This is a genomic window from Pollutimonas rozaliensis (genome assembly GCF_048751585.1).
In the GTDB taxonomy this organism is placed as follows: Bacteria; Pseudomonadota; Gammaproteobacteria; order Burkholderiales; family Burkholderiaceae_B.
Genome location: NZ_JAZHOB010000009.1, coordinates 57,672 through 286,741 on the forward strand (window position 1 = coordinate 57,672; position 229,070 = coordinate 286,741).

Consider the following 229,070-nt stretch of genomic DNA (forward strand, 5'->3'; position numbering starts at 1 on the left):
TCGCCAATCTCTTGGGCAATCGATTGCCCAGCCGCGAGCATCCATCGCAACGCCTGCGTTTCTTCGGCTCCGCACCCCGCTTCGATACCCCCCACAAGCTGACCTTGTCCGCCGCTAGCGCAATAGGGGCCTACGCCATCGCCGTCGAGCACTGGTGGCATATGGCCGTCGGCCAGCATCAAATGGTCGGCATCGATTGGATGCAGGCGGCAAGCTCTTTGAATCCAGGGCACTTTCAAAAGCAAAGCGGCTACTCGTTGCCGGCCCTATCCTTGCTGACGGAACTGAAGGCCGATTTCTATAGAACCCGGGATGAGCGCTGGTTCTTTCCCATCGGCTCATACCCCCACCTTCGCGACGGCGTCCTGGATCTGTTGCAGTGCGCGAACAGCGCCGACGCATTGAGTGCGGCAATACGGCAATGGGATGCCGCGGATCTGGAACAGGCTTTCGCCCAACACAAGCTTCCGGGCATTTACGCTCGCAGCACCGACGAATGGCTGGCGCATCCTCAAGGCGCACTGCTGGCGGGAAAACCCGTCATAGAGATCCAGAAGATAGGCGACAGCCAGGCCGAGCCGGCCATATGCCGCGATCGCCCGCTGGACCGCATCCGCGTGCTGGATTTGGGCCACGTCATTGCGGGGCCTGTCGTCGCGCGATCGCTGGCGGAGCACGGAGCCGAAGTCTTGCGGATCAGCCCGCCGATGAACCAGGACCCCTTCCGCCAGACCGTGGACACCAACATCGGCAAACGGTCGGCATTCCTGGATTTCGATGCGCCGAAAGATAGGCTTAAAGCGCGAGAGCTGATCAACGGCGCCGATGTCCTAGTGCAATCATGGCGTCCAGGCAGCCTGAACAAGCGCGGACTGGGCGCAGAGGACGCCGCCGCTATTCGTCCAGGACTGATCTATGTCACGGTCACCGCATTTGGAGATGAAGGCCCCTGGGGCTCGTATGGCGGCTTTGAGCAACTGGGCCAGATAGTCAGCGGCATTGCCGTCCGGGAAGGCGGCTCGGGCCGCCCACGGGTCGTCCCCACTTACCTGCTGAACGACTACTTGACGGGATACCTGGGCGCCGCCGGCGTCATGATGGCGCTGATGCGCCGCGCCCAAGAGGGCGGCAGCTATCACGTGAAGGTGTCCTTGGCCAAAACATCGATGTGGGTGCAAGACCTGGGGATAGAAAATGGTTTCGACCCGGGCCAGCCCCGTCGCCATTTTGCCGAGACGCTGAATCCCGTGCTGGAAACCCGCCCATCGGCCTATGGCCTGTTGGAGCAGCTACCGCCGGTGGCGCAGTTCTCGCGCACCGGCCCGTACTGGGCTTTGCCGCCGGCGCCCAATGGCGCACACCCGCCGGCTTGGGAAAGACGATGATTCAACCTGGCACAACCACCAACATCAACTAGACAATAAAGGAGACGGACGGCGTGCAGGGCCATGGCCGGCAAGATGCCTGTCACCACTGGATGCGTCCACAAAACACTATCATGCACAAGAAAATCGCTCTCGCAGCCGCTATCACCGCCCTTGCCTTTGGCAGCGCCGCGTCCCAGGCTGCCAGCTACCCCGACAAAGCCATTACGCTTATCATCGGCTTCGCGCCGGGCGGCCCCACGGATGCCATAGGCCGAGTGCTGTTCAAGAAGGTGTCCGAGGAACTGAATGTCCCCGTCGTGATAGAAAATCGCCCCGGCGCCGGCGGCAACATCGGCGCGCAAGATCTTCTGCGCGCCAAGCCGGACGGCTATACGCTGATGTATGGCACCTCATCCATCACGACGGCGCCGGCATTGTTCGGCCGCGACGACCTGAACCCCAAAACAGCCTTTGTCGCCGCGGGCTGCTCGGTTGCCGTACCCCTCATCCTGCTCACATCCGAAAAGACCATGAAGATCAGCGACGCCGCCGCCTTCTACAAGGCGGTACAAGACCACCCGGAAAAGTATTTCATGGGTTCCTCGGGCAACGGCTCGATCGATCATCTGGTTGCCATGGACATCGCCGGCAAACTCGATCTGAAATTTCAGCACGTGCCCTACAAGGGCAATGGCCCCGCGTTGACCGATCTGGCGGCGGGCAACACCAACTTCATGTACTCGGGCTCGTTCAACAGCGCCATGCCATTCATCCAGGGCGGGCAGGTCAAGCCGTTGGCTGTTACGTCGGGCAAGCGTTCGGCAATACTGCCCAACGTGCCCACGCTAAGCGAAAGCGTTCCCGGCCTGAAAGGCTTCGACGGCGGAACCTGGCAAGTACTGCTGGCCCCCAAGGGCACCGCCCCCGAAAAACTGGAAAAACTGAATCAGGCCTTGCAAGCGGCCATGAAAGATCCTGAGGTGCTGAAAAGCCTGCGTTTCCAAGGCGCCGAGGTCATGGACAAGAATCCCCGGCAATGCCAGGAATTCATCGACAGCGAGTATGACCGCTGGTCAGCCACCATCAAGCGCCTGGGCCTGAAGACGGGCTGACCACCTTCCGCCGTCTCAACGCACCAGGCAAGGCCTCTTGGCGTCAAACGCCCAGCCCGGCACCAGGTATTGCATGGCCATGGCGTCGTCGCGGGCGCCCAGGCCGTGTTTCAGGTACAACTGGTGGGCCTTTTCGACCTCGGCCATGTCCAGCTCTATGCCCAGGCCGGGCTTCTTCGGCACCTGCACATAGCCGTCGACGATTTCCAGTGGCTCCTTGGTCAAGCGCTGACCGTCCTGCCAGATCCAGTGCGTGTCGATGGCGGTGACGCGCCCCGGCGCGGCGGCGCCGACGTGGGTGAACATGGCCAGCGAAACGTCGAAGTGATTGTTGGAGTGCGAACCCCAGGTCAGGCCGAAGGCCTGGCAGGTTTGCGCCACCCTGACCGAACCCGACATGGTCCAGAAATGCGGGTCGGCCAGCGGGATGTCCACCGACTGCAAGGACAGCGCATGAGACATTTCGCGCCAATCGGTGGCCACCATATTGGTAGCGGTGGGCAAGCCGGTGGCGCGGCGGAATTCGGCCATGACCTCGCGGCCGGAGAACACGCCTTCCGCGCCGCAGGGGTCTTCGGCATATGCCATTACGCCGTGCAGGTCGCGGGTCAGCCGCACCGCATCTTTCAGCAGCCAGCCGCCATTCGGGTCCAGCGTGCAGCGGGCCTGCGGGAAGCGTTCGTGCAGCGCCCGTATGGCTTCGATTTCTTCTTCGCCGCGCAGCACGCCGCCTTTCAGCTTGAAGTCCTGGAAGCCGTAGCGCGCTTGCGCCGCTTCGGCCAGGCGCACCACGGCCTCCGGCGTCAGCGCCTCTTCGTGGCGCAGGCGGGTCCAGTCGTCGGCGGCGTCCGGTTCGCTGCGGTAAGGCAGATCGGTCTTGCGCCGGTCACCCACATAGAACAGGTAGCCCAGCATCTGCACGGCTTCGCGCTGCTGGCCCTCGCCCAGCAAGGCGGCCACGGGCACGCCCAGATACTGGCCCAGCAAGTCCAGCAAGGCCGACTCAACGGCCGCGACGGCGTGTATGGCCACGCGCAGGTCGAAGGTCTGCTTGCCGCGTCCGCCGCTGTCGCGATCGGCAAAGCGCTCGCGCATGGCGGTCAACACGGCGTTGTAGGCGCCTATGGGCTTGCCCACGGCCAGCTCGGCGGCGTCCTCGAGTGTCTTGCGGATTTTTTCTCCGCCGGGGACTTCGCCGATGCCGGTATGCCCGCTACTGTCCGTGATCAGGACCAGATTGCGTGTGAAGAAAGGCGCATGCGCGCCGCTGAGGTTGAGCAGCATGCTGTCATGCCCGGCTACGGGTATGACGCGCAATGCGGTGACGACGGGTGTGGAAGCTGACATGATGATTTACCGGCTGCGAATGGGTGATTATTGGGGGCCCAGCTTGTCGATCAGGGCTTTCAGCTCTTCCAGCTCGGCGGGCTTCAGGTCGGTCAGCGGCGGGCGTACGGGCCCTGCCGAATGCCCCACCAATGCAGCGCCAGCCTTGACGATGCTGACGGCGTAGCCCTGCGAGCGATTGCGCAACTGGAGATAGGGCATGAAGAACTCGCGCAGCAAGCGATGCTGGGTGGCCATGTCGTCATTCGCCACCGCATGGTAGAACTGCATGGCGGTCTTGGGTATGAAGTTGAAAACGGCGGAAGAATACACCGGGGTGCCCAGCGCCTTGTAGGCGGCGGCATACACCTCGGCCGTGGGCAGCCCGCCCAGATAGGAGAAGCGGTCGCCCATCCTGAGGTGGATGGAGGACATCAGCTCGATGTTGCCAATGCCGTCCTTGAAGCCGATAAGGTTGGGGCAGCGGTCGGCCAGGATGGCCAGCGAGTCGGGCGTCAGCTTGCAGACGTTGCGATTGTAGACAATGACGCCGAACTTCACGCTTTTGCAAACGGCTTCCACGTGTGCGATCAAGCCTTCTTGGCTGGCTTCGGTCAGGTAGTGCGGCAGCAGCAAAATGCCGTGGGCGCCCTGCCGCTCGGCTTCCTGGGCGCACTGGATGGCGAAGCGCGTGGGGCCGCCGGCGCCCGCAATGATGGGCACCTTGCCCTTGCAGGTTTGCACGGCCGTCTTGATGATGGCTGCGTATTCGTCGCCTGCCAGCGAAAAGAACTCCCCCGTGCCGCCTGCCGCAAACAGCGCGCTTGCGCCGTGCGGGGCCAGCCATTCAAGGCGTGCCGCATAGCCCTTGGCGTTGAATTCCCCCTGCGCGTCGAAGTCGGTCAAGGGAAACGAGAGCAAGCCATGCGACATGATGGCTTTGAGTTCCTGGGGGTTCATTGAAATCCTTTGCGATTAGATGGGTGCGAGAGCCGACATAGATGCCGATAGCAGCGATTTGGTACCGCTACCATAACGGAATAGTCAAATGGTAGCGGTACCAAATCCAGCCGTCAATGAAAAATTACCAGGGTTTCCACTAATCTGTGGTTTCTCGTTCAACGATGGAGAACCCCACGTCGACGACATGCTGCGCGACAGGACGGCCATCGGCCCGGTCGATCAGGCAGCGGGCGGCCAGCTTACCGATATTGGCGCCGTTGATCTGCACGGTGCTCAGCGCCGGGACCATATCGGCCACGAAGGGCACATCACCGAAGCCCATGATGGCGATCTGGTCGGGTATGGGAATATTGCGCGCCCGCGCCTCGGTCATCACACCCAGGGCCAGCAGGTCGGAGCTGCAAAAAATCGCATCCACGTCGGGTGTGGCGGCCAGCAGCTTGCCCAGCGCCTCGCGCCCGCTTTTGATGGAGCGCGAAGTGCCCACATTGACGATGGAGACATCGGGCAAGCCGTTCTGGCCGGCCACCTCGGCAAAGGCCCGGGACCGCCTGTTGGCACGCTCGTCGTTGGCCTGCACGATGCCCAGGCGACGCCGGCCTTTGTCGATGAAAAAATGAGCGACCTCATGGCCGATTTCAAGGTGCGAGAAGCCGACCAGCATATCGACGGGTGTGGGGGTCAGGTCCCAGGTTTCCACCACGGGGATGCCCGAGGCCAGCAAGCGTGTGCGGCCCTTGCCCTGCTGCAATATGCCCGTCAGGAAAATGCCGTCGGGCCGTCGGCCGATAATGGCTTCCAGCAGAAGTTCTTCGCGGTGAGGCGAGTAGCTGGACTGCCCCAGCATCAATTGATAGCCCGCGTCGAACAAGGTGCCGTTCAGGGCTTCGATGGTTTCCATGAATACGGACATGACGGTACTGGGCACCACGGCCGCAATCAGGCGGCTGCGCGCCGAGGCCAGGCCGCCGGCCATTCTGTTGGGCACATAGCCGGTGCGCTGGACGGCATCCAGCACCTTCTGGCGTGTTTCCGCCGCGACCTGGTCGGGCGTGTTCAGCACGCGGGACGCGGTGATGGGCGACACGCCGGCCAAACGCGCCACATCCCTCAGGGTGATGGCTCCGCTGCTGCGCCGGGATCGCTTCGTAATGTCTTTTTCGCTCATGTGGTGTTCAAGATGGCGTCGGTAATAAAGGCATGCCTATCGAAAAGCCGCCGGGGTCGCCGGGCGGGCATGCGTCTTGGGGCTCTATCGCACCTTGGCCTTTGGTTCAAGAAGCGAGTATACGTGTCGCCGCCGCCGACGCCAAAGCGCCGTCGCGGCCCGGCCTGAAAAATGAATCGCGCATGCCCGGACAGGCGCATGCGCGATCAGATCAGAGTTCCGGGCCACAAGTGCCGCCCCGGACGGGTTCCGCGTGCTTTAGTTGGCGTTGATCTTGCGGGCCTCGATCAGATCTTTCCAGCGCTTGAACTCGGCAGCCTGGAAGCGGGTGAATTCTTCCGGCGTGTTGCCCACGATCTCGAAACCCAGTTCCAGCAGCTTGGGCTTGACGGCGGGGTCGTTCAGGCCTTTGACCATGGCATCATACAGCTTGGCCTTGACGTCGGCCGGCAGGCCGCGCGGCGCGGCCACCGCCTGCCAGGAATAGACGTTGGCGTCCTTGATGCCGGACTCGGTCAAGGTGGGCACCTCGGGCAGCAAGGGCGAGCGTTTGGCGCTGGTAATGGCCAGTGCCTTCAGCTTGCCGGAGCGGATCTGCGGAATCGCCGTGTTGATGTTCATGAACGATGCATCGACCTGGGAACCCAGCAGCGCCGCCAGAACGGGGCCGCCGCCCTTGTAGGGAACGTGGACGCCCGTGGTGTTGGTCTGGCGCCAGAAGAGTTCGGCGGTCAGGTGATCGCTGCTGCCGCTGCCCGACGATGCGAAGGTCATGGTGCCGGGATTGGCTTTTTCAAACGCGATCACGTCGGCAATGGATTTGTGCTTGGACGTTTCCGGCACCACCAACACGTTGGGCGCCTGCACGGCCACCGTCAGGTAGTCGAAGTCTTTCAGCGCGTCGTAGGGAACCTTGCTGTACAGGTGCGGCGCGATCACGTAAGGGCCCAGCGAAGACACCAGCAAAGTGTAGCCATCGGGCTTGGAGCGAGCGACGTGAGCCGCTCCGATCGTGCCCGTTGCGCCGGCCTTGTTGTCGACCACGAAGGTCTGTCCCAGTTGGGCTTCCAACTGGGACGCCAGCAAGCGGCCGATCAAGTCGGTGGAGCCGCCCGGCGGGAAGGGAACCACCACCGTTACGGTTTTCTCGGGCCAGGCCGCCTGGGCCGATGTCATGACTAGCGTGGCAGCTAGCGCGAAGAGTATTTTTTTCATGTTGCCTCCGGGCAGATTTTAAAAAATGGTGAAACCGGTTTGGGCCGCGCGGCGGAGCAAGCCCCTATGGTATCGCTACCATTCGACGACAATGGTAGCGATACCAATTGTCACCGTCAATCGTTTTTATTTAGGTGTTTCCACTAGGCCAAGCATTTTTTTGCCGGTAAAACCACATTTGGAAAATGGCTATTGAACCGTTGCTACGCTAGCCTTTCGCACTGGAAAGTCTCGTACTGAAAAACCCTGTGCCTGCATCAAAATCGAATATCTATTGGATTTTTTCCCCGCTTGAGGCTTACAATGGTACCGCTACCAATTTACCGCTAGACGAACCAGGAGATCAGGATGTCCGCTGCTCATCCAGAACCACTGACCATCATGATGCACAGCCGCGACAATGTCGCCATCGTGGCCAATGACGGCGGGCTGCCCGCCGGCACCATATTGCCATCGGGCCTGGTCCTGCGCAACGGTGTTCCGCAAGGCCACAAGGTGGCCCTGGCCGATATCCCGGCCGGCGGCGAAGTCTTGCGCTACGGCATCCCCATCGGCTATGCCATCGAGCCCATCCTGGCGGGCAGTTGGATCAACGAGCGCTTGCTGAAAATGCCCGAAGCCCGCGAGCTAGACGGCCTGCCCATCGCCACGGTCAAGCACCCCGCTCCGGAAGCGCTGGCCGGCTACACCTTCGAGGGCTACCGGAACCGGGACGGATCCGTGGGCACACGCAACATACTGGCCATTACGCAAACCGTGCAGTGCGTTGCCGGTGTCACCGCCTTTGCCGTGCAGCGCATCAAAGCGGAACTGCTGCCACGCTATCCCAATGTGGACGACGTCGTGGCGCTGGAGCACAGCTACGGCTGCGGTGTGGCCATCGATGCGCCCGACGCCGTCGTGCCCATTCGGACCTTGCGCAACATCAGCCTGAACCCCAACTTCGGCGGGGAAGTCATGGTGGTGAGCCTGGGCTGCGAAAAGCTGCAGCCCGAGCGTCTGCTGCCCCCCGGCGTCGTGCCGCGCATCGAAGCCAACGCCGTTTCCAGGCAGAAGGACGAGGCGGACACGCTGGACGTGGTGTGCCTGCAAAACGAGGACCACGTGGGCTTCATGTCCATGGTCGAATCCATCATGCGCCAGGCCGAGGGCCACCTTCGGCGCCTGAACGTCCGCCAGCGGGAAACCGTACCCGCCAGCGAGCTGGTGGTGGGCGTGCAGTGCGGCGGCAGCGACGCGTTCTCGGGCGTCACGGCCAACCCCGCCGTCGGTTTCTGTACCGACCTGCTGGTTCGCGCGGGCGCCAGCGTGGTGTTTTCCGAGACCACCGAAGTACGCGACGGAATCGCCCAGTTGACCGCCCGGGCGACCTCGCCGGAAGTGGCCGAAGCCATGATCCGCGAGATGTCCTGGTACGACGCTTATCTGAAGCGCGGCAGCGTGAACCGCAGCGCCAACACCACGCCCGGCAATAAGAAGGGCGGGCTGTCCAACATCGTCGAGAAAGCCATGGGGTCCATCGTCAAATCAGGATCGGCGCCGATCTCCGGCGTGCTCGCCCCCGGCGAAAAGCTGCAAGCCAAGGGCCTGACCTTTGCCGCCACCCCGGCAAGCGACTTCATTTGCGGCACGCTGCAGCTTGCCGCTGGCATGAATCTTCATGTGTTCACCACGGGCCGGGGAACGCCGTACGGCCTGGCGGAGTGCCCTGTCATCAAGGTGGCGACGCGCAGCGACCTGGCTCGCCGCTGGCACGACCTGATGGACGTCAACGCCGGCCGGATCGCGGATGGCTCGGCCAGCATAGAGGACGTGGGCTGGGAACTGTTCCACTTGATGCTGGACGTGGCCAGCGGCCGCAAGAAGACCTGGGCCGAACACTGGAAGCTGGCGAACGCGCTGGTGCTGTTCAACCCGGCGCCGGTGACCTGAACCGCCTGAACCAAGCGCCGCGACGTCAGGCCGGCGCGCTGGCGCCGTCTCGCGCCCGGGCCGCCAGCCAGCGCGCCGCGCCCTGCCCCGCCGCCATGCCGCTGGCGAAACAGGCGGTCAGCAGATAGCCGCCGGTGGGCGCTTCCCAATCCAGCATCTCGCCGGCGCAGAACACGCCCGGCACGGCCCGCAGCATGGAGTCGGCGGTCAGCTCGTCGAAACGCACACCGCCCGCCGTGCTGATGGCCTCGTCCAGGGGCCGCATGCCGGTCAAGCGCAAGGGCAGGCGCTTGATGGCCGCCGCCAAGGCTTCGGGCCGGTCAAATATGTCTTTGGGCAGGCATGCGCGCAACAAACCCGCCTTGGCCCCGCGCAAGCCCAGCCGCCCTGCCAAATGGCTGGACCAGGATCGTGATCCGCGCGGCCGTCCGACTTCATCCCTCACCCTGTCCGGGCTGTGGCCGGGCAGCAGATCGATGTGCAGCACGGCGCTACCCTGGGCCAGCAAGGCCTCGCGCAGCGCTGCGGACCAGGCGTAGATCAGGCCGCCTTCGATGCCGTCCGCCGTTACCATGCATTCGCCCGCCTTCATGGCCAGGCCCGGCGGCGCCGCGGCAATGGACTTGAGCGGCTGGCCGGCAAAGCGCTCGGAGAAATGCGGGTCCCAATCGGCCAGAAAGCCGCCATTGGCCGGCCGGAAGGGAGCCACCGCGATGCCCCGCTCTTCGAATATTCCCCGCCAGGCGCCATCCGAACCCAGGCGCGCCCAACTGGCCCCGCCCAGCGCCAGCACCACCGCATCCGCGCGGCGCTTGAGTTCGCCTTCGGGCGTTTCAAAACGACATGATCCATCTTCGGCCCAGCCCCGCCACACATGGCGCGCATGCAGCGCCACGCCATCGGCCCTCAGCCTTTGCAGCCATTTGCGCAACAAGGGCGCCGCTTTCATTTCCGCCGGAAAGACGCGGCCCGACGAGCCAATAAAGGTTTCCACGCCCAGTTCCAGCGCCCACGCACGCAAGCCCTGCGCATCCAGCAGATCCAGCCAGGACGCGACCTGCCCGGCTCGGTCGCCGAAGCGGGAGCGGAACATAGCGGCAGGCTCGCTATGGGTCAGGTTCAGGCCGCCGCGCCCGGCCAGCAGGAATTTGCGACCGACGGAAGGCATGGCATCGTAGACGTCGACGCGCAGGCCGGCACGCGCCAGGGTTTCGGCCGCCATCAAACCCGCGGGGCCAGCGCCGATAACGGCTACGGAAGGAAAAGACATGGGGATCAAAGAAAGGCCAAGCGCGGGGCTACCCGGAAAATCGTACGGTAGCACAAAGCGCCAGGGCCGCGGACAGGATGTCTTCTTGTAAACGAACAGCCGACCGGCTACCATTTGCCCAAAATTCGGTTGCCCGCAAGGCTGCCGCCACATACACAAAGGAGGTAGCCATGGCTACGATAGATCGCCGTAATTTTCTTAAATTGGCAGCAGCCTCGGGGCTGGTGAACGTGCCCGGCGCATTCGCTCCGGCTTTTGCGGCCGATCCATACGCGCTGGCCAAGCAGCAGGGCAAGGCCGTGTTCTACGCCAACATCACCGCCGTTTCCCCCATCATGAAGGCCTTCGAGCAGGAAACCGGCGTCAAGGGCGAGTACACCCGCACCTCGAGTTCGAAATTCCTGCCCACCATCCTTACCGAGTTCAATGCCGGCAAGCTGCTGGCCGACGTCGTCCAGGCGCCGCTGCCCATGCTGGAAATCCTGAAGGAAAAAGGCGTGCTGGCCCCCTACCGCTCGCCCTCGACGGCGGGCTACCCCGAATGGGCCACCAAGGACGAGCACATCACGATGTTCGGCATCGAATATGTCTCTTACCTGTACAACACCGACCACGTGAAGCCGGCTGACGCGCCGCAGCGTTACGAAGACCTGGCCGACCCCAAATGGAAGAACAAGATCGTGATGGCCGATCCGGCCACGCACGCCTCGACCATTGCCTGGTTGCTGGGCTTGAAAGAGCAGGTGTTCAAGTCCGAAGACGAGTGGATGAAGTTCCTGAAGGCCCTGGCGGCCAACCGGCCCATGTTCGTGGCCTCGTTCGGTCCCACGCCAGCCCCCATCGAAAGCGGCGAGAAGCTGATCGGCATCTCCATGCCCAAATACGTCGTGACCAAGGCGCCCGCGCCGCTGGCCTGGGCGCCGCAATCGGGCCAGCCTTTGCTCGGCACGGCGCGCGCCATCGCCATCACCTCCAAGGCCCCGCACCCCGATGCGGCCCGCGCCTTCATCGACTACTGGCTGTCCAGGCAAGCCATGGGCCTGCTGGCCAAGGACGTGGGCGAGTACGTGCTGGCCAAGGACGTGTTCCCGCCAGTTCCTGGCATAGACAAAGCCAAGGTCCTGCCCGTGCGCGACCTGGATGACGCTGAGTTGCAAAAGTGGGGTCGCGAGTTCGGCAAGATTTTCGCCGCCAAGTAAATCATGGAAATACGCATACAAGGGCTCACCAAGCATTACGTCTCCGAGGGAAAAACGGTCAAGGCGCTGGACAACGTCGACTTGACCATACCCGCCAACACCATTTTCACACTGCTCGGGCCCAGCGGCTGTGGCAAGACCACGCTGCTGCGCTGCATCGTGGGGCTGGAAACCCCCGACGACGGTGAAATATCCATAGGCGGCGAAATCGTCTGGTCCAAAGCCCGCGGCATCGCCGTTCCCACCGAGAAGCGCGGCTTGGGCATGGTGTTCCAGACCTACGCCATCTGGCCCCACATGAGCGTCTTCGACAATGTGGCCTACCCCTTGCAGATACGCGGCGAAAGTAAGGACGAGATCAAGCGCAAGGTGGCTCAAACCCTGCGTTTCGTCCAGCTGGAAGGCGTCGAGAACCGGTCCGCCACCAAGCTGTCCGGCGGCCAGCAGCAGCGGGTGGCGCTGGCCAGGGCCCTGGTCGCCGAGCCCAAGGTCATCCTGTTCGACGAACCCCTTAGCAACCTGGACGCCAAGCTGCGCGAGGAAACACGCAAGGAACTGCGCAGCTTCATGGGCTCGCTGGGCATCACGGCGGTCTACGTCACCCACGACAGGGTGGAAGCCCTGGCCCTTTCTGACTCCATCGCGGTGATGCAGGCCGGGCACATCGTGGAGATCGGCTCACCCCAGAAAATATATTTCGACGCCGACCACCGTTATGTGGCCGATTTCATCGGGCGCGCCAACCTGATCGCGGCCCGCGTGGTCGGCCAGGACGGCGACCTGACCCTGGTTGAATCCGGCCTGGGTCCCATTGCCAGCCAGCACCGCAGCCTGCCCACGGGCAGCGAAGTCACCTTGTGCATACGGCCTGAATTCATACGCATCGACGGCAGCAGCCAGGCCGGCGCCGGCCGCAACGCGATCAGCGGCACAATAGAATCGCTGGAATTCATCGGCGAAGTCTACGAAGCCCAGATACGCGTGGGCAATGAACGCCTGCTGGCAAGAATCGACCCCGACATCCCCGTCAAGGAAGGCGACACCGTCAGCGTCAACCTGAATCCCGCACACTGCCTGCTCGTCTCGGCCTGACCGGAAACATGAATCAATCACGCCCCAAACTAACCTGGTCGCTGATCGTCATCGTTGGATTCCTGACGCTTTGCCCCGTGCTGATGCTGCTGCTGGGCAGCTTCTCGCAAGGGCTGACGGCTTTCGGATCGTTCACGCTCAGCAAGTACGTCGCCGCCTACACCGACCCCTTCCTGCTTGAAGTCTCGGTCAACACGCTTATCTTCGTGGTCGGCTCATCCTTGTTCTCAACCGGGCTGGCGCTGGTGCTGGCCTACTTGAACACGCGCACCGACATCCCCTGCAAGTCGGCGTTCACCGTGCTGTCCATCGTCCCGATGATGATCCCGCACTTGCTGTTCGCGGTCAGTTGGGCGCTATTGCTGAACCCATCCAACGGCCTGCTCAATACCCTGCTGGTGAACACCTTCGGGCTGGACGAGGCGCCCTTCAACATCTATTCGCTGTGGGGCATGGTGCTGGTCGAGGGCCTGCTGAACATGCCCATCGCCTACCTGATCATCGCCCCGGCCATGGCGTCCTTCGACGTCGCCCTGGAAGAGTCGTCGCGGGTATTCGGGGCGGGTACCTGGCGCACCCTGGTCCGGGTCACCCTGCCGGTCCTGCGCCCCGCCATCCTGGCCGCCTTCATCCTGGCCGTGGTGCGCAGCCTGGCTTCCTACGCCGTTCCCCGGGTGCTGGGCATGCCGGGCCAGGTCGACGTATTGGCCACCTATCTGTACCAGATGGTGGCCACCGGGTTTACGCCGGACTACGGCAAGGCCGCCGCGCTGGGCATGAGCATACTCAGCGCCTCCATCGGGCTGATCGTGCTTTACCGGGCGCTGACCGCCGACAGCGGCAAGTACGTGACCGTGTCCGGACGCGGCTACCGCCCCACCGTCATCGAACTGAAGCGCGCCAGGACCCCGCTGTTCATCGGCATAGGCGCCCTTTCCTTCCTGATGGTCATACTGCCCGTGGCGGTGCTGCTGTATACCTCGCTGGTGCCCTATTCCATGGTGCCCAGCGCCCGCGCCTTCTCGCTGATGAGCCTCAAGCACTGGATCGAGGTCATCGAAGACCCGCTGTCGCAACTGGCCCTGAAGAACAGCGTATTCCTGGCGGTGGTCGGCGCCAGCCTGGGCGTCCTGCTGTCGGCCTTCGTCGCCTACGTCATCGTCAAGCTGCGGACGCGCGCGGCCGGCCTGCTGGAGTCGCTGAGCTTCCTGTCGTTTTCATTCCCGGGCATCGTCATCGGCATAGGCTTCATGTGGTTCTTCGTGCAGACGCCCTTGTATGCCACGCTGACCGCCTTGCTGCTGGCCTACATCGCCGCCTACCTGCCCTACGGGATACGGCCGCTGGCCAGCGCTTTCGTGCAGGTGCATGCCCACCTGGAAGAATCGTCGCTGGTTTGCGGGGCCTCCAACCTGACCACCATGCGCCGCATCATCGTGCCGCTGCTCATCCCCGGCGTGGTATCGGCCTGGATACTGATGGCGACGATGTTCGTGCGCGAACTGACCGTTTCCGTGGTGCTGTCGCGGCCCGGCAGCGAAGTGCTGGCGGTGCAGATACTAAGCTTCGCCGACGACGGGCTATGGGGCAAGCTGTCCGCCCTGGGCATCATCATGATCGTCATTTCCACAGGGCTGGTGCTGCTGGCCATGCTGGCGGGACGCAAGTTCAAGAGCATGCAAGGCGGCAACTAAAAGCAAAAAGCGCGCGGGGCAGGCATTGCCCCGCGCGCTTTTTCGATAAACGGCGAACCGCTTATTCGTTGACGGTGATGCCTTCCGCCTTGATGACGTCGCCCCACTTGCGGGTGTCCTCATCGATCAGTTTCTCAAACTCTTGCGGCGACGTGGGCGTGGCTTCCAGCCCGCTGGTCTGCACGTATTTCTGCACGGCGTCGCTGGCCAGGGCTGTCCGCAAGGCCTTGTTCAACTTGTCGATGGTCTCCGCTGGCGTCTTCTTGGGCGCGAACATGCCATACCAGTTATTGGCGTACACATTCTTGATGCCCAGCTCGTCGAAGGTGGGAACGTTCGGCAGCACGGCGGAGCGCTTGGCCGCGGCGATGGCGATAGGACGAACGCGATTGTCCTTGATGAAAGCCATCAGGCCAGAAATATCGCCGAAGAAGCCGCCCACCTGGCCGCCGACCGTATCCTTGATGGCGGGCGCCGCGCCCTTGTAGGGCACATGCAGGATATCCACCTTGGTGGCGATCTTAAGCAGCGAAATCGCCATATGTGGCATGCTGCCTATGCCCGAGGAAGACAGGGTCACGCTGCCCGGTTTGCTCTTGGCGGCGTCCAGGAACTCGCTTAGGGACTTGATGCTGCCCGAGCCGGGCACCACCAGGACTTCAGGCGTGGAAACCAGCATGGTCACCGGCTGCAGCTCTTTCTTGGGGTTGTAGACCAGCTTGGGATACAGGGGTGGGTTGATGGCGATGGCGCCCGCGGAGCTCAGGAACAAGGTGTGGCCGTCGGGCGTGGCGCGGCCGACATAGCTGGCCGCGATGGCGCCGTTACCGCCCGGCTTGTTCTCGACCACCACAGTGGACTGCAGCGTTTTTTCGAGTTCGGCCGCAACCACGCGGGCCAGCGTGTCGGCGGGCCCGCCCGCCGGGAAAGCCACCACCACCGTCGTGGGCGTGCTGGCCGAAGCCGCCGTGCCGGCCATACCCAGCACCAGCGCCAGGGCGCAGCGCTTGAACACGGTATTGTTGACTATGAACATAGATTATCTCCTTGATATCTCAGCTTCCCGCAATGCCTTGCGTGTTGACGTACAACGAATAAATTGACGTGCACGACGCCATGAACAAACGATTCCGGTGCTTGCCACCGAAACACAGATTCGCGCAGCGTTCGGGCAGCGCGATTTTTCCCAGCAATTCTCCTTCGGAAGAAAAGACGCGCACGCCGTCCAGCTCGGCCGTGCCCATGCCCCACCCGCACCACAGGTTTCCATGGATGTCCACGCGGAAACCGTCAGGCGTGCCCTCGCCGGCATCGAACAGCACGCGCTGTCCACTCAGGGATTTCCCGTCGGGCGACACATCGAAGGCCAGGATGTTGCGCGGCCTGGCCCGCGACTCCACCACGTACAAAATGCTTTCGTCGGGCGAGAATGCCAAACCGTTGGGGCCGTTGACAGCGTCCGCCACGACAGTGAGTTCACCGCTGTCGGGGTCCAGCCGATAGACGTAAGCGGGCAGTTCCTGCTCTGCCTTTTCACCCTGGTAATAGCCCACGATGCCGAACGGCGGGTCGGTGAACCAGATGGATCCGTCCGACTTGACGACCACGTCGTTGGGCGAATTCAGGCGCTTGCCCTGATACCGGTCGGCCAGCACGGTCACGGTGCCGTCGTGCTCGGTGCGCGTCAGGCGGCGCCCCAGGTGCTCGCAAGTAATCAAACGCCCCTGCCGGTCGCGGGTATTGCCGTTGGCATTGTTCGATGGCCCCCGATACACCTGGGTCTGGCCGGTGATTTCATCCCAGCGCAGCATGCGGTCGCTGGGCACGTCGCTGAACAACAGATAGCGTCCGTCGCCGAACCACACCGGGCCTTCGGCCCAGCGCGCGCCCGTGCTCAGTTTTTCAATGACGGCCAGCGGCAGGACCAGTTCGTGAAAGCGGGGGTCCAGCGCGATGATGCCGGGGTCCGGATAACGGGAAGAAAGATTAGCCGCAGCGTACACTCATGCCTCCGTCGACCACGATTTCGGTGCCGGTAATGAAGCGCGCTTCATCCGATGCCAGGAACAGCGCCGCATTGGCGGTGTCGATGCCGTCGCCCATGAAGGGCAAGGGAATGCGCGCCTGCCGCTGCGCCAGCAATTTCTGCACGTCGCCGCCCGCGCGCTGCCCGGCCAGCCGGGTCTCGACCATGGGGGTGTGCATCTGACCCGGGATGACGGTATTGCAGCGTATATTCTTGGGCGCGTATTCCACTGCCACCACGCGCGAGAACTGGATGACGCCGGCCTTGGAGCTGGCGTAGCCCACCTGCGCCGCTCCCGTCCAGCGTATGCCCGAGGTCGAGGACACATTGACGATAGCGCCTGTGCCCTGGCTTTCCATGACGGGCAGCACATGCTTGCAGCCCAGGAATACGCTTTTAAGATTGAAATCCAATTGCTGATCCCAGACCGTTTCGTCCAGATCGACGGGCCCACCGCGTCTTGATCCGCCCACGTTATTGACCAGGATATCGACCCGGCCATGGGCCTGGACGCAAGCTTGCACCATCTCGCGCACCGAGTCGCTGGAAGTCACGTCGGCCTGCCAGGTGTCGATGTGGCCGCCTGCCTCGCGTACCTTGCTGACGGTTTCCACCAAGGCCTCGGCCTTCAGGTCCACCGCAAAAACCTTTGCCCCTTCTTGCGCAAAGCGAAAGGCGATGGCCCGGCCATTGCCCCAGCCCGGGCCCACGCTGCCCGCGCCGGTAACGATGGCAACCTTGCCTTCTAAACGTCCAGCCATATCATGCTCCTGTCAGATCAGTTTTGATTATTGAGTTGCCGAGCTTCACCCTCGGGTGGTTGTATGTCGAACACGTTCAGTGTCATGGAGATCAGGGTGTAGTAGCCCGCCAAGCCCACCAGGTCGACCACCCCGTCCTGGCCCAGCGTATCCAGCGCACGCTGATACAGGGCATCAGGCACCTGGCGCGTCTCGACCAAGGCATGCACGAATTCGTAAACCACGTCTTCGTCCTGGCGATCCAGCACCGGCCTGTCCCCGCGGCGTATGCTTTCGGCCGCTTCGGGCGACAAGCCCGCCTTGAGCGCAATGGGGTGATGAGCCCACCATTCGAACTCCGATCCCCATAGTGCCGCCAGGGTCAGGATGGCAAGCTCGGACAGCCGCGGCTCCAGGCTGGAGTCGTAGCGGCAATACTGGCCCAGCGCCTGCGCATGCTCGGCCAGGCCAGGGCGATGCAGCCAGACGGCCAGCGGCCCGCGTACGCGCCCGCGCGGACCCGCCATGATGGCGTCGTAGACCCGGCGCTGGTGCTCGGACATATGTGCCGGATCGGGCGGCAATAATTTAGGCATATCAGTCTCCCTGTGGCGGCACGCGCTTGAACATGCTGCGTTTCGTATTCATGAAATTGGGCCGTACGCGCGAGCTCCATTCCGTCGCGCGCACCGCCAGCCAAGGCCCGGACCCGAAGGTCTCAAGGGCTTCCAGGTCGTAGGCGGCGTAGTACTTGGGCTCGGCTGGCTGCGCCAGATAGCGGCGCGCCCGCACGGTGCCGGGCACGGCGGCCAGGCCGGGCAGATGCTCGGTGGAATACCAATCGTTGAAATCCTGCTCGGCCTGGGGCTGGACGTCGGTTTCGACGATGTAGTGCCAGGGCGCGGGCCGGCCGGCCGCCTGGCCGGGCACGTCTTGGGTACAGCGCAATTCGATGACCTGCGCGGCGGGAGCTTGCACCGGCAAGCCCGCTCGCAGCGCCTGCCGGATGGCGTCTGCCGCCGTTACAGCCAGGGCTTCCGGAACGCTCAGATAGGCATAGGTCTCGGTACCCTGGACGGCATGGAAGACCTCCATGTCAAGCCCGTCCACGCCCAGGGCCGCCGGGCCGAGCAGGCTGCGCAGCTGTTCGTGGCGATAGGCCAGGCCGGCCAATTTCAATAAAAAAATGCTCATATTCCAACACCGTTCCGTGCTTGCATGCTTAGGCTTCGTCGAACCGATAAAGGGTTTGCGGATTCGACACCAATATTCTTTCCTGCTCCGCGCGCTGCGGGCATAGCTGGGTGAAGATATCCACCAGTTCGCCATCGTTCGGCATATCGCCGCGTACATTGGGATGCGGCCAATCGCTGCCCCACAGAAGCCTGTCGGCCATGGACTCCACCAGGGCTTGCACAAAGGGCCGGCCATCGTCGTAGGGTCGTCGGCCCGATGAGGATATGCGGTCTATGCCCGAGATCTTTACCCAGGCCTGGCGGTGATCGCGCAATGCGAGCAGCTCGCGAAAGAGCGCGCCGTCCACCCCGTCGACGGCGGCGACCCGGCCCATGTGGTCCAGCACGAAGGGGATGTCCAGTTGCTTCAAGAGGGGCAGCAGCGAGGGCAAGGATTGCCGGTCGCTGTGTATGCAAAGGTGCCAGCCGAAGGGAGCGATCAAGCGGGCCATTTCCCGCACTTCGCTCCAGGCCACGTTTTTCAAATGCGCCACGAAATTGAAGCGCACGCCGCGTACGCCGGCCGCATCCAGGCGCTTTACCTCGGCCGCCGTCGCCGTGGACGGCAGCAGCGCCACGGCGCGATACTGCCCGTGCCCCTTGGCCAAGGCATCCAGCACGGCCGACATGTCGTAGCCATGACAGCCTGGCTGCACGATCACGCCGCGCGAGATGCCCAACTTGCGATGCAAAGCGCGCAAGGCCTCGAAGGGGGCGTCGGGCGGCGTATAGGTTCGATCCGGCGCGTACGGGAACACCGCCGCGGGCCCGAAGATATGGGTATGCGCATCGCAGGCCAGGGCGGGCGGACGCTGCGCCGGTGCGGCAACCTGGTCCAGCGGCAAAGGCGGCAGGCAATCCGCCGATACGGTAGTTTCTTGTTTCATGGGTGCATCATGCCCCGCCGCCGCCCCGGGCACAATATCGCGAACCTGACTTCAGATATAGAAAAATCCTATATCATGACGGTATGAACCTCAAACAGATCCACTATTTCATCGTCGTATGCGAACAGCGCAGCTTTTCGCGGGCGGTGGATATTCTGGATGTGGCCCAGCCCTCCATCAGCCGCCAGGTCCAATTACTGGAATCCGAACTGCAACAGCATCTGTTGCGGCGCACCGGCCGAGGTGTGGAGCCGACTGAGGCCGGCTTGCGCTTCCTGAGCCACGCCAAATCCATCCACGCACTGGCCATCCATGCCAAGCAGGATCTGCTGGCCTTCCGCTCGTCCATGCAGGGCAAGGTCAGGCTGGGCATGCCGCCGCGCATCGCACGGCGCCTGACGCCGCACATCGTGCAGCAATTCCGCCTGATGTTTCCGGACTCCTCCATCACCATCGCGGAAGGCCTGAGCACGGAAATGCGCGAATGGCTGATCAAGGACAGGGTGGACCTGGCCCTGCTGTACGAGCCGCCGCCATCGGTACTGATGGTTTGCGAAACCATTTACCGCGAGGAACTGGTGCTGGCCTACCCCCGCGGGCTGCGGCCCGTGCCGCCTCGCAAGGTGAAGGTGGCCAACCTGGCCCGCTATCCGCTGGTCCTGCCCAGTGCGCCCAACACCATACGCGCCCTGGTGGACGACACCTGCCGCGACCTGAATGTGGAGTTGAGCGTGGTGGCCGAAGTGGACGTGGTGCACTCCATACTGGAAACGACCGCGCGCGGAAATATGTTTACCGTGATCCCGCGCTCGGCCATCACCGACCACGCGGGGCACGACGAGTTGAGCTATTCGCAGATCGTCGAGCCGACGATACGGAACAACCTGGCCCTGGCGCTGCCGACGGACGGCTCAAGCTCGAAGCTGGCCATCGCCACCGCCGACATCATACGCGGCCTGAACATTGCCGAGCATATGCACTGATCGCCGGTTCAATGCGCGAAATACAACTCGTGCAGGCGCTCCATATCGACATCGGCGGCACGCTCCGATAGCGCGACCTTGCCGCCTTGCAGCAGGTACACATGGTCGGCCACGCCGACCGCCCTGTGTGTGCTTTGCTCCACCAGGATGATGGTCCTCCCCTCTTCCTTCAGCCTGGCCAGAGTCTGGAACAATTCATTCACGATGACGGGAGCCAGGCCCAGGGACGGTTCGTCGATGATCAGCACGCGCGGATCGGCCATCAGCCCCCGGCCCATGGCCAGCATCTGCGCTTCGCCGCCGGACAGTGTGCCGGCGAGCTGGTTGCGCCGTTCGCGCAAGCGCGGGAACATTTCGTAAGCCTTCTCGCACTGGCGGCGCGAGCCGGCGCGGTGCCTTTTGGTGAAGGCGCCGAGCATCAGGTTTTCTTCTATGGTCATGTCCTTGAAGATCATCCGGCCTTCGGGAATCATGACCATGCCCAGGTCGGGCATCTTCCAGGTGGGCGTGCCGGCCAGCGCCTTGCCATCCAGGCGCACCGAGCCTTGAGCCAAGGGCACCAGCCCCATGATGGCGCGCAGCAAGGTGGTCTTGCCGGCGCCGTTGGGGCCGATGATGGTGGTCAGTTCGCTGGGGCGTATGGACACCGAGACGTCCCAAAGAATATTGATCGAACCATATCCGGCGCGTATGCCTTCGACTTCTATCATGCCTGGCCTCCGGTATAGCTGCGCACGACCTCGGGATCGCTGAACACCTCGTCGGGCGTGCCCAGCGCGATCAGGCGACCGAAATCCAGGGCCGCGACCCGGTCGCATAGCTGGCTGATGGTCTCGATGTCGTGCTCGATGATCAGTATGCCCACGTCGAATTCCTTATGCAGCTCTCGCAGCATATTCATGAAGCGCCGCTTGCCGCTGGTTTCCAGCCCCGCCAGCACTTCGTCCAGCAACAACAGCTTGGGATCGGTGCACAAGGCCTTGGCGATTTCCAGCGCCTTCAGTTCGGTCAAAGCCAGCTCGGTGGCGGCATTGCGGTCGGCTCGGCCGCCCAGCTTAGTGAAATCCAACACCTGCTCGATGCGCGCGTCGTCGACGCGGCCTGTTGCAAAGCGTTGGGCCACGATCAGGTTCTCGCGCACGGTCAGTTCGTGCAAGGGCTGCGGTATCTGGAAAGTGCGGCCTATGCCCATGCGTGCCCGCCGGTGCAGGGGCATGGAAGCCAGGTCGACCGTATCGAAAGCAATACGGCCGGCCGATGGCCGCACCAGGCCGGACACCGCGTTGAACAGGGTGGTCTTGCCGGCGCCGTTGGGCCCCACTAGGCCAAGGACCTCGTCGCGCCCGGCCGACAGCGTCACGGCATCCACCGCCGTCAGGCCGCCGAAACGCACCGTCAGAGCATCAAGCTGCAGCATGCTTTCTCCTGGCTGGCTTGCGCAGCAGGGGGAGCAAACCGCGCGGACTGAAGATGATCATGGCCACCAGCAGGCCCCCCAGTATCAACTGATGCCCGGACGGAATCAGGCTTTTGAACACCAATTGATCGACCAGGTAGACGGTCAGCGCCCCGGCCACAGGCCCCCACAGCGTGCGGTAGCCGCCGAAGATGGCCGCGATGATGGGCAGGGTGATCCAGACGCCGTTGAAGGCATAATCCGGTTCGAGGAAACTGATGTAATGAACGTTGAACGCGCCGACCACTCCGGTCATGAAGGCCGAAACGAAAAGCATCAGGGCCTTGAGCAGGATGCTGTTCACGCCGATGACGCGGGTGGCGTCCTCGCTGTCGTGCATGGCGCGCAGCGCCAGGCCGTAATGGCTGGAACGTATGGTGCGATAGCACAGCACGAATATCACCAGAATCGAAAGAATGATCAGGTAACTGCCCACCTTGCCCGCCAGGTCAAGGCCGAAGATATCGGGAAAGCGGGGGATGCTGGACAAGCCGCCCGAACCGCCGGTGACCGACGACCATTCCGTTGCGACGATCTTGAAGATGTGGGCATAGGCCAATATGGCCAGCGCAAAGTACGGCCCGCGCAGGCGCAATACCGGCAGCATGACCACCGACACCACCACCGCCCCCAGGCCGCCCAGCACCAGGCCGGCCATGACGGGCACGCCCGCCTCCATGGTAAGAATGGCCGACACATAGGCGCCGACGCCGAAAAAGGCCGAATGGCCAAAGCTGACCATGCCGCCCAGATTGCCCAGCAATGCCCAGGCCAGCGCAACTCCCCCAATGACCAGTGCGGCGATGATCAGGCTCATGACATAGTTGTTGCCGCCCAGCAGCAGCGGCACGCCGATGTAAGCCAGCAGAGCCGCCGCCAGCGCCAGTTTGCCTGTTTTCATCCCCGCCTCCCCGCCGCGCCGAACAAGCCGTTGGGCAGCACGAACAACACCAATAGAAACAACAGCATGCCGACCAATTCCTGCAGGGCGGAGCTGGCCAGGGTAATGGTCAGCGCTTCCGTGATTCCCAGCAGCAAGGCGCCCACCAGCACGCCCGGAATCGAACCGATGCCGGCAAGCACCGTAATGATGAAAGCCTTGATGGTCAGCACATGGCCCAGCGAGGGTTGGATCACGCCATAGCTGAATATGGCCACGCCCGCGAACGATGCCAGGATTCCGGCGATCAAAAAGGACACCAGCTCGGTGCGGCGTGGGTTGATGCCCATGAGCCGCGCCGCATCGCGATTGCCGGCCACCGCGCGCACCGCCCTGCCGTACCAGCTGCGCGACAGCCACCACCACAGCACGCCCATGAGCAGCACGCTGACCAGGAAGAACACCGGTTCGCTGCGCATGCTGTACAAGGGTCCCACCACGACGGCCTCTTGCAGCCAGGCCGACGAGGTGGACTTGATGTCGGCCGACCAGATCAGCAAGATGGCATTGGTCAGGATGACCCCTATGCCGTAGGTCAGGATCAGCGAATTGAGCTCCCGGTCGGTCTTGATGAGATCGACCAGGTAATACATGATCAGCGCGGACAGGCAGACGATGACCAGGGCGACCGGGATGGCGAAGACCGGATTCAAGCCCAGCGACGACTCGACGCTGTACGCGATATAGGCCGCCAGCAGCACCAGTTCGCCGTGCGCCAGGTTGATGACCTTCATCGTGCCGAACACCAGCGCCAGGCCCAGCGCGATCAGGGCGTAGGATCCGCCCTGAAGCACGCCGGAGTACAGCGCCTGAAGGATAAGTTCCGTCATGGATGCATGCCGTGTCTTTACCAGGGAACGCCCGGATACTGCATGGGCGCCGTCGCGGCATCTGCCGGCCAGACGATCTCGATCTTGTCACCCTGGTGCTGGCCCATGTGATGGACGAAATTAAGATTGTCACCCTTGGTGAACTGCACCCGGCCTATCAGCGTGTTGCGGTCGGTCCTGGCCATTTCCTCTGCAATGCCGCCGTTCTTGATGGTGCCCTTGTCCGCCGCCCGCGCAATCGCCTCGAACAGCAGCATGGACTGCACGTAGCCGAACTGGCCCAGGTAGTCGGGGTCTTTCTTGTACAGCTTTTTGTAGGCATCGTAGAAGGCCTTGCCCTCTTCCGTCTTGAACTGGGTCGGATAGGGCAGCAAGGCCGTGCCGTACACCTTGGGCATCAGGTCGGGGAAGTCGCTGGCCATCTTGGGCGTGGCCAGCGACCACACGCCTATCATCGCCTTGACGTCGGGCTTCAACACTTTGGCCGCGCGCAGGATGCCGACGTAGTCGTTCTCGTAGCCGACCATGAGTATGACTTCGGACTTGTCGCGCAGGCGCACCTTGTTGACGATGGGCTTGAAGTCGGAAATGCCTGGATCGAAGGGGTGCATGCCAACCTTGAAGCCTTTGGCGGCCAGGTCCTTTTGCACGTCCTCGGCCAGGTGCGCGGTGGCTTCCTTGGTGGAATAGATGACCGAGGCCGACTTGACCTTCATGTCGTCCAGCACGCCCACCATGGCCTTCTGGTAGCCGGCGGTGTTGTTGATGCGGAAGAAGGTCTTGTAGCCGCGCTGGACCAGCCCGTTGTCCACGCCGCCGGAGGTAATGTAGGTAAGCCCCAGCTTGTTGGCCGCATCGGAGGCCGGGCCGATGTTGTTCGAGCCGTAGCCGCCGGTAAAGGCCACCACGCCTTGTGAGGCCAGCTTCTCGACGGCGGCGATGGCCTTGGCCGGCGACGATTCATCGTCTTGCGTCAACACCTTGATGGTGTGCTTGCCATTGGTCTTGTTGAATACCTCGACCGCCACGGCGATGCCTTCGTGCATGCCGGTACCCACGCGGGCCAGCGCCCCGGTCAAGGGCTCCTGCTCGCCCACCATGAATTCCTCGGCCAAGGCGTTGGTGCCGCTCAGGGACATCGCCAGAACGGCCAGTCCTATGCTTGTGTATCGCTTTTTCATTGTCTCTATCCTCCTGGGATTATCTGGACTCCGGATGGAGTTCTTCTTTGCGCAACTGTTGCGCCAGCTCTTTGAGCCGGCCCTTCAAAATCTTGCCGGTGGCCGCGGCAGGCATGGCATCCATGACGACGATGCGGGCCGGCCTTTTATAGGGCGACAGGCGCGTCTCCAGCCAGGCATGCAAGGCCTTCAGATCGACCGGACCCGACGCCGGGTCCAGTTCCACGAAGGCCACGACCTCTTCATTGCCGTCCTCGGCCTGGCGGCCCACCACGGCGGACTGGATCACCGCCGGATGCGCGTTCAGCGCCGCCTCGACCTCGACGGGATACACATTGAATCCGGAACGGATGATCAATTCCTTCGTGCGGCCGACAAGAAACAGCGCGCCTTCGCTATCCTGGCGAACGATGTCGCCCGTGTTCAGCCAGCCGTCCTTGTCCAGGACCTGTGCCGTCAGGTCGGGATCGCGGTAATAGCCTTTCATGACATTGGGGCCGCGCACCCATAGTTCTCCGGCTTCGCCTTCTGGTATATCGGCGCCCGCCGCATCCACGATGCGGATATCGACGCCCGGAATTGCCGAACCCACCGATGTATCGCGGCGCGGCGCTTCGATGCGCGTCTGGCTGATGGTGGGCGAGCTCTCGGTCATGCCATAGCCATTGTGCAGAGGGCGCCCGAACAGGCGCTCGACCTGATCCTTCAGCGTCTGGTCCAGCGGCGATCCCCCCGCATAAATGAACCGCAGGCGGCTGTCGGCCGGGTTCCACGCGCCGAAGTTGTAATCCAGCAAGCGCGCATACATGGCGGGCACGCCCTGCACAATGGTCAAGCCCTCGTTGCGCAATGCATCGATCAATGCCCCCGGCGTATAGCGCGCAGCCAGGTACAGCGACGCCCCCGCATACAAGGTGCCCAGCGCCACCGACGCCAGGCCGAACACATGCGTGATGGGCAGCACGCCGTAGGCGCGGTCCGATGGCAGCAGGCCCCGCACCCGGCTGGACGTCGCCGCAATGAAAAGCAGGTTGCGATGCGTAAGCATGACTCCCTTGGGCTGGCCGGTGGTTCCCGTCGTGTAGATCAAAGCCGCCACCTGGTCCTTGCCATCGGCCTGGACAGGTTCGGGTATGCAGGTTTCGTCCAGCTTGCCCAGAGCGATATCGCCCACGCCCGGCAAACGGATGAGGGCGGCGCCGTGGCGGGACGCATGGGCCTGCGCCTCGGGCGAGACACCCACGGTATAGACCACGCGGCGCGGCCGGCTGTGTTCGCGTATGGCGTCCACTTCGCAATCGGACAGGCGCGCATTGACATTGACCGCCCACGCATCGATGCGCGCGGCGGCAAAGATCAACACGACCTGGGCGATGCAGTTTTCAGCCAGTATCATCAGCCTGTCGCCAGGCCGCAGTCCGCTCTCGCGCAACTGCGCAGCGGCATGATCCACCGCGTCCGCCAGTTGCCGATAAGTGAAACGCACGGTTCCTTCGGCCAAGGCCACGCGCTCTGGCGCAAGCGTCGCCCACCGCAGCGGAATATCGCTCAGGCGCTGCGGCAGGCTGGACAGCAAGGCCTCGGTTTGCGCGGACATCAGTTCCTGGCCTCCCGGATCATGTTGCGGGCGATCACCAGTTGCTGAATCTGCGTCGTTCCCTCGTAGATGCGGAACAGGCGCACATCGCGGTAAAAACGTTCGATGGAATAATCGGCCACATAGCCGGCCCCGCCATGGATCTGCACGGCCCGATCAGCCACCCGGCCGCACATCTCCGAGGCGAACAATTTGCAGCAGGATGCCTCCGTCGAAACATCGTCGCCCGCGTCGCGGCGCCGCGCCGCGTCCAGCACCATGCAGCGCGCGGCATAGATTTCGGCGCGGCTGTCGGCCAGCATGGCCTGTATCAGCTGGAACTCCGCGATCGGCTGGCCGAATTGCCGGCGCTCCATCGCATAGCGCAGGGCATCGTCCAGCATGCGCCCGGCCACCCCGACGCAGACCGCCGCAATATGCAGGCGGCCCTTGTCCAGGACCTTCATGGCCGTCTTGAACCCGACCCCCTCTTTTCCGCCTATCAGGTTGTCGGCGGACACGCGGCAATCCTGGAACACCACGTCGCAGGTATGTGCGCCGCGCTGCCCCATTTTCTTGTCCACCTTGCCCAGGGACAAGCCGGGCGCGCCCTTTTCGACGATGAATGCCGAAATGGCATTGCCGCCCTTTCCGCTGGGGTCCGTGCGTGCCATGACGGTAAAGATGTCGGCTTGCGGCGCATTGGTGATGAAGCGCTTGGTACCGTTCAACACATAGTGGTCGCCGTCGCGCACCGCCGTCGTGCGTAGCGAGGCCGCGTCCGATCCGGATTCCGGCTCGGTCAGGGCGAACGAACCGATGATCTCGCCCGAGGCCAGGCGCGGAAGGTACTTCCGCTTCTGCGCCTCGGTGCCGTCGATGACGATGCCTTGCGAACCGATGCCGTTGTTCGTCCCGATCAGGGAGCGGAAGGCCGGCGAAGTGCGCGCGATCTCGAAGGCGAAGCGCACTTCTTCTTCCATGGTCAGCGCCAGGCCGCCGTATTGCTCCGGGATGCACAGGCCGAACAAACCCAGCTCACGCATCTGCTGGACAACGCGCTCGGGCACCCGGTCGGTTTCGGCCAGCTCGTCCTCCAGCGGAATCAACTGTTCGCGCACAAAGCGCGACACGCTGTCCAGCAGCAGGCCCAGTGTTTCCTCGTCTCTGATCATTCTTTTCCCTTGTAGCCCGGCCTATGAGCGGCCCATTTGTTTTTCAACGTCCCGGACCAGCGCAACCAGGCGCGGCCCCAGGTCGGTTTCCAGCTTGTCGTGCGGCAAGAGATAAGCCGGGCCGCCGCAATTGAATGCCATCTGCTTTTCGCCGCGCACGCCGATAAGAGGCACGCCCACGGCACGGATTTCCGGCTGCCATTCGCCCAAGGCAATGCAGAACCCCAGGGTCTCGTAGTCGCGGAACGCTTTTTCCAGATCCTTCTTGATGCGCGGCCAGTTTTCCTTGTCCGCCTTCCGTATTTCGTCCAGCACTCCATCACGCTCGCCGTCCGGCATGCCGCAGATCAGCGCCTTGCCCATCGAGGTTGTGGCGATGGGAATACGCGAACCGACATCCAGCCGCAGAGTCACCCTTGCGCTGCTGCGGCAGGTCTCCACATAAATCATGCCCAGGCGGTCGCGTACGCCTATGGCGACCGACACTCGGGAATATTCGGCCAGCTCCTGCATCGCGTGGCGCGCCAGATTGCGCACATCAAGATTGGCCAGCATGGAGTAGCCCAGGCCCAGCACGCCGGAGGCGAGCATGTACTTGCCCATGGCCTCGGAATAATCCAGATAGCCCAGCTTTTTCAGGGTATGGGTCAGCCGCGACACCGTCGGCTTGGGAAAACCGGTGTCGCGCGCCAGATCGGCATTGGTCAGATACGCCTTGCCCGGCTGGAAGCAGCGCAGAATCTCCAGCCCGCGCGCAAGCGCGTTGACGAATTGGCGGTCTGTGTTCTCGCCCCCGTCGGTCATGCGTAGCTCATGACTCATCTCCATGTCCTCCCGCCCGCCGGCCGACCTGTCTGAAAGCAGGATTCAAGGCCGGTATGGCTGCGTCATTCTGTCACGGAGAAAATCAACGGGTCAAATTTTTCGAAACAACCGTTCGCTGTGCGAAACAGCAATTAGTATCGGTAGTGGCGCTGACCTTGTCCACGGTAAGATCCAGATTGGCCAAGCGGTACCGTCCGGGACAGTCGCGTAAGGCTTCCCGTCGTCCAGCCAGTGCTCGATCTCTTCATGGAATACCGGCGGCAAACCGGTCAGGAAAATGACCAGCAGGAAAACCATGCAGACCAAGTTGGACCACTTGTGTATCCAGTCCCAGGTGTGAGCTTGGCGGCCGAAGTCACGCTCCACAAGGCGTGCAAATAAGCTTGTAAGAATCCGCTTACCGGTTTCCGGTAAAGCCCAGATGATGGCTAAGCCGGGCAGCATGCTCAATAAGCGCGTGACCCAAAATCTTTTCTTGAGCAGGATCGAAACGATTCCGCGGAATGGTCAGGCAAATCGAGCCCACGACACGCCCGTTGGCTCCAAAGAAAGGAGCCCCCAGGCCCACGGAGCCAGCCACACGCTGTCCTGGCGTGAAGGCGTACCCACGCTCCCGAGTGGCGGCCAAATCCGCATACGTCCTTTCATCAATGGGCTCACCGCTGACTTGCGAAGGGCCGGAAGCCGACAGGATTTCATCGATTTCGGCTTGAGGCAGAAAGGCCAGGATACTTCGGGCGGACGCACCCCATGCCAGAGGCAAAGGGGTGTTTTCCTGGATGTCGTAACGCAGCAATTGCGTACCGTGTATTGCCTTGGCGATCGTGTAGCGCTTCTGCTGCTCAAGGTAGAGGCAGAGCATGCTGCTTTCGTTGAACCGCTGCGCCAACGACTGAAGTATGGGCTCGGCCACATCGGCAATGCTGGACGTCTGGAGTACCAGCGATGAAATCCTGACGAACTCCGCTGCGCAATAGTAGGTTTTGCTTGCCGGGTTTCGTCCAACGAGGCCTTCTTTAGTCAGCAGAGCAAGCAGGCGATGTATCGTAGAGGGCGCTAGGCCCATCTTTTCCGATAAAACGGATAGCGTCAGATCGTTGTTGCTTTCCGCCAATAAGCGCAGCAGCGCAATGACCCGCGCCACAGTGCCTAAAGATTCACCCGCCTTGCTCATGCTTCCCGCCCTCCAGTTTGGGCAAAATGATATCACTTACCAGAAGTGAATTTCATTATCTGGAATGGCGCCCAATCAAATCATTGAGGGACGGGATCCCGCCATTGCACTGCCTTGCAGGCAAGCAGTTGTGCGACATGGGTGTTGTCCAGGCCGAGCCAGGAGTCCAGTATGGCTCGGGCGTCGGCGCCCAGCTCGGGAGGGTAGCGCCCGGCCTCTTCTTCCACCCCGACGAATTTGATCGGATTTCCCACCACATCGATGGACGTGCCATCATCCTTGACCAGCTCCATGACCATGCCGCGCCCGCTTTCCCGGGCATCGGATAAGGCCTCGGGCACCGTCTTGATCAGAGCGACCGGCACGCCAGCGACCGCTAGCGGCTCGATCCAATCGGCTGCGGGCCGGGCCCGGAATGCGTTTTCAAGCAGAACCCACAGAGCTTCGCGGTTTATCAGCCTTTTGTCGCCGCTGGCGAAACGCGGGTCGGACGGCAATTCGCTCAACTCGAGCACATCGCACAGGCTGCGCCACATTCTTTCGGTATTGGCGGTGATAACCAGTTCGCGCCCATCGCCACCGACGAAGGAACGGTAGGTTGGAATAGAGTCGTGCCGCGCTGCCTGGCGCTGCGGCGTGACGCCGGCCACCAACGCATAAGTGCTTTGATAGGACAGCATCGCCAATTGGCAATCCAGCATCGCCACATCGATATGGCGGCCTTCACCGCCACGCTCACGATCGGCCAAAGCCGCATTGACGGCTATGGCGGCGTACATGCCCGCCACCATGTCTCCGGCGGGGATGCCAAGGCGGACGGCGGGGCGTCCCGGCTCCCCCGTCAAGCTCATTACGCCGGACAATGCCTGAACAATCATGTCGTACGCCGGGCGGTCCCGGAAGGGGCCATCCTGGCCGAATCCGCTGATGGAAGCCCAGATAAGGCGGGGCAGTTCCTTGCGGATTGATTCAATATCCAGCCCTATCCGGCCAGCCACGCCGGGTCGAAAGTTCTCGACCACAACATCGGATTCCGCAATCAGCTTCCGCACCAGCGCCAAGCCTTCCGGCACCTTCATGTTGACGGCTATGCTTTTTTTGTCTCGATTTATACCCAGGAAGTAGGCGCTGTCCCGGCCTACGAAATGAGGAGGAATATGGCGGCTGGAGTCTCCTTCCGGCGCCTCCAGCTTGACGACCTCCGCGCCAAGATCAGCCAGTATCTGGGTGCAGAACGGTCCGGACAAAAAAGTGGTCAAATCCAACACCCTATAGCCTGCCAAGGGCTTGCTGCCTGTAACGGTCATGTCGATGAATCCCTTACGCTGCTTCGTACAAATGAACGGTGCAAGCCCCATGATCGAGTCCGGCAATACCCCCGCCAGTGACGTGGCTGAGGCCGCGCCGCGCCCCTTCGACTTGCCGCGCTCCCGCCTGCCCGGTCAATTGCCAGTACATCTCGACGGCCTGTGCCACACCGCTGGCGCCGACCGGATGCCCCTTGGATAAAAGCCCGCCGCTGGGATTCACAACTACATCGCCTCCATACGTCGTCTTACCCGCACGCAGATAGTCGGCCGACTCGCCCGCGGGACACAAGCCCAAGGCCTCGTAGTACACCAATTCGGCTATAGAGAACGCATCATGCAATTCGACCACATCAAGATCCTTGGGGCCGAAGCCCGCTGCCTCATAGGCATCGGATGCCGAGTCGGAACTGATTTCGGGATCCAGCATATTGCGGAAACCCGCCGTGACCTGTCCCGAATGCAGCACGGATGCCGCTATGCGCACGGCCGGACCTGCCATTTTTCGCCGCGCCTTCTCGGAAACCAGCACCACGCAAGCGGCGCCATCGCCCGTCGGGCAACACTGGAGCAGCGTGAGCGGATCGCAGATGGCGCGCGACTGCAGGACTTGCTCTATGGTGACTTCGCTTCGGAATTGCGCATACGGGTTGCGCGCGCCATGATGACGGGCCTTGACGCTTACGCGGGCCAGATCATCCACCGTCGCATCCCGCTCGTGCAGATAACGGCGGGCGCGCATGGCGTATACCGCCGGCATGACTATGCCCTGCCGCACCTCCGGGTCTTCAACCACCAAGGGCAAGGTACCGCCCCCAAACTGCGTGAGCTTGTCCACCCCGATGACCAGTACGATATCGTGCCTGCCGGCCAGAATATCCTTCCAGGCCATATGCAGCGCCGTCGCGCCCCCCGAGCATGCGTTGTCCACATTGGTGACGGGAATGGAACCTATCCCAAGCTCCTTGACAATACGCTGTCCGGTCAACATGCCGCCAAAAGCGTGTCCGCACACCACGGCATCGATGGCTTTGGAATCGATCCCTGCGGAAGACAGCGCATTCAGCACCGCCGGAACAGCCAAACCGGAGTAGCTGGAGTCGCGGTGTTTTCCCATGGGTATCATTGCGGCGCCCATAATATATGCTTGACTCATTGTTGCTCTCCGGATCCAGGTTTCTTAGCGACAGGAACGACATACCAGGTGTCCCCTTCGGCTCTTAGCTGCACTGCTTGGTCGCAAGCGGCCAAGACATTGGCGTCCGCTTCCCGCACATGAGCCAAGACCCGGATTCCGTTGGGAAAGTCCACATATCCCAGCATGTAAGGCACTTCACGGGACGACGAAACATGTACGGTGGTATATGAATAGAGGACGCCATCTGGCCCAAACAGGAACGGCGCCATATCGCGCGCACCGGTCTTCAGGCAAACTTGCCTTTCGGGGAATGCCATGCTTCCCGACGAAGTGCTTCGGCTGCCGCGTAAATAGACAACACCATCCTGCAACACAAAGGAAGGCCCATCACTGTTCTTCAGGTCCTCGATCGGAAGCGCATCGCCGGCAAAGCCCGCTCCCGATGTCACCAAGGCAATATCTGCCACGTTCATAGTTGATACTCCACTTGTTCAATCGATGTATGGTTCGATAATCAGGGCCCGACCCGCGCCAATGCGCCGCCGTCCACTGGCAGATTTACTCCGGTGATGAATGCCGACAGGTCGGATGCCAGGAATAATGCTGCGTTCGCCACATCCCACGACGTCCCCATGCGGCCGCGTAGCGGCACTTGCGCATTGCGCTGGGCAACGATCTGGTCCCGCGGCCGCCCCGTCAGCGCGACCCGCGTTTCTATGGCCATTGGCGTATCGATCAAGCCTGGCAGTATCGCGTTGGCCCGGATTCCCCGTGCCGCGTATTCCACGGCGATATGCTGCGTCAGGCCCAGGACGCCCATTTTGGTGGCCTTATAGGCCACATTTGGATATATGGCCGAGACGGCTGACGAAGCCACATTGATGATCGACCCGGATTCCTGTTCGCGCATGACCGCAAGCACATGCTTGCAGGTCATGGCCATGCCGCGCAGGTTGACCGCGTACAGCCGGTCGAATGCCTCTTCGCTTATCTGCTCAATGGGCGCATCGCCTCCCGCACCGGCAATGCCGACATTGTTATGAAGAATGTCGATGCGTCCATATGCCTTGCGCGCGGTTTCGACCATTTCGACCAATGTCTGCTCGCTGGCAACGTCGGCGGCACACGGAATGGCCGCTCCGCCCTCGGCTTCGATCATGCGGACTGTTTCCAGGGCCGATTCCCGGTCCCGGTCCACCACCACCACTTTCGCTCCCTCACGCGCAAAGACGATTGCGGTGGCGCGGCCATTGCCCACCGTGGCTCCCGGAGCCTGCCCCGCACCCACCACAATGGCAACCTTGTCCTGCAAAACCTTGTGCATCGTTATTACCCTGCCCATTCAAAAATAGCCTATGCCGGGAGGGCGCGGCCCTGCGGCCGTGCCCTTGGCCGATCAACTTGGTTCAATGCCCGCGTCCTGGATAATCTTCGTCCAGCGGATCTTGTCATCGCCCACTTTCTTGGCAAAAGCTTCGCCCCCCGTGGTATCCGCTTGCGCGCCCATGGACTTGTATGCCTGGCGGACCTCTTCGCTATTGACTGTGTTTACCAAGGCTTTATAGAGGGTCTGCTCCACTTCCTTGGGCAAACCCGCGGGTGTGGCTATCCCGTACCAGATGGACATGTCGAAAGGTATGCCCACTTCCGCCAGGCTGGGCAGGTCCGGATAGGACGGGTCTCTTTCTTTCGTCGTCACCGCAATACCACGCACCTTATCGGCCCTGATCTGTGCCGACGCCGAGCCCGAGGTATCAATAGCGAACTGGACATTTCCCGCCATGAGATCGACCATCATCGGACCCGTGCCTTTGTAGGGTATGTGCAGGGCTTCCGCATTTGCGGCGGATAGAAAGGACTGGGTGGCCAGATGCAATGCCGCTCCCACGCCTGATGAACCATAGTTCAGCTTGCCTGGATTGGCCTTCAGGTAGGCCAGAAATTCCTTGACGTCCTTTACCGGCAAGTCTTTGTTGATGAGCAGGACACAAGGCACCTGCGCCAGCATCGAGACATGATCGAAATCGCGCTGGAAATCGTAGGGCAAGCCTTTGTACAGGGCGTCCGCGGAAGTGAGCGTTACGTTGGTCAACAGCAGGGTGTAGCCATCGGCTTTCGCCTTGGCAACCGTTGCCGCTCCTATCGTCCCCCCCGCCCCGCCACGGTTCTCGACCACGACAGATTGATTCAGTTCTTTTGCAAGCGACTTGGCGATCACGCGCGCCAGCATGTCGGTGGAACCGCCCGCTGCAAACGGCGCGACCAAGGTTACAGCCTTGCTGGGATAGGTATCGGCTGCGGCCTGGCCAAGCGGAAACAAGGAAAACGCCAAGGCCATGGCAGCGGCGGCCAACCTATATCGGGATATGGAGGCCGGAATAAGGCCCGTGCCCGCACAATAAGGCGGTTGCTTCTTAAATACCGTGTTCATAATGCTCCTCGTTTTTTTGGTTGATTCATTAGGGATATCGCGCACAAACTGCGGGCTGTGATATTATTTTTTCCATTAAATGGAATTAACTTCCATCTAACGTAATTTTAAGAGGGCTTACCCAACTGAGTAATACGGGATAACCCTTGGTATCATGGTATTTATTTCCCGAATCCAAGCTTGCCTGTAAAACACATGAAGCCGGCTTGTCGCCAGTCCAATAACCCAGGAGCGGAAAATGAAAGCAGCTTGTTACGATGAACGTGGAAATGCGCAAGATGTCCTGATAGTGCGGGACATGCCCAAGCCCGTTCCCGGCGATGGCGAGGTGCTGGTGCGCCTGCACGCGACCGGAGTCAACCCTTCCGACACCAAAGCCAGAGCGGGAAAGCGGTCGCGGAACGCTGCGTTCAAGACGGTCATTCCGCATCAGGATGGAGCGGGCATCATCGAGGCGGTCGGCAAAGCGGTAGACCCCGGACGGGTTGGAGAGCGCGTATGGCTGTACGAAGCCCAGCTTGGACGCCCTTTCGGCTGCGCGGCGCAATATACGTCGGTCCCGTCCGCGAACGCAGTGCCTCTTCCCGACACCACAAGTTATGAGGAAGGAGCATGCCTGGGCGTTCCAGCGATCACGGCGCACTATTGCGTAAGCGCCGACGGACCGGTACGCGGCAAGGTCATTCTTGTAACCGGCGGCGCGGGCGCGGTGGGTTTCTACGCCATTCAGTTCGCCAAGCTCGAAGGGGCCAAGGTGATAAGCACGGTACGAACCCAGGAACAAGCCCGTATCGCCGAAATGGCGGGGGCGGATCTGATTGTTTTTCGTGAGACCGACGATATCTGCTCTCGCATCGCGGAATTCACGGGCGAGCAAGACGGACGAGGCGTAGACCGCATCATCGAAGTCGCGCTTGGAGCAAACCTGGCGACAAGCGCAAGGGTGCTCAAGCGCAATGGTGTCATCGCCGCATACGCCTCTGATCGGGATCCGGCACCGGCGCTACCCTTCCATGAGCTGCTCGCCCTGAACGCCACCATACGTTGCGTACTGGTCTATTCGACGACGCAGCAGGACCATGCAAAGGCTGTCGACGCCATTACACGCGCATTAAAAGAACACAAGCTCAAGCACAATATCGGCCGGCGGTTTACCCTGGACCAGATTATCGACGCGCATCTGGCCGTGGAAGCGGGAACAGCGGGAGGGAAAGCCATCATCACTATTGAATGATGACGGCTTCTTGCCGAATCATTTTGCCGTTTTGACGCTATCCAACTTCTGCTTCAGGGCATCCAGCGGCAAGGCGCCGTTCACCCTGCTGCCGTCGGCGAAGATAATGGCAGGCGTGCCCTGCACCATCAGCTTTCTGCCCAGCGCCAGCACGGTCTTGACCGGAGTCTCGCAGTTGGCCTCGGCCGGCACCTTGCCGTCCAGCATCCAATTGCGCCAGGCGGCCGCCTGGTCCTTGGCGCACCAGATGTTGCGGGCCTTCACCGTGGAATCCGGCGACAGGATGGGGAACAGGAAGGTATATACAGTGATGTTGTCGACATCCTTCAGCGTCTGGTGCAAGCGCTTGCAGTATCCGCAGTTGGGATCTTCGAACACGGCGATCTGCCGCGATCCGTCGCCCTTGACCTGTTTGACGGCCAGTTCCAGCGGCAAGGACGAGAACGACACCTTGGACAGTTCCTCCAGGCGTTCGGCGGTAAGGTCGGTGCGCGACTTGGCGTCGATCAGGGAGCCCTGCATCAGGTAATCGACATTGGCGTCCGTATACAGCAAATCCATGCCGACCTGCACCTCGTACAGCCCGGGGAAGCGCGTGTGCTTGACCGCCACGATATCGATTCCCGGAAAGCGCTCTTCGAACGATTTGCGCACCGCTTCGGGCGTGGCAAGGTCTTTCGTGGATATCACCCGCGCCGGCGCCGCGCCTTCGTTGCCTTCGGTGGACAGCACATTGGCGGGGGCGGCCCGCTCGTTGCCTTGCGTGGACAGGACACGGGACTGAGCCATTGCCGGACTACCCATCAAGGACAAACAGGTTGTGGCGGCAATGGCCAACAAGCCCATGGAACGCAAATACATAAAAACTCCCGATTGATTCTTCAATAACTCTTAAAGCATGCCGCGCGCAAGCGACGGACTCAAATCCAGCCAAACTACCTGCCAGCCGCGCCGATCAGCAACTGCTTGATGAAGGGCAGGCGGTCGGTACAACTCATGCCGAAATTACGGGCCCATGCCACCGGAGCCCCCTGGGCGGAAAAAAGACGATGCAGGCCATCCGTCGCCGCACTCATGGCCAGTACGGCCTCGGCGCGCGCGCGCCGATAGCGATGCAATACACGCATATCGCCAGGGGCGCGGTAGTCTTCCCTGGCGGCCAGTATACGCAACAGGTCCTCGACATCGGCCAAGCCCAGGTTCAGACCCTGCCCGGCCAAGGGATGCACCCTGTGCGCGGCGTCGCCGACCAGCGCGACGCCGGGCGCCACCATGCCGCTTTTTTCCAGATAAAGCGGGAAGCCGAACAGCGGACTGCGCACGGTCAAACGGCCCAGCCGCCCGCCGCTGGCCATGGACAGCCTGGATTCGAGCCTGGCATTGCGGTCGGCTTCGGGCAGCGCCATGAGTTCTTTGGCCAGGGTCTCTGGCATGGACCACACCATGGAAACCTGATGCCCATCAGAGGTTGCGGGCAGAGGCAGCAAGGCCAGGATACTGTCGCCGGTGAACCATTGCAGGGCCGCATTCTGATGCGGCAATTCGGCATTCAGGTGAACCACCAGGCCCATGTCGCCATAAGCACGAGCAGTTTGACTGATGCCCGCCGCCTCGCGCACCGGAGAGCGCGCGCCATCGGCCCCCACCAGCAAGCCGGGCTGGAGTTTGCGGCCGCTGTCGGTCAGCACTACTCCCGAATCCAGCCGCTGGAATTTCTCGGCATGCCAGGCAACGCCGAATACCTGCACCGCCTGCTGCAGCACACGCTCCATCTCGCTGGACTCGACGATCCAGGCCAAGGCGTCCTGCGCCGTCTGCCAGGCATTCAAGTGCAATACGCCGCTGCCGTCGCCATAGACCTCCATGGCCTCCACTGCCGTGATCCGGCCCGGATCCATCATGCCCCACACGCCCAGTCCGGACAGGAAAGCCTGGCTGGATGCCGATATGGCATACACCCGCGGGCAGTAAAGATCGGATGCCTGAGCCTGGGCCGCCGTGCGCGGGCCCAACAGGGTCACATCGATGCCTGCCTTGGCCAAACCCAGCGCGGCGGAAAGCCCGGCAATGCCGGTGCCGCATACCAGAACGGATTCCTTGTTCATCGCGCCGAGGGAGCCCCCGCCTGTTTAGGCCATAGCAGCCACGTTTCGCCCTGCTGTTTCATGCGGCCCGCCATGGCGCCGGCCTCGTCGCCGAAACCCCAATAAAAATCGGTGCGTCCCGCGCCTTTGATGGCCGCGCCGGTATCTTGGGCAAACACCAGCCGCCGCAAGGGCTGGCTGGACGCCGGATACGTCGTGGACAGGAACACGGGGCTGCCCAGCGGCACAAAGGTGGTGTCGACCGCAACCGAGCGCTGGCCAATCAGCGGGATGCCATAGGCGCCTTTCGGACCCAGCTCGGGATCGACCACCGCCTCTTCGTTAAAAAACACCATGGCGGGATTGGCGTTAAGCATTTCCTGGACGCGCGAAGGGTTGTTCCGGGCCCAGGCCTTGATGTTTTGCATGGACGCCTTGGCCAGGGGCAGTTCGCCTTTCTTGGCCAGCCATTGGCCTATGGACACATAAGGCCTTCCATTATGGTCGGCGTAGGCCAGACGGACCACGGAGCCGTCTGGAAGCTGCGCCCGTCCCGAGCCCTGTATCTGCAGGAAGAAGGCCTCGACCGGGTCACTGGCCCAGACGATGGCGGGCGGCTGCCGCGATTCGGATGCGGCGATTTCGGCACGGGTATCATAGGGCACCACCCGTTTCCCCACCAGTTTGCCGCGCACCCGTTTGCCGGCCAGTTCGGGGTAGACCGTGCCCAGGTCGATGGTAAGCAAGTCGGTGGGCGCCGCATACAAGGGCCACTGGTATTCCCCTTCGCGTGTGCGCGAGGCATGCACAAGGGGTTCGTAGTAGCCGGTAACCGTGCTGCGGGCCGTCTTGCCGGACGCATCCAGCAATTGCCAGGGCTGTAAATGAGCTTGCAGAAACTGCCGCAAGGCGGGAACGCCGGGATTGCCGGCGGCAAGCCCCGATTGAACCGCCGCCGCGCAAACAGGCTGCCAGGCGCGCGGCGTGGCGCGCGCCTGCATGGCCAGCGAGCCTGAGACCGGCCGCATCAGGCCCTTGCAGTTATTGACGAAGGCTTTCCAGACATGCGCCAGGTCGTCGTCCTCCCACCCCGGCAAGGATGCCCAGGACACCTGCCGGAATTTTCCCGCCAGCGCCCGGGCGGGAGTGTCCCGCATGGACCCCAGCGCCGGCACGCGCAACGGCTGCTCGGCAATATTGACGGTCTGTCCCGATGGAGCTTCAGCACCCGTACCGGGAGCAGGGGTCAAGGGGACGGTGCTGCATGCTGCCAGCAAGGCCAGCAGGCATGAAGAAAGCAGGATTCGTTTCATAAAGTTGGGTAGCGTGGGTTCAATGCAAGGTACGAGGCATGGCCAGAACGAACTCCTGGATGGGAACCTCGAAGGGAACGCCGTTTTCGCCGACGCAATGGTACGCGCCGCGCATGGTGCCCACCGGCGTGGGCAAAGGACAGCCGCTGGTGTATTCGAACGACTCACCCGGCCCCAGCAAAGGCTGCTGCCCCACCACCCCCAAACCACGAACTTCCTGTGTATGCTGCTTGCCATCGGTAATGATCCAATGGCGGCTGATCACTTGAGCGGCGTGCTGGCCATTATTGGTAATGCGCACGGTATAGGCAAACACGAACTGCTGTTCGTTGGGCTCGGATTGTTCCGGCAGGTATTGGGGCGTGACGGTCACCGCGATGTCATAGGGTTTCATGTCCAGTTCCAAATTAAATGATTCCGCTGTATTTAAAAGGAAAGTCAGCACTTACCTGCAATAATGACATATTCGCAGCTTTGGTTCTTGCCCACTTTGCACCTTGAAACTCACGACCATGACAACTACCCAGCCCACCCGTATCGCCCCCAGCCTGCTGGCCGCTGACTTTGCCCGTTTGGGAGAAGAAGTAAAAAACGTTGTCGCCGCCGGCGCCGACTGGATTCATTTCGATGTCATGGACAACCATTACGTGCCCAACCTGACCATCGGGCCCATGGTGTGCGAAGCCCTGCGGCCGCATACCGATGCTCCGATAGATGTACATCTTATGGTCGAGCCGGTCGACGCCATTATCCCGCAATTCGCCCAGGCAGGTGCCAATATTATTACTTTTCACCCGGAAGCCTCGCGCCACGTGGACCGCAGCCTTTCCCTGATCAAGGAGCATGGCTGCCGGGCGGGGCTGGTCTTCAACCCGGCCACCTCACTGGACTGGATGGACTACGTCATGGACAAGCTGGATGTCGTCCTGCTCATGTCCGTCAATCCCGGCTTCGGCGGCCAGCGCTTCATTCCCGGCACGCTGGCCAAGCTGACCCAGGCGCGGCGCAAGATCGATGCATGGATGAACGCCGGTGGCCAGCCCATTGCGCTGGAAGTCGATGGCGGGGTGAAGGTCGACAATATCGCGGCCATACGCGCGGCCGGCGCCGACACCTTCGTTGCCGGCTCGGCCATATTCAGCCAGCCCGACTACAAAACCGTCATCGACGCATTGCGCGGCGAAATCCTCAAGGGCGAATCGCTGTCGGCCTGATCCACCCCAGCGCTGCCCTTTCCATAGGCAATCTGGGCATCAAGCCGCCCTCAGGGACGGACGTGGCCGTCAATTCAAGCGGAGTCATCGTTGGGCGCGGCTTGTGCAACGATGTCGTAGGCGGCCCGCAGCAGTGAGCGCTGCTCGACGAACAAGGAATTGCCGGATATCTTCTTGGCTTCCGACTTGGCCTGGGCGGCGAACTCGGCGATCTGATAGCTGGAATAAGGCAAGGCCGTATCCACCTGCACCACACCCATCGAAAAACTGACCAGCGGGTGGAAAACCTCGGCGCCCTGCCGATTCTCCGTCACGTATCCGCCGGCAGCCAGATGCTCGGACTTGTACAAATGAGAGGTCGCGGAAGCGAATTGATCCAGCAGCTTTCCGCAGCGTTCGCGCCAATCCGTGCTTTTGAACACCACGATGAAATCGTCGCCGCCGATATGGCCTACAAAATCCAGAGCCGGATCGGCATGCTCGCGCAACAGCTTGGCGGTGATCTGTATGACCTCGTCGCCCTTACGGTAGCTGTATAAATCATTGAAGGGCTTGAAATGATCCAGATCGCCGTAACAGACGGCAAAGGGCTCTTCATTGAGCAGCAGGGTTTCGATATGCTCGTTGATGGGCACATTGCCGGGCAATTGCGTCAGCGGATTGGCGTAGCGCGCCGCATGGATCTGCATCTGGGTAATCTCGCGTATCAGATCGAAACCCGTACCCACCCCGATAAACTGGCCGCCCTCGGTAATGATGAAACCATCCGATAGATGATGCGGATCGGCTTCGGTGATCAGGTTGCCCAGGTCCTGCAAGCTGGTCTTGTGATCGACGATAAGCGGCGCATTCTCGATGAATTGGGCGCAGGGCTTGGTTCCGTACAATTCGCGGTGATAAGGCCGAGCCAACCGGTCGAGCATGCGCAGGCGCTGTATAAGGCCTATGGGGACGCCATCGCGCAGCACCGCGAGCACATTCAGATCGGCCTGCTTCTGGAAAATATCGTAGACATCGTTGGTGGCGGTGGAATCCGCGACCGCGGGCACAGCCCGCAAGATCTTGCGAACGGTTGCCACGCTTCTATAGGCTTCATTCATGGGGGGTCGCTTGGGATGGGCGCCCTTGCCGAACAGCCGCAGTGTTTCGGGCGGCAGCACCGAAACCGGAGGCATGGCCGGCCTGGCAAGCAGGTAGCCCTGGCCGTATTGGATGCCCAGGCTGCGTACCGCATGCAGCTCCGCTTCGGTTTCGATGCCTTCGGCAATGACGCTGGACTTCGATTGCTGGGCAATCTCGGAAATGGATCGCACAAATTGGCGCTTGACCGCGTCCTTGTCGATGCCCTGCACAAAATACTTGTCTATCTTGACGTATTCAGGTCGCAGCTCCGACCATAGGCGCAGGCTGGAAAACCCCTCGCCCAGATCATCGATGGCAATCTGCAGGCCAAAGCCCCGATAGTCCGATGCGGCTTCCCTGAGCCGGGGATAATTGGATGTGGAATCGGACTCGGTCAGCTCGATCACGATGTTTTCAGGAGCTATTCCGGCCAAGGCCGGCGTGAGCAACGACGCGCCCGACTCGATCGCCGGCATCAGCAGGACGTCGGGGCTCATGTTCAGAAAAAGCTTGCCGGACAAGCCCATCTGGACAAATTTTTCGATATGGACCTTCCGGCACAAACGCTCGAGCTCCACCGTTTCGCCGCACAGGCGCGCCACGTTGAACAAGGTGGTGGGCACATGCAAGGGGGAATCGGACGGGCCGCGTATCAGGCCCTCGTACCCCAGAATTTCCCCGGATTGCAAGTCGACGATAGGCTGATACAAGGGTGTCAAAGCCACCTCTTGCAAAACCTTGCGAAAGCTCGCCAGCATTTTCATATTCTCGCCATGCGTCGACCTATTGCCCCTGCCGTGCACTCCACTGCGCCTCGATACCGCGTCCATTTGCGTCGAATCAACCCATATAAAAACTCCGACACCACAACAATACGAGCCGGCCGGGGCAATCTAGCATCCGCATATTACAGGCAAGTGTCGGCGATCCGCCACCGCCCGCCCTGCATGAAGCCCATGGCCGCAGTCAGCCATCTACAATGTGGCAAGCACCTTCTTTCAGGAATCCACATGCCTTTTTCCGCCGTTCTGCTGGACCTCGATGGCACTTTGCTCGATACCGTTCCCGATCTGTCCAATGCCGCCAACGCCATGCGGCTGGAACTGGGCTTGCCGGCCCTCGCGCAAGAAACAATTGCCACCTATGTGGGCAAAGGCACCGAAAACCTGGTCATGCGTGCGCTGTCCAACAACGACACGGGCCGGCAGCCCTCTGAAGAAGAGCTTCGGCAGGGCCTGAAGATTTTCGAGCGCCACTACCATAGCCACAACGGCCTGAAATCAACCCTGTATCCGGGCACCCTCGAAGGACTACAGGCCTTCAGCCGCGCGGGCATGAAAATGGCCATCGTCACCAACAAGCCCACCGAGTTCACCCTCCCGCTGATTGCCCGTTTCGGCATAGACCGCTATATCGACCATGTGGTGTGCGGCGATACCTGCGAACGAAAAAAGCCCCATCCCATGCCGCTGCTGCATGCCTGCGACCTGCTGGATGTCCGCCCGCAAGACGCCTTGGCCATCGGAGATTCCGTCAACGATGCGCTGGCCGCGCGGGCCGCGCAAATACCGGTGCTGGCCGTACCCTACGGCTATAACGAAGGAATGGACGTGCGAAGTCTTGAAGTCGATGATATAGTTACGTCCATAGCCGACGCAGCCGAATGGGCCGCCCGGAACTGAAACGAATAAGAATCTCCATGACCGCTGCCCTTTATTACCACACCACGCCCCGCGCCTACTGGCGCTGGTGGCGTTTGTGTTCTGGGTAGCGGTAATCCACTCCCGGCGCCAAAGACCTTGTCTTTCCGTGCCGTCAGCATTACCAGAAAAGCGCAACCCGGAACCACAAAATGGCCGGGTTTTTTTGATTCTGTCCCGGCCTGTATGCAAACATCACACAGAGACCACTATGACAGAGATCGAATTCAACGCCCTGGCGGCCCAAGGCTACAACCGCATTCCCCTGATTGCGGAAACCTATGCCGACCTGGACACGCCCCTGGCCATTTACCTGAAGCTGGCGCATAGCGGTCCCGAAGGGGGGCGTAACAGCTGCCTGCTGGAATCGGTGGTGGGCGGAGAGCGCTTCGGGCGGTATTCCTTCATTGGCCTGCCTGCCAAGACCGTCATCCGTTCCAGCGGCGCCACGACCGAGGTACTGCACCAGGGCAAAGTGGTTGAGCGCCACGAAGGCGACCCCTTGAGCTTCATCGAGGCTTATCAACAGCGCTTCAAAGTAGCCATACGCCCCGGCATGCCACGCTTTGCGGGCGGCCTGGCCGGCTACTTCGGCTACGATACCGTGCGCCATATCGAACCCCGCCTCGGTCCGGCCGTAAAGCCCTTCCCGGCCGGCCAAGACGGCGGCACGCCCGACATCATGCTTTTACAGGTCGATGAGCTGGTCATCGTGGACAACCTGGCGGGACGCACCTACCTGGTCGTCTATGCCGACCCGAACCAGGCTGAAGCATTTGCACTGGCCCGGCGCAAACTGAAGGAACTGCGCGAAAAGCTGCGCACGCCCGTGGTCATTCCGTACGCCTACGCCAGCATGCAAACGGAAAGCAGGCGCGATTTCGACAAAAAGGACTATATCGACGCGGTCCTGAAAGCCAAGGAATACATTGCCGCGGGCGACCTGATGCAAGTGCAGATAGGGCAGGTCATTGCCAAGCCTTTCCGCGACTCGCCGCTGTCGCTGTATCGTTCCCTGCGCTCGCTGAACCCCTCCCCCTACATGTACTACTGGAATTTCGACAACTTCCAGGTCGTGGGCTCTTCGCCGGAAATACTGGTCCGCCAGGAGATCGCCAGCGAAGCCGATCGCCACAAGACCCTGGTGACGATACGGCCGCTGGCCGGCACCCGCAAACGCGGCGCCACTCCGGAAGAAGACGCCCGCCTGGCCGACGAGCTGATCGCCGATCCCAAGGAGCGCGCCGAACACGTCATGCTTATCGACCTGGCCCGCAACGACGTGGGCCGCGTTGCCAAGACCGGTTCGGTAAAAGTAACCGACACCATGACCATAGAGCGCTATTCACATGTCATGCACCTGGTCTCCAATGTGACCGGCGAACTGCACGAGAACATGAGCAATATGGATGTGCTGCGCGCCGCCTTCCCGGCAGGCACACTGACCGGCGCCCCCAAAGTGCGCGCAATGGAAATCATCGACGAGCTCGAACCCGTGCGCCGCGGCATCTACGGCGGCGCCGCCGGCTACCTTAGCTATGGCGGCGAAATGGACGTGGCCATTGCCATACGCACCGGCATCGTCAAAGACGGCATGCTGTATGTCCAGGCGGCCGCCGGCATCGTGGCCGACTCCGATCCCGAAAAGGAATGGCAGGAAACCGAAGCCAAGGCGCGCGCCGTGCTGCGCGCCGCCGAGCAGGTGCAGTACGGCCTGGACGAACCCATTTAACGCCCAAAGCATCGAACCCCTAGGAGAAGCACATGTTATTGATGCTTGATAATTACGATTCGTTTACCTATAACCTGGTCCAGTATTTCGGCGAGCTGGGTGAAGACGTTCGCGTGCTGCGCAACGACCAGACCACCGTAGCCGACATCGCGGCCATGAAGCCCGACCGCATTTGCGTATCGCCAGGCCCCTGCTCACCGGCCGAAGCCGGCATATCCATCGAGCTGATCCAGCACTTTGCGGGCAAACTGCCCATACTGGGCGTATGCCTTGGGCACCAGGCCATAGGCGCCGCCTTCGGCGGCGACATCGTGCGGGCTCGGCAGATCATGCACGGCAAGGTATCGGCTATTACCCACACGGGCACCGATGTGTTCAAGGGACTGCCTTCACCGTACGCAGTGACGCGCTACCATTCCCTGGCCATCAAGCGCGACACCCTGCCCGACTGCCTGGACATCACCGCCCAGACCGATGACGGGGAAATCATGGGTGTGCGCCATAAGTCCCTGCCTTTGTATGGCGTACAGTTTCATCCCGAGTCCGTACTCAGCGAACATGGCCACGCCTTGTTGAAGAACTTTCTGGAACTCTGACGGCTTCATGCCTTTAATGGAATAAAAACATGACGATCACACCTAACGAAGCGCTGTCGCGCTGCATTGAACACCGCGAGATATTCCACGACGAAATGCTGCACCTGATGCGCATGCTGATGCGCGGCGAAATGACGCCCCAGATAGCCAGCGCGCTGCTCATGGGCCTGCGGGTCAAGAAGGAAACCGTGGGCGAAATCACCGCCGCGGCCCAGGTGATGCGCGAATTCGCCCTGCCGGTAAAGACATCCAACCCCCAAGAGCTTCTGGACATGTGCGGCACCGGCGGCGATGGTTCGAACACCTTCAATATTTCCACCGCGTCCATGTTCGTTGCCGCCTCGCAAGGCGTGAAGATCGCCAAGCATGGCGGTCGCAGCGCATCGTCGTCATCGGGCAGCGCCGACGTGCTGGAAGCGCTGGGCGCCAATATCGCGCTCAGTCCCGATCAGGTGTCCGAAAGCATAGAACGCACGGGTATAGGTTTCATGTTTGCCCCCGCCCACCATGGCGCCATGAAGAATGTTGCGGCGGTGCGCAAGGAATTGGGTGTGCGCACCCTATTCAATATACTGGGCCCCCTGACCAACCCCGCCAACGCCGCCAATCAACTGATGGGGGTGTTTCATGCCGACCTGGTGGGCATTCAGGTGCGTGTCCTGCAGTTGCTGGGCTCCAACCACGTGCTTATCGTTCACGGCAAGGACGGCATGGATGAGGCCTCGCTGGGCGCCGCCACCCTGGTCGGAGAACTGAAGGACGGCAAGATCCGCGAGTACGAAATCCATCCCGAAGACTATGGCATGACCATGGTTTCGAATCGCTCCATCAAGGTCGGCAACCGCGACGAATCGGCTCAAATGGTTCTTAGCGCGCTCGATAACGCCAGCGGACCCGCTCGTGATATCGTAGGACTTAACGCCGGCTTGGCCATCTACGCGGGCAACAAAGCCGACTCCATCGAAGAAGGCCTGAAAATGGCTTTCGATGCGCTGGCCAGCGGTGCCGCCCGGGCCAAACTGGATGAATTCTGCACCTATACACGGACGCTGAAAGCATGAACGATATTCTTGCCAAAATCCTTGAAACAAAAAAGGCGGAAGTCGCCACGGCCCGGCAAATGCGCAGCGAATCGGACATGCTGCGCGAAGCCAAGAGCCGCAAGGACCTGCGCGGCTTCGCCCGCGCCCTGGAAGAAAAGATCGCCCAGGGGAAACCTGCCGTCATTGCCGAAATCAAGAAGGCCTCGCCTTCGAAGGGCGTGATCCGCGAGAACTTCAATCCCGTCGAAATCGCCTCCTCGTATGCGGCCCACGGCGCCGCCTGCCTGTCCGTGCTGACCGATGTGAAGTTCTTCCAGGGTTCTTACGACTATCTGCGCCAGGCCCGGGCGGCATGCAGCCTTCCCGTGCTGCGCAAAGATTTCATGATCGACCCCTATCAGATCGTTCACGCCCGGGCGCTGGGCGCCGACTGCATCCTGTTGATCGTTGCCGCCCTGTCGCCGCAGCAACTACGCGAATTCGAAGGCATCGCCACGGAACTGGGCATGGATGTCCTGGTCGAAGTCCACGATCGGGCCGAGCTGGACATAGCCCTTGAACTGAATACACCGCTGATCGGCATCAACAACCGCAATCTGCGCAGTTTTGAAACCTCGCTGCAGACCACGCTGGACCTGCTGCCCGCCATTCCCGAAGGCAAGCGCGTCGTCACCGAAAGCGGCATCCTCACGCCGCAGGACGTCAAGCAAATGCGCGATCACCAGGTCCAGGCCTTCCTGGTGGGCGAAGCGTTCATGCGCGCGCCCGAACCGGGCGCCGCGCTGCACGACCTGTTCTTCAACGCCTGACGTCCCGACACAGGCCGCGCATGGACACCCTGTTTTCGGTAGCCGAATCAGACCCGGCCTTTGCCGGCGAAAAAGCCGAGGCCGCCGAAGCCCGCCTGCGCACCGCCTTGCTCAAGGCGCAGTATGCCCGCCTGTCGCAGGCGCGGCGGTCTTTGCTGATCGTTATCGCCGGCATCGACGGCGTGGGCAAAGGCGCCTCGATCAGCCTGCTGAACGAATGGATGGATGCGCGCCATATCCGCACCCTGGCCTTCGGCGAACCCACGCGGCAAGAGCAATCCCATCCTTTTCTATGGCGCTACTGGCGCAATCTGCCGGCCAAAGGCAACACCGGCATCGTGTTCGGTTCCTGGTATGGACCCCTGCTGGCCGAGGCGGCCCGGAAAAATCCCGATCAGGAGAAAATCCAATCGCTGGCGCACGCAACGCGCGAGTTCGAAAGCACGCTGGCCAGCAACGGCGTACAGATAGTCAAGCTGTGGTATCACCTGTCGCAGCAGGCGCAAAAGAAGCGAACCGCCGAGCTGCTGTCGGATCCCGACACGGCATGGCAGGTGCGGCCCGAAGACATCAAGGCCGGAAAGAAGTTCGAGCGCCTGCGCAACGCCGCTGCGCTGGCGATATCGCTGACTCACGGCGAACATGCTCCTTGGCGGGTAATACCCGCCGCCGATCCGGACATGCGCGCCATCAGCACCGGGCAGGCCGTCTTGGCCGCCTTGCGGGAAACAAACCGGCTTCCTTCAGTTCCCATCCTGGACACCAGCCTGATTGCCGCCACCCCCCGCCCCCCCTCGCTGCAAACACTGGACTACACGGCAAAGCTGACGGATGACGAATACGACGAACAACTGGCCCATTGGCAAAGCCGCCTGGCCCGTCTGACACAGCACGGCAAATTGCAGGACACGCCCGTGGTGCTCGTGTTCGAAGGCCAGGACGCGGCCGGCAAGGGCGGGACCATACGCCGCATTACCCATGCCCTGGATGCCCGCCAGTTCCGCGCCATTCCGATTTCCGCCCCGACCGACGAAGAACTGGCGCACCCCTATTTGTGGCGATTCTGGCGCGACCTGCCCCCGCATGGAAACATCGCCATTTTCGATAGATCCTGGTATGGCCGCGTGCTGGTCGAACGCGTGGAAAAATATGCAAGCGCCGCTCAATGGCAGCCCGCCTATCAAGAAATCAATCAGTTCGAATCGCAATTGCAGGACAGCGGTGCGCTGGTCCTGAAGTTCTGGCTGGCGATCACCAAAGACGAGCAATTGAAGCGTTTCCACGAACGCGAGGAATCGCCGTTCAAGTCGTTCAAGATCACGCCGGAAGATTGGCGCAACCGCAAGAAGTGGGATGCCTACGTCCAGGCAGCCAACGACATGTTCGAACAAACCAGCACCCGCGATTGCCCATGGCACCTGGTGTCGGCCAACGACAAGCGCCACGCGCGCATCGCGGTACTTGAACGCATAGTCAATACACTGGAAAAGGCCTCGAAGGGGAAGAAAAAACCATGATGAACGCCGGCGACTGTCCTTTATGCCTGAGCACGGGCGGCGACGAAATCTGGAGCAACGCGCTTGTTCGCGTCGTCGCGGTCGATGACCCCTTGCATCCCGGCTATACACGGGTAATCTGGCAAGAGCACATCGCCGAAATGACCCAGTTGCCGGCTCCCGCCCGGCAAACGCTCATGGAAGCGGTCTGGCGGGTCGAACAGGCGCAGCGCGATGTCCTGCAGCCGGACAAGATCAATCTGGCCCAATTCGGCAATATGGTGCCGCATCTTCACTGGCATGTCATTCCGCGCTGGGCGGGCGACAGCCACTTCCCAGAAGCCGTCTGGGCGCCGGCGCCCAGACGTTCCCCCGAGCAGCTTGCCGCCTGGCAGAACCGCAGTGCCCTTGTCCAGGCCCGCCTGCCCCAGTACCATGGCGCGCTCCGAAAGGCTTTTGCCCACTTCGTTGCATATTAGCAACCTAGGGCTTACCCTAGATCGTTAATCCGTATATAATTCTGGCACTGCATTTTCCAAGCGTCGACATTTTCATACAGCACAAGCTGTCGCATAGCAGTTGACTGAGCTTTCAGCACCCATGTCGAACGCCATCGCTCCCTGACCCCCGAGCCTTTCGCCGCGTCTTTCAAGACAAACGCTGCACTTTAGGTTGATTCGGTCGGCACGATGCTCCAATCAACCAGCGCAACGGGCTAACTTCCCCTGCCTAGCGCTATGTGTATGCCGTTTCTTCGGCAAAGGATACTCATGTCTTTCGATACTTTAGGTCTCGCGCCTACCCTGTTGTCCGCCGTTCTGAAAGCGGGCTTCACCGAGCCCACTTCCGTCCAGGCCGCAGCCATTCCCAAAGCTTTGGCAGGCCACGACCTGATGGTCTCGTCGCAGACGGGCAGCGGCAAGACCGCCGCCTTCATGCTTCCCGCCCTGAACCGCATCTCGAACATGCCGCCCAACAAAGGCAGCGGCGTGCAAGTGCTGGTCCTGACCCCCACACGTGAGCTGGCCATGCAAGTGGCCGATGCCACCAAGCAATACGGCGCGCATATCAAAGACCTGCGCATCGCCGTGGTTGTCGGCGGCATGCCCTACGGCGCCCAACTGAAGGCGCTTTCGCGCCGTGTCGACGTGCTGGTCGCCACACCCGGCCGCCTGATCGATCACCTGCAAGCCAAGCGCGTCAATCTTTCCACCGTCCACACCCTGGTGCTGGACGAAGCCGACCGCATGCTGGACATGGGCTTCATCGAAGACATCGAAACCATCGTGGGCAGCACCCCGAACGACCGCCAGACCCTGCTGTTCTCGGCAACCCTGGACGGCACGATCGCCCGCCTGGCCGCCAAGATGATGCGCGACCCGCAAAAAATCGAGATCTCCGGCCAGAAGGAAAAGCACAGCAATATTACGCAAAGCCTGCTGTACGCCGACGACAACGGCCACAAGATGCGCTTGCTGGACCACCTGTTGCGCGACGCCAATATGGACCAGGCCATTGTCTTTACATCCACCAAGCGCGGCGCCGACGATCTGGCCGACCGCCTGGCCGACCAGGGCTTTGCCGCCGCCGCCCTGCATGGCGACATGAATCAGCGTCAGCGCACCCGCACTCTGGGCATGCTGCAAAAAGGCCAATTGCGCATTCTGGTCGCCACCGACGTCGCCGCGCGCGGCATCGACGTGCAGGGCATCAGCCATGCCGTCAACTACGACTTGCCCATGCAAGCCGAAGACTACGTGCACCGCATTGGCCGTACCGGCCGTGCCGGCCGCAGCGGCCTGGCCTTTACCTTGGCCGTCCACTCCGAGCGCCATAAAGTGCGCCGCATCGAACATTTCATCGGCCAGCCCATCCCGGCTGAAGTCATTGAAGGCCTGGAGCCCAAGAAAACGGTGCGCCCCACCTACACCGATCGCAAGCCCGGCGGCAAGAGCTTTGCCTCTCGCGGCGGTTTCGGCGGCGGCAAACCCGGCTACGGCCGCAAGCCCGGTGCTGATCGCGCTTATGGCGACAAGCCGGCCTATGAAGGCAAACCGCGCTTCGGCGACAAACCCGCCTACGAAGGCAAGCCACGCTTCGGCGACAAGCCGGCGTACGAAGGCCGTCCCGCACGCAGCGGCGACCGTCCCGCCTACGAAGGCCGTCCTTCCTATGACCGCGGCAACGACAGCCGCAAGAGCTTTGGCGGCGAAGAACGCAGCGGCGGCTACAAAGGCCGCAGCGAGAAGCCCGCTTTCGGAGACCGTCCCGCACGCAGCGAACGTCCGGCATTCGGCGATCGCGCCGCCGCTGACCGCCCTGCCTTCAGCGACCGTCCGGCTCGCAGCGCCCGTCCCGAGTTTTCGCACAAGGGTACCGGCAAGCCCGCCGCACGTCCCACGGCTCGCCCCGGTTTTGCCGGCAAGCCTACCTCGACGCGTGGCAAAAGCGCGGCTCGGCGCGGCGATTTCGCCGGCTAAGCAGCCAGCAGCGCCGGCCTAGGCCGGCACGGCAACAAACAAGCCCCGCGCATTATGGCGGGGCTTGTTTGTTCCTGGGGGTGTTGCCGCGACTAATCGACGATGAACAGCTTGGCTCCGTGCACGGTGCTGGAGCGATGAGCCTCTGCGCCGTCCGCCACCTGATAGCTCATTCCCGGAGTCAGCACGAACGTTCGGCCGTCGGCCAGCTCGGTGTGCAACTGGCCTTCAAGGCAAAGCAATATGTGGCCTTTGGAGCACCAGTGGTCGGCAAGATAGCCGGTCGAATACTCCACCATCCGTACCCGGACTTCACCGAACATGCGTGTCTGCCAGTAGGCGGTGCCTGTGTCGCCCTTGTGTTCGGTTTTTTCCACTGTCGACCAGTCAGTGGTTCCAAACGGGATGTGCTGTAGTTGCATTCGAGGTATCGACTCCGGGTGATTTGCCGAAAGGTGAGTGCCGCATAAGCGGTTATTCTAGCTTGAGGCCGATGCGGGCCGTCATGCCGCCCCCCTATTCCGGCCTCGCTACAATAGCGAAATGAAACAACTCGTCCGTAAGCCCCTCCTGCTGGCTTTCCTGTTGTCCATACCCTTATGGATCGTCTTCGACAACTACCTGGTTGCCGGCATGGCGGCATTGCTGGCGGCTTTCCTGGCCGCCATGTGCCACGCGCTATATGCCTTGGGCAAAAAGAAACGCCAATGAATACTGCTTCCATCGTGCCAGCCGGACTGCCCGCGCTGGACGCTGCTTCCGAACAGCACCGGCTGGCGGTAGAAAAACATCTGATCCAGCGGATTCTTGCCACGGACTCCGGCTTTCTGCCGTTCGAGCAATGGATGGATCTGGCGCTCTATGCGCCGGGGCTTGGCTACTATGCGGCCGGCAGCGTCAAATTCGGGGGAGATCTGCCCATCGGCGACTTCGCCACCGCGCCCGAGCTTACGCCTCTGTTCGGCCACGTCCTGGCCAATCAAGCCGCGCAAGTGCTGCAAGCTTGCGGCTCGGCTACCCTGCTGGAGTTCGGGGCCGGTTCGGGCGCCTTGGCCGCAACCATCATCCCCGCCTTGCGGCGGCTGGGGATAGAACCTGAGTACCAGATACTGGAAGTATCCGCCGACCTGCGGGCGCGCCAGCAGGCAAGGCTGGCGCCCCTGAATGCCAAAGTGAAATGGCTATCGGCCCTGCCGGAAACGTTTTCGGGTTGCGTGCTGGCCAACGAAGTGCTGGACGCCATGCCCGTCACGCTTTTTCGCTGGGATGAGAACGGCACACTGATGGAGATCGGCGTAAGCCTGGCCGGCGCGGATACGGCGCGGGACAAGGCCACGGCTGATGCGCAGGAAAGCGCAGCGGCCGCCGCGGCACCCTTCAAATGGGTGGAAAGGCCAGCCCCTTCGGCATTGCGGCAAGCCATGACTCAGCGCATGCCGCCCTTGCCCGGCTACCAATCCGAAATCAACTTGCGGGCCGAAGCCTGGGTCGCCCAGATGGGCCTGTGGTTGCGGCGCGGCGCCGCTTTGCTGATCGACTACGGTTTCCCACAGCGCGAGTACTACCATCCGCAGCGCAAAGAGGGCACGCTCATGTGCCACTTCCGCCATCATGCGCACAGTCAGCCCCTGATTTATGCGGGACTGCAGGACATCACCGCGCACGTCGACTTCACCGCCATGGCGGACGCCGCGTTGGAAGGCGGCCTGGACGTGCTGGGCTACACCTCGCAGGCACGCTTCCTGATGAATGCCGGACTGGGAGAAGCTCTGGCCGCGTCAGGCGGCATGGCGCAGCAAACCGACGCCGACGATGCCAAGGCAACGGCATCCCGCGTAAGCAACATGTCAGCCGCCCAGAAGCTGATATCGGAAGCGGAAATGGGCGAACTATTCAAAGTGCTGGCTATCGGACGCGGGCTGGACCAGGCTTTGATCGGGTTCATGCGCGGCGACCGCCGCGACCGCTTATAGCCTGTGGCGCGCCAGGAAAGGTTCAGGGGGCATCCCGCAGGGCGGCCAGGCGAGCCTCATGCACAGCCTGCTTGATGCGCGCCGGCTGGCCCTGCAGCGTCCTGGCTATGGCCCCCGCATCGACGGCGCGGACGGCGGCCATGCGTGCGCGCCAGGCCTGCTGATCCACCTTGGCCGCACAAGACGCGGCCGCAAGCAGAGCAAGGAAGCGATCGGGTTTGCGCAAGGCATCGCAGCGCTCCATAAGTTCCAGCCATCGGGCCTGCCGGTTTGCCTCCTTGCCCTCATGTTCGACGGTGGCCAGCACGACCGGCAGCAGCCTGGCATAGTCCTGGCATTCGCTGGGCGCACGCACCTGTCGGCCTATGCTTGCGGGATCGTCGGACAGCCGGCATGCCAGCGCAAAGCGCGCGGCCAAGTCCAGGCCCTTGTCAGCCGCGCAGGCCAATTCGGCGCTCGTCTTCTTGTCTTCGAACAACAGGCCCCGCAAAACGCGGGATAAGGCGCCCGCCGACTCAAGCACCTGGAACAGGCGTCCGGGATGATCGCTCATCAGCCCCTTGGCGACCTCGCGCCACACGCGTTCGGGCACCAGCGCATCCACTTCGCCATCGTCCACCAGCCTGCGAGCCAGCGCCAGGGTTTCCGGCGCAATGGAAAAATCATGGAAGCGGGCGGCAAACCGCGCCAGCCTGAGCAGGCGCACGGGGTCTTCGGCAAAGGCCTGTCCCACATGGCGCAGAACCTTGCGCCGGATATCCGACTGCCCATCCAGGGGATCGACCAGCCTGCCATCCGGCGCCTGGGCAATGGCGTTGATGGTCAGGTCGCGGCGCTGCAAATCGTCTTCCAGCTTGACGTCGGTGCCGGTATAGAAGGTGAAGCCCTTGTAGCCCTTGCCCGATTTTCGCTCGGTGCGGGCCAGCGCGTACTCTTCTTTGCTGCGCGGATGCAGAAAAACGGGAAAGTCGCCGCCCACCGGAAGGAATCCGCGCTTGGCCATCTCGTCGGGCGTGGCGCCCACCACCACCCAATCCCGATCGCCCGCGGGCAGATTCAGCAGGGCATCACGCACGGCTCCGCCAACGATATACACGTCCAGCCCGGCTGTGGCCGGATCCTGGACGGAGGCCTTGCCCGGCGCCGTCAAGGCAGATCGACCTTTTTATTGGCCGCGGGCGATATGGTCCCCAGGCGCTGCTTGAGCGACTGCGGCTTGCCCGAGAACATCATGGCGTAATACGTTGCATTGGACATGACGTTCTTGACGTACAAACGGGTCTCCGTGAACGGTATGGTCTCCGCGAAAATGGCGCCTTCCACCGGCCCGGCCAGCTTGGAACGCCATTGCACCGGCCGCCGCGGGCCCGCGTTGTAGCCGGCCGTGGCCAGCACTTGCGATCCGTTCAGATCGTTCAGCACCATGCTAAGGTAGTTCGTACCCAGCACCGTATTGGTATCGAAATCGTTGACCGACGATGGCGTGAAGTCTTTCATGCCTATCTTGCGGGCGACCCAGCGCGCTGTGGCCGGCATCAATTGCATCAGGCCCGACGCCCCCACCCGCGAACGCGCATCGGTAATGAAGCGCGACTCTTGGCGGATCAGCCCATAGACCCAGGCAGGGTCCAGGTTGATCAGGCGCGCCTTCTCTGTCACCCGCCCTTCGAACGGCGCGATGAAGCGCTGCGAAAAATCGACTTCCTTCTGGGTCTGCAAGGATGTGTTCACAACCCGATCGTAGATATGCTCTTGCCGGGCAAGCTCGGCCGCCGCCAGCAACTGGCGGTCGGTCATGCCCCGAAGGGCGTAGTTCCATTCCGGCACGGCCTCGGGGCGCCAGCCCAGATCGAATAAGGCAATGGCGCGTTGCAAGCCCGGATTCTGGCGGGCCAGCAGCAACTCGCCCGTCGTGACCGCTGCGGGCGCCTGCGGTATCGAAGGCGTCTGGCCCAGCTCTTCGCTGGCCAGTTGTCCGTAGAAATTAAGCTCGCCGGCAATCGACTGGAAATACTTCGTGGCGGCTTCCTGGTTGCCTTGCGCGCGCAGCGCCCGCCCGTACCAATACATCCAGACCGGTTCGGCCGCCTGCTGCGCCGACATGCGCCGTATCGACTTGGCCACCCATTCCCAATCGATGCGCGCTTGGCGCAACTCGGAGCGCACCTGCCAGGCGTGGTTGTAATCGGTCAAGCGGGCATTGCCCGAACGGCGGTACCAGTCGACGGCATTCAGTTCCACATTCAGGGCGGCCACCAATCCGAACTGGCTCCAGACCCATTGCAGATTGGACTTGGGCAGCGCCTTGGACCACTCACGCTCGACATAGGCGGCGTTCTGCTCGCGATCGGAGCCGTAGGCCAGGCGCGACAAGGCGATGGTGACCAGCTCGGTATCGTTGCGGGATTTGGGCGGCTTGCGGCCAGCCAGCCACTTCTTGGGATTCTTCATGAGAGCCGCGTACTGCACCATCTCGGCGGCATCGAACATAATGGCCGCCAGCCGCTGCGCATTGCCGGTCTTGCTGGTTTCAAGCGTTGCCCGCAACAAGGGCTCAAGCTCTTTCCAGCCGACGATCTTGCTGTTTTCGAATTCGTCCAGCATGGTCCAGCAGGCCCGATTGGGCTGGAAGGCATCCATAGCCTGAGCGGCCTTGATACGCTGGCCGGTCATATGTTGCGCCAGCAGCAGCGAACACGTTTCCTGTGCGTTGCTGTTGACCACCGGCCCCAGGCGGGCCGCCAGCGCATAATTGCCGGCGCGCGTCGCCGCCACCAGCCAGTCGCCCTTCAGCCGATCGGCCAGATAGCCGTTGGGGTGCGCCTGCATGAACTGCTGCATTTCCTGGTCCGGCACAGGCTGTGTGCTGTCGTGCAGCTTCTGGCGCAGCAGCCAATACTCGGCGTAAGTGCCGAGCACCGGATCGGACTTGGCAATAGGCACCAGTGTTTCAAGCACGGCCCACTGTTTTTTCTGCATCGCCTCACGCGCCCGGACAACCGCCTGGCGGGACTGCGGCGGCGTCACCAGCGTGATGGTGTCCGGCTGCGCCGCAGGCGCGGGCACGGCCCCCGGCAATGCAGCCACTTGTATTGCGCCCGCCGCATCCATCGGCGCTAAAGACTGACGCAGATCGGCGCCGACCTGCGCGGGTGCGCCGGCATTTGCCGAATCGGCCGGCCGCTCCGCCCCCGCGCACCCCACCAATCCCACCGTAAGCGCAAGCCAAAGACTGACGCGCGAGCGGCGCGAGAGCAGCATGCCGGACATGTTCCGGGTTTTCTGATACCGTTGTCTATTGGTTAACATCGTGATTTGATTCCACTTGACATCGCCCCATGAATAACAACACAGAGAATAACGCAGTCCCGCTAAGGACACGATTAAAACAGTTGCGCGCCGCACAGAATCCGGTCGATCGCAACCGCGGAGCGTTGCTGATCAGGGGCCGCTTGTTTACCTGGCTGGCCACTGCGCGCACCCGGCTGCGCGATGCCGGCAGACCGGCTCCGCAAAATATTGCCGCTTTCTGGTCCACTGGCGATGAGCCCCAATTGCAGCCATTGCTGCAGCAATGGGTCGAAGAAGAAGGATACCGCGTATCCCTGCCCGTCGTCACCGCTGACAACGCTCCGTTGCATTTCAAACTATGGACGCCCGGCGCGCCCATGCAGGAAGGCGCCTACGGCATACAAGAACCCGTGGGCGAGCCCGCCCCGCTACCCGACCTGATCCTGGTCCCCACCCTGGGCTACACCCGCCAGGGCGATCGCATCGGCTACGGAAAAGGCTATTACGACCGCACCCTGGCCGCCATGAAAGCGCAAGGCCATGCCTTCACCAGCATAGGCATCGCCTGGGCCACCGGCGACCTGTCTAACGAAGCCCACACACCCGCCCCACACGACGTCCGCCTGGACTCCATCCTGACCGACAAAGGCTGGGCCGTTCCCGCCCCTGTATTGGGCTGAGCCGGTTCCAAGAAACTGGCCAATCCCACGAAAACAAAACCAAGCCAGAAAAAGCGACCCATCATCAGCCCCTTACGGAGCGAGCGTCCGGGTGGGGCGGGGCGCCGGCGGTAGGCGGGCGCCGCGTGCTGACGAAGGGAAGGCGGGGGATGTCGGCGGACGCTGTCTGACCGGAGCGAAGCGCAGGGAGTTCGTCCGCCGCCCGCCTGTACGAGGCAGGCGCGGAAACAAGCACGCCGTGCCGGCGCCCCGCCCCACCCGGACGCCCGCGTTCAAAAGCGCGAGAGGTTGCCGCGATCAGACACCCACGCTTCAAAGCCGCGGCGATTATCACCTTGAACAGGCATCAGAGACGAGCAGCATCAACTTACCCCAAGCGCAACTGCTTCCAGATCCCCATCGTCACTTCCGCATTATTCAGCGTATAAAAATGCAGCCCGGGCGCTCCGCTGTCCAATAGATCCTGCGACAGCCTGGAAATCACATCCATCCCGAACGCCTTGATGGACGCCTTGTCGTCACCGAAATCCGTCAGCCGCAAACGCATCCATCGCGGAATCTCCGCCCCGCACATATTCGAAAAGCGGGCCAGTTGCGAATAATTGGTGATCGGCATGATGCCCGGAACGATGGGAAGGTCCACGCCCCTGGCGCGCACCCGCTCCACAAAATCATGGTACGCGTCCGCATTGAAAAAATACTGCGTGATCGCGCTATCCGCGCCCGCCTTCACCTTCTCGATGAAATGGTCCAGATCCGCCGCCGCGCTGGAGGCCTGCGGATGCACCTCCGGGTAGGCCGCGACTTCGATGTGGAACCAATCGCCGCTGTGCCGACGGATGAACTCCACCAACTGGCTGGCATAGTGCAGCTCGCCCGCATCGCCGCCCATGCCCGACGGCAAATCGCCGCGCAACGCCACAATACGCTTGATACCCAGCTGGCGATAGGAATCCAGAATATCGGCCAGCACGGCGCGCGTCGCGCCTATGCACGACAGATGCGGCGCCGCATCGCAGCCCAGGTTCTGCATCAGGCGGACCGTATCGGCCGTACCCGACCGCGTTGAACCGCCCGCACCGAAGGTAACGCTTACATACGCCGGATGCAAAGCCAGCAACTGCTTGGCCGAGCGCACCAGCTTTTCCTGCGCCGCGATATCGCGCGGCGGGAAAAACTCCAAACTTATAGCCTGCTTACTACTCATGAAGCCAACAACCTGGATAAAAGACCCGACACGATGCTGTAGATGAAAGCCCCCAGCAGAGCCCACCAGAAGCCATTGACCTGGAAGCCCTTCAACACCGAGCCGGCGAACCAGAAGACCAGCGCGTTAAGCACCAGCAGGAACAAGCCCAGCGTCACGATGGTAATGGGCAAAGTCAGCAAAATAAGAACCGGCTTGACCAGCGTATTCAGCAACCCCAGCACCAATGCGGCGATCAGGGCCGAGCCAAAAGAGGCGACCGTGATGCCCGGCAGTATGTATGCCACGATCAGCAATGCAACGGCGTTCAGTATCCAGACAAGAATGATTTCCATGACCAGCACTCCTTCGATAAGTCCTGCTTGAATCGCCGGGGCGGCGCCCCGGCGGCGTACTTGCCTACCGCAAATCCTGCTTAGTAGCGATAGTGATCAGGCTTGTAGGGCCCGGCCACCGGCACGTTGATGTAGTCCGCCTGATCCTTGCGCAGCTCGGTCAACTGCACGCCCAGCTTCTTCAGGTGCAGGCGCGCCACTTTTTCATCCAGATGCTTGGGCAGCACATAGACCCGACCTGTATCGTAGGCTTGGCCGCGTGTGAACAGTTCGATTTGCGCGATCGTCTGGTTGGTGAATGACGCCGACATCACGAACGAAGGATGGCCCGTTGCGCAGCCCAGATTCACCAGACGTCCCTTGGCCAGCAGAATGATGCGCTTGCCGTCGGGGAAAATGATGTGATCGACCTGAGGCTTGACCTCTTCCCACTCCAGGCTCTCGACGGAGGCGACGTCGATCTCGTTGTCGAAGTGCCCGATGTTGCAGACAATGGCCTGGTCCTTCATGCGGTCCATGTGCTCGCGCGTGATCACATGGTAGTTGCCGGTGGCGGTCACGAAAATATCGGCCTTGTCGGCGGCTTCGTCCAGCGTAACGACCTTATAGCCTTCCATCGACGCTTGCAGTGCGCAAATGGGGTCGACTTCGGTCACCCATACCTGGGCGCGCAGGGCGGCCAGCGCCTGCGCGCAGCCCTTGCCCACATCGCCGAAGCCGCATACCACGGCGATCTTGCCGGCCACCATGACATCGGTGGCGCGCTTGATGCCGTCAACCAGGGACTCGCGGCAACCGTACAGGTTATCGAACTTGGATTTGGTGACTGAATCGTTGACGTTGATGGCCGGGAAGGCCAGCTCGCCCTTCTTGGCCATTTGATACAGGCGATGCACGCCCGTGGTGGTTTCTTCCGTTACGCCCTTGACCTGCGCCAGGCGCGTCGAATACCACTTGGGATCGCGCGCCAACTGGGCCTTGATCGAGGCGAACAACACGCGCTCTTCCTCGCTGCCGGGCTTGTCGAGCACGGAAATATCGGCTTCGGCCTTGGTGCCCAGATGCAGCAGGGTGGTGGCGTCGCCCCCATCGTCCAGGATCATGTTGGCGTGCTGGCCATTGGGCCATTCAAAGATCTGGTGGGTGTAGTTCCAGTAGTCTTCCAGCGTTTCGCCCTTCACGGCAAAAACGGCGGTGCCGCTGGCGGCAATGGCCGCGGCGGCGTGATCCTGGGTAGAGAAAATATTGCACGAGGCCCAGCGCACTTCGGCGCCCAGAGCCTTCAGTGTCTCGATAAGCACCGCGGTCTGGATCGTCATGTGCAGGCTGCCTGCGATGCGCGCGCCCTTCAAGGGCTGCGCGGCGGCATATTCTTCACGCGTGGCCATCAGGCCGGGCATTTCAGTTTCGGCAATCGCGATCTCGCGGCGGCCCCAGCCCGCCAGGGCGATATCGGCAATTTTGTAATCGGAGAATGTGGCTTCGGCGACGGTATTCATGGTGTAGGCATCCAATTGGCCTGTACCAGCCGAAGCGCGGAGCTTTCAACAAAACATCGCAAGTCGCGACATGTGCTCATCTTCGCCTGTACAGGAAACGATGAGCGCCGTTGAAACAAAGAGGATCCTGAGCCTAGCGGTGTGAACAACACCGTTGCAGCGCCCCTCAGGAAGGCTTGATTGTAGCGTAATTAGCCGGGTCCTTGCCAGGAAATCAGCCTTTCCGGCGCGGATACCCCTGCGCCTTGATGCGCTGCCAAATCCGCAGTTTTTCGTCATCGTCCAGGAACACCCAATTGGCCACTTCCATGGCCGTCCGTCCGCAACCCCGGCAGATCTCGTCGTACAGGGTCGAGCAGACGGCAACGCAGGGGGAGTCGCTGGGATTCAGGCTGTGCGCCGAATCGCGCCGAGCCTGGACGGCCTCCATGCCTGCTTCGGACTTCGGCCAAGCGGCCGGATCAGAGGGCGAATCAATATCGGACATGGAAGCTCCTTGAAAAGCGCCGGGGCCCGAAGGCCCCGGTGAACCACACTGCGCCTAGGCGGCCTTCTTGAGGATTTGCACCTTATCGGTGGCCTCCCAGCTGAATTCGGGCTCGGTGCGCCCGAAGTGGCCGTATGCGGCGGTCTTGCTGTAGATGGGCCGCAGCAGGTCGAGCATATTGATGATACCCTTGGGGCGGAGATCGAAATGCTCGCGCACCAGACGGGCAATCTGCTCGTCGGGGATGACTCCCGTGCCTTCCGTGTAAACCGTGATGTTGATGGGCTCGGCCACGCCGATGGCGTAGCTGACCTGCACCTGGCACTGGCGGGCCAGGCCGGCGGCCACGACATTCTTGGCCACGTAGCGCGCGGCATAGGCGGCCGAACGATCGACCTTGGAGGGATCCTTGCCGGAAAACGCGCCGCCGCCGTGCGGGCATGCGCCGCCGTAGGTGTCCACAATGATCTTGCGGCCGGTAAGACCGCAGTCGCCCTGTGGGCCGCCGATGACGAACACACCCGTGGGGTTGATCATGAACTTGGTTTTGGGCGTAAGCAGGCCATCGGGAAAGCTGGGCTTGATGATGTGTTCGATGACGGCCTCGTGGATATCGCTTTGCGAAATCTCGGGTGCGTGCTGGGTGGACAGCACCACGGTGTCGACCTCGGCCGGCTTGCCGTCGATATAGCGGAAGGTGACTTGGGACTTGGCGTCGGGACGCAGCCAGGGCAGACGGCCGTCCTTGCGCAATTCGCTTTGGCGCTGCACCAGACGGTGCGCGTACCAGATGGGAGCTGGCATCAGGTCAGGGGTTTCGTCGCAGGCATAGCCGAACATCAGGCCTTGGTCGCCCGCGCCCTGGTTCAGGACTTCTTCGCTGCTGCGATCCACGCCCTGGGCGATGTCGGGCGATTGCTTGTCGTAGGCCACCAGCACCGCGCAGCCCTTGTAGTCGATCCCGTAGTCGGTATTGTCGTAGCCGATGCGCTTGATGGTGTCGCGCGCAACCTGGATGTAATCCACATTGGCCGTCGTGGTGATCTCGCCTGCCAGCACGACCAGCCCTGTATTGCACAGGGTTTCGGCCGCTACCCGGGCGTTGGGATCCTGCGTGAGGATGGCGTCGAGGATGGAGTCAGAGATCTGGTCGGCGACTTTGTCGGGGTGACCTTCGGAGACGGATTCGGAAGTGAAAAGAAAGTCGTTATTTGCCACAGCGATACGTCCTATATAACGCCGGTTGCCCGGCATGGAGGTTGAACGGTATGCGTTGCACCTCGGACGTCTGCATAGCAGTGGTAATCAGGGCGCGACGCTTTAGCGGATTATTTGCGGGCCGTTGTTGAAGACGGCCCGACATCGCCCCGCAAGTTGTCGGTTAACTCAGCGATGAACCCCATTTTAAGCGAAAATACGCCAGCGCATCATTTTTCACATATCGCACAAGGGTTATTGTTGCACTCATGCTCCTGGTCTTATTCCGCCTTATCGCACGCTTGCCGCTACCGCTGCTTCACGGCCTGGGCCGCGCGGCGGGGCGCCTGGTGTACGCCTGGCCGGGCAGGTACCGCAGGCGCCTCAAGGCCAACGCCGCCCAAGCGGGCTATGCCGACCCGGCTTTCGCGCGGCGATCGGCGGCCGAAACGGGCGCAATGATCATGGAAACGCCCAAGGTCTGGCTGCGCAACCAGGAATGCCTGCGCATGACCCACAGCGACGACGATGCCGTCGTCCACCAGGCTCTGGCCGAAGGCCGGGGCATCCTGTACCTGACACCGCATCTGGGCTGCTTCGAGATCACGGCGCGCTATCTGATCCAGCACGGCCCCATCACCGTCATGTACCGCCCGCCGCGCCAGGCCTTTCTGGAACCCGTCATGGAGCAGGCGCGCAACACCTCGGGCCTGAAAGCCGTGCCGGCCGCCATGCAGGGCGTGCGCGAATTCGTCCGCGCCTTGAAGCGCGGCGAAGCCGTGGGCATGCTGCCCGACCAGGTGCCCGGCAGCGGCGACGGGGTCTGGGCGCCGTTTTTCGGCAAACAGGCCTATACCATGACGCTGGCCGGCAAACTGGCCCTGCAAACCGGCGTTGCCGTCATCCTTACGGCCGGCGAACGCCTGCCCAAGGGCCAAGGCTGGCGCATCCACTACCAGCGGCTGGCCGAGCCGCTGGCCACAGACCCGCAAGCCCTTGCCGCATCCATCAACAGCGCCATGGAAACGCTGATCCGCCGTTTTCCCCAGCAGTATCTATGGAGCTACAACCGCTACAAAATCCCCCCGGACGCGCCGCCGCGTCCGGAGGACGCATTGCAATGACGTTCAACAAACTTCCCCTGCTTCGTTCCGTCTTCGCTTATTTCGGCCGCAGTTCCACGTCGACCCGCCGGCGCTGGGGGCGCGTGCTGGGCTGGCTGGCTCCCCGCCTGATGCGATCCAGGGCGCATATCGTGCGCACCAATCTGGCCCTGTGCTTTCCCGAGCGATCCAAACAAGAGCGGGAAGCGTGGCTGCACAGGCATTTCCATCTGCTGGCGCAATCGGTGGTGGACCGCGGGCTGTGCTGGTTCGGGCCGGCGCCCGCCATACTCGAAGCCACGCCCATAACAGGGCTGGAGCACCTGGACGGCCTGCTCAAGGAAAAACGCAAGATCATCCTGCTGGCGCCGCACTTCATCGGGCTGGATGCCGCCGCCACGCGCCTGACGCTGTTCCTGAAAGAATCGGCCACGATGTACACCCGCCAGAGCGACCCGGACGTGGATACCCTGGTGCGCGAAGGCCGGGGCAGGTTCAACACCGTGCATCTGGTCAGCCGCCATGACGGCGTGCGGGGACTGATACGCCACTTGCGCAATGGCATACCGGTGTATTACCTGCCGGATATGGATTTTGGGCCGGCCGGCGCCGCCTTCCTGCCCTTTTTCAATGTGCCGGCGGCCACGCTGCTGACCACGGCCCAGATAGCCAAGACCTGGAATGCCGCGGTAGTGCCCATCATCAGCCGGCTCGACGCCGGGACAGGCCAATACCGTGTGGACGTCCTGCCGCCGTTGGACGATTTTCCCGGAACCCAAACGGCGGAAGAAGCCACGGGCCGCCTGAACCAGTTGTTAGAGAGCTGGGTCAGAACGGACCCGCCGCAATATTACTGGGTGCACCGGCGATTCAAGACCCGGCCGGAAGGCCAGGCCCGTTTCTACTGATCCATTGCGGACAAACCACCGGTAATCCGGGATAATCATCATCATGATCTGGAACTTCGTAAAAATGCACGGTGCAGGCAACGATTTCGTTGTCCTGGACGGCGTGCGGCAATCGATAGACATGACGCCCGAAAGGGCGCGGGCTCTTGCGGACCGCCATTTCGGCGTGGGCGCCGACCAACTCCTGCTGGTCGAAAACCCGGCCCATCCCGAAGCCGACTTCCGCTATCGCATCTTCAACGCCGACGGCAGCGAAGTCGAGCATTGCGGCAACGGCGCGCGCTGCTTCGTGCGTTTCGTCCACGAACAGGGCCTGTCGGGACGCAACCCCCTGCGCGCGGAGATCAGCACCGGCCTGATCACCCTGGACAACTCCGACGCGGACGGCGTTTCAGCCGAAATGGGCCAGACCCGCTTCGAGCCCGCCGCGCTTGCTTTCGATACCCGGGGCCTGCAATCGGCGCCCTGCGGCGACGATACCTTGTGGACTCTGCCGCTGCCGGGGCATGACGATGCCGTGCTGTCGCTGGTGGCCATTTCCAACCCTCATGCGGTCCAGGTCGTCGCCGACGTTGACACGGCGCCTGTGGGGACTACCGGGCCGCTTATCGAGTCGCATCCGCGTTTCGCGCAACGCGTCAATGCGGGATTCATGCAAGTGCTGGACCGCCACGCCATCAAGCTGCGTGTCTACGAGCGCGGAGCCGGCGAGACCCTGGCATGCGGGACCGGTGCCTGCGCGGCCGTGGTCGCCGGCATACGGCGCGGCCTGCTGGACAGCCCGGTGCAAGTCCATACTCGCGGCGGGCGGCTGACTGTCGCCTGGGAAGACGGCAGCCTGCGCATGAGCGGTCCCGCCACCACCGTGTTTTCCGGCCAGATCGATATCGATGCTTTGACCCAACAATTCACCAACAAGGACGCCCCGACGCCATGACCGAAGATAGCCTTTCCGCCGACGACGTTGCGCGCTTCCTGCAAACCAACCCGGCTTTCTTCCAGGAGCATGCCGAACTGTTTGCCAATCTGCGCGTCCCGCACCCCAACGAGACGCGCGCCATATCCCTGGGCGAACGGCAGATCATGACCTTGCGCGCCCGCGCCAAAGACCTGGAATGGCAGCTATCGGGCCTGGTCCACAACGCCAGCGGCAACGAAAGAATCAGCAAGACGCTGAACGACTGGTGCTGCCGCATGCTAGCCGAGGACGACGCCCGCCAGATTCCCGCCCATATCGTGCGCAGCCTGGGCGACCTGTTCGACCTGCCCACCATCGCCTTGCGCGTCTGGGACCTTCCCAAGCTTGCCGACAGCGAATTCAACGAAGACGTCACCGAGTCGATCAGGGCGTATGCGCGCGAACTGGTCAAGCCGTATTGCGGTCCGCTGCGGGACCAGGAAGCGGCGGGTTGGCTGGGCACCGCGCCCGCCTCGCTGGCCATTATCGGCTTGCGGCCTTCAGGCAGCAGCGAGCCCATAGGCCTGCTGGTCCTGGGGTCCGACGAAGCCGAGCGCTTCACTCCGGACATGGGCACGGCCTTCCTGGACACCATCAATCAACTGGCCAGCGCCAGCCTGTCGCGCCTGCGCGGATCGCCCGACCAGGACGACTACGCTTAAGGCCGGTCAACGCTAAAAGGGAAGCCGCATGCATGCCCTGCCCGCGCCCATGGAGCAATGGCTTGCCCACCTGCGGGGCAATCGGCGCTATTCAGAGCACACTCTGGCGGGCTACCGCCAGGATCTTCGCCACCTGATTCAATGCCACGCCAACACCGCGCTCGAGCAGTACACCGAGAGCCACATCCGCCAGGCCATTGCGCGCCTGCACGGGCAGGGACTCAAGCCGCGCAGCCTGGCCCGGGCGCTTGCCGCCTGGCGCGGCTTCTACCAATGGTGGGCGCCCGCCGCCGGCATGGACTCCAACCCCGCGGCGGGCGTGCGCGCGCCCAAGGCGCCCCGCGGCCTGCCCAAGGCCTTGTCGGTGGAACAGACTCAGGTCCTGCTGGACCGGCCCGGCCTGCCGGCGCCCAAAACCCCTATTGAATGCCGCGACCAGGCCATGTTCGAAGTCCTGTATTCCAGCGGCCTGCGTCTGGCCGAATTGGTCAGCCTCGATTGGCGCTATACCCGCCAGGAGTCGTACGAGTCGCAAAGCTGGGTGCAATTGCAGGAACACGAAGCCATCGTCAAGGGCAAGGGCGGCAAGACCCGCAACGTGCCGCTGGGCACAAAAGCCATTGCCGCCGTCAATCATTGGCTGGACGTGCGCGCCGGCCTGCTCGGTCCCGGCGCGGGCATCGACGCCTGTTCCGCCCTGTTTCTGGGTGCCCGGGGCAATCGGATCTCACCCAGGGTGGTCCAGCTGCAACTGAACAAGCTGGCTACGCTGGCCGGCCTGCCTGTGCATGTGCACCCGCACAGCCTGCGCCACAGCTTTGCCAGCCACATGCTGCAGTCGGCCCAGGACTTGCGCGCGGTGCAGGAATTGCTGGGACACGCCAATATTTCCACCACGCAGATTTATACGCGGCTGGACTTCCAGCACTTGGCACAGGCCTATGACAAGGCGCATCCGCGCGCCGGCAGAAAACGCTGAAGCCCCCCGGCCGCGATCCCGCTCAGCGCGTCAGCACATAGATCAACCGGCCCGCGTTCCAGCTGAACATGCCCAGATAGCTTGCGGCCGGCGCATCGGCCGACGCCAGGGCGTCGGAATACAGCGTGCCGCCCATCCTGATCCCCGTTTCGCGCGCCAGCTGCTTGACCAGCCTGGAGCTTGTGCCGCTTTCGATGAAGACGCCCGCCACATGCTCCTTCTTGGCCCGATCCACGATGGCGGCCAAATCCTTGGCCGAGGGCTCAGCCTCGCTGGACAGGCCGGCAACCGAAATAAAACGTATCCCATAGGCTTGTGCAAAATAGCCGAATGCATCATGCGAGGTAATCACTATGCGCCGGTTCGCTGGAATATCCGCCAGCGCAACCCTGATTTCGGCGTCGAGCTTGGTCATTTTCTCGATATAAAGCTTCGCCCGCATCTTGTAATAGCTGGCCCGCGGGGGATCGGCCCGTGCCAGGCCATCGGCAATATTCTGGGCATAGATCATGCCGTTGCGCAGATCCTGCCACGCATGCGGGTCGATGTCGCCGACGGAATGATCGCCGTGAGCGTGCGCATCGCCGTGCCCATGTTGTTTCTTGCCATGCCCTTCCGGCTCATCGCCATGATCGTCGCCGTGATCGCCGCCCCCCAGCTCGTCGGCGCTCAGGCGACGCACCGCGACGCCTTTGGATGCCAGGATCTGGCGACCCTTGAAGCCCGATGACTGCACCAGGCGTGGAAGCCAGGTCTCGAAATCCAGTCCATTCAATACCAGGACCGCGGCTTCGGACAGCGCCTTCGTGTCCCGTGGCGACGGTTCGAACGAGTGCACATCGCCGTTGGCCCCCACCAGGGTGGTCAATGCAACACGCTCCCCGCCGATCTCCCGGACCATGTCGCCCAGAATGGAAAAACTGGCAACGACGTTCAGCGGTGCAATCGCCGCGGCGGACCGGGCTGCGAATGCCCCGGGCATCACGGCGGCAAGCGTAGCGCCGGCCAGAGTCCCGAGGACTCTTCGGCGCGGCATACGGAGGCGATAAGCTGTGTTGGCGTGGACCATTAAAGTTGCTCCGAAATGCGGGACAGGCGCTGGCGCCGGGCGCGGGCTTGGCGCGCGGCTTGCAGCAACCCTCCCAAAGGGCCGAAAAAGATCGACAGGAAATAGATACATCCTGCCGAAAGAATAATCGCGGGTGAAGCCGGAACGTTGGCGTAGTACGAAAGCAGCAGGCCCGCATAGGACGCCACGGCGCCCAGGGCGGCGGCCAGCACCATCTGGCGGCCGGCGGATCCTGCCCAGAAACGGGCGGCGGTGGCCGGCAGCATCATGATGCCCACCACCATCAGCGTGCCCAGCACCTGAAAGCCGGCGACCAGCGTCATGACCAGCAGCACCAGAAACACCATATGAATGAAGGTGCCCGCCGACCCGTGGCTGCGCAGGAAAAGCGGGTCCAGGCACTCCAGCACCAGCGGCCGGAAGATCATGGCAAGCACCAGCAAGGTCACGCTGGACGCCGAAGTCACCAGCAGCAGCGCCGCATCGTCCAAACCCAGCACCGTGCCGAACAGAACGTGGATCAGATCCATATTGGAGCCTCGCAAGGAGACCAGCAGTACCCCCAGGCCCAGGGAAACCAGGTAAAAGGCGGCAAAGCTCGCATCTTCGCGTTGCGGTGTAAGCCGAGCCACGGTACCCGCCAGCACGGCCACCACCAGGCCGGTGATCATTCCACCCAGGGTCATGGCGCTAAGGGACAGGCCGGCTGTCAGGAAGCCCACCGCCACACCGGGCAAGATGGCATGGGCCATGGCATCGCCCATCAGGCTCATGCGGCGCAGCACCAGGAAAACGCCCAGGGGACCCGCCGCAAACGCCAAGGCAAGCGATCCGGCCAATGCGCGGCGCATGAAGCTGTAATCGATGAATGGGCCGAATAGCCAGTCGACCAGCCACATCATAAATAGTCCCCGGCGCATAAATGGCGCGCCAAATGCAGGTTCTCGGCCGTCAGGACATTTTCGGTCGCGCCCCAGGCCACCGCCTGTCCCGCCATCAGCAAGGCCTGCGGAAAATGAGCCCGCACCAGATCCAGATCGTGCAGCACGGCAATGACCGTGCGCCCCTGACCATGCCACTCGTGCAGCAAAGCCATCAGGTCTTCCGTCGTATGCCGATCGACGGCCGCAAAGGGTTCGTCCAGCAGCAAGGTATGCGCATCGTGCAGCAGCAGCCGCGCAAACAGCGCCCGCTGCAACTGCCCGCCCGACAGCGTGCCGATAATGCGCGGCCCGAAGTCGGCCAGGCCCACGACCTCCAGCGCCGATTGCACACGTTCGCGTTCGGCCGCATCGAAGCGCTTCCACGGGCCCACGCGCCGCCACGCACCCATGGCGACCAGGTCGTAGACAGTGATGGGAAAGCTGCGATCCAGTTCGCCCAGTTGCGGCAGGCAGGCTATCTGCGTGCGGGCATCGTCCGCCAGGCGTATCTGGCCGCGCAAGGGGCTGACAAGCCCCATGATGCCCTTGACCAGCGTCGATTTTCCGGCGCCATTGGGTCCCACGATGGCGGTCAGCGAGCCACGGGCGAATGTGCCGGAAACATCGCGGACCGCCACACGGTCCCGCCAGCCCAGCGACACCTGATCCAGTTCGATGACCGCGTCCGCCATGGCCGCCCCTACCACCACTGCAATGCCCATGCCGTCAGGCACCACAGAAAGACGACAGCCAGCAGCATATAGGCCACGCGCCGTGTGCAAGAGGCCAGCAACGCCGAGCCGCGATAACGGCGCGGCCCATGGGATAAGGAGGAAGGAGATCGGTGCATGAAAGCGAAAAAAACAATGCGTGGCGGCGGTCCGCGTGTGCGCTTAACTGTTATGTTATAACATAGCCAGGGATTTTGCCGCAGGGCGCCACCCTCCCCGTACTACACTGGCGCAACGGATATCCTCCTTTTTACACGTAGAGCAGAGTCATGCCAGCCAAACATTCGACACAGCCGGCTGCCCTAGCAGCACAGTTGCGCACCGCCGAATCGCTGTGCGTGCAGCGGGGCAAACGGCTTACCCCCATACGCCGCAAGGTCCTGGAAATCCTGTTGGCCCAGCACCGCAGCGTCAAAGCCTACGAGCTGCTGGACCTCATTAGGGCCGTCCAGCCCGGCGCCGCGCCTCCGACCGTCTACCGCGCGCTGGATTTCCTGGTGGACGAAGGCCTGGTCCACAGGCTGGACGCCATCAATGCCTGGACGGCCTGCATGGACGCGGCCGGCGAGCCGCACGACCTGCTGGTGGTGTGCACGCAGTGCGGCGCCGTGGCCGAGCTGAGCGATCCCGATCTCAGCCGGCAGCTGGCCAGCAAGGTGGCCGATGCGGGATTCGAGCTGTCCGACCACGAAACAGAGCTGCGCGCGCTATGCAAAGCGTGCCGGCCATATGCTCATTAATGCATATATCAAGCGCATGTTTGCTCTAAAGCGTATGCTGTGATGTAATCGCACGTTGAGTTTTTTTGCGCGGTACGAATAGTTGATATAGCCGCTTGCTGACATGCCGGCGGCGCATGTATTCGGGCCGCGCTATGCGAGGCACACGATGAAAGCCGCTACTGACACCGGCAAAATGGTTCCGGTAACCATACTTACAGGTTTTCTTGGCGCAGGAAAAACCACCCTGCTCAAGCGTATTCTGACCGAGTATCACGGGCGCCGGATTGCCGTCATTGAAAACGAGTTCGGGCCGGAAAGCATAGATAACGACCTGCTTGTACAAGACAGCGAAGAAGAAATCGTCGAATTGAGCAACGGCTGCGTATGCTGCACGATACGCGGCGACCTCATGCGCACCCTTAACGATTTGCGGGTCAAGCGCCAGGCGGGCCAACTGAATTTCGAGCGCATCATTATCGAAACCACCGGCATGGCCAACCCTGGCCCGGTCTGCCAGACGTTCTTCATGGACGACGAAATCGCCGATTACTACCGGCTGGACGCCGTGATTACCGTTGTCGATGCCAAGCATGGCATGGAAACGCTGGACAAGCAGGAAGAATCGCAAAAGCAGATCGGCTTTGCCGACCGCATTCTCGTTTCGAAAAAAGACCTGGTCAACGATGTCGATTACCAGGCGCTGCGTGCGCGCATCGTCCGCATCAACCCGCGTGCGTCGATCACTCCGGTGAACTTCGGCGAAACCGATTTGAAATCGCTGCTGGACATCAGCGGGTTCAACCTGAACACCATACTGGACATCGACCCGGATTTCCTGGCCGATGAACACCCCGACGCCGCGCACGACCACGGTCACAATCATGGCCACGATCATGATCATGACCACGAAGGCGAATGCGGCGCCCACTGCGGACATCAGCACGATCACCATCACGCGCATCACGACGATGAGATCGGCGCTTTCGTTTTCCGCTCAAACAAAGCCTTCGACCCGGAACGGCTCGAGGAATTCCTGGGCGGCATCGTCCAGGTATACGGCCCCGACCTGCTCCGCTACAAAGGCATACTGTTTTTGAAAGGAATCAATCGCCGCATGCTATTTCAGGGCGTCCACATGATGATGGGCGCCGAACCTGGAAAACCCTGGCTATCCGGCGAAAAGCCTAATACCAAAATGGTGTTCATAGGCCGTAAACTTCCCCAGGAGATCTTCACCAGGGGTCTGGAACAATGCTTGGTCTGATAGTGGGCCCATCGCAACAAAGGTAAATGGCGATACGGCCCCAAGCACCAACACTACAAAAAGAGGACACATCATGGCAAGCAAATCAGCCGCCGCAAAAAACCAGCCGCATTTGCTGACAGAGAAAGAGTTGTTGGCAATGCCCGAATCCGACTACATGAACGCGGAACAGCTCGCTTTTTTCAGGAACCGCCTGAAAGAGCTTGAACAAGAGATCCTGAACAATGCGGACGCCACCACCGAGAACTTGCGTGAAACCCAATTTGTGCCTGATCCGGCCGACCGCGCCACGATAGAGGAAGAACATGCGCTGGAGCTGCGCACTCGCGACCGCGAACGCAAGCTTCTGAAAAAAGTGCAACAGTCCATTACCTTGATCGATTCGGGCGAATACGGCTGGTGCGAAGAAACGGGCGAACCCATAGGCATCGCACGCCTGTTGGCGCGCCCCACCGCCACCTTGTCCCTGGAAGCCCAGGAACGCCGCGAGATGCGCCAGAAGCTGTACGGCGACTAAGCCGCCGCAGTTCTTGCATCGAACCGATCGGGCCGCATCCGCCGGCCCGATCGGCCACGGCCCGGATTTTCCCCTTGAACTTTTCCTTTTCATCCCCAGATGAAGAGCTCAAAGGAAGATCCATGGAACAATTTCACGCCACCACCATCATTTGTGTCCGCCGCGGCAACGACGTCGCGCTAGGCGGAGACGGCCAGGTCACCCTGGGCAACATCGTCATCAAAGGCACGGCGCGCAAAATACGCCGCCTGTACCAGGACAAGATCCTGGCCGGCTTCGCCGGCGCCACCGCCGATGCCTTTACCCTGCAGGAACGCTTCGAGGCGAAGCTGGAAAAACACCAGGGCAATCTCATGCGCTCCGCCGTGGAGCTTACCAAGGACTGGCGCACCGACCGCGTGCTGCGCCGCCTGGAGGCCATGCTGATCGTCGCCGACAAGGACCACACCCTGGTCCTGACGGGCAACGGCGATGTCCTGGAACCCGAACACGGCCTGGCGGCCATCGGCTCCGGTGGCGCCTATGCCCAGTCCGCCGCGCTGGCCCTGCTGAACAACACCGACATGGCGCCCGCCGATATCGTCAAGAAATCGCTCGAGATCGCAGGCGACCTGTGCATCTACACCAACCAGAACCACATCGTCGAAACACTTTAAGCCGCGCGCATCGCCCTGCCCGACGCCGCCGCCATTCACGCACCTGAAGAAAAAACCAAGCTATGTCTGCCACGAACATGACCCCCGGAGAAATCGTCTCCGAACTCGACAAAAACATCGTCGGACAGGATCGCGCCAAGCGCTCCGTGGCGGTCGCCCTGCGCAACCGCTGGCGCCGCCAGCAGGTGGCCGAGCCGCTGCGCAACGAAATCGTCCCCAAGAACATACTCATGATCGGCCCCACCGGTGTGGGCAAGACCGAGATCGCCCGCCGCCTGGCCAAGCTGGCCAATGCGCCCTTCATCAAGATTGAAGCCACCAAGTTCACCGAGGTGGGCTATGTCGGCCGCGATGTGGACACCATCATCCGCGATCTGGTCGAGATTTCAGTCAAGCAGACTCGCGATGTCGAGATGCGCCGAGTCCGCACCCAGGCTGAGGATGCCGCCGAAGACCGCATCCTTGACGTCCTGGTTTCGCCCGCCCGCAACGCCAGCGGCGAGCCTGACCGCCAGGAGAACACCGCACGCCAGACCTTCCGCAAACGCCTGCGCGAAGGCAAGCTGGACGACATGGAGATCGAAATCGAGGTCGCCCAGGTCGCGCCGCAGATGGAAATCATGGCGCCTCCGGGCATGGAGGAAATGACCGAGCAGTTGAAGGGCATGTTCGCCGGCCTGGGCCGCGACAAGAAGAAATCCCGGAAGATGTCGGTCAAGGAAGCCTTCAAGCTGCTGACCGAAGAGGAAGCAGGACGCCGCATCAACGAGGAAGACCTGCGCACGGTGGCCGTGTCCAATGCCGAGCAGAACGGCATCGTGTTCCTGGACGAGATCGACAAGATCGCCACGCGCCAGGAACACTCCGGCGGCGACGTCTCGCGCCAGGGCGTGCAGCGCGATCTGCTGCCGCTGGTCGAAGGTACCACCGTCAATACCAAGTACGGCGTGGTCCGCACCGACCACATCCTGTTCATCGCTTCGGGCGCCTTTCACCTGTCGCGCCCCTCCGACCTGATTCCTGAATTGCAGGGGCGCTTTCCCATACGCGTCGAGCTTGACTCGCTTTCGGCCCAGGACTTCGTGCGCATACTGTGCGACACCGATGCCTCGCTGACCAAGCAATACAAGGCCTTGCTCGGGACAGAGGATGTCTCGCTGGACTTCACCGACGAAGGCATACAGCGCCTGGCGGAGCTGGCCTTCGACGTGAACGAGCGCACCGAGAATATCGGCGCGCGCCGCCTGTACACCGTCATGGAAAAACTGCTGGAAGACCTGTCCTTCGACGCGACGGCCAGCAGCGGACAGACCGTCGTGATCGATGCGGCCTACGTCAACGCCAAGCTGGAAGAGGCCGCCAACAGCCAGGACCTTGCGCGCTACGTACTGTAGATCAAGCGTGGGCCGGGGGCGCTTGCGCTTCCCGCCGCCGCAGGCATACGGGGCGTCCTATTCAGGGCGCCCCGTTCATTTTGATATCTCGGTGATCACGTACTGGCCGCCCTCGCGCTTGGCGGTGAACTTGACCTTGTCGCCCGGCTTGATGGCCGCCAGCAGCGCCGGATCGGCCCGGTAGACCAGCGTCATGGCGGGCAGTTGCAGATCGGAGATGGCTCCATGCTTGATGGTGACCTTGCCGGCGGAGGCATCGACACGGCGCACCTCTCCCGATGCGCTGGCCTGCTGGGCCTGCGCGGCAACCGAATAGAACGAAGTCAGCGCAATGGCCGCCGCCAATGCCCGCATACGCTGTCGATTCGTGAAACGCATAAGCTAAACTCCTGATTGATACGCCACCAGCATAACGCCAAACCAAGGAACAGGCTTGTCCAACGCAACACCCTCTTACCAATTGCGTCCCGCCCGCCAGACGGATATCCCCCATGTGCTTGCGCTCATGCGTGAAATGGCCGAATTCGAAAAGCTGACCGACATCTTCAAGGCCACCGAAGAAAGCCTGCTGGCGAGCTTCTTCGGCCCCCGGCCCTCCGCCAATTGCCTGGTCGCCCATACCGACGACCAGCCCGGCGTGCCCGTGGCCTACATCATGTGGTTTCATAACTATTCCAGTTTCCTGGACAAGCGCGGCCTGTATCTGGAAGACCTGTACGTACAGCCCGCCCATCGCGGCCGGGGCCTGGGCAAGATGGCGCTAAAACACCTGGCCAGGCTGGCCATCGAACAGGGTTGCGGCCGATTCGAATGGACAGTGCTGGACTGGAACCAGAACGCCATCGACTTCTACAAATACCTGGGCGCCGACGTCTTGCCCGAATGGCGCATCGTGCGCGTCACCGGCCAAGCCCTGCACCGCCTGGCCGCCTAAGCACAGGACACCACCATGAGCACACGCCTCTCCGTCATCACCACGCGCACCGGCGATCAAGGCACCACCGGATTGGGCGATGGCAGCCGCATCGACAAAGACGCGCCGCGCATCGCCGCCATGGGCGACGTCGACGAACTGAACAGCACCCTGGGCCTGCTGCGCAGCGAAGCCCTGCCCCCTGCCATCGACGCCTTGCTTGCCCGCGTGCAGAACGATCTGTTCGACCTGGGCGCGGAACTGTGCATTCCCGGCCATGTCGCAGTCAAGAAAGAACATGTGCTGTTCCTGGAACAAGCCCTGGCCGAACACAACGCCGGCCTGGGCAAGCTGCAAGAATTCATCCTGCCCGGCGGCACCCGCGCCGCAGCGCTGGCCCACGTGGCCCGCACCGTATGCCGGCGCGCCGAGCGCTCGGTGATAGCGCTGGACAAAGCTGAATCCGCCGCCGACACTGACGCAGGCAACAGCCCGCCGGCGCCCGCCGTCAACGACCCCGTCAAGCAATACCTGAACCGCCTCTCCGACCTGTGCTTCGTCCTGGCCCGCGCCCTGAACCGAGCCGCCGGCCAGTCCGACGTACTCTGGGGCCGCTAGCGTCCGATCGCGCTATTGCGCAACCCGCCATAAAATCCGCGCGCCTTGGAAAAGCACTATCGATCCAGCAACGCCAACGCAGCCGCAGCGCACACCTCAAAAAAGTGGGACGCCACCAACAATAACCGCCCTAAAAAGGCGGCCGCGGCAGGGGCTGCGCAGGCGCCTCGCGCACGCCGTTCCAGTCAGGTAAATCGTGGATTCAAGGGTGTGGCTGTCTGAGCCCGGCGCTTATGGGCAGCCGGGGGCTGCCCATTCGGGCGAGTTCCACACCCGCCACGATTTGCCTGGCTGGAACGGGCAGCCTTGGCAACGCCAAGGCCGTGACGCGCGAAGCCGGAGCAGCCCCTGCCGCGGCCGCCTTTCTTAAGAGCTTCTAAAGTTGGACATCAAAAAAGATGCGCCCAGAATTTTGCGTTCGGGCCTATGGTCATCTTCAAGGAAATGAGCCATCACACGAAAATCAAGAATCACCGCTCATCATGCGTATGAATCTGCAGCGCCTCCAGAAACCTCGACACCATGTTATACGTCGCAATCGTAGCCGTCAGCTCCACCATCTGCCGCGGCTCGAAATGGATCTTGACAGCGTCAAACACCCCATCCGGCACCTGGATATCGCGCGTCATCGTATCCGTATAAGCCAGCACCGCCCGCTCCTTCTCGCTGAACAGGCTTGACGACTCCCAAGCAGCCAGATCATCCAGCTGAGCCTGCGTCATCCCTTCCTTGAGGGCAATCGGCGCATGCTGGTCCGCCTCGTAAGGCGCGCCATTAACGATCGCAATACGCATGATCACCATCTCGCGCAGATCGCCCGGCAAAGAACTGTTATGCCGTATCCCCGTAAGATGGTTCAGCCATCCCCGCGCCACCGGCGGGCTTTGCAACAGCATCTGATACAAATGCAGCACACTGCCGCGCTCGGCAACAATCTGCTCGACCAGCGGACTGACATCGGGATGGGACAGATCGGCGTAAGGTAAACGGGCCATGAAGCACTTCCTGAAAATATCGACAAAAATTGAAAAAGGACAATGCGGCGCAGCCTGCTAAGCCGGCAACACCTGCCGCACAGTCCCGGTAAAGCGGGACACGATTTCGCTGATGTCGGCCGCCGTGCAAATAAAAGGCGGCGCCAGCAACACATGGTCTCCATGCACACCGTCTATCGTCCCACCCATGGGGTACATCATCAAACCATTCCGCATCGCCTGCTTCTTCAGCAAGGCATGCGTCTTGCGGGCCGGATCCAGCGTCGCCTTGCTTTGCCTGTCTTGCACGAACTCCACGCCCACGAATAGACCGCGGCCGCGCACATCGCCCACATTCGGGTGGTCGGCCAAGGCGCTGCGCAGCTCATCGCGCAGCTGCTCGCCGCGTGCCAGCACATTGGCCAGCAGATTATCGCGTTCAATAACTTGCTGGACCGCCAGGGCGGCCGCGCTGGCCGTGGCATGACCCATATAGGTGTGGCCATGCTGGAAGAAGCCGCTGCCCGCCACGATCGCATCGTAGATACGGCTGCTGGCGATCATGGCGCCTATGGGCTGATAGCCCGCGCCCAGACCCTTGGCGATGGTAATGATATCGGGCACGACGCCGTCCTGGGCGCAGGCGAACAGATGGCCGGTGCGGCCCATGCCGGACATCACCTCGTCCAGGATCAGCAGAACGCCATGGCGGTCGCAGACCTCGCGCACGCGCTGCAAGTAGGTCCTGACCGGCGCGAGCGCGCCGGCGGTCGCGCCGACCACGGTCTCCGCCACGAAGGCGGCCACATTTTCAGCCCCCAGTTCCTGGATTTTGTCGTCGAGCTCCTGTGCCAGTCGCTGCGCGTAGCTTTCCTCGGTTTCACCGGGCAATTGATCGCGGTAGGCATAGCACGGAGACACATGATGCGCCGGCACCAGCAAAGGCAGGAAAGGCTCGCGGCGCCATGCGTTGCCACCTATGGCCAGGGCGCCCAGCGTATTGCCGTGATAGCTTTGCCGCCGCGCAATGAAATGGCGGCGCGATGCCTGACCGATTTCAACGAAGTATTGCCGCGCCAGCTTAAGAGCCGCCTCGACCGCTTCCGATCCGCCCGATACGAAATACACATGGTCCAGATCGCCGGGCGATCGCTGCTGCAGGAAATCGGCCAGGTCTTCAGTGACCTGCGTGGTAAAAAACGACGAATGCGCGTAGGCCACCTTGTCCAGTTGATCTTTGATGGCCTGGATGATATCGGGATGGCCGTGCCCCAGGCAGGAGACGGCGGCGCCGCCCGACGCGTCGATATAGCCTTTGCCGTTCTGGTCGAAAAGCTGGATGCCTTGGCCGCGCACGGCCAGGTTCAACGGCTGTTTAGGGTTGCGATGGAAAACGTGTGTCATGGTAAAGAGGCCGGAAATTCAACAAATGTTGTTTATATAATATACCAAGCAACAAATAAATCAATATAATCGTGCTTATGACAGACATGCAATTTCCGCAAAACCTGGATGCGCTCAGTGCGCGCATACGCCGGGATTTTTCCGGCATGGCGCCGCAGTTTCAGGTGGGAGCCAAGTACCTGCTGGATTTTCCCAACGAGGTACCCATAGCCTCGATGCGCAAAGTAGCCACACAGGCCGGCGTGCAACCCGCCACGCTGGTACGCTTGGCCCAATCCCTGGGTTACGAAGGCTGGGGCGATCTGAAAAGCGTATTCGTCCAGTCCCTGCGGCAGACGCCCAAAACGTATGCCGATCAGGCGCGCAAGCTTATACGCGGCAAGAACCCGCGCGATGCGCTCAGCCGCGCGGTCGCAACCCAGGCCGACAACATACGGCTGCTGGAGCAAGCGAACGCGCAACGCCTGCCGGCGGCCGTCCAGCTCCTGTCCAAGGCCAAGCAGGTGCACGTGGCGGGCTTTCGCGCCTCCTTCGCTCCCGCCTTCACCCTCCAGTACCTATACCGCCTGTTCCGGCCCTCGGTCACCGCCTTGCGCGGCGACGCCGGTACGCTGGAAATGGAGTTGCGCACCATCGCCAAAGGCGATGCCGTCATCATCATCGGCTTCGCCCCCTACTCGCAGGAGGCCATGCGCGTCGCCCAGGCCGCGCGAATGGCGGGCAGCCGCATTCTGGCCATTTGCGACAGCGTCGTGGCGCCCATTGCGCTGGACGCCGATTGCGTCCTGGTGTTCTCAACGGAAACACCGTCCTTCTTTCCTTCCGGCGCCGCCGCCATGGCCCTGGTGGAAATCCTGATCGAACAGCTTCTGGCCAAGGCCGGCTCACAGGCCATCGAGGGCATTGCACGCGCCGAAGATCAATTGCACCGGACCGGTGCATATCTAAAATAGGCTTATTCATGTTGAAACTCATCGAACTGTCCGGCTCGCCCTTCCAGATCGGCCAAACGCTGGGCAAGTTCGGCGCCCAAGCCGCCCATTCCTACCTGATCAAATCGCCGTCCTGGCACAGCGTCATGGCTTGGCGCGGCAGTGCGGCGGCGAAGGCCATGGCGGACCTGACCGAACAGCATTTTCCCGGAATCCGGCAAGAGCTCCTGGGCCTGGCCGATGGGCTGCAACTGCCGCCCGACGACGTGTTCCTGTGGAATTGCCGGGGCGATGTCTGGTCCATGTCGCCCGACGGCTGCACCACGGTGCAGCTGCCCTTGTCCGGCGGACCCCGCATCACCCACAACGAAGACGGCGATCCCGGCTTCGCCGGCCATTGCGGCCTCGGCCTATTCGCTCCATCAGTCGGGCCGCGCTTTGCCTCGTTTCTCTACCCGGCGTCGATACCCGGCCATACCTTCGCGGTGACGGCAGCCGGCCTGGCCATGACCGTCAACAACCTGCGTTCCCGCCAGGTCGCCATCGGCCTTCCCCGCATGGTGCTGACGCGCGCCCTGCTGAACCAATCCGCCGTTCAAGACGCCATCGGCGTGTTGCGCGGCGCACCACGGGCGGGCGGCTTCCATCTAAGCCTGGCGCAACGCGGCCTGCCCGAGCTGTACAGCGTGGAATTCAATGCCATGGGCGTATCGGCGCAAGCCATACGGCAGGCCAGCCTGCATGCCAACCATGTGATTCACCCCGGCATGGCCGGCTTTCCCCAAGTCGTCACCGATTCGTCGCTGCACCGCCAGCAGCGCGGCGATGCGCTGCTTGACGGCACACAGACCGATCCCCTGGCGATCCTGGCCGACCAATCGAACCGCGAATTCCCCATCTATCGCGACGCGTCCGACGACAGCGACAACGAAAACACCATGGCCACCGCCGACATCCATGTGGGCGCCGACCGCGTCAACTGGCAAGTCTACGAGCGGCCGGGGCGCCCTCCCCGGTACACACTGGCGGATGCCGATCTGGCATGAGGCCGCAGCGGCTCGCTACATGACCGACCTGACGAACTCCGCCACTGTTACGCTCAACTCCGACAGGTCGCGCTGCAAATTCTGGAAGTTGGCGGATCGCTCGTAGGACTCTTCATCCATATACAAACTGCGATTGACTTCGATCTGCAGGCTGTGCCGGTTTTCCTCCGGCCGGCCGATGCGCGCGATCAGGGCCACGCCCTTGAATGGATCGTTGCGTGCCACCGTATAACCGCGCTGCAACAGGAAGTCCTCGATGATCCCGATCAGGGTCGGGTCGCAGGTCGTACCATCGCGATCGCCCAGCACGAAATCCGCCAGAGGCTTGTCGGTGTCTATCTCCAGCACCTCATAGGAATCCGAGGGCATGGAATGCAGATTCAAATGCCACACCACGCCGAAGCGCTCGTGCGCCGCTTCGATCTGGCGCTGCAAGGCCTGATGATAAGGCTGATGATAGGTGGCTATGCGGTTCTCCACTTCGGCCACCCACAGCTTGCGGTCATACAAGGGCTGCTTGCGCGCCATGCTCCAGATCAATCCGTGTCCCAGCCGCGACTTCTCGGTGGGATGCAGTTCGGTCGCCCAGGGTTCGGCCAGGATGTTGGGATCGATATCGTCCTCTTCGCGATTGGGATCGATATAGGTGCGAGGAAAATTGGCGGCCAGCAGAGCTCCGCCCACCGACGGTATGGCTTGCCACAGCTCTTCCACATAGGTGTCCTCGCCTGAACGCAAGATTGAGGTCGGCAGGCAGCTTTGGAAGTCGGCGGGATAGACGACGCCGCTATGCGGCGAATCGCAAATCAGCGGTATCGCGCTGCAAGTAGGCAAAGACAATACATAGGGGTCGAATTCCGAATCGGCGAATCTCATGTCGTCTCCTGAGTTTGGGCTGCGTTCTGTTTATCGTTCAAGTGCATATCGTTCAAATGGCAAGCGCTGGCATGCAGGCCCTGGACGGCCTCGACCGCCTTCAGCAAGGGGCGTTCCACCCTGCACCGGTCCATGGCGTATGGACAGCGGGGATGGAAGGCGCAGCCCGATGGCGGATGCAGGGGGGAAGGGAGCTCTCCCTTGATGGGATCGAACCGGCGCCGGTCGGTGCGCAGGGACGGCAGCTCCTTGATGAGCGCCTGCGTGTACGGATGGTTCGCGCGCTGGAATATGGTGTCGGTATCGGCAATTTCGACGATGCGGCCCAAATACATAATGGCCACCCGATCTGAAATATGGCTGACCACGCCCAGGTTGTGGCTGATGAAGAAATACGTCAGCGCGAACTCCCTGCGCAATTGCATGAACAGGTTCAACACCTGCGCCTGAATCGAAACATCCAGCGCCGCCACGGCCTCGTCGCAGACAATGACGGCAGGCTTCAGCGCCAAGGCCCGGGCTATGCCTATGCGCTGGCGCTGGCCTCCCGAAAACTGATGCGGATAGCGGAAGCGATAGGCGGGATCCAGCCCGACTTTCTGCATCAGGCCGGCCACATAGGCCTCTTTGCCGGCCCGGCTGACCAAGCCGTGCACCATGGGCCCTTCGCCGATGATGTCGATGACGCGCATGCGCGGATTCAGCGACGAGAACGGATCCTGGAAAATCATTTGCACGCCCAGTTCGTACTCGCGCCTGGCCTCACCCGTCAATTGGCCGATATTCTGCCCTTTGTAGAGAATCTTGCCGAAACTGGGCGGCAGGATGCCGGTAAGCATGCGGCCCAAGGTGGACTTGCCGCAACCGGACTCACCCACAATGCCGATGACCTCGCCGGCCATGACATCCAAGTCGACACCCGCCACCGCCTGAACCGATTTGGGCTTTCCGCCCCCTTTCAGCAGCCGGCCCATGCGCTCTACCATATCGGCCCGCTGTGCATAGTCGCGCCGGACATCACGCAGCGACAGGATGATATCCGGGCGGCTCATGCCTGCACCCCCTTGTGCCAGCAACGCACCCATTGTCCCGGGGCCGCCTCTTCCAGCACGGGATCGGCGGCGCATTGCTCCGTGGCACGGTAACACCGTGCCCGGAACGGACAGCCCGCAGGCAGGTTCAGCAGGGAGGGCGTGGATCCCGGTATCTGAAAGAGTTCCTGTCCGCGTGTGCTGACGGACGGAATCGACGAAATCAAGCCATGCGTATACGGATGCTGGGCGGCGCCGACAATGTCCAGGGTGGAGCCGGTTTCAACGATACGCCCGGCGTACATGACCGCCAGCCTGTCGGCCAGGCCCGAAACAATGGCCAGGTCGTGCGTGATCCAGATCAGCGCCGTGCCCATTTCGCGGCACAGCTTCTGGACCTCGTACAAAATTTGCCCCTGTATGGTGACGTCCAGCGCCGTCGTGGGCTCGTCGGCAATGATCAAGCGCGGAGAATTCAATAAGGCGATCGCAATGGCGATGCGCTGGCGCATGCCTCCGGACAGATGATGCGGGTACACCAGCAATCGCTCTTGCGCAGAAGGTATGCCCACCATGCCCAATACCTGTATGGCGCGGTCGCGGGCGGCCTTGCGCGATACCCGTTCGTGCGCCCGGACCGCTTCCACCATCTGCGTATCCACCCGCAGGACCGGATTCAAAGTCATCATGGGGTCCTGGAAAATCATCGCCATGTCGCGCCCGCGCAGCTGGCGATACTCTTGCGCCGTAAGATCCCGCAGATCGCGGCCGTTGAACCACATGCGTTCGGCCTGTATCCGTCCCGGATGCTCGACCAGGTTCATCAATGAAAAGCCGGTAATGCTTTTACCCGATCCCGACTCCCCCACCAATCCCAGGATTTCACCGGGACGCAATTGCAGGGATACACCGTCCACGGCCTTGACCACGCCGTCCCGCGTGTGGAACCAGGTTTTAAGATTGCGCACATCCAGCAGAAGATCCCCGGACGGAAGGTCTGCGGCGAACTCGTTGCGGCTGGGGAGTGTGGCGTATTCGTTCATGATCGCCATCCCTAGATTTCGTTGCGCGGATTCAGGATATCGCGCAGATGGTCGCCGACCAGGTTGATGGCAATGACAACCAGCGCCAGCGCGATGCCTGGAAAGAAAGATATCCAGTAGTTGCCTGACAACAGGAATTCAAAGCCGTTGGATATCAGCATGCCCAGCGAAGGTTCGGTGACCGGCACGCCCACGCCAAGAAAGGACAAGGTGGCTTCCAGCGCAATGGCATGGGCCAGGTCGATGGTGGCGATGACCATCAGCGGCGGTATGCAATTGGGAAAAACGTGGCGCCATAGTATGCGGTGCCACGACAGCGACATGCAGCGCGCCGCCTCGACGTATTCGCGATTGCGCTCGACAATGGCTGCCCCTCTTGCCGCCCGTGCAAAATACGCCCACTGGACGGCAATCAGCGCATAGATGACCTTGTCGATGCCCTTGCCCAATACCGCCAGGAGGATCAAGGCGACCAGTATCGACGGGAAGGACAGCTGGATGTCGACAATGCGCATCAGCAAGGCGTCGATGCGTCCACCGAAATAGGCCGACACCAGGCCCACCGCCGCGCCGATCAGGAAGGCCACCGATACCGACACAAAACCCACGAACAGGCTGATGCGCAGTCCATACAGAATGGCGGAGAAAATATCGCGCGCCTGCCCATCGGTGCCCAGCCAATAGGTGATGGTGCCATCCATATTGGTGCTGCCCGGCGGCATCTTCGAGTCCATGATGTCCAGCGTACCGATGTCGAAGGGATTCTGCGGCGCGATCCACGGAGCGAATATGGCCAGCGCCAGGCAGGCCAGCAGCAGGATCAGCCCGAACACGGCCAGCTTGCTGGACAGGAACTGGGCCAGGAAAACCCGCCACAGGCTTTCATGGGCCGGCACCATCGGCTCCGACGGTTCGGCCGGCATGCCCGCAGGCCCCATGGCGGAATCCATCCGGATCTTGCTCATGCCGAAGCCTCCAGCCTCACTCGCGGGTCCAGGATGGTATAGGCGATATCGACCAGCAGATTCAATGTGGCCAGGAACACCACCGTCAGCATCAGGTAGGCCACCACCACGGGCCGGTCCAGCGTAATGATGGAATCGATCAGCAGCTTGCCCATGCCCGGCCATGAAAACACAGTCTCGGTCACGACGGCAAAGGCGAAGACCTGGCCGTACTCCAGGCCGCCTATGGTCACAATGGGAATCAGGATGTTCTTGAGCAGGTGCACGCCCAACACCCGTTTTTCACGCAGCCCCTTGGCGCGGGCAAACTTGATGTAGTCCTGCGGCAGGCATTCGCGCGTGGCGGCCCGCGTAACCCGAATGATCAGGGCGCACTTGGCCGTGGCGATGGTACAGGCCGGCAAAAGCAGGCTTTTAAGCCCTTGCCAGTTGAATACGCTTAAGTCCAGGGGACCGTATGATACGACCGGCCCGCGCCCTCCGGCCGGCAGCCAACCCAGCATGACCGCAAACAGCATGATCAGCATCAGCCCCACCCAGAAATTGGGCAGCGAAAAACCCAGGACGGAACCCGCCATGATGCCGCGCGCACCCGGGCTGTTGGGCCGCAGGCCCGCATAGACGCCCAAGGGTACGCCTATGGCCAGCGACAGGAACATGGCCAGCGTCGCCAGCTCCAGCGTGGCCGGCATGCGTTCGAGAATAAGCCGCATGGCCGACTCGCCGGTCAGGAAGCTATTGCCGAAATCCAGATGTATGGCCTTGCCCAGAAAAATGAAGTACTGCTGCCAAAGAGGCAGGTCCAGCCCCAGCGTTTGGCGAATCAGCTCGCGCTGCGCATCGGTGGCTTCCGGGCTGGCCAGCATCAGCACCGGGTCGCCGACCAGATAAAGCCCGGCGAACACCAGTGCCGACATGACCAGCACCACCAGCAGCGTCTGCAATAAGCGGCGGACTATAGCCGATAGCACTGGGGCGGCCCCGCGCTACTTGGCCAGCGTCATGTATTGCGCCAGTGTCATCTGGTCGGCACGCCCTCCATAGCGGATGTCCTTTTTCATGGCCCAGACCGAGAGCTCGAACTGCAACGGCAAAATGCCATAGTCGTCCATGGCCAGGCCGCTGGCTTTCTGCAGCAGTGCCGAACGCTTGTCGTCGTCCAGGGTCTTGGACGCCTCCATAACCAGCTTGTCCACCTCGGGGTTGGAGTATTTGCTCCAGTTGGTCGTGCCCAGGCCCTTGGCCGGATCCTTGGTGACCACCAGCGAAGTCATGGGATTGAGCATCTCGCCCGAACTGGCCGCCCAGCCCGCCAGATAGGTGCTGAATGCATACGCGTTGCGCTGCTTGAAGAACACCGGAGGCGCCATGGTCTGCACATCCGCCTTGACGCCGATGCGGGCCCACATGGACGCCACCGCCTGCGCGATACGCTGGTCGTTGGTGTAGCGGCCGGCCGGAGAACCCAGCGACAATGCGAACCCATTCGGGTAGCCGGCTTCGGCCAACAGCTTCTTGGCCTGCGCGGGATCGGCGGCTGCGGCCTTGGAGTATTTTTCGGAGGTGCCGAAAGCCGGATAGGCCAGCAGATTGCCCGCCGGCAAGCCCACGCCATCCATGATGCGCTCGACAATGGCCTTGCGGTCGATGGCCAGCGACAGCGCATGGCGCACACGCTGGTCGGTCAGGGGGTTCTTGCCATCGGTGCCCGACACGCCGGGCGGCACATCCTTGCCCTGGTTGAGCGCAATATAGATGACGCGCACCGAGGGGGTTTCCTGGATGTGCAGGTTCTTGTCTTTTTTCAACCTGGGCAGATCATCGGTGGGGGGATCTTCGATGATGTCCACATCGCCGGCCAGCAAGGCAGCCACCCGGGCCGCCGAATTGGAAATGGGGCGGTAGATGACCTTGTCCCAGGCGGGCTTTTCGCCCCAGTAATGATCATTGCGTTCGAAGACGATTTCCGCGCCGCGCTTCCAGGACACGAATTTGTAGGGTCCGGTGCCCACCAGGCCATCGCCCCGGTTAAGCTCGACCGTGGTCTTGCCTTCGGGCGCCGGCCCCGCCGCCGCCTTGTGCGACATGATGGGCACCATGGACAGATTGGCCAGCAGCACCGGCGAAGGCCCCTTGGTGGTGATGCGCACCGTCATGGGGTCGGGCGCCTCGACCTTGTCGACCGTACTTAAATACAGCGAATACGACGACGGGCTGTTGGGCACCTTGGGTACCCGCGCATAAGTGAACAGAACGTCTTCCGCCGTAAAGGGCGAGCCGTCGGCAAATTTCACGTTGGAGCGCAGCTTGAAGGTCCAGACATTACCATCGACCGTCCAGGACTCGGCCAGCGAAGGTACGGGCTTGGCATTGCCATCGGTGCGCACCAGCGGATCGAACAGGGTTTCGGACAGCTGTGTGTTGGGCGTCAGCGAATGGAACTGCGGGTCCATGGAGCTGGGTTCGGAACGCAGCGCTATGGTCAGATCACGCGCCTGCGCCAGGCCGGACAGGGCGAAGAAACTGGCGGCCAGGGCCGACAACAGAATGGTTTTGCGTAGAGACTTCATGGTTATGCTGCCCTTTATATGAATCAGTTAGACGGGTAAGCCAATAACACTGCGGAAGAACGAAAAAAAGCTCCATGCCAAAGACATGGAGCGAGTGTAGCCAGCTAAGCGTCGTTAAATGATCGGTATTTTCCCCATGAAACGTATGAAGTTATTGCACCGTTCCGATCATGTACTCGACCGCGGCCCGCAAAGTGGCGTCGTCGGCCGATGATGCGCCCCGAGGCGGCATGGCGCCTTTTCCTTTAAGAGCGACCTCCATCAACGAATCCATGCCCTTTGCAATCAGCGGATTCCAGGCCGCCTTGTCGCCCAGCTTGGGCGCGTTGGCCACGCCGGTGCTATGGCAAGCTACGCAAGCCGACTTGTACAGCTTTTCGCCGGCCGGGTGCGAGGTGGCCTTGCTTGCGCCGGCGGCGGCTACCGCCTTGGTCGGAGCAGCCGTTGCGGCGGCCTGTTTCTTCGCCCGAGCTTCCAGCATGGCGGCGTTTTCCTTGGTGATGGGGCCCGGCGCCTTGATCTGCTTCATCAGGTCGTCGTTCCATTTGCCTTCGACCACGAAGTGGCCCGCCGCGCCCAGTTCAAATGCCTCGATCAGGTTATGGTTGACGTAGGCATACACGCCGGGCTGCTTGAAGGTGTACAGCGCCGCACCCGCCGAACCGCCGCGTATGAACCAGGTTTCCAGGTTCTTTTCAGGCGCATTGGCGAACTTGCCTGTTTCCCACACCCAGTCGCCGTGTCCGCCGATCAGGTGCGGACGCGTATCGCGGTTGGCCTGCGAGTGGATCATCAGCACAGTCTCGCCCACCTTGGCTTTCAATGCGCCCTCGCCCGTCAAGGCTCCGACCTTGCCGTTGAACACCACGTGCGTGGGCGTCAGCTTGCGCATCGCCTCGACCGTTTCGGCATAGCTGTCGGCCAGGGTCTTGTAGTCCTTGTATTTGCCGTTCTCGTCTTTGGGAATGTACAGGTCGAACTCGCCTATGGTGTAAGCCTTGTCATAGTGCAAAGGCTTGCCCTCGGGGTCTTTAAGCCCTTCACGCGGCAAAACCATCAGGGTTCCGCTCATGCCGGAGACCACATGCCAGGGCACCATGCCTTCAGGCGCGCAGTGATAGACGAAAACGCCGCTGCGATCGGCCTTGAAGCGCAAAGTGGCCTGCTCGCCCGGGTTCACATCTGTCAGCTTGGCCCCGCCCAGCGCACCGGTGGCCGCGTGGAAATCGACGTTGTGCGGCATGGCATTGCTGGCCGGATTGATCAGCGTGATTTCAACATAATCGCCTTCGTGCACCACCATCGTGGGTCCCGGCATGGAGCCGTTGAAGGTCATGGCCTGCAATGTGGTGCCCTTGTCGTCGATCACGACCTTCTTCTCTTCGATCGTCATGCGGAACTCGACGACTTTGGGGCCCGATGTGGCCTTCTGCTCGTGCGCATGCACCATGGGCGGCGCAAGCAGGTCGACCTTGATGCGATCCAGCTTATCGGCCGTATCAGCCAGAGCAGGGACACCAGCCATCAAGGCGGTCATGACGGCGGCTAACAAGGTTGGACGGAACGCTTTCATTTGCAACTCCCTTCTTATCAATATGTCGTGAATGTCGACAGCTCTATTGAACGATCCGGGGAGGTTTCCTTCTTTGTTGCAGCGCAAACTTCAAGGCACATTCCTAGGGTTTCCACCTATAAAACAACACTCGGCGTTTGGCACACTCAGACAAACACCTGCGAAAAATCAATGATTTAGCGCAAGTCCCGCAACAGGCCGATGGTAGAATCAAAGCATTGCCAGCAGCAGGGACATTCCATGCCATCACAGCTTAGCCGGACGCTGATCAAGAACCTTGAGCTTTTCAGGACATTGCCCGACGAAGCCCTGGACGCGGCTCTGCAACATGCGCAAGTCCGCCGGCTGGCCGACGGCGACGCCGCCTTCCAGCAAGGCGAAGAAGCCACGCATTTCTTTGTGCTGCTGCATGGGCATCTTAAAGTGGTACAGGTTACCGCCGAAGGCGAGCAGGTCGTGGTTCGCTATGTCAACCCCGGCGATGTCTTCGGCATCGCGCGGGCCATGCGCCGCAGCCACTACCCCGCATCCACCATCGCCGTCCAGGAAAGCATCGCCCTGGCCTGGCCTTCGTCGGAATGGGACCAGTTCATTGCCGGCAATCCCCATTTCGCCTCGAACGCGCTGCAGACGGTCGGACAGCGCCTGCAGGACGCGCACTCGCGCATACGCGAGCTGTCCACGGAAGAAGTCGAGCAGCGCGTCGCGCGCGCCATCTTGCGGCTGGTCGACCAGTCCGGCGAAGAAACGCCCGAAGGCATACAGATCAATTTTCCCATCACCCGCCAGGACATCGCCGAAATGACCGGCACCACCCTGCACACGGTCAGCCGCCTGCTAAGCGCCTGGAAAGAGCGCGGCCTGGTCAACAGCGGGCGCAAGCGCATCGTGGTCTGCGCCCCGGACGATCTTATCCGCCTGGCCGAAGGGCCCGCGCAAGCTTGCGCCGGGCGGCAGCAGGCCGCTACGCGCGGCGCCAGCCAGACATAATTTAGTTCAGCGATCAAAATCCGGCGGCGGCATTACATGACGCGCAGCCGTTCGCGTAGCGGCGTCACCGCGCCGGCCTTGGCGTCGTCGCGCAGCAGCCGGAAGCCCAGATTGCTGGGCGGCACACCCACCGAGCAGGCGCCGCCCTTGGGGTCGCGTATGAAATCGGTGATATAGCTGCGATGCGGCCCCGCCACCACCCGGATCCCGCAATTCTCGCCCGTAGTCGTGAAACCTCCGGCCGCATCCATATGCCGCCGCGCGTGGCAGGTATCGGTCCAATCCCACACATTGCCCGCCATATCCAGCAAGCCCGCCGGATTTGCGCCGAAGCCGCCAAAAGGCCGCAACGATGCATCCACAGCCACCTTGCGCTGCGTTTCCAGCGCGTATTCAGCCAGCCAGCGCTGCGCCGGATCGGCGGGGTCGAACGCATCCAGTATCACATCTTCCTTGTAGGCGGGCCCCGCCGCGTACACCCATTCCGCATACGTCGGCAAACGATAATGGCTGCCCGTCTTCTTCGACAGCCAGGCCGCATAGGCCGTGGCATCGTGCCAACTGACGCCAACCGCCGGAAGGTCGGGGGACGCCGTCCCGCGCTGCGATCCATCCAGCTTCTTGCAGGCGCCGGCCGCCACACAAGCGGCATACTCGGCCTGGCTGACCTGCCGCTTCATCATGGCCAGGCCGCTATCGAAGCGGACCACAGCCTGCGGCGGCGCAACCGGATACCCGTCCTTCAGGTACTCGCCTGAAGGATGATAAGTGAGCGTGCCCGCCGGTATTGAAACCAGATCCACCGCGGCTGCCCCGGCGGCGACGGGAATGCGTCCCGCCATATCGGACGCATCCGCCCCGCCGTCCATCTTGCATCCCGCCGCCAGGCCGGCCAGCAGGACGACAATGCCAACTCTTGCAATGCTTCGGGTGCCGCGCATGATTCAATACCTTCAATGCCCGCCGGTATTCCGGCTCTACATCTGTATTGAACCCTTCCCGTACCGCCCCGTCTTTGTTGCAGCGCAAAGAAACATCAAGTCAGCGCATCCAGGCAAAGCTGCGGCATCCTATCCAGCACACGCAACAACGCCTTGGCCGCACCCATGAAATATCGGCGACCCAGCTCCCAGTTCCAGATCGTATCCAGAGACACATTGATACGTGCCAGCATTTCCTGGACCAGGCGTTTATGGCTGGGCTGGGCTTGGCTCGGCGATTTACGCGTGCGCCGCGTGGCGGCTCGATTCAGGGAGGCAAGGCCGCGCTGCTCGAGCACGGCGCTTTCGGGCAGCCGGGGGCTGCCCGACGTGCGAGTTCGCGGCCGCCCTGAATCGAGCCGACGCGCGGGGAGTTCTGGCGCAGCCAGAACCGCAAAGCGTCCAGCCGGGCCAAGCCCAGCCATAAACGCCTTTGTCATCAAAGTTGGCGGTGAGGACAAATCCTGCGTTCATGTCAATTGGAATACTGGATTGCAAGCCCTGCCCCCAACCGAGAAGTAACGTCAATCCCATAGAAAAAGGGCCTCTGTTCCAGAACAAAGACCCTTTCACCGCTCTTATAGAACGTCTACACGAATTGACTAAAGCCGATCAAGCCACCCCAGCCTTATGAGCCTGCTCGTCCGCATGATATGAAGAGCGAACCATCGCGCCAACGGCGGCGTGCGAGAACCCCATCGCGTATGCCTCGCGCTCCAGCATCTTGAACACATCCGGATGCGCATAGCGCAGCACCGGCAGATGATGCTCGGACGGCTGCAAATACTGCCCTATCGTCAGCATATCCACATTGTGCGCCCGCAAATCTCGCATCACATCCAGGATTTCCTCGTCCGTCTCGCCCAGGCCCAGCATAAGCCCCGACTTCGTCGGGACATCGGGGTGCAGCGCCTTGAACTCGGACAGCAGCTTCAGCGAATGATGGTAGTCCGACCCCGGACGCGCCTGCTTGTACAGGCGGGGCACCGTTTCCAGATTGTGGTTCATCACATCGGGCGGGCCCTCGTTAAGGATGCCCAGCGCGCGATCCAGGCGGCCGCGGAAATCGGGCACCAGCACCTCGATGCGCGTCGTGGGCGAAAGCTCGCGCACCTTGCGTATGCATTCCACAAAATGGCCGGCGCCGCCATCGCGCAGGTCGTCGCGGTCGACCGACGTAATCACCACATACGACAGCTTCATGGCGGCAATGCTGCGCGCCAGGTTCACCGGCTCGTCCACATCCAGCGGATCGGGGCGCCCGTGGCCAACATCACAGAAAGGACAGCGGCGCGTACACTTGTCGCCCATGATCATGAACGTGGCCGTGCCCTTGCCGAAGCATTCGCCGATATTGGGGCAGGACGCCTCTTCGCACACCGTATGCAGATTGTGCTCGCGCAGTATCTTCTTGATGTCGTAGAAGCGCGAACCCGGCGCGGCGGCCTTCACGCGTATCCATTCCGGCTTCTTCAGGCGTTCGGCCTGGACCACCTTGATGGGAATACGCGAGGTCTTGTCGGCCGACTTCTGCTTTTGCATTGGGTCGTAAGGCGCGGGACGCACGGTGGGTTTACGGACGGCAGACTGATCAACGGGAGTAGTCATACGGATTCCTGCGCAAAGCCCCTGGGCTTGGCGCTAAAAGCGGCGGCGTGCTTCACGCCTTCGCCATTCAAAGAAAAGACCACAGCCGGAGGCCGCCTTGGCGCCCGCCGGACATGCAATCGGAACGTCATTTTAACGCGCCCCGCCTTGCCCCGCCTAATCGCCCTTTCCGCAGCCCGGATATGGAGAGCCCTTGCGGCGTTCAGCGCCCTTTCCAGACGGGTTGGCGTTTTTGCGTAAAAGCGTCGATGCCTTCGGCCACGTCCTCGGCCATCATGTTTTGCGCCATCACCTGGCCGGCGAAATCGTAGGCGTCGGCCAGGTTCATGCCGCGCTGGCGCTGGACCATGGCCTTGCCCGTGCGCACCGCAACCGGGCTCTTGCTGCAAATGACCTGCACCAGGGCATCGACCTGGGCGTCCAGCTCGTCGGGCGGCACCGCGCGGTTGATCAGGCCCTTGCCGGCCGCGTCGGCCGCGCTGATGAACTGCCCGGTCACCAGCATTTCGAAAGCGGTCTTGATGGGCACATTGCGTGTCAGCGCCACCGCCGGCGTCGAGCAGAACAGGCCCACATTGATACCCGATACGGCGAACTTGGCGGTTTCGGAGGCGATGGCCAGGTCGCAACTGGCCACCAGCTGGCAGCCCGCCGCGGTGGCCGTGCCATGAACCTTTGCGATCACGGGCACCGGCAGGTTGACGATGCTTTGCATGACCCGGCCACACTGGGCGAATAGCTGCTCGTAATAGCGCTGGTCGGGATTGGCGCGCATCTGCTTCAAGTCATGGCCGGCGCAAAACGCCCGGCCATTGGCGGCCAGCACCACGCAACGCGCCTGCTCGTTGCCCGCGATATCGGCCAACGCGCGCTGCAGCGCACCCAGCAATTCCTCGGAAAGCGCGTTGAATTGATCAGGTCGGTTCAAGGTAAGCGTTATCACCCCATCGACATTGTCGATCAATAGCAATTCGCCGTCTGTGCTCATGATTGTCTCCGAATTATTGTTTGGTACCTTGTCTGGCCGATTCGATTGCCCAACGACCGGGCAGGATGCTTGTTCTGCAAAATGCTTGTTTATTGGGCTGTTGCCGCCACCTGCCCTTCCAGATGGGCGTCGAACGCGTCGTTCAGGCGGGCCGCCAGCAATTCGCCGACATCATCCACGGTAGCGTGTATGCCGCAAGACCGCAAATCGACGGTCCTCAGTCCCTCGTAGCCGCAAGGATTGATGCCCAGGAACGGCGACAAGTCCATATCGACGTTCAATGCCAGGCCATGGTAGGCGCAGCCATTTCGTATCTTGATGCCCAGGGCGGCGATCTTGGCCAGTTCGCCGCCCGCCGCCTTTGCCCGCGGCACTGCCAGGCTGGCATAGGGCACATATACGCCGGGCGCCCCCGGCTTGCGGCAGGCGCCTGCCAAGCCCAGTTCGCCCAACACCTGGATCAGCACGTCTTCCAGCAAGGCCACGTATTCCTTGACGAAGATCTTCATGCGCCGCAGGTCGACCAGGCAGTAAGCCACGACTTGCCCCGGACCATGATAGGTAACCTGTCCGCCCCGGTCGCACTGCACGATCGGGATGCCGCCGCTGTTCAGGATGTGTTCGGGCTTGCCCGCCTGGCCCAGGGTATAGACCGGATCGTGCTCCACCAGCCAGATGCGGTCGGGAGTGGCGGCATTGCGGGCTTCGGTGAAATCGCGCATGGCCAGCCATACCCTCGCATAGCTTGCGGGCCTGGGCAGCCATTGAGAGTCGATCATTGCGGCGGCCTAGAGAACGATGGACACCATATGGTGGGCATGCAGGGCGCGGTACAGGTCATCCAGCTGCTCGCGCGAGGTCGCTCGCACCGTGAATGTCAGTCCGATGTACTTTCCGCCCTTGCTGGGCCGCATCTCGACCGTAGCGGGGTCGAAGTGCGGATCGAACTGCAGGACGATATCGGTCAGCGTCTGGGCAAAATCAGGATGCGCCCTGCCCATGACCTTGATGGGAAAATCGCTGGGGTATTCGATCAGGGATTGTTCGGGCGGGATTTCTTGCATGGTCCTGGTACGGCCGCCATCGCCTGCTTGACGCGGGCATGACGGCCTGCTCCTTAAAGCGCCGCAATGGCCTTGTCGTAGCCGGCGCGCAATGCGGCATATATGGGGCCTGGCTTGCCGCCGCCCACAGGCTTGCCGTTGTAGGTCGTGATCGGCAAGAGCTCTTTGGTTGCCGACGACAGCATGAGTTCGTCGGCGGCGTCGACTTCCTGCTGGGAAATGGGCCGCGCGTTGAAGGCAATGCCCGCCTGGCTGGCCAGTTCTTCGACAAAGCCATAGCGTATGCCTTCCAGGATCAGATTGCTGCGCGGCGGCGCCAGCAGCTTGCCGTCCTTGGCGACCCAGATATTGCACGAAGACCCTTCCGACAAAAAGCCGTCACGGAACTGCAGGACCTCGTCGACGCCGGCATCCACGGCATGCTGCTTGGCCAATACATTGCCCAGCAGCGACACCGACTTGATCTCGCAGCGCAGCCAACGGATATCGGGGATGCCGACGGCCGACAGGCCCTGTTCGCGTGCCTGCGCGCCCGGACGCGTGAAAGGCGAGACCATGCAAAAAATGGTGGGCGCGGCATTGGCCGGAAAAGCGTGATCGCGCTTGGCCACCCCGCGGGTGACCTGCAGGTACACCATGCAATCGCCCAGGCCGGAGCGTTTCAACATATCGAAGACCAGGGCTTCCCAGTCGCTGCGCTGGAAGTCCACCTTGATGCCGATGGCGGCCAGGCTGCGCTCCAGGCGCGCCAAATGGCCATCCATGCGGAAGGGCTTGCCGTTATAGGCCGGCACCACATCGTATATGCCGTCGCCAAAGATAAAACCGCGATCAAGCACTGAAATGGTCGCATCGCCCAAACGGACATGCTTGCCGTTCAGATACACAATACTGTCGTTGTCGACATCGGGAATCATTATCTACGCCTTGCAGGGAACGAATTAAGGGGGACGGGCCCGCGCCGGAAAATACCGCCGCAGGCCTTTATTTTATCTATTCGAACAGCAGGCGTATCTTGTCATAGACGCGCCCGAAGAAGCCCGCCTCGGCGACGTCGTTCAGGACATACAAAGGTTCTTGCCTCAACAGCTTGCCATCCAGCGACAAAGACACCGTACCTACTTTGGCGCCCTGCTTCAGCGGCGCGATCAGCGGCTGGGTGTATTGGGCCACCGGCTTGACCTGCGGACCCTTGCCGCGCGGCACGGTAATCCAGGTGGGCGCCTGAGAACCCAGGCCTACGGTTTCGGCCTGGCCTTCCCATACGCGGGCATTGACCGCCGGCTTCTCGTTATCGAACAGCTTGATCGTATCGAAGTTCTGGAAGCTCCAGTTCAACAGCTTGAGGCTGTTCTCGACGCGCGCCGAATCGCTGGCCGCGCCCACGATCACCGACACCACACGACGGCCATCGCGCAGCGCGGTGGCCACCAGGCAATAGCCCGCCGATTGGGTATGCCCGGTTTTCAAGCCATCGACCGTGGGATCGGTCCAGAGCAGGCGGTTGCGGTTGTTCTGCTTGATCTTGTTGTAGGTGTATTCCTTCTGACTGTAGTAGTGCAGATACTGCGGGAATTTTACGACCAGGTTCCTGGACAGAATCGCAAGGTCGCGCACCGTGGTCAAGTGGGTGGGATCGGGCAAGCCGGTGGAATTCACAAAATGCGTATCGCGCAAGCCTTGCTTGGCCGCTTCCTGATTCATCAGCGCGGCAAAGGCGTCTTCACTGCCCGCGACCGCCTCGGCCAGCGCCACCGTGGCGTCATTGCCCGACTGGACGATGACGCCCTTCAACAGTTCATCGACCGTCACCTGGCTGCCCGGCTTGATGAACATGCGCGAGCCTTCGGTCTTCCAGGCCTTTTCGGAAACCGTCACGTTCTGGTCCAGCGTCAGGCGCTTGTTTTCCAGGGCATCGAAAACCAGATAGGCCGACATCAGCTTGGTCAAGGAGGCAGGCTCGACCCTTTCGTCGGGGTTCTGCGATGCGATGATCTGGCCGCTGGTGGCGTCCAGGGTCAGCCATGCCTTGGCGGTAAGGCTGGGGGCCGGTACGGTGGCCAGTTCGCCCACCGCCGTAACGATGGCGGGTGCCGCGGGAGTGGCGCCGGGGATCGGTGTTGCTCCCTGGGCGAAGCCCAGGGCCGGCGCCAGGGCCAGGACGCAGCCAGCGGCAAAAAGTGAAAGATGGGGAAATGCAAGGCGGGATTTTTTTAAAGTCATCGGCATATCGTATAGGGAGGATCCGTTGCGGCAGGCACGGAGCAAAAGACCATTATAGGCAGACGAAGCTGACGGTTACACCCGCCAATCCACTGTTTCAATAAGAAAACCGCAAGCGAATGAAACCAGATTTATTCAAACATTGCGCCACCGTCCAAGCTTAGACCGACGCCAGCCTTTGCTGCAATAGCTGCTTGAGCACAAGCAGCTTTCCATGGAAGAAATGGCTGGCATCCGGAATCACCACCATGGGCAGGCCGCGGCCGCGCGCAAAATCCATGGCTTCGGACAGGGGCACAACCTCGTCGGCCTCGCCATGCGCAAGAAAGGTGTCGTCCGGAATTGCAATGTCGCGGAACTTGAAGCGCTCCACCGCTGAACCGACCAATAACAATGCATCCGGCACCGTCCGCGACTGTGCGGCCAGTTCCGAATACAGCTGCGCCGCGACCGAAGTGCCAAACGAAAAACCGGCCAACACCCATTTGCCGGCAGCCGCCTCGGGATAGGCCTTATTGAATTGGCTTACCAATTGGACCATGTCGGCGGTTTCGCCGACCGCCGCGTCGAATTCGCCCGCCGAACCGCCCACGCCCCGGAAATTGGGGCGGACAGCCACCAGACCGTGCTGCACACAGGCCCGCGCTATGGTGGTCACGATCTTGTTTTCCCGCGCGCCGCCATGCAAAGGGTGCGGATGCAACACCAAAGCCCAGCCCCTGGGGGCATCCATGGGCAGATCCAGCACACAATCGATGGCGCCGACCGCGCCCTGAAACTCTATCTTTTCGGTGCGAGCAAGCATAATCTTCAGTTTGAGTTATAAAGAGATTGGCTGATTTTACGCCACGCGCATTTACCGAATTGCCGGAATCCATGACCTCCGCTCCCCACCCTCCCCTGCCTTCCCCCTGCCAGCTCGTTGCCGAACTGCGTTCGACCCTGCCCCATTTCAAGCAAATCCAATGGCTGGAGCGCACCGAATCGACCAACGCGGACCTGCTGAGCATGGCGCGCGCCAGGGGGGGACCCCAGGCGCGTCCCTGGCTGCTGGGCTCGCACCTTCAAGAGCACGGACGCGGACGCGCCGGACGCCGATGGCAGAACCGGCCCGGAGCCAACCTGATGTTCTCCTGTGCATTCGACGTATTCGTTGCGCCGCAGCGGCTGCCCACCTTATCGCCCCTGGCGGGACTGGCTGCCTGCGAAGCCTTGCGCGAGCTGATCGAAGCCAGGCACCGGGGCCACATGACCATGAAATGGCCGAACGACGTGCAATGGCACTCCGCCAAGCTGGCGGGCATACTGGTGGAGGTAACGCGTGCCGGCGCATCGCGCCTGTCGCCCGATCACTATGTAGTCATTATCGGCATGGGCCTGAACCTGGACGATGCGCGCGCGCTCAGCCTGTCGCTGAACCGCCAGGTGGCCGACTGGTCCGAAATCGCCCGGCAAGACAAGCAGGCGGCCGCCGTCTCGGCGGCCGGCCTGGTCGCGCAAGTGGCCCAGGCCTGGTACACCAGCCTGAACGAAGCCACCGCGTATGGATTCGATGCGCTACCTGTACGCTATGCCCAGGTCGATGCCCTGGCGGGGCAGCACATCAACGTACTGGACGACGGGCGCATCGCGCAAGCCGGCATTGCCAGCGGCATAAACAGTTTCGGCCAATTGCTGTTGCGCACACCGGAGGGCGAACAATCCATATCCATCGGCGAGGTGTCCGTGCGCCCACGCCAGGAGCACGCTCCATGATCGTTCTTATCGATGCCGGCAACACGCGCCTGAAGCTGGGCTGGGTCGATCCCGGAACCGGCCGCCGCGAAAGCCATCCCCTGGCCATGAGCCACCACGACCTGCACCAGTTGGCAGCCTGGCTGGATCAATTGACACCGAAACCGCGGGCCGCCCTGGGCGTCAACGTGGCCGGCAAGGCCCTGGCCGACGCGCTGGACGAGCTGTTCCGCCTGCGCTGCGGCCGTTCGGTGTCCTGGATCAGCGGACAGGCGCAGGCCACCGGCGTGCGCAATGCCTACGACACGCCGGCACAACTGGGCGCCGACCGCTGGGTGTCCATGATAGGCCTGGCCCGGCACGCGCAGGGCGGGCCGCTGCTGCTGGCCAGTTTCGGCACCGCCACGACCCTGGACACACTGGGTCCCGAGCAGCGGCCGCCGGTTGCCGGCGAGAGTGCCGGGCGCCTGGTATTTCATGGCGGCCTGATCTTGCCGGGACCGGCGTTGATGCGTAGCGCGCTGGCTACCGGCACCGCCAATCTGCCCGAGGCAAACGCCACGATTGCCGCCTACCCCACGCATACGCGGCAGGCCATCAGCAGCGGCATAGCCGCCGCGCAAGCCGGCGCGCTGCTGCGTCAATGGCGTGAGGGGCTGGAGCGATTCGGCCAGCCGCCACGGGTGTACAGCACGGGCGGCGCCTGGTCCTTGGTGGAAGATGAAGTGCAGCGCGGCCTGGCCAGGGCGCAGGGCGACCTGAACCTTCCCCGGCAGGCCGTCCAATGGCTGCCATCGCCGGCTCTGGACGGATTGGCGCGATTGGCCCTTAGCGGCGCTGGATAGCCAGCTGGGGAGCGCCCAACGTGACGGCGTGCTGGTTTCTTTCAGACAATTGGCGCGGCTCGCGCCCTCTTTCGCTGGGAGGCGGTCCGAAGAAACCTTGGCCGAAAGCCAGTAGGGCCAAATTAGCCAAGAGCACAATCAGGAATAAAGATCGCATAAGCGGCAACGAAATGGTGTTGGCGCCAGTGTAATGCAGATTGGACGCGCGGCCGCTACGGCTGTCCGCTTATTGCCAACGCTGCATGGGCACGGAAAGGCGCGATGCGGCCACCATGCTGGGCACGGAGGTGTGCCTGGCATCGGTACCGAAAAACAAATGCTCCGGCGAAGCCTCGGCCAATTCCAGGAATGGGCGGGTACGGGCATTGATATGCGCGGCCGCCGCCATCATGGCGGCATCTTCGTCGCGCTCGCTAAGCGCCTCGAACAGAAGCTGATGCTCCTGCCAGGCCTGCGATGCCCAATCGGCGCTCAATTCGTCCTGTTGCCGGCGATAGGGGTTGGTGCGCTTGCGTATGTGCAAAATCTGCGACCTGAGATAGCGATTGCCGCAACACCCATGGATGTAATCATGGAATTCCAGGTTGTATTGCGCAAACACGTCCAGGTCCCGGTCTTCCAGGGCTTGCTTCCCCTTTTTCTGGAGCAGGCTCAATTTTTTGATCTGCGCCGCCGTGATGCGCTGGCTGGCCAGCCGGGCGCACAGGCCTTCGGCGTAGGCCAGCGTCTCGAACATTTCGGCCAGTTCCCCGGCCGAAAGCTGCACGACATAGATGCCGGCCCGCGGCACGATGCGCACGAATCCCTCGGCGGAAAGCTGCAGCAACGCCTCGCGCACAGGCGTGCGCGATACATCGAACATTTGACCCAATTGAGCCTCGTCCAGCGTAACGCCGGGCGGCAAAATGCCCGCCACTATCTGGCTTTCAAGCTCGGCACGGACGCGATCGGTATTGGTAATGAACATATAAAGGGTAAATTCAGGCAGCCAGGATAAGCATTTTCCCTAGTGTAACGACGTGTTAGCGGCCGCCAAACCCCGATTACCCGTCACAAACGCCCGTATATGGCGGGTTTGGACATTCCCGGGCAGCACCAAGCCGGATCCGGGCATAAGGCTTGCTATGGACGGCTGTCGGTATAGAAAATTGTTATACAAGACGCTGCGGACACGATGACGTCCCAAACACCCATAGCGTATGATTCGCTCCGAAACCCTTCCATAAAGCACTTACCACTCTATGAAGCCTATTCGAAAAGCAGTTTTCCCGGTCGCCGGGCTGGGCACACGTTTCCTTCCCGCCACCAAGGCCATGCCCAAGGAAATGCTGCCCATCGTAGACAAACCCCTTATCCAGTATGCCGTCGAAGAGGCCATCGCGGCGGGCATTACCGACCTGATCTTCATTACCGGACGCAACAAGCGCGCCATCGAAGACCATTTCGACAGCGTACCGGAACTGGAGGCCGAACTGGCCGCCAAGAACAAGAACGAGTTGCTGGAAATCGTACGCAACATTCTGCCCTCGAATGTCAATTGCATCTATACGCGCCAGCCTGCCCCGCTGGGGCTGGGCCACGCCGTGCTGTGCGCCGCGCCCATAGTCGGCAACGAGCCCTTCGTGGTGCTGCTGGCCGACGATCTGATCGACGCCAAGGTCTCCGTCACCCAGCAATTGGTCGAAGCGGCCCACCGCCAGAACGGCAGCGTCATCGCCATCCAGGACATAGACCGCAATCACACCGATAAATACGGGATCATTTCGGGCGAAGCCGTCGACGAAAAAACCACCCGTCTGGCGGGCATCGTCGAAAAGCCGGCTCCATCTGCCGCGCCATCGACCCTCGCCGTAGTGGGGCGCTACGTGCTGGAGCCCGAGATATTCGAGCACCTACGCAAAACGCAGGCCGGCGTAGGGGGTGAGATTCAGTTGACCGACGGTATTGCCAGCCTGCTGACGGCCCGGCCGGTATTCGGCCTTCAGTACGAAGGCATGCGCTATGACTGCGGCAGCAAGGCAGGCTTCTTCCAGGCCACCCTGGAGCTGGGCCGTAAATACCACGGCCTGTAGCCGCCGGGCCGCGACTCTATCTCTTGATTTCGTTAAGCCCGGCCATCACGCGGGCCACGGCGCCCCGGTGCATCTGTACCCAATGAGCGCCGGCCTCGCCCATGCGGCCCAGGCGCTGCGCATCGTCCAGTAGTTGCAAGGCGGTCTGCAAAGCCGCGTCTGCGTCGTGCACCCGTAATGCCGCGCCCTCGTCCAGGGCGTCCACCACCGCCTGTTCAAAATTGCGCGTATGCGGCCCGACCAGCACCGGAACGCCCACGGCGCAGGCCTCGATCAGATTCTGGCCGCCCAAAGGCTGGAAACTGCCGGCTACGATAGCCACTTGGCCCAGGGCGTAATACCAGGGCATCTCGCCCAGCGTATCGCCCAGCAGGACGGCCGCATCGGCGCAGGCCTGAAGCGCGGTCGAGCTGCAATCGCCCGCCTCCATAAGCTGCGATCGCCTGACATAAGCCAAGCCGGCGCTGGCCAGTTGCCGCGCCGCATCGTCGAAACGCTCGGGATGCCGGGGAATCAGGCAGAACAAAACCCGCTCGGACAGATTGCGTCCCTGCCCGCGCGCCCGCTTGAGCTGCCGGCCTATCGCGCGTATGAAAAGCTCGTCTTCCCCCTCGCGGGTACTGGCGATAACAATTACCTTGCGCCCCAGGCCCGCGGCGAAATCGCGGCCGCGCTGTATTTTATCGGCCGGCAGCGATACATCGAACTTGAAGTTTCCCGACACCCGCACCGCCACGGCCCCCGCCTGTTCCAGGCGCTGGGCATCATTCAGGGTCTGGGCGTACACGGCATCGAACTGGCCATAGGCTTCCCGCATCACGCTGCCCACGCGCAGGCTTTGCCGCAATGAATGGTCCGAAAACCGCGCACTGACCAGCATCATGGGCACCTGGAAGCGCCGCGCCGCGGCAAGCAAATTAGGCCAGACTTCGCGCTCGATCAGAATGCCGGCGCTGGGCCGGTAGTGGCTTATGAACCGGCGCGCACTGCCCGGGAAATCATAGGGCAGCCATTGCTGCGCCAGCCGGCCCTGGGCAATCGCCGAAGCGAAGGCGCGCTGGCCTTCAAGCCGTCCGGTAACAGTCATATGCGTCAACAGCACGCTCTCGCCCTGATCCAGCAGCGCCTGGATCAAAGGCTGGGCGGCGCGCGTTTCGCCCAGGCTGACCGCATGCACCCACACGGGCTTGCTAAGCGGACTGTATTTCGGGTAGCGGCCGAAGCGCGAACCCGAGCATACTTCCCAATCGCCGCCCGAACGCCGCGCGCGCAAAGCCATCCAACCCAAAAGGGCCGGCGACAATACCCGGATAAGCGCGGTGTAGAAGTAACGGTTCAAGAGCTTTGCCTGCGGCCGCCAAATGGATAAACTATTTTAAGCCCCAAGCAAAGGGGCGTATGTCGGGCAAATGCCCGGATTCAATCCGGCGCGCCGCCGGTCAGCCCGATATGCTGCGGCTCGTTGGATGCCAGCGCCTGCTCCACCGCGCTCAGTACGGTCTCGGCCGAAGGCGCATTGCCGCGCTCGCCCAGACTGGCCGTGTAGCCCGGTCCTTCCAAGGGGGTGCGCACCGGCGTGGATGCCTTGTAGATTCCTATGGTCGGACGCCCCAGCCCCGCCGACAGGTGCGTCAAGCCGCTGTCCAGGCCCACCATCATGCGCGCCCCGGCCAGCACCCCGGCCACTTCGGTAAGGCTCATGCGGGGCAGTACTTGCGCGCGGGCGTTGCCCGCCACCAACTGGCGCGCCCTTTCGGTTTCAGCCGGACTGCCCGATAAAAGCTTCAAGTCCAAATCATGTTCGTGCAAGCGGGAAAACACCTTTTGCCAATCGGCTTCGGGCCAAAGCTTGTCGTCGCGGCTGGCCGAAGGCATGATCACGGCATAAGGCTGAACGCTGATGCCGTCGGTAATGCCATGCAGGCCGAAATCTGGCTCGCCGCTATAAGAATAGCCGAAAGCGGCGGCGGCCAGTTCGCGCTGCCGCGTCACAGCGGGCTGCCAGAATTCGACCGTATGCTTTACGTCGTAGAAGAAGGATGCAAGCGGCTCGCGCGCGGACTTCCTGTCCAGGCCATGGCGCAATCCATGCGTTTGCCGCACCAGCCACACTGATTTCATCAGCGCCTGCATGTCCAGCACCACGTCGTACTGACGCGCATCCAGGTCCCGGCGCAAGGCGGCGCGCGCCGCGCGCGTTTCCGGCGACCACCAATGCTTGCGCCAACGCCGATGCGCCACCGGAATGACCTCGTTGACGGCGGGATGCCAAGCCGGGATCTCGGCAAAGCTTTCTTCGACGATCCAATCGATTTGCGCAGCCGGAACATGCAAGGCGATGTCGGAAATAGCCGGAAGCATATGCACCAAGTCGCCCAGCGAGGACGTGCGAACGATCAGGATTCTTTTACTCATGCGGCCATTATAATTTACGGCCCCGCCACTCCACCACGGCTATCGTCATGCCGCTGGCGCAAATGACCGCGATACCAAGCCAACTGAAGGCATCGGGAAACTGTCCCCATATCAGCCAACCCAGGGCGGCCGCGCTGATTATCTGCAGGTAGATAAAGGGCGCCAGCACCGACGCGGGCGCATATCGGTACGCCTGGATTTGCAGCAAATGCCCGACCGCGCCCCAAAAACCGGTGGATATCAGTACCAGCCATTGCCATACATTCAAGCCCGCCAGCAACGGCCACACGGAAGGAAGCACGAACGGCAGGATCACGGTCAGGCATAGACTTCCCACCGCGCCGCTCCAGACCAGCGTGGTGAAAGGATCGTCGACCGCCACCCGGCGGGTGGCAATGTACTGGCCCGCGAACAGGAACGCCGTCAACAAGCCGAACAATGTCCCCACTGGATCCAGCCCCGCATCGGGCCGGATAATGATCAATACACCCAGGAAGCCCACGCCCGCCGCCACCCAGCGCGACAGGCGGGCCGGCTCTTTCAGCACCCAGGGGGCAAGCGCCAGCATGATGAGCGGCGCCAGGAAATTGATGGCGGTGGCCTCGGCTTGCGGCAGGTAATGCAAGGTCGTGAAGAACGACAGGGTCGCCAGCAGCATGACCGAGCCGCGGGCAATCTGTGCGGAGGGGCGGACGCTGCGCAGGACGCTCTTGCCGCGCAGCGGCAGCACCAGTCCCAGCACCAGCAGCAAATGCACCACGTAGCGCACCCAGCACAGCACCAGCAAAGGCACGCCGGCGCCCATGACCCACTTGCCGCTGGCATCCAGCGTCGACAGCGCCCATGACGACAGGACCAGCACGACAATGCCCGCGATCGGGCGCGCCGCGCCGTAAGCAGGCGTGGAAATCGGTAGGGAAACAGCCCGACCCATCATGAGACTCCAGCAAAATAGCCGCCACCGGCGGGTAATGCGCGAATAAAGCGGCCCGCTTGCTTTATGATGGCGCGATGAACAATTGGTATATCTTGCCCAACGGCAACATCAAGCATACGAACGGGCTGGAACTGCAGCCCGAAAAAGACTGGCTTCCGACAGAGCAAAGCATGGAAGCATTCAGCGATGCGCTGCGCGCCCAGGGCAAGCCCGACACCCTGATCATCAAGGCCATGATGGATCTGGCCATCGAATGCGAAACCTGGGTGCAAGAGAATTTGCGCTAGCCTACAAGGCCTGCAAGCCGGTCTTGTAGTGCGAGGCGCGCTCGGCATAGTCGCGGGCGCTTTTTTGCAGATTCGCGACTTCCTCGTCGCTTAGCGTGCGCACCACCTTGGCGGGCGCCCCCAGTATCAGCGAACGTTCGGGAAACGACTTCCCTTCGGTCACGACCGCCCCCGCGCCCACCAGGCAATTCTTGCCGATGACCGCCTTGTTCAAGACCACGGCCTGGATGCCGATAAGGGCTCCGTCATGCACGGTGCAGCCATGCAGCATGGCTTGGTGCCCCACCGTCACGCCCTGCCCCACGGTCAGCGGACAGCCCGGATCCACATGCAGCACCGCGCCCTCCTGGATATTGGAGCCCTGTCCAATGACGATGGGCTCATTGTCGGCGCGAATGACGGCGCCCGGCCATATGCTGGTATGGGCCGACAAGGTCGCCTGGCCAATAACGGTGGCCTCGGCGGCGATAAAAGCGCTGTCGTCGATGCGGGGGGCAAGGTCGCCCAATTTATAACAGGTCATGGCTGGCGTCCGGCTTGGTTCATGAAGTGAAAAGATCGTAGCATACGAAAAAATCACGCACTATGACAGGAGACTGACTATGAGCAGACCCCAGCCGCGCCCGCGCACCGACTTCAGGCTTTTTGTGCCCATCAGCACGCGCTGGATGGACAACGATGTATACGGCCATATCAACAATGTGACGTATTACTCGTTTTTCGATACCGCAGTGAACAGATATCTGATGGATAGCGGCGTGCTCGATATCGCGCGCGGCCAGGTCATAGGCCTGGTCGTGGAAACCGGCTGCCACTATTTCTCGCCGCTGGCTTTTCCCGACGAGATCGAAGCGGGCGTCAGTGTGGCGCATATGGGCAATACCAGTGTGCGCTATGAAATCGGCATCTTCAAAAAAGGGGAAGACCTGACGGCCGCCCACGGCCATTTTGTGCATGTCTATGTAGACCAGGCCTTGCGCCGACCCGTGCCGCTGCCCGCCGGCCTGCGCCAGGCGCTGCAAAAATTAGATATTTATATCAATATAAATCAAAATGTATCATAATCCGGGCGTCGCAGGTGTGACGTATTAATCTACCGGAGAAATACTATGATGACTCAAGATGCATCGCAGTTACCGTGTAAGACATATTTTGCCAAGCCGGACATCCTTCATAAATATCGACGCGCGTTCGCCGCCGTGGCAACCGCTTCGTTTCTCAGCGCCAGCCAAGCCGCTCTGGCCGACGCCATAAGCTGGGCGTCGACCAAGCGCAAAGACCACCCCCTGTCGCTGGCGCTCTGGTCGCCGCCGCCCGACGATATCCGCTGGATACATGACGAGGCGCAATTGGGTCCACCCAATGCGCCTTTTGTTTTTTCAGGCGACACGCTGTATACCGCCGGGTCATTCGCATCCGGGCGCTCAGTCCTCATCGACCAACAGGCGCATGTGCATACCGCCGGCGACACGGTCTTACGGCTGGAAGGCGGCATTTCGAACCTGGGCGGGTCCCGGCAAGGCCTGATCAAACGCGGCGCGGGGACACTCGTGCTCTCGGGCCCCAATAGTTATCAGGGCAACACCTTGCTGCAGCAAGGCACTCTACGGGTGGAAGGCAACAGCGCGCTGGGCCAGACGTATCGGACGCTGGACATGTACCAAGGCACGACGCTGGACTATGCCCCCGATGCCATCGTGTACAACACGGTGCAGTTGCGCCGCGACACCGAAGGCCATTCGGCCGGGGCCCCGGCGGACTATGCCGGCAGTGTGCAATGGCGCGTGGATAAAGGCAGCGCAACGCAGGCCGGGATCGTCAACGGCTCTGTCCCCATCGTCAAGCAGGGCCTCGGCACCTTGCGCATGCGGGGCTTCGTCACCAATCCCGCCACAGCCATCGTCAACCAGGGCACTCTGGCGATAGAGGATTTCTTTGGCGGGGCAATACAGGTCAACCCGGGCGCGCGCCTGGAAGGCCATGGAACCATCGGTTCGGCGGTGCTGCGCGGCGGCGCCACATTGGCGCCCCGCATGGATGGCGTGATGGGAACACTGTCTGTGCTGGGCGACCTTCAGTTCCAGCCGGGCGCCCTGCTGGAACTGAGAACGGACGCGGCGGGCCGCTCGGACACCATACAAGTCATGGGCCATGCATTGCTGGACGGCCAGGTCATTGCGCTGGCGCAAGCCGGCGATTGGAAACCCGGCACGCGGTATACCGTGCTGCAGGCGGGGCTGGGATTCGAGGGCTCCCGTTTCGAATCGGCCCATACCAACCTGCCCTTTCTTGATCCCACACTCAGCTACGACACACACAATGTGTACCTTACCTTGAACCGCAACGACACTGCGCTGGATGACGTGGCGGATACGCCGACCGAAGGCGATGCCGCCGGCGCCATCGACGACCACAACCCGGACTTGCACGACCAGATCATCGTCATGGACCGCGAACAGGCCAAAGAAGCATTCCGGCAATTATCGGGAAGCTGGCATGCCTCGGTGCTATCGAGTCTGGCCGAAGACAGCCGCCACCTGCGTCAGGCGGCGCTGCTGCACGCCATGCCGGAGCCCTTCGCACAAGCGCGTTCAGGGACGCGGTTCTGGCAACACAGTTTTCACGCCTCGGCCGATCGCGCGGCGCAAGACGGCACGCCCGGCGACTCCCGCGATCTGGGCGGCATGGTGGCGGGCCTGACGCGCTCCGTGGGCGAACACTGGCACATCGGCGCCTTGGCCGGCGCCCAGCACAGCCAGGGGCGCCGGGCGGCGGACATGGCCAGCGCCCGCATCGACAGCCTGCATGCCGGCGCGACCATGGCGGGGCGCTGGCGCAGCGCGGACCTTATCGTCGGCGCCGCGCACAGCTGGCACGCCATAGATAGCCGCCGAAAGATTGCGGTGGCCGATCTGCACGATGCCTTATCGGGCAGTTACCAGGCGCGCACCCTGCAGTTATTCGCGGAAATCGCATCCCCCTTGCGCCGGCTGGCCGGCGCCGCGCAACGCATGCCCGCCAGGACACGGGTCGAACCCTTTCTGCGCATGGCATGGATCAAGACAAATGCCCAGGCGCACACTGAAAACGGGGGACCGGCTGCGCTGAACGTATCGGCGGCCAGTCATATTCTGGGAATTGCCATGGTCGGCATCAAGGCGGCTCATGTCATGAAAATGGCTCACGGCGCAGCCCGCCTATACGGTTTGGCCGCCTGGCGCCATGCCGGCGGCAATGTGCGCACATTCTCGCGCCAACACTTTCGAGACGGAAGCCCGCGGACGGCATTCAAATCGGAAGGCCTGCCGGTGGCGCGCCAGGCCTGGTCGCTGCGCCTTGGCATGGACGCCGCGGCGTCCAAGAACATGAAGGTGGGCATGGCCTACGCCGGCCAGTTCGCCCGGCGCAGGCAAGAGCATGGCGTCCGCCTGGATATATCGTGGGCCTTCTAAATCTGGCGCCTGGGAAGCAGCCTTATCCTTAACAGGAAAGCCAGGTTATGAACCAGGCGGGCCAGCGCATCTTTCAGGCTGGCATATTCGCGCCGGAAGGTGTCGGACAGGCTGTGCCTGCCGCCGTCGTCCGGCACATTGATCGATGATTCAAAATCATCGTCCTGCGTCACGCAAACCGGGTCCAGGCCTATGGACTCGATCTTATGGTCGTAGAAGCGATCCATTGATCGGGATTCTGTGCGCCATGAACGGCATCGAAAAACTCAAGGCAGGCCCAACCGGCCAAGTTGCGCATCCATGAAGGAACGCCTGTCCTGCGCGGCCACAAGGCTGATGACATGAATGCTGAAGGTGGCCACTATACGAATGAACCGCGGTTGCAAAGGGACTTAATCTTACACCCGCGTGATTACTCGCGGCGCTTGATCACCATCCATTTCGGTACGTGAAAATGCACCAGCGCCCTGTACATCCACACATAAGCGACCGAAAAAAACAGCGTAAAACCGATCAGAACAGGCTGGTTCCGCCAGAACAGCAGTGCCGGCACGCCGGCCAGCGACGAAAAAACCCACAAGAAAGGCGAAGTCATGGCATTGCGGCGCGTCTTGCACTGCTTATCGTTGTGGAAATCGGCATCCACCCAGCGCACGATCCGCTTGTAGATCAACATGTGCAAATGCACGCGGTCGGGCTCCACCGGTGAATGCCGCCTGACAAAGGCCTTGCGATAGATCGAAAACAAGGTCTCGAATACCGGATAAAAGCAAAGCAGCAAGGGAAACCAGGCGGAGACCTGCGGATGCCGCGCCAGCAGCAGAATTGAAACCATGCCCATCATGTAGCCGATGAAGTAGGCTCCTCCATCGCCCAGAAAGATCAGTCCGTTGGGATAGTTCCAGATCAGGAAGCCGCAAATCGCGCCTATCATGCTCACCGACGCCACCAGCAGCAGCCTGTCGTCCAGGTAGTAGGCAACATAGGCGAAACCCGCGAAGATCAGGGCCGACACCACGGCCGCCAGGCCGTTATAGCCATCGATAATATTGATGGCATTGGCGGCCCCGCAAATCGCAATAAGGGTGGCGATGAAAGACATCGCGGCAAAGCCCAACAGCCAATCGATGCCCGGGATGTCCAGATGCGTCAAGCGCGCTTCCAGAAAAACATAAACCAGGATTCCCGAACCCGCAATAAGCGCCAACCGCAATCCGGCCGATGCCTTCTTCGTAAAGTCTTCGATCAGCCCCGCCGCCAGCGCGGGCAGCGAGCAGGCCCATATCAGCACTATGGGAACCAGGACTCCAGGCTCGCGGATGGCCAGCGGCAAGCCCGCCGCCAGCATTCCCAGGGCCACCGCGATACCGCCGACCCGCGGCACCGGGCGCACGTGGTACTTCTGCGCTCCCGTCAAATCGTCATCAGCCGTATAGCGGCTATGCAAATTCTTGTACCGCACTAGCATAGCTGTCAGGATCAGCGAGACCAGAAAGGCGGTGAATAAATACACCATGCAAAGAAAGCCAGTAAGAAAAAATGCTGAAAAAAGGCAGGCGGCCGCCGCCGGGCGCGCAAAGCCGCCAAAGAAAGCGTTACGGCATCTTTCCGTATTGCGGCAAGCATGAGAGACAGCGTAGCGGCAAGCAATAGGACATCCAGCCAACAATCGATACAACGCGTTTCCATGCATTTCGCTCAGGCATATATCTTGCATGGAAGGCAGGCCCACAGAGCACGCCGGTAAACACAGCCGAAAATTTCTTTTACAGCACTTGCATATTGCCAATGGTCATTTCCGCACAAAGCGACACAAGCCGGACCGTGGAGCCAAGGGTCGCCATTCTTCTTGGAACCTACAACGGCGAACGATTTCTTAAGGAGCAACTGGAATCGTTCGCCGCGCAAACACACGGAAACTGGGCGGTCTGGGCATCGGACAATGGATCCACGGACAACACGCTGAGCATTCTCGAGCACTACCAGCAAAAATGGGGCCGCGACAAAATCCACATCGCGCACAGCAAGGCAGACGGGCCCACGCAGAACTTCATGTCCCTGGTGCACAACGAAGGCATATCGGCGGATTTCTATGCCTACTCCGACCAGGACGATATCTGGGAAGCGGACAAGCTGGAACGCGCCATTGGAATGCTGCGGGCGGAACTGGAACCCATGCACCGCAATGCCCTGGCCCTGTACTGCACACGCACGCGCTACGTCGACGAAGACAATCGCGAGCTCGGTTATTCGCAACGCTTCCTGCGTCCCCCCAGCTTCGCCAACGCGCTGATGCAGAATATTGCGGGCGGCAACACCATGGTCTTCAATGCCGCCGCCTGCCGGCGTTTGCGCAGCGTGGATCATCGCGCCGACATCGTGATCCACGATTGGTGGACCTATCTGGTCGTCAGCGGCTGCGGCGGCGCCGTCCTTTACGACAGCTATCCATCGGTGCGCTACCGCCAGCACAGCGGCAATGTCATCGGCATGAATGCGAACTGGCCCGCGCGCCTGGTGCGCATACGAAAATTGTTCAAGGGGCAGTTCAAGCACTGGAACGATCAGAATACGCTGGCCCTGACAATGCTGGAGCCCTGGCTGACCCACCGCAACCGCATGGTCCTGCAAACCTTCATGCGCGCGCGCCGGCGATGGCTGCTGCCGCGTCTGGCGGGGCTGCTCCAGGCCGGCGTCTATCGGCAGACACTGCTTGGGAATCTGGGCATAGTAGTTGCTGGAATCTTTGGAAAACTGTAACGATACTCAACGCTGGCGCGGCCTCCGGCGATTCCATCCTTTAACGCTTCAAGCCGGGCAAGACGCTGGCCGCCGCCAGGCCGTTGAGCAAAAACTAGCAAAAATTAGTGAACGCTTACATACCCTCTGTCCTTCCGCCTATACATTGAATGCAAGTCACACAATGAAGAAGGAAACGCGGCATCCAGCATGAAAATACTGCTTACGGGAAAAAATGGCCAAGTGGGAACCGAGTTACAGCGCAGCTTGTTGCCCTTTGGCGAATTGGCGTGCCTGGGCCGGCAAGAGGCCGATATGCAAGACCTCGCGGGACTGCGGCGGACAGTCAGCAATCATGCGCCTGACATCATCGTAAATGCCGCGGCCTACACCGCCGTCGACCAGGCCGAAAAAGATGAAGCAGCCGCACAGCAAGTGAATGCGCACGCGGTCGCACTCCTGGCCGACTACGCACGCAGCACCCGCGGCCTGCTGGTGCATTACTCCAGCGATTATGTATTCGACGGCGACAAGGCCGACGCCTACATCGAAACCGACGCCGCCAACCCGCTCTCGGCCTACGGGCGCAGCAAGCGCGCAGGCGAAGCAGCCATCCTGGACAGCGGCTGCAACGCCCTGATTCTCCGGACCAGCTGGGTTTACTCCGCGCATGGCGCAAATTTCATCAAGACCATATTTCGCCTGGCCGCCGAACGCGACACCTTGAGCATCGTGGCGGATCAGTTCGGCGCCCCCACTTCGGCGGAATTGCTGGCCGACGTGACGGCCCTGGCGATTGCCGCAAAACGGCAGGGCGCCCTTCCCTCCGGCCTCTACCACCTTGCCGCCTCGGGCCAGGCCAGTTGGCACGAACTGGCCGTCCATACCGTGCGCCTGCTGGCCGAAAAAGGTGCAAGCCTGCGCCTGGCGCCCGAACAGATACGGCCCATCGCTACGGAAGAATATCCCCTACCGGCCAAACGGCCGAAGAATTCACGCCTGCATACCGGCAAACTGAGCGCAGCGCTTGGATTGCAACTGCCGGACTGGCGCGTCCACCTTGACCGCGCCATACGGCAACTTACTCGAACGGAAGCCCCATGAAACGCAAAGGCATCATCCTGGCAGGGGGATCGGGCACCCGATTGCACCCCGCCACACTGGCCATCAGCAAACAGCTGGTGCCCGTATACGACAAACCAATGGTGTATTACCCCCTGTGCACCCTGATGCTGGCAGGCATACGCGACATCCTGCTTATCTCGACGCCGCAAGACACCCCTCGATTCGAGCAGTTGCTGGGCGACGGCGCCCAATGGGGCATACAACTGCGCTATGCCGCCCAAGCCGAGCCCGAAGGCCTGGCGCAGGCCTTCATCATCGGTAAGGAGTTCATCGGCAACGATCATTCCGCTCTCGTGCTGGGCGATAACATTTTCTATGGCCACGATCTGCACCAGCAACTGCGCAACGCCATGCGGCGCAGCGAAGGAGCCAGCGTGTTCGCCTACCACGTCAATGATCCCGAGCGCTACGGCGTAGTGGAATTCAACGACGAGGGCAAGGCGTTGTCGCTGGAGGAAAAGCCCAAAAAACCCAAGTCCAGCTACGCCGTCACCGGGCTTTATTTCTACGACAAACAAGTCGTGGACATGGCCAAGGACCTTAAACCGTCCAAACGGGGCGAATTGGAAATCACCGATATCAACCGCCTGTATCTGGAGCAGGGTTTGCTGAATGTCGAAATCATGGGCCGCGGCTACGCCTGGTTCGACGCCGGCACGCATGAATCCCTGCTGGAGGCCGGGCAGTTCATCTCCACTCTGGAAAACCGCCAGGGGCTTCGTGTTTCCTGCCCGGAGGAGATCGCCTACCGCAACAAATGGATTACGGCGGACCAACTGGAAAAGCTGGCGCAGGCACTGACCAAGAACGGCTACGGGCAGTACCTGCAGCGTATGCTGGATGACAAGGTATTCTGATGAAAGCCATGCCCCTTGCCCTTCCCGAGGTCATCCTTCTGGAGCCCAAGGTATTCGGCGATCGCCGAGGCAGTTTCTTCGAAAGCTACAACCATGCGCAGTTCGAAGAGGCCATAGGACGACAGGTGGAGTTCGTGCAGGACAACCATTCCCGCTCGGCCCGCAACGTGTTGCGGGGACTGCACTACCAGATACAGCATCCGCAAGGAAAGCTGGTGCGCGTAGTCAGCGGCGAAGTCTTCGACGTGGCCGTGGATGTGCGTAAAAGCTCTCCCACCTTCGGCAAATGGGTCGGCGAACTGCTTAGCGCCGAGAACAAGAAACAGCTATGGGTGCCCGAAGGTTATGCGCATGGTTTTCTGGTGCTTTCCGATGTGGCCGAATTTCTGTACAAGACCACGGATTATTATTTTCCCGAATTCGAACGCGGCATACGGTGGGACGACCCCGCCATAGGCATACAGTGGCCCGCCGCCAGCCAGCCGGTGCTATCGGAAAAGGACAAGAATGCCGCGCTGCTGGCCGACGCCGAGGTGTTTGACCGATGAGGGACTTTTCCGCGTCCCCCCGGGAGATGCTGGCCAGCCTGTGGCGCAATCGCCACCTGGTTCATGCGCTGGTCAAGCGCGAGGTCCTGGGCCGCTATCGCGGCTCCTTCATGGGGATACTCTGGTCATTCTTCAATCCCCTGCTGATGCTGGCGGTATACACCTTCGTGTTCAGCTACGTCTTCAAGGCGCGATGGAATACGGGCAGCGATTCCAAAACCGAGTTCGCCCTTATCCTTTTTGCCGGCCTTATTGTTTTCAACATCTTTTCCGAATGCGTAAACCGGGCGCCCGGCCTTATGCTTGCGAACGCCAACTTCATAAAGAAAGTCGTTTTTCCGCTTGAGGTGCTGCCTTGGGTGGCCTTGGGCGCCACCTTGTTTCACGCCCTGGTCAGCCTGGCCGTCTGGCTGTTCGCCTACGTGGTTTTTTTCGGTCCGCCCCACCCGACTGTGCTGCTGCTTCCGCTCGTGGCGCTGCCTTTGATGCTGCTCACCATGGGGATCAGTTGGGGGCTGGCCTCGCTTGGCGTTTATCTGCGCGACATCGCGCAGTTCATCGGCATACTGACCACCGTAATGATGTTTCTGTCGCCCATTTTCTATCCCGCCACCGCACTGCCGCCGCAATATCGGCACCTGATGCTGCTCAATCTGCTGACCCCCGCCATAGAGCAGGCGCGAGCCGTTCTGTTCTGGGGGAAAACGCCCGACTGGACCGTTTTTTTTCCATACCTGGCCGGCTCCCTGTTGATCGCGGGGCTGGGCTTCGCGTGGTTCCAGAAAACCCGCAAGGGGTTTGCCGATGTCATCTGATCCGTCCATCAAAGTGGAAGGCCTGGGCAAAAGCTATCACACCTACAACAGGCCTCAGGACAGGCTGAAGCAATCCATCTGCCCGCGCCTTCAACGAGCCCTGCGCCGCCCCCCCAGGCAATATTTCCGCGAGTTCTGGGCGCTGCGCAATATCTCGTTCGAGGTCGGCCGCGGCGAAACCGTCGGCATCATCGGCCGCAACGGCAGCGGCAAATCCACCTTGCTGCACCTGATTTGCGGCACGCTCAATCCCAGCAGCGGCACTATTCAGACCAAGGGGCGCATCGCCGCCCTGCTGGAACTGGGCTCAGGGTTCAACCCGGAATTCACCGGCCGCGAGAACATTTACATGAACGCCATGCTGCTGGGCCTGACGCCGGCGCAAACCGATGCGTGCTACGACGACATCGTGAACTTTGCCGACATCGGCGATTTCATCGACCAGCCGGTCAAGACCTATTCCAGCGGGATGACCATACGCCTGGCATTCGCCGTACAGGCGCAGATCCAACCCGACATCCTGATCGTTGACGAGGCCTTGTCGGTGGGCGATGCCAAGTTTCAGGCAAAATGCTTCGAACGCCTGCGCCAACTGAAAAGCAACGGCACCAGCATCCTGCTGGTCACCCACTCCAGCGAGCAAATCGTGGCGCATTGCTCACGGGCCCTATTGCTGGATCACGGTGAACAGGTGCTGATAGGCGAGCCGCGCAAAGTCGTCAACCGCTACCTGGACCTGCTCTTCGGCAAAGACAAGGCCGTCCTGCCGACCGGCCTTTCCGCCGAGCGCCGGCAAGCGGAACAGGAACGCGGCAAGACCGGCAGCCAGCCGTCATCCGGGTCCGAACCCGCCTACCGGCTTAGCAAACGGGACGATCTGTTCACAACCCGTCCGGGCTACAACCGCCACGAGTATCGCTGGGGCGACGGCAGCGTGGCCATTCTTGATTTTTATCTGGGCGCCAATGGGAAAAGCTATCCTTCGTCCATCGCTCCCTCGCAGCGCATCGTCCTTGCCGTCTCCGTAAGATTCCTGGCCGCCGTCGTACGCCCCATCCTGGGCATCACCATCAAGACAAAAGAAGGCGTAACCATCTACGGCACCAATACCGAGATTCTGGGCGACCGCCAGTTCCAGAGCGCCGGCCGCCCGCACAGCAGCCTATGCGCCGAGCTCGAATTCGACTGCCGCCTGGCCGGAGGCGATTATTTCATTTCAATAGGCGTGGCCAAGCGCCATGGCGAAGACATCATTCCGCTGGACCGCCGTTACGACGCAATCCACCTGCATGTGCAGCCGGGCGAGAAGGATCCATTTTTCGGTATCGCGGACATGGGCCTGCGCATCAACGCCATCCGGGAAACGACATGATGGACCAGCTTGCCGCAAGCGGCTATGTATTGAACGAGCAAACGGGGGTCTGGGCGCGTTCCGAACATATCGGCATTGATTACAATGACGGCGACGAGCACGAAACCCGGCTGGCGAACGTGATCGAGCAGGCCCGCGACCTATCGGTGCTGTCGCCCGAGCTGCGACGGCAGTGCGACGACTGGCCGTCCACCTATCATCTATCGGCCGCGCGCGCCAATCTTCTGCGCCCGTTTCAGCATGAGCTGCGGGGCGACATACTTGAAATAGGCTCGGGTTGCGGCGCCATCACCCGCTATCTGGGCGAATGCGGGGCGAACGTACTGGCCCTTGAGGGCAGCACGCGCCGGGCCGCCATGACGCGGTCCCGGACGCGGGATCTGCGCAATGTGGCCGTGGTGGCGGAATCGTTCGACCTCTTCGAGCACCCAGGTCAATTCGATGTCATCACGCTTATCGGCGTTCTGGAATACGCCAATATGTTCACGCGGGGACCATCGCCCCATCTTGCTCTGCTCAAGCGGGTGCGAACGCTGCTCAAGCCCAATGGCTTCCTTCTGCTTGCGATAGAAAACCAGATGGGCCTGAAATACTTCGCCGGCGCGCCCGAAGACCATCTGGGCCTTGCCATGTATGGAATCGAGGGCCGCTACCGCGCCGACCAGCCGCAAACCTTTGGCCGTCGGGAACTGGATACGCTGATCAAGGCGGCGGGATTTCCCGCCCCCCAATTCCTGGCCCCATTTCCCGACTACAAGCTGCCCGCGTCCATCATTACCCAGGCGGGTCTGGACAGCACCGTTTTCGATGCCGACGCACTGGCTTGGCAAAGCGTGAATTCCGATCCGCAACTTCCCGCCCATACCAATTTCTCGCTGGTGCTGGCCTGGCCGGAAGTCTTCAAGAACGGACTCGGCCTGGAACTGGCGAACTCCTTTCTGATCCGGGCGGGAGCCAAGGCGCCGCAAGCCGACGGCGATGAAACTTTAGCCTATCACTACAGCACTGGCCGCGCGCCGCAATACTGCAAGCAAACACTGTTTATCCAAACGCCGGGGCAAAGCCAGGTCACGTTACGCTATGAGCCGATACAAGCGCCGTCGTCGGGAGCGGCGTGGGCGACAGCCGACGGGAATCCACCCATCCGGTTCAGCCATCCTTCCACAGCGGCCTATATAAAGGGACACACTCTATCGTGGGAGTTCGTCAAGGCCATTACCCAGGACGGCTGGTCGATCGACAACGTGGCGCGCTTCATCGAACGCCACGTCCAGGCGCTGCGCAGCGTGCTGGGCGATGCCGCGCCATCGGCCGGATGGCGCGATCCGCATACCGCGCTGCCGGGCAGGGCCTTCGACCTTGTTCCGCAGAACATAGTCATTCAAGCCAATGGGGCTCCAGCAGCCATCGATGAGGAATGGACGCTGGAGGGCGCGGTTCCGCTGGGCCGCCTGCTGTTCCGGTCCCTGCTGCTGATGCTGGCCTCTGTAAAGGAACTGGGCATTCCCGGCGAACCTTATCCAGGATCGCGTCGCGAATTTATACAGTCGGCCCTGGAACAAGCCGGCTATCCCCTGACGGAAGAGGACCTCTCTGAATTCATCAAGCAGGAAGCGGAGATTCAACAGCACGTCACCGGCCTGCCGATAGAACGATTCCTGGAATGGAACCCCGATCAGCCGCTGGCGATCCGGCCCGCCCGGCGCCCGGATCGGGATAGCGCAATGCACGATATGGCGGTACATATCGGCAATCTGGAGGCGTTCATTGCGCAATTCAAATCGTCCCGGGAACACTCCTTGACCGAATCGGCGCAGTTGAACCAGACGATACTGGACAAGGAAACGCACATCAGGAATCTGGAAAAATCGGCCCTGGATTATCAACATGCGCTGAATGAGCGGAACATCCTGAACAATATGCTGCTGGGCGAGATCAAGGCCTTGCGTGCCTCCACCAGTTGGAAGCTGACCGCGCCGCTGCGATGGCCCAGCGACCAGGCAAGGCGCGGCGCCCGGCTGCTGGGCGTACTGGCGGCCTCGGTGCAAGGCGCCGGCGGCTGGCGCATGGCTTTCCATAAAGCGCGCGCCATCGCGCGCCGTGAAGGCCTGCCGGGAATGCGCCACAGGCTAAAGCGCCTGACCCGCCGCGCCGCCCACAGTTCTTCCGGAGATCAGCCGCCCGCCGATCCCAATGATTATGCCGAGTGGCTGCGCCGCTATGGCGGCATCGACGACGCCCTGCGATTCGATATCCGGAAACGCATCAAGGGCATGCCGCGCAAACCTCTGATCAGCATCCTGATGCCGGTGTACGATCCTCCGCTGGATTTATTGGACCAGGCCATAGCATCAGTTCGCGCGCAGCTGTATCCGGAGTGGGAGCTATGCATCGCCGACGATGCATCCAGGGACGATTCCGTCAGACAGCTGCTTGCACGGCATGCCGCCGAAGATACACGTATCAAAGTCTGCTATCGAAAGCAGAACGGCCACATATCGAAAGCCTCGAATTCGGCGCTGGAGCTGGCCACCGGCGAATTCATCGCCTTGCTGGACAACGATGACCTGCTTTCCGAACACGCCCTGTTCCATGTCGCCCAAGCCATCGTGGACAACCCCGGCGCGGGACTGATCTACTCGGACGAAGACAAGATCGATGCCGCGGGCAATCGCACGACGCCCTATTTCAAGCCCGACTGGAATCCCGACCTTTTCCTGTCGCACAACATGATCAATCACCTGGGCTGCTACCGGACCGAGCTCGTCAAGAAACTGCTGGGCTTTCGCGAAGGCTACGAGGGCTCGCAGGACTATGACCTGGCCTTGCGCTGCATCGAGACGCTGGCCGACTACCAGATCGTGCACATACCGCGTGTTCTGTACCATTGGAGAGCGGTTCCAGGCAGTACCGCTCTTTCAGGGCAGGCCAAGAACTACGCCCTGCAGGCCGGCAAACGCGCCATCGACGATCATTTCCGCCGATGCGGAATCGACGCGCAGGCCCAACTGCTGGACATGGGGATGTATCGCGTGCGCTATGCCCTGCCTGAGCCATTGCCGCTGGTAAGCCTTATCATCCCCACGCGCAACGGCCTTGCGCTGATCAAGCAGTGCATAGACAGCATCGTGGAACGGACAAGCTACAAGAACTACGAAATATTGATTGTCGACAACAACTCGGACGATCCGGCGACGCTGGATTATTTTTCCGGCCTGCAAGACAGTTCGCGAATTCGCATGATCCGCGATGAACGCCCTTTCAATTTCTCGGCGCTGAACAATTCCGCGGCCAGGAAGGCGCAAGGCGAATACCTGTGCCTGATGAACAACGATATCGAAATCATCAGCCCCGACTGGCTGGAAGAAATGATCAGCCTGGCGAACCAGCCCGGCGTGGGCGCGGTGGGGGCACGGCTTTGGTATCCCGACGACACCGTCCAGCATAGCGGCATCATCATCGGATTGGGCGGTGTGGCGGGCCATTCGCACAAGCACTTTCCCAGGAACCACCCAGGCTACTTCGGGCGCGCCTCGCTCATACAGACCTTGTCCGCCGTTACGGCGGCCTGCCTGGTGATCAAGAAATCCGTTTACGAGGAAGTCGGCGGACTGGACGATGCCAATCTGCCCATCGCATTCAACGATGTGGATTTCTGCCTGCGGGTCGCCAAAGCCGGGTACCGCAACGTATGGACGCCCTACGCCGAAATGTATCATCACGAATCGGCCAGCCGAGGCTACGAGGACACCCCGGAAAAGCAGGCCCGCTTCACCAAGGAAGTGAACTACATGAAGCAGCGCTGGGGCGAAAGCCTGCTTAGCGACCCGGCCTACAACCCCAACCTGACGATATGCAGCGAAGATTTCAGCCTGGCCTGGCCGCCACGGGTTTGGGAATAACCCGGTAGAAGCTGCGCACGGGATCCTTGCTTGCCAACTCGACATAGGGATTGCCGGACAGGTCCAGCCCGGTGGGGGCCAGCACGATCTGCGCCCCCACCGAGGCGAAATCGAAGCGCTCCGGATTGATGAACACCTTTACGACATCCGGGCTAGGAGCTTCTATCCTGTAGTCGGCCACCTTGCCGGTCGGATCGCTGCTGTACAGCATATGCTGGTAGCGGTTCGTCAGCGGTTCGCTTTTTCCGTAGGGATCCAGCGCCTTCCATATTGAACGCTGCGGATAATAGAACACACCGCTGGCAACCGGCACACCCGCCGCGAAAAGCTCCATGGCTTCGATCTGCGTTCCCACGACCAGTACCCGCTGCTTGTTTTCTCGTGCGGCCCGCAAAAGGTCGCCGGCCGGGGCGACCTCCGACGGGGCCCGTACCAGGGGATTGAAAGGCAGCGACATCGAGCTGGTCAGGAGAAGACCGCCCAACACAAAAGACCTCGCATCCTTGCGCAGCAGCCAACACGACAGAAAGAAAATGAACGGCAAGATCAGCAGGGACATCGAAAACGGGACTCGCCCTATCGCGCCCTCGGGAGCCTTCACCGCCACCAGCATCGCCGCCACCGCGCCGAGGGCGCTGATGGCGATGATCTCCCGATTGCGCAAGCCTTCCGCTGTCCTGGCCGACGCCACCGTTGCCCCGCAAAGCAAAATGGAAGCCAAGCCTATCGCCGCATCGGTGCGCTTGGGCGGCACACTGCCCCACAGCGTCCATTTTGCCAAGGTGGGTCCGATACCCACGTACTGGAACCACAACACAAACAGGCAGAACAGCATCAAGGCCGCTTCGGGCCACGCCGGCAGGCGCTTGCGGTAAAGGCCCAGCAGGACAGCGGCGATCACCACCGGAAACAGCAGGACGAACGACGAAGCTTCGCTTTGATTGGTCAATGTGGCGAATTCGTAATACAGCGAATGGTTGTTCACGAAACCGCGAAAGGTTTCCCACACCGACAGGCCTCCGCCCGGGGCGGCCGTGCGCTGACCCGGATACACCGTGGCCTGCATGGCCTCGATGGCGAGCCGGGCATCGCTCCACCACGCCCAGCACATATAGGCGGCGACCACCCCGGCCAGCGCAAGCGCCAGCACCCGGGGCGCGGTAACGCATTGCCATAGCCGGTCGCGCAGGACCACGCCCGCCGTCAGGAAAAGAAACAGATAGCCCACCGACACCTGCCACGGCGGGTACAGAACAAACACGAAGCCGGCCAGCGCCAGCCCAAGCCCAAAGCCCAGCATCAGCAACCGAGGCCATGACACGCTGCGGAATATCTGCATGAACATGCAGAACCCCATGGCGGGAAACATCACGGTGTAGGCCGGCCAATTGGACCAGGCCGCCACATATGCCGAGGTGACGAAGGTCGCCGCCGTTCCCAATCCCACCGCCCACCGTCCCGGCGCCAATATCCCCATTACCCCCCATACCGCGAACAGGGAGCCGAATACCGGCAGCCACCAATACCATGCCAGAGCCCGGCGCAGGTCGAACACATAGAATCCCCAGGTGGAGGGCTTGGCCAGTTGCGATATATGCTTGACCGGCACGCCCGCCATACCCGCCACCAGCATGTTCTGCCCATCGGGGCCCAGGTTCGTGTTGACGATGGGAAAGCGCGGCTCGTGGTTGTACTGAGCGATGGCCATTGGCGTGAACACCACCCACTCGTCGGATCGTATCGGCCTTTCCTGGCCCAGCAAGCGTTTTGAGTCCGCACTGACCAGGCCGGATTGCTGTTCCAGGCCCAGTCCCAGCGAGGAACCCGTAAGCCCGGCTCCCACCAGAATGCCAAACACCAACAGCAACAGAGCCGCCGCCCGCGCGAACGCCGTCATCGTCATGCCCTTACCGCCAGAATGATCCCCGCCATGATCAGCGCCACGCCTATGAAATACTGGGCCTGGAAGCGTTCGCCGAAAACGAAATGGCTGGCCACCGGCACCAGCACGAATGCCAGGGCCATCAATGGATACACTCGTCCCAGTTCTATTCGTTGCAGTACCCACACCCAGCCCACGGACGTGATGCCGTACAGGACCATGGCGGCCAGCAAGGCGCCGGCGACTCTGGGGGCAAGAAAGGTGCCGGCTTCAGCCAATGCCGTAGCGCTGACCTTGAACAAAACCTGACCCACGGCCAGGCCCAGCACGCAAAGCAAGGCAGCCAGGTAGGTGATCATTCCGCGCTGTCCTGTTTGGCCACCTTCGCATGAAAGGCGAAGAACAGGTTCAGGTCGATCGAGGCCAAGGGAAACGGCCACCAAGCCTCTTTCAAGGGTTGAAAATAATGCCGCAGGATGGCGATCAGGTTATTGCAGGAATTAACGTGTTCGCGCGCCATGACATAGTCATAGGCGATGCCCTGGGCCAGTGCGTTCTTGCGCGGTCCGACATGCCTGCCCAGGCGCCAGGCCATGCCTGGATCGGTGGGAATCAGTATGGAAAGCACACCGCCCGGCTTCAGCACCCTGGTCCATTCCTTCAAGACAAGATGCGGCTGGTAGATATGTTCCAGAACGTGCGTGGCCACCAATCTGTCGAATGAATTGTCCGGATAGCCCAGCCCCCCCGCCGCCTGCGTCTCGAAGCGCAGCTTGCCCATATGAAGGCCGCCCAGCTTCCTTTCGGCCACTTCCAATGTTTTCGCATCCAGGTCCGTCAAGACGTATTCATCGAAGCCATGGCGGACGAAAGGCAGGTGTTCGCCCGTTCCGGCGCCGATTTCGATCACACGCTGGAAGTGATCCCGCGGCCCGAAAGGCTTTTCGGTAAGCTTATGGCTGGCGCGCATCACGAATGACTGCAGAGGGCTGGCGTAGTTGGACTCGTCATACACCTGCGCAAACCGTTCCCGGTATTCGATCCAGGCCTTGTCCTCATTTACCATATTTAAGCTCCATTTCATTTTTGCTTGCATTGAGCCTGCGCTTTAGGCGATGGAACGGACGTTTCGGCACTGAGCTTATATCGTGCCCCAGGAAGGCCAGGATGAATTGCAGGCCGATGATGACCGGCAAGGCTGACAGCATTACCGTACCCGCCGACGAGGAAAGCCCCCTGGTTATCGACAGCAGCCATTGATATCCCCCGAACCCGACCCCGAATGCAAATAGCGCCAACCCAATGGGAAGCTCGATCGATGCCAGCGACATATCGCGCAAATAATAGTTGTAGAAGATTCTTTTGAAGAAGTTCCTGAAATGCTTGTACAGGAATTCGCCGATGACCTTGTGGATCCTCAGATTGCTGACTTCGTCGCCGTACCGGGCCTCCATGGGAACATCCACCACCACGGCCCGTAGGGTATTCAAGCGAAACAGCATATCGGTTTCAAAGAAATAGCGGCGGCTGATCTTGTCGAACGGCAGGTGGCGCGCGACGGCCGAATGTATGGCCGTATAACCATTCGTCGGATCCAGTATGTCCCAGTACCCCGACGATAACTTCGTCATGAACGAAAGGACGGAATTGCCGAACAGGCGCACGCGGGGCATGGCACGGACCTGATCCAGGTAGAAGAAGCGGTTGCCTTTGACATAGTCGGCTTCCCCGGCCAATATGGGCGCGACAAAATCGGGAATAAGGGCGGGATCCATTTGTCCATCGCCATCGACCTTTACGATAATGTCCATGCCGTCCGCGATCGCCGCGCGATAGCCGGCCATGACCGCGCCGCCCACCCCTTGATTTTTCCGCAGCCTGATAACAGTCAATCGCTCGTCGTTACAGCTGCTTTCCACGAACTCGCCGCTGTTTTCCGGGCAAGCGTCATCCACGACATAGATTTTGCAGATTGCCGGGCCCAATCCCGTCACGACGCCCAGGATGTGATTGCGCACCTTGTAGCTGGGAATGACCACTGCAATTTTGGGGTGCTTGTTCGTCACTTATAACCCTGTATAGACCGCAATAATTTCCTGGATAAAACGATTATTGAATCCGAAGGCAAACGCCGGCAAGGTAGCCGAATACCTTAAGGCAACGCCAGCAAACCGCATGCCCGGCAAGCGGACATGCAAGAATCACAATAACGTCAGGAGTTTTTCAATGCGGTAACGACAGGCAAGAATTTGCGTCGTAAAAAAGCTTCCCGCCGGCCGCTACGCCAACGCCTGCTCCACCTTTGCCGCCAGCATCCGCGCCGTCGCGGCCGATAGCGTCCAGCCCAGGTGGCCATGCCCGGTGTTGTAGAACACACCCGGCCGCTTCCCAGCGCGAACGCGGGGCATCATGTCGGGCATCATGGGCCGCAGGCCCGTCCACGGCACCACGCGCGACGTATCCACGCCGGGGAAATTGCGCCTTACCCAGGCGGTCAGCGGCTGGATGCGGTCGGCGCGGATATCCTGGTTGAAGCCGTTGAATTCGGCCGTGCCGGCAACGCGGAAACGATCGCGGCCCAGGCGGCTGGTTACGATCTTGGCCTCCTCGTCCAGCAGGCTGACCCACGGCGCAGCGCCGGCACTGGCCTCGTCGTCCAGATTGACCGTAATGGAATAGCCCTTGACCGGATATACGTTGACCCTGTCGCCCAGCATCGCGCCAAAGCGCCGGCTGGCCGAGCCGGCGCAGACCACAACGGCGTCCGCCTCCAGGCAGCGCTGTTCGCCGGCCCCCTTGAGCGAAAGCCGATGCGCCGAGCCGGCCGATTGTATGGCCTGTACCTCGGTTTCCATTTGGAACGCCACACCCATGCGCTGGCAGGCCTCCGCCAGGCCCCGCGTGAATTTATGGATGTCGCCCGTGGCGTCGGACGGCGTGTAGAAGCCGCCATAGCAATCGCTCCGCAAGGCGGGCTCGATGCCACGCGCCTCGTCGGCAGTGACTTCGTGGCGCTCCAGACCGCCCTGCTTCAACAGCGCATTGACCCGCCTTCCCGCCTCGAAGCTTTTACGGTCGTGATACACGTGCAGGATGCCGCGCTTCTCCAGGTCGAATTCGATGCCTTCGTCCTGGGCCATTTGGTACAAGTGCCGCCGGGCTTCGATGGCCAGGCGCGTGGTCGCCACCGTGTTCTTGCGGTAGTTGGCAACGTTGCGCACGAACTGCGCCATCCATGAGTATTTATGCCAATTGGGCGATGGGTTCACCAGCAAGGGAGCATCGCGCGTAAGCATCCAGCGCATGCCCTTGACCAGCGTTGCGGTGTTGTTCCAGACCTCGGCATTGCTGGCGGACAACTGGCCGCCGTTGGCGTACGAGGTTTCCATGGCGCAATAGCGCTGGCGATCGATAACGGTAACGTCATGACCCAGCTTGCGAAGGGCATAGGCAGAGGTGACGCCGGTGATGCCGGCGCCAATGATGGCAATGTGAGGCATAGGAGCTCCAAGATAGCGGTTGGCCGCCGCCTTATGACGGCGACGCCCCATCTGTCTTGGTACCTGAGAGTTTCACCCGGCGCCGCAGGCGTAGGCCGGCCGCGCATGGTTCCCCTTCGGTGGGCCATTGAAGGCCGCTCTCCAGATTGTCTGTAAGCCTGCAGTCCTGTTTGCCTGAGAGTTTCCGGGGCGGTTGCTCCGTCGGCGCCGGCGTATGCGGCCGGTCTCTTCTACACGCTTCTTGAATCGACGATCGGGATCATACCATCGCCATGCGGGCTTGCGGTATCGGCCAGCACCTCGCGCACGAACAATGCCGCGTTCGGGGACAAGGTCCGGTCGCGGCGGGTGATCAAATAGTACGGTTCGCTGCGCGACTGCAAGCGCAGCGGCAAGATCCGGGTCATGCCGAAACGCGTGCAAAACTGGGCCACGTCGACCGACAGCAGCGCCACCATAGAAGGGTTGCGCTGCAGCATGGACAGCGTGGTAAAGGCCGACGTCGTTTCAAACAGATTCAGTGGAAACAGCAAGCCCGCTTCGTGGAACTCGCGCTCCAGCAGCAGCCGCATGGGCATGTTGGCGGAATAGACCACCCAGCGGCATGCGGCCAGGTCCGACAACTGCAAATTCCTGGCCTCAGCCAATGGGTGATTGATATTGGCTACGATGGCCAACTGCTCTTCCCGTATGTTCACCGCTTCGTAAAGATCGGGGTGTTCGCTGATGCTGGTCCGGCATATGGCGACATCCAGCCTGCCATCGTCCAGGAGGCGCAGCAGCCTGGCGCTGGTGTCCTCCACGATCTGAACCGACAGGCCCGGCCTTTGCTCCAGCCAAGGCGACAGCATATCGGTCAGCAAAGGCACGGCGCCCATGATCACGCCTATGGATAGCCGGCCCCCATAGCCTTGCAGAATGCCGACCATCTCCTCGCGCAGGTGGATCATGTCGGTGGTGATCAGGCGCGCATAGCGTATGACGCAGTAGCCCAGGTCCGTGGGTTCCAGCCCCCGGTTCGTGCGGCTGAAAAGCTCGGCGCCCAATGCCGACTCGATTTCCTGCAGCGCCTTCGTGGCGCCCGGCTGGCTAAGCGCGACCTGCTCGGCGGCCTTGACCAAAGAGCCGCAATCGTCCAATGCCACCAGCAAGCGGAAATGCTTCAGGCGCAGCCTGGAAATGATCGAGTTCAGCGGCGGCAGCATGGGTATAAGGAATCGTTATGGCCATATCAGAAGCTGTCATTATGCAGGGTAGGCATTATTTCTTAAAGTCCCAAGGATCGCCGCCGCGCTTTTCCCCATCAAAACCGGAATAGGCGCCGCAGGGCGGCAACTTCAGGGAAGGAAGAGACAGATGAGCCTTATAAACTACATAACCCCGGTCCAGTTCGGGTTCGGCGCCATAGACCTGCTGCAGCAGGAATGCGACCGTCTTGGCATACGCCATCCTTTGATCGTGACCGACACCGGCGTGCGGGCCGCCGGCCTGTGCGACCGGGTGGTGGACAAGCTGGCCGACCGCTCCAAAGTCGGAATATTCGACCAGACGCCGCCCAATCCCAACGAACAGGCCGTGCGCGCCGCCGCCGACATGTACCGCGACGGACGGCATGACGGCATCATTGCGATAGGCGGCGGTTCGTCCATCGACCTGGCCAAAGGCACGGCCGTCTGCGCCACCCACACGGGCTCGCTGAAGAGCTTTGCCCTCATCGAAGGCGGAGCCGCGCGGGTCAGTTCGGCCACGGCGCCCATCATCGCCATCCCGACCACGGCCGGCACAGGCAGCGAAGTGGGCCGGGGCGCGATCCTGATCCTGGACGATGGACGCAAGGTCGGCATCATTTCTCCGCACCTGATTCCGAAGTCGGCCATCTGCGATCCCGACCTGACAATGGGCCTGCCGCCTATATTGACGGCGGCAACCGGCATGGACGCCATCGCGCATTGCCTGGAAACCTTTATGTCGCCCGCCTTCAACCCGCCGGCCGACGGCATCGCCCTGGACGGCCTGATGCGGGGCTGGACGCATATAGAACTCGCCACTCAAAACCCCGGAGACCGCGACGCCCGCTTGAATATGATGAGCGCCTCCATGCAGGGCGCCATGGCATTCCAGAAAGGACTGGGCTGCGTCCACAGCCTTAGCCATTCGCTGGGCGGCATCAACCCCAAGCTGCATCACGGCACGCTGAATGCCATCTTCCTGCCGGCCGTCATCGAATTCAACAGTCCGTCCGATTCGATGCGGAAGGAAAGAAAGCTCGAGCGCATCGCGCAGGCCATGGCGCTGCCGGATCCGCGAAGCATCGGCACCGAACTTGCCGCGATGACGCAGCACCTGGGCCTGCCGAGCGGGCTGCAGCAGCTGGGCGTCACGCGCGATCTGTTTCCAAGAATCGTCCAGGGCGCACTGGCCGACCACAGCCACAAGACCAACCCGCGCGAAGCATCGGAAGAAGACTACGTGCGGATGCTGGAGCAGTCCATGTAAAAAACGCCGGGAACGAAAAGCGCTGACATGCCGCGCCACCGTTCTCTGAACGCTTAACCCGAATCACTTTTCAGGAATCGATATGTCAACTTACGCCAACTACATCAACGGACAATGGGTCGATAGCGGCAAGACCACGCGCAACATCAATCCCGCGGACTTGTCCGACGTCATCGGCGAATTCGCCCAGGCCAGCGAACAGGACACCCAGGCCGCCATCACCGCCGCGCGCAAGGCAGCTCCCGCTTGGGGCTTGTCGACACCGCAGCAGCGCTTCGACATCCTGGATCGGGCCGGCAGCGCAATCCTGGCCCGCAAGGAAGAGCTGGGCAAGCTGCTGGCGCGCGAAGAAGGCAAGACGCTGGCCGAAGCCATAGGCGAAGCCGGACGCGCGGGCCAGATATTCAAATTCTTCGCCGGCGAAGCCTTGCGCCAGACAGGCGAACTGGTGCCCTCGGTGCGGCCCGGCCTGACGGTCGAAATCACGCGCGAGCCCGTCGGCGTCGTCGGCCTGATCACCCCGTGGAATTTTCCCATTGCCATTCCCGCCTGGAAGATAGCTCCCGCCCTGGCCTTCGGCAACTGCGTCGTCATCAAGCCCGCCGACCTGGTTCCCGCCTGCACCTGGGAACTGGTCAAGATTCTGGCCGACGCGGGCCTGCCCGCCGGCGTGCTGAACCTGGTCATGGGCCGCGGATCGGTGGTCGGCGAAGCACTGGTCAATTCGCCGGATGTGGACGCCATCAGCTTTACCGGCTCCGTCGGCACCGGCCGCTCCATCGCCCAGAAATGCATGGCAACAGGGAAAAAAGTGCAATTGGAAATGGGCGGCAAGAACCCGATGGTGGTGCTGGACGACGCCGACCTGCCGACCGCCGTCGAAGCCTGCATCAACGGCGCTTTCTTTTCTACCGGCCAGCGCTGCACCGCTTCGTCCCGCCTGATCGTGACCGAAGGCATACACGATCGCTTCGTCGAAGCCATGCTGGCGCGCATGAAGCAATTGCGCGTGGGCAATCCGCTGGACGCCGAAACGCACATCGGCCCCGTGGTGGACGACAAGCAGTTGAAGCAGGATCTGGACTACATCGACATCGCCCGATCGGAAGGCGCCACCGTGCATGGCGGCGAACTGGTGGAACAAGGCACCAAGGGCCATTTCCTGCAACCCGCCCTGGCCGTCAACACCCATAACGGCATGCGCATCAACCGCGAAGAAATCTTCGGCCCTTTCGCCACAGTCATCAAGGTCAAGGATTACGACGAGGCGCTGAAGCTGGCCAACGATACGGAGTTCGGCCTGGCGGCGGGCATCTGCTCCACCTCGCTTAAATCCGTACAGCACTTCAAGCGCCACGCCCAGGCCGGCATGGTCATGGTCAACGTGCCCACGGCGGGCGTCGACTACCATGTTCCCTTCGGCGGCCGCAAAGGCTCAAGCCACGGCCCGCGCGAACAAGGCAGCTACGCCAAGGAGTTCTATACCATCGTGAAAACGGCGTATGTGAACGCCGGTTAAGGCTTAGGCGGGCGATCCGGCATCGCTGCGCAGCTGCGCCACGAAACGGGCGGCTGCCGGCGAAAGGCTGTGATCATGCCGGGTGATCAGATAGATGGGGGGCAGGCGCACCGACAGGTCGACGGGCAGCACGCGCAAAACACCCTGCCGCCCATAATGCTCGGCCAGTGAAGCCGGCATAATGGCCACCATGTCGGAAATCTCCAGCATCGCCGTAGTGACCAGGGTTGAAGCCGATTCAGTAATGTTCAGGCGGGTCCGCACCCCTTTCTCGTGCAGGATGGCATCGAAGCGGCTGCGCTGGGGCGAGCCGGGGGGTTGAAGTATCCATGGCATGCCGACCAGGTCGGCAAGCGTCACGCTGGCCCGCTGGGCCAGCGGATGCTGCGCCCGCGCCACCACCACCAGGGCTTCTTCCAGCAGCGGCACACTGACATAGTCGCCCTCGCCCTGCACGTCCGTCTGGCGGCCCAGCACCAGGTCGACCTCGCCCCGCGCCAATTGCCGGATCATGACATTGCTGGTGTCGACAATGACGGAAACCGCCACACGCGGATGAAGCTGCTTGTAGGCGCTAAGCGTGGGGGCCAGCAATTCAGGCACCGCCCCCGGCACGCTGCCGACACGCAAGGTGCCGCGCAAGCCCGAGCTTAACGCCACCATTTCCTCGCGCACGAAGCCGAAGTCGGTCAGCATGCGGCGCGCATAACGGATAAGTATTTCGCCATGCGGGGTCGGCGTCATGCCGCGCGCATGCCGCTCGAACAAGGCCACGCCGAACGTATCTTCGGCCTGCTGCAGCAATTTGCTGGCCGCCGGCTGGCTGATATGCAGCGCGGCCGCCGCGCGGCCCAGATTGCGCTCGGCGTCCAGGAGGCTTAGCAAGGCCAATTGGCGTGTGCGCAGGCGCAACAGCAAAGAGGGGTAGGCGGCGGAATCGGTCATTCTTGAATCATACACAAAAGTATATGGATAGCTGACTATATTCTATTGGAATGGAATGAACATACCCCTTAAGCTGTACCCGGGTTCCGCTGTGGCGGCGGAACTGACAAAACCGATAAATACAGGAGACAATCCATGAAATACCCTTTCTTTTTACGCCGCGCCCTGCCCTGTGCGCTGGCACTGGCTTGCTTCGCCTTTCCGGGCGCCGGGGCCGCCCAGACCTATCCCAGCCAACCGGTGCACATCATGGTCGGTGCATCCCCAGGCGGCGGCACCGATATCCTGGCTCGCACGCTGGCCGATAAGTTCACCACCGGCCTGAAGCAAACCGTTGTGGTGGAAAACCGCCCCGGCGCCTCCAACACCATCGCGGCCGCCATGACCGCGCGCGCCGAACCCAACGGACTGACCCTGCTGGTCGCCACCAACACCGGGCAGGCCATCGCGCCACATATGCTCAAGCTGACCTACGATCCACTGACCAATCTGGCACCCGTGGGCCTGGTCGCCATCATGCCCAATGTACTGGTCGTGCCCAGCTCCTCCAAGTACACCAATGTGAAAGACCTGCTGGCCGACATGAAGGCCAAGCCGGGCACCTTCAAGTATGCCTCGTCGGGCGTCGGCAGCACGCAGCATGTGGGCGCCGAAGCCTTCAGCCTGGCCACCGGCACGAAATCCATACACGTCCCCTACAAGGGCAGTTCGCAAGCACACGTCGACCTTATCGCCGGCCAAACCGACATGATGTTCGACTCCACCTCGTCGGCGATGGCCCAGATCAAGGCGGGCAAGCTGCGCCCGCTGGCGGTCACCTCGCCCAAGCGCGCCTCCGCCCTGCCCGACGTTCCGACCCTGGCCGAGCAAGGCATCACCGGCGCCGACGTCACCACCTGGTACGGCTTGCTGACCACCGGCGGGACCTCGTCCGACATCATTGCCCGTCTCAACAAGGAATTGAATGCCAGCCTGAGGCTGCCCGACGTCGAAGCCCGCATCAAGGGCTTGGGCGGCGAAATCGACCTCATGACGGCCGAAGAGTTCGCCGCCATGAACAAAAGCGAATACGAACGCTACGGCAAATTGCTGAAGGCATCCGGCATCAAGGCCGACTAAGCCCCCCGGCAAGGTCGTCCGCGGCCTTGCCTATTGTTATCAATCCAAAGGAATCACTATGAATACGAAGCGTCCCCGCCTTGCAGTCCTGCTGGGCGACCCCGCCGGTGTCGGCCCCGAAATGGCTGTCAAACTGCTGGGGCGCGAGCAAAACCGCAACGCCGCCAACCTGCTGTTGATCGCCGACCCTGTCGTGCTGGCCGACGCGCAACGTCTGACGGGAATCGAACTGCCCACCCTGGCCATCAAGAGCCTGGACGACATACGCTACGAGCCGGGCCGCGTGACCGTGCTGGAGGAAAACTGGCTGGATGGCAAATCGCCTCCTTTGGGCGAATGCACGCTGGAAGCGGGCCGCGCTTCTTTCCAGGCGCTGGAAACCGCCCTGGAAGCGGTCAAGCGCGGCTTATGCGACGGCATCATTTTCGCGCCGCTGAACAAGCACTCGCTGCGCCTGGGCGGCCTGACCGAAGAAGACGAGCTGCGCCACATCCAGAAAAGCCTGCAGGTGCCGGGCTTCGTCTGCGAATTCAACATAACCGGGCACTTGTGGACATCCCGGGTGACTTCCCACGTGCCCATACGGGAAGTGGCCGACCTGATCACTCAGGAAGGCATTTGCGACGCGGTAAAGATCATCGACGCGGCACTGCGCCAGTCCGGAATCGCAAAGCCGCGCATCGCCGTCTCGGGCCTGAATCCGCATGCCGGCGACGGCGGCTCCATCGGCATGGAGGAAATCGAAATCATCGAGCCGGCCGTGAAGAAGGCGCAATCCATGGGCATGGACGCGCGCGGCCCCTATTCGCCGGACACCATCTTCATTGCCGCGCGCCGCGGCGACTTCGATGCCATCGTGTCCATGTACCACGACCAGGGCCAGATCGCCATGAAGCTGATCGGCTTCGACCATGGCGTGACCCTGCATGGCGGCCTGCCCGTGCCGGTGGTGACCTCGGCCAGCGGCAGCGCCTTCGACATCGCCGGCAAGGGCATCGCCAATATCGAAGGATTGCAGCAAGCCTTCGATCTGTGCGTCCGCATGTCGGGCAGCCTCCAAACCAATACCGCCAGCGCATAAAACACCCGTACTCCATTCCATAAGAATTAAGCACATGACGACCAATCGCAAGAAACTACGCAGCCAGGCCTGGTTCGACCGCCAGGACAAAATGGGCTTTTATTACCGCTCGTGGTTAAAGAACAGCGGCATTCCTCAAGACCAGTTCGATGGCCGCCCCGTCATCGGCATCTGCAATACCTGGTCCGAACTGACCCCATGCAATTCGCATTTCCGCGAGCTGGCCGAACATGTGCGGCGCGGCGTGCTGGACGCGGGCGGATTCCCCCTGGAGTTTCCCGTGCTGTCGCTGGGCGAAACCATGATGCGTCCCACCGCCATGCTGTATCGCAACCTGGCTTCCATGGACGTCGAGGAGGCCGTGCGCGCCAACCCGCTGGACGGCGTCGTCCTGCTGATGGGCTGCGACAAGACCACGCCTTCCCTGCTGATGGGCGCGGCCAGTGTCGATCTGCCCACCGTCGGCGTATCGGGCGGCCCCATGCTGCGGGGCTACTATGAAGGCAAGGCGGTCGGATCCGGCACCAATACCATCTCGATGAGCGAACAGCTGCGCGCCGGCGCCATCACACTGAAGCAATTCCACGAAGCGGAAGCCTCGATGCACCGTTCCCACGGCCATTGCATGACCATGGGAACCGCTTCCACCATGGCTTGCATGGTCGAGGCCCTGGGCATGGGCATGCCGGGCAATGCGGCGATTCCCGCCGTCGACGCCCGGCGCCATGTGATGGCGCGCGAAGCCGGTCGCCGCATCGTGCAATTGGTCCATGACGACGTCCGCATGTCGCAGATACTGACACGCGAAGCGTTCGAAAACGCCATCCGGACCAATGCCGCCATCGGCGGTTCCACCAATGCCGTCGTGCACCTTATCGCCCTGGCGCGCCGCGTCGGCGTCGACCTGAGCCTTGAGGACTGGGACAAGCTGGGCCGCAGCGTCCATTGCCTGCTGGATCTGATGCCGTCGGGCCGCTACCTGATGGAAGACTTCTTCGAAGCGGGCGGCCTGCCCGTCATACTGCGCCAATTGGGTGAACAAGGCCTGCTGCATTTGTCCGCGCTGACCGTGAACGGCCGCACGCTGGGCGATAACGTGGCCGAAGCGCCCTGCTGGCGGCCCGAGGTCATCCACTCCTTCGAAGAACCGTTCAAGGCCGATGCCGGCATCGCCGTGCTGCGCGGCAATCTGGCGCCCAACGGCGCCATCATCAAGCCGTCGGCCGCCTCGCCGCATCTGCTCAAGCACACCGGCCGGGCCGTGGTGTTCGAATCCATCGAAGACCTGCACGCACGCATCAACGACGACGAACTGGACATCGACGAGAACTGCGTCATGGTTCTGAAGTACTGCGGTCCCAAGGGCTACCCCGGCATGGCCGAAGTGGGCAACATGCCCTTGCCGCCCAAGCTGCTCAAGAAAGGCATCAACGACATCATCCGCATCTCCGATGCGCGCATGTCCGGGACGGCCTACGGCACCGTGGTGCTGCATACCTCGCCCGAAGCCGCCATCGGCGGCCCGCTGGCGCTGGTGCAAAACGGCGACCTGATCACGCTGGATGTGGCCGACAGGAGCCTGCACCTGCACGTGGACGACGCCGAACTGCAGGCACGGCGCGAACAGTGGCAGCCCCCCGCCATCCATACCGATCGAGGTTACGTAAAGCTCTATGTCGACCATGTGCTGCAAGCGCATGAAGGCGTCGATTTCGACTTCCTGGTCGGCAAAAGCGGCGCCAAAGTCCCTCGCGACAATCACTAGGTTTTGAAAATGGAAAAATTTGCTCTTGTTACCGGCGCGGGCTCGGGGGTGGGAAAATGCATCTCGCTGGCGCTGATGCGCGAAGGCTACTCCCTAGCCCTGGCCGGGCGCCGCCCCGAACCCCTTGAGGCCACCGCGCAAGAAAGCCGGAACTATGGCGTGCGCACACTGGTCGTGCCCACCGACATCGGCGATCCGGCTGCCGTCGATCAGCTATTCAGGCAGATAAAGGAAAGCTTCGGCCGCCTGGACCTGCTGTTCAATAACGCCGGCATCTTCGCACCGGCCATGTCGCTGGAAGATCTGGGCCACGAACAATGGCAGGCCGCCGTGGATATCAATCTGTCGGGCGCCTTCCTGTGTACGCAAGGCGCCTTCCGGCTGATGAAGGAACAGCAACCGCGCGGCGGCCGCATCATCAACAACGGCTCGGTCTCGGCGCACGCCCCGCGCCCTCACGCCGTGTCGTACACCGTCACCAAGCACGCCATCACCGGCCTGACCAAGGCCACATCGCTGGATGGCCGCCAATACGACATAGCCTGCGGCCAGATCGACATCGGCAATGCCGCCAGCGACATGACGGATGCGATATCCAAGGGTGTGCTGCAAGCCGATGGCTCCATCCGGCCGGAACCGGTCATGGACACGGAGCACGTCGCACGCGCCGTGGTCTACATGGCCAGCCTTCCGCTGGACGCCAATGTACAGTTCATGACCGTGATGGCCACCAAGATGCCTTATATCGGGCGCGGCTGACGCGCTCAGTTTGGATTTTCAAAGCCGCAAGATCGCCGGCTTTCTTTTATTTTATTTATTCCGCCATGGACATCCAAACTGCGTCAGCTAGAACAAGCACTGGCCGTCACGGGATATTACGCGGCGCTTATAAGCGCCTGTGCGATCTCGATTGATGCCTGTTGCATCGGACTTTTAAACTGCATTAATTGACTGAAAGTCACGCGAGCGCTGGGCGCCGCGATTCCGAGGCCAGCAATCAATCGCCCTTGCTGGTCGTGAATAGGCACCGCGCAACCTACGACTCCGGTGACTACTTCCTCGTTGCTGGTGGCCCATTGCTCATCCCGCACTTGCTCAATACATACCCGCAACTGTTTAGGCGATGTAATAGTGGCCGATGTTTCCCGGTTGAGCTTGGCGTGCTTCAGCCATTGCTCAAATTGGCTATCGCTCATCTCCGCAAGGAATAGTTTCCCGATTGAGGAGCAATGCATTGGCGAACGGCGCCCTGGTTCGAAGCGCAAGCCTTGTGAACGACTGGAAGAAGCCGCATCCACATAAACCACGTCATGATCAACACGCTGACCGATCTGGCAATGCTCTCCAATCGCACTCGCCAAGGCAGCCAAGATCTGATGAGGCTGATCGGCGCGCAGGGCGGAATGAACCGCAGCAGAGCCCAATTGCACCAAAGATAAGCCGACCACCAACTTCTTTGACCCCGGAAATCGCTTCAGTAACCGCCGTTCCTCAAGCTGGGCGACTAGGCGATGCACAGTCGGTACAGGCAATCCACAGATCACCGCAACATCCGTCATGGTAATCGGTTGGCCGGCAGATGCGACCGCATCCATAACGTTCAAGAAGCGGTCTAGAGGCTTGTCTTCAAGGGGTTTACCCGTATTGTTATCCATTTCAGTGGCCATTACGATTAATAAATAGTGGAATTAAAACTTCCAATTTTCGGAAGTCTAACACAAAAACGTTTTGGAAAATGCTCTTCATGCAAAACTGTATCCATTCTACGCAGCACCAGACTGTCTTCGGCTTAAAGCACAAAGGCCCTCTTGCGGGTTTACGTGTAATCGACGCCGGAAACATGATCGCCGGCCCCCTTGCGGCAACACAACTGGCCGATTTTGGTGCGGATGTCATCAAGCTTGAGATGCCAGGCGAAGGGGACTCCATGCGCCATTGGACTCCCATGAAAGAGGGAAAATCGCTTTGGTGGAAAGTCATTGCGCGCAACAAGCGGCTGATTACGTTAACGCTATCCAAACCGCGCGGGCAAGAGCTGTTTATGGAATTGGTACAACAGGCCGATATTCTTATTGAAAATTATCGGCCTGGCACATTTGAGCGCTGGGGTCTGGGTTACGACACGCTTTGCAAAATAAATCCGAGACTCGTGATGGTGCGCATCTCTGGATTCGGGCAAACCGGACCCTATTCGGAGCGTGGCGGATACGGAACTATCGCCGAAGCGTTCTCAGGCATTCCTTCGTTCACTGGCGCATCGGATCGCCCCCCCACGCTGCCCGGATTCCCGATGGCGGACTCAGTGGCGTCAACCTTTGCAGCCATGTCAGCCATGTTCGCAATCTACAAGCGCGATAACGACAATGGGCGCGGCCAGGAGATCGATGTCAGTCTGTACGAACCCCTCTTCCGTCTGGTCGAGTCTCAAGTTATCGGTTTCGATCAGTTGGGCATCGTAAAAGAGCGCCTAGGCAATCGTCTGGCAGAAGACTCACCCCGTAACACCTATCAAACTCGTGACGGCCGGTGGATAGGGATTTCCGCAAGCTCACAGAAAACATATGAACGGCTTGCGTTAGCGATTGAAATGCCTGAACTGATTACGGATCCGCGCTTTGTCAACAATGCTCTCCGCTGCGAGCATGCCGCTGCTCTAGATGAAGTATTGGCTGGATGGTTTCATGAGCGTGACCTTGCCCAAACTATGGCGCTATTCGAGCAATTAGGAGTCGTCGCAGGTCCGGTTTATGACATCCGAGACATCTTCAAAGATCCACACTATCAAGCTCGTCAAAACATCGTAACAGTGCCCGACGCGGATTTCGGCGAGGTACGCATGCAGAGTGTCGTCCCCCGCTTTTGTGATAGCCCGGGAGAGATACGCCATTCAGGAAATAGTCTAGGTGCGGATAACCGAGAGATCTATATGGACATGCTCGGACTCAGCGACCAACAGTTCGCCTCACTGATCGCCGAGGGAGTCATTTGACATGATTGGAATGTTTGAGGGTGTGCGCATCGTAGGAGCAGGGCAAGCAGCCTATGCAAAAAAGTCAGATCGAAGCCTACAGCGATTAATGTATGAGGCCGGGACGGCTGCGCTAACAAGCGCAGGATTGCCATGGAGGGCCGTTGACGGCCTAGCTGTAACCTGCTTTGGATTGCCGCCGGACAATGTACCAACGGTCGCGGAACATTTCGGACTTGAAACACGTTTTATGTTTCAAGGGGTCTATGGCGGGGCCAGCGGCATTATCGGCATGTCTCATGCCGCGCGTGCCATCCGGGATGGCGCATGTGACGTCGCGTTGGTGGTGGCTGCCGACTCATTCGATGTAGCCGCCCATAACAAGACGCTTGACCATTTCAACGGATCAGTCAAAGAGTGGATGTCGCCACAAGGCTTTGCGGGTGCGAACGGAATGTTTGCCCTGCACACGCAGCTATATATGGAACGTCACGGTGCCAGACGCGAGGACTTTGGGAAATTCTGCATAGCACTACGAGAAAATGGATTGCTCAATTCAAATGCATTATTCAAGCAGCCGTTGACCATGGCTGCTTACCTAAGTGCAAAGCCGATTGCATCGCCCTTATGTCTGTTTGACTGCGTCATGCCTTGTATCGGAGGCGACGCCATCGTGCTCGCATCCGAGAAAACGGCTGCACGGCTAAACAGGCCATCGGTACGCATTCTCGCTGCAGAGGAAATACACAACTATCCCGCCAACGATATTTATCAGGTGCCCGGCGGCTGGCAAAGGCTGGCGGATCGGCTCTATGACAATGCCGGCTTTGTGCCCGCACAAATGGACTTTGCTCAGTTGTATGACGATTACCCCGTCATGGCATTCGTCCAGCTTGAGGGGCTGGGCCTATGTCCTTCCGGTCGGGCCGCCGAGTTCTTGCGCCAGACCGACATTACGACCCAGGGGGCCTTTCCCATCAACACGGGCGGTGGCCAGTTATCGGCCGGCCAAGCAGGTGCGAGCGGGGGCATGATAGGTGTCTATGAAGCTGTTGCTCAATTGCTGGGCGAGGCGGGCCGGCGACAAATACCTTGCAAACGCGGCATCGTGTCCGGTTACGGCATGGTGGCCTATGGCCGAGGGCTGAGCTCAAGCGCGGCTATTTTGGAACGTGCTGATTAAGGGGATCCCAGTGCAGAAACCACAACCACTCATTACGCCCTTGAACCGGCCATTTTGGGATGGCTGCAATAACGGCCAGTTGAATGTGCAACAGTGTAGCAGCTGCAAGAAGTATGTCTTTTATCCCCGGGTCTGTTGTCCCTTCTGCCATGAGGACGCATTAACCTGGAAACAAACAAGTGGGCTTGGCAAGATCGTTGCGCACACAACAGTATTTCGTACTCACCACGAGGGATTCAATGCCGACGCACCATATGTATTTGCAGCCGTAGAGCTAAATGAAGGGCCCTGCATATATGCCCAGATATCCCGCGCTGAAACCAATTGCGGCTCACTCATAGGACATCTGGTTCGAGTCTCGTTTCTACTGCATGGGTCTAAACAGAAAATAGCTGTATTCGAATTGATATGACCTAGCAGTTCAAGACCAGGCGCTTTCCAATCCATCCCATGCGCCGGTTCGCTATTCCACAGCCCGCTTGAGCCTCATGACCATAAAAAAGGAACACTATGCAAACCACCTTATGGACCACATTAGATTTTGAAAAGCCGGGAAAGCAAATCGGCACAGTGAACTTGCCGTATTCCCCAAACGATGATGCCTACGGCTTCATACCAATACCGATTGCGATCATAGGAAATGGGGATGGCCCGACCGTGCTGATCACCGGAGGCATCCATGGAGATGAATACGAGGGGCCGGTGGTTCTGGGAGATCTCATACGGGATATACAACCCGACAAGATGAATGGGCGCTTGATCATTTTACCTTGTGCCAACGCACCGGCCGTGTCAGCAGGCGCACGTACTTCGCCTATCGACCAACGCAACATGGCCAGGGAATTTCCTGGGCGTCACAATGGCTCAACGACCGAACAAATCACCGCATACATTCATGACATTCTCTTTCCCCTTGCAGACTATTACATGGATCTACATGCGGGCGGCTGCTCATTAATTATCGAACACAGCACTCTGCTCTTTCCAGATACCGAAGGCGATCCTGCGATCAACCGAAAAAGCGAAGAAATGGCCCGAGCGTTTGGGGCGCCAACAACCGTGGTGGCTTCGTATATCGGACAGGGTCGCACCCCAGTTGCATCAGCCGGTAAATTTGGAATTCCGGGAATATCGGCCGAGCTGGGAATATCAGGCTGGATTTCGCCGGATGGCGTCAAGCTTGCTCGGGACGGCGTAGCTCGAGTTCTAAGCATGTTGGGAGTATTACCGAACAATTCCATTTTACCCCCTCAAGCCAGTCGCATGACACGGATCCTGGGCCACGACAGCTACGTCCTCAGCCCCGGCAATGGGTATTTCGAGCCTGCTTTCAAGTTAATGGACCGTGTTTCAAAGGGAGAGATTGCGGGAAGGCTGCACCAACTGCTGCAGCCTGAGCTCGACCCAATCATTCTTCGCTTCGATAGCGACGGATGGGTTTGGTCTCATCGCTCTTATGGCAGGACACATGCCGGTAGCGCCCTGGCAGTACTTATTGAATCCATATAATGGGAGGTGTAAATGAAAGCTTTCAATTCCAAGATTCGTACTCTATTTCCGCTGGTGGCTTTCGGGCTGTTGCCGTTCATCATGCTAGAAAATTCCGTGGCTTCCGAGAGCTTCCCAAATCGACCAGTAACTATCGTAGTACCGGCGCCACCCGGTGGAACAACCGACCTCGCCGCACGGGCGCTGGCTGACGACCTGGGTAAAGCTCTGGGTCAATCAATCGTTGTCGAAAACAAGGGCGGCGCTCACGGCATCGTAGGTGCCCAGTATGCATTGAAAAGCAAGCCTGACGGTTACACCTTATATATGGCGTTCTCCGGCTTTCATGTGATTGCACCCAATCTGACTTCGCTTTCCTATGACCCGCTGAAAGACTTCCAGCCAGTTGCCATGGTGTACAAGGCGCCCGAGGTTCTAGCCATTCGCTCATCCTTCCAGGAGATAAAGACATTCCAGGATTTGTTGGATTACGCAAAGGCCAACCCAGGCAAGCTGAATTATGGCTCGGCCGGGCCAGGCTCGGTCGCACACGTTGGCATGGAGCTACTCCAGAGTATCACTGGCATCAGAATGACCCATATACCCTATAAGGGTACCGGTCCAATTGTGGTCGATATGCTTGGAGGCCAAATTGACCTGGTGTTGGTTTCCATGCCACCACTGGTAGCACATATCAAAAACGGTGGTCTGCGCCCATTGCTCTTTACCTCTGAATCCCGACAGAAGGTATTCCCCGAAGTCCCAACCAGCAAAGAATTGGGTTTGAGCAACTTCGGCACCTCGAGCTGGTTCGCCTTGTATATGAGTGCCAAGTCGCCGCCAAAGGCTGCTCAAAAGATATCGGAGGAGGTCAGAAAGATTATTGCTAACCCGGCATTCCAAGAGAGGGCTTCCGCCCTTGGGGCCGAAGCCACTTATATGAATACTGATCAGCTTGGAAAGTTTACGGCAGCCGAACTGGAACGCTGGAACATGATCATAAAAAAGGCCGATATAGACAAAAATTGATCATCGGTAATGCGTCGCAGCGTTCATCAAGCCCTCAAGACAGCTCGTTGTGGCGCTTACCGTAAACATAATGGATGGAGCCGAGAACTTATCTCAGCCTTTCCGCTAGACCCTTCCCCGCCAGAATCTAAGCTTCGGCAACAGCCCCCAGCATGCCAGCAAGGCGGACAGTATCATCAGGGTCGTGACCAGCCAGTTATCGAAGAAGATCGAAAACGAACCCTGGGACATCAACAGGGACTGCCGGAAGGCGTCTTCGGTCTTGTCGCCCAGGACCATGGCCAGGATCAGGGGCGCTATCGGGTAGTCCAGCTTCTTGAACACATAGCCCACGACGCCGAAAATCATCGCCAGATAGACGTCGAACATTCTATTGCCGATGGTGTAGGCGCCGATCAGGCACACCACGATGATGATGGGGCCGATAATGGAAAACGGCGCCTTAAGAATCGACGAGAAAAACGGAATCGTCGTCAGGACCAGCACGACCGCCACCACATTGGCCACATACATGGAAGCGATCAGGCCCCAGACGAAATCGGATTGCTCTATGAACAGCATAGGTCCGGGCTGCAGCCCCCAGATCATCAGTCCGCCCATCATGACCGCCGCGGTGGCCGATCCGGGAATGCCCAATGCCAGCATGGGCAGTAAGGCCGACACCCCGGCGGAATGGTCGGCCGCCTCCGGGGCGATCACACCTTCGGGCTCGCCTTTTCCGAAGCGATCGCTGTTGCGGGAAAAACGCCGCGCGATCCCATAAGACATGAACGATGCCGCCGTCGGCCCGCCCGGAGTGATCCCCATCCAGCATCCTATCAGCGTCGACCGGACCAGCACGACCGCGTGGCGCGGCATGGAAAGGAAGGTGCGCCAGATGACCCGGAAATTCATTTTGGCTTTCAGGCCGTTGAATTCCAGCCCCTCTTCCACCGTAACCAGCAGCTCGCCAATGCCGAAAAGCCCGATGACCGCCGCCAGATACGAAACGCCGTTGGCCAGCGAGTCGGAGCCATAGGTAAGCCGCATCTCCCCCGACACCGTATCCATGCCAATAGCGGTCAATATCAATCCAATCAACAGCGAGGCAACCGTTTTCAAGGGGTTGCCGCCGCTCATGCCGACAAAGCTGCAGAAAGTCAGCATGAAGACGCCGAAGAATTCCGCCGGACTGAATTGAAGCGCGAAATCGGCCACCAGGTTGGCGATCAGCGTAACCACGACCACTCCGGCGAACGCGCCAAAGCCGGCCGACAGGAAAGCCGTTGCCAGAGCTTGCTCGGCCCGCCCGCTCTTGGCCATGGGATGGCCGTCGAAGGTGGTGGCGACCGAAGACGGTTCCCCGGGGATATTGAACAGAATGGACGTGGTCGAGCCCCCGAACAAGGCGCCCCAATACAATGAGGACAGCAAGATAATGGCGCTGACCGGATCCATGGCAAAGGTAAGCGGCAACAACAAGGTAACCCCGTTGGGCGCTCCCAGGCCAGGCAGCACACCCACCAGAATGCCCAGCAGCACGCCGCCCACCATGATGGCAATATGGTGCACGGTAAGCACCGTTTCAAACCCGGACCACAGCAAATTAAGATCGGTCATCGGAATTCCCTATATACCCAGCAAGGACTCGACGGGCCCTTTGACCAGTTCGACCTGGAACCAAAGCTCGAAAACAAGATAGAAGGCGACAACGACGCAGGCTGGAATCAGCAGCGTCTTGAGCCAACTGGCGTGGCCATGCACTTTCAGCATATAAATCAGATAAAGCAAAGAACCGGTATAGCTGCCTAGAAACGGCATGGATGCAACCAGGAGAACCGTGGGGATGAAGATGGCCAGGGTAAGTTTTAATTGTTGCTTGCTGACGAAGCCGCTGCGATCAGGGCTGCGCAAGCTGCCCAGAAAAAGCAGGATGCTGACAACGCAAAGCATGATGCCCAGCCGCAAAGGCATATAGCCCGACTGCGGTCCGGTTTCGGGCGACCAGCCCGTCGTTAGCTGCAGGCTTCCGGCGACCACCAGGCCGCCAAAAGCGCCGATCGCGGCCGCCGCGGCCAGCTCCATCGTCCGTCGATCAATAAGTGACATGTTTTTCCGCTATCGACAGGCCGACCCCTATGGGCCGGCCGGATTCAAATTTACTTCTTCGCCAACCAGCCGTCGTCGGCAAACAGCTTGTAGTGATCGGCCGAGTCCTTCTTGATGTAGTCGTCCAGCTTGTCGCCGGTCAGGAAGAATTCCGATTGCACGCCGCGCGCAACCCATTCCTTCCATTCAGGCTTTTCAGACACCTGCTTGAGCAGGTTCACATAGAACTCGACCTGCTCGGGCGTGACGCCGCCCGGCAGCCATACGGTGCGCGGCATATTGAACTGGTCGATGGGAATACCGCTTTCCTTGCAAGTGGGGATATCGGACCAGGCCTTGTCAGCCGTGACTTTGCCGGTCGCGGCAAAACGCTGGGCCGAGAAAATGCACAAAGGGCGAACCTTGCCGGCCTTCCAGTACGAAATGTTTTCACCCGGGTTATTGGTGTTGCCATCCAGATGGCCGCCGGCCAGTTGAACAGCGGCCTGGCCGCCGGATTTGAACGGCACATAAGTCATGTTGACGTTCATGGCTTTTTCGATTTTGCGGGTAAGGATGTGATCGGTGTCCTTGGACTGCCCGCCGCCCATCTTCAGAGCGCCGTTTTTCGCTTTCGCGTCGGCGATCAGGTCTTGCGCGGTCTTGTATGGCGAGGATGCGCCCGTCCACAAGACGAACTCATCCGCGGCCATCGTGGCCACCGGCGTCATGTCCTCGATCTTGTAGCCCACATTCGTGATCATGGGCATCAGCCATGCCAGGTTGGTGGAAAAAATAAGCTTGTTGGCGTCCCCTTTATGGCCTTCGGCAAACACAAACGCTTCGGTCCCGCCGCCACCGCCTTTATTCGAAACGATAACGCTGGACGAGGTCAGCTTGTATTTTTGCACGATGGCCTGAACCACCCGGGCGAACTGATCGGTGCCGCCGCCAGGACCCGCCGTGGCGATGAACTCCAGCGGTTTGGTGGGCTCCCAGGCGGCAAAGGCCGCGGAACTGGTCAGACTGGCTGCCACGGCTATGGCCACGGCGAATTTCTTATGATTCATGGTCTTTGTCTCCTTGCGTTTGATTAAGAGCTGCTGTCTTCGGACTGGCCAAAAAACACCGAATCCTGATACTTGCGCATTTCAAGCAGCGTGGATGCGCTTTCGATTTCCACGTCGCCGTAGCAAATGACTTCCCCGCTTTTCACGTCCCGGCACAGCCTTTGATTCGCCATCAAGTAGAACGGCACTGGCGTGCGGCTGCCCAGCGCCGCGGCTTTTACCAGCATGGGGGTTACGTCGTCGATGGAATGATGATGTCCGCCCATGGTCAGCACCGTTCCGGCGGCAAAGTCCCTGGTAGTGCGGGCCACCAGGTCCAGTACAGGCCGGGGCTCGACCGCCCCGCTTGATACGCCCAGCCCCGCCGCTTCGATAATGCTGGTGGCGGCCTCCAATCCCAGCAGGTGCCGGGACAGGAAGATCAAAGCCGTCTTGCGGTCGGCGCTGACAACATGCCCCTTGCCCGCCAACAGTTCCCAGCTGGGCTCGTCATGGCAGCGAACCACCACGAACACGCCGCCCGCGAAGCTGATTTCGTCGGATTTCCTAAGGCAATGGAAAACCTCGAGCACGCCATCCTGCTGCAACAGGCCCCCTTCGGCGCGCAGGCGCAGGGCTTCGGGCACTTCCGCCGTGCGCAGTATCGGCGCATGCATGTCGGGCAAATCCGGACCGAATCCGGTAGAGTTCGCCGCCACCAGCATTTCGCAAAAATCAGGCACCGTGCGCTGGGGAAGTTCGCCGGCGATTCTGGACCGCGCCGCAACGACAGCCTGTGCGCGGCCGGGCTCCATCGTCCAATAGGCTTCGAGCTCGGGCGCGGCTATCGTCACCCCGTTGCTGGTCAGCTTGCCGGAGGCCGGGTCGAATACAAAATCGTATTCGCTGGCCTTGCCCGCGCAGACAATCTCGAAACCCAGGCTTTCCGCCCAGGTAATCAGGCCGATCAGCAAGCTGGGCTGATCGCCGTCAACCGGCGTGACAACGCGGCCGCGGCTGCGTCCAAGATGAGCCAGTCCCGGGCCGATTACGCTGTCCGCCTCTTTCGATACCATGGCCAGATGCAGCCCCGCATCCAAGGCGATCTTGGCATGCATGGCGCCCGCCTCCGGGTTGCCGGTGGCTTCCAGAACGATATCCAAAGGCAAGCCCGCCACGTTCGCCAGACTGGATGATGCAATGTAATAGCCGCCCTCCCAGGCCGATTGCGCGGACTGCTGCGTTTCGCAAATCTTGATTTGATCCGCCGGCACACCCACGTCGCGCATCGCCTGCACGACAATGGCGGCATCCAGGTCCACCGCCACCCGGCACTGCATCAACGGCACCCGCATGCTCTGCGCCAAAAAACTTCGGCCGAACCCGCCGCTGCCCACGACGCAACTTTGCACGGGCCGCGTAACGCTGGAAAAATACTTGTGGAAATTCATGGATTATTGACTTATTAAAAAGCTGCATCGATGCCGCGGTTAATATGCCCAGGCGGCGAAGAAGGAGCCGGCGCATAAAAAGAAAACCATGTGAAAGCCCGTCTCGCCAAAAAAAGCCGTGGCGGCAGGCCTAGTTTTTATGGATTATTGCATGCAATAATCCATAAATTCCTTATGGTTTTCCCCTAATTTCAGTTGTTAGTCGGAGATTTGCATGCAATTTGACATGGAAGCCGCCCTCGGCGCGGATGCGGCTGAATCCCAGGGCCGATCCCGGGGCTCCTTGACCGCGATGGCCGTCAATCGCCTGCGCGACCTGATCGTCACCGGCGAATTGAAGCCGGGACAGAGGATTTCGGAAAGATCGATTCTGGAGGGGCAGCAAGACCTCTCGCGCACGCCCGTGCGCGAGGCGCTGAAAATACTGGAGTCCGAAGGACTGATTCAGCTCAGACCCAATCGCGGCGCCTTCGTCACCAAGCTGAGCATCGATCACATCGATGCCGAAATAGAAGTCCTGATCGGACTGGAAGGCATTGCCGCCATGCTCAGCTGCAGCCGAATCACCGATGCGGAAATTGCCGAGATAAGCCGGCTCCATCAAGAAATGATCGGCTCATTTGAAAACCAGAACCTGATGCTGTACTTTGAAACGAATCAAAGAATCCATCAGCTTATCGTGGACGGCGCCCACAACCCGGCCCTGTCAAGGATATACAAAGCGGAATGCCTGCACATCAGGCGCTATCGCTACGCCGGCAATCTTGAGCACACCAGATGGCACAGCGCAACCCGCGAACATGAACAGATCCTGGCGGCGCTGACACAGCGCGATGGCTTGCTGTTGCGCGAACTGCTGCGCGCCCATCATACGAACGGATGGGCGGTAACGCGCGAGCTGCTGCGGTCCGAGCTGGAATGACGCAAGCGATTCCTCTTTAGCCCAGGCTTTTCCCTCAATAGCCTCCAAGGCCGACGAAGCAATATTCGACAGGGCATATCGGGTTTTCACCGATATGCCATTCTTTTGAATCAATAGTATTGTACCGATCGTTCGGTATAACACTGCCGAGAAGCATCAATATGCCTGGCTCAAAGAACCCACCAACATAAAGGTTTTGAAATGCAAGATCTGGAGATAAGGAAAGTTACGTTAGTACCCGGCATTGGCGGTTTTTGGGTCAATGACCAACCCGCCATCCAAACAGGCGCGGAGGCCGATGGTTTCTTTTTCAAAGGCAAGCCTGTTACTCCTGGATTCTCTGCGATACGCGAGCCCAGCGTCGCCTACTGCATCATGGTGGAGCTTGCCGATGGGCGCGTGGCCTACGGAGATTGCGTAACGGTGCTGAACGCCGGCTATGCAGGCAGGCCGCCACCCCTGCGCACCGAGAACCTGCCTCGTGTAGAGGCGGCGTTGGCTGCCATGTACAACGCAAAGAAGTTCAAGGGATTCCGTCAAGCGGCCGCCTTGCTTGACGATCTTGATCTTGAAAAGGAATTGCTGACACCCGTCGCGTACGGAATGTCTCAAGCCTTGCTTTCCGCGGCCGCATTGGCCAAGCACACCATCATGGCGCAAATCCTGATCGACGAATATCAAATCCAGGAGCGCTATGCGGCGCCAGGGTTTGCCGGGTCTTGCGGCGGGCAATGGGAACAAAATGTGGAAAAGGCGATCATGCGGCGCGTTGCAATGTTCCCTCAAAGCGCAATACAAACACGCACGCAATGCGAACAGCTTCCCGAATACGTTTCATGGATCATAAAACGGATCGATAACCTGGGTGGCGGCGAGTATCAGCCCGACTTGCATTTTGACTTCCACTCTTCCCTGGGTCGCATGTTTGACAATGACGAAGACAAGATTTGCGACTACTTGTCAAAGATAGTCCGGCTTGCAGGCCACCATCAGGTTTACTTCGAAGATCCCACCGTAAGCTCCTCCGCCAGTGAGGCTTGCGAACGCATGGCAAGCCTGCGCCATCGGCTCGATGCATCAGGCCCAAAATGCAAGCTGATTGCGGATGAGTGGGTCAATAATCCCGGAGAAATGCTGCGGTTCGCCAAAGCAAAGGCGGCGCACGCGTTTCAAATCAAGAGCCCCGACAATGGATCTCTGGTCAACACCATACAGGCGATTCAAACCTGCAAAGAACATGATGTATTGCCCTATTTAGGGGGCAGCTGTAACGAAACCGATATTTCGGTTCGAGCCACCGTGCACGTCGGGATCGCACTTGGCGCATGGCGCATGTTTACCCGTCCAGGCCTGGGGTTCGACGAGGGGCTCATGGTGGTGACGAATGAAACCAACCGCGGCATGGCGCAGCTTAACCGCACAAAGGAATCAAGCTAATGGGTGCGGCATTGCTCCCTCTCACGGAAGTCTTGAACCGCTTGGCCCAGGTATTCAAAGAAGAAGGCTACGACTCCGCGACCTTGTCGCGCCTATCCAGCGCAACCGGATTGGGTAAAGCGAGCCTTTATCATCATTTTCCCGGGGGGAAAGTCGATATGGCCATTGCCGTGGCGGAAAGATCCAACCGGATCTTCCACGAGCAGATCATTGCCCCGCTGCAAAGCGATGGAGATCCAGTCAAGCGCATTGAGCAGATGATCAAGCACTTGAATATCTATTACTCCCAAGGCGAAGAGTCCTGCCTGCTGGGGATGCTTGCAATGGGCGGCAGCGCTCCGTTATTTCAAGAACATGTTCGCCGCGGACTTGGAGACTGGGTCGAAGCCCTTGCCCAAGCCCTTATCCAAGCCGGCTTTTCCACAACGGAAGCCCATCAACGGGCCGAGGACACGGTTTTCAGAATCGAGGGAGCCCTGTTGGTCGCTCGAGGAACGGGCGATCCCAGCCCTTTCCGTCGAATGGTGGCGCAACTGAAAAGCCAATTATTGCAGTAAGAAAGCTGGCGGAAATCACACAAAAACGATATCAGTGAGGAGACAACCATGAAGAAAAAACTATATACGGCGCTAAGCGCTCTTGTTTCAATCGCCTCGGCAACGGCGCTGGCCGGTAATCCGGCCTTCGCGGCCGACGGCTTCCCCAACCAGCCCATACGACTTATTGTGCCGTTCTCGCCTGGCGGCTCAACGGATATCGTTGCCCGCTATATCAGCAAAGAACTTGGCGACGAGCTAGGCCAGCCCGTTGTCATCGAAAACCGGCCCGGAGCAACCGGCCAGATTGCCTCGGTGGCCGTAGCCAGGGCCAAGCCCGATGGGCATACCCTTATCATGGCCACCACAAGCACTCATAGCATCAGCCCCTACTTGCATGGCACGCAGCCGTTTGACCCGATCGGCGACTTCGAGCCCATCAGCAATGTTGCTTTACTGCCCTTTGTTCTGGTGGCAACGCCGAAGCTGCAGGTCAGCTCGGTGAAAGATCTCATTCAGCTCGCCAAAGCCAAGCCGGGGTCCATCTCCTACGCATCATCAGGAAACGGAAGTTCGCTGCATCTGGCCAGCGTCCTGCTGACCAGCATGGCCGATGTGAACATGATGCATGTCCCATACAAAGGGGCCGCGCCGGCGGTCACCGATGTAATGGGCGGCCAGGTAGCCGTCATGTTCGACACCATTCCTTCCTCGCTGCCCAATGCGCAGGCGGGAAAACTGAAGATCCTGGCCGTCAGCAGTCCCGAAAGATCCCAGTTGCTGCCCAATGTGCCGACGATTGCCGAAACAGGCCTTCCGGGCTACGAGGTGGTGGGCTGGGCGGGCCTGCTTGCACCCAAGGGGACCTCTTCAGCCGTCATAGAAAAAATCAACATAGCGGTAAACAAAATCTTGCAGACTCCCGAAATGCGTGAACGCTTTACCGGACAGGGAGCAGAACCGGCCGCCACCACCCAATCGCAGTTCGCGGCACTGATGAAAGCCGAAGATACAAAATGGCAAAAGGTCATCAAAGAGTCCGGCATCAAAGCCCAATAGCCCGATCCGCTGATCAACACAGAGGCAAACACCATGAAAATCACGCTTAAACATCTGATGCTTAACGGACTCGTCGCATTGGCCGTCACCGCCGGAGTTCCCGCTTTCGCCAACGGGCCTATCAGCATCGTCGCCCCTTACCCGCCAGGGGGCGGTGTCGACTCTTTAGCCAGGTCCATAAGCCCGGAACTGGGCACCGCTCTGGGGAGCAACATAATTGTCGAAAATCGCCCTGGAGCCAACGGGATAATCGGCACGGATTTCGTCGCAAAGGCCAAACCCGACGGCAAGACGCTGCTGCTGGGCAACATTGGGCCCAACGCCGTGAACCAGTCGCTTTATCCCAAGCTGCCTTATGACTGCATCAAAGATTTCGTCCCCATAGGCTTGGTGGCGAAAACAACCCACGTCTTCGCTGTCCACCCCTCCATACCCGTCAAGACAGTTGCCGAGTTCATCGAATATGCAAAAAAGAGCCCAGGCCAACTCAGCTTTGCCTCGACAGGCACGGGCGGCTCACCCCATTTGGCAGGAGAGCTCTTTCAGCTGATGGCGGGGGTAAAAATGGTTCATGTGCCATACAAAGGCGCGGCAGCGGCCAATACAGACCTGCTTGGGGGCCACGTAAACGCCACATTCACCACCCTGCCCAGCGTCCTGCCTCATATCAAAGCGGGAAGCCTGCGAGCCTTGGCGGTAACCAGCACCAGCCGCTCCAGCGCCCTGCCCGACGTTCCAACGATGCAAGAAGCCGGTGTGGCGGGCTATTCCATGAACACCTGGTACGGGCTATTTGCCCCTGGCGGAAGCAAAAAAGACGTAGTCGACTCTTTAAACAAGAGTGTGACCGCAGTCATAAAGAATCCAGCCGTAGCCGCAAGGCTTGAAGGCCAAGGCTATGAAGTCGATTACAGCACGCCTGAAGAGTTCGCCGCCTACGTCAGCCAGGAGGTTGAAAAGTGGGGCGAGGTTGTCCAGAAAAGTAAATTAACCATAAATTAAATCGATAAGTCATGGAAACAGGCTCGTCTCCGGACCCATTAGCCACTTGCCAAGCGGGCAAGGTCACTGAAACCCTGGTTGAACAGGCTCTGGCGTATCGCTTCGACACACTGCCCGCCGATGTTATTGCGATAGCTAAACAGTGCATTCTGGACTGGTTTGCCGTGACAATAGCCGGCTGCGCCGAGCCTGTGCATGGCATTTTGCTAGGCGCCGAGCATCCGGGCTTCGAACAAAATGGATACGCTTCCGTTGTCGGGCAAGCCGGGCGGTACACGGCGCAGCAAGCGGCCTTGATCAATGGAACAACCGCCCATGCCCTGGATTTTGATGACGTCAACTTGTCCATATCCGGGCACCCGACGGCTGTTATTTTTTCCGCCCTGCTGGCTTTGGCCCAACAACACGGCAAGAGCGGAAAAGAGCTTATCACCGCCTTCGTCGCCGGCTATGAGACCGCTTGCCGGATTGGCCAGCTACTTGCGCCCGGCCACTTGGCACGGGGCTATCACGCCACCGGAACGATATGCACCTTTGGTGCCGCCGCCGCATGCGCACATCTTATTGGCTTGAACCCGATACAGACCGCAAGCGTGCTGGGCATAGCGGGAACGCAGGCCGCCGGACTGAAGGCAATGTTTGGGACCATGGCCAAGCCGCTGCATGCCGGGCTGGCCGCAAGAAATGGACTGGCCGCCGCTGTCCTGGTTCAGCACGGCCTTGATGGGCCTGTAAACATCTTCGAACATGGGATGGGCTTTTCCCTCACCCATAGTCCGGACTTCAATGCATCGAAGGCACTGGGCGAGCCCGATCAAGGCTTTCATATAAGAAATAATTTATTCAAATTCGACGCATCGTGCTTTGGAACGATAGCCACGCTGGAATGCATACGGCAAATCAAGCAGGAGCGGCCCATCGTGGCGTCGGAGATTAAAAAAGTAGCCATTCACGCCGATCGCACCGTCGATTCCATTTGCAACATCCAAAGTCCCAAAACTGGTACCGAAGCAAAGTTCAGCCTGCGCCAGAATGCCACCTATGCGCTGGCTGGATGGGATACAGGAAAAGCCGAAACCTACAACGACGCCCTTGCCAACGATAAAGACATCATCCAGCTTCGAGAAAAGGTCGACGTAAACCTGATGGATGGATGGCCACCGATGCAGGCGAAGGTCGAAATCGAAACACTGCAGGGACAACGCTACTGTGCGCTGGTCGATGCGGGCATGCCTTCAATGGATCTGCTTACGCAAAGCGAACGGCTTGAGCATAAGTTCTTCCAACTGGCCTCTCCATTACTTGGCCATGTAGCCTGCAAAAAACTTGCCGGCGACATTTCTGAATTTGAACGCCTTGAAAACCTTGGCGTGAAGGAAAGCAGAGGTTCGGCCCGGCATCCCGGAAGCTTCCCGGAGGTTTGGCTGTAGGGTGTCCAGCGCCTTTCTGGCAAAAATCGACCTACGCGTGCTCCAGCGGCGTGATCTTCGCCAGCACATCCGCCAGCGCGTCTTTGGCAACGTCAGTGTCATGCGCTACCTGGACGCGCAGCCAATAGCCGTCCGACAACCCGAAGAACCGGCACAAGCGAAGATCTGTGTCGGCCGTGATGGCCCGCATCCCCTTTACTATCTCGTTGATGCGCCGCGCCGAAACGCCGATCTCTTTCGCCAAGCGGTATTGGCTTATACCCAGCGGGGCCAAGAACTCTTCTTGCAATAGCTCCCCCGGGGTTACCGGAGCAATTTCACGAACCATAATTCGCTCTTTTCAGTGATAGTCCACAATTTCCAAGTCGTATGCATAGCCATCGCGCCATACGAAACAAATCCGCCATTGATCATTGATGCGAATACTATGCTGCCCTTTGCGGTTACCTTTCAGGGCTTCCAGGCGATTCTGGGGTGGAATGCGTAAATCTTCCAACCGCAAAGCCGCTTCCAGTTGACGCAATTTACGCAGAGCGACCCGCTCGATGTTCACGAAACGTGCAACCCGCCTGCCTTCATGCAAAGCCTGGGTATCAGGGCATTTGAACGATTCGATCATGGCCAAATAATAACGCCATGCGTTATTAAGGTCAAACATCACCTTAGGCAAGGTTTGGAATCTACTGGATCATTCCACCCTTATGGCCGGCTGTTTGATACTTATTAAGCAGGCTGCTAATAAACTTTAAAGCTCTCCTACCTCCACTCTTGCCCTTGCCCTTGCCGGTCAGAGTACTTTTTCGTCCTTCACGTCGAAGGCAAGTTCCACCTGCCTCCTTAACCATCTTACCGAGTCAATTCCATCCCAGCGCTTGGCCCAGATCATGGAATACGTTGTCTCGGCGATTTCGTCAGGAAGCTCCTTGATGGCCAAAGGGTACTGAGACAGCGCCAGTTCCGCGGCTCGCCTGGGCAATGTGGTGATGCAATCGCTTTCTAGAAGCACATGCGGTGCAAGAGCCAAATTGGACACGAAGAACTGGAATCGGCGACTCAGTCCCCGTTGAGCCAAAAGGCTATCGATCTCATTCGGCTGGCCAAGCATGGTGGATGTCGTAACGAATCGCAATGTGGTCAAAAGCTCGATGGTCAACTGCTTTTTCAGCACCGGATGCCCTTGCCGCATCACACAGACACGTCGATCCGTAAATAGAGGCTTGATCAGGCAAGAGCTCGGACAGCCATCAAAACGGCCTACGGCCAAATGCATTTGGCCGCTCAACAATGCTTCCGCGGGCACTTGGGAACCCGGGACAGGCGTAAAGTGAACGGAGACTGACGGCGCGGCCTTTGAAAAATTGCGAGCCATCCACGTCGATAGCATCGATTCTGTCAGGCTGTTGCTACCCACATGGAATACATCCTTGGCTGTGGCCGGATTAAACGGGTTGGCATGATCAAGGGTGGCGCGCGTTTCGTCCAATGCGCGCTGCAAACTGGGCCAGAGGGCAAGGGCATATGGAGTCGGCTCCAAGTGCCCACGAACTCGAACAAGCAAGGGATCACTAAACAGGCGTCGCAGTTTTGCCAAGTCCCGGCTGATTCCCGGCTGGGTGCGCGCCAGGATCTCAGCCGTCTTGGTCGCGCTTCTTGTGCGAAGCAAGGTATCCAGAACGGGAAGCAGATTCAGGTCAAACCGTCGAAGGGCTAAGTCTTGCATGGGTAACCTCGAAATCAACATATCAAAAATGGTATGAAGTCTTCTATTTTAATGATTTGACCGGCATACACAACGTACCTAGAGTGAGCTCTATCGGACTTGTAGACGCAATCTAAGGACATATGCCGCATACCATCGTTTCCATTCAGTTCAGCCACGAAACCAACACGTTCAGCAGCTCGATTACGGACATGGAGGCATTTCGCCGACGCATCTTTGTTGAAGGCGATTCGGTGGCGAAACGTTTTGCCGGGACCAGCACCGAATTGGGCGCGCATCTTGTGGCGGCGGAGCAATATGGCTGGACTTTGCGCCAACCCTTCGCCGCCCATGGCACGCCCTCCGGGTTGGTGTCGCGCCAAATGCTCGACCATTGCGTGCAGATGCTGACGCGCGCAGCGGCAGGCGCCGACGGCGCCCTGCTGGCTTTGCACGGAGCCATGGTCGCGGAAGGCATTGACGACGCCGAGGGATACATCCTTCAGCAACTTAGACACGTGTTAGGGCCGGACAAGCCGATAGTCATCACGCTGGATACGCATGCGAACGTAACTCCCAAGATGGGAGAGCTGATCAATGGCCTGTTCGTATATCGCACCTATCCGCATGTCGATCAGCATGCGCTCGCCCTTGAAGCCGCGGCATTGCTGAATCGAATGCTCACGACCGGCGACAGGTTCAACGTCCATGTATTCAAGCCCCCAATGCTGGATGGCGCCGATCATGGCCGCACGCATGGCCGTGGGCCCATGCCTAGACTGCTTGACAAGGCAAAGGCCATATGCCGGCAACACCCGGGCATAGAAGCCGTCGAGGTATCGGTCGGTTTCCCGTGGTCGGACATCGAGCAGGCTGGGCCGGCGGTAACCGTCACATCGTTGGCAGGTCGCGATCACGCAGGCGGCGTGATCCGGCCATTAATGGAGGAACTATGGAAGACCCGGGCAGAGCGATCGATTGAATTGCTTGATCTGCCCACGGTGATCCAGGAAATACAGCAAACACCAGAAGGAAACGGACCTATTGTCGTTGCGGATTTCAGTGACAACCCCGGGCATGGAGCGCCAGGCGACGGAGTGGCGCTGTTACGCGCTTTGCATAAAGCGGGCATTCGGGGAGTCGCGGCCGCCTGCATATGCGATCCAGAAGCCGTTCAGGAATGTGCCGCCGCGGGTGTCGGGGCGGAACTGCGGTTGACCTTCGGTGCGCGCCGTCTGCCCCAGGTATATGGCGAACCATTCAGCGGCCATTGCCGCGTGCAGCGGATCGGCGACGGGAACCTGGTGTACGAAGGCCCGATGCGCCGTGGAACGCGGCTGACGCTGGGCCCCACCGCCACCGTTATTTGCGGCGAGCTGACGGTTATCCTGACCACCAATAACATTCAGACGCAGGATCTGAGCTTTTTTCGATCCAATGGCGTGGACCCAACCCGCGCCAATGTGCTTGTTGTGAAATCGCAGCAGCATTTCAGGGCAGCCTTCGAACCTATCGCGCGGCGCGTGCTGCTGGCCGACAGCGGCGGCTTTGTTTCTCCCGACCTGTCCAGATTTACCTACCGTAAAGTCCGCAGGCCGATCTGGCCGCTGGATGAAATGCCCGACACATTGCCCTCGTTTATCTGAGGAACTGTTCAGTACCACTCAAACAAATACACCGCTAAAGGAGATTGACATGGATATGACGAAGAGATTTCGTAGAACTAAAGAAATTCTGATTATTTGTTTGGCTGCGATGATCGGAACCTTCGCATCTTCCGCCGCATGGGGCCAGAATGGTTCAAGTTGGCCAAACCGCCCGATAACACTCGTGGTACCGATAGCCGCCGGGGGCGGCACTGACATAATTGCGCGCGCTGTAGCCAACGAAATGACTTCTGTGCTGGGCCAGTCCATCGTGGTTCAGAACAAGGCCGGTGCCAATGGCACCATTGGCACCTCGGCGGTTGCCCGAGCCGAGCCAGACGGCTATACCATTATGGTCGGGTCCATCGGAACGCATGCCGCAAACGCATGCCTATATGACCTGCCCTACGATCCGGAAAAAGATTTCGAGCCAATTGCTCTACTGGCCAAGTACAACAATGTGATTGTTGTAAACCATGACTCCTCAATAGCATCCCTGCCGGATTTGATTTCACGGGCGAAGGCGGAGCCAGGCAAATTGACGTATGCGGTCACAGTGATTGGAAGCTCGTCACATTTAGCGATTGAACGGTTCAAGCAGATCGCCGATGTGGACATGCTTGCCATACCGTATAACGGTGCGTTGGCGGCCACAGCGGACCTGATGGGAGGGCGGGTCGATTTCATGCTGGATACGGTCGTCAGCCAATACGGCAACATTGCCGCGGGAAAGATGCGGGCCTTGGGGACGACAATGGCGGCTGGGCGCTCATCGGTGCTGCCTGACGTAAAGACAATTGCTGAGCAGGGTTATCCCACATTCGACACCGTGGGCTGGACGGGTCTATTCGCCCCCGCCGGCACCCCAAAGGAAATTGTCGAAAAAATCGCGACAGCTCTTCAAACCGTATATGCAACGGGCAAGTTGCAAAAAACACTGGGCAGCAAGGGGCTTGATGTAACCACGAATACGCCGAAGGAGTTCTCAAACTACGTCAAGCAAGAGCGCAAGACTTGGTGCGACGTCATCAAGCGCGCCAACATAAAGGTAGGCTGAATAAAAGTGAAACCGACTGTCTTCAACAATTTTCAGGGACGCAATGAAAACGTATTTTCCATCCGATCTTAAGTGCGTAGTGCTGCTGGGTGTGGACTTCGATGGACCGTGCCATGAAGTCGGGCGAGGTATTGCGCCACTGGGCATCCACTCCTGGGGCCGCTACTCCGCAAAAAGGGGCGTCCCCCGCCACCTGGAGATGTTCCAGCGGCTTGGCGTGCCCTGCACATTCTTTGTTCCCGGATATGACGCAGAACAATATCCGGACCTCGTCAAGGCCATCGACTCGTCAGGCTGCGAGGTTGCCGCTCATGGCTATCTTCACGAAGCCTGGGAAATGCCATTCGAAGAAGAAGAGGCGCTGCTACGCAAGACAAACGATATACTCGGCAACCTGCTGGGCAAGCAGGTACTGGGCTGGCGCTCGCCCTCGGGACGCAAGAGCGATCGCACCATGCAAGTGCTGAAGTCCATGGGCTATATCTATGATTCCAGCGATAAGGACTATGACCTTCCTTACAGGCTGCGCTTCTCCGATGGCGCGGGGGGCACCAACAATCTGATTGAGCTTCCCAACAATACCTATAGCCTGGACGATTTCCCGTTCTACAAGTTCAGCCACACGCCGCCATCAGAAGTCAGGGATCAATGGATCGATGAGTTCGAGCATATCTACAACAGCGATGGATTCTTTGTGCTGACGGTCCATCCGCGTTCCGGATGGGGCAGCGGCACTCCGTCCCGCTCACGTGCTTTCGAAGAGGTCATACGCCATATTCAACAGTATGACGGCGTCAGGTTTTTTTCCTGCGCCGGTTTTGCTCAATGGTGCCTGGCCAATCCCCATTACCTCGAAGAGGCTTGCCACACATGAAAACCGGTTTTCCCTGGCCCGAAGCCACGCGCAGTGTGGCCGCCGTCTCCGTCAACTTCGACGCGGAATCGTACGACCTGCTTACCACCACCCCGGAACGCCTGTTCGGCAGATTCTCATATGGACGTTACGGCGTGCGCGCCGGCCTGCCCCGCCTGCTTGATGTATTGGCCAAACACGGCATCCTCGCAACTTTCTTCGTCACCGGAAATGACGCGAACCGTCACGCGCAAGAGCTACGGCGCGTCGTGGCCGCCGGCCACGAGGTGGCCAGCCGAGGCGCCGACATGAAAAGGCCGCAACCCGACAATGAACTAGCATGGCTGCGCGATGGCGTGGAGGCGGTGGAGCAGGCTACAGGCGCAAAAGTGCTGGGCTATCGCAGCCCTGACAACGAGCTTTCGCCGTCAACCCTTCATCATTTGCTTGAACTGGGTCTTGACTATGATGCGACGTTTCAAGACGACGATACCCCTTATCGGTTTCTGCTACCCGCAGGTACTCTAGCCGAGATTCCCTCATCGTATGCACTTTCCGACGGGCCAGCCTATTCGGCCCGCCACACGCATGCGCGCCTGCTACAGATATGGCGTGACGAAACCCGGGCACTTTTGGATGTGAATGGCCTGATTCCGCTCGTATTGCATTTGCGGGGGGATTTTGGCTCTTCGCGCGTGGCCCGTATCGCCATGCTGAGCGAATATTTCTCCGAGATACAAGCTGAGCCCGGCATAAAGTTCATGACGTACGCCGCCTTGGCGCGCTGGACTCTCGATGTCAACTCCCCAGCCGAGCCTGATCCGTTTACCGCCCATGCGGCAACGCTGGAAAATACCATTTACAGGGGAGATTTGGCGGTCAAACCACTATAGGGCCAAGTCGTCGGGCGCTCCGGCGCCCTGCGCGATGCCGGCTTTTTCGAGATGGCAAATCACGCCAATTGTGCCTAATTGTTTTATACTAGGACAATACACAAGGAATTTTTTCCATGAATGCTGCCCTCTCTCCCATCGTCTCCGAGTTCGAGACCGAAGAACAAGCGGCCAATTATGGCCGCTGGTTTCGTGTGAAAGTGCAAGCCAGCCGCAACGATACTCGCCCAGGCATCTCTCACGACGAAGCAATGGCTCGTATTCGCGAAAAACTAAGCAATAAACTGGAAGATCAGGAAGAAGCCGGCACCCGACCGAATGGTCGGGACGGCTAAGTCCCAGGTATTACAACACTAAGAATCGGACAACCATGCTACCCATATCCTGGAGTGCCGCCGCACTTGATGACTTAGACAGCATCATCGGCTACATCGCAGACATTGATGTGCATGCCGCTCTAGCCATGCACGATCAAATTGAAAACTCGGTGCTGCCCGTCTCGGATTATCCCTATATATATAGACCGGGCCGTGTGCCCGGCACCCGCGAAATCATGGCGCACCCCAATTACATCATCGTGTGCGAAGTCCGGGACGATCACGTCAAGATTCTGGCCGTTATGCATACGCGCCAGGAATTCCCCTAAGCGATCCCTGCACTTGCGCATCCGCTTCAAAGGGCCATCCCAAAAGGATGGCCCTTTTTCCATACCCTGGCCCGCCGACTGGCTGGCAAGGCTGAGCCGGCGGCCGGAATAACGGCGCCGCGCTTGCAACGAATGACGCATAGCTTGCAACAATACGCAACGACAGAGCGGGATTGAGCCGGAACGGATTTGACAATCAGATGACGGGTTTCGATCCGCTAGTGACATACGGTTTCGTATTCATAGAACACCATACAAATGTTGTCACACGAACCCCATGCCTTCCCCCTGCTCGCGTAACAATTGACCTTCCCTGGCACATCGTTTTGACACAAAGTACAAAAAATAACGTCACAAGCGCATTTGCCTGACTCCGCCGACTGGTGGACCTTTCCGTTGTAAACATCTGCGGTTTGTTACAGGCAGGTCCGGAGCCGATGATAAATTGATCTTGGTCTCTCCGGCTTTTAGCGGATAGGCAGCAAATGAGGAGAATAGAAGTGCCCAATGAACATCCAGGCTCCAGGGCCCAGGCGCAACCGGCAATGGATAGCAATCCGCTTGCCCCGCTTGCTGCCTGCGCCAAAACTCGCCAGGTAGCGGTAGCGCGAATCAATGCCACACGGCATACGATCAACGCCGACCCACAAGGGCGACGCACGCGGCTCAACGACGCGGACGTGGGGAGGCTGGAATGGAATGTGCGGCCCAGGTCTCATCGAAACGTATCGCCGTATTGCTGACGCTGTTAAGTCGCGGCAATACATCAAGGTCAGGCACAAGCAATCAACACTAGCCTGATCTTCTCCGCGTCGGCGGCTGTGCCGGCCGACGCCTACAACCCGGTTGCCATCAGGCAATGCTCTTCGTTCGGATACCGCCACCCGGCGCATCCACTGCGGTAGCTATTGCCCGGCGGCTTGATATTGCATTTTTTCCTGTAAAGACTTTAAGAAAAAGAATCCTTGATGACGACTTCAACTCCGGTGCATGTCTCGACCGTTTTCAGCAGACTGAGACCGACGATAGCCATCCTGACGATCTCTTGCCTGCTGACGGCCTGCGCGATGGCTCCAGGCATGCGCATGGGCGCCAAAACCCAGTACGGCGATGCCACGGAGGACGCCGCGCCCGCGGGCACGCTGATCCCCATTACACCCGCCCTGATTGCCCAGCAAAGCAAGACGGCATCCAAGGGGGGTATCGACAAAGACATAAAACAGCTGTTCGGAACACGCAAGGTCTATCGTATCGGGCGCAGCGATGTCGTCAACATTGTTGTCTGGGGCCACCCGGAACTGGGCCTGACACCGGCCACATCCAACCGCAGCATGGGCTCCACCAGTCAAGCCGACGTCGGTAATGGCTATAACGTAAATCCCGACGGCACCATACAGTTCCCTTTCATCGGTCCGATCAAGATTGCCGGGCTGACTGAAAACGAAGCGCGCGAGCTGCTGACGCGGCGCCTGTCCAAATATGTGCATGACCCGCAGGTCACCGTGCGGGTTCAAGCCTACCGAAACGGCCGCATCTATGTGGATGGTGAAGTGCGCGTCCCCGGCTTGCAAACGCTGGACGACATCCCCATGACGCTGCCCGAGGCCATCAACCGCGCGGGCGGCTTCAGCGAGGAAGCGGATCGGTCATCCATTGCGCTGACCCGCAACGATAAAACCATCAATATCAATCTGTCCAGGCTGACCCGCCAAGGCGTCAACCCCAACCGCATCCTGCTGGCCAACGGCGACTTGCTGCGCGTGCGCAACCAGGTTGAATCGCAAGTGTTCATCATGGGCGAAGTGTGGACGCCCCGCGCGCAACCGCTGCATGACGGGCGTCTATCTTTGACCGAAGCCTTGGGTGAATCCGGCGGCCCGAATCCCTGGACAGCCGACGCCAGCCAGATCTATGTGGTGCGCAAAATGCCGGTTGAACTTGGCGGCGAAGACGCGCTGCCCGAGATCTATCACCTGGATGCCAGCTCGCCGGCGTCGTTCGTCCTGGCCAACGACTTCCAGCTGCAGCCCAGGGATGTGGTGTATGTGGACCCGGCGCCGGTGGTGCGATGGAATCGCTTCATCACCAACCTGCTCCCAAGCTACAACTCGCTGTTCATCAATACCCGCAACACAACGCGCTAAGACGATCATGACCATGCATAACATCCTGCTCGTTTGCATCGGCAATATATGCCGAAGTCCCGTGGCCGAGGCGCTTTTCAAGCGGCACTTCCCCGATAAGGCCGTGTATTCGGCGGGCCTGGCCGCACTGGTCGGCCACCCGGCCGACAGCACGGCGCAAGACATCGCCCGGGCGCACGGCCTGGATCTGTCGGCGCATCGCGCCCAACAGATCACGCGAGCCATGTGCACCAGCGCTGATTTGATCCTGGTCATGGAAGGCGATCAGCAAAATGAGCTGGCGACGCGCTACCCCTTGGCGCGGGGCAAGATCCGCTGCCTGGGCGAGCTGCCGGAGGGCCAGCGTTTCGACGTCGCCGATCCGTATAAAAAGCCGCGCGACGCGTTCGAACAAGCTTATGCCGCCATCGAGCGCGGCGTCGATCACTGGGTACAGCGTATCCGCCAAATCGGGTGAAGGCTCAAAACCAAGATGACAATACCTAATAACGACATGCAGCCCAGCCTCGCGGACCAAAAAGACAGGGACGACGTGGACCTGCTGGGCCTGCTCGACATCGTAATCGAAGCCCGCTGGCTCATCGCCGCCATTACCGCCGTCGTCCTCTTCTTCGGTGTCCTGTATGCCTTCCTGACGCAGCCGGTGTATCAGGCGGACAGTCTGATACAAGTGGAACAAGGCAACGGGCCGACAAGCAATGCGCTCAGTGAAATGGCCGCCCTATTCAACGTGCAGTCGCCCGCGTCGGCCGAGATCGAGATTCTTCGTTCCCGATTGGTGATCGGGCAGGCCGTGGATGACCTTCGGCTGCATCTGAGCGCACAGCCGGACTACGCGCCCTTCGTCGGCCGATGGCTGGCTTCGCGCGCAACGGGGCTGTCGAAACCCGGCTTTCTGGGTATGGACGGCTATGTGTCGGGTACGGAGTCCGTGCAGCTGGACCGCCTGGACATGCCCGCCGAACTGGAAGGAACCCCTCTGGCGCTGATCGCCACCGAGGACGGCTACACCCTGCTCGGAACAGATGAATCGGAGCTGGCCCATGGCAAGGTGGGTGAACTGGTGCCGTTCGAACTGCAGGGCGCGCCCGCCAGCATCCGGATCACCGCCTTGAGCGCAAAACCCGGCGCCCGTTTCATCGTGACCCGCCAGTCGCGCATCTCGATGATCAAGAGCCTGCAAAGCGCGCTTGAAGTATCCGAAAAGGGCAAGCAATCGGGTGTGCTGTCCGCCGTCATGGCCGGCACGGACCCTGGGCGCATTACCCACATACTGAATGCCATAGGCCAGGCCTACGTCGACCAGAACATCGAGCGCAAGGCGGCCGAAGCTGAAAAATCACTGGCCTTCCTGGATGATTTCCTGCCCGAGCTGAAAGAAAAGATGGATGCGGCCGCCGACCGCTATACGGCATTCCGCGACGAACACGGTACCTTCGATCTGGGTACGGAAGGCTCCCTGTCGCTGAATACGTCGGTACAACTGAAGTCGCAATTGTTCGCCCTGGAACAAAAGCGCCGCGAACAGGCGGCGCTGTACACCGAAGCCCACCCCACCATGCAGGTACTGGACCGTCAGATCGCGGCGGTCAAGAAGGAAATCGCGGAGCTATCGAAAAAGATCAGCAATCTTCCCGATCTGGAGCAGCAATTGCTTACGCTCATGCAAGACGTGAAAGTCAACGGCGAGCTCTATGTCAATCTGCTTAACAGCGCCCAGCAACTTCGGCTGGTCAAGGAAGGCAAGATCGGAAATGTGCGGGTCGTGGACACCGCCGTCGTTCCAACCAGGCCCATCCAGCCGAACAAGCCGCTGGTCCTGTCGGTGGCCCTGCTGCTGGGACTGGCGCTGGGCGTGGGCACGGCCTTCCTGCGCAACATGATGCGCCCCGGCATCAAGGACCCCGCCGACATCGAATCCACTCTGGGGCTGAACGTGTTCGCCACCGTACCCCATACAGCGGGTCAGGCCGAACTCCATCGCCTGATCATGGACCGCCGCCCGGGCAATCACGTTCTGGCGAACGTCACGCCAAGCGATCCGGCCATCGAAAGCTTGCGCAGCCTGCGCACCGCCTTGCAGTTCGGCATGCTGGACGCCCCCAACAATATCGTGCTGTTCAGCGGCCCCACACCGGGCATAGGAAAATCGTTCACCAGCGTCAACTTTGCAGCCGTGCTCGGCGCGGCCGGCAAGCGCGTCCTGCTGGTCGATGCCGACCTGCGCAAGGGCTATGTGCATCAGTACTTCGGCATGCAACGCCCCAAGGGCTTCAGCGAGCTGATCAGCGCCACGATTTCAACGGAGCAGGCCATACGGCCCAACGTCCTGCCCAACGTCGATCTGATCACCACCGGCGTACTGCCGCCGAATCCGGCCGAACTGCTGCTCTCGACGGCCGCTCCGAAGGTGCTCGAGGCGCTGTCCAGCCGCTACGACGTGGTGCTGCTGGATACCACCCCCATATTGGTGGTGTCCGACGCCATGGCATTGGCCTCGCATGCGGGCGCCGTCTTCCTGTTGGCTCGGGCCGGCGTCACGACACTGGGCGAGCTGGAAGAATCGGTCAAACGCCTGCGGCAATCCGGCTCAAGAATCAACGGTGTGATCTTCAACGATCTTTCGGCTTCCAATCGCCGCTATGGCAGCAAGTACGGCAGCTATCGGTATACCCACTATGAATACGGCTCAAAGGATGTCTGACCGGTGAACACCCTGGGCAAACAAGTCGGTCACGGCATCGCCTGGAACCTGGCCAATATGGTGGTCAGCCGCGGCGCCTCGGTGGTGTTCACGCTGTTCCTGGCGCGCTTCCTCACGCCCGACGCCTTCGGCCTGATGGCCATGATCGCCATCTGCTATGCCCTGGCCGATGTCTTGATGGTTTCGGGCTTCGGCCAAGCCATCATTCGGCAAAAGCAGCTGGAAGATATCGATCTATCGACGGCGTTTGTCACCAATCTCGCCTTCAGCGTGCTGATCTATTTAGCGCTTTACCTGTCGGCGCCCTGGGTCGCCCATTTTTATGAACAAGCGGAACTGATCTTATTGATTCGCGTCATTGGGCTCGTACTGTTCATCAATGCATTCAAGGTGGTCCAGCTGGCGCTGCTGAACCGGGCCATGGACTTCAAGTCGCTGATGCGTATTAATTCCGCCGCCACCATCATCGCAGGGACCATTGCGGTGTTCATGGCCTATGCCGGCCTGGGAGTGTGGAGCCTGGTCGCGCAATTCATGATCGCCGCCGCCGTATCCACAGCCTTGCTATGGCTAAGCGGCAATTGGCGGCCCAGCCTGGCTTTCAGCACGCGGGCCTTCCGCCGGATGTTTGGCTTCGGTTCCAAATTGACGCTGGAAAGCACCTTGAACGTGCTCTACGAAAATTCTTACGTGCTGGTCATCGGCCGTGTGTTCAGCGCCGAGGCGACAGGCCTGTATTACTTTGCCAAACGCATACGCGACCTGATCGTGGATCAGTTGAACAGTGCGGTCCAGCAAGCCACGTATCCGGCCATGGCGCAGCTTCAGGACGACCTGGACGGCCTGCGCCGGATGTACCGCATCGTGCTGCAGCTATTGTTCTACATCATGGCGCCAGCCTTGCTGCTGATCGCCATCCTGGCCGGCCCCCTGTTCGCGATTGCCTTCGATACCCGTTGGGCGGCGGCCGTGCCCTATCTGCAACTGTTGTGCATCGCCGGCATGCTGCTGCCCATCCATACGGTCAACTTCAACATGCTCAAAGTGCTGGGCAGGACCGATCTGGTGCTGTACACGGGCATGGCGAAAAAAGCCATACACCTGGCGCTTCTGGCGGCTTCGATTCCCTTTGGGCTTATCGGCATCGTGACGGGCCAGATCTTGGCCGTCGCACTGTCCAGCCTTTACTACATGTACTGCTCCGCCACCCAGATAGGCTACACCTGGCGCGCACAATTGCTGGATATGTTCGAGCCCATCGCGGTGGCCGCCATCTGCGCGGGCGCCACCGCCTGGCTGATGCATGCCGCCGCCTTGAGTTCCGGCTGGCATGCGCTGGCGGGCGGCCTTTGCTTTGCCATCCTCTATCTACTGCTCAGCCATCTTTCCGGCGTCGCAGGCTATGTGTTCCTGAAGGAAAAGCTGCAGGCTTGGCTTCAGCGCAACACAAGCAAAATTCAAGAGACCGAAACATGAGCCGTTTTCCAAACATGCCGCAGTGGACGACACCATGAAGCAGACCCTGTTCATCGGCGAATATGCATCCAGGAATGTCGGCGACGGCATCATCAAACTGGCCATTGAAAAGCTGTGTGCCGAACATGGCGTTGCGGCAACGTTTCGCGACTTCTACGGGGGCACGCCGGCTCCAGCGGCGGCCTCATCCGATACCGCCGCTGCGCAAGCCGCCGGCACAGCGCCCCGTACGCCCTCCTGGCCGCAACGCATATGGCGCGCCTTACTGCGCATCGCCTTGGTCAACTACGCCATCGCGCTGCTGTTCCACGCCACCCGCTATCGCCGCATTGCGACTGGCTATCAGGTGTCGCACTACCAACAAGTGGTAATCGGTGGAGGCAATCTGCTGATGGACAATTATCTGAATTTCCCCTTGCTCATTTTGCGCATCGTGCAACAGTGCGAGCGCCATGGCGTACCGGTCAAGCTGTTTTCGGTCGGCGCAGGAAAACGCTACAGCTGGCTGGGCCGAAAAATAACCGCGCGCATCCTGCGGTCCGAGGCCGTGGCCTGCGTGATCTGCCGCGATGGCAACACCTACGACCTGATCAAAGCCATCGGCGGAGAGGCGGTTCATCACAAGATCCGTTGCAGCGCTGATACGGGCCTGTATCTGACCCGCAACGACACCTTGGCAATGCAAACCAACACAGTAGGCCTGGGCGTCATCGCGCCCTCGGCCCTACAAGCCGTGGCACCCGAGCATTCCATGGCCGACCCGCAATACGCACTGCAATGGTGGGACGCCCTGATCGGTGCGTTGGCTGAGAAAGTCGGCGCCGACCACATCGAACTGATCTCCAACGGCTCGGGCGTCGACAACGACTTTGCATACACAGTCTGGCGCACGCTGTCGCCCAAGTACCCAGGCTTGTCGGTCTGCACATCCATCGCATCGCCCGCTGATCTGCTGCAGCGCATCGGCAACTACAAGGCGCTGGCGGCCTATCGCATGCATGCCGCGGTCACCGCAATGGCGCTGGACGTGCCCGTGATCGGATTCGAGTGGGATCCCAAGGTCTTGCAACTATTCACTTACTGCGGCAAGAGCGAGGCCTGCATTCCCCTTGCCGAGTTCACACAACATCCGGTGCACGACATCATCGCCACCCTGCTGCGCCAAACCCCGGCGCAGCTATCGGCGGTACGCCAAACACTGGATCGGGACTTCCGCCATGCAATCCATGCTTGATTCCGCCGCCTCTGCGCATAACCCGCCGGCCGCCGCGGCCGAACGCACAACGAGCGGCCGTGTGGCGCTGTTCATTCCTTCGCTGCATGGCGGCGGCGCGGAACGCGTCATGGTCTCGCTGGCCAATGGCCTGGCCGCCAAGGGGCTGGACGTGGATCTGGTGCTTGCCCGCAAGGCCGGCATCTACCTGGCCGATGTCTCGCCCGCCGTACGCATTGTGAATCTGCATGCGCCCCGTACGCGCCAGACCCTACGGCCCCTGGCACGCTACCTGCGCCAGGAATGCCCTGCCACCCTTGTGTCGGCCATGAACTACGTCAACGTCATCGCCAGCTGGGCCTGCCGAATCGCCAAGGTGCCGACCCGCCTGGTCTTGACTGAACACGCCAACCTGAGCCAGTTGCTGTCGGACTCGAACCCTGGCATGGCGTGGTGCCTGCCCTGGCTGATGCGGCCCGCATATGCGCGCGCCGATGCCATTATTGCCGTCTCCGACGGCGTCGCCCAGGACTTGGCCCGCAGGCTGGGCTGCGCGCCCGAACGCATCCATACGCGCCACAACCCTATCGACACCGCGGCCCTGGCTACCAAGAGCACGGAACCGCTGGACCATCCCTGGTTCGCCCCGGGCGCGCCGCCCGTGATCGTCGCAGCGGGCCGTCTCAGTCCCGAAAAAGATTTTCCGACCCTGATCCGCGCGTTCGACCTGCTGCGCGCGCAGCGTCCCCTTCGACTGGCCATACTGGGGGAAGGCGGACAACGCCCGGCGCTGGAAGCCCAGATCAACGAATTGCATTGCAAAGACGACATCCTGCTGGCGGGCTTTCAAACCAATCCCTATGCCTGGATGGGCCGGGCCGGCGTCTTCGTGCTGAGTTCCCGCTGGGAAGGGTTTGGCAATGTGCTCGTCGAAGCCATGGCCTGCGGCGCGCCCGTCGTCAGCACCGCCTGCCCCAGCGGTCCGGAGGAAATCCTGGGTAAAGGCCGCTGGGGCAGGCTCGTGCCCGTGGGCGACCCCGGCGCGCTGGCGCAGGCCATAGACCAGACCCTGGAAGACCCGCACCCGCCCGATGTCCGGCTGCGCGCGCAAGACTTCAACGTCGATCGGGTGGTCGAAACCTATTTACCGCTATTGCTTCCTCGCGCCACGGCGCCACTATCCCTATGACACGCAGCCAAGGAATACCATGTGCGGCCTGACCGGCTTCCATACGCTGGACGCCAGCGCACCCCTGCATAGCACCGCCCGCCACATGGCGGACGCGCTTACGCACCGCGGACCGGACGACGAGGGCGTCTGGGCCGATGAATCCTGCGGCCTGGCACTGGCACACCGCCGGCTTTCCGTGCTGGAGCTGTCCGCGGCCGGGCACCAGCCCATGCTGTCGTCCGATCAGCGCCATGTCATTGTCTTCAACGGCGAAATCTACAACCACCTGAATCTGCGCCGACAACTGGAGGCGGAGGGCGGCGCCCCCCACTGGCGCGGCCATTCCGACACGGAAACACTGCTGGCCTGCGCCAGCGCCTGGGGCCTGCGGAAAACGCTGACGGCGGCCACCGGCATGTTTGCCTTCGCCCTGTGGGATCGCCAGACCAGACAGCTTTTCCTGGCGCGCGACCGGCTCGGCGAAAAGCCCTTGTATTGGGGCTGGCAGAACGGCGTACTGCTGTTCGGCTCCGAGCTGAAGGCGCTGCGCCGCCACCCCGCTTTCCAGGCTGACGTGGATCGGCAGGCACTGGCCGCCTTCATGCGACATGGCTACATCAGCGCGCCTCATAGCATCTACCAAGGCGTGCACAAGCTGCCCCCCGGCCACTTGCTTGCGCTGAACCTGGCAGATTCGGCTCAAGCCCGGGCGGCACAACCCATGGCCTACTGGACGGTCGCGGAAACCGTTGCCTCCGGCCTGCGCCATCCGATTGAAGGAACACCCAAGGACGCGGTGAATGCGCTGGAGCAGCAGTTGTCGCTTAGCGTGCGCAGCCAGATGCTGTCCGATGTGCCTCTGGGCGCCTTCCTTAGCGGCGGCATCGACAGCAGCGCCATCGTGGCGCTGATGCAAGCGCACAGCATGCAGCCGGTACGCACATTCACTATCGGCTTCGACGATGTCCGCTACAACGAGGCGCCGCATGCGGCGGCCATCGCCCAGCACCTGGGAACCGAGCATACCGAAATGGTCGTACAGCCCAGCGACGCGCTGGACCTGATCCCGGCGCTGCCCCATATTTACGACGAACCCTTCGCCGACAGTTCGCAGATTCCCACACTGCTCGTCAGCAAGCTGACCCGGGCACATGTAACCGTGGCGCTGAGCGGCGATGGCGGCGACGAGCTTTTCGGGGGTTACAACACATTTCGCTTTGCGCCCCGTTTGTGGCGCCGCATACAAAGCGTACCCAAACCGCTGCGCGGGCTGGCGGCCTCGGTGCTGGCGGGAGTGCCTCCCGCCCGTTGGGACGCCATGCTTGAGGGCCTGCGCCGCGCATCGTCGGGACGCCTGGCACGCAACATCAATGCCGACAAGCTGCACAAGCTTTCGACCTTGCTCTCGTCGCCCGATCAGCGCGATTTCTTTCGCCAGCTCAGCAGCCACTGGGCCGATCCCGGCGCACTGGTGCGCGATGCGTCCGAAGCTCCCACGCCGCTGACGGAACCCGGCGCGCTGCCCCAGACAGACTGCTTCGAACACGACATGATGGCCGCCAATACCACCATGTACATGCCCGACGACATCCTGGTCAAGGTGGACCGGGCCGCCATGGCGCATAGCCTGGAAGTACGCGTTCCCATGCTGGATCACCGAGTCGTGGAGCTGGCCTGGCGCATGCCGCTGGCCTGGAAGATCAGGGCCGGCGAAGGCAAGTGGCCTCTACGCCAACTGCTGTACCGGCACGTCCCCCAAGCGCTGATGGATAGGCCCAAGAAAGGTTTTTCCGTGCCCCTGGGCGACTGGCTGCGCGGCCCCCTGCGCGAATGGGCCCATGCGCTGCTCGACCCGGCGCGATTGGCCCGCGAAGGCTACTTGAATGCCGATCCCATCCAGCATGCCTGGCAGCAGCACCAGGTCGGACATCAAGACCATTCACAACGCCTGTGGTGCGTGCTTTCCTTCCAGGCCTGGCTACAGGCGCAACAAACATGACAACACCCATTCACATTACCCATGTCATCGTCGGCCTGGACGTAGGCGGAGCCGAACGGTTTCTGCTTCGCCTGATTGACGCTCACCGCGGCAATCCGCAGTATGCGCACCGGGTGATTTCGCTGACGGGCAAAGGGACACTGGGCCCCCAACTGGAAGCGCAAGGCATAGCCGTCACCGCCTTGGGAATGCAGTCGTTGCGGGATACGCCGCGCACCTATATACGCTTGAAGCGCGCGCTGCAGGCCCATCGGCCGGACGTGCTGCAATGCTGGATGTACTACGCAGACCTGCTCGGCGGCCTGGCCGGCCGGCGGCTGGGCATCAAGCGCATCCTGTGGGGCATCCGGAATTCCCACTTCGAGTCGGGCGGTACGCGGCTGAAGCGGGCCGTGCGCCGCAGCTGCGCCATCGCATCCCGCCACCTGCCCTGGCGCATCGTCTGCGTGGCCGATTCGGCACTGGAAGTCCATGCCCGGGCCGGCTATGACCGCAGCCGCATGGAAGTCATCCACAACGGCTACGATCCGGAAACCTTCACTTACTCGGACACCGGACGCCACAGGCTGCGGCGCGAACTGGGCATCCCTCCCGACAGCCTGGTCATCGGTTCCCTTGGAAGGTACAGCGCGGCCAAGGACCATCACAGCTTTGTGCAGGCGGCCGACGCCGCCATGCGCCAGCGCCGCGGCTTGTATTTCATGCTGGTGGGGCGCGACCTGACCCGCGAGAACCAGGCGCTGGCCCGCCAGATCGCCGCCACCCCGCATCCGGAGCGATTCTTGCTGCTGGGGCAACGCAGCGACGTGATCGACTGCCTTAGCGCCATGGACGTATTCTGCCTGCACTCGCGCACCGAAGGCTTTCCCAACGCACTGGGCGAAGCCATGTGCGCCGCACGGCCTTGCATCACCACCGACGTCGGCGATGCCCGCCAACTGCTTGGGCAGGGCGGCCGTGTCGTTCCCGCAGGCGATGTGCCGGCCCTGACGCAAGCCATGATCCACATGGCCGATTTGGATGCTACCCAATTGCAAGCCATGGGTGCCCGCGCGCGCGGACGCATCGCCGATCACTACACGATGAATCATGCGGTCGATCGATTCGAATCCCTATACCAGACAGCCATGGCGCTGCCTTATTGATCCAAAGGTGAACGATGTCACTGAAAGAATTGATCCTGAAATACGCTCCGGTCGCCGTACAGGATGCCGGCATCAGCGTCTACAACACGCACTTGTACCGGCAACGGCATCGGGGCGAGTACAAGGCCTATCAACGCTATTACCGCGATTTTGAACAGGCCGGAGCCGATCGGATTGCTCAGGAGGCCGCCCGGCGGCAGGCCCTGTTCCTGCAATGGGCCACAGAAAAATCGCCCTGGTATGCCCCGCATCGCGGCAAGGAACTGCATGAGTTTCCCATCCTGGAAAAAGAGCAACTGCTGGCCCATATGGATCAGATCCGCAGCATCGAAGAACGCGAGGGCATTGTCAGCCTGACCGGAGGCACCACAGGCGCGTCCATGAAGGTGATCTACCACCCGGAAGACATGCAGGAACGCTTCGCGCTGAAGGACTACTTCCGTTCGCGCTACGGCTACAAGCTGGGCCGCAAGGTGGCGTGGTTCAGCGGCAAAAGCCTGTTGCGGCCCGTCGACCTGGCATCCGGGCGAATCTGGCGCGACGACCATATCAACAAGATCCGCTTTTTCTCGACCTTCCATATCGGACCGCAGTATTTCGACGCCTATTGGCGGGCGCTACAGGATTTCCAACCCGACTACATCGTGGGCTTTCCATCCAGCGTGCTGGACCTGTGCGCCATGGCGCAGGAACGCGGCCTGCGCTACGACGGCAAGGTCGACACCTTTTTCCCCACTGCCGAAACCGTCTTGCCGGTACATCGGGAACTGATCCCGGCCATGCTGGGCTGCCGCGTGGTGGACCAGTACGCCGCATCCGAGGGCGCCCCCTTCATTCTGGAATGCCCCGAAGGGTCTTTGCACATCCACCCATTGACGGGCGTGTTCGAAGTGGTGGACGAGGCCATGCAGCCCGCCCGCGAAGGCGAAATTCTGGTGACCTCGTTCACCACGCGCGGCACCCCCTTGATCCGTTACCGCATCGGCGACCGCATCAGCCTGGCGCCGGACGATCACCGCTGCGCCTGCGGATCCTGCTTTCCAGTGGTCAAGCATATCGATGGACGAACCGCCGATTTCATCTGGTCGCCCGAGAACGGCAAGGTCAACCTGGGCAATATCAGCAATAGCACCAAGGACGCCGAAGGCATCATTTGCTTCCAGATCGTCCAGGAAACGCCGGACGCCGTAGACGTGGCCTTGATGGCGAACCAGCGTTTCACGCAAGAACAGCGCGAGAACTTCCTTCATGCCTTGTCCCTTAGGCTGGGCAAATCCATGCGCATCAACCTGGATGTGGTCGACCACATTCCGCGCGAGGCCAGCGGCAAGTTCCGCATCGTCAAGAACCGCCTGTCCCCCGCCGCCATGCGTCCCCTGGCGCAAGGCTGAACAAGATGGAATTGATCGGCTCCCCCCTGCAACTGGCCAGCGCCCTACTTGTCAATGTCCTGGGCCTTTTGCTGGCCTTCAAGGCCGGCCGCATGCTGGACGTTCGCAAAGGCCGCGTCATGCTGCTGTACGCCTGGCACTCCATGTTCTGCCTGGCATATGCCATTTACGCCGTCCAGAACGGCGCCGACGCCCTGGTCTATTACATGAAGGCGCAGCAGGGCGAGTTCATGGCCCCTTTCGGCACTGGCGCCGTCGTCAATATCGCCACACTGTTCGTCACCGGGCTCGATCTGTCATTTCTGGGCGCCTGCCTGCTGTTCAATATCTTTGGCGCGATCGGACTGATTGCCTTCGATGCCTGCCTGCAGGCTGCCACCGCCGACAAAACCAAGCTGCTGCGCCGGTTCGCTACCTTGATCGTACTGCTGCCTTCGATCAGTTTCTGGTCATCGGCCCTGGGCAAGGACGCGCTGGCCTTCATGGCCGCCGCGCTAACGCTTTACGCCACGCTGAATATGAGCCGCCGCGTCATCTTGCTGGCGACATCCATCTTCATCATGGCCCTGGTCCGGCCGCACATTGCAGGCATCATGGTCATAGCCCTGGCCGGATCACTGGTGCTGCAACGCCGCCTGCCGCTGGGCCAGCGGTTATTCCTGGGCGCTGCCGCCCTGGCCGCCACCGCGGCCATGGTCCCCTTTGCCCTGACCTACGCCGGACTGGGCGACGCCAGCGGCGCCGACGACATCATGAACTATGTCGAGCACCGCCAGTCCCTTAACACCCAGGGTGGCAGCAGTGTTGACATCGCATCAATGAGCCTGCCCCTGCAATTGTTCAGCTATCTGTTCCGGCCCATGCCTTATGAAGCCGGCAGTATTTTCGGCCTGGCGGCTTCAATCGACAACGTAGTCCTGGTTTTCCTGGCGGTGGCGGGCGGCGCCCAGATCATCAGGCACCGGCGGCACAAGCTGGTGGGCAATCGGGCCTTCATGTGGTTTTACTGCCTGCTGACCTGGCTGATTCTGGCCATTACCACCGCCAATCTGGGCATCGCGGTTCGGCAAAAATGGATGTTCGCGCCCATCCTGATCTACCTGTTCATCTCGTTGCTGGGCCGCAGGCGCCAGCCCAATCCGCATCGCAGCCTTCGAACCCGCCCGTCCCTGTCACAACCCGCGTCCGCCTCCGGCATGGTGAAGTCATGACTTTTTTATTGATCGCCGGTTTTCCCGATTCCATTCTTCATTTCAGAGGCGCCTTGCTGGACGCCTTGCAAGCCCAAGGCCTGGATGTGCATGTGGCCGCTCCCGGCCTTGGAGCCGGGTCGCCCATGCACCGGGCACTACAGGCACGCGGCCTGACCGTCCATGATATTCCGCTGCAGCGCACCGGCATGAACCCCGCCAAGGACCTGCGCAGCCTGATCAGCCTGTGGCGCCTGATGCGCCGCCTGCGCCCCCGCTACACCCTGGCCTACACCATCAAGCCCGTCATCTACGGCACACTGGCGGGATGGCTGGCGGGCGTACCGCAACGCTACGCGCTGATCACCGGCCTGGGCTACGCCTTTCAGGGTAATGATCAAACGAAAGACCGGCGCGGCAGGTTGCGCACCATTGTGCAGGCGCTGTATCGGCAAGGACTGAACAAAGCCCATAAGACCTTTTTTCAGAACCCGGACGACGAAGCCTTGTTCCGTGCCTTGAAAATTCTGTCCGCCCGTCAGGACACCTGCATAGTGAACGGCTCCGGCGTCGACCTGGACCGCTACCAGGTCGCACCGCTGCCTCCCGCCCCGCACTTCCTGCTGATCGCCAGGCTGCTGGGCGACAAGGGCGTGCGCGAATACGCCGCGGCGGCGGCGCGCATGCGGGCCGCGCATCCTGAATGCACCTTCAGCCTGGCCGGCTGGATAGACGACAACCCCGATGCCATTTCCCACAGTGAGCTACATGACTGGATCGCAGCGGGCGACATCGACTACCTGGGCCGCCTTGACGATGTGCGCCCCGCCATCGCCGCATGCAGCGTATATGTGCTGCCGTCTTATCGGGAGGGCACGCCCCGCACCGTCCTGGAAGCCATGGCCATGGGCCGCGCCATCATCACCACCGACGCCCCGGGCTGCCGGCAAACGGTGGAGGAAGGCCGCAACGGCTACCTGGTGCCGCCCCGGTCCGTGGATGAACTGGTTCAGGCCATGGAAAGCCTGTACGCCGCCCCCGAGCTGATCGCTTCCATGGGCGCCCAGTCGCGCGCCATGGCGGAGGACCGTTACAACGTCCACAAGATCAACGCCACCATGCTGCGGGAAATAGGCATTGCATCATGATCAAAAGACTGTTCGACATCGTCGCCGCCACCACCGCCCTGCTGCTGCTGTCGCCCGTGCTGGCATGCGTGGCCGTATTGGTTGCCCTGAAAATGGGCCGCCCCATCCTCTTTAAACAGCAGCGCCCCGGCTTGCATGAGAAGCCCTTCCTGATGCTGAAATTTCGCACCATGCGCCACGCCACCGATGCCCGAGGGCAAGAGCTGGACGATGCGCAACGCCTGACCCCCTTTGGCCGCTGGCTGCGTTCGACCAGCCTGGACGAATTGCCTGAATTGTGGAACGTGCTGAAAGGCGAGCTGAGCCTGGTGGGGCCCCGCCCTCTGCTGATGGAGTATCTGCCCCGCTACGACAGCGTACAGCGCCGCCGGCACGAAGTGCGCCCCGGCCTGACAGGCTGGGCGCAAGTCAATGGACGCAACGCGGTGGACTGGGAGGAGCGCTTTCAACTGGACGTGTGGTATGTGGACCACCGCAGCTTCTGGCTGGACATGAAAATACTGGCCATGACCGTGCAGCTGGTGCTGACCCGCAAAGGCGTCAATGCCCAGGGTGAAGCCACCATGCGCAAGTTCACCGGGAACGAACGATGAAGCACCTGGCCATCATGGGCGCGGGCGGCCACGGCCGCGTCATTGCCGATGCCGCGCAGAGCAGCGGCTGGCCCGTGATCGATTTCTATGACGACGCCTGGCCCAACATCGGCCGCGACACCGATCCCTGGCCCGTAGTCGGCGATGCCTCGCTGCTATTCGCCCAGCTACGGAACTATCAGGGCGTGATCGTCGGCATCGGCAACAACCGGGTCCGAGCCGACATGCAGCGACGCCTGTGCGACGCGGGCGCGTCCTTGGTGTCCGTGGTCCATCCCACCGCCGTCATCAGCCGCCATGCCGAATTGGGCGTGGGCTGCGCCGTGTTCGCTCGGGCCGTCGTGAACGTGGGGGCCCGGATAGGCGCGGGAGTCATCCTGAACACAGGCTGCACTGTCGAACATGACTGCCTGATCGACGATTTTGTACACATCGGACCCAACGCGGGACTGGGCGGCGGCGTCCACATCGGCCAGCAAAGCTGGGTGGGCCTCGGCGCCAGCATCAATCATCTTATTCATATTGGACGCAACAGCACCATAGGCAGCGGCACGACCGTGATCCGCGACGTGCCCGACGCGATGGTGGCTGTCGGGACGCCGGCGCGCGCCCGACCCATCTGAGCAAGCCCCTTAACCCTTCCTGAGCAGAGCTGAACATTATGTTGAATACCGCTTTCTCCTCTTGGCCCCATTACACCGACGAGGAAGTCCAGGCCGTCGGCAACGTCTTGCTATCCAACAAGGTCAATTATTGGACCGGTCAGGAATGCCGCCATTTCGAAAAGGAATTCGCCGCCTGGGCCGGCTGCGCCCACGCCGTGGCGGTGGGCAACGGCACCCAGGCACTGGAGGCCGCCTTGATGGCTCTGGGAATTGGGCCGGGCGACGAAGTCATCGTCCCTCCCCGCACCTTCCTGGCCTCGGTGTCGTGTATTGTTCTGGCCGGCGCAACCCCTGTGTTTGCCGACGTCGACCGCGACTCGCAGAACATCACGGCCGACACCATTGCCGCCGTCATCACGCCCCGCACCCGCGCCATCATTTGCGTCCATCTGGCCGGATGGCCCTGCGACATGGACCCCATCATGGCATTGGCCGAGCTGCATGGCCTATGGGTGGTCGAAGACTGCGCACAAGCACACGGCGCCCGCTACAAGGACCGTCCCGTGGGTTCCATTGGCGATATCGGCGCCTGGTCTTTCTGCCAGGACAAGATCATGACCACGGGCGGCGAAGGGGGCATGGTCACCACCAACACCAAGGCGCTGTGGCGCAAAATCTGGGCGCATAAGGACCATGGAAAAAGCTGGGAAGCCGTCTACGAACGCCAGCATCCTCCCGGCTTCCGATGGCTGCATGAAAGCTTCGGCACCAACTGGCGCATGCAGGAAACCCAGGCTGTCATCGGCCGCATCCAGTTGCAGCGCATGCCGGACTGGCACACGATAAGGCAGGCCCACGCCCGCCGCATATGGAATGCGGCACGGCAACTGCCTGGACTGCGCGTACCGACGCTGCCCAGCCACTGCCACCATGCCGCCTACAAATGCTATGTCTTTGTCGAGCCTGACAAGCTGGCAGAAGGTTGGGACCGCGACCGCATCGTCCAGGAAATCACCGCGCGGGGCGTGCCATGCTACCAGGGTTCATGCTCGGAGGTGTATCTGGAAAAAGCCTTCGATGGAACAGGCTGGCGCCCCGCCCGACGTCTGCCGGTGGCACGCGAGCTGGGGGAAACATCCTTGATGTTCCTGGTCCATCCCACCCTGGAATATCACCACATCACCAGAACCTGCATAGCGCTTGCCGAAGTCATGCACGCAGCAAGCAAAGTCGCGCAAACCCATGGACACTGAACACATCCTGCAGGTTCGCAGCCACGCACTGCGGGAACGCCTGCTTGCGCTTTCCCCGCGCAACAAACGCGCACTGCAGGTTGCCGTGGACATCCTGCTTATATGGCTGGCCTTATGGCTGGCATTTTTTGTCCGCCTGGGCGACCCCTGGGTTGTCCAACCGCTGGGCGCCCATGCCTGGCTGTTTGCCGCCGCCCCATTGACCGCCATCCCGCTCTTCATCCGCTATGGCCTATACCGCGCGGTGATGCGCTATCTGGGGACGGAGGCCCTGACCACGATTGCCCGCGTCGTGACCGCCGCCGCCGCCCTGCTGACCGCCGCCGTATACCTGTACGGCGACGCACCAGCCGTTGTGCCGCGCTCGACCATCGTTATCTATTGGCTGCTTAGCCTTATGTTCATTGGCGGCCTGCGGATCCTGATGCGTCACTATTTCAACGATGTCCAATTCGGCGAACAAACCCTGCCGCTGATACCCAATGGCGGTAAACGCAAGGAAGAACGCCCGCGCGTGATCATCTACGGCGCGGGAGCCGCCGGCAATCAGCTATTGCAAGCCCTGCGCCTGGGCGGCGAATTGCTGCCGGTGGGCTTCATGGACGACAACAAGGACCTGGACGGTCGCGTCATGGCGGGCCTGCAAGTGTACTGTTCCGACCGGATCGACTACATGCTGCGCGATACCGACGCACAGGAAATATTGGTGGCGATTCCATCGGCATCACGCGCGCGCCGCTATCAGATCATGAGCAGGCTGGCTCCCTACGCCATACCGGTACGCACCCTGCCCGGACTGATGGACCTGGCCGCCGGCCGAGTCCAAGTCGAAGCCCTGCGCGAAGTGCGCATCGACGACCTGCTCGGGCGCGATCCAGTCGCGCCGGACCCCACGCTGTTCGCACGCTGCATACACGACCAGGTGGTCATGGTGACCGGGGCGGGCGGGTCCATTGGTTCGGAGCTGTGCCGGCAGATTATGCGCAGCACACCGCGGATGCTTATATTGTTCGAGCATTCGGAATTTGCGCTATACGCCATACAACGCGAGCTTGAAGCGCATATTGGCAGCGCCGGGCTTTCGGTGCGGGTCATGCCCGTACTGGGTTCCGTGCGCAACCCCACCCGTCTGCTGGATGTCATGAGCGCCTGGAAAGTGAATACGGTATACCATGCAGCCGCCTACAAGCATGTGCCCTTGGTCGAACACAATATCGCCGAAGGCATCGTCAACAACACCTTCGGCACCCTATACGCCGCCCAAGCGGCCTTGCGCGCAGGCGTCAGCAACTTTGTACTGGTATCCACCGACAAAGCCGTGCGGCCCACCAATGTGATGGGCGGCACCAAGCGCATGGCCGAGCTGGTGTTGCAGGCGTTGGCCAAGGAGCCAAAGCCCATTCTATACGGCAGCCAGACCGATTCCGCGGCAAACCGAACGCGTTTCACCATGGTGCGTTTCGGCAATGTGCTGGGCTCGTCGGGCTCGGTCATTCCGCTGTTCAAGCAACAAATACGCCAGGGCGGGCCGGTTACCGTCACGCACCCCGAGATCACGCGCTACTTCATGACCATCCCTGAAGCCGCCCAACTAGTGATACAGGCAGGGTCCATGGGCATGGGCGGCGACGTCTTCGTGCTGGACATGGGCGAACCCGTGAAGATTGCCGAGCTGGCTGAGAAAATGATCCAGCTGTCGGGCTTAAGTGTGCGCAATCCGGACAACGCCGACGGCGACATCGATATCCGCTACACCGGGCTGCGCCCCGGCGAGAAACTGTATGAAGAATTGTTGATCGGCGATAACGTATCGCCCACCGACCATCCCATGATCATGCGCGCGAATGAAAAGCACCTGTCCTGGAAGGCTCTGAAAGAAGCATTGACGGGGCTGGATGCCGCAATTCGCGCGGATGATTATCCGCGTTCGCGCGAGCTGTTCTATGAATTGGTGGATGGCTACACGGCCAATAATGAGATTGTGGACTTGATTTACCAGGAGCGTGCAAGCGGCGCTATAGCGAGGGCTCCAGCCTTGTCCACCACCGGCTGATTCATGCTGTGGACACGGTATTGTCAGCTCTTCAGACTTCAGGCCACATCCTGTCGCCACTAACGAATATGCCCGCTTTAGCGGGCATATTCGTTTAACAAGGCTTTCGTTGCCTACTCCACTTTTATCCCCGCCTTCTTGATGACGTCGCCCCACACCTGGATCTCCGACACCACGAATTCACCGAACTGCTTGCTGCTGCCTTCGTAGGCATCCAGGCCGCGTTTCTGGAAGTCCTGCTGGACCTCTGCACTGGCGAAGACGCGCTGCATGGCGTCGCCCAGCTTCTTGGCGATTTCGCCGTCCACGCCCTTGGGCGCAAACAGGCCGAACCACAGCGTTGCGTCGAAGCCTTTGATGCCCTGCTCGTCGAAGGTCTTTACATCGGGCAGTACGGCCGAACGTTTCATGGTCGTAACGCCCAGCGCCTTGATCTTGCCTGACTGCACATAGGGCAGCGCGGTGGGAAGGGGTTCGAGCAGAAAGTCGATTTGCCCGCCCATCAGGTCGGTCATCGCCGGAGCGCCGCCTTTATAAGGTATGTGCATCCATTTTGCCCCGGTGCGCAGCTTCAGCATTTCGGTCTTGATGTGATGGCTGGTGCCCGCGCCCGCCGAACCGTAGTTGATGGTGCCGGGCTCCTTCTTGTCGACCTCGACCAACTGGCCCAGGCTGCTCCATTTGGAATTGGATGCCACCACGAGAAGGCTGGCCGCCGAACCGATGCCGCCCAAGGCGACAAAATCCTTGGTGGGCGAATAGCCCAGATTCTTGTACAGATTGGGCGCCACGGCGATCGTGCTGCTGGCGCCCAACAATACCGTGTAGCCGTCCGGCTCGCTGGTGGCCGCGGCCATGGTGCCTATGGTGCCGCCCGCACCGGCGCGATTCTCGACAACGATGCTGACGCCCAGTTCTTTGCCCAAATAGCTGGCCGTCAAGCGGGCCACGGTATCGTTGATGCCGCCCGCCGGAAACGGCACGATCATCCTTAAGGCCCGGTCGGGCCAGGCCTGGGCCGCGCCCGCGGCGCACAGCGCCAATGCAATCAGACTGCCTTTCAATAGCGCGCGCAAGCGCGTTCGAGAACGTGTAGTGTTGCTCATAGTCTCCTCCGTTGTGGTTGAACCCGGCGCAGGCCCACAGGCATATGCTTGCCCTTGCGCGCCCCGCCCGGCCTTACTTCTTTATTGCTTAAACATGACCATATTTCTGCAGCGCCTCGGCCAGCGACATACCCTTGCTCAAGCTGTCGCGGATATCGATCTCCTGCTGGGTCAGTACTTCGGACTTTTCCAGTACCTCTTGCACAATGGCTTGCGGGATGACCAGCGCGCCATCGTCGTCGCCCAGGATGAAATCGCCCGGCTCGACGGCCACGCGCCTGCCGGTGGCGCCTGTCAGGAAGACCGGCACGTTCCATGCATTGACCTTCCAGCGGCTGATGGACTGCACCGGCGTGCGGAAGCGCCCGAACACCGTGAAACCCAGAGCATTGATCCAGCTGGTATCGCGCAGCCCGCCATCGACCAGTGCGCCCACGCTGCCCTTCTCCTTCATGCCGATGGAAATGAGTTCGCCGAAATAGCAAATGCCATCGCCGTCGCCCGACCAGACCGATACGTCGCCTTCCGACAGACCCGCGCAGGCCTTCATTTTTTCGGCATCACCGCCAAAGCCGTAGGGCGTCATCTGCCCGCGAATGGTGTAGGCCCAGCCCGCCAGACGCTCTGTGCCTGTCTGGCGCTGAAAACCCGATTGCAAGCCCTGATCGGGGTAGCCCATCTCGTCCAGCACATCGGCCACATTGGACGTATCGATCTTGAGAAACCGCTCGCGGATCGACTTTTTTACTTCCTTGTCTAACATTACTGAACTCCTGTTTGCTTTCATGACGGCAACGCGCCCCATGGGGCATGACTTGCATGGTTTCATCTTAGTGACGAGCATACGGCGGGACAAACGATTTAAAGTATGCGATGCTATTAGCTTGGCTAATGCCATGAACGGACGCGGTCTTGAATCACCCCAGGCGAGCCTATGAGCAGACGTCTTCCCCCACTACTTGCCACGCGGTACTTTGAAGCCGCCGCCCGGCACCTTTCGTTTACGCTGGCCGCCGAAGAGCTGTTCGTGACGCAGGGCGCAATCAGCCTGCAGATACGAAAGCTGGAAGAATTCCTGGGCACCCCGCTATTCATCAGGCATGCGCGCGGCATAGAGCTTACCGGCCCCGGCATGCAGTTCTACGAAGCCTGCCATGTGCTGCTGGACGGCCTGGAAAAAGCCATGCGCGACATGACCCGGCCAGACCACCAGCAAACGCTTACGGTCAGCACCATACCCACCATCGGCACCCTGTGGCTGATGCCCAGGCTTGCATCGTTCACCTCGCTGCATCCCGACATCGAAGTGCGGGTAGTGTCCGATATCCGGCCCGCCGACATGCATTCCGACAACATTGACCTGGCTTTGCGCGCCGGCAAGCTGCCCGGCCAACGCTATCCCGCCCATTTCCCTTCCGTTGACCTGGTCATGCTGGAAAAATGGACCGACATCGAAGCCGACCTGCTGTTCCACGACGTGATGGTCCCCGTGGCGTCCAAGAAGTGGTATGCCACCCAGCCGCCCATACGCCACGTGAACGACTTCAGCACAGCGGCGCTGGTGCACACGGCCAGCCGGCCCAAGGCCTGGCCCGAATGGCTGAAGGCTTACGGAGTCGACTACACACCCACGGGACATGAGCCCGAATACGGCCACTTCTATATTTCCCTGCGCGCCGCGCAGGACCATAAAGGCATCGCGCTTATTCCCGGTGTCCTGCTGCACGGCTATCCGGGACGCAACGAACTTGAGATCCTGCTGCCCGGCATCGAACCGGTCAGAAGCGCCGGCGACTACTACCTGCTGCAGCGCAGCTCGTCGCGCAAGCGCGCCGCCATGCAGAAGTTCAGGGACTGGGTCCTGGACGAAGCAAAGAAAACAGCCAGCCATTAGCCAGGCTAATCGGCGAAGCGATAACAAATCGTTTGTCCCCCGCCTATCGGTTTCCTAGAATGGGATCCTCCGGTTGCCATGCCGGAAGAACTTCATGAAACAAGGAAACAGCAATGGATGACATACGCATAGGGATAGCGGGCTTTGGCGCCATAGGCCGATCGGTGGCGCGCCATATCGCCCAGGGCATCGAGGGTATCCGGCTTGCCGCCGTCGGCGTGCGCAACCCCCAACAGCCGCCCGAGTTCGACTGGGGCGGCAAGCCGCCTGCGTTCACATTATTGGACGGACTGGAGCCTCATTGCGATGTGGTGATCGAATGCGCCCCCGCGCACCTTCTGCCCAGCATCACCATCCCTGTGCTAAAGGCCGGAAAGAAAGTCATTACGCTAAGCAGCGGCGCCTTGCTGGCGCATCCTGAACTGATGGACTTGGCCAGGCGGCACAAGGGCCAGATACTGGTTCCCTCGGGCGCCATTCTTGGGTTGGACGCCATACTGGGCGCGGCCGAAGGAACAATACAGTCCGTCAAGATGACCTCGCGCAAGCCGACACGCGGCTTCGTCGGCGCCCCGTTTCTTGAGCAGCGCGGCATCGATGTTCTGAACCTTAAAGAACCCACGCTTATATTCTCCGGCACAGCTCGTGAAGCGGCGGCGGGCTTCCCCGCCAACCTTAATGTTGCCGTCAGCGTATCGCTTGCAGGCATCGGCCCCGATAAAACACAGCTAGAGGTATGGGCCGACCCCAACCTGGAACGCAACACCCATCATATCCAGGTCGTGTCCGACTCCGCGCTGCTTTCCATGGAAATCCAGAACATTCCATCGGAAAACCCCAAGACGGGCCGCATCACCGCTCAAAGCGTCATCGCCCTTTTACGCAAAATGCGTGCGCCGCTATGCGTAGGCACCTAAGTTACCAGCCAAGGGAAAAGACCATGGATTTTGGATTGAACAACAAGACCGCGCTGGTGCATGGCGCGGGCGGCGGCCTGGGCGGGGCTATTGCCCTGACGCTGGCCGCCGAAGGCGCCACAGTTGTGGTGTGCGACATCAACGAAGACCTGCTTTCGAAAACATGCAAGGCCATCGAAGCAGCCGGCGGCAAGGCCATCGGCAAGCAATGGGACCTGGCCCGCATCGACCAGTTCGAGCAATGGCACAACGAGGTGGTCGAGGCCGCGGGCCCCATCGACATCCTGTGCAATAACACCGGCGGCCCCCCGCCCAGCCTGGTGCGGAATGTGGATCGCGGAGTCTGGGAAAAACACTTCCAGGAGATGGTTCTGTCTGTAATCAGCATGACCGATCTGGCGCTGCCGCATATGCTGGAACAAGGCTGGGGGCGCATCATCACCAGCGCCTCGTCCGGTGTCATCGCGCCCATTGCCAACCTGGGCCTGTCCAATTCACTGCGCAGCGCACTGGTAGGCTGGTCCAAAACACTGGCGCGCGAGGTCGGACCCAAAGGCGTCACCAGCAATGTGCTGGTTCCCGGCCGTATCGCCACGGGCCGCATTGTTGCCCTGGACGAAGCCAAGGCCGGGCGCGAGAATCGCAGCGTGGAAAGCGTAATGGAAGAAAGCGTGGGAACGATACCCGTGAAGCGCTATGGAAAACCGTCGGAGTACGGAGCTGCGGCGACTTTTCTTGCCAGCCAGCAGGCTTCCTATATTACGGGCTCGGTTGTAAGGGTGGATGGGGGGCTGATTGCGAACGTTTGATGGCCCCCATGATCAATACCCAAAAGCACCCCAACATACTCCCAAGCAATACCCCCAGCACAATAATGAGCAGGCGCTTGGGGGAGTCCCGTGATGTCGGGTAGGTTGGCGTCAATTGATACCGATAGCTCAACGAAGGTGTAAGTTGATGATTTTGCAGCGCTTCAAGCTGCTTAAGCTCGTATTGAATTTCGTGGTAACGCGGAGGATAGACCAGCGGCCGCTCACGAAGGGCCTGCAGTTCTGCGGTTAGGTATTTTTCCCCCAGCATGAATAGCCTATCGACGCTGCGAAGCTCGACGATGGTATTACCCGGCACCGCAAGCCCCACCGCGTAGTCGGTAACACCGGCCTGCTTTGCGGTATACAGCGCTGTTTCAACAATTATGATCTGGCTGGCTCGCTGGCTAATAATTCCGGATTCTATTTCAGCCAGGCTGGCCTTGCGAGCCTGGATGCCCGCTTTCAAGCGGTCCAAAAAGGCTGAGTCACTTCGCTCAAGCGCCCGTGCATTCACGTACTCTATATATTCTTTCAAGTTTCGCTGCGCCGCCTGGGGGCTGTCCGTCGCAAACGATATCTTGTAGTAAGGCACTATCTGATTTTTCTGGGGCGCCGAGACAACCGGGGTAATGCGCGCCATGTGCTCCAGTAAGGCGGTCGCCTCAAGATTACCCAACCCTTCCTGGCGTTCGATGAATTCTTTCGTTTCAGACAAAAAGCGCTGTTTAAGCAGTGGCGTGGCGCTAAGCTCCACAAATTCGTCAAACAATCCAGACGCGAATGCCGCTGCGTCAATAAATTCTTCTTTGTCCGCTCTGGCAAGCGTCCGCCGCCGTTCAAGGTAGGCCGCAATGTCCTCGACCCTGGGAGCCATGACATACGCAATTGACGTCCATTTCTGTGGCGCCGCGAATGCATAAGCAAGGGCAAGCAGCGTGGTGCAGCCCGCAATCAGCAAAACTGCCGTACGCCCCCGCCACAAATGACGGAATATTTCCACCAAATCGATGTCATCACTATGGAATTGGAGTACTGACCTTGCTTGTTCGTATTTATTCATTCTTGGTTGCATCGGTTCCAAACAAGCCAGTTTTCCGGGACGAATTGGCCAAGGCAGTTCATTGATTCCAGATAAGGGCTTCCCCCGCCTTTGGAAACCGAGTTGATATTAAACCATATGGTTTATCAAAACAACCAACTGGTTGTCATGCAACACTGTCTTCAAGGCAAACTTCGATCATGTCGAAGGTAGATGAAAAACAGGCGTTCTCCGCCCGTCTCAAACTAGCGCTGAAACGCAGCCGAAAAAAGATAGAGACGGCGTCGGAGCTCGCCCTTCAGTTCAACTTGCGGCATCCGAACCAGTCCATCTCTCAACAAGCAGCTCACAAGTGGCTTACAGGGCAGGCACGCCCTACTCTCGATAAGATTGAGACACTGGCTAAATGGTTAAATGTACCCATAGTATGGTTGCGCTATGGAGTAAGTTCCGAGACGCATGGTTATGCCGTGTCCGAGCCGTTACAGAACACCGCCCAGGAATTGGCGCCGCTTTCCGAAGACGAATTAAAATTATTAATGTATTTACGGAATATGCCCGGCCATCGCCGCAGCTTGATCATGGAAATTGCGGAACAGTTTTTCATCGATGGCAACATTTGGCCATCGATGTAATTGCAGTTCAAACTACCATATAAGCAACTCGGCTACCAAGATTTGCCTACATAAGATATTGATCAATACTTCGGAGTACCGTTTGGAACAAAATCAGCCTCAAACTAGCCAAGCAAATGAAATAGATTTGCCTGAGCTTATCTGTGCATTATGGTCACAAAAAATATTGATCCTGGTCTGTGTAGTTGTCGTTACCTGTATGACCGCGGCATATGCGTTTATGGCAACGCCGGTTTATGAAACCACGGTACAGATGTTGCCGCCAAGGGTATCCGATCTGGTGGGCTACAACGCCGCCAGCGAGCTTACAGAGGATGCAGCTAAGTCATCGTCCGTTCAATCAAGCGTCCAAGATACTGACGAAGGTATAAAAACAATCACCCCAAACGAAGCGTACGCCATATTCCTGAAGCATTTGGCATCGGACACTGTGCGACAGGAGTTTTTTGAGCGCTACTATCTGCCAGGACACTCTATACCTACCGACCGTAGCGGCATACAGTGGCTGCATGAAAAGCTCGACGATGAATTGACCATTATCCCGCCGAAAAAACCCACTGATCTGGTCAGCGAAATCACGCTGGAGGGCCACGATCCCGCAGTTATCGCCGCCTGGGCCAACGACTATGTAAATATCGCGCTAGCCCGTGCACGGCAAGAACTTTTAGATAACTTGGCCGGCTACATACAGGTTCGGGGAAATAGCATTGCGAAGCAGATTACCGTATTGAGCACGATTGCCCGCGGCATGCGTGACAACCAGATCGTGCGGACAAAGGATGCCTTGTCAATTGCGGAATCGATTGGATTAGAGGTACCGCCGGCGGGCGCGCCACTGATTGCGATTAGCGGTCAACACGCCTCGGCGACCAACACATTCTCTAATGGCGATCTGATGTACTTGCGCGGAGCCAAGGCGCTACGCTCGGAGCTGGCACAGTTGGAACAGAGGCAGAACGATGAAGCATACACACCGGAGCTGCCTGGCCTGCGCAAAGCCCAAGCGTTACTGCAAAGTGTCGAACTAACTCCGAAAAACCTTACGGCCGCCATCATAGATAAAGCAGCGACCGAACCTGAGGATCCCATCAAACCCCAAAAAGCCTTGATTCTGGCTTTAGGTGTAATCCTGGGCATTATGTTGGGATTATTCGCCGCGTTAATGCGACATATATTTCGGCAGCCTTGAATAAATAGCACATGCCCCGGGGCCGACATCAACAGTAATGATGCTGCTCCCGGGGCAAAGACTTAGTCAAGCGCGATTGCGTTTTGAATATTGCTCTGCGGTTGGTATTCAGGTATCCACCGTTTCAGCTCCGAACGGACGTCATCATCCGAAACCGGCTCAGAGCGGCTAAGCCACTCTTGAATACATTGATAAAACCCTTCCGGCACAGATCGTGAACGTGCAATTCGCAATTTCTCATGTAAGGTTTCCAGGGTTTCCTCAGAATCGGCCAGCAACTCTTCGTATAGCTTTTCCCCAGGCCTCAAGCCCGTAAACTCTATGCGGATCTCATCTTCGGTAAAACCGGATAGACGGATCATGTTGCGAGCCATATCCACTATTTTTACCGGCTCCCCCATATCCAATACAAACACTTCTCCGCCGTTACCCATGGCCGCCGCCTGCAATACCAACTGGGCCGCCTCTGGAATAGACATGAAGTATCGCGTGATTTCCGGGTGAGTGACCGTAACAGGCCCACCATTGGCAATCTGGGCGCGAAATTTCGGAATGACACTGCCCGTGCTGCCCAACACGTTCCCGAAACGAACCATTTGGAACTTTGTCCTTTCGCCTTGGCAATGCAATACTTCGCACAGCATTTCCGCCATACGTTTGGTGGCACCCATTACATTGGTGGGGTTAACGGCCTTATCGGTGGAAATCAATACAAATCGATCCGCGGAGTACCGCTGAGCACACAAGGCGACCGTTAGCGTGCCGTGCACATTGTTGCGCACCGCTTGCCAGGCATTGCCCACTTCCATCAAAGGTACATGCTTATAGGCCGCAGCATGGAAAACGACATTGGGTTTCCATGCTTCGAACACCTGATTCATACGCTCCCTGTCTTTGACATCACCAGCCAGAGGAATAACTTTGATCTCAGGCCGATGCTCAGCAAACCACTGCTCTATCATGTATAGCGCAAACTCACTGGCTTCGAACAGAATAATGCACAGCGGCTCAAACCGGGACAACTGCCGACATAACTCGCTGCCTATCGATCCGCCGGCGCCGGTAACCAGTATTCTTTTGCCATGAAGCATGGCCTGTACGTTCTCGTTATCGATATGAACAGATTTACGGCCCAACAAGTCTTCGATCTTTACCGGGCGCATCATATTGATTGCAACCCTACCACTCATTAGTTCGCCCAGGCCCGGGACTGTAAATAAATTGGCCCCCGCCTTGCTGGCTATTTTTGTTACCCGCTGCAGGGATTCCGCCTTGGCCGATGGCATGGCAAGAATGACGTGTTTGGCATTCCAGCGCTGCAGTATTTCAGGCAGCATATTGGTGCCGCCTTCAACCCGCCTGCCCGAAAGCTCCAGGCCCCATTTGCCGCTGTCGTCGTCAACCAAGGCCACCACTTCCCAATCGGCACTGCGCCCCAGTTCCCTTACCAACATGGCGCCCGCCGTGCCCGCACCAACGACGACTACCGGCCTTCCCTGGTGCAGCTTATTGCCATAAAGCCGGTATTCCTTCCACATGCGCCACGCCGCCCGCCCGCCGCCCATGATTAACAGCAAAAGCAAAGGATAGAGCAGCACGATCGAGCGCGGCACCACGACATGTCCTCGAGCGAACACGGTAAACAACATCATGACTATTGCCGAGACAACCACGGCTTTCAGCACCCGCTTTAAATCGGGCAAGCTGGCAAACACCCACATACCGCGATACAGGCCCGCCCATCTACAGGCAACTAGTTGTGCAAGCAGCAAAGGGATCAGGCCCAACCAGATCGTGCGTTCATAACCCGTAGGCCAATCAAAGTTAAATCGAATAAAAAAAGCACCTACCCATGCAACCAGCACAGCGGCAAGATCGAACAGGAATACCAGGGACGACCGAAAATTAGTGTTAATCGTCATGTCTAAGTCTGCGCCTCGACAGCCTGTAGGGCGGTCCCGGGTAACACCACCGCATCAGGCGGCACACGAACCCGATAACCTGCACAGGTGCCCGCCTGCAACCATGCACCGTCGCCAACAACCACCCCCCCCGCCAACTGCACACCCACACCAAGATGCGCGAAGTCCCCTAATACAGCGTCGTGGTCCACCGTCGCATTGGCATTGACAATGGCGCCCATCCCGACTTTAGCTTGAGTACCGATAATGGCGCCGGCCATCACCGCCGTCCCATCGCCGATACTGGCATCCTGGCTTACCCAGGCTTTGGGATGGATGATGGTTGCCATCATCGCCCCTGCATCCTGTGCCAGCCCAAATAGCCTTTTGCGTACGGATTGGTTGCCTATAGCAATAACAACGCTGTCTTCACGCGCAATCAAGCCGGCCAACGACTCGATATTGGCAACAATGGGCCATTGCCCGGAGTAGCGCAGCAAGGGATAAGCATCATCAACGAAAACGACTTCGCTCCATGCTGTACCAAGCATGGCGGCTTCTGCCACGGACCGGCCATGGCCGCCCGCACCGACCACAAATAATTTTTTCTTCTTCATGCTTGCTTCAATAAATCGCTATAGATAGGCATTCTAGTACAAGGCATCTTACGGCAAGACCTTAGACAGCAGCAGCCTCGGCTTGCCCGCCCTGGAGCTTAAAAGCAAGAAAAGCCAAGGGCACATAGGCAATCACCACTCCTATTACCCCGTCCAGCTTGCCAACTGCAACAAACCAAGCCACCGGATATAACCAACAGAGGTTCAAGCCGATCACACTTAGGGTTACCGGCAAATGCTTTCCAAACCGTCGGGCAGCCCACTGATAAGCATGGCTTCGATGCGCCTCATACACCCGTTCCCCACGCAATAGCCGGCGAAACAGAGTCAAGCTGGCATCCACAATAAATACTCCAAGGAGTATTAACCAGCTCCAGAACAGTTGCGGCTCCACCCAAGCCGCTTGCAACGACAAGGCCCCCAGCACGACTCCCAGGAAGCCGCTGCCAGCGTCGCCCATGAAGATTTTGGCGGGCGGGAAGTTCCAATATAAGAATCCCGCCACCGCACAGGCCAGAGCCACCGGAGCTCCCGCCAAACTGGTATCGCCCGCAATGATGTAAAAGCTTGCCCCTCCAATAGCAACAAAAATAGCCTCTACACTGGCGAGACCGTCTATGCCATCCATAAAGTTATACAAATTCAGTACCCAGACCAGATATAGGGCGCCCAACACGTAGCCAAACCACCCCATATCCCACATGTGCCCAAAGACACTGAAAGCTGGCAGTCCTCCCATCCAGAACAATACCCATGCCGCCGCTGCAAAATGCCCCAGCAGCCTCCACCGGGCCGCTATGTGGCCATGATCGTCTAGAAATCCCAGTAGGGCCACTACCAGACCTGCGCCGCCAATACAGTAGGCCATTGACCAACCGATCCACCCCATCATAGCCAGCACGGGAAGCGATAATAAAAAGCAGGCGACGATCGCCACACCGCCACCACGCGGTGTAGGCATAGTGTGCGAACTACGCTTGTTTGGTATGTCGATAACCTGATGGGCCAAAGCGTAGCGGCGTAATACTGCTGTCAGCAGCCAAGCGGCTAATAACACAGCAAGCAATAGCGCTCCCCAGAGCAGCATGTCGTTTTTCATGTTTGAATACTAATTTTCTTGTCATCGTAACGCTAAATTGCTTGGTGACATTACTGTACATCCCGCTCCATTAAAGCGAATCGCTGAGGGCTGAATCCAAAATCCCGGGCTGCATCGCTATGGTCAAAAACCATGTCACGATTCATGCGCAACACCATATCCGCGTTCCACTTCCTGTAACGCGGAATCTTCTTTAAAAAAAACAGCGCGAAACTGAAAAGAGACAGATTAATGGTCAAAAAACGAGGCTTTAACCCCATTGTGACAAAAACACGCGTAACCATCTCTTTATAGCTTAGGCGCTCCGCCCCCGAAATGTTGTAGGCCTTATTCACAGCACTGGGAGATAAGCCGGCCAGCACACATGCAAGAGCCACATCATCCACATAAATGGGTTGACGCAACCCTTCCGCCTTGCCGAACAAGGGGAAAAGTCGTAGCTTTCGAATGATTTTTACAATTTCAGACAGATTACGGTCATTGCTGCGTCCATAAATCAACGTTGGCCGCAATACCGTCCAGCCTATGCCCTGGCTACCGGCCCAATTCATCAGCGCTCGCTCGCCTTCAACCAATTGCCGCACCACTCGTTCTTCGTCAGGGCTGGATGAGCTTGCTTTAGTGAACTGGCTTGTCGATGAAACACAAACGATCCGTCGCGCGCTAAATTGCGACATCATCGCAAAATGTTCAGGCATTATCCATATCGGACTGGCGGCAATCCACAAGTCAATTGATCCGACCTGGCGACGTAGGGCATCCGTGTCAAGACTGGGCAAATTGACCCATCGCAATGATCCATTCTGTGAGTCAGCACGCGTCCGCGAAAAAGCAATCACGTCCATGCCTTTTTCGACCAACTGATTCAACACCTGGGTGCCGACAGGACTGGTTGCGCCCAGCACCCCTACAGTCATTCGCTGATCCATGCATCGCCCTACAATTAATGAGCGCCGTCAATCCGGCGTTGGAGAATGTCTACCAAGCGGGAGGCCTGCTTGCCCATTTCGAAGTTTTCCAGAAAATAATTCCGGCCGGCTTGCCCCATCGCCTCACGATCACTGGCAGGCATGTTATATAGATTCTCAATGCATCGTATCAAGCCACTGACGTCCTCGGCAGCGCAGACCAGGCCAGCGCCGGAATCTTGCACAACCCTGGCTCCTTCACCGTCCAACGACGCAATAATGGGACGACCGGCGGCCAGATATGACTGCACCTTTGCCGGAACCGTATGTGCAAAGATTTCCGCGCGCTTCAGCGAGACCAAAAGAGCTTGGGCTCTGGAAAAGAATTGCGGCATTTCTTCTGCCGGGTAACGGCCCGCCAATATGACATTGTCCAAGCCACGCTCTTGCTTTTGCTGCTGCAACCATCCCGACATGCTACCGCTACCGACCAGGATCAGTCGAAAATCCGGAAGATGCCGCAAGCTGTCGGCGGCAGACATCAAGGTTTCGACCGCTTGCGCCGTACCTAGGTTGCCGGCAAAAACAAGACAAAAATGGCTTTCCAGCATGTCAATTATATCCGGCGGAATTTTCGTCGGTCCAACTGACAGGGGAGCATCTTTATATGAATTCGAATAGTAGATAACCTTGCTCGCGTCTGCATAGCGGGAAACTGACGGCACAAACGCCTGGGACTGCACCAGAATAGTATCCGTCGCCGAATAGATCGCCCTCACCAACCAACCCACTGCGGCGAGAATATATTTATTCTGGATAAATCCCGTGGCCCGCAGGCTTTCAGGCCATAAATCAAGTACCCAAATAGCCAGATGCTTCTTCAGCCGCCATTTCAAATAGATGGCCGGGATGACAGATGTAATGGGAGAAAGCGTAAAAACAAAAATCACATCAAAGTCTTTGCCTTTAATCTGGTTTGGAAAATATCTAAGACCATTAAAAACGAAAGACAAATAATTTAATAATAAGTTTTTTGCGCCACCTGAGCCGCGCGGGCGTAAAGGAATGCGATTTATCTTTATGTCAGGGCCATAATTTTCTTGCGCACAGTCGTCAGCATCATATCCGGGGAAAATCTTCCCTTCCGGATAATTGGGCTTGCCCGTAAATACCTCTACCGTATGCCCTTGTTCAACAAGAGTTTTGGCCAGATCATTGATTGAAAAAGACTCTGGCCAGAAATACTGGGTGACCAAAGCTATTTTCAATGGTATTTCTTCCACGTGACTCGATTCACATAATCGGTATAGCTATGAATGATGCGCACGACTTTTTCCGCAACATTGGGCATGCTGTAGTCTGCTACCAAACGCAGGGACCGCTGCTCGCCATAGTCCTGGCCTTCAAGCACATTCAATGCTTGCATGATTCGTTCGGAATCCAGGCCAACCATCATGACGGCTGCCTCTTCCATGCCTTCCGGCCGCTCATGCGCTTCTCGAATATTCAAGGCGCGGAAATTCAATATCGAAGACTCCTCGGAGATGGTGCCACTGTCCGATAAAACCGCCTTGGCGCAAATTTGCAGCTTGTTATAGTCCTTGAAGCCCAAAGGTTTGAGTAGCCGTACCTGTTCTTGGAACTTCACTCCCAAAGCATCCACACGTTTTTGTGTGCGTGGGTGTGTAGATACGATAACCGGATAACCATACTGGCCAGCAAGCTCATTTAAAACATCGACAAGCTTATGAAAATTCCTGTCCGAATCGATGTTCTCTTCCCGATGCGCACTGACCACAAAAAACTGGCCAGGCTCCAAGCCAAGGCGATCCAAGATATTCGAAGCTTCAATTCCGTCGCGATAATAGTTTAAAACCTCGAACATAGGGCTACCAGTCTTGATAACCATATCGGGAGGCAAACCTTCCCTTAGCAGATAGTCGCGAGCAATCGTGCTGTATGTAAGGTTGATGTCGGCGGTATGGTCAACAATACGGCGGTTGATTTCTTCCGGCACGCGCATGTCGAAACAACGGTTACCGGCCTCCATATGGAAGGTGGGAATCTTACGGCGCTTGGCGGGAAGCACCGCCATGCAGCTATTGGTATCGCCCAGCACCAGCACGGCATCGGGCTGCACATCGGCCAACACCTTATCGACAGCGATAATCACGTTACCTATGGTTTCAGCGCCTGACGCTCCGGCCGCATTTAGGAAATGATCCGGTTTGCGTATACCCAAGTCCTGGAAAAATATTTCATTCAACTCGTAATCATAATTCTGGCCGGTATGGACGAGAACATGGTCGCAGTACCGATCAAGCGCAGCCATCACCCGTGACAAGCGAATGATTTCGGGCCGGGTTCCGACAACCGTAACTACTTTCAGTTTTTTCATTTCACACCGGGCATGCAAAGGTATCAGGACGGGCATGATCAAAGATTTCGTTTGCCCACAGCATCACCACCATTTCGTCGCTACCAATATTGGTAATGTCGTGCGTCCAGCCTGGTACGGTTTCAACAATAACAGGACTGTCTCCAGAGGTTGTAAGCTCGTGATAGCTACCGTCTATGATGTGCCGGAAACGAAACCGCGCCTGTCCTTTTATAACCAGGAATTTTTCAGTTTTAGAATGGTGATAGTGACCGCCTCGTGTTACGCCGGGGTGGGCGGTCAAAAAAGAAAATTGCCCTGAGTCTCGGGTCTTCAGCATTTCCACAAACACACCACGCCGATCCTCATGCTTGGGAACCTCGTAGGCAAAGCTTTCGGGCGGTAGGTAACTGACGTAAGTGGCATACAGAGCCCGTATCAGTCCCGTCCCGACAGCGTCCATAATCAGGTTCGCGCGGCTATTGCGGAAAGCCTGAAGCTGCTCGGCCAAGCCTCCCACACTGATTCTGTAAACCGGGTCGACCTCAATAAAGGGCGAGCCCGCTGCCTGGTCATTCATGGCTTGTATAAAATGGGCAACCACATCGTCGATGTAGACCAATTGCATCATTGCCGCGGGATCATGGATCTGAATCGGCAGTCCACGCGCAATATTATGACAAAAGGTGGCTACGGCAGAGTTGTAATTGGGCCTTGCCCATTTGCCAAACACATTCGGCAAGCGGAATAAATATACTGGAACTCCGTGCTTGGCAGAAAACTGCTGCAGAAGCTCTTCCGCAGCACGCTTGCTTGCTCCATAGGGGTTATCCGTCAGCGCCTGTGTTGACGAAGAATAAACCACGGGGATAAGCCTGCCCTCCGCACTAAGCGTATCGCATAACAACCGAGTTAGATCTGTGTTGCCGGCTTTGAATTCCTCTATGGACTCGGGACGATTCACCCCAGCCAAATGAAACACAAAGTCCGCCTGAGCGACATGCTGGCGGAGAACAGCCTCGCCGTCCCCGCGAGTAAATGGCAGCACTTCAACGCCGCCACGTTCGCCCAACGCAGCAATTAGATTGCGAGCTACAAATCCTCCCGCCCCTGTCACAAGGACCTTCATCGCTTATTCCTCAGGAGTGGCGTGTTCGCCGCGCTTGATGGCGTGCATAAAATCCAGCTTCATTAGCAAGCGTTCCATTCCGTCCCGATCAAGCCTTTCCGTATTATGCGAGTTATAGTCTTCGCTGCGCGAGATCTTTTCCTCGCCTTGATCGTAATATTTGTCGTAATTAAGATCACGAAGGTCAGGGGGCACACGGAAATACTGACCCATATCCTGAGCGCATGCCATCTCCTCGCGGCTCAGCAACGCTTCGTATAATTTTTCCCCGTGACGTGTCCCTATCACTTGAATCGGATGATCGGGTTTGCCCAGGATAGCTGTTAATGTCTGCGCCAAGGTATGCACGGTAGCGGCCGGCGCCTTCTGCACAAATAGATCACCATTGTTCCCGTGCTGAAACGCATACAACACCAAATCCACCGCGTCCGCCAAGGTCATCATGAAGCGCGTCATGTTGGGGTCTGTGATCGTCAAAGGCTTGCCAGCACGAATCTGTTCGATAAATAAGGGTATGACAGAGCCGCGCGAAGCCATTACATTGCCGTAACGCGTACCGCAAATCACGGTTTTGGTTTCATCGACATTGCGCGATTTCGCGACCATGACTTTTTCCATCATCGCCTTGGATATTCCCATGGCATTGATAGGGTAGACCGCCTTGTCGGTACTTAGGCACACCACTCGCTTGACCGCATTTTGCACCGCGGCTTCCAACAGGTTTTCAGTGCCGACGATGTTGGTCTTTACCGCCTCCATGGGGTGAAACTCGCAAGACGGAACCTGCTTCAACGCGGCGGCGTGGAATATATAGTCCACGCCTCGCGTGGCATTCAGCACACTGGCATAGTCGCGTACGTCGCCTATGTAGAACTTCAATTTCGAGCTGGAGTAACGCTTGCGCATGTCATCCTGCTTTTTCTCGTCCCGGCTGAAGATTCGTATTTCGGCGATGTCGGTTGCCAGAAAACGCTTCAACACAGCATGGCCGAAAGAGCCAGTGCCGCCGGTAATCAATAGTTTTGCTCCGGGTTCCAACATGAATCCAGTTTCCCTATAAATTCAAAAATTGACTTCTACTTATTGAGGGTAAGCTTCTTGAATAAGTTTGTCTTTTTCGATGGGGTTGGGGTAATTGATAAGCACCGCTTTGTACGCGCCTTTGAAAACGAACAGGCTTCCAGCCACTGCGCCAATTATGCCAAACTTGGCGATCAAGCCAGCCAAATCGTCCAACGCCCCCGCTCCACCCACTACTGATAAAGGCACTGTCGTGGCGCCTCTTACCTTTTCCACAAGACCCAAATCATAGCCCTTCATCACGCCATCATGGTCTATGGAATTGAGCACAATTTCGCCCGCACCCAGGTCTTCAAGCTGCCGTGCAAATTCGACTGGATGCTTATGCGTGTTGACCTTGCCGTTATGAGTCCAGATATCATACTTTCCACCCAACAACTTCTTCTTTACGTCAAGCACTACCACAACGCTCTGGCGTCCCAACTCACGAGCAATATCGGCAACGAGCTGGGGGGTTTCTATGGCAGCCGAGCTTAACGCGACTTTCTCCACGCCAAGCCCAATAATGGCTTTGGCTTGTTCGACGGTCTTGACTCCGCCTCCATAGCAGAAAGGCATTCGACACTCGGCAGCCAACCTTTCAATCATCTTCAGGTCGGGGCCGGCCCCTTTCACGGTAGCATCAATATCCAGTACGATCAGTTCATCCACTTCCTTTTCATTGAAGATACGCACCGCATTGATAGGGTCGCCAACATATTTGTCGTTGGAGAACTTCACAGTCTTTACTAAACCCTTGTCTCTTATCAACAAACAAGGAATTATTCTGGGTCTAAGCACGCTTATAAATCCGCAAAGTTTTTAAGCAATTGGGCACCGTAATGATGGCTTTTTTCAGGGTGAAACTGTACGCCAAATACGTTTTCGTGATTGACCGCGCAGGTAAAATCCTTCCCATACTTGGCTGCGGCTAATGCATCTTCCTTGTTGGCGCAATGAAAATAGTAGGAATGAAGAAAGTAGAAACGAGCATCCTCACTCAATCGATCAAACAAAGGCGTCCGCCTAAGTGGTACCACATCGTTCCAGCCCATGTGAGGAAGATGGGTACTATGAGGCAAGGTAGCTACGTCGAATTTTTTTACCACCCCGGCCACCCAGCCCAATCCTGGCAGAGTACCTTCTTCACTGCCTGAAGCGAGTATTTGCATACCTACGCAGATGCCCAACACTGGAACTTTACGCTCCAGCACTAGCTCTTCTACTTGCCCTCGCATTCCAGATTGCTGAAAAAGGCTCATGGCATGATCAAATGCGCCTACACCGGGCAGAATCAGCTTGGTCGCGCCCTCTAGATCCTCCGCCGACTTGGCCACTTTTACCGCTATATTCAAACGCTTATAAGTGTTGGCAAAGGCCAGGATATTACCTAACCCGTAGTCGATTATCGCAATCATCGAAACAATCTTTTCTCTAGACCGAGCTTTTGCATGACGGTCGCACCCAGGCCAATAAGCCACTTCTTGTTTTTGTAATCGCGATATGTTTTATTCGGACCTTCGAAAATTGCCTGCAACTCATCTTCAGTCAGATCAAGCTTGTTAGCAATATAGCGAAATTCTTGTTTCATGAAATGCTCATCCATTTCGGGCTTAGACATGCGTTCCAAAGCGTCCTGGCGTGTCATTTGACCCGTAAGGATCAAACTGGAAAAGTGGGCGCGCCGTTTTTCATACCCGAACTTTCGGGGCATCCAGTAATCTTCATAAAATCGAGTGAACCGCGACTCGTGGTGCTTATGCTGAAATGGCTGCCAACCAAATTTATTTTGCAGTAAAGCTTCGGCATCCTTCTTGATGTATGGGACCAAGTTCAGTGGCTTAAATATCTGCATGCCCTTGACGTATCGGTAATATAATTTATACGTCATGATGTCTACGATCGGAAATGACTTTAGCGGCCTTGAACCGAATTTACGATGTATATCCATGACTAGTGTGCGATCAATACCGGGGTAACCGCCCCATTCCTCGGGCTCTCGACAACATTCGGTCGAAAAGTTACCACCAGTAAGGACATACTTGAGCTTATGTTTGCGAGCAAACTTGTATAGCCCAGAGAAAAAGGCCACGTCTTGCGGCAGGTCCTGATCCGGAATCTGCGCCTTTAGAAAAGCCACCTGCAGGTCCTTCATTTCTTCCCAATTTATAACCTCGGTAAACAACTCCAGCCCGAGGCCATTCACCAGCTTTTCGATGTTGCCTACAGCTTGATCAGTGTTCCAACCTGCGTCGACGTGGAAGAGCAAAGGGCGCAACCCCATGATTTCCTTGGCAATGTAAGCAGTATAAGAACTATCCAACCCTCCGCTTAAGCCGATAATGCAGTCGAAGTCCCTGCCACTCCCACTAGCTTTTATTTTCTGCGCGACTTCCATAAGTTGCGCATATCCCTGTTCATCCGTATGCCAGTTCGGTTTGATATTGAATTCAAAATTATTACAGTAATCGCATTTACCAGCATGATTAAAATGAATACGGGGGTCGCTCGTGTCCATTATGCAGCTAGTGCAGATTTTGTATTGAGTCATTGAGGTGCTGAGCAGGTAAGTTTATGGAAGAGGGGAATAAGCCATCAATAATATAAGGAAGCAACCAAACCCGTCTGTATGCATTGGTTGTAATTGTAATGCTAATCGCAACTCGCATAGGCCCTAGATGTGACTGTCAAACACGTCAGCACGAATGCAAGGCCTGGTCTACCCTCATGTGGAATTGAACGCCAACCTATCGGTGGATGGAAGGGACATGGCACGGAGTAAAATAGGTCGATTAGATTACGGCAGTTGGGCAAGATATCATAAGGCTTAAGGTCTCGGGGCGAATCCGTCCTGAGCAAGATTGAACGGTGAACTGGACAACATGCGGACTTTGACCAAATGAAAACAAAGTTGGTACACTCTCCTACCCCATGGCATGGTCAAGAAAGCCTTAGCCCATAGAAGCAGAAGGGCACCGTCGTTGAGGGCGAATAGTATGCACGGAAGCCGAGACCTGGGTTCGATGCTGGGGCTTCGATGCAAAAGCGCAAATGGTCACCAGCGGTATCGGATTGACGTCGACTCTCAACGATTGCGACCAGCGCTCCAAGACTAAAGCTAGGATACGATCGCTTTAGCGCGCCTGCACCGGCGAATTTCCACACTTGAGCAATTCCTTGGCCACAAACACAAATCGTATATTGAGCATCTCACTGCATGGCGCCACCCTTGGTGCACGCTTTGTGTTCATTTTCTTTTTAGCTAAGTATCTGGATCCAGCATCGGTCGGCTATTACGGACTGTTCACTGCGGTCGTTGGTTACAGCATCTACTTCGTCGGCCTAGATTACTACACTTATGTAACTCGCGAAATTTTAAAGACCCCAAAAGAGCTGCAAGGCCTATTATTGAAAAGTCAGGCATCGCTATCGGGACTCTTGTATCTGATATTTATACCTGTCGTATTCGCGATTTTGTTGAAGTACTCGGGTTGGCCTCAGTATCTCTTCCCATGGTTTCTTCCCATCTTACTGTTAGAGCACTTCAATCAGGAAATTTATAGACTGTTAATCGCTCTTTCCCAGCAAATTACCGCAAGTATCATCCTCTTTATACGGCAGGGCAGTTGGGCGCTCGCGTCGGTGGCGTTGATGACATGGGATCCTTCTAGTCGCCAATTGCAGCTTGTTATGGCGCTCTGGGTTGCCGCGGGTTTGGCCGCCGCGATAACAGCAATCTGGAAAATATTAAAACTGCGTATGGGTGGTTGGCGCTCCTCCTTGGATTGGGGTTGGATTAAGCGAGGCGTCGTAGTTAGCGTTGCTTTTCTGCTCGCAACGCTCTCATTACGCGGAATCCAGACGTTTGACCGCTACTGGCTTGAGGCATTGGGAGGCATAGAAAGTGTCGGCGCTTATGTTTTATTTTTTGGAGTCGCCAGCACGCTGCTAACATTTCTCGACGCCGGAATTTTTGCGTTTACGTATCCGGCTCTGATTAAACTGCATCAGTCTCAAGAATACAGCATTGCTCATAGAAAAGTTAACCATATGTATGTACTCACAGTGGTACTTTCTGCCGGATTCGCCTGGGTCAGTTGGTTTCTTTTGCCCTATCTATTGCTCTGGATCGACAATCCAATTTATGTAGAATCCATTGATTTGTATGTTTGGCTTCTATCCGCCATGGTTATCAATGCCCTTAGCATGGTGCCTCATTTCGCTCTATATGCCCAAGGTTGCGATAAGCCTATCATTCAAAGCCATATAGCAGCACTGTTTGTTTTCGTTACGGCGACGTGGGCGTTAAGCAAAAGCTTGTCCATGATGGCTGTTCCAATTGGACTTAACTTATCCTTTATAGTTATTTTAGTTTGGAAAGTCATCGCCTATGAAAAACTAACTAAAGACAACACAAAAACCTCGGCCTAGCACTCCACATAACATATAGAGATAGAGAGATTCACATGATCCGCTACGGACAACAAGACATTAACCAAGCTGACATCGAAGCAGTCATTGCGGTACTCAAATCGGTCAATCTAACCCAAGGGCCTAATATCCCTCGGTTTCAACAATGCGTTATCGCGCATACCGGCGCAAAACACGCGGTCGCTGTGAATAGTGCTACTTCCGCCTTACACATCGCCTGCTTGTCACTCGGGCTGGGTCCCGGCGATTGGCTATGGACCTCTCCGAATACTTTTGTAGCTTCAGCTAATTGCGGGCTGTACTGTGGCGCCAAAGTAGATTTTGTCGACATTGATCCACGTACTTATAACCTCTGTCCGAAGGCTCTCGAAATCAAGCTTAACGAGGCAGAGAAGGCCGGGAAGCTTCCGAAAATCGTAGTTCCGGTGCACCTAAGCGGCCAGCCTTGCGACATGGAAGCCATCCATGCATTAAGCCTACGGTATGGCTTCAAAATCATTGAAGACGCATCCCACGCAATTGGCGGCATGTATAAGGGCGAACCCATCGGCAACGGTCGCTACAGCGACATCACTGTATTCAGCTTCCATCCGGTGAAGATTATTACTACTGCCGAAGGCGGTATGGCGTTGACCAATAGTGACGAACTCGCCACCAAGCTCGGCCTTTTTCATAGCCACGGCATCACGCGCGACCCAGCGCTTATGACAAGGCCTATGGAGGGTCCATGGTATTACCAGCAGGTTGATCTTGGCTATAACTACCGTATGACTGACATACAGGCGGCCCTAGGTGTAAGCCAGATTTCACGTCTGAATCACTATGTTGCACGGCGTCATGAAATCGCTGCCCGTTACAATGAGCTGCTGGCCGACCTGCCGCTTGTACTTCCTTGGCAGCATCCAGATAGCTATTCGGCCTTTCACCTCTACGTAATCCGCCTGAAGTTGAATGAAATCTCCCGAAGCCACCTTCAAGTTTTTGAAGCCTTGCGTGCCAAGGACATTATGGTCAACTTGCACTACATCCCTGTTCACACTCAGCCTTTCTATCAGAAAATGGGATTCAAGCATGGAGACTACCCCGAGGCCGAACGTTATTACCGCGAGGCCATCAGCATCCCCATGTACCCTACGCTAACCAATGCGGAACAAGATGAAGTAGTTAACGCCCTGCGCGAGGCGATGGGCTTATGAGGCTGGCAGTCATCCCTGCTCGCGGCGGCAGCAAACGCATTCCTCGAAAAAACATCAAATCGTTTTGCGGAAAGCCAATGATCGCTTGGTCCATCGAGGCAGCTTTGCGAAGCGCGTGTTTTGATCGCCTCATCGTTAGCACGGATGACGAAGAGATTGCTCGAGTCGCTCAGGCTTATGGGGCGGATGTGCCTTTTATGCGCCCCCCAGAACTTTCAGACGATTACACTGGCACTATTCCAGTAATCGCACATGCCATAGCTTGGCAAAATGCTCATGCTACGCCTGCACACGAAGTTTGCTGTATCTATTCCACTGCTCCTTTCATACGAGCCGACGATATTGAGCGGGGACTGCAATTGCTGCGCCAGAACAATGGGGATTATGCATTTAGCGTTACAAGCTACGCTTTTCCTATCCAACGAGCAATCCGAATTCGTTCCGACCAGCGAATTGAAATGCTCTACCCTGAAAATTTCAACACACGCTCGCAGGATTTGCCAGAAGCCTGGCATGACGCGGGTCAGTTCTACTGGGGTAAAGCGGACGCTTGGTTGGCCGCCAAACCGTTTTTTTCTTCCAATGCGATCCCGGTTATCTTGCCACGCCATCGCGTCCAAGATATCGACACCCCTGAGGACTGGGAACGAGCTGAGTGGATGCTCAAGGCCTTGCAGCAAGAGACTTGCATCAAAGACGTATAAATCGACCTCGCATTCGCTATGGCAAACAGTAATATCGCGCCAGCTGTGGGCACCAGTCTCTGGAAGCTTAGCTGCTTGGCATTACGAAGCATTCAAATTACACTGATCGAGAATCATAAATTTGCTGAAAACTCACTCAGTCAAGCCCACGCAGCCATAGCGACGACCGCAGAAACGTTCAAAGCTCTGCCATCGCATCTCGTTATAGGCGAAGCGAAATGTGCGCGAAAATTGAACAAACAATCTCGCGCAGTTGTGCTGGTTGGTGAGGTTTTCTAAACGGGCCCTGCCCGCCTACATTATCAAGAAGCAACATGCATTCAAAAGTCCGCAATGATGCCGGGCGCTTTGTTAACAGACATTACACACCGACCCCGGAAATAACCTTATGAGTACAGAAATCAGCATTGCCGGACGTAAAATCGGTCGCGGCCACACCCCTTATATAATTGCAGAGATGTCTGCAAACCATAATGGCGATATACAAACAGCTTTCCGTCTGATCGAAACAGCCAAAGAAGTGGGTGCCTCTGCAGTCAAGATACAAACGTACCGGCCAGATACGATCACTCTCAAAAGTGATCTGCCGGACTTCCAGATCAAGGGTGGGCTATGGGCCGGAAAAACACTCTACGAATTATACGAAGAGGCGCATACGCCCTGGGAGTGGCATAAACCACTCTTTGAACATGCTCGTAAAGTAGGCATTACTATTTTTAGCTCGCCTTTCGACTACACAGCAGTTGATCTCCTTGAAGACTTAGGCGCGCCCGCCTACAAGATAGCCTCATTCGAGGCGGTGGACTTGCCACTCATCAAATATGTAGCTAACACCGGTAAGCCCATGATCATCTCGACAGGCATGGCCGATGCCGAGGAAATTCAAGAAGCCATCACCGCAGCTCGCGACGGTGGCTGCAAGGAGCTCGCAATTCTACACTGCGTGAGCGGTTATCCCGCCCCCCCTTCGGACTACAATCTCTATACGATTCCGGACATGATCCAACGCTTCGGATTGGTGACAGGTCTCTCTGATCACACGGTGGATAATACGACGGCAATTACCAGCATCGGCCTCGGGACAAGCATCATTGAAAAGCATTTCACCTTAGACCGTACAGCAGGCGGCCCGGATGACAGTTTTTCGCTAGAGCCCAAGGAAATGGAAGGGCTTTGCAAGGCTGCAGATACGGCTTGGAGTGCGCTCGGAAATGTAGATTATGGCCGGAAGTCGAGTGAGCAAGGAAATGTCCAGTTTCGGCGCTCGCTATATTTTGTGAAAGACCTTGAGGCTGGCGCCGTAATCACGGAAGATTCGGTTCGTAGCGTAAGGCCGGGGTATGGATTGCCACCCAAGATGCTGGGGTCAATCATTGGCAAACGACTTAAAAAACCTGCAAAATTCGGAACTCCAGTATCTGATGATGGATTAGTGGATTAACATATGAGCAAGTTTGCAATAAAAGAAAATATCGATAAATTAATATATGGTACTTATAATTTCGTCAGTGAAATTGCATATTCACTAGACAACCGATCAAAAAAAATAATAAAGAAAAACAAAAACTTTAAAGACATTCACGTTGGAAATCGTTGCTTTATAGCTGGAACCGGACCTTCACTAAATACGCTTACCGACGAAAACCTGAAATCCTTGAACAAAGAAATCCTGTTTGGAGTTAACTCACTTTACAAATCACGGATTGGATCCAAGCTATCCCCCCAGTATTACACTCTAATAGATAACCTGTATTGGGAACAGTGGGACTGTACCTTCTCCGAGGTTTCAAGCAAGTATTCGCAACGTCCGCCCATATTTATTACAGATGTGAGAGCTAAACATCTGCTGGACGGACTTGACGAAAACATACGTGCAATCTACATCCACTCAAAGAAGTATCCAGTAAAAAAGATGAGTGCGGAATTAGATAAGAATGTATATGCAGCCATGAATGTAGTTGCATATTCGATATTAACTGCCATGTATATGGGTTTTAGCGAAATATATTTACTAGGATGCGACTATAACGCTTTTTGTACAGCTGGAAAAGGCCACTGTTATGATGATGAGGAAGAAATTTCGGGTTTTAACTACAACCTTGCCTTCTATTTGAAATTTTACTGGATCACCACTGAGTTTCATTATTTAATTGCCAAACTTGCTAAAGAGAAACAAATTAAAGTGATCAATGTAACTCCTGACAGCTTATTGGATGCTTATCCTCGAATGTCGCTGGCAAACGTATTGTGAACTTTCCTAAAAATTGTCTACTTTTTTTGTAGCAATGAAAATTCTTTACGACACCGCCTTTCTTTCGCTACTACTGCTCGCGTTCGCGATCCAGCAGCCGACGACGATTGCGGCAAGTTACGGATTATGCGGACTCTACGCCCTTATTGGGCTAAGTCGGGTATCGTTGACTCGCTCACAAGTAATCACATTTTTCGGCATAGTGATTTTTTCATCTCTCACAGTGCTGAATCTGAATCAAGGCGCCGCTTCAGTCTTTTATCTATTTTCTTTGCCATTGGCAATCATGGCAGCGAGGACTTTTGCTAATAGGCCTCATCAGCATGTGATTTCCTGCCTTCGGTATACATTTTGGCTATTTGTTACGGCTACCGCGATAGGAATCGCACTCCATTGGGAGGAAGCCGAGCCGCTTGGCGCTATTTTTCCTGGCGTTAGTACTAACGGTCTGCCGTCCTATTTAATAGTATTACAGATCGCTTATTCCATCACCTATTATTTAAAGCACAATAGACTGCCTTTATGGCCCACAGTCGCAACGCTTGTCGTTGCAATTTTTGGTCTGGGGCGTGGCTCCATAATAATTGCCGGACTCATTTTATTCTCCAGCATCTTCTTGAACGCCCTAGTTACCGAATCAAAGAGCGAGCGAAGAATCTTCCTAGCAATAGGGTTAGCGGCAAGCCCGGTCGCGATATTCGCCCTGTTCACATACTATACAGAAATTATCGCATATTTCGATCTTGCCATTGAAGGATCAAAATTTTCTGGTGGCATCATTGACGAGCACAGAGCTCGAATGATGACAGACTATTTACATAAAATAGACGTTTATACATTGATTTTTGGTGCAAATTATAATGGCACATCCATCGCCGCTATATACGGCGGCAATCCGCATAATTCCTTTATAAGATTGCATTCGTTTTATGGTCTTGCAGGCTTCATGCTAGTTTTCTTGTCATTAGTATTGATAGTGGCTTCAACCAAACGCTTGAAACATAAAACCATCACATTGCTTTTTATTATATTTTCTTTACTAAGAGCAGTGACGGAGCCGATTTTCTTCCCTAGCCCTTTGGACTTTTTCTATATTCTGTACTTAGTTGTTTTCTTCAATTTTGCGGAACGACGTGATCAGCCGCATTTTCAAAACAAACGATATGCTTCAGTACCTCATCGCGAAGCTAATTAAGAAGGCTCGCTTATCCTCGATTCGAAACTCTGAAATTCATCGGACGGCCAAGGTTGAATCAGGAACATCTTTTGTTGCCTCGTCCATGGGTAAGCATAGTTTTTGTGGATACGATTGCGATATTTATCAAGCCTCGATAGGACATTTCACCTCAATTGCGAGTGGAGTGATAATTGGGGGCGCTCGGCATCCGATGGAGTGGGTAAGCATGTCACCCGCATTTTATTCGGGCCGCGATAGCATCAAAGCAAAATTTTCGGAACATTTATTGACCCCCCCCCCTAAAACTATTATTGGGCATGATGTTTGGATAGGTAGGTCTGCGATCATACTGGCCGGCGCCAATGTAGGGAATGGCGCAGTCGTCGGTGCGGGCGCAGTAGTAACCAAGGATGTGCCCTCGTATGCGATTGTGGCAGGCAATCCAGCTAGATTAATTCGCTATAGATTTAATTCAGATATCGCACAAGCGCTGAACACTATAGAGTGGTGGAATTATCCTGAGGCAGAGCTAAGGAAATTATCGAAATACATAAAAGAGCCTGACAAATTTATTGCCGCTGTCCTAGAGCATAGTAAGAGCAAAGCTTGATAGTTCAACAGCGACATTCATTGCAGTCATGACAATATACGTTCTTATTGCGCAAATCCCATCGACGGGCGAAGAATAATAACTGATTTTCGCATAGATTTATATGTCAAATGCTTGCGTGAGCAACACCATTATAGAATGGATGACATTTCTTTAATCTGTCGATAATCTTCATCAAAGCCCCGGCCTCGATGCCCAAAAAAGTTTTATTAAACGATTCAAGCGAGGCCTTCTCTTTGTCTAAAACATTATCATCATAATTAGCTACAGCACCCACGACATCGATCATGTAGTTTTTACCATAAACAAAATCGAATATGGCTTTTGTACGAGCCACATGATATGAACTAGTGACAACGCAGATATTACGAAACTGTTTTTGCGAGATTATATTGGCCCTTGTGAAAACAGCATCGCCCACGGTATCCCTGGAATTGACTTCGGTAATAATTTTTTCCGCACTAACAGAATGCTTATTGATCAGAAAGTCTTTAAACGCGTCAGCTATTTTAATTTTCGAATCCTGTCTATAAGCCCAACCGCAGGTAATAATGTAGGGCACGTGCAGATCGCGAGCGATCTCCGCCGCTAAATCTGCTCTGGCGACCGACTCTTCGTTCAGAATGCCATTGGCATCCATCTCGTTCGCAAGCACAATCAGAGCGTCGTAAGAGATAGAAGCATCTAAATTAGTCATAGTATTTTGATTTGGTCAAATTCTACGCATTATACAATGGCGTGAACTTCGCGACACCTATATAAACAAAGTGAGATCTCATGGATACGGAAGTAAAAGTTATCAGGAGCCTGGATAATCCACGTAAAAAGGTTCTATTCCTGGGCTATACACCAGGACAAACTACGTTAATCGATACACTTATCAGTTCCAACTGTGAGGTCTGGCATACTCAGAAAAAAATCGAGTCAACTCAGGGATACGACTTTGTGGTTAGCTATGGCTATCGGTATATCTTAAAAAAATCAATCATTGAAAGCTCCAATGCTCCAATAATTAATTTGCACATTTCCTATCTGCCCTGGAACCGAGGTGCTCATCCGAATTTTTGGTCTTTTTTCGACTGCACACCAAGCGGCGTATCGATTCACCTGATTGATGAAGGAGTAGACACCGGCCCAATACTCTATCAACGCTATGTAAACTTTACTAAAGAACAAACCACATTCTCGCAAACATATAAAAAACTTCATATAGAGATTGAGGCACTTTTCAAAGAATGCATAGAAGAAATTATAGAAGGAACTTACACCACTACTCCTCAAAGGAGGAAGGGTACGTATCACACCGTCGGCGATCTACCTAAAGAGTTCTCTGGTTGGGACGCCAACATTCAAGCAGAAATTTGTAGACTTGATTCCTTGATTTTTAAAAGCAAGTAGGATAAAAAATCACCGTCTATTCGACATATCAGTTTTCCGGTACAGACATCTATCTTTTACATTACTTCAGTAATGTACTTTGGAGGTACAATTCACAGTCATCATTGAAGCAATTCGACACACTAGGCAAATTAACGATAACAATCATCACATAAGACCATAGATAATGAAATACTGGATTGGGGGCGAACTCGTCGATTCGCTGTCTCTTGATAATAAGCGCCTGAATTACATATTTGCATTACTAATATCTTCTACCATATGGGTGTTGATAGGCGGAAATATTATTGTGCGTACTGAAACAGTATTTATAGCCTCTGTATGTGTCGGCGCAGCCAGCATTGGGGTAATACTTTTACTCTACGCAATATCACACTACACCAAGAACTTAGTGTGGGGGATAATTCTTACGTCAGCAGCACTATGGGCGGGCGTATATAGCGGACAGCTCGGCGCATATGCGGTGTATTTTCTGATTGGCATTGCTGGATTTTATAGCGCAAGGCATTTGCGATGGCAAGCGAATGAGTGGATAAATATCGTTGTCGCTGGCTTAATTGCTGCACTCACTGTGCTACTCATCCAGCACGCATACACTTCTTTTGACATAGCCACAAAACTTCTACGGGGAGAGGTACACCAAGATACTCTCTTCCATGCAAGCATCGCCGCAATGATTAAAAATTACGGCGTTACATCTACCGGCTTAAATGGGCTAGTGCCTATTTCATATCATGTACTTTCACATGTATTCTTCGCAGCTCTCAGCCTTCTTTCAGGCGTCTCGGTACTCGAAGTTTATGGCATAGCTACATGGGTATTGTTTGCTCCTCTTCTTGTCTTTTCAATCGTTGGCACCATTGCCATTCTCGATAAAAACGCGACACTCGATGTTTCAAGATTGTGGGTGATCGCTTGCCTTTCGCTTATAGCATTGCCTTATCTATTCTCGGGCTGGTTGCTATGGATCTCGTACTTTATTTCTGAGTCGTATATGGTTTCGCTTGGAATATTTGTGCTATCACTCCCCCTATTGCTCAAAAGCAAGCTGTCCAAGCTAGATTTGCTGTTGGTCCTTCTAACCACCACATTGATTACATACGCCAAAGGTTCCGTCGGAGCAATATATTTCGGGCTATGGCTGACACGGCTACTGTTTATCAATGACCAAGCGAAATTATGGGGTTTACTGTGCCTTATCGCTAGCGGTATTGGTGTTTATATTATGGCAAATGAGTCCGCAAACAGTGCTATCGGCTCTTTTATAAGAATAAATTGGTTCCATTTTATTGCCCATTATTCAAGCTATGGAGCTTGCATCGCGAGTTCTTGTAACCCTTTTGCCGAAAATGCATCAATCCCTGTCTATCTAGATTTTACGGTATTAATTCTAGGTTTCTTTCTCCTGCATTTTGCTCCTAGCTTCCTTCTGATTATCTTGTCTTTTATAGAAAGCGGCTTCAAAGCCACGATAAAATCGCCGATTATGATCTATATCGGGGCTTCCACCCTGGCGGGAATAATTATCACCTCCTCCTTAGAAATTCCGGGAGGAAGCGCTTACTACTTCTCAAACGTTGCCATGTTTGTCGCGCTACCAACTTTCATAGCTCTTGCCGCATATGGCTCCCAACTTTTTATAGATCGAAAATTTTTATACTGCTTCGTCTTTATATGCATTTTTTCCATCAAGTATCCCACGCTGATCAAAGAAGCCTGGCTCACACGTGCTCAGCCTCCAGGGAATCAGTTGGTCGACGCCCTAACAGACATGCGTAAAACCGCGAGTAAGCATCACGTTTATCTTTTAGATAAAGAGATGAGTGCGAGTATAAAATATCCAATCACAAGCTGCGCCGCGCAACCTTTTATTTATTCTGCTCTGTCCGAGCGACCTTGGAGCGGGGTAATTGATGATAAAAGCAAGTGCGACTATATATATTATGGATATTCCGCATATAGAATCCCGGCAAATAAGCAAGAAAAAATGCCACCTCCCATATTGCAAGGAATGTCGTTAGTCATAGGACAATTTTGAATCACAGCCATACGGTGATGTGCTTCTTGTTGGGACGAAGATCAATATGCCCGCGCTGTACCAGCACTAATGATTAAGCGGAGTTATAGATTCTCTTACTCTTAACCAATTATTTTTAATTAATACAACAATACTTATGAAGCGTGTCGCGATTCTTCAATCAAATTACATCCCTTGGAAAGGCTATTTCGACATGATAGCAACTGTCGATGAGCTCATACTATTTGATGACATGCAGTACACTCGGCGAGACTGGAGAAACCGCAATCAAATCAAAACACCGCAAGGCCTACAATGGTTGACTGTCCCTGTGGTGGTTAAAGGAAAATATCACCAACGCATCCGTGACACAGAGATTGATGGCATAACCTGGCCATCAATGCATTGGAAGGCCTTGGTGCAGAACTATAGTCGCGCACCCCACTTCAGGGAAATCGCCGAATGGCTTGAGCCCCTATATCTGCAGCAAGCATATAGCCATCTTTCAAGGCTAAATTCTACGTTCATCCATGCAATTTGCAACTACCTTCATATAAAGACGACCATCACAAACTCATGGGATTACGATCTCATTGAAGGGAAGTCCGATCGGCTAGCTGATCTTTGTCAACAAGCGGGCGGATCTGAGTATGTGTCTGGCCCCGCCGCTAAGGATTATATTGATGAGCAGGTATTCGTAGATCGAGGCCTCCGTCTGTCTTGGTTCAATTATGATGGTTACCCAGACTACCCTCAACTTTGGGGAGCGTTTGTACATAATGTATCTATTCTTGACTTATTGTTCAATTGCGGCAAAGATGCGAATCTTTACATGAGGCATATAAGAGTATGAAGCTCTCGATAGTAACCACTCTATATCGATCATCCGCTGATTTATTCGAATTCTATACACGGGCTACCGCCGTCGCCAATCAATTTGCAAAGGATGACTATGAGCTCATTTTGGTGAATGATGGATCACCAGACAACAGTCTTGATATAGCTATACAGCTCGCTAAAAGCGACGACCACATTATCATTATCGACCTATCGCGTAACTTCGGCCACCATAAAGCCATGATGACAGGTCTAGCCCACGCAATGGGGGACTTCATATTTCTAATCGATAGCGATCTTGAAGAAAGTCCGGAGTGGCTATTAAATTTCTCTGCCGAATTGTTTAAAACGAACTGCGATGTAATATACGGCGTCCAAGAAGAACGCAAAGGGGGCGTTTTTGAACGTCTTAGTGGGAGATGGTTTTACCGACTGTTTAAATTACTTTCTGGTGTAACACTACCGGAAAACGTAATTACAGCACGCTTAATGACCCGGCGTTATGTGAATGCATTAATAATGCACCAGGAGCGGGAAGTTGTTATTGCAGGCTTATGGGTGATCACTGGGTTCGAGCAAAAAGCACAATCAGTATCCAAGCGCAACGTGAGCAAGACCACATATACATTAAGAAAAAAAATCTCGGTACTTGTAAATGCCATCACCTCTTTTAGCAATACCCCTTTAATTGCTATTTTTCATATTGGCTCTGCAATCCTTTTTTTGTCAGCCACCTACATTTTGTATCTGCTTATCAATTGGGCACTTTTCTCGAAGCCTGCAGATGGCTGGACCTCGGTTATGGCTTCTATCTGGTTTTTGGGAGGCCTAATAAGCTCTTTTATTGGAGTGATTGGTATATATCTGTCGAAAATTTTCTCTGAAACAAAGAACCGACCTTACACCATAGTTAGGGAAATACACAACAATCGTATAACAAAAATCCATCGGGACACTCCACTATGAAAAGCCCTTCCTTTAATCAATACGGCGTCTTAGAACAATGCGTTAACACCACTGAGATAGATCACGCTACCGAAGAGTTAGTGAGGCTGGGCTACACCGTATTAAGCGCCAATTTCTCGCATGAAACAATAGAGCATCTTGCTCATACGTTTGATACTACACTGGACAATTATCGCAATCGCTTTGGAGTAAAACAATTAAAAGAGAAGGATGAATTTAACACTATACGACTACCTCTATCGCACCACCCTCTCTTTATAGGCTTAGCAACGCATCCGCTACTTCTAGAATTGATAGATAAGCTTATCTATGGAAAGTATATATTAAACCAACAGAATGGCATCATAAACCCACCAAACGAAAGATATAATCAAGATGCTTGGCATCGCGATTTACCTTATCAACATTTCGTTAGTGATCGACCAATTATAATAAATGCTCTATATTGTGTGGATGAGTTCACGCTAGAAAATGGGGCGACCTATGTACTGCCTGGAAGCCACAAATATTCCTCGTTTCCATCTAATGAATATATCTCAAAAAACTCTATCCAAATATGCGCTCCGGCTGGATCCTTTATAATACTGGACGGAATGCTTTATCACCGAGGCAGCAAAAATAATACCAAACATGCAAGAAGAGCAATTAATCATGTGTATACCATACCGCACATCAAGCAACAAATTTCCATCCCGAATGCTTTAGGACCGGTCTCTCTTGATGTAGCCGTCCAAGAGTTATTTGGGTATCCGTTTAGATCTCCAAACACTGTCGTTGAGTTTATCGCTGATAGACCACCAAAATCTATATCGCTCTAGTGTTACTAAATATCACGCCGAATCAAATGCCGTTAGAATTCCTATTCCGTATACACATATGAATAATGCCGTTTGTATTCTCTGCTCCGGCACATTATTTCCGCTACCGCTGCCCCATAACAATAGAGCGCTTGTGAGTGACGGCCATGTATTGCCGATTGCTTTAGAGAAAACAACTTGTCTTTCGTGTGGGCTAGTGACACATGCAAATCCAGCGAGATCTGAATTCGTGCGATCCACATATTCAGAAGAATACTCCTTGCCATCCGCATCGCCTGCGGCAGATACAAAACGTGCTAAACAGTATGCAGATATATTAGTCAGACGAACAGGCGTCCCCGGATCAGTGCTTGAAATTGGTTGTGGTTCTGGAAATTTATTGAAAGAACTCAATACACGATGGCCCGAAACGTTTTTTTGGGGCGTTGATCCAGCACTCCCTAGCAACTTAAGCTCCAATACACAAATTCATTACACCCTCTCTTTCTTTAATTCAACTCTTGCTGCAGCACTTCAACAGCAATTTGATTTTATTTTCTCAATTAATGTCATAGAGCACGCAGAAAGCCCGGCGGAGTTTTTCTCCCTAATCTGCAAACTTCTGGCCCCACAAGGTCGCGTAATCATAGTTTGCCCTTCAGCCAGCCCACCGAACATTGAGCTGCTGTTCTACGATCATTTATATACCTTTACATCGCTTGCGCTGAAGATCATTGCTGAGGCTGCAGGCTTAGAGCTTGTAGAGTCTGTTCCACAATTGTCTGATACTAGAGATTTTCAGTTATTAGCTTTTCAACATAAAACTATTTCTCCTCGACTGCAGCCTCTACCAATGGAAGATACGGAATATGCATTGGCTCACTCCAGGGAACAATACATGAGAGCATGGGCTCGCCTTGAAAGCGATCTGTTACAGCGCCGAGCCGTCAATACAGGATTAGCAATGTTTGGGGCCGGGCAAATGGCAGCAGTGATTCGAGCCTACGCACCTCAGCTTTGGAGTCTAGTAGAGTTTTTACTTGTGGACGATCCATCGGAGGCATGGCCACTAGATAAACCCATTTTCGGGTATTCCGATTACACTGAGAGCCTTACTGAACACAGTGTCATAATTGCTACGGCGCCAGCCGTTCAGGCTTCGGTTGCCAGACGTCTTATCGCTGACGGGATAAATACCATCCGCTTTGATGACATTATTTTTAACTAGCTATGACAACATCACGTAATTATGGATAAAAGTAAGAAAAACGGCATGTTGGCGGATGTTGCTAAATACTATACAGCCAAAATCGTAGAACATGGCGATACTCCACAAGGAGTTGATTGGAATGGGTCTGACAGTCAGGAATTAAGGTTCAAACAACTTAGTAAATGCATAGCTCATGATGCAGATTTCTCGCTGAATGATTTCGGCTGTGGCTACGGTGCTTATTATGAATTTCTTGCCAAACATTATATTAAATTTCGATATAATGGCTGCGATGTCTCCGGTGAAATGATTGCAGCAGCAAAGAAACGTTATTCAGATCACTCATCAGCTTTCTTTGAGATTTCTGCGAAACCAACTACTGTTGCGGATTACGGGGTAGCAAGCGGAATTTTTAACGTGCGCCTACAGCACAGCGCTGATGCTTGGCTGACATACATAAAAAATGCACTTCAAATTTTAGACTCTACCAGCCGTAAAGGATTCGCGTTCAATTGTCTAACAAAATACTCAGATAAAGAAAAGATGCGAGACCATCTGTACTATGCGGATCCCTGCTTTCTATTTGATTATTGTAAAAGTCATTTTTCTCGAAATGTCGCTTTGCTACATGACTATGATTTGTACGAATTCACATTGCTCGTACGGAAAAAATTATGAAGAAAAAATTAATTATCTTCGGCGCTGGTGAAATAGCACAACTAGCCAAATATTATTTCACGACCGACTCCGACTATGAAGTGGCTGCCTTTACAGTGGACGCGGCTTTTCAATCGTCCTCTTCCTTCTGCGATCTGCCAGTGATACCTTTTGAATCGCTTACCCGGTCCCATCCACCAGAGTTTTACGAAATCTTTATAGCCATAAGCTATTCAAAACTGAATCAAATCAGAAAGGAAAAATTTTTGGCTGCTAAGGAACTAGGCTATTATCTTCCAAGCTATATTAGCTCTAAGGCGACAGTATTAAATAACATGCACATAGGCGAAAACTGCTTTATATTGGAAGATAACACTATACAGCCTTTTGTTAGCATTGAAGACAATGTAACACTATGGAGCGGAAATCACATCGGGCATCATTCGGTGATAAGAAGCCATTCATTTTTCGCTTCACACATAGTCATTTCAGGAGGGGTTGAAGTCGGAGAACAATGCTTTATTGGAGTGAATGCCACGATTCGCGATCATGTACAAATTGGACCAAAATGCGTAATTGGGGCCGGTGCTTTAATATTGGCTAGTACAGATGCAGAAGGGGTTTATCTAGGAACACCTTCTGAGCGCTCTCGCGTGCCTAGTTCGCGCTTAAGAAAGATATGACACGCGCTTGGCGAAAAACAGGCTTGTTATACACGCCCGAAGGAGCCTTGAGACGGCATCCAAAACTACTCACTCACGCAGCAAATCCTTTAGCTGTACATATGAAGGAAGATATTTTTAGAATATTCTATAGCGGTCGAGACAGTAATAATCGCTCGTCTGTAGGCGCCGTTGATATCGATATCGTTCAAAAACGGGTAATAACCGACCATTTCGAACCCTTCTTTGAGCATGGGCCTACTAATAGTTTCTATGCAGACGGGATAAGCATTGGGAATTGCTATACGGTAGGCGGTATTACATACATGCTATTCATGGGCTGGCAGGCTAATCCAACTGCGCATTGGCGTGGTGACATCGGTCGCTTTGTTGTCACACCAGAATTGACGTTGCGGTTAGATCAGAATGAACCATTCATCAGCTCCGATAAACATGATCCGATCAGTCTCTCCTACCCATGGGTAATGGCACACCAGGGTGGACTCTTTTCTATGTGGTACGGATCGACCATATCATGGACGTCTGAGAATAAGGAAATGATCCATGTCATTAATTTTGCATCGTCCAGCGATGGCCACCTATGGCGTAAACACGGTCTAGCAGTTCCGTATGAGCTGGGCAAAGCACAGGCCTTTTCCAGACCCACAGTCGTGCAGACAGGACAGTCCGATTACGAGATGTGGTTTTCCTATAGAAGCGGGCTAGGAACCACATACCGCATTGGACACGCATACAGCAAGGACGGTTCTAACTGGCGGCTATCGTTAGAGACAACAGGTATAGATATCTCGTCAAATGGATGGGACTCTGAAATGATCGAGTATCCCTTCGTATTCGACCATGGCGGACAACGCTATATGCTGTATAACGGCAATGGATATGGAAAAACTGGCTTTGGCTTAGCGATTCAAGGATAGATAATGGCTCGGCTTCTAGATTATGTCTACATTTTTGCGACCATCGGACTAACAGTGTATGGTCAGCTAATTTTGAAATGGCGAATTTCGGAATTCGGCCCACTCCCAATTGGCCTGTGGGAAAAGTTAAGATTTTTGTTATCGTTATTCTTGGATCCCGGAATACTTTCCGGGTTTGCCGCCGCATTTTTAGCTTCTCTCGCTTGGATGGCAGCAATGACCAAGTTTGAACTGAGCCATGCATATCCCTTCATGAGCTTAAATTTTGTTGTTGTTCTGATATTGAGTGGGTGGATCCTGAATGAACCATTGAGTTTGCATAGGATAGTCGGGGTTGGGTTGATCGTGTTGGGTACGATGGTTGCAGCTCATGGTTAATTCAATATTTAAGTTTAAGGTTAATTTAAAAGGTAATACATCCCTCCTCATAAGCTTCATCGTCTCTGCACTTGTTGTGGGTTTATTTTCCATTTCTTTCGAGCCTAGATGGGAAACCAATGACGATATAGCTATGTCGATGGTTGCTCATGGCTATGGCCTAGCAGCCTATAGTTCGCCAAATCTATTCTTTTCAAATATTTTATATGGGCACATGGTTCGGGTTATTCCCGAAATTAATGGGATACTTGGTTATTCCATAGCTACTATTGGAGTTCTATTCGCTATCGCTTGGTCATTTGCCCATTGTCTGAATATTTCCAGAATTGGCTACCTTGGCACCTTAGCTGTCTTGGTATTAATACTATGTAGGCCAATCCTCTTTCCTCAATTCACCATCAATGCGGGCTTGTTGATGGTTAGTGCACTCATTTGTTGGAATTTTTACGAATCACAGAATAACAAAATAGGACCTTTGATAGTAGGGTGTCTATTAGCACTCATGAGTTACCTCGTTCGCAGCGAAGAAGCTTTTTTGATTCTGGCCGTTGGAAGCCCTCTTCTACCTTGGTCTTCACTTCGAAAGTTTCGTTCAGCTAAAATTGCGTTTGTCCTTTTAGCTGCTGCTATCGGTATCGCCGCAGTCGTAGATAGAAACGCTTACCAATCACCAGAATGGAGTGACTTTCTTGAACTTAACTCTGCCAGGGCATCGTTTACTGACTTTGGTGCGGCTGATCGTTTGCTACAGCGACCGGACATATTGAAGAAACATGAATATAGCCAAAATGATATTGACTTAATTAAGAACTGGTTTTTTGTTGACCCAAATGTTGCCAATCCCGATCGATTGAATGCCGTACTAAATGAGTTAGGCCCCATCCCTAGCCAAACATACTCGATGGACCAAGTTCGACGAGGGCTCACTACGTTATGGCATCCTACGCTTCTACCCATCATGGTGGCTGCCCTTTTACTGCTTGTGTTGCATCCCAGTTGGCGGGGTTGTGCCGTTTGGATTCTTTGTATCGCAGCAGTTATGGTACTGGGGCTGATAGGACGTCCTGGTATTTTGCGAGTTTATATTCCTTTAGCTAGCTTGCTTCTGGTTACTCCGTTACTTTGCATACGTGAAAGTCTAGCTAATACTTCATTACTATTAAACAGGGCAGGGATCCTTGTACTCATTGGCGCAGCAGCTTTAAATACATCAACTGTTATTGCAGAGTCCAAATCTATGCAAATAACAGGAAAACAAGTACGAGATAACTTAGTGCATTTCCCACAGACTCCAGTTGTGTTTTGGGGTTCTGTGTTTCCCTTTGAAGCCGTCTACCCGGTAATGGCGGACTCTTCCATTCCGATGCGCTACCAAATCTACGGCTTAGGTGTATTTACTCTGGCACCATTTTCTATTTCCTATTACCAGCAAAATAAGGAAATTGGTATGTTGAGTCAACTGCGTTCAACACAAGGAGCCTCCATACTTATCGATAAGGAACGACAGCAATTATTAGATCAATATTGCTTGGAGCATATGCAAGCACGGTTAAAGCAGATTTCTGAAAGAAAGTATGGGACACTTAGCCTAAAACAACTAAGATGTGTCCCACATTAGCCCGGGCGCTCTCATCGGTTCTCAGCAAAACATCTCCTACAACACAAACATCTGCATATAAACCGTTACGCCAACTTAAAGACTATGAAAGCAATTATTCTTGCCGGTGGCAATGGATCTCGGCTATATCCCTTAACTCAAGTATCAAGTAAGCAATTGCAAGCAGTTTTCGATAAGCCCATGATTTATTACCCGATCACGGTTCTCATCGCCGCTGGCATTCGAGAGATCTGTCTAATTTCTACGCCACAGGATTTGCCACGCTTTCAGCAGTTATTAGGCGATGGGCGACGATGGGGAATCAACTTGGAATATCGGGAGCAGGCGCGCCCTGAGGGCATCGCTCAAGCATTTTTGATTGCGGAAGACTTTATAAATGGGGACAGCGTCGTACTGATGCTGGGCGATAATATATTTTCTGGAAGCGATGACTTTCCCAGGGCAATTTGCCAACTCCAACGCGGAGCCACCATTTTCGCTTACCATGTTAGTGATCCAGAGCGCTACGGTGTAGTGGAGTTTGATCGCCACGGGCGCGCCTTGTCATTGGAAGAAAAGCCTGAGAATCCTAAAAGTGGCTTCGCCGTACCTGGCATCTATATATATGACGCCCAAGTTGTCGAAATTGCTCGCGCGCTCAAGCCCTCGCAGCGCGGTGAGCTTGAGATTACCGAAGTTAATCTTGAGTATATGCGTCGCAACCAGCTCCGAGTACACCGCTTGAGTCGCGGCTTTGCTTGGCTGGATGCCGGCACTAGCACGGCACTGCAAGAGGCCTCTGCCTACATAGAAGCAATCGAGCGGCGTCAAGGTATCAAAATTGGCTGCCCAGAAGAAGCAGCCTTAGTTCGTCGATTTATCAGCATTGAACAATTTGAAGCACTGCTTTCGACCATGCCAAATTGCGAGTACCGGAGCTACCTTGCTACGGTAGCAGCGGAAGCTCGCAGACTTGGAGGTTAGAATGATCAGCAGAAAGATTCCTTTCAATCGTCCGTTTCTAACGGGCAACGAGTTCGCGTTTATAAACGAAGCTCAGAGCGGCAACATGCTGGCAGGCGATGGCCCTTTTACTAAACGGTGTCACAGTTGGATAGAACAGCAAACCGGTAGCACGAAGGCCCTGCTTACCCACTCATGCACTGCCGCGCTGGAAATGTCGGCTCTACTGCTGAATATACAACCCGGTGATGAGATCATCATGCCGTCATTCACCTTCGTGTCGACGGCTAATGCTTTCGTATTGCGCGGCGGAGTGCCTGTCTTTGTGGATATCCGGGAAGATACCTTGAACATCGACGAATCGCTTATAGAGGAGGCAATAACGTCAAAGACCAAGGCCATCGTACCTGTTCACTATGCAGGTGTTGCATGTGAAATGGACGTCATTATGCAGATAGCCTTAAGACATCAACTGAAAGTGGTTGAAGATGCTGCTCAAGGAGTGATGGCCAGTTATAAAGGGAAGGCGTTAGGCAGCATCGGCGATCTGGGTGCATTCAGCTTTCATGAAACCAAGAACGTAATATCCGGCGAAGGAGGAGCCTTATTAGTCAATGACCCCAGTCTCGCACTGACGGCGGAGATGATTCGCGAGAAAGGAACTGATCGAAGCCGCTTTTTCCGAGGCGAGGTGGACAAATATACTTGGCAAGAAGTCGGTTCATCTTTCTTGCCGGGGGAGTTGATTGCGGCTTTTCTGTGGGCGCAATTAGAAGAGGCTCACAATATTACTCAGCACCGGCTGGACACATGGGAATACTATCATTCAGGCCTTGCGGAATTGGAAGCCCAAGGTATGTTGCGGCGCCCTATCGTTCCCAAAGACTGTCAGCATAACGCGCATATGTATTACGTACTGTTAGGCCCAGATATTGATCGACAGGCAGTATTAGCGAGGCTTAAGGAGTTTGATATCTACTCCGTGTTTCACTACATTCCTTTGCATTCATCCCCTGGCGGCCTGCGCTATGGCCGTACGCACGGAACGATGAGTGTCACCGATATTCAAGCGGAGCGGATCATTCGTTTGCCGTTGTGGGTAGGCTTAACCCAGCTCGAGCAAGACTATGTGATAAATCAACTGGGCAAAGCCCTTGGCAAGTTCGGATAGATTTACACATTTTCAATTCACCGATCCGAACATTATTTCCTTGACGCAGGACTCATGATCAACGACAGCTTGCCTGGCCAGCGGTGGCAATCGCTTACATCGCTCGGCGTATTCGTTTTTTTTTCAATGGCTTTTGCTATTCCTTCTGGCTATTCCTTTGGCGCTGCTCTGCTGCTACTGACCAGCTTGGCTTATTTGCTTTCACGTCCCGCACTGCAGCCCTCCACTGAAGATAGAGCCCTGGCGTACTTATTGTTGGTTGTATTCCTGGTTGCGCTCTCAGCCTTCTTGATTCATGGCAATAAACCTAAAACATTGGATCAGAGCAGCCGCTACCTGCTATGTATTCCCATTTTACTTTTAATGCTAAAAGCCCCGCCGGCCGCGCGCACGCTGTGGTGTGGCCTGATTATTGGTGCCATTTCGGCATTCGGGCTGGCTCTTTGGCAACGCTTTACGGAAGGTAGCTACCGCCCCGACGGCTACATGACTAGCGCCATTCCCTTTGGAAATATATCGCTTACGGCAGGCATACTTTGCTTGGCAGGGTTTACGTGGGCCAAAACTCAAGGGCGCCATGCGTCTCTTTGGAAAATTGCTCTTTGTCTAGGGTTCGCGGCAGGGTTGTGCGTGTCACTGCTATCTGGCAGCCGCGGGGGATGGTTGGCTATTCCGGCTGTATTGATTCTTTACGCGATTGCCTTTCTTGGAAATAGCAGTATGAAACATGTGGCTATCAGCACCTTTTTGTTGGCAGCCTTGTTGATATCCGCTGGATTTATCATGCAGCGCCAAATCATAAACCGCTTTGACGCTGCCATTACCGAAGTAAATGATTACGCAACCAACGGAAACGCCTCAACGTCGATAGGGATGCGTTTAGAGGCTTGGCGTGCGGCGGTTATAAGCATTGGTGAAAAACCCGTACTTGGGTGGAGTTATAAAGACTACGACGCCCATCTAGAGCAGTTGACCGCCGAGCAAAAGACCAAAGCGTCGATTACTACTCTATCCAACACTCATAATAATTTTATTGAGGTATGGCTCCACCAGGGATTGTTCGGCTTCTTAGGGTTACTGGCCCTATTTATGGTGCCCTTTTGGTTTTTCTATAAACGTCTGCGCAGTAGCGATCCAGCCGTACAGGCGTTTGCGATTGGCGGCGCGTGTTTGCTTGCCTGCTTCTTTATTTTCAGCCTTACCCAAGTGATACTGGGCCGTAATAATGGCATTGTTTTTTTCGGTCTGACGCTGGTGATTTTTTGGGGATGCATGCGTAATGCCGAGCAAAGGATTCAGCGCTAAACCGCTCCTTATCATGCAGCTCTACATAAAGTAGCCATGACTTCCACCTTAAACGGTACTATCTCTCAAGTCATTCTTCTTCCTACCAGTATCCTGGCGTTACTGGTGCTAGGCTGCCTTCTGTTATGGCGCTGTTATCGCCGTTCCGGGTTGGTACTGATACTGGTCAGCGCCGGCGTGCTGGCCATATTAAGCATGCCCTTTACCGCTCTGCATCTGATACACACGCTGCAGGTCTACCCCGCCGTGCATCCTGCGGACATGGCCAAGGCCCAGGCCATAGTGGTGCTTGGCGGCGGTATCAGCCATGACCAGCCTGAGTACGCAGCCGATGTATCCAACAACGCGACGCTAGAGCGTCTACGTTACACAGCTTTCCTATACAACCAGCATGAGCTGCCCATACTGGTAACAGGCGGCACGCCTAGCGGCGGCGAGGCGGAGGGTTGGGTAATGAAGCGCGAACTGGAATCGCTGTTCAATGTGCCGGTTCGATGGCTGGAGGTGGAGTCCGACAATACCGCTCAGAACGCCGCATTTTCGCGAAAGATCCTTCAGGCCTACGGCGTAGACACCATAGCGCTGGTCACCCATGCCTGGCATATGCCTCGTGCCAAGCAAATCTTTGAAAAAGCAGGCTTCAACATTATTCCCGCGCCTACAGGCTTCTACACGAAGGGGTTCAAGGGAATCATGAATTTCATTCCGCAGGCCGAATACTTGAACCTGAGCAATATCGCAATACGGGAGTGGATAGGAATGGGATGGTATCGTCTACGCGACAATCCCTGAACGGCCTATAACAGTATCTTTTCCCTCTAACTTGTATTGTTATAAGTACATCTTTACAATAAAGTCTGCCGGCCTTCTTTAGGGCCATGCTTACCTATTGCTAGAGATCAACTCAATGACTGCGCAGACACTCGCCCAGAAGCTTATCGCCCATGCCAGCGGCCGGGCTTCGGTCGCGCTGCATGACATCGTTACCTGCGATGTGGATCTGGCGATGTTCCATGATTCCAGTGGGCCGCGTCGACTGAAGCCGATGCTGGACAAGCTGGGTGCGTCCATTTGGGACAAGTCCAAGGTCGTCCTGGTCATGGATCACTACGTTCCTGAAGAGGACGACGATTCGCGCTCCATTCTTGCCTTGACCCGCGATTGGGCGCGCAGCCAGCAACTGCCGCACGTTTACGACTCGATCGGCATCTGCCATGTGGTGCTGCCGCAGCAGGGCCACATACGGCCAGGCATGTTTTGCGTGGGCGGCGATTCGCATTCACCCACGGGCGGCGCCTTCGGCGCCTATATGTTCGGCATAGGCAGCACGGAAATGCTGGGCGTGGTGGTCAGCGGCCAGATCTGGGTCAAGGTGCCCGACACCATTTTGATGGACTGGAACGGAACCTTGCAGGCCGGCGTAACGGCCAAGGACATGATGCTGCACATGATAGGCCTGTATGGCACGAATGGCGCCAACTATGGCGCGGTCGAGTATGCCGGCAGCGCGATCGATGCGATGTCGATGAACGAGCGCATGACCTTGTCGAACATGAGCGCCGAGCTGGGCGCGCAGGTGGGCCTGATCGCACCCGACGAGACCACGGTAAATTATCTGCGCAAGGCCGGCGTTACAGATCCCATCGATACCCGGCGGTGGCGGACCGATCCGGATGCCGTCCTTGACCGGCGCAGTTTCGACGCGTGGACGCTGGCGCCCATGGTGGCCGCCCCGCACAGCCCCGACAATACTTGCGCGGTGGGCGATCTGCCGCACACGCCGGTACAAGTGGCCTATATAGGCGCGTGCACCGGCGCCAAGTTGGACGATTTGCGCGCGGCGGCGCGGGTGCTGCGCAATCGCAAAGTGGACCCGTCTGTGCGGCTGCTGGTCGCGCCGGCATCGGTGCAGGATCAAAACGATGCTGCGCGGGAAGGCACTTTGCAGGTCTTGATCGATGCGGGCGCGCAATTGTTTGCGACTTCTTGCGGCGCCTGCTCGGGCTACGGCAATGCCCTGGCCGGCGCGGACAATGTCATTTCCAGCACCGCGCGCAATTTCAAGGGACGCATGGGCTCGGCGGAAACCAATGTATACCTGGGCTCGCCCTATACCGTGGCGGCGTCGGCACTGACCGGCCGCATTACCGATCCACGTCCGATTTTGGCGGAGGCGCCATGAGCTTGCACAGGGTTTGGCGCGTGGGCGCCAATATCGATACGGACGCCCTGGCGCCGGGCGCTTACATGAAACTGGGCATAGCCCAGATAGCCCGCCACTGCCTGGAGAACCGCTACCCGGAATTGGCAGGCTCATTGAAAGCCGGCGACGTGCTGGTGGCCGGCGAGAACTTCGGCATCGGCTCGTCGCGCGAACAGGCTGTGGGCGTGCTGGTGGAGCTGGGGGTGAAGGCGGTTATCGCGCCGTCTTTCAGCGGCCTTTATTTCCGCAATGCCTACAACCTGGGTCTGCTGGCGATTGTGTGCGAAGGCGCCGAGCAGATTCCCGAAGGCGCGCAGGTCCGGATCGACACCGCCAATGCATGTATTCGTGTGTGGCCGGCCGGCACGGCGGCAAATGGTTCCGACCTGCCGTCCCCGCTGCTGGATCTACCCTGCCAGAAAATCCCCGACTTCCTGATTGAACGCGCGTTGTCCGGCGGCCTGATGCGCCAGCTGGAACGCCAATACCTACAAAGCAACACATGACGACATTGAAATCGCTATTGCAGTCTTCCGGCGCCCTGCTGGCTCCCGGCATCTATGACAGTTTCTCCGCGCTGATCGCGGAGCAGGCCGGCTTCCAGGCGGCCTATCTGTCGGGCGCCTCGATTGCCTATACGCGGCTGGGCCGCTCCGACGTGGGTTTGACGACCTACACCGAGGTGGAGCAGACCTTGTCGCGTATCGCCGACCGGGTGCGGCTGCCGATTATCGTGGACGGCGACACGGGCTTTGGCAATGCGCTGAATGTGATGCGCACCGTGCGCGGCTTCGAGAAGGCGGGCGCGGCGATGATACAGCTGGAAGACCAGACTTTCCCCAAGCGCTGCGGCCATCTGGATGGCAAGACGATCGCACCGGTGGAAGAAATGTGCGGCAAACTGAAGGCTGCGCTGGATGCGCGCCATAGCGAAAACACGCTGATCCTGGCGCGCACGGATTCGCTGGCGGTGGAAGGTTTCGACGCCGCCATGGAAAGGGCCGAGGCCTACCTGGCCTGCGGCGTGGACGCGCTGTTCATCGAGGCATTGCGAAGCAAGGACGAATTGCTTGCCGCCGCCAAGCGCTTCGGCGCGCGCATTCCCTTGCTGGCCAATATGGTGGAAGGCGGCATCACCCCCTTGCACACCGTGGACGATCTGCAAGCCATGGGCTTCAAGATCGTGATCTTCCCAGGCGGCGCGGCGCGGGCCGTGGCACATAGCCTGCAAAGTTATTACGGCACGCTGCGGGAAAACGGCACGACGGCGCCGCTGGCCGATTCGATGCTGGACTTCAATGAGTTGAATGAACTGATCGAGACGCCCGCGCTGATGGAGCAGGCGCGCCGCTACGTCTAGATTATTTTTTTGCGCTTTTCGCCGCGGCGTCCATGACCCAGGTGTCGCCTGCCTTGGAGCGCTTGTTGGACAGGGTCATGCGGTATTCGAAGCGCGCCGGGTTGTAGGCCGCGATCAGGTATTCCACGGGCGTTCCGTCGGCATCGCGCACCACCCGGCTGATGCGCAGCAAGGCCGATCCGGTATCCACCTGCAAAGCTTCGGCGTGCTGCATGTCGGCCAGTACGGCGCTTATTCCCTGCTCGGCCGACGCCAGCTTCATGCCCAGCTTTTTGAAAATCGACTGGATGGGCAGGCGGGTCAGATCCGCTTCGCTGTATTGACGGCCGATATGTTCGGGAACATAGGTGATCAGGTAGGAAAAAGGCTGCTCGTCGTGATAGCGCACCCGGACAGCCTTTTGCACTTTTGCGCCTTGCGGCAGCTCGAGCTTGGTGCACACGTCGGGGCTGGCCGTCTCGTAGCCGAAGGACAGCAGGCTGGCCTGGGTGCTGCTGCCCATTTCGGACAGCCGGGCCAGCAGCTTGTTGATGTCCGCCGGCAGCGGCGCGGTCTTGATATTGCCCGGCTTGGGGAAGGTGCCCAGGCCCTGGCGGCGCTCGATCAGGCCGTCGTGCTGCAAGAGCTCCAGCGAGCGGCGTATGGTCAGGCGCGATACCTGGTATTCCTGCGCCAGCGAGTTTTCGCTGGGCAGGGCCTCGTTACTGGCGAATTGATGGCTTTCTATCGCCTGCTTCAGCAAGCGATAGATACGATAGTAACGAGGGGTGGGGTTGGCGATCATTAAGCCTCTTAGTCGACGGTTGCGCCCGTGAATTCTACGACTTTTGCGTAATGATCAATATCTTTGGCCACATAGTCGGCAAATTCCTGCGGCGTGTTGGTCACGACGTCGCCGCCGCCGTGCGTCATCAGCCCGATGAAGGTGGCGCGCTTGGCGCCCTCGACCACGGCCGTATTCAATTGCTTGACCCTTTCCGGCGACATGCCCGCGGGGCCGAACATGCCGAACCATGCCTTGGACGTGAAGCCGGGCAAGGTATTGGAAATCGGCGGCACGCCGGCAAACTGCTTCATGGGCTGTGTGCTGGTCACACCCAGGAATTTGATGCGATCGGTTCCCATCAATGGAAGAACATTTTCCACGCTGGCGAACATCAGGTCCACCTGGCCGCCGATCAGGTCCTGCACGGCGGGTGCCGTGCCTTTATACGGCACGGTCAGGCCTTCGATGCCGGCATCCATCTGGAAGCTGGCCGTGGCCATGTGCAGGGATGATCCGATGCCGCCCACCGCAAAGCTGTATTCGCCGGGCTTCTTCTTGGCCAGCGCGATCAGTTCCGCCACGCTATTGGCGGGGAAATCCTTGCGGGCGACCAGTACGCTGGGCACTTCCGCCAGCAGGCTGATGGGGGTGAAGTCTTTCTTGGGGTCAAAAGGCAGTTTTTTGTACAGGCTGGCATTGACCGAGAAGCTGGTGAAGCTGACCAGCAGCGTGTCGCCGTCCTTGCTGGACCGGGCCACTGTATCGGCCGCGATGTTGCCGCCCGCGCCGGGCTTGTTCTCGACGATGACCGTTTGCTTGAGCAGGTCGCTCATTTCCTGGGCAATGCCGCGGGCCACGCGGTCGGTGGTGCCGCCGGGCGATGCGCCCACGATAAGGGTGATAGGCTTGTTGGCCTGGGCCAGGCTAGCGCTTAAGGGCAGGACGGCCAAGGCAGCCGCGATTAGGCAGCGGCGGAATCCGGTAAGGTGCATGTCGATCTCCTGAGATGAAGTTTGCTATGTTTTTATCCAAGCTGAATCATAAACTTGTATTGTCAACAGTACAAGATGGCATGTAAGGGTTCTTGTGTGGCTTGCCGCAACACCGGTAGTTCTTCGCCTCGCTATTTTCATTCACTGCGTCCCTAACGGACGTTCATACATATCTATAGTCGTATTCCCCCTATCGACAGGAGTACGACATGGTTAAAAGCAATAGCCGATACTCAGCCTTGAATCAATTTCGTTTATAGACGAAAATGGCTCAGTATCTAATCGCGCATTACTTAACGGACGAAAAATATAAGGATCCTTATATTGACTGGCTGAATCGACTGATCGATAAAAGAGCTAAGGTGGCCGTGATACGGCGCGTGGCTCGCATCGAGCAAGGCAACTTCGGCGATCACAAGTTCTGCGGCGGAGGCGTATGGGAATTACGCATTGATGTCGGTCCAGGCTATCGCGTGTACTACGCCTTCTCAGGCAAACGCGTGGTTCTGCTGTTGGGTGGTGGCGACAAACGCACGCAAGATGCGGACATCAGATGGCTATCGGATACTGGCAAGATTGGCAACGGAGAAAAGACGATGAGAAGCAGGCCCCATGACATCGCAATGGCGGAGCTATATCGCAACGATCCCGCCTTTGCGATCGGCGTCATCAACGACATTCTTAAAGATGGTGAGCAAGCAGAATTGCTGACAATTCTGCGGCACATGACATTGGCCTTCGGGGGAGTGCAGGCTGTTGCAGAACAGGCCCATTTAAATCCGACGCAACTTTATCGAACACTATCCCCAACAGGCAACCCATCGCTCAGCAGCCTGTCCGCCATCCTAAAGGCTATGGGACTACGTTTATCGGTGCAAGCCAGTCATGAGTCATCGCACGCTGACGCACATTAAAAGCCCACCCTCATCCATTACACTTGGGGGCAATCGAAAATAATGATGCGCATACACGGCGCGCAGAACCTTAGGAGCCTTCCATGCCACACATCACCACCTTGGCCACATTGCCTGAAGATGCGGACCGCGCGGTTCTTGTAGGGCGCGCGTGGCTGCCGGGCGACGCCGGCGGGCCTTGCGTGGTCACCGTCCGCGACGGCGAACTGATCGATATCACCTCCGTCGCACCCACGGTTTCCCAACTGCTGGAAGACAGCACCCCCGCCGATACGGTCCGGCGGGCATCCGGGCCGTCGCTGGGGCGCCTTGACGACTGGCTGGCCTCGGCCCTGGAGCACGGCCCCAATCCCGCCCAGCGCCACTTGCTGGCGCCCAACGACCTGCAGGTGGTCAAGGCGGCCGGCGTTACCTTCGCGCAAAGCATGGTGGAACGGGTGATCGAAGAACAGGCGCGCGGCGACGCCGCCGCGGCGGACGCGATCCGTCGCGAGGTGGTGGCGGTGATCGGGTCCGACCTGGGTGCGATCCGTCCGGGCTCGGAAGATGCCCAGCGTCTTAAGGCGGTGCTGCTTGAAAAGAAAATGTGGTCTCAGTATCTGGAAGTGGGCATAGGCCCCGATGCCGAGGTTTTCACCAAAGCGGCGCCGATGTCGTCGGTGGGCACGGGCGCGGGCGTGGGCCTGCACCATGCCTCGTCCTGGAACAACCCCGAACCTGAAATCGTGCTGGCGGTATCGTCGCGCGCCGAAGTCGTGGGAGCCAGCCTGGGCAACGACGTCAATCTGCGCGACTTCGAAGGCCGCAGCGCTTTGTTGCTGGGCAAGGCCAAGGACAACAACGCCGCTTGCGCGATAGGCCCCTTCATCCGGCTGTTCGATCAGCATTTCACGCTGGACGATGTGCGATCGGCAACGATTCATCTGCGGGTCGAGGGCCGCGACGGCTTCGTCCTGGAAGGATACAGCTCAATGGCGCAGATCAGCCGCGATCCCTTGGAACTGGTTGGGCATGCCATGGGCGGCAATCACCAATACCCCGACGGCATGATGCTGTTCTGCGGCACCATGTTCGCGCCGACTCAGGATCGCGGCACCGAGGGCGCGGGCTTTACGCATCATCTGGACGACGACGTGTATATCTCCACCGGAAAGCTGGGCTGCCTGGCCAACCGGGTGGGCCTTAGCGACCAACTGCCGCCCTGGGAATTCGGCATTGCCGCCCTGTTCGCCAGCCTGGCCAAGCGCGGCCTGCTGGGCTAGACCGGCTCTATCATCCGTGTGACCGCGTTGGCCACGGCCAGCAAACGCGTATCCTGGCCGAAACCGCCTATCAATTGCGCGCCCAGAGGCAGGCCGGCGGGCCCAAGATCCGTGGGAAAGGAAATCGACGGCAGATGCAGCAGCGTCCACAGGGCGCCAAAGCGCGGATCGCCGGCGGATTCCAGGCCGGCTTCCGCCTCGCCGGCCGCCGCGGGATACAAGACGGCATCCACGTCGCGGAATAGCTCTTCCGACAGGCCATGCGCTTCGCGCACCTGCTGGCGCATGGAAACGTATTCGTCAAAGCCCAGGTCGTCTCCGCCTTGCAGGCGGGCGCGCAAACGCGGGCTCAGCGACTCTTTGTGCAGCAGCCGTTCGTTGGCCAGGGTTTGCCTGGCTTCGTACTTGAACAGGCGCGGCTGGATGGCGATCAGGCGCTCCAGATCCTCGGGCAGCCAGATACGGCTCATCGCGCAGCCGGCCAGCTCCAGCTTGTGCACCAGGCTTTCCAGTGCGCGCAGGGTTTCCGGCTTGACGTAGTCCCATTGCCGCGACAGGCACAAGGCAATGCGAGGCTTGGCCACGACGCTGTTGACGGTTTTGGCGCCATGCAGACCCAAAGTGAAAAAGGCGGCGTCCTCCACCTTGCGGGTGATGACGCCTATGGTGTCTTGCGACGGGCTGAGCGCCTTCAGGCCGGCGGTGGCGATAAGCCCGAAGCTGGGTTTGTAGCCCACCACGCCGCAATAAATGGCCGGACGCACAATGGAGCCGGTGGTTTGTGTGGCAAAGGCCACCGGCACCATGCAGTCGGCCACGGCGGCTGCCGAGCCGCTGGACGACCCGCCGGGGGTGTGCGTCAGCCGCAAGGGATTGCGCGCGCGGCTGGGCGTCTGGGTGGCGAATTCGCCGGTGGCGACCTTGCCCAGCGGCACGCCGCCGCGGTTCTTGGCCATGACCACGCAAGCGGCATCCAGCGCGGGCTGAAAACCCTTGTAGATGGGCGAACCATACTGGGTGGGGTAATCCGAGGTATCTATGACGTCTTTCACGGCAAACGGTATGCCGCGCAAGACATGCCCGCTTGGGGCCACATCCAATCGGCGCGCCGCCGCCAGGGCCTTGTCGGCATCGTAGGCGACAAAAGCTTCGACTTCATTGTTCCGCTCGGCGATACGGTCCAGGCAGGCCTGTGCCAGATCGACGCAGCTTATTTCATTGCGTTCAATGGCGCGGGCCGCCTCGACCACACCCAATCGATTCAGGTTCTTGTTGCTGCTCATTCCACGCTGATCCCTGCTTCTTTGATGACCTTGGCCCACTTGTCGTGTTCCGCGGTCACAAATTGGGTGAATTGTTCGGATGTGCTCCAGTCCGGCTCGGCGCCCTGGGCAAGCAGCTGCTTCTTGATCTCCGGCTTGTCCAGGATGGTCTTCATTTCGGCATTCAGCTTCTGCACGATGGCCGGGTCGACCTTGGCCGGGGCGAACAGGCCGAACCATCCGTTGACTTCGTAATCCGGCAGGCCGGCTTCAGCCATGGTGGGCACGTCGGGCAGCAAGGCGGAGCGCTTGGACGATGTAATCGCCAAGGCACGTAGCTTGCCGGACTGGATGTGCGGCAGGCACAGCGGCAGATTGCAGAACATGACCTGGACGCGTCCCGGCAGCAAATCGGCCAGCGCCGCGCCGCCGCCCTTGTAGGGGACGTGCAAAATGGGCGTCTTGGTGATGGATTTGAAAAGCTCGCCCGACAAGTGCATGCTGCCGCCGTTGCCGGTGGATGCATAGGAGTATTCCTTGCTCGGCAGCAGGGCGATCAATTCCTTGACGCTCTTGGCGGGGACTTCGGGGTTGACCACCAGCACGTTCGCCACCGTCGCCACATCGGTAATGGCCACGAAATCGCGCAGGGGCTGATACTTAAGATTCTTGTACAGGCTGGAGTTGACCGCGTTGGTGCTGGTCGGCCCAAGCAGCAATGTGTAGCCGTCGGCCGGCGCCGCGGCGACCTCGGCCGCACCGATGTTGCCGCCCGCGCCGGCTTTGTTCTGCACGATCACCGACTGGCCCAGGGAATCGCCCAATCCTTTGGCGACGATGCGCCCCAGCAGATCGGTAACGCTGCCGGGTCCAAAAGGAACGATCAGAGTTATGGGCTTCGCGGGGTACGCCGCCGCCTGCGCTTTCGCGACGGAGGGAAGGATTGCAATGGCGGCGGCAGCCAGCGCGGCCGCGGCCAAACGGAATTTAGGTGTCACTGATGTCATCGGTCCGGTTCCTATAGTAATAATTGATGCGG

The 229,070-nt window shown here is 58.8% G+C and carries 219 protein-coding genes, 4 pseudogenes and 2 riboswitches (1 of these 225 only partly in view); of the genes and pseudogenes, 120 read left to right on the top strand and 103 right to left on the bottom strand.

The annotated features are described in order from the left end of the window. Together V0R37_RS17030 and V0R37_RS17035 are read left to right on the top strand one after the other, a co-directional pair. Positions 1–1,385, top strand: the 3' portion of a protein-coding gene (locus tag V0R37_RS17030; protein ID WP_420375653.1) for a CoA transferase. The gene continues 43 nt to the left of window position 1, outside the view; only the last 1,385 of its 1,428 coding nucleotides appear in the window; its start codon lies off the left edge, out of view; it ends in the stop codon at positions 1,383–1,385. Positions 1,386–1,498: 113 nt separating this feature from the next. Beyond that, positions 1,499–2,479, top strand: coding sequence for a Bug family tripartite tricarboxylate transporter substrate binding protein (locus V0R37_RS17035; RefSeq protein ID WP_420375654.1), 981 nt, complete (start codon positions 1,499–1,501; stop codon positions 2,477–2,479). A gap of 15 nt (positions 2,480–2,494) precedes the next feature. On the opposite strand, the gene gudD is transcribed toward V0R37_RS17035, so the two are convergent. The 4 genes from gudD to V0R37_RS17055 all read right to left on the bottom strand — a co-directional run bounded on the left by gudD (position 2,495) and on the right by V0R37_RS17055 (position 7,151). Then, entirely contained in the window at positions 2,495–3,826 is a 1,332-nt protein-coding gene (gudD, locus tag V0R37_RS17040; protein WP_420375655.1) for a glucarate dehydratase, read from the bottom strand. 27 nt (positions 3,827–3,853) lie between these two features. After that, complete coding sequence (gene kdgD, locus V0R37_RS17045; protein WP_420375656.1) at positions 3,854–4,765, bottom strand: 5-dehydro-4-deoxyglucarate dehydratase; 912 nt, start codon at positions 4,763–4,765, stop codon at positions 3,854–3,856. 139 nt (positions 4,766–4,904) lie between these two features. After that, positions 4,905–5,936, bottom strand: coding sequence for a LacI family DNA-binding transcriptional regulator (locus tag V0R37_RS17050; protein ID WP_420375657.1), 1,032 nt, complete (start codon positions 5,934–5,936; stop codon positions 4,905–4,907). Positions 5,937–6,194: 258 nt separating this feature from the next. After that, positions 6,195–7,151, bottom strand: coding sequence for a Bug family tripartite tricarboxylate transporter substrate binding protein (locus V0R37_RS17055; protein ID WP_420375658.1), 957 nt, complete (start codon positions 7,149–7,151; stop codon positions 6,195–6,197). Between the two features lie 348 nt (positions 7,152–7,499). Here V0R37_RS17055 and garD point away from each other — a divergent pair, with 348 nt between their 5' ends. Next, entirely contained in the window at positions 7,500–9,083 is a 1,584-nt protein-coding gene (gene garD / locus V0R37_RS17060; RefSeq protein ID WP_420375659.1) for a galactarate dehydratase, read from the top strand. Between the two features lie 25 nt (positions 9,084–9,108). Here the strand turns inward: garD and V0R37_RS17065 are convergent, their stop codons facing one another. Then, positions 9,109–10,353 carry a TIGR03862 family flavoprotein gene (locus V0R37_RS17065; RefSeq protein WP_420375660.1) on the bottom strand — a complete coding sequence of 415 codons (1,245 nt, stop codon included), beginning with the start codon at positions 10,351–10,353 and terminating at the stop codon, positions 9,109–9,111. Positions 10,354–10,523: 170 nt separating this feature from the next. On the opposite strand from V0R37_RS17065, the gene V0R37_RS17070 reads away from it, so the two are divergent. The 3 genes from V0R37_RS17070 to V0R37_RS17080 are packed head-to-tail and all read left to right on the top strand — an operon-like array spanning position 10,524 to position 14,338. Further along, complete coding sequence (locus V0R37_RS17070; RefSeq protein WP_420375661.1) at positions 10,524–11,552, top strand: ABC transporter substrate-binding protein; 1,029 nt, start codon at positions 10,524–10,526, stop codon at positions 11,550–11,552. Positions 11,553–11,555: 3 nt separating this feature from the next. Next, positions 11,556–12,644 (top strand): ABC transporter ATP-binding protein, encoded by a 1,089-nt coding sequence (locus V0R37_RS17075; RefSeq protein WP_420375662.1) that lies wholly within the window; start codon positions 11,556–11,558, stop codon positions 12,642–12,644. 8 nt (positions 12,645–12,652) lie between these two features. After that, positions 12,653–14,338, top strand: a complete 1,686-nt coding sequence (locus tag V0R37_RS17080; RefSeq protein WP_420375663.1) for an ABC transporter permease — start codon at positions 12,653–12,655, stop codon at positions 14,336–14,338. Positions 14,339–14,399: 61 nt separating this feature from the next. On the opposite strand, the gene V0R37_RS17085 is transcribed toward V0R37_RS17080, so the two are convergent. Genes V0R37_RS17085 through V0R37_RS17110 form a run of 6 tightly spaced genes read right to left on the bottom strand, consistent with a single transcriptional unit; the run spans position 14,400 to position 19,226 of the window. Then, positions 14,400–15,374, bottom strand: coding sequence for a Bug family tripartite tricarboxylate transporter substrate binding protein (locus V0R37_RS17085; RefSeq protein WP_420375664.1), 975 nt, complete (start codon positions 15,372–15,374; stop codon positions 14,400–14,402). 19 nt (positions 15,375–15,393) lie between these two features. Beyond that, positions 15,394–16,341 carry an SMP-30/gluconolactonase/LRE family protein gene (locus V0R37_RS17090; protein WP_420375665.1) on the bottom strand — a complete coding sequence of 316 codons (948 nt, stop codon included), beginning with the start codon at positions 16,339–16,341 and terminating at the stop codon, positions 15,394–15,396. Next, the gene (locus tag V0R37_RS17095) at positions 16,325–17,125 is read right to left on the bottom strand and encodes an SDR family NAD(P)-dependent oxidoreductase (protein ID WP_420375666.1); all 801 of its coding nucleotides are present in this window, start codon (positions 17,123–17,125) and stop codon (positions 16,325–16,327) included. Before V0R37_RS17095 ends, V0R37_RS17090 begins: the two co-directional genes overlap by 17 nt. A 17-nt stretch (positions 17,126–17,142) precedes the next feature. After that, positions 17,143–17,700 carry a carboxymuconolactone decarboxylase family protein gene (locus V0R37_RS17100; RefSeq protein ID WP_420375667.1) on the bottom strand — a complete coding sequence of 186 codons (558 nt, stop codon included), beginning with the start codon at positions 17,698–17,700 and terminating at the stop codon, positions 17,143–17,145. Between the two features lies 1 nt (position 17,701). After that, complete coding sequence (locus tag V0R37_RS17105) at positions 17,702–18,298, bottom strand: hypothetical protein (protein ID WP_420375668.1); 597 nt, start codon at positions 18,296–18,298, stop codon at positions 17,702–17,704. Between the two features lie 28 nt (positions 18,299–18,326). Then, positions 18,327–19,226, bottom strand: coding sequence for an amidohydrolase family protein (locus V0R37_RS17110; RefSeq protein ID WP_420375669.1), 900 nt, complete (start codon positions 19,224–19,226; stop codon positions 18,327–18,329). Between the two features lie 83 nt (positions 19,227–19,309). Between V0R37_RS17110 and V0R37_RS17115 the strand changes: the two genes are divergently transcribed. After that, positions 19,310–20,209: a LysR family transcriptional regulator gene (locus V0R37_RS17115; protein ID WP_420375670.1), complete on the top strand. Its 900-nt coding sequence runs from the start codon at positions 19,310–19,312 to the stop codon at positions 20,207–20,209. An 8-nt stretch (positions 20,210–20,217) separates the two neighbouring features. Here V0R37_RS17115 and V0R37_RS17120 read toward each other — a convergent pair whose 3' ends face one another. The 15 genes and pseudogenes from V0R37_RS17120 to V0R37_RS17190 form a co-directional block, all read right to left on the bottom strand. Continuing rightward, complete coding sequence (locus tag V0R37_RS17120) at positions 20,218–20,919, bottom strand: ABC transporter ATP-binding protein (protein WP_420375671.1); 702 nt, start codon at positions 20,917–20,919, stop codon at positions 20,218–20,220. Next, positions 20,916–21,626 (bottom strand): ABC transporter ATP-binding protein, encoded by a 711-nt coding sequence (locus V0R37_RS17125; protein ID WP_420375672.1) that lies wholly within the window; start codon positions 21,624–21,626, stop codon positions 20,916–20,918. The genes V0R37_RS17120 and V0R37_RS17125 overlap by 4 nt, the downstream gene beginning before the upstream one ends. Then, a complete protein-coding gene (locus tag V0R37_RS17130; protein WP_420375673.1) occupies positions 21,613–22,566 on the bottom strand; it encodes a branched-chain amino acid ABC transporter permease in 954 nt (317 codons plus the stop codon). Before V0R37_RS17130 ends, V0R37_RS17125 begins: the two co-directional genes overlap by 14 nt. Beyond that, positions 22,563–23,435 (bottom strand): branched-chain amino acid ABC transporter permease, encoded by an 873-nt coding sequence (locus V0R37_RS17135; RefSeq protein ID WP_420375674.1) that lies wholly within the window; start codon positions 23,433–23,435, stop codon positions 22,563–22,565. The genes V0R37_RS17130 and V0R37_RS17135 overlap by 4 nt, the downstream gene beginning before the upstream one ends. A gap of 17 nt (positions 23,436–23,452) precedes the next feature. Further along, a complete protein-coding gene (locus V0R37_RS17140) occupies positions 23,453–24,616 on the bottom strand; it encodes an ABC transporter substrate-binding protein (RefSeq protein WP_420375675.1) in 1,164 nt (387 codons plus the stop codon). A gap of 19 nt (positions 24,617–24,635) precedes the next feature. After that, positions 24,636–26,213 (bottom strand): class I adenylate-forming enzyme family protein, encoded by a 1,578-nt coding sequence (locus V0R37_RS17145; RefSeq protein WP_420375676.1) that lies wholly within the window; start codon positions 26,211–26,213, stop codon positions 24,636–24,638. Continuing rightward, on the bottom strand, positions 26,213–27,367 hold the full coding sequence (locus tag V0R37_RS17150) for an acyl-CoA dehydrogenase family protein (RefSeq protein WP_420375677.1): 1,155 nt from the start codon (positions 27,365–27,367) through the stop codon (positions 26,213–26,215). Before V0R37_RS17150 ends, V0R37_RS17145 begins: the two co-directional genes overlap by 1 nt. A gap of 21 nt (positions 27,368–27,388) precedes the next feature. After that, complete coding sequence (locus V0R37_RS17155; protein ID WP_420375678.1) at positions 27,389–28,189, bottom strand: IclR family transcriptional regulator; 801 nt, start codon at positions 28,187–28,189, stop codon at positions 27,389–27,391. Positions 28,190–28,378: 189 nt separating this feature from the next. Continuing rightward, positions 28,379–28,558: pseudogene (locus tag V0R37_RS17160) on the bottom strand (PepSY domain-containing protein); the annotation flags it as partial. 31 nt (positions 28,559–28,589) lie between these two features. Next, positions 28,590–29,366 (bottom strand): IclR family transcriptional regulator, encoded by a 777-nt coding sequence (locus V0R37_RS17165; RefSeq protein ID WP_420375679.1) that lies wholly within the window; start codon positions 29,364–29,366, stop codon positions 28,590–28,592. A gap of 80 nt (positions 29,367–29,446) precedes the next feature. Beyond that, a complete protein-coding gene (locus V0R37_RS17170) occupies positions 29,447–30,673 on the bottom strand; it encodes a CaiB/BaiF CoA transferase family protein (RefSeq protein WP_420375680.1) in 1,227 nt (408 codons plus the stop codon). A 13-nt stretch (positions 30,674–30,686) separates the two neighbouring features. Next, positions 30,687–31,829, bottom strand: coding sequence for a thiolase family protein (locus V0R37_RS17175; RefSeq protein ID WP_420375681.1), 1,143 nt, complete (start codon positions 31,827–31,829; stop codon positions 30,687–30,689). Continuing rightward, positions 31,826–32,284 carry a Zn-ribbon domain-containing OB-fold protein gene (locus tag V0R37_RS17180; protein WP_420375682.1) on the bottom strand — a complete coding sequence of 153 codons (459 nt, stop codon included), beginning with the start codon at positions 32,282–32,284 and terminating at the stop codon, positions 31,826–31,828. Before V0R37_RS17180 ends, V0R37_RS17175 begins: the two co-directional genes overlap by 4 nt. Positions 32,285–32,325: 41 nt before the next feature. Then, positions 32,326–33,135, bottom strand: a complete 810-nt coding sequence (locus tag V0R37_RS17185) for an SDR family NAD(P)-dependent oxidoreductase (RefSeq protein WP_420375683.1) — start codon at positions 33,133–33,135, stop codon at positions 32,326–32,328. A 72-nt stretch (positions 33,136–33,207) separates the two neighbouring features. Beyond that, a complete protein-coding gene (locus V0R37_RS17190; RefSeq protein ID WP_420375684.1) occupies positions 33,208–34,242 on the bottom strand; it encodes a Bug family tripartite tricarboxylate transporter substrate binding protein in 1,035 nt (344 codons plus the stop codon). A 238-nt stretch (positions 34,243–34,480) separates the two neighbouring features. Here V0R37_RS17190 and V0R37_RS17195 point away from each other — a divergent pair, with 238 nt between their 5' ends. Beyond that, positions 34,481–35,476, top strand: coding sequence for an NADPH:quinone reductase (locus V0R37_RS17195; protein WP_420375685.1), 996 nt, complete (start codon positions 34,481–34,483; stop codon positions 35,474–35,476). An 18-nt stretch (positions 35,477–35,494) separates the two neighbouring features. Here V0R37_RS17195 and V0R37_RS17200 read toward each other — a convergent pair whose 3' ends face one another. From V0R37_RS17200 to apaG, 4 genes are all read right to left on the bottom strand, one after another. Then, positions 35,495–36,337 (bottom strand): DsbC family protein, encoded by an 843-nt coding sequence (locus V0R37_RS17200; RefSeq protein WP_420375686.1) that lies wholly within the window; start codon positions 36,335–36,337, stop codon positions 35,495–35,497. Between the two features lie 74 nt (positions 36,338–36,411). Then, on the bottom strand, positions 36,412–37,581 hold the full coding sequence (locus tag V0R37_RS17205; RefSeq protein WP_420375687.1) for an FAD-dependent monooxygenase: 1,170 nt from the start codon (positions 37,579–37,581) through the stop codon (positions 36,412–36,414). Beyond that, entirely contained in the window at positions 37,578–38,873 is a 1,296-nt protein-coding gene (gene mltA, locus V0R37_RS17210; protein WP_420375688.1) for a murein transglycosylase A, read from the bottom strand. Before mltA ends, V0R37_RS17205 begins: the two co-directional genes overlap by 4 nt. A gap of 19 nt (positions 38,874–38,892) precedes the next feature. Further along, complete coding sequence (gene apaG, locus V0R37_RS17215) at positions 38,893–39,267, bottom strand: Co2+/Mg2+ efflux protein ApaG (RefSeq protein ID WP_420375689.1); 375 nt, start codon at positions 39,265–39,267, stop codon at positions 38,893–38,895. Positions 39,268–39,385: 118 nt separating this feature from the next. Here apaG and rpe point away from each other — a divergent pair, with 118 nt between their 5' ends. Further along, positions 39,386–40,087 (top strand): ribulose-phosphate 3-epimerase, encoded by a 702-nt coding sequence (gene rpe, locus V0R37_RS17220; RefSeq protein ID WP_420375690.1) that lies wholly within the window; start codon positions 39,386–39,388, stop codon positions 40,085–40,087. Between the two features lie 74 nt (positions 40,088–40,161). On the opposite strand, the gene V0R37_RS17225 is transcribed toward rpe, so the two are convergent. Continuing rightward, positions 40,162–41,973: a GGDEF domain-containing protein gene (locus tag V0R37_RS17225; RefSeq protein WP_420375691.1), complete on the bottom strand. Its 1,812-nt coding sequence runs from the start codon at positions 41,971–41,973 to the stop codon at positions 40,162–40,164. Between the two features lie 246 nt (positions 41,974–42,219). Here V0R37_RS17225 and V0R37_RS17230 point away from each other — a divergent pair, with 246 nt between their 5' ends. The 8 genes from V0R37_RS17230 (at position 42,220) to V0R37_RS17265 (ending at position 51,065) form a co-directional block, all read left to right on the top strand. Continuing rightward, a complete protein-coding gene (locus V0R37_RS17230) occupies positions 42,220–42,891 on the top strand; it encodes a phosphoglycolate phosphatase (RefSeq protein ID WP_420375692.1) in 672 nt (223 codons plus the stop codon). A gap of 229 nt (positions 42,892–43,120) precedes the next feature. Continuing rightward, positions 43,121–44,641 carry an anthranilate synthase component I gene (gene trpE, locus V0R37_RS17235; protein ID WP_420375693.1) on the top strand — a complete coding sequence of 507 codons (1,521 nt, stop codon included), beginning with the start codon at positions 43,121–43,123 and terminating at the stop codon, positions 44,639–44,641. Positions 44,642–44,673: 32 nt separating this feature from the next. Beyond that, positions 44,674–45,237: an aminodeoxychorismate/anthranilate synthase component II gene (locus tag V0R37_RS17240; protein WP_420375694.1), complete on the top strand. Its 564-nt coding sequence runs from the start codon at positions 44,674–44,676 to the stop codon at positions 45,235–45,237. A gap of 29 nt (positions 45,238–45,266) precedes the next feature. After that, positions 45,267–46,298, top strand: a complete 1,032-nt coding sequence (gene trpD, locus V0R37_RS17245) for an anthranilate phosphoribosyltransferase (RefSeq protein WP_420375695.1) — start codon at positions 45,267–45,269, stop codon at positions 46,296–46,298. Next, positions 46,295–47,089: an indole-3-glycerol phosphate synthase TrpC gene (trpC, locus tag V0R37_RS17250; protein WP_420375696.1), complete on the top strand. Its 795-nt coding sequence runs from the start codon at positions 46,295–46,297 to the stop codon at positions 47,087–47,089. The genes trpD and trpC overlap by 4 nt, the downstream gene beginning before the upstream one ends. 29 nt (positions 47,090–47,118) lie before the next feature. Then, positions 47,119–48,606, top strand: a complete 1,488-nt coding sequence (pap, locus tag V0R37_RS17255; RefSeq protein ID WP_420375870.1) for a polyphosphate:AMP phosphotransferase — start codon at positions 47,119–47,121, stop codon at positions 48,604–48,606. Beyond that, complete coding sequence (locus tag V0R37_RS17260; RefSeq protein ID WP_420375871.1) at positions 48,606–49,064, top strand: HIT family protein; 459 nt, start codon at positions 48,606–48,608, stop codon at positions 49,062–49,064. Before pap ends, V0R37_RS17260 begins: the two co-directional genes overlap by 1 nt. Before the next feature lie 291 nt (positions 49,065–49,355). Continuing rightward, positions 49,356–51,065, top strand: a complete 1,710-nt coding sequence (locus V0R37_RS17265; protein WP_420375697.1) for a DEAD/DEAH box helicase — start codon at positions 49,356–49,358, stop codon at positions 51,063–51,065. A gap of 92 nt (positions 51,066–51,157) precedes the next feature. On the opposite strand, the gene V0R37_RS17270 is transcribed toward V0R37_RS17265, so the two are convergent. Beyond that, complete coding sequence (locus tag V0R37_RS17270; protein WP_420375698.1) at positions 51,158–51,487, bottom strand: DHCW motif cupin fold protein; 330 nt, start codon at positions 51,485–51,487, stop codon at positions 51,158–51,160. A gap of 121 nt (positions 51,488–51,608) precedes the next feature. Between V0R37_RS17270 and V0R37_RS17275 the strand changes: the two genes are divergently transcribed. Next, positions 51,609–51,776, top strand: a complete 168-nt coding sequence (locus V0R37_RS17275; RefSeq protein ID WP_420375699.1) for a hypothetical protein — start codon at positions 51,609–51,611, stop codon at positions 51,774–51,776. After that, complete coding sequence (locus V0R37_RS17280; protein WP_420375700.1) at positions 51,773–53,038, top strand: class I SAM-dependent methyltransferase; 1,266 nt, start codon at positions 51,773–51,775, stop codon at positions 53,036–53,038. The genes V0R37_RS17275 and V0R37_RS17280 overlap by 4 nt, the downstream gene beginning before the upstream one ends. Before the next feature lie 22 nt (positions 53,039–53,060). Here V0R37_RS17280 and V0R37_RS17285 read toward each other — a convergent pair whose 3' ends face one another. Further along, on the bottom strand, positions 53,061–54,188 hold the full coding sequence (locus V0R37_RS17285) for a tRNA nucleotidyltransferase/poly(A) polymerase-related protein (protein WP_420375701.1): 1,128 nt from the start codon (positions 54,186–54,188) through the stop codon (positions 53,061–53,063). Further along, positions 54,185–56,308: a lytic transglycosylase domain-containing protein gene (locus V0R37_RS17290; protein WP_420375702.1), complete on the bottom strand. Its 2,124-nt coding sequence runs from the start codon at positions 56,306–56,308 to the stop codon at positions 54,185–54,187. Before V0R37_RS17290 ends, V0R37_RS17285 begins: the two co-directional genes overlap by 4 nt. A gap of 68 nt (positions 56,309–56,376) precedes the next feature. Between V0R37_RS17290 and V0R37_RS17295 the strand changes: the two genes are divergently transcribed. After that, positions 56,377–57,009, top strand: coding sequence for a 5-formyltetrahydrofolate cyclo-ligase (locus V0R37_RS17295; protein ID WP_420375703.1), 633 nt, complete (start codon positions 56,377–56,379; stop codon positions 57,007–57,009). A 367-nt stretch (positions 57,010–57,376) separates the two neighbouring features. Here the strand turns inward: V0R37_RS17295 and metF are convergent, their stop codons facing one another. The 5 genes from metF to metK form a co-directional block, all read right to left on the bottom strand. Next, the gene (gene metF / locus V0R37_RS17300) at positions 57,377–58,216 is read right to left on the bottom strand and encodes a methylenetetrahydrofolate reductase [NAD(P)H] (RefSeq protein WP_420375704.1); all 840 of its coding nucleotides are present in this window, start codon (positions 58,214–58,216) and stop codon (positions 57,377–57,379) included. Next, complete coding sequence (locus tag V0R37_RS17305) at positions 58,213–58,551, bottom strand: phage holin family protein (RefSeq protein ID WP_420375705.1); 339 nt, start codon at positions 58,549–58,551, stop codon at positions 58,213–58,215. The genes metF and V0R37_RS17305 overlap by 4 nt, the downstream gene beginning before the upstream one ends. 80 nt (positions 58,552–58,631) lie before the next feature. Next, entirely contained in the window at positions 58,632–60,050 is a 1,419-nt protein-coding gene (gene ahcY, locus V0R37_RS17310) for an adenosylhomocysteinase (RefSeq protein WP_420375706.1), read from the bottom strand. 95 nt (positions 60,051–60,145) lie between these two features. Continuing rightward, positions 60,146–60,224: riboswitch (S-adenosyl-L-homocysteine riboswitch) on the bottom strand. Positions 60,225–60,264: 40 nt separating this feature from the next. Next, positions 60,265–60,480: a DUF1289 domain-containing protein gene (locus tag V0R37_RS17315; protein ID WP_420375872.1), complete on the bottom strand. Its 216-nt coding sequence runs from the start codon at positions 60,478–60,480 to the stop codon at positions 60,265–60,267. Between the two features lie 111 nt (positions 60,481–60,591). Further along, the gene (gene metK, locus V0R37_RS17320; RefSeq protein ID WP_420375707.1) at positions 60,592–61,755 is read right to left on the bottom strand and encodes a methionine adenosyltransferase; all 1,164 of its coding nucleotides are present in this window, start codon (positions 61,753–61,755) and stop codon (positions 60,592–60,594) included. Between the two features lie 248 nt (positions 61,756–62,003). Here metK and V0R37_RS17325 point away from each other — a divergent pair, with 248 nt between their 5' ends. From V0R37_RS17325 to xerC, 5 genes are read left to right on the top strand one after another with little or no spacing between them, the layout of a single operon-like run. Continuing rightward, entirely contained in the window at positions 62,004–62,858 is an 855-nt protein-coding gene (locus V0R37_RS17325) for a lysophospholipid acyltransferase family protein (RefSeq protein ID WP_420375708.1), read from the top strand. After that, a complete protein-coding gene (locus tag V0R37_RS17330) occupies positions 62,855–63,745 on the top strand; it encodes a lysophospholipid acyltransferase family protein (protein ID WP_420375709.1) in 891 nt (296 codons plus the stop codon). Before V0R37_RS17325 ends, V0R37_RS17330 begins: the two co-directional genes overlap by 4 nt. 43 nt (positions 63,746–63,788) lie before the next feature. Further along, positions 63,789–64,682, top strand: coding sequence for a diaminopimelate epimerase (gene dapF, locus V0R37_RS17335; RefSeq protein WP_420375710.1), 894 nt, complete (start codon positions 63,789–63,791; stop codon positions 64,680–64,682). Continuing rightward, positions 64,679–65,365 (top strand): DUF484 family protein, encoded by a 687-nt coding sequence (locus V0R37_RS17340; protein ID WP_420375711.1) that lies wholly within the window; start codon positions 64,679–64,681, stop codon positions 65,363–65,365. Before dapF ends, V0R37_RS17340 begins: the two co-directional genes overlap by 4 nt. Positions 65,366–65,393: 28 nt before the next feature. Further along, a complete protein-coding gene (xerC, locus tag V0R37_RS17345) occupies positions 65,394–66,344 on the top strand; it encodes a tyrosine recombinase XerC (RefSeq protein ID WP_420375712.1) in 951 nt (316 codons plus the stop codon). A gap of 22 nt (positions 66,345–66,366) precedes the next feature. On the opposite strand, the gene V0R37_RS17350 is transcribed toward xerC, so the two are convergent. Genes V0R37_RS17350 through V0R37_RS17360 form a run of 3 tightly spaced genes read right to left on the bottom strand, consistent with a single transcriptional unit; the run spans position 66,367 to position 69,028 of the window. Beyond that, positions 66,367–67,380 (bottom strand): metal ABC transporter solute-binding protein, Zn/Mn family, encoded by a 1,014-nt coding sequence (locus V0R37_RS17350; protein WP_420375713.1) that lies wholly within the window; start codon positions 67,378–67,380, stop codon positions 66,367–66,369. 32 nt (positions 67,381–67,412) lie between these two features. After that, positions 67,413–68,312 carry a metal ABC transporter permease gene (locus tag V0R37_RS17355; protein ID WP_420375873.1) on the bottom strand — a complete coding sequence of 300 codons (900 nt, stop codon included), beginning with the start codon at positions 68,310–68,312 and terminating at the stop codon, positions 67,413–67,415. Next, a complete protein-coding gene (locus V0R37_RS17360; protein ID WP_420375874.1) occupies positions 68,312–69,028 on the bottom strand; it encodes a metal ABC transporter ATP-binding protein in 717 nt (238 codons plus the stop codon). The genes V0R37_RS17355 and V0R37_RS17360 overlap by 1 nt, the downstream gene beginning before the upstream one ends. 308 nt (positions 69,029–69,336) lie before the next feature. On the opposite strand from V0R37_RS17360, the gene V0R37_RS17365 reads away from it, so the two are divergent. From V0R37_RS17365 to hslU, 5 genes are all read left to right on the top strand, one after another. Continuing rightward, positions 69,337–69,807: a Fur family transcriptional regulator gene (locus V0R37_RS17365; protein ID WP_420375714.1), complete on the top strand. Its 471-nt coding sequence runs from the start codon at positions 69,337–69,339 to the stop codon at positions 69,805–69,807. Positions 69,808–69,955: 148 nt separating this feature from the next. Next, positions 69,956–71,053 (top strand): CobW family GTP-binding protein, encoded by a 1,098-nt coding sequence (locus tag V0R37_RS17370; protein ID WP_420375715.1) that lies wholly within the window; start codon positions 69,956–69,958, stop codon positions 71,051–71,053. Between the two features lie 73 nt (positions 71,054–71,126). Beyond that, positions 71,127–71,570: an RNA polymerase-binding protein DksA gene (gene dksA / locus V0R37_RS17375; protein ID WP_420375716.1), complete on the top strand. Its 444-nt coding sequence runs from the start codon at positions 71,127–71,129 to the stop codon at positions 71,568–71,570. Positions 71,571–71,692: 122 nt separating this feature from the next. Further along, the gene (hslV, locus tag V0R37_RS17380) at positions 71,693–72,226 is read left to right on the top strand and encodes an ATP-dependent protease subunit HslV (protein ID WP_420375717.1); all 534 of its coding nucleotides are present in this window, start codon (positions 71,693–71,695) and stop codon (positions 72,224–72,226) included. 62 nt (positions 72,227–72,288) lie between these two features. Continuing rightward, a complete protein-coding gene (hslU, locus tag V0R37_RS17385; protein WP_420375718.1) occupies positions 72,289–73,620 on the top strand; it encodes an ATP-dependent protease ATPase subunit HslU in 1,332 nt (443 codons plus the stop codon). A gap of 75 nt (positions 73,621–73,695) precedes the next feature. Here hslU and V0R37_RS17390 read toward each other — a convergent pair whose 3' ends face one another. Then, positions 73,696–73,998, bottom strand: a complete 303-nt coding sequence (locus V0R37_RS17390) for a copper-binding protein (RefSeq protein ID WP_420375719.1) — start codon at positions 73,996–73,998, stop codon at positions 73,696–73,698. Positions 73,999–74,125: 127 nt separating this feature from the next. Here V0R37_RS17390 and V0R37_RS17395 point away from each other — a divergent pair, with 127 nt between their 5' ends. Together V0R37_RS17395 and V0R37_RS17400 are read left to right on the top strand one after the other, a co-directional pair. Beyond that, positions 74,126–74,554 carry a GNAT family N-acetyltransferase gene (locus V0R37_RS17395; RefSeq protein WP_420375875.1) on the top strand — a complete coding sequence of 143 codons (429 nt, stop codon included), beginning with the start codon at positions 74,126–74,128 and terminating at the stop codon, positions 74,552–74,554. A 15-nt stretch (positions 74,555–74,569) separates the two neighbouring features. Next, positions 74,570–75,151: a cob(I)yrinic acid a,c-diamide adenosyltransferase gene (locus V0R37_RS17400; RefSeq protein ID WP_420375720.1), complete on the top strand. Its 582-nt coding sequence runs from the start codon at positions 74,570–74,572 to the stop codon at positions 75,149–75,151. A 470-nt stretch (positions 75,152–75,621) separates the two neighbouring features. On the opposite strand, the gene V0R37_RS17405 is transcribed toward V0R37_RS17400, so the two are convergent. Together V0R37_RS17405 and V0R37_RS17410 are read right to left on the bottom strand one after the other, a co-directional pair. Further along, complete coding sequence (locus tag V0R37_RS17405) at positions 75,622–76,146, bottom strand: carboxymuconolactone decarboxylase family protein (protein WP_420375721.1); 525 nt, start codon at positions 76,144–76,146, stop codon at positions 75,622–75,624. A 57-nt stretch (positions 76,147–76,203) separates the two neighbouring features. Then, positions 76,204–77,529, bottom strand: a complete 1,326-nt coding sequence (locus V0R37_RS17410; protein WP_420375722.1) for an aspartate aminotransferase family protein — start codon at positions 77,527–77,529, stop codon at positions 76,204–76,206. An 86-nt stretch (positions 77,530–77,615) separates the two neighbouring features. Here V0R37_RS17410 and V0R37_RS17415 point away from each other — a divergent pair, with 86 nt between their 5' ends. Then, positions 77,616–78,482, top strand: coding sequence for a MurR/RpiR family transcriptional regulator (locus tag V0R37_RS17415; RefSeq protein ID WP_420375723.1), 867 nt, complete (start codon positions 77,616–77,618; stop codon positions 78,480–78,482). A gap of 8 nt (positions 78,483–78,490) precedes the next feature. Beyond that, the gene (locus V0R37_RS17420; protein ID WP_420375724.1) at positions 78,491–79,507 is read left to right on the top strand and encodes a C45 family autoproteolytic acyltransferase/hydrolase; all 1,017 of its coding nucleotides are present in this window, start codon (positions 78,491–78,493) and stop codon (positions 79,505–79,507) included. Positions 79,508–79,522: 15 nt separating this feature from the next. Here V0R37_RS17420 and V0R37_RS17425 read toward each other — a convergent pair whose 3' ends face one another. From V0R37_RS17425 to nirK, 8 genes and pseudogenes are all read right to left on the bottom strand, one after another. Continuing rightward, positions 79,523–80,383: an N-formylglutamate amidohydrolase gene (locus V0R37_RS17425; protein ID WP_420375725.1), complete on the bottom strand. Its 861-nt coding sequence runs from the start codon at positions 80,381–80,383 to the stop codon at positions 79,523–79,525. After that, complete coding sequence (locus tag V0R37_RS17430) at positions 80,380–81,435, bottom strand: ABC transporter ATP-binding protein (protein WP_420375726.1); 1,056 nt, start codon at positions 81,433–81,435, stop codon at positions 80,380–80,382. The genes V0R37_RS17425 and V0R37_RS17430 overlap by 4 nt, the downstream gene beginning before the upstream one ends. Beyond that, a complete protein-coding gene (locus tag V0R37_RS17435) occupies positions 81,432–82,457 on the bottom strand; it encodes an ABC transporter ATP-binding protein (protein WP_420375727.1) in 1,026 nt (341 codons plus the stop codon). Before V0R37_RS17435 ends, V0R37_RS17430 begins: the two co-directional genes overlap by 4 nt. An 11-nt stretch (positions 82,458–82,468) precedes the next feature. Further along, complete coding sequence (locus V0R37_RS17440; protein WP_420375876.1) at positions 82,469–83,356, bottom strand: ABC transporter permease; 888 nt, start codon at positions 83,354–83,356, stop codon at positions 82,469–82,471. Positions 83,357–83,418: 62 nt separating this feature from the next. Next, positions 83,419–84,393, bottom strand: coding sequence for an ABC transporter permease (locus tag V0R37_RS17445; protein WP_420375728.1), 975 nt, complete (start codon positions 84,391–84,393; stop codon positions 83,419–83,421). A 15-nt stretch (positions 84,394–84,408) separates the two neighbouring features. After that, positions 84,409–85,992, bottom strand: coding sequence for an ABC transporter substrate-binding protein (locus V0R37_RS17450; protein WP_420375729.1), 1,584 nt, complete (start codon positions 85,990–85,992; stop codon positions 84,409–84,411). 151 nt (positions 85,993–86,143) lie between these two features. Next, a complete protein-coding gene (locus V0R37_RS17455; protein WP_420375877.1) occupies positions 86,144–86,473 on the bottom strand; it encodes a c-type cytochrome in 330 nt (109 codons plus the stop codon). A 12-nt stretch (positions 86,474–86,485) separates the two neighbouring features. Further along, positions 86,486–87,565 (bottom strand): annotated as a pseudogene (gene nirK / locus V0R37_RS17460) (copper-containing nitrite reductase); the annotation flags it as partial. Positions 87,566–87,805: 240 nt separating this feature from the next. Here nirK and V0R37_RS17465 point away from each other — a divergent pair. Beyond that, positions 87,806–88,555 (top strand): Crp/Fnr family transcriptional regulator, encoded by a 750-nt coding sequence (locus tag V0R37_RS17465; RefSeq protein WP_420375730.1) that lies wholly within the window; start codon positions 87,806–87,808, stop codon positions 88,553–88,555. A 32-nt stretch (positions 88,556–88,587) separates the two neighbouring features. Here the strand turns inward: V0R37_RS17465 and V0R37_RS17470 are convergent, their stop codons facing one another. From V0R37_RS17470 to V0R37_RS17510, 9 genes are all read right to left on the bottom strand, one after another. Next, positions 88,588–89,496, bottom strand: a complete 909-nt coding sequence (locus V0R37_RS17470; protein ID WP_420375731.1) for a formylglycine-generating enzyme family protein — start codon at positions 89,494–89,496, stop codon at positions 88,588–88,590. 95 nt (positions 89,497–89,591) lie between these two features. After that, positions 89,592–89,960, bottom strand: coding sequence for a helix-turn-helix domain-containing protein (locus V0R37_RS17475; RefSeq protein ID WP_420375732.1), 369 nt, complete (start codon positions 89,958–89,960; stop codon positions 89,592–89,594). A 187-nt stretch (positions 89,961–90,147) separates the two neighbouring features. Continuing rightward, on the bottom strand, positions 90,148–91,143 hold the full coding sequence (gene lipA, locus V0R37_RS17480; protein WP_420375733.1) for a lipoyl synthase: 996 nt from the start codon (positions 91,141–91,143) through the stop codon (positions 90,148–90,150). 202 nt (positions 91,144–91,345) lie between these two features. Further along, the gene (locus V0R37_RS17485) at positions 91,346–92,131 is read right to left on the bottom strand and encodes an enoyl-CoA hydratase (RefSeq protein ID WP_420375734.1); all 786 of its coding nucleotides are present in this window, start codon (positions 92,129–92,131) and stop codon (positions 91,346–91,348) included. Between the two features lie 89 nt (positions 92,132–92,220). Next, positions 92,221–92,910 carry a lipoyl(octanoyl) transferase LipB gene (lipB, locus tag V0R37_RS17490; RefSeq protein ID WP_420375735.1) on the bottom strand — a complete coding sequence of 230 codons (690 nt, stop codon included), beginning with the start codon at positions 92,908–92,910 and terminating at the stop codon, positions 92,221–92,223. Between the two features lie 9 nt (positions 92,911–92,919). After that, positions 92,920–93,195: a DUF493 family protein gene (locus V0R37_RS17495; RefSeq protein WP_420375736.1), complete on the bottom strand. Its 276-nt coding sequence runs from the start codon at positions 93,193–93,195 to the stop codon at positions 92,920–92,922. Positions 93,196–93,248: 53 nt separating this feature from the next. Beyond that, complete coding sequence (locus V0R37_RS17500; RefSeq protein ID WP_420375737.1) at positions 93,249–94,112, bottom strand: aminotransferase class IV; 864 nt, start codon at positions 94,110–94,112, stop codon at positions 93,249–93,251. Positions 94,113–94,188: 76 nt separating this feature from the next. Beyond that, positions 94,189–95,418 carry a D-alanyl-D-alanine carboxypeptidase family protein gene (locus V0R37_RS17505; RefSeq protein WP_420375738.1) on the bottom strand — a complete coding sequence of 410 codons (1,230 nt, stop codon included), beginning with the start codon at positions 95,416–95,418 and terminating at the stop codon, positions 94,189–94,191. Positions 95,419–95,578: 160 nt separating this feature from the next. Beyond that, entirely contained in the window at positions 95,579–96,223 is a 645-nt protein-coding gene (locus V0R37_RS17510; RefSeq protein WP_420375739.1) for an alpha/beta hydrolase, read from the bottom strand. A 71-nt stretch (positions 96,224–96,294) separates the two neighbouring features. On the opposite strand from V0R37_RS17510, the gene V0R37_RS17515 reads away from it, so the two are divergent. After that, positions 96,295–97,173: a biotin--[acetyl-CoA-carboxylase] ligase gene (locus V0R37_RS17515; RefSeq protein WP_420375740.1), complete on the top strand. Its 879-nt coding sequence runs from the start codon at positions 96,295–96,297 to the stop codon at positions 97,171–97,173. Next, positions 97,170–97,997: a type III pantothenate kinase gene (locus tag V0R37_RS17520; RefSeq protein ID WP_420375741.1), complete on the top strand. Its 828-nt coding sequence runs from the start codon at positions 97,170–97,172 to the stop codon at positions 97,995–97,997. Before V0R37_RS17515 ends, V0R37_RS17520 begins: the two co-directional genes overlap by 4 nt. 226 nt (positions 97,998–98,223) lie before the next feature. Here the strand turns inward: V0R37_RS17520 and V0R37_RS17525 are convergent, their stop codons facing one another. Continuing rightward, a complete protein-coding gene (locus V0R37_RS17525; protein ID WP_420375742.1) occupies positions 98,224–98,964 on the bottom strand; it encodes a GntR family transcriptional regulator in 741 nt (246 codons plus the stop codon). Positions 98,965–99,238: 274 nt separating this feature from the next. Between V0R37_RS17525 and galU the strand changes: the two genes are divergently transcribed. Continuing rightward, positions 99,239–100,069 (top strand): UTP--glucose-1-phosphate uridylyltransferase GalU, encoded by an 831-nt coding sequence (galU, locus tag V0R37_RS17530; RefSeq protein ID WP_420375743.1) that lies wholly within the window; start codon positions 99,239–99,241, stop codon positions 100,067–100,069. Positions 100,070–100,085: 16 nt separating this feature from the next. Here the strand turns inward: galU and V0R37_RS17535 are convergent, their stop codons facing one another. From V0R37_RS17535 to V0R37_RS17545, 3 genes are all read right to left on the bottom strand, one after another. Further along, the gene (locus V0R37_RS17535) at positions 100,086–101,408 is read right to left on the bottom strand and encodes a 3-deoxy-D-manno-octulosonic acid transferase (RefSeq protein ID WP_420375744.1); all 1,323 of its coding nucleotides are present in this window, start codon (positions 101,406–101,408) and stop codon (positions 100,086–100,088) included. Positions 101,409–101,488: 80 nt separating this feature from the next. Further along, entirely contained in the window at positions 101,489–102,484 is a 996-nt protein-coding gene (waaC, locus tag V0R37_RS17540; RefSeq protein WP_420375745.1) for a lipopolysaccharide heptosyltransferase I, read from the bottom strand. Positions 102,485–102,491: 7 nt separating this feature from the next. Continuing rightward, positions 102,492–103,418: a DMT family transporter gene (locus V0R37_RS17545; RefSeq protein WP_420375878.1), complete on the bottom strand. Its 927-nt coding sequence runs from the start codon at positions 103,416–103,418 to the stop codon at positions 102,492–102,494. A gap of 77 nt (positions 103,419–103,495) precedes the next feature. Here V0R37_RS17545 and V0R37_RS17550 point away from each other — a divergent pair, with 77 nt between their 5' ends. After that, a complete protein-coding gene (locus V0R37_RS17550) occupies positions 103,496–103,708 on the top strand; it encodes a hypothetical protein (RefSeq protein ID WP_420375746.1) in 213 nt (70 codons plus the stop codon). A gap of 1 nt (position 103,709) precedes the next feature. On the opposite strand, the gene V0R37_RS17555 is transcribed toward V0R37_RS17550, so the two are convergent. Continuing rightward, positions 103,710–104,231 carry a gamma carbonic anhydrase family protein gene (locus tag V0R37_RS17555; protein ID WP_420375747.1) on the bottom strand — a complete coding sequence of 174 codons (522 nt, stop codon included), beginning with the start codon at positions 104,229–104,231 and terminating at the stop codon, positions 103,710–103,712. Positions 104,232–104,310: 79 nt separating this feature from the next. On the opposite strand from V0R37_RS17555, the gene V0R37_RS17560 reads away from it, so the two are divergent. Beyond that, on the top strand, positions 104,311–104,772 hold the full coding sequence (locus V0R37_RS17560) for an acyl-CoA thioesterase (protein ID WP_420375748.1): 462 nt from the start codon (positions 104,311–104,313) through the stop codon (positions 104,770–104,772). 45 nt (positions 104,773–104,817) lie between these two features. Further along, positions 104,818–107,160, top strand: a complete 2,343-nt coding sequence (locus V0R37_RS17565) for an autotransporter outer membrane beta-barrel domain-containing protein (RefSeq protein ID WP_420375749.1) — start codon at positions 104,818–104,820, stop codon at positions 107,158–107,160. On the opposite strand, the gene V0R37_RS17570 is transcribed toward V0R37_RS17565, so the two are convergent. Together V0R37_RS17570 and V0R37_RS17575 are read right to left on the bottom strand one after the other, a co-directional pair. Next, a complete protein-coding gene (locus V0R37_RS17570) occupies positions 107,157–107,387 on the bottom strand; it encodes a hypothetical protein (protein WP_420375750.1) in 231 nt (76 codons plus the stop codon). The genes V0R37_RS17565 and V0R37_RS17570 overlap by 4 nt on opposite strands. A gap of 185 nt (positions 107,388–107,572) precedes the next feature. Then, complete coding sequence (locus tag V0R37_RS17575; protein WP_420375751.1) at positions 107,573–108,676, bottom strand: glycosyltransferase family 4 protein; 1,104 nt, start codon at positions 108,674–108,676, stop codon at positions 107,573–107,575. A gap of 272 nt (positions 108,677–108,948) precedes the next feature. On the opposite strand from V0R37_RS17575, the gene V0R37_RS17580 reads away from it, so the two are divergent. From V0R37_RS17580 to V0R37_RS17610, 7 genes are all read left to right on the top strand, one after another. Next, entirely contained in the window at positions 108,949–109,920 is a 972-nt protein-coding gene (locus tag V0R37_RS17580; RefSeq protein WP_420375752.1) for a glycosyltransferase family 2 protein, read from the top strand. 189 nt (positions 109,921–110,109) lie between these two features. Then, on the top strand, positions 110,110–111,003 hold the full coding sequence (gene rfbD / locus V0R37_RS17585; protein WP_420375753.1) for a dTDP-4-dehydrorhamnose reductase: 894 nt from the start codon (positions 110,110–110,112) through the stop codon (positions 111,001–111,003). Then, positions 111,000–111,881: a glucose-1-phosphate thymidylyltransferase RfbA gene (gene rfbA / locus V0R37_RS17590; protein ID WP_420375754.1), complete on the top strand. Its 882-nt coding sequence runs from the start codon at positions 111,000–111,002 to the stop codon at positions 111,879–111,881. Before rfbD ends, rfbA (V0R37_RS17590) begins: the two co-directional genes overlap by 4 nt. Continuing rightward, complete coding sequence (rfbC, locus tag V0R37_RS17595; protein ID WP_420375755.1) at positions 111,881–112,429, top strand: dTDP-4-dehydrorhamnose 3,5-epimerase; 549 nt, start codon at positions 111,881–111,883, stop codon at positions 112,427–112,429. Before rfbA (V0R37_RS17590) ends, rfbC begins: the two co-directional genes overlap by 1 nt. Beyond that, on the top strand, positions 112,426–113,244 hold the full coding sequence (locus V0R37_RS17600) for an ABC transporter permease (RefSeq protein WP_420375756.1): 819 nt from the start codon (positions 112,426–112,428) through the stop codon (positions 113,242–113,244). Before rfbC ends, V0R37_RS17600 begins: the two co-directional genes overlap by 4 nt. Beyond that, entirely contained in the window at positions 113,234–114,616 is a 1,383-nt protein-coding gene (locus V0R37_RS17605) for an ABC transporter ATP-binding protein (protein WP_420375757.1), read from the top strand. Before V0R37_RS17600 ends, V0R37_RS17605 begins: the two co-directional genes overlap by 11 nt. Next, complete coding sequence (locus V0R37_RS17610; protein WP_420375758.1) at positions 114,613–118,518, top strand: glycosyltransferase; 3,906 nt, start codon at positions 114,613–114,615, stop codon at positions 118,516–118,518. Before V0R37_RS17605 ends, V0R37_RS17610 begins: the two co-directional genes overlap by 4 nt. On the opposite strand, the gene V0R37_RS17615 is transcribed toward V0R37_RS17610, so the two are convergent. From V0R37_RS17615 to V0R37_RS17640, 6 genes are all read right to left on the bottom strand, one after another. Then, a complete protein-coding gene (locus V0R37_RS17615; RefSeq protein WP_420375759.1) occupies positions 118,484–120,421 on the bottom strand; it encodes a DUF7657 domain-containing protein in 1,938 nt (645 codons plus the stop codon). The two genes, V0R37_RS17610 and V0R37_RS17615, sit on opposite strands and share 35 nt — an antisense overlap. Then, positions 120,418–120,759 (bottom strand): DMT family transporter, encoded by a 342-nt coding sequence (locus V0R37_RS17620; RefSeq protein WP_420375760.1) that lies wholly within the window; start codon positions 120,757–120,759, stop codon positions 120,418–120,420. The genes V0R37_RS17615 and V0R37_RS17620 overlap by 4 nt, the downstream gene beginning before the upstream one ends. Continuing rightward, entirely contained in the window at positions 120,756–121,466 is a 711-nt protein-coding gene (locus V0R37_RS17625; protein ID WP_420375761.1) for a class I SAM-dependent methyltransferase, read from the bottom strand. Before V0R37_RS17625 ends, V0R37_RS17620 begins: the two co-directional genes overlap by 4 nt. Continuing rightward, positions 121,456–122,466 (bottom strand): glycosyltransferase family 2 protein, encoded by a 1,011-nt coding sequence (locus tag V0R37_RS17630; RefSeq protein WP_420375762.1) that lies wholly within the window; start codon positions 122,464–122,466, stop codon positions 121,456–121,458. The genes V0R37_RS17625 and V0R37_RS17630 overlap by 11 nt, the downstream gene beginning before the upstream one ends. Positions 122,467–122,679: 213 nt before the next feature. Continuing rightward, positions 122,680–123,900, bottom strand: coding sequence for a D-amino acid dehydrogenase (locus V0R37_RS17635; RefSeq protein WP_420375763.1), 1,221 nt, complete (start codon positions 123,898–123,900; stop codon positions 122,680–122,682). Positions 123,901–124,051: 151 nt separating this feature from the next. Further along, positions 124,052–124,143, bottom strand: a riboswitch (glycine riboswitch). Beyond that, positions 124,131–125,105 carry a LysR family transcriptional regulator gene (locus V0R37_RS17640; protein WP_420375764.1) on the bottom strand — a complete coding sequence of 325 codons (975 nt, stop codon included), beginning with the start codon at positions 125,103–125,105 and terminating at the stop codon, positions 124,131–124,133. Its footprint overlaps the riboswitch before it by 13 nt. 151 nt (positions 125,106–125,256) lie before the next feature. Here V0R37_RS17640 and V0R37_RS17645 point away from each other — a divergent pair, with 151 nt between their 5' ends. Beyond that, complete coding sequence (locus tag V0R37_RS17645) at positions 125,257–126,396, top strand: iron-containing alcohol dehydrogenase (RefSeq protein ID WP_420375765.1); 1,140 nt, start codon at positions 125,257–125,259, stop codon at positions 126,394–126,396. Between the two features lie 82 nt (positions 126,397–126,478). After that, positions 126,479–127,915, top strand: a complete 1,437-nt coding sequence (locus tag V0R37_RS17650; protein ID WP_420375766.1) for an aldehyde dehydrogenase family protein — start codon at positions 126,479–126,481, stop codon at positions 127,913–127,915. A gap of 3 nt (positions 127,916–127,918) precedes the next feature. On the opposite strand, the gene V0R37_RS17655 is transcribed toward V0R37_RS17650, so the two are convergent. Then, positions 127,919–128,860: a LysR substrate-binding domain-containing protein gene (locus tag V0R37_RS17655; protein ID WP_420375767.1), complete on the bottom strand. Its 942-nt coding sequence runs from the start codon at positions 128,858–128,860 to the stop codon at positions 127,919–127,921. 135 nt (positions 128,861–128,995) lie between these two features. On the opposite strand from V0R37_RS17655, the gene V0R37_RS17660 reads away from it, so the two are divergent. Genes V0R37_RS17660 through V0R37_RS17675 form a run of 4 tightly spaced genes read left to right on the top strand, consistent with a single transcriptional unit; the run spans position 128,996 to position 133,584 of the window. Next, complete coding sequence (locus tag V0R37_RS17660; RefSeq protein WP_420375768.1) at positions 128,996–129,979, top strand: Bug family tripartite tricarboxylate transporter substrate binding protein; 984 nt, start codon at positions 128,996–128,998, stop codon at positions 129,977–129,979. A 58-nt stretch (positions 129,980–130,037) separates the two neighbouring features. Further along, on the top strand, positions 130,038–131,060 hold the full coding sequence (locus V0R37_RS17665) for a 4-hydroxythreonine-4-phosphate dehydrogenase PdxA (protein WP_420375769.1): 1,023 nt from the start codon (positions 130,038–130,040) through the stop codon (positions 131,058–131,060). 34 nt (positions 131,061–131,094) lie between these two features. Beyond that, positions 131,095–132,825, top strand: coding sequence for an IlvD/Edd family dehydratase (locus tag V0R37_RS17670; RefSeq protein WP_420375770.1), 1,731 nt, complete (start codon positions 131,095–131,097; stop codon positions 132,823–132,825). A gap of 9 nt (positions 132,826–132,834) precedes the next feature. Beyond that, positions 132,835–133,584 carry an SDR family oxidoreductase gene (locus V0R37_RS17675; RefSeq protein ID WP_420375771.1) on the top strand — a complete coding sequence of 250 codons (750 nt, stop codon included), beginning with the start codon at positions 132,835–132,837 and terminating at the stop codon, positions 133,582–133,584. 116 nt (positions 133,585–133,700) lie between these two features. Here the strand turns inward: V0R37_RS17675 and V0R37_RS17680 are convergent, their stop codons facing one another. Further along, positions 133,701–134,480, bottom strand: a complete 780-nt coding sequence (locus V0R37_RS17680) for an IclR family transcriptional regulator (protein ID WP_420375772.1) — start codon at positions 134,478–134,480, stop codon at positions 133,701–133,703. Positions 134,481–134,569: 89 nt separating this feature from the next. Between V0R37_RS17680 and V0R37_RS17685 the strand changes: the two genes are divergently transcribed. From V0R37_RS17685 to V0R37_RS17705, 5 genes are all read left to right on the top strand, one after another. Then, a complete protein-coding gene (locus tag V0R37_RS17685; RefSeq protein WP_420375773.1) occupies positions 134,570–135,814 on the top strand; it encodes a CaiB/BaiF CoA transferase family protein in 1,245 nt (414 codons plus the stop codon). A gap of 1 nt (position 135,815) precedes the next feature. Further along, positions 135,816–136,976 (top strand): thiolase family protein, encoded by a 1,161-nt coding sequence (locus V0R37_RS17690; RefSeq protein ID WP_420375774.1) that lies wholly within the window; start codon positions 135,816–135,818, stop codon positions 136,974–136,976. A gap of 10 nt (positions 136,977–136,986) precedes the next feature. After that, entirely contained in the window at positions 136,987–137,388 is a 402-nt protein-coding gene (locus V0R37_RS17695; protein WP_420375775.1) for a Zn-ribbon domain-containing OB-fold protein, read from the top strand. 98 nt (positions 137,389–137,486) lie between these two features. Then, the gene (locus V0R37_RS17700) at positions 137,487–138,485 is read left to right on the top strand and encodes a succinylglutamate desuccinylase/aspartoacylase family protein (RefSeq protein WP_420375776.1); all 999 of its coding nucleotides are present in this window, start codon (positions 137,487–137,489) and stop codon (positions 138,483–138,485) included. 12 nt (positions 138,486–138,497) lie between these two features. Then, positions 138,498–139,493, top strand: a complete 996-nt coding sequence (locus V0R37_RS17705; protein WP_420375777.1) for a Bug family tripartite tricarboxylate transporter substrate binding protein — start codon at positions 138,498–138,500, stop codon at positions 139,491–139,493. Positions 139,494–139,598: 105 nt separating this feature from the next. Here the strand turns inward: V0R37_RS17705 and V0R37_RS17710 are convergent, their stop codons facing one another. The 4 genes from V0R37_RS17710 to V0R37_RS17725 are packed head-to-tail and all read right to left on the bottom strand — an operon-like array spanning position 139,599 to position 144,060. Beyond that, positions 139,599–141,092, bottom strand: a complete 1,494-nt coding sequence (locus tag V0R37_RS17710) for a tripartite tricarboxylate transporter permease (protein ID WP_420375778.1) — start codon at positions 141,090–141,092, stop codon at positions 139,599–139,601. Positions 141,093–141,101: 9 nt separating this feature from the next. Further along, on the bottom strand, positions 141,102–141,581 hold the full coding sequence (locus V0R37_RS17715; RefSeq protein WP_420375779.1) for a tripartite tricarboxylate transporter TctB family protein: 480 nt from the start codon (positions 141,579–141,581) through the stop codon (positions 141,102–141,104). Between the two features lie 50 nt (positions 141,582–141,631). After that, a complete protein-coding gene (locus V0R37_RS17720; protein WP_420375780.1) occupies positions 141,632–142,630 on the bottom strand; it encodes a Bug family tripartite tricarboxylate transporter substrate binding protein in 999 nt (332 codons plus the stop codon). Positions 142,631–142,653: 23 nt separating this feature from the next. After that, positions 142,654–144,060 (bottom strand): NAD(P)H-dependent oxidoreductase, encoded by a 1,407-nt coding sequence (locus V0R37_RS17725; RefSeq protein WP_420375781.1) that lies wholly within the window; start codon positions 144,058–144,060, stop codon positions 142,654–142,656. Between the two features lie 214 nt (positions 144,061–144,274). On the opposite strand from V0R37_RS17725, the gene V0R37_RS17730 reads away from it, so the two are divergent. The 7 genes and pseudogenes from V0R37_RS17730 to V0R37_RS17760 all read left to right on the top strand — a co-directional run bounded on the left by V0R37_RS17730 (position 144,275) and on the right by V0R37_RS17760 (position 150,446). Beyond that, positions 144,275–144,982, top strand: a complete 708-nt coding sequence (locus V0R37_RS17730; protein WP_420375782.1) for a GntR family transcriptional regulator — start codon at positions 144,275–144,277, stop codon at positions 144,980–144,982. A gap of 201 nt (positions 144,983–145,183) precedes the next feature. Beyond that, positions 145,184–146,419 (top strand): methylaspartate ammonia-lyase, encoded by a 1,236-nt coding sequence (locus V0R37_RS17735; RefSeq protein ID WP_420375783.1) that lies wholly within the window; start codon positions 145,184–145,186, stop codon positions 146,417–146,419. Next, a pseudogene (locus V0R37_RS17740) lies at positions 146,419–146,577 on the top strand (TetR/AcrR family transcriptional regulator); the annotation flags it as partial. The gene V0R37_RS17735 and the pseudogene V0R37_RS17740, both read left to right, overlap by 1 nt. Then, positions 146,578–146,976 carry an LmrA/YxaF family transcription factor gene (locus V0R37_RS17745; RefSeq protein ID WP_420375879.1) on the top strand — a complete coding sequence of 133 codons (399 nt, stop codon included), beginning with the start codon at positions 146,578–146,580 and terminating at the stop codon, positions 146,974–146,976. It abuts the pseudogene before it with no gap. Between the two features lie 48 nt (positions 146,977–147,024). Continuing rightward, positions 147,025–148,014, top strand: a complete 990-nt coding sequence (locus tag V0R37_RS17750; RefSeq protein WP_420375784.1) for a Bug family tripartite tricarboxylate transporter substrate binding protein — start codon at positions 147,025–147,027, stop codon at positions 148,012–148,014. A 33-nt stretch (positions 148,015–148,047) separates the two neighbouring features. Then, the gene (locus V0R37_RS17755; RefSeq protein ID WP_420375785.1) at positions 148,048–149,016 is read left to right on the top strand and encodes a Bug family tripartite tricarboxylate transporter substrate binding protein; all 969 of its coding nucleotides are present in this window, start codon (positions 148,048–148,050) and stop codon (positions 149,014–149,016) included. An 11-nt stretch (positions 149,017–149,027) separates the two neighbouring features. Further along, the gene (locus V0R37_RS17760; protein WP_420375786.1) at positions 149,028–150,446 is read left to right on the top strand and encodes an MmgE/PrpD family protein; all 1,419 of its coding nucleotides are present in this window, start codon (positions 149,028–149,030) and stop codon (positions 150,444–150,446) included. A 31-nt stretch (positions 150,447–150,477) separates the two neighbouring features. Here V0R37_RS17760 and V0R37_RS17765 read toward each other — a convergent pair whose 3' ends face one another. The 3 genes from V0R37_RS17765 to V0R37_RS17775 form a co-directional block, all read right to left on the bottom strand. Beyond that, positions 150,478–150,774, bottom strand: coding sequence for a HigA family addiction module antitoxin (locus V0R37_RS17765; RefSeq protein WP_420375787.1), 297 nt, complete (start codon positions 150,772–150,774; stop codon positions 150,478–150,480). 12 nt (positions 150,775–150,786) lie between these two features. Continuing rightward, a complete protein-coding gene (locus V0R37_RS17770) occupies positions 150,787–151,065 on the bottom strand; it encodes a type II toxin-antitoxin system RelE/ParE family toxin (protein ID WP_420375880.1) in 279 nt (92 codons plus the stop codon). 168 nt (positions 151,066–151,233) lie between these two features. Next, positions 151,234–152,166 carry a LysR family transcriptional regulator gene (locus V0R37_RS17775; RefSeq protein WP_420375788.1) on the bottom strand — a complete coding sequence of 311 codons (933 nt, stop codon included), beginning with the start codon at positions 152,164–152,166 and terminating at the stop codon, positions 151,234–151,236. A gap of 122 nt (positions 152,167–152,288) precedes the next feature. On the opposite strand from V0R37_RS17775, the gene V0R37_RS17780 reads away from it, so the two are divergent. The 21 genes from V0R37_RS17780 (at position 152,289) to V0R37_RS17880 (ending at position 177,325) form a co-directional block, all read left to right on the top strand. Beyond that, the gene (locus tag V0R37_RS17780) at positions 152,289–153,791 is read left to right on the top strand and encodes a M81 family metallopeptidase (protein ID WP_420375789.1); all 1,503 of its coding nucleotides are present in this window, start codon (positions 152,289–152,291) and stop codon (positions 153,789–153,791) included. Between the two features lie 49 nt (positions 153,792–153,840). Beyond that, positions 153,841–154,848: a Bug family tripartite tricarboxylate transporter substrate binding protein gene (locus tag V0R37_RS17785; RefSeq protein WP_420375790.1), complete on the top strand. Its 1,008-nt coding sequence runs from the start codon at positions 153,841–153,843 to the stop codon at positions 154,846–154,848. A 43-nt stretch (positions 154,849–154,891) separates the two neighbouring features. Next, a complete protein-coding gene (locus tag V0R37_RS17790) occupies positions 154,892–155,722 on the top strand; it encodes a polysaccharide deacetylase family protein (protein ID WP_420375791.1) in 831 nt (276 codons plus the stop codon). Further along, on the top strand, positions 155,719–156,594 hold the full coding sequence (locus V0R37_RS17795; protein ID WP_420375792.1) for a polysaccharide deacetylase family protein: 876 nt from the start codon (positions 155,719–155,721) through the stop codon (positions 156,592–156,594). Before V0R37_RS17790 ends, V0R37_RS17795 begins: the two co-directional genes overlap by 4 nt. Before the next feature lie 116 nt (positions 156,595–156,710). Continuing rightward, complete coding sequence (gene relB / locus V0R37_RS17800) at positions 156,711–156,929, top strand: type II toxin-antitoxin system RelB family antitoxin (RefSeq protein ID WP_420375793.1); 219 nt, start codon at positions 156,711–156,713, stop codon at positions 156,927–156,929. A 35-nt stretch (positions 156,930–156,964) separates the two neighbouring features. Next, positions 156,965–157,240, top strand: a complete 276-nt coding sequence (locus tag V0R37_RS17805) for a type II toxin-antitoxin system RelE/ParE family toxin (protein ID WP_420375794.1) — start codon at positions 156,965–156,967, stop codon at positions 157,238–157,240. Between the two features lie 968 nt (positions 157,241–158,208). Then, on the top strand, positions 158,209–159,384 hold the full coding sequence (locus V0R37_RS17810; protein ID WP_420375795.1) for a polysaccharide biosynthesis/export family protein: 1,176 nt from the start codon (positions 158,209–158,211) through the stop codon (positions 159,382–159,384). Positions 159,385–159,397: 13 nt separating this feature from the next. Next, the gene (locus V0R37_RS17815; RefSeq protein WP_420375881.1) at positions 159,398–159,841 is read left to right on the top strand and encodes a low molecular weight protein-tyrosine-phosphatase; all 444 of its coding nucleotides are present in this window, start codon (positions 159,398–159,400) and stop codon (positions 159,839–159,841) included. 15 nt (positions 159,842–159,856) lie between these two features. Beyond that, positions 159,857–162,088 carry a polysaccharide biosynthesis tyrosine autokinase gene (locus V0R37_RS17820; protein WP_420375796.1) on the top strand — a complete coding sequence of 744 codons (2,232 nt, stop codon included), beginning with the start codon at positions 159,857–159,859 and terminating at the stop codon, positions 162,086–162,088. A 3-nt stretch (positions 162,089–162,091) separates the two neighbouring features. Beyond that, positions 162,092–163,564: a lipopolysaccharide biosynthesis protein gene (locus V0R37_RS17825; protein WP_420375797.1), complete on the top strand. Its 1,473-nt coding sequence runs from the start codon at positions 162,092–162,094 to the stop codon at positions 163,562–163,564. Positions 163,565–163,598: 34 nt separating this feature from the next. Continuing rightward, positions 163,599–164,798: a polysaccharide pyruvyl transferase family protein gene (locus tag V0R37_RS17830; protein WP_420375798.1), complete on the top strand. Its 1,200-nt coding sequence runs from the start codon at positions 163,599–163,601 to the stop codon at positions 164,796–164,798. Beyond that, positions 164,782–165,966, top strand: a complete 1,185-nt coding sequence (locus V0R37_RS17835; RefSeq protein ID WP_420375799.1) for a glycosyltransferase — start codon at positions 164,782–164,784, stop codon at positions 165,964–165,966. The genes V0R37_RS17830 and V0R37_RS17835 overlap by 17 nt, the downstream gene beginning before the upstream one ends. 19 nt (positions 165,967–165,985) lie before the next feature. After that, positions 165,986–167,947, top strand: coding sequence for an asparagine synthase (glutamine-hydrolyzing) (asnB, locus tag V0R37_RS17840; protein WP_420375800.1), 1,962 nt, complete (start codon positions 165,986–165,988; stop codon positions 167,945–167,947). Further along, positions 167,944–169,092, top strand: a complete 1,149-nt coding sequence (locus V0R37_RS17845; RefSeq protein ID WP_420375801.1) for a glycosyltransferase family 4 protein — start codon at positions 167,944–167,946, stop codon at positions 169,090–169,092. The genes asnB and V0R37_RS17845 overlap by 4 nt, the downstream gene beginning before the upstream one ends. Before the next feature lie 14 nt (positions 169,093–169,106). Continuing rightward, entirely contained in the window at positions 169,107–170,483 is a 1,377-nt protein-coding gene (locus tag V0R37_RS17850; protein ID WP_420375802.1) for a phenylacetate--CoA ligase family protein, read from the top strand. 5 nt (positions 170,484–170,488) lie between these two features. Then, a complete protein-coding gene (locus V0R37_RS17855) occupies positions 170,489–171,694 on the top strand; it encodes a hypothetical protein (protein ID WP_420375803.1) in 1,206 nt (401 codons plus the stop codon). After that, entirely contained in the window at positions 171,691–172,821 is a 1,131-nt protein-coding gene (locus V0R37_RS17860) for a glycosyltransferase family 4 protein (RefSeq protein ID WP_420375804.1), read from the top strand. Before V0R37_RS17855 ends, V0R37_RS17860 begins: the two co-directional genes overlap by 4 nt. Then, the gene (locus V0R37_RS17865; protein ID WP_420375805.1) at positions 172,818–173,414 is read left to right on the top strand and encodes a sugar transferase; all 597 of its coding nucleotides are present in this window, start codon (positions 172,818–172,820) and stop codon (positions 173,412–173,414) included. The genes V0R37_RS17860 and V0R37_RS17865 overlap by 4 nt, the downstream gene beginning before the upstream one ends. Next, the gene (locus V0R37_RS17870) at positions 173,411–174,037 is read left to right on the top strand and encodes an acetyltransferase (protein ID WP_420375806.1); all 627 of its coding nucleotides are present in this window, start codon (positions 173,411–173,413) and stop codon (positions 174,035–174,037) included. Before V0R37_RS17865 ends, V0R37_RS17870 begins: the two co-directional genes overlap by 4 nt. 38 nt (positions 174,038–174,075) lie before the next feature. Next, positions 174,076–175,272, top strand: coding sequence for a DegT/DnrJ/EryC1/StrS family aminotransferase (locus tag V0R37_RS17875; protein WP_420375807.1), 1,197 nt, complete (start codon positions 174,076–174,078; stop codon positions 175,270–175,272). Beyond that, positions 175,262–177,325 (top strand): polysaccharide biosynthesis protein, encoded by a 2,064-nt coding sequence (locus V0R37_RS17880; RefSeq protein ID WP_420375808.1) that lies wholly within the window; start codon positions 175,262–175,264, stop codon positions 177,323–177,325. The genes V0R37_RS17875 and V0R37_RS17880 overlap by 11 nt, the downstream gene beginning before the upstream one ends. A 113-nt stretch (positions 177,326–177,438) precedes the next feature. Here V0R37_RS17880 and V0R37_RS17885 read toward each other — a convergent pair whose 3' ends face one another. After that, a complete protein-coding gene (locus tag V0R37_RS17885; RefSeq protein WP_420375809.1) occupies positions 177,439–178,431 on the bottom strand; it encodes a Bug family tripartite tricarboxylate transporter substrate binding protein in 993 nt (330 codons plus the stop codon). Positions 178,432–178,519: 88 nt separating this feature from the next. Then, on the bottom strand, positions 178,520–179,194 hold the full coding sequence (locus V0R37_RS17890; protein WP_420375810.1) for an RraA family protein: 675 nt from the start codon (positions 179,192–179,194) through the stop codon (positions 178,520–178,522). Positions 179,195–179,365: 171 nt separating this feature from the next. On the opposite strand from V0R37_RS17890, the gene V0R37_RS17895 reads away from it, so the two are divergent. The 3 genes from V0R37_RS17895 (at position 179,366) to V0R37_RS17905 (ending at position 182,051) form a co-directional block, all read left to right on the top strand. After that, the gene (locus V0R37_RS17895; RefSeq protein ID WP_420375811.1) at positions 179,366–180,325 is read left to right on the top strand and encodes a LysR substrate-binding domain-containing protein; all 960 of its coding nucleotides are present in this window, start codon (positions 179,366–179,368) and stop codon (positions 180,323–180,325) included. Positions 180,326–180,438: 113 nt separating this feature from the next. After that, positions 180,439–181,242 (top strand): aspartate dehydrogenase, encoded by an 804-nt coding sequence (locus tag V0R37_RS17900; protein ID WP_420375812.1) that lies wholly within the window; start codon positions 180,439–180,441, stop codon positions 181,240–181,242. A gap of 23 nt (positions 181,243–181,265) precedes the next feature. After that, positions 181,266–182,051, top strand: a complete 786-nt coding sequence (locus tag V0R37_RS17905) for an SDR family oxidoreductase (protein ID WP_420375813.1) — start codon at positions 181,266–181,268, stop codon at positions 182,049–182,051. Here V0R37_RS17905 and V0R37_RS17910 read toward each other — a convergent pair. Beyond that, positions 182,002–183,114: an LPS O-antigen chain length determinant protein WzzB gene (locus V0R37_RS17910; protein WP_420375814.1), complete on the bottom strand. Its 1,113-nt coding sequence runs from the start codon at positions 183,112–183,114 to the stop codon at positions 182,002–182,004. The genes V0R37_RS17905 and V0R37_RS17910 overlap by 50 nt on opposite strands. A gap of 179 nt (positions 183,115–183,293) precedes the next feature. Between V0R37_RS17910 and V0R37_RS17915 the strand changes: the two genes are divergently transcribed. Together V0R37_RS17915 and V0R37_RS17920 are read left to right on the top strand one after the other, a co-directional pair. Then, positions 183,294–183,728, top strand: a complete 435-nt coding sequence (locus V0R37_RS17915) for a helix-turn-helix domain-containing protein (protein WP_420375815.1) — start codon at positions 183,294–183,296, stop codon at positions 183,726–183,728. Between the two features lie 82 nt (positions 183,729–183,810). Beyond that, entirely contained in the window at positions 183,811–184,917 is a 1,107-nt protein-coding gene (locus V0R37_RS17920) for an LPS O-antigen chain length determinant protein WzzB (protein ID WP_420375816.1), read from the top strand. Positions 184,918–184,979: 62 nt separating this feature from the next. Here the strand turns inward: V0R37_RS17920 and V0R37_RS17925 are convergent, their stop codons facing one another. The 11 genes from V0R37_RS17925 to V0R37_RS17975 form a co-directional block, all read right to left on the bottom strand. Next, complete coding sequence (locus tag V0R37_RS17925; protein WP_420375817.1) at positions 184,980–186,839, bottom strand: polysaccharide biosynthesis protein; 1,860 nt, start codon at positions 186,837–186,839, stop codon at positions 184,980–184,982. Positions 186,840–186,841: 2 nt separating this feature from the next. Continuing rightward, entirely contained in the window at positions 186,842–187,435 is a 594-nt protein-coding gene (locus tag V0R37_RS17930; RefSeq protein WP_420375818.1) for an acetyltransferase, read from the bottom strand. Between the two features lie 61 nt (positions 187,436–187,496). Further along, the gene (locus V0R37_RS17935; protein WP_420375819.1) at positions 187,497–188,534 is read right to left on the bottom strand and encodes an MraY family glycosyltransferase; all 1,038 of its coding nucleotides are present in this window, start codon (positions 188,532–188,534) and stop codon (positions 187,497–187,499) included. Positions 188,535–188,584: 50 nt separating this feature from the next. Further along, on the bottom strand, positions 188,585–189,451 hold the full coding sequence (locus tag V0R37_RS17940) for an NAD-dependent epimerase/dehydratase family protein (RefSeq protein ID WP_420375820.1): 867 nt from the start codon (positions 189,449–189,451) through the stop codon (positions 188,585–188,587). A 26-nt stretch (positions 189,452–189,477) separates the two neighbouring features. Further along, complete coding sequence (locus V0R37_RS17945; RefSeq protein ID WP_420375821.1) at positions 189,478–190,710, bottom strand: glycosyltransferase family 4 protein; 1,233 nt, start codon at positions 190,708–190,710, stop codon at positions 189,478–189,480. After that, positions 190,707–191,840, bottom strand: a complete 1,134-nt coding sequence (gene wecB, locus V0R37_RS17950) for a non-hydrolyzing UDP-N-acetylglucosamine 2-epimerase (protein ID WP_420375822.1) — start codon at positions 191,838–191,840, stop codon at positions 190,707–190,709. Before wecB ends, V0R37_RS17945 begins: the two co-directional genes overlap by 4 nt. Before the next feature lies 1 nt (position 191,841). Then, positions 191,842–192,948: a UDP-2-acetamido-2,6-beta-L-arabino-hexul-4-ose reductase gene (gene wbjC / locus V0R37_RS17955; RefSeq protein WP_420375823.1), complete on the bottom strand. Its 1,107-nt coding sequence runs from the start codon at positions 192,946–192,948 to the stop codon at positions 191,842–191,844. Positions 192,949–192,951: 3 nt separating this feature from the next. Beyond that, entirely contained in the window at positions 192,952–193,989 is a 1,038-nt protein-coding gene (locus V0R37_RS17960; RefSeq protein WP_420375824.1) for a polysaccharide biosynthesis protein, read from the bottom strand. A 39-nt stretch (positions 193,990–194,028) separates the two neighbouring features. Then, positions 194,029–194,808: an AglZ/HisF2 family acetamidino modification protein gene (locus V0R37_RS17965; RefSeq protein ID WP_420375825.1), complete on the bottom strand. Its 780-nt coding sequence runs from the start codon at positions 194,806–194,808 to the stop codon at positions 194,029–194,031. 2 nt (positions 194,809–194,810) lie between these two features. Then, positions 194,811–195,425, bottom strand: a complete 615-nt coding sequence (gene hisH / locus V0R37_RS17970) for an imidazole glycerol phosphate synthase subunit HisH (protein ID WP_420375826.1) — start codon at positions 195,423–195,425, stop codon at positions 194,811–194,813. Beyond that, on the bottom strand, positions 195,422–196,558 hold the full coding sequence (locus tag V0R37_RS17975; RefSeq protein WP_420375827.1) for an N-acetyl sugar amidotransferase: 1,137 nt from the start codon (positions 196,556–196,558) through the stop codon (positions 195,422–195,424). Before V0R37_RS17975 ends, hisH begins: the two co-directional genes overlap by 4 nt. Positions 196,559–197,172: 614 nt before the next feature. Here V0R37_RS17975 and V0R37_RS17980 point away from each other — a divergent pair. The 7 genes from V0R37_RS17980 (at position 197,173) to V0R37_RS18010 (ending at position 204,376) form a co-directional block, all read left to right on the top strand. Continuing rightward, positions 197,173–198,438 (top strand): lipopolysaccharide biosynthesis protein, encoded by a 1,266-nt coding sequence (locus tag V0R37_RS17980; RefSeq protein WP_420375828.1) that lies wholly within the window; start codon positions 197,173–197,175, stop codon positions 198,436–198,438. Positions 198,439–198,473: 35 nt separating this feature from the next. Then, a complete protein-coding gene (gene pseC, locus V0R37_RS17985) occupies positions 198,474–199,634 on the top strand; it encodes a UDP-4-amino-4,6-dideoxy-N-acetyl-beta-L-altrosamine transaminase (RefSeq protein WP_420375829.1) in 1,161 nt (386 codons plus the stop codon). After that, positions 199,631–200,338, top strand: coding sequence for a pseudaminic acid cytidylyltransferase (pseF, locus tag V0R37_RS17990; protein ID WP_420375830.1), 708 nt, complete (start codon positions 199,631–199,633; stop codon positions 200,336–200,338). The genes pseC and pseF overlap by 4 nt, the downstream gene beginning before the upstream one ends. A gap of 388 nt (positions 200,339–200,726) precedes the next feature. Then, positions 200,727–201,779: a pseudaminic acid synthase gene (gene pseI / locus V0R37_RS17995; RefSeq protein WP_420375831.1), complete on the top strand. Its 1,053-nt coding sequence runs from the start codon at positions 200,727–200,729 to the stop codon at positions 201,777–201,779. Positions 201,780–201,782: 3 nt separating this feature from the next. After that, the gene (locus tag V0R37_RS18000; RefSeq protein WP_420375832.1) at positions 201,783–202,589 is read left to right on the top strand and encodes a 6-hydroxymethylpterin diphosphokinase MptE-like protein; all 807 of its coding nucleotides are present in this window, start codon (positions 201,783–201,785) and stop codon (positions 202,587–202,589) included. 34 nt (positions 202,590–202,623) lie between these two features. Beyond that, a complete protein-coding gene (locus tag V0R37_RS18005) occupies positions 202,624–203,784 on the top strand; it encodes a hypothetical protein (protein WP_420375833.1) in 1,161 nt (386 codons plus the stop codon). Beyond that, on the top strand, positions 203,723–204,376 hold the full coding sequence (locus V0R37_RS18010) for a CatB-related O-acetyltransferase (RefSeq protein WP_420375834.1): 654 nt from the start codon (positions 203,723–203,725) through the stop codon (positions 204,374–204,376). Before V0R37_RS18005 ends, V0R37_RS18010 begins: the two co-directional genes overlap by 62 nt. A gap of 106 nt (positions 204,377–204,482) precedes the next feature. Here V0R37_RS18010 and V0R37_RS18015 read toward each other — a convergent pair whose 3' ends face one another. Further along, positions 204,483–205,073: a YdcF family protein gene (locus V0R37_RS18015; protein ID WP_420375835.1), complete on the bottom strand. Its 591-nt coding sequence runs from the start codon at positions 205,071–205,073 to the stop codon at positions 204,483–204,485. Between the two features lie 80 nt (positions 205,074–205,153). Between V0R37_RS18015 and V0R37_RS18020 the strand changes: the two genes are divergently transcribed. The 18 genes from V0R37_RS18020 (at position 205,154) to V0R37_RS18105 (ending at position 222,835) form a co-directional block, all read left to right on the top strand. Further along, positions 205,154–205,774, top strand: a complete 621-nt coding sequence (locus V0R37_RS18020; RefSeq protein ID WP_420375836.1) for a formyltransferase family protein — start codon at positions 205,154–205,156, stop codon at positions 205,772–205,774. Positions 205,775–205,940: 166 nt separating this feature from the next. Then, positions 205,941–207,812: a hypothetical protein gene (locus V0R37_RS18025; protein ID WP_420375837.1), complete on the top strand. Its 1,872-nt coding sequence runs from the start codon at positions 205,941–205,943 to the stop codon at positions 207,810–207,812. A gap of 136 nt (positions 207,813–207,948) precedes the next feature. Continuing rightward, the gene (locus V0R37_RS18030) at positions 207,949–208,644 is read left to right on the top strand and encodes a WbqC family protein (protein ID WP_420375838.1); all 696 of its coding nucleotides are present in this window, start codon (positions 207,949–207,951) and stop codon (positions 208,642–208,644) included. Further along, entirely contained in the window at positions 208,641–209,594 is a 954-nt protein-coding gene (locus V0R37_RS18035; protein ID WP_420375839.1) for a glycosyltransferase family 2 protein, read from the top strand. Before V0R37_RS18030 ends, V0R37_RS18035 begins: the two co-directional genes overlap by 4 nt. Continuing rightward, on the top strand, positions 209,591–210,412 hold the full coding sequence (locus V0R37_RS18040) for a phytanoyl-CoA dioxygenase family protein (RefSeq protein WP_420375840.1): 822 nt from the start codon (positions 209,591–209,593) through the stop codon (positions 210,410–210,412). Before V0R37_RS18035 ends, V0R37_RS18040 begins: the two co-directional genes overlap by 4 nt. A 58-nt stretch (positions 210,413–210,470) precedes the next feature. Further along, a complete protein-coding gene (locus tag V0R37_RS18045) occupies positions 210,471–211,619 on the top strand; it encodes a class I SAM-dependent methyltransferase (protein WP_420375841.1) in 1,149 nt (382 codons plus the stop codon). Between the two features lie 21 nt (positions 211,620–211,640). Further along, positions 211,641–212,279 carry a methyltransferase domain-containing protein gene (locus V0R37_RS18050; protein ID WP_420375842.1) on the top strand — a complete coding sequence of 213 codons (639 nt, stop codon included), beginning with the start codon at positions 211,641–211,643 and terminating at the stop codon, positions 212,277–212,279. Beyond that, on the top strand, positions 212,276–212,941 hold the full coding sequence (locus V0R37_RS18055) for an acetyltransferase (RefSeq protein ID WP_420375843.1): 666 nt from the start codon (positions 212,276–212,278) through the stop codon (positions 212,939–212,941). Before V0R37_RS18050 ends, V0R37_RS18055 begins: the two co-directional genes overlap by 4 nt. Next, positions 212,938–213,858 (top strand): glycoside hydrolase family protein, encoded by a 921-nt coding sequence (locus V0R37_RS18060; protein WP_420375844.1) that lies wholly within the window; start codon positions 212,938–212,940, stop codon positions 213,856–213,858. The genes V0R37_RS18055 and V0R37_RS18060 overlap by 4 nt, the downstream gene beginning before the upstream one ends. 3 nt (positions 213,859–213,861) lie before the next feature. Beyond that, on the top strand, positions 213,862–214,236 hold the full coding sequence (locus V0R37_RS18065) for an EamA family transporter (protein ID WP_420375845.1): 375 nt from the start codon (positions 213,862–213,864) through the stop codon (positions 214,234–214,236). After that, on the top strand, positions 214,229–215,854 hold the full coding sequence (locus V0R37_RS18070) for a hypothetical protein (protein WP_420375846.1): 1,626 nt from the start codon (positions 214,229–214,231) through the stop codon (positions 215,852–215,854). The genes V0R37_RS18065 and V0R37_RS18070 overlap by 8 nt, the downstream gene beginning before the upstream one ends. A gap of 84 nt (positions 215,855–215,938) precedes the next feature. After that, positions 215,939–216,817: a glucose-1-phosphate thymidylyltransferase RfbA gene (gene rfbA, locus V0R37_RS18075; protein WP_420375847.1), complete on the top strand. Its 879-nt coding sequence runs from the start codon at positions 215,939–215,941 to the stop codon at positions 216,815–216,817. 1 nt (position 216,818) lies between these two features. Next, entirely contained in the window at positions 216,819–217,967 is a 1,149-nt protein-coding gene (rffA, locus tag V0R37_RS18080; protein WP_420375848.1) for a dTDP-4-amino-4,6-dideoxygalactose transaminase, read from the top strand. A 54-nt stretch (positions 217,968–218,021) separates the two neighbouring features. After that, positions 218,022–219,272, top strand: coding sequence for an O-antigen ligase family protein (locus V0R37_RS18085; RefSeq protein ID WP_420375849.1), 1,251 nt, complete (start codon positions 218,022–218,024; stop codon positions 219,270–219,272). Positions 219,273–219,308: 36 nt separating this feature from the next. Further along, complete coding sequence (locus V0R37_RS18090) at positions 219,309–220,064, top strand: YdcF family protein (RefSeq protein ID WP_420375850.1); 756 nt, start codon at positions 219,309–219,311, stop codon at positions 220,062–220,064. A 115-nt stretch (positions 220,065–220,179) separates the two neighbouring features. Then, positions 220,180–221,454: a 3-isopropylmalate dehydratase large subunit gene (locus tag V0R37_RS18095; RefSeq protein ID WP_420375851.1), complete on the top strand. Its 1,275-nt coding sequence runs from the start codon at positions 220,180–220,182 to the stop codon at positions 221,452–221,454. Further along, entirely contained in the window at positions 221,451–221,981 is a 531-nt protein-coding gene (locus V0R37_RS18100) for a LeuD/DmdB family oxidoreductase small subunit (protein WP_420375852.1), read from the top strand. The genes V0R37_RS18095 and V0R37_RS18100 overlap by 4 nt, the downstream gene beginning before the upstream one ends. Further along, on the top strand, positions 221,978–222,835 hold the full coding sequence (locus tag V0R37_RS18105) for an isocitrate lyase/PEP mutase family protein (RefSeq protein ID WP_420375853.1): 858 nt from the start codon (positions 221,978–221,980) through the stop codon (positions 222,833–222,835). Before V0R37_RS18100 ends, V0R37_RS18105 begins: the two co-directional genes overlap by 4 nt. 1 nt (position 222,836) lies before the next feature. On the opposite strand, the gene V0R37_RS18110 is transcribed toward V0R37_RS18105, so the two are convergent. After that, a complete protein-coding gene (locus tag V0R37_RS18110) occupies positions 222,837–223,619 on the bottom strand; it encodes a GntR family transcriptional regulator (RefSeq protein ID WP_420375854.1) in 783 nt (260 codons plus the stop codon). 8 nt (positions 223,620–223,627) lie between these two features. Continuing rightward, on the bottom strand, positions 223,628–224,593 hold the full coding sequence (locus V0R37_RS18115; RefSeq protein ID WP_420375855.1) for a Bug family tripartite tricarboxylate transporter substrate binding protein: 966 nt from the start codon (positions 224,591–224,593) through the stop codon (positions 223,628–223,630). A 266-nt stretch (positions 224,594–224,859) separates the two neighbouring features. Between V0R37_RS18115 and V0R37_RS18120 the strand changes: the two are divergent. The 3 genes and pseudogenes from V0R37_RS18120 (at position 224,860) to V0R37_RS18130 (ending at position 226,769) form a co-directional block, all read left to right on the top strand. Next, positions 224,860–225,209: pseudogene (locus tag V0R37_RS18120) on the top strand (type II toxin-antitoxin system RelE/ParE family toxin). After that, the gene (locus V0R37_RS18125; RefSeq protein ID WP_420375856.1) at positions 225,190–225,507 is read left to right on the top strand and encodes a helix-turn-helix domain-containing transcriptional regulator; all 318 of its coding nucleotides are present in this window, start codon (positions 225,190–225,192) and stop codon (positions 225,505–225,507) included. The pseudogene V0R37_RS18120 and the gene V0R37_RS18125 overlap by 20 nt, the downstream one beginning before the upstream one ends. 83 nt (positions 225,508–225,590) lie before the next feature. Then, positions 225,591–226,769, top strand: a complete 1,179-nt coding sequence (locus tag V0R37_RS18130) for a fumarylacetoacetate hydrolase family protein (RefSeq protein WP_420375857.1) — start codon at positions 225,591–225,593, stop codon at positions 226,767–226,769. Here the strand turns inward: V0R37_RS18130 and V0R37_RS18135 are convergent. Both V0R37_RS18135 and V0R37_RS18140 read right to left on the bottom strand, forming a co-directional pair. Next, positions 226,766–228,052 carry an amidase gene (locus V0R37_RS18135; protein WP_420375858.1) on the bottom strand — a complete coding sequence of 429 codons (1,287 nt, stop codon included), beginning with the start codon at positions 228,050–228,052 and terminating at the stop codon, positions 226,766–226,768. The genes V0R37_RS18130 and V0R37_RS18135 overlap by 4 nt on opposite strands. Further along, a complete protein-coding gene (locus V0R37_RS18140; protein ID WP_420375859.1) occupies positions 228,049–229,038 on the bottom strand; it encodes a Bug family tripartite tricarboxylate transporter substrate binding protein in 990 nt (329 codons plus the stop codon). The genes V0R37_RS18135 and V0R37_RS18140 overlap by 4 nt, the downstream gene beginning before the upstream one ends. Positions 229,039–229,070: the final 32 nt, after the last annotated feature.

Bases quoted from the DNA above. Each gene is read 5' to 3' on its own strand.
- V0R37_RS17035 (WP_420375654.1), top strand. From the start codon at position 1,499: ATGCACAAGAAAATCGCTCTCGCAGCCGCTATCACCGCCCTTGCCTTT.
- gudD (WP_420375655.1), bottom strand. From the start codon at position 3,826: ATGTCAGCTTCCACACCCGTCGTCACCGCATTGCGCGTCATACCCGTA.
- kdgD (WP_420375656.1), bottom strand. From the start codon at position 4,765: ATGAACCCCCAGGAACTCAAAGCCATCATGTCGCATGGCTTGCTCTCG.
- V0R37_RS17050 (WP_420375657.1), bottom strand. From the start codon at position 5,936: ATGAGCGAAAAAGACATTACGAAGCGATCCCGGCGCAGCAGCGGAGCC.
- V0R37_RS17055 (WP_420375658.1), bottom strand. From the start codon at position 7,151: ATGAAAAAAATACTCTTCGCGCTAGCTGCCACGCTAGTCATGACATCG.
- garD (WP_420375659.1), top strand. From the start codon at position 7,500: ATGTCCGCTGCTCATCCAGAACCACTGACCATCATGATGCACAGCCGC.
- V0R37_RS17065 (WP_420375660.1), bottom strand. From the start codon at position 10,353: ATGTCTTTTCCTTCCGTAGCCGTTATCGGCGCTGGCCCCGCGGGTTTG.
- V0R37_RS17070 (WP_420375661.1), top strand. From the start codon at position 10,524: ATGGCTACGATAGATCGCCGTAATTTTCTTAAATTGGCAGCAGCCTCG.
- V0R37_RS17075 (WP_420375662.1), top strand. From the start codon at position 11,556: ATGGAAATACGCATACAAGGGCTCACCAAGCATTACGTCTCCGAGGGA.
- V0R37_RS17080 (WP_420375663.1), top strand. From the start codon at position 12,653: ATGAATCAATCACGCCCCAAACTAACCTGGTCGCTGATCGTCATCGTT.
- V0R37_RS17085 (WP_420375664.1), bottom strand. From the start codon at position 15,374: ATGTTCATAGTCAACAATACCGTGTTCAAGCGCTGCGCCCTGGCGCTG.
- V0R37_RS17095 (WP_420375666.1), bottom strand. From the start codon at position 17,125: ATGGCTGGACGTTTAGAAGGCAAGGTTGCCATCGTTACCGGCGCGGGC.
- V0R37_RS17100 (WP_420375667.1), bottom strand. From the start codon at position 17,700: ATGCCTAAATTATTGCCGCCCGATCCGGCACATATGTCCGAGCACCAG.
- V0R37_RS17105 (WP_420375668.1), bottom strand. From the start codon at position 18,298: ATGAGCATTTTTTTATTGAAATTGGCCGGCCTGGCCTATCGCCACGAA.
- V0R37_RS17110 (WP_420375669.1), bottom strand. From the start codon at position 19,226: ATGAAACAAGAAACTACCGTATCGGCGGATTGCCTGCCGCCTTTGCCG.
- V0R37_RS17115 (WP_420375670.1), top strand. From the start codon at position 19,310: ATGAACCTCAAACAGATCCACTATTTCATCGTCGTATGCGAACAGCGC.
- V0R37_RS17120 (WP_420375671.1), bottom strand. From the start codon at position 20,919: ATGATAGAAGTCGAAGGCATACGCGCCGGATATGGTTCGATCAATATT.
- V0R37_RS17125 (WP_420375672.1), bottom strand. From the start codon at position 21,626: ATGCTGCAGCTTGATGCTCTGACGGTGCGTTTCGGCGGCCTGACGGCG.
- V0R37_RS17130 (WP_420375673.1), bottom strand. From the start codon at position 22,566: ATGAAAACAGGCAAACTGGCGCTGGCGGCGGCTCTGCTGGCTTACATC.
- V0R37_RS17135 (WP_420375674.1), bottom strand. From the start codon at position 23,435: ATGACGGAACTTATCCTTCAGGCGCTGTACTCCGGCGTGCTTCAGGGC.
- V0R37_RS17140 (WP_420375675.1), bottom strand. From the start codon at position 24,616: ATGAAAAAGCGATACACAAGCATAGGACTGGCCGTTCTGGCGATGTCC.
- V0R37_RS17145 (WP_420375676.1), bottom strand. From the start codon at position 26,213: ATGTCCGCGCAAACCGAGGCCTTGCTGTCCAGCCTGCCGCAGCGCCTG.
- V0R37_RS17150 (WP_420375677.1), bottom strand. From the start codon at position 27,367: ATGATCAGAGACGAGGAAACACTGGGCCTGCTGCTGGACAGCGTGTCG.
- V0R37_RS17155 (WP_420375678.1), bottom strand. From the start codon at position 28,189: ATGAGTCATGAGCTACGCATGACCGACGGGGGCGAGAACACAGACCGC.
- V0R37_RS17165 (WP_420375679.1), bottom strand. From the start codon at position 29,366: ATGAGCAAGGCGGGTGAATCTTTAGGCACTGTGGCGCGGGTCATTGCG.
- V0R37_RS17170 (WP_420375680.1), bottom strand. From the start codon at position 30,673: ATGACCGTTACAGGCAGCAAGCCCTTGGCAGGCTATAGGGTGTTGGAT.
- V0R37_RS17175 (WP_420375681.1), bottom strand. From the start codon at position 31,829: ATGAGTCAAGCATATATTATGGGCGCCGCAATGATACCCATGGGAAAA.
- V0R37_RS17180 (WP_420375682.1), bottom strand. From the start codon at position 32,284: ATGAACGTGGCAGATATTGCCTTGGTGACATCGGGAGCGGGCTTTGCC.
- V0R37_RS17185 (WP_420375683.1), bottom strand. From the start codon at position 33,135: ATGCACAAGGTTTTGCAGGACAAGGTTGCCATTGTGGTGGGTGCGGGG.
- V0R37_RS17190 (WP_420375684.1), bottom strand. From the start codon at position 34,242: ATGAACACGGTATTTAAGAAGCAACCGCCTTATTGTGCGGGCACGGGC.
- V0R37_RS17195 (WP_420375685.1), top strand. From the start codon at position 34,481: ATGAAAGCAGCTTGTTACGATGAACGTGGAAATGCGCAAGATGTCCTG.
- V0R37_RS17200 (WP_420375686.1), bottom strand. From the start codon at position 36,337: ATGTATTTGCGTTCCATGGGCTTGTTGGCCATTGCCGCCACAACCTGT.
- V0R37_RS17205 (WP_420375687.1), bottom strand. From the start codon at position 37,581: ATGAACAAGGAATCCGTTCTGGTATGCGGCACCGGCATTGCCGGGCTT.
- mltA (WP_420375688.1), bottom strand. From the start codon at position 38,873: ATGAAACGAATCCTGCTTTCTTCATGCCTGCTGGCCTTGCTGGCAGCA.
- apaG (WP_420375689.1), bottom strand. From the start codon at position 39,267: ATGAAACCCTATGACATCGCGGTGACCGTCACGCCCCAATACCTGCCG.
- rpe (WP_420375690.1), top strand. From the start codon at position 39,386: ATGACAACTACCCAGCCCACCCGTATCGCCCCCAGCCTGCTGGCCGCT.
- V0R37_RS17225 (WP_420375691.1), bottom strand. From the start codon at position 41,973: ATGAAAATGCTGGCGAGCTTTCGCAAGGTTTTGCAAGAGGTGGCTTTG.
- V0R37_RS17230 (WP_420375692.1), top strand. From the start codon at position 42,220: ATGCCTTTTTCCGCCGTTCTGCTGGACCTCGATGGCACTTTGCTCGAT.
- trpE (WP_420375693.1), top strand. From the start codon at position 43,121: ATGACAGAGATCGAATTCAACGCCCTGGCGGCCCAAGGCTACAACCGC.
- V0R37_RS17240 (WP_420375694.1), top strand. From the start codon at position 44,674: ATGTTATTGATGCTTGATAATTACGATTCGTTTACCTATAACCTGGTC.
- trpD (WP_420375695.1), top strand. From the start codon at position 45,267: ATGACGATCACACCTAACGAAGCGCTGTCGCGCTGCATTGAACACCGC.
- trpC (WP_420375696.1), top strand. From the start codon at position 46,295: ATGAACGATATTCTTGCCAAAATCCTTGAAACAAAAAAGGCGGAAGTC.
- V0R37_RS17260 (WP_420375871.1), top strand. From the start codon at position 48,606: ATGAACGCCGGCGACTGTCCTTTATGCCTGAGCACGGGCGGCGACGAA.
- V0R37_RS17265 (WP_420375697.1), top strand. From the start codon at position 49,356: ATGTCTTTCGATACTTTAGGTCTCGCGCCTACCCTGTTGTCCGCCGTT.
- V0R37_RS17270 (WP_420375698.1), bottom strand. From the start codon at position 51,487: ATGCAACTACAGCACATCCCGTTTGGAACCACTGACTGGTCGACAGTG.
- V0R37_RS17275 (WP_420375699.1), top strand. From the start codon at position 51,609: ATGAAACAACTCGTCCGTAAGCCCCTCCTGCTGGCTTTCCTGTTGTCC.
- V0R37_RS17280 (WP_420375700.1), top strand. From the start codon at position 51,773: ATGAATACTGCTTCCATCGTGCCAGCCGGACTGCCCGCGCTGGACGCT.
- V0R37_RS17290 (WP_420375702.1), bottom strand. From the start codon at position 56,308: ATGTCCGGCATGCTGCTCTCGCGCCGCTCGCGCGTCAGTCTTTGGCTT.
- V0R37_RS17295 (WP_420375703.1), top strand. From the start codon at position 56,377: ATGAATAACAACACAGAGAATAACGCAGTCCCGCTAAGGACACGATTA.
- metF (WP_420375704.1), bottom strand. From the start codon at position 58,216: ATGAGTAGTAAGCAGGCTATAAGTTTGGAGTTTTTCCCGCCGCGCGAT.
- V0R37_RS17305 (WP_420375705.1), bottom strand. From the start codon at position 58,551: ATGGAAATCATTCTTGTCTGGATACTGAACGCCGTTGCATTGCTGATC.
- ahcY (WP_420375706.1), bottom strand. From the start codon at position 60,050: ATGAATACCGTCGCCGAAGCCACATTCTCCGATTACAAAATTGCCGAT.
- V0R37_RS17315 (WP_420375872.1), bottom strand. From the start codon at position 60,480: ATGGAGGCCGTCCAGGCTCGGCGCGATTCGGCGCACAGCCTGAATCCC.
- V0R37_RS17325 (WP_420375708.1), top strand. From the start codon at position 62,004: ATGCTCCTGGTCTTATTCCGCCTTATCGCACGCTTGCCGCTACCGCTG.
- V0R37_RS17330 (WP_420375709.1), top strand. From the start codon at position 62,855: ATGACGTTCAACAAACTTCCCCTGCTTCGTTCCGTCTTCGCTTATTTC.
- dapF (WP_420375710.1), top strand. From the start codon at position 63,789: ATGATCTGGAACTTCGTAAAAATGCACGGTGCAGGCAACGATTTCGTT.
- V0R37_RS17340 (WP_420375711.1), top strand. From the start codon at position 64,679: ATGACCGAAGATAGCCTTTCCGCCGACGACGTTGCGCGCTTCCTGCAA.
- xerC (WP_420375712.1), top strand. From the start codon at position 65,394: ATGCATGCCCTGCCCGCGCCCATGGAGCAATGGCTTGCCCACCTGCGG.
- V0R37_RS17350 (WP_420375713.1), bottom strand. From the start codon at position 67,380: ATGCCGCGCCGAAGAGTCCTCGGGACTCTGGCCGGCGCTACGCTTGCC.
- V0R37_RS17355 (WP_420375873.1), bottom strand. From the start codon at position 68,312: ATGTGGCTGGTCGACTGGCTATTCGGCCCATTCATCGATTACAGCTTC.
- V0R37_RS17360 (WP_420375874.1), bottom strand. From the start codon at position 69,028: ATGGCGGACGCGGTCATCGAACTGGATCAGGTGTCGCTGGGCTGGCGG.
- V0R37_RS17365 (WP_420375714.1), top strand. From the start codon at position 69,337: ATGCCAGCCAAACATTCGACACAGCCGGCTGCCCTAGCAGCACAGTTG.
- V0R37_RS17370 (WP_420375715.1), top strand. From the start codon at position 69,956: ATGAAAGCCGCTACTGACACCGGCAAAATGGTTCCGGTAACCATACTT.
- dksA (WP_420375716.1), top strand. From the start codon at position 71,127: ATGGCAAGCAAATCAGCCGCCGCAAAAAACCAGCCGCATTTGCTGACA.
- hslV (WP_420375717.1), top strand. From the start codon at position 71,693: ATGGAACAATTTCACGCCACCACCATCATTTGTGTCCGCCGCGGCAAC.
- hslU (WP_420375718.1), top strand. From the start codon at position 72,289: ATGTCTGCCACGAACATGACCCCCGGAGAAATCGTCTCCGAACTCGAC.
- V0R37_RS17390 (WP_420375719.1), bottom strand. From the start codon at position 73,998: ATGCGTTTCACGAATCGACAGCGTATGCGGGCATTGGCGGCGGCCATT.
- V0R37_RS17395 (WP_420375875.1), top strand. From the start codon at position 74,126: ATGCGTGAAATGGCCGAATTCGAAAAGCTGACCGACATCTTCAAGGCC.
- V0R37_RS17400 (WP_420375720.1), top strand. From the start codon at position 74,570: ATGAGCACACGCCTCTCCGTCATCACCACGCGCACCGGCGATCAAGGC.
- V0R37_RS17405 (WP_420375721.1), bottom strand. From the start codon at position 76,146: ATGGCCCGTTTACCTTACGCCGATCTGTCCCATCCCGATGTCAGTCCG.
- V0R37_RS17410 (WP_420375722.1), bottom strand. From the start codon at position 77,529: ATGACACACGTTTTCCATCGCAACCCTAAACAGCCGTTGAACCTGGCC.
- V0R37_RS17415 (WP_420375723.1), top strand. From the start codon at position 77,616: ATGCAATTTCCGCAAAACCTGGATGCGCTCAGTGCGCGCATACGCCGG.
- V0R37_RS17420 (WP_420375724.1), top strand. From the start codon at position 78,491: ATGTTGAAACTCATCGAACTGTCCGGCTCGCCCTTCCAGATCGGCCAA.
- V0R37_RS17425 (WP_420375725.1), bottom strand. From the start codon at position 80,383: ATGAGATTCGCCGATTCGGAATTCGACCCCTATGTATTGTCTTTGCCT.
- V0R37_RS17430 (WP_420375726.1), bottom strand. From the start codon at position 81,435: ATGAGCCGCCCGGATATCATCCTGTCGCTGCGTGATGTCCGGCGCGAC.
- V0R37_RS17435 (WP_420375727.1), bottom strand. From the start codon at position 82,457: ATGAACGAATACGCCACACTCCCCAGCCGCAACGAGTTCGCCGCAGAC.
- V0R37_RS17440 (WP_420375876.1), bottom strand. From the start codon at position 83,356: ATGGTGCCGGCCCATGAAAGCCTGTGGCGGGTTTTCCTGGCCCAGTTC.
- V0R37_RS17450 (WP_420375729.1), bottom strand. From the start codon at position 85,992: ATGAAGTCTCTACGCAAAACCATTCTGTTGTCGGCCCTGGCCGCCAGT.
- V0R37_RS17455 (WP_420375877.1), bottom strand. From the start codon at position 86,473: ATGCTGGAAGCTCGGGCGAAGAAACAGGCCGCCGCAACGGCTGCTCCG.
- V0R37_RS17465 (WP_420375730.1), top strand. From the start codon at position 87,806: ATGCCATCACAGCTTAGCCGGACGCTGATCAAGAACCTTGAGCTTTTC.
- V0R37_RS17470 (WP_420375731.1), bottom strand. From the start codon at position 89,496: ATGCGCGGCACCCGAAGCATTGCAAGAGTTGGCATTGTCGTCCTGCTG.
- V0R37_RS17475 (WP_420375732.1), bottom strand. From the start codon at position 89,960: ATGGCTGGGCTTGGCCCGGCTGGACGCTTTGCGGTTCTGGCTGCGCCA.
- lipA (WP_420375733.1), bottom strand. From the start codon at position 91,143: ATGACTACTCCCGTTGATCAGTCTGCCGTCCGTAAACCCACCGTGCGT.
- V0R37_RS17485 (WP_420375734.1), bottom strand. From the start codon at position 92,131: ATGAGCACAGACGGCGAATTGCTATTGATCGACAATGTCGATGGGGTG.
- lipB (WP_420375735.1), bottom strand. From the start codon at position 92,910: ATGATCGACTCTCAATGGCTGCCCAGGCCCGCAAGCTATGCGAGGGTA.
- V0R37_RS17495 (WP_420375736.1), bottom strand. From the start codon at position 93,195: ATGCAAGAAATCCCGCCCGAACAATCCCTGATCGAATACCCCAGCGAT.
- V0R37_RS17500 (WP_420375737.1), bottom strand. From the start codon at position 94,112: ATGATTCCCGATGTCGACAACGACAGTATTGTGTATCTGAACGGCAAG.
- V0R37_RS17505 (WP_420375738.1), bottom strand. From the start codon at position 95,418: ATGACTTTAAAAAAATCCCGCCTTGCATTTCCCCATCTTTCACTTTTT.
- V0R37_RS17510 (WP_420375739.1), bottom strand. From the start codon at position 96,223: ATGCTTGCTCGCACCGAAAAGATAGAGTTTCAGGGCGCGGTCGGCGCC.
- V0R37_RS17515 (WP_420375740.1), top strand. From the start codon at position 96,295: ATGACCTCCGCTCCCCACCCTCCCCTGCCTTCCCCCTGCCAGCTCGTT.
- V0R37_RS17520 (WP_420375741.1), top strand. From the start codon at position 97,170: ATGATCGTTCTTATCGATGCCGGCAACACGCGCCTGAAGCTGGGCTGG.
- V0R37_RS17525 (WP_420375742.1), bottom strand. From the start codon at position 98,964: ATGTTCATTACCAATACCGATCGCGTCCGTGCCGAGCTTGAAAGCCAG.
- galU (WP_420375743.1), top strand. From the start codon at position 99,239: ATGAAGCCTATTCGAAAAGCAGTTTTCCCGGTCGCCGGGCTGGGCACA.
- waaC (WP_420375745.1), bottom strand. From the start codon at position 102,484: ATGAGTAAAAGAATCCTGATCGTTCGCACGTCCTCGCTGGGCGACTTG.
- V0R37_RS17545 (WP_420375878.1), bottom strand. From the start codon at position 103,418: ATGGGTCGGGCTGTTTCCCTACCGATTTCCACGCCTGCTTACGGCGCG.
- V0R37_RS17550 (WP_420375746.1), top strand. From the start codon at position 103,496: ATGAACAATTGGTATATCTTGCCCAACGGCAACATCAAGCATACGAAC.
- V0R37_RS17555 (WP_420375747.1), bottom strand. From the start codon at position 104,231: ATGACCTGTTATAAATTGGGCGACCTTGCCCCCCGCATCGACGACAGC.
- V0R37_RS17560 (WP_420375748.1), top strand. From the start codon at position 104,311: ATGAGCAGACCCCAGCCGCGCCCGCGCACCGACTTCAGGCTTTTTGTG.
- V0R37_RS17565 (WP_420375749.1), top strand. From the start codon at position 104,818: ATGATGACTCAAGATGCATCGCAGTTACCGTGTAAGACATATTTTGCC.
- V0R37_RS17570 (WP_420375750.1), bottom strand. From the start codon at position 107,387: ATGGATCGCTTCTACGACCATAAGATCGAGTCCATAGGCCTGGACCCG.
- V0R37_RS17575 (WP_420375751.1), bottom strand. From the start codon at position 108,676: ATGGTGTATTTATTCACCGCCTTTCTGGTCTCGCTGATCCTGACAGCT.
- V0R37_RS17580 (WP_420375752.1), top strand. From the start codon at position 108,949: ATGGTCATTTCCGCACAAAGCGACACAAGCCGGACCGTGGAGCCAAGG.
- rfbD (WP_420375753.1), top strand. From the start codon at position 110,110: ATGAAAATACTGCTTACGGGAAAAAATGGCCAAGTGGGAACCGAGTTA.
- rfbA (WP_420375754.1), top strand. From the start codon at position 111,000: ATGAAACGCAAAGGCATCATCCTGGCAGGGGGATCGGGCACCCGATTG.
- rfbC (WP_420375755.1), top strand. From the start codon at position 111,881: ATGAAAGCCATGCCCCTTGCCCTTCCCGAGGTCATCCTTCTGGAGCCC.
- V0R37_RS17600 (WP_420375756.1), top strand. From the start codon at position 112,426: ATGAGGGACTTTTCCGCGTCCCCCCGGGAGATGCTGGCCAGCCTGTGG.
- V0R37_RS17605 (WP_420375757.1), top strand. From the start codon at position 113,234: ATGTCATCTGATCCGTCCATCAAAGTGGAAGGCCTGGGCAAAAGCTAT.
- V0R37_RS17610 (WP_420375758.1), top strand. From the start codon at position 114,613: ATGATGGACCAGCTTGCCGCAAGCGGCTATGTATTGAACGAGCAAACG.
- V0R37_RS17615 (WP_420375759.1), bottom strand. From the start codon at position 120,421: ATGACGATGACGGCGTTCGCGCGGGCGGCGGCTCTGTTGCTGTTGGTG.
- V0R37_RS17620 (WP_420375760.1), bottom strand. From the start codon at position 120,759: ATGATCACCTACCTGGCTGCCTTGCTTTGCGTGCTGGGCCTGGCCGTG.
- V0R37_RS17625 (WP_420375761.1), bottom strand. From the start codon at position 121,466: ATGGTAAATGAGGACAAGGCCTGGATCGAATACCGGGAACGGTTTGCG.
- V0R37_RS17635 (WP_420375763.1), bottom strand. From the start codon at position 123,900: ATGCCTCACATTGCCATCATTGGCGCCGGCATCACCGGCGTCACCTCT.
- V0R37_RS17640 (WP_420375764.1), bottom strand. From the start codon at position 125,105: ATGCTGCCGCCGCTGAACTCGATCATTTCCAGGCTGCGCCTGAAGCAT.
- V0R37_RS17645 (WP_420375765.1), top strand. From the start codon at position 125,257: ATGAGCCTTATAAACTACATAACCCCGGTCCAGTTCGGGTTCGGCGCC.
- V0R37_RS17650 (WP_420375766.1), top strand. From the start codon at position 126,479: ATGTCAACTTACGCCAACTACATCAACGGACAATGGGTCGATAGCGGC.
- V0R37_RS17655 (WP_420375767.1), bottom strand. From the start codon at position 128,860: ATGACCGATTCCGCCGCCTACCCCTCTTTGCTGTTGCGCCTGCGCACA.
- V0R37_RS17660 (WP_420375768.1), top strand. From the start codon at position 128,996: ATGAAATACCCTTTCTTTTTACGCCGCGCCCTGCCCTGTGCGCTGGCA.
- V0R37_RS17665 (WP_420375769.1), top strand. From the start codon at position 130,038: ATGAATACGAAGCGTCCCCGCCTTGCAGTCCTGCTGGGCGACCCCGCC.
- V0R37_RS17670 (WP_420375770.1), top strand. From the start codon at position 131,095: ATGACGACCAATCGCAAGAAACTACGCAGCCAGGCCTGGTTCGACCGC.
- V0R37_RS17675 (WP_420375771.1), top strand. From the start codon at position 132,835: ATGGAAAAATTTGCTCTTGTTACCGGCGCGGGCTCGGGGGTGGGAAAA.
- V0R37_RS17680 (WP_420375772.1), bottom strand. From the start codon at position 134,480: ATGGATAACAATACGGGTAAACCCCTTGAAGACAAGCCTCTAGACCGC.
- V0R37_RS17685 (WP_420375773.1), top strand. From the start codon at position 134,570: ATGCAAAACTGTATCCATTCTACGCAGCACCAGACTGTCTTCGGCTTA.
- V0R37_RS17690 (WP_420375774.1), top strand. From the start codon at position 135,816: ATGATTGGAATGTTTGAGGGTGTGCGCATCGTAGGAGCAGGGCAAGCA.
- V0R37_RS17700 (WP_420375776.1), top strand. From the start codon at position 137,487: ATGCAAACCACCTTATGGACCACATTAGATTTTGAAAAGCCGGGAAAG.
- V0R37_RS17705 (WP_420375777.1), top strand. From the start codon at position 138,498: ATGAAAGCTTTCAATTCCAAGATTCGTACTCTATTTCCGCTGGTGGCT.
- V0R37_RS17710 (WP_420375778.1), bottom strand. From the start codon at position 141,092: ATGACCGATCTTAATTTGCTGTGGTCCGGGTTTGAAACGGTGCTTACC.
- V0R37_RS17715 (WP_420375779.1), bottom strand. From the start codon at position 141,581: ATGTCACTTATTGATCGACGGACGATGGAGCTGGCCGCGGCGGCCGCG.
- V0R37_RS17720 (WP_420375780.1), bottom strand. From the start codon at position 142,630: ATGAATCATAAGAAATTCGCCGTGGCCATAGCCGTGGCAGCCAGTCTG.
- V0R37_RS17725 (WP_420375781.1), bottom strand. From the start codon at position 144,060: ATGAATTTCCACAAGTATTTTTCCAGCGTTACGCGGCCCGTGCAAAGT.
- V0R37_RS17730 (WP_420375782.1), top strand. From the start codon at position 144,275: ATGCAATTTGACATGGAAGCCGCCCTCGGCGCGGATGCGGCTGAATCC.
- V0R37_RS17735 (WP_420375783.1), top strand. From the start codon at position 145,184: ATGCAAGATCTGGAGATAAGGAAAGTTACGTTAGTACCCGGCATTGGC.
- V0R37_RS17745 (WP_420375879.1), top strand. From the start codon at position 146,578: ATGGCCATTGCCGTGGCGGAAAGATCCAACCGGATCTTCCACGAGCAG.
- V0R37_RS17750 (WP_420375784.1), top strand. From the start codon at position 147,025: ATGAAGAAAAAACTATATACGGCGCTAAGCGCTCTTGTTTCAATCGCC.
- V0R37_RS17755 (WP_420375785.1), top strand. From the start codon at position 148,048: ATGAAAATCACGCTTAAACATCTGATGCTTAACGGACTCGTCGCATTG.
- V0R37_RS17760 (WP_420375786.1), top strand. From the start codon at position 149,028: ATGGAAACAGGCTCGTCTCCGGACCCATTAGCCACTTGCCAAGCGGGC.
- V0R37_RS17765 (WP_420375787.1), bottom strand. From the start codon at position 150,774: ATGGTTCGTGAAATTGCTCCGGTAACCCCGGGGGAGCTATTGCAAGAA.
- V0R37_RS17770 (WP_420375880.1), bottom strand. From the start codon at position 151,065: ATGATCGAATCGTTCAAATGCCCTGATACCCAGGCTTTGCATGAAGGC.
- V0R37_RS17775 (WP_420375788.1), bottom strand. From the start codon at position 152,166: ATGCAAGACTTAGCCCTTCGACGGTTTGACCTGAATCTGCTTCCCGTT.
- V0R37_RS17780 (WP_420375789.1), top strand. From the start codon at position 152,289: ATGCCGCATACCATCGTTTCCATTCAGTTCAGCCACGAAACCAACACG.
- V0R37_RS17785 (WP_420375790.1), top strand. From the start codon at position 153,841: ATGGATATGACGAAGAGATTTCGTAGAACTAAAGAAATTCTGATTATT.
- V0R37_RS17790 (WP_420375791.1), top strand. From the start codon at position 154,892: ATGAAAACGTATTTTCCATCCGATCTTAAGTGCGTAGTGCTGCTGGGT.
- V0R37_RS17795 (WP_420375792.1), top strand. From the start codon at position 155,719: ATGAAAACCGGTTTTCCCTGGCCCGAAGCCACGCGCAGTGTGGCCGCC.
- relB (WP_420375793.1), top strand. From the start codon at position 156,711: ATGAATGCTGCCCTCTCTCCCATCGTCTCCGAGTTCGAGACCGAAGAA.
- V0R37_RS17805 (WP_420375794.1), top strand. From the start codon at position 156,965: ATGCTACCCATATCCTGGAGTGCCGCCGCACTTGATGACTTAGACAGC.
- V0R37_RS17810 (WP_420375795.1), top strand. From the start codon at position 158,209: ATGACGACTTCAACTCCGGTGCATGTCTCGACCGTTTTCAGCAGACTG.
- V0R37_RS17815 (WP_420375881.1), top strand. From the start codon at position 159,398: ATGCATAACATCCTGCTCGTTTGCATCGGCAATATATGCCGAAGTCCC.
- V0R37_RS17820 (WP_420375796.1), top strand. From the start codon at position 159,857: ATGACAATACCTAATAACGACATGCAGCCCAGCCTCGCGGACCAAAAA.
- V0R37_RS17830 (WP_420375798.1), top strand. From the start codon at position 163,599: ATGAAGCAGACCCTGTTCATCGGCGAATATGCATCCAGGAATGTCGGC.
- V0R37_RS17835 (WP_420375799.1), top strand. From the start codon at position 164,782: ATGCAATCCATGCTTGATTCCGCCGCCTCTGCGCATAACCCGCCGGCC.
- asnB (WP_420375800.1), top strand. From the start codon at position 165,986: ATGTGCGGCCTGACCGGCTTCCATACGCTGGACGCCAGCGCACCCCTG.
- V0R37_RS17845 (WP_420375801.1), top strand. From the start codon at position 167,944: ATGACAACACCCATTCACATTACCCATGTCATCGTCGGCCTGGACGTA.
- V0R37_RS17850 (WP_420375802.1), top strand. From the start codon at position 169,107: ATGTCACTGAAAGAATTGATCCTGAAATACGCTCCGGTCGCCGTACAG.
- V0R37_RS17855 (WP_420375803.1), top strand. From the start codon at position 170,489: ATGGAATTGATCGGCTCCCCCCTGCAACTGGCCAGCGCCCTACTTGTC.
- V0R37_RS17860 (WP_420375804.1), top strand. From the start codon at position 171,691: ATGACTTTTTTATTGATCGCCGGTTTTCCCGATTCCATTCTTCATTTC.
- V0R37_RS17865 (WP_420375805.1), top strand. From the start codon at position 172,818: ATGATCAAAAGACTGTTCGACATCGTCGCCGCCACCACCGCCCTGCTG.
- V0R37_RS17870 (WP_420375806.1), top strand. From the start codon at position 173,411: ATGAAGCACCTGGCCATCATGGGCGCGGGCGGCCACGGCCGCGTCATT.
- V0R37_RS17875 (WP_420375807.1), top strand. From the start codon at position 174,076: ATGTTGAATACCGCTTTCTCCTCTTGGCCCCATTACACCGACGAGGAA.
- V0R37_RS17880 (WP_420375808.1), top strand. From the start codon at position 175,262: ATGGACACTGAACACATCCTGCAGGTTCGCAGCCACGCACTGCGGGAA.
- V0R37_RS17885 (WP_420375809.1), bottom strand. From the start codon at position 178,431: ATGAGCAACACTACACGTTCTCGAACGCGCTTGCGCGCGCTATTGAAA.
- V0R37_RS17890 (WP_420375810.1), bottom strand. From the start codon at position 179,194: ATGTTAGACAAGGAAGTAAAAAAGTCGATCCGCGAGCGGTTTCTCAAG.
- V0R37_RS17895 (WP_420375811.1), top strand. From the start codon at position 179,366: ATGAGCAGACGTCTTCCCCCACTACTTGCCACGCGGTACTTTGAAGCC.
- V0R37_RS17900 (WP_420375812.1), top strand. From the start codon at position 180,439: ATGGATGACATACGCATAGGGATAGCGGGCTTTGGCGCCATAGGCCGA.
- V0R37_RS17905 (WP_420375813.1), top strand. From the start codon at position 181,266: ATGGATTTTGGATTGAACAACAAGACCGCGCTGGTGCATGGCGCGGGC.
- V0R37_RS17910 (WP_420375814.1), bottom strand. From the start codon at position 183,114: ATGAATAAATACGAACAAGCAAGGTCAGTACTCCAATTCCATAGTGAT.
- V0R37_RS17915 (WP_420375815.1), top strand. From the start codon at position 183,294: ATGTCGAAGGTAGATGAAAAACAGGCGTTCTCCGCCCGTCTCAAACTA.
- V0R37_RS17925 (WP_420375817.1), bottom strand. From the start codon at position 186,839: ATGACGATTAACACTAATTTTCGGTCGTCCCTGGTATTCCTGTTCGAT.
- V0R37_RS17930 (WP_420375818.1), bottom strand. From the start codon at position 187,435: ATGAAGAAGAAAAAATTATTTGTGGTCGGTGCGGGCGGCCATGGCCGG.
- V0R37_RS17935 (WP_420375819.1), bottom strand. From the start codon at position 188,534: ATGAAAAACGACATGCTGCTCTGGGGAGCGCTATTGCTTGCTGTGTTA.
- V0R37_RS17940 (WP_420375820.1), bottom strand. From the start codon at position 189,451: ATGACTGTAGGGGTGCTGGGCGCAACCAGTCCTGTCGGCACCCAGGTG.
- wecB (WP_420375822.1), bottom strand. From the start codon at position 191,840: ATGAAAAAACTGAAAGTAGTTACGGTTGTCGGAACCCGGCCCGAAATC.
- wbjC (WP_420375823.1), bottom strand. From the start codon at position 192,948: ATGAAGGTCCTTGTGACAGGGGCGGGAGGATTTGTAGCTCGCAATCTA.
- V0R37_RS17960 (WP_420375824.1), bottom strand. From the start codon at position 193,989: ATGTTGGAACCCGGAGCAAAACTATTGATTACCGGCGGCACTGGCTCT.
- hisH (WP_420375826.1), bottom strand. From the start codon at position 195,425: ATGATTGCGATAATCGACTACGGGTTAGGTAATATCCTGGCCTTTGCC.
- V0R37_RS17975 (WP_420375827.1), bottom strand. From the start codon at position 196,558: ATGACTCAATACAAAATCTGCACTAGCTGCATAATGGACACGAGCGAC.
- pseC (WP_420375829.1), top strand. From the start codon at position 198,474: ATGATCCGCTACGGACAACAAGACATTAACCAAGCTGACATCGAAGCA.
- pseF (WP_420375830.1), top strand. From the start codon at position 199,631: ATGAGGCTGGCAGTCATCCCTGCTCGCGGCGGCAGCAAACGCATTCCT.
- pseI (WP_420375831.1), top strand. From the start codon at position 200,727: ATGAGTACAGAAATCAGCATTGCCGGACGTAAAATCGGTCGCGGCCAC.
- V0R37_RS18000 (WP_420375832.1), top strand. From the start codon at position 201,783: ATGAGCAAGTTTGCAATAAAAGAAAATATCGATAAATTAATATATGGT.
- V0R37_RS18005 (WP_420375833.1), top strand. From the start codon at position 202,624: ATGAAAATTCTTTACGACACCGCCTTTCTTTCGCTACTACTGCTCGCG.
- V0R37_RS18015 (WP_420375835.1), bottom strand. From the start codon at position 205,073: ATGACTAATTTAGATGCTTCTATCTCTTACGACGCTCTGATTGTGCTT.
- V0R37_RS18020 (WP_420375836.1), top strand. From the start codon at position 205,154: ATGGATACGGAAGTAAAAGTTATCAGGAGCCTGGATAATCCACGTAAA.
- V0R37_RS18025 (WP_420375837.1), top strand. From the start codon at position 205,941: ATGAAATACTGGATTGGGGGCGAACTCGTCGATTCGCTGTCTCTTGAT.
- V0R37_RS18030 (WP_420375838.1), top strand. From the start codon at position 207,949: ATGAAGCGTGTCGCGATTCTTCAATCAAATTACATCCCTTGGAAAGGC.
- V0R37_RS18035 (WP_420375839.1), top strand. From the start codon at position 208,641: ATGAAGCTCTCGATAGTAACCACTCTATATCGATCATCCGCTGATTTA.
- V0R37_RS18040 (WP_420375840.1), top strand. From the start codon at position 209,591: ATGAAAAGCCCTTCCTTTAATCAATACGGCGTCTTAGAACAATGCGTT.
- V0R37_RS18045 (WP_420375841.1), top strand. From the start codon at position 210,471: ATGAATAATGCCGTTTGTATTCTCTGCTCCGGCACATTATTTCCGCTA.
- V0R37_RS18050 (WP_420375842.1), top strand. From the start codon at position 211,641: ATGGATAAAAGTAAGAAAAACGGCATGTTGGCGGATGTTGCTAAATAC.
- V0R37_RS18055 (WP_420375843.1), top strand. From the start codon at position 212,276: ATGAAGAAAAAATTAATTATCTTCGGCGCTGGTGAAATAGCACAACTA.
- V0R37_RS18060 (WP_420375844.1), top strand. From the start codon at position 212,938: ATGACACGCGCTTGGCGAAAAACAGGCTTGTTATACACGCCCGAAGGA.
- V0R37_RS18065 (WP_420375845.1), top strand. From the start codon at position 213,862: ATGGCTCGGCTTCTAGATTATGTCTACATTTTTGCGACCATCGGACTA.
- V0R37_RS18070 (WP_420375846.1), top strand. From the start codon at position 214,229: ATGGTTAATTCAATATTTAAGTTTAAGGTTAATTTAAAAGGTAATACA.
- rfbA (WP_420375847.1), top strand. From the start codon at position 215,939: ATGAAAGCAATTATTCTTGCCGGTGGCAATGGATCTCGGCTATATCCC.
- rffA (WP_420375848.1), top strand. From the start codon at position 216,819: ATGATCAGCAGAAAGATTCCTTTCAATCGTCCGTTTCTAACGGGCAAC.
- V0R37_RS18085 (WP_420375849.1), top strand. From the start codon at position 218,022: ATGATCAACGACAGCTTGCCTGGCCAGCGGTGGCAATCGCTTACATCG.
- V0R37_RS18090 (WP_420375850.1), top strand. From the start codon at position 219,309: ATGACTTCCACCTTAAACGGTACTATCTCTCAAGTCATTCTTCTTCCT.
- V0R37_RS18095 (WP_420375851.1), top strand. From the start codon at position 220,180: ATGACTGCGCAGACACTCGCCCAGAAGCTTATCGCCCATGCCAGCGGC.
- V0R37_RS18100 (WP_420375852.1), top strand. From the start codon at position 221,451: ATGAGCTTGCACAGGGTTTGGCGCGTGGGCGCCAATATCGATACGGAC.
- V0R37_RS18105 (WP_420375853.1), top strand. From the start codon at position 221,978: ATGACGACATTGAAATCGCTATTGCAGTCTTCCGGCGCCCTGCTGGCT.
- V0R37_RS18110 (WP_420375854.1), bottom strand. From the start codon at position 223,619: ATGATCGCCAACCCCACCCCTCGTTACTATCGTATCTATCGCTTGCTG.
- V0R37_RS18115 (WP_420375855.1), bottom strand. From the start codon at position 224,593: ATGCACCTTACCGGATTCCGCCGCTGCCTAATCGCGGCTGCCTTGGCC.
- V0R37_RS18125 (WP_420375856.1), top strand. From the start codon at position 225,190: ATGAGAAGCAGGCCCCATGACATCGCAATGGCGGAGCTATATCGCAAC.
- V0R37_RS18130 (WP_420375857.1), top strand. From the start codon at position 225,591: ATGCCACACATCACCACCTTGGCCACATTGCCTGAAGATGCGGACCGC.
- V0R37_RS18135 (WP_420375858.1), bottom strand. From the start codon at position 228,052: ATGAGCAGCAACAAGAACCTGAATCGATTGGGTGTGGTCGAGGCGGCC.
- V0R37_RS18140 (WP_420375859.1), bottom strand. From the start codon at position 229,038: ATGACATCAGTGACACCTAAATTCCGTTTGGCCGCGGCCGCGCTGGCT.